Annotated in this window: 181 protein-coding genes, 2 tRNA genes, 8 pseudogenes and 2 riboswitches; of the genes and pseudogenes, 81 read left to right on the top strand and 110 right to left on the bottom strand. The window is 72.4% G+C overall.

Annotated elements, in window-relative coordinates; genetic code table 11:
- Positions 1 to 27: 27 nt before the first annotated feature.
- The 9 genes from AB0M99_RS11965 to AB0M99_RS11925 form a co-directional block, all read right to left on the bottom strand.
- Complete coding sequence (locus tag AB0M99_RS11965; RefSeq protein WP_365919192.1) at positions 28 to 516, bottom strand: O-methyltransferase; 489 nt, start codon at positions 514 to 516, stop codon at positions 28 to 30.
- 11 nt (positions 517 to 527) lie between these two features.
- Complete coding sequence (locus AB0M99_RS11960; RefSeq protein ID WP_365919190.1) at positions 528 to 1,484, bottom strand: hypothetical protein; 957 nt, start codon at positions 1,482 to 1,484, stop codon at positions 528 to 530.
- Positions 1,485 to 1,561: 77 nt separating this feature from the next.
- A complete protein-coding gene (locus AB0M99_RS11955; protein WP_365919188.1) occupies positions 1,562 to 2,779 on the bottom strand; it encodes a cytochrome P450 in 1,218 nt (405 codons plus the stop codon).
- On the bottom strand, positions 2,772 to 4,208 hold the full coding sequence (locus AB0M99_RS11950; protein WP_365919186.1) for a cytochrome P450: 1,437 nt from the start codon (positions 4,206 to 4,208) through the stop codon (positions 2,772 to 2,774). The genes AB0M99_RS11955 and AB0M99_RS11950 overlap by 8 nt, the downstream gene beginning before the upstream one ends.
- Positions 4,201 to 5,598: a cytochrome P450 gene (locus AB0M99_RS11945; RefSeq protein WP_365919184.1), complete on the bottom strand. Its 1,398-nt coding sequence runs from the start codon at positions 5,596 to 5,598 to the stop codon at positions 4,201 to 4,203. Before AB0M99_RS11945 ends, AB0M99_RS11950 begins: the two co-directional genes overlap by 8 nt.
- A complete protein-coding gene (locus AB0M99_RS11940) occupies positions 5,595 to 6,884 on the bottom strand; it encodes an aminotransferase class V-fold PLP-dependent enzyme (protein ID WP_365919182.1) in 1,290 nt (429 codons plus the stop codon). The genes AB0M99_RS11945 and AB0M99_RS11940 overlap by 4 nt, the downstream gene beginning before the upstream one ends.
- Positions 6,878 to 8,239: an amidase family protein gene (locus tag AB0M99_RS11935; protein ID WP_365919181.1), complete on the bottom strand. Its 1,362-nt coding sequence runs from the start codon at positions 8,237 to 8,239 to the stop codon at positions 6,878 to 6,880. The genes AB0M99_RS11940 and AB0M99_RS11935 overlap by 7 nt, the downstream gene beginning before the upstream one ends.
- 64 nt (positions 8,240 to 8,303) lie before the next feature.
- Positions 8,304 to 9,524 (bottom strand): beta-ketoacyl-[acyl-carrier-protein] synthase family protein, encoded by a 1,221-nt coding sequence (locus tag AB0M99_RS11930; RefSeq protein ID WP_365919179.1) that lies wholly within the window; start codon positions 9,522 to 9,524, stop codon positions 8,304 to 8,306.
- Positions 9,525 to 9,593: 69 nt separating this feature from the next.
- A complete protein-coding gene (locus tag AB0M99_RS11925) occupies positions 9,594 to 9,797 on the bottom strand; it encodes an acyl carrier protein (RefSeq protein ID WP_365919177.1) in 204 nt (67 codons plus the stop codon).
- 355 nt (positions 9,798 to 10,152) lie between these two features.
- On the opposite strand from AB0M99_RS11925, the gene AB0M99_RS11920 reads away from it, so the two are divergent.
- From AB0M99_RS11920 to AB0M99_RS11910, 3 genes and pseudogenes are all read left to right on the top strand, one after another.
- On the top strand, positions 10,153 to 10,938 hold the full coding sequence (locus AB0M99_RS11920) for an arylamine N-acetyltransferase (RefSeq protein WP_365919175.1): 786 nt from the start codon (positions 10,153 to 10,155) through the stop codon (positions 10,936 to 10,938).
- A gap of 119 nt (positions 10,939 to 11,057) precedes the next feature.
- Positions 11,058 to 11,261: an acyl carrier protein gene (locus tag AB0M99_RS11915; RefSeq protein ID WP_365919173.1), complete on the top strand. Its 204-nt coding sequence runs from the start codon at positions 11,058 to 11,060 to the stop codon at positions 11,259 to 11,261.
- A 26-nt stretch (positions 11,262 to 11,287) separates the two neighbouring features.
- A pseudogene (locus tag AB0M99_RS11910) lies at positions 11,288 to 12,285 on the top strand (aldo/keto reductase).
- A 114-nt stretch (positions 12,286 to 12,399) separates the two neighbouring features.
- Here the strand turns inward: AB0M99_RS11910 and AB0M99_RS11905 are convergent.
- Entirely contained in the window at positions 12,400 to 12,747 is a 348-nt protein-coding gene (locus AB0M99_RS11905) for a hypothetical protein (protein ID WP_365919171.1), read from the bottom strand.
- 981 nt (positions 12,748 to 13,728) lie between these two features.
- Between AB0M99_RS11905 and AB0M99_RS11900 the strand changes: the two genes are divergently transcribed.
- Positions 13,729 to 14,628, top strand: coding sequence for a site-specific integrase (locus tag AB0M99_RS11900; protein WP_365919169.1), 900 nt, complete (start codon positions 13,729 to 13,731; stop codon positions 14,626 to 14,628).
- Positions 14,510 to 15,130, top strand: a complete 621-nt coding sequence (locus AB0M99_RS11895) for a tyrosine-type recombinase/integrase (protein WP_365919226.1) — start codon at positions 14,510 to 14,512, stop codon at positions 15,128 to 15,130. Before AB0M99_RS11900 ends, AB0M99_RS11895 begins: the two co-directional genes overlap by 119 nt.
- Before the next feature lie 28 nt (positions 15,131 to 15,158).
- Here AB0M99_RS11895 and AB0M99_RS11890 read toward each other — a convergent pair.
- Positions 15,159 to 15,235 (bottom strand) — tRNA-Pro (locus tag AB0M99_RS11890).
- 126 nt (positions 15,236 to 15,361) lie between these two features.
- Between AB0M99_RS11890 and AB0M99_RS11885 the strand changes: the two genes are divergently transcribed.
- Positions 15,362 to 16,063, top strand: coding sequence for a transketolase (locus AB0M99_RS11885; RefSeq protein ID WP_365919167.1), 702 nt, complete (start codon positions 15,362 to 15,364; stop codon positions 16,061 to 16,063).
- Between the two features lie 15 nt (positions 16,064 to 16,078).
- Positions 16,079 to 16,987 (top strand): transketolase, encoded by a 909-nt coding sequence (locus AB0M99_RS11880; protein WP_365919165.1) that lies wholly within the window; start codon positions 16,079 to 16,081, stop codon positions 16,985 to 16,987.
- Here AB0M99_RS11880 and AB0M99_RS11875 read toward each other — a convergent pair.
- The 10 genes and pseudogenes from AB0M99_RS11875 to AB0M99_RS11830 form a co-directional block, all read right to left on the bottom strand.
- Positions 16,984 to 18,068: pseudogene (locus AB0M99_RS11875) on the bottom strand (IS630 family transposase). The gene AB0M99_RS11880 and the pseudogene AB0M99_RS11875 overlap by 4 nt on opposite strands.
- A 160-nt stretch (positions 18,069 to 18,228) precedes the next feature.
- The gene (locus tag AB0M99_RS11870) at positions 18,229 to 18,600 is read right to left on the bottom strand and encodes an MmcQ/YjbR family DNA-binding protein (protein ID WP_365919163.1); all 372 of its coding nucleotides are present in this window, start codon (positions 18,598 to 18,600) and stop codon (positions 18,229 to 18,231) included.
- Between the two features lie 96 nt (positions 18,601 to 18,696).
- A complete protein-coding gene (locus AB0M99_RS11865) occupies positions 18,697 to 19,242 on the bottom strand; it encodes a GAF domain-containing protein (RefSeq protein WP_365919161.1) in 546 nt (181 codons plus the stop codon).
- A 20-nt stretch (positions 19,243 to 19,262) separates the two neighbouring features.
- Positions 19,263 to 19,853, bottom strand: a complete 591-nt coding sequence (locus tag AB0M99_RS11860; RefSeq protein WP_365919159.1) for an ATP/GTP-binding protein — start codon at positions 19,851 to 19,853, stop codon at positions 19,263 to 19,265.
- Positions 19,831 to 20,184, bottom strand: a complete 354-nt coding sequence (locus AB0M99_RS11855; RefSeq protein ID WP_365919157.1) for a DUF742 domain-containing protein — start codon at positions 20,182 to 20,184, stop codon at positions 19,831 to 19,833. Before AB0M99_RS11855 ends, AB0M99_RS11860 begins: the two co-directional genes overlap by 23 nt.
- Positions 20,185 to 20,255: 71 nt before the next feature.
- On the bottom strand, positions 20,256 to 20,687 hold the full coding sequence (locus AB0M99_RS11850) for a roadblock/LC7 domain-containing protein (protein WP_365919224.1): 432 nt from the start codon (positions 20,685 to 20,687) through the stop codon (positions 20,256 to 20,258).
- A gap of 56 nt (positions 20,688 to 20,743) precedes the next feature.
- Positions 20,744 to 22,519 (bottom strand): ATP-binding protein, encoded by a 1,776-nt coding sequence (locus AB0M99_RS11845; protein ID WP_365919155.1) that lies wholly within the window; start codon positions 22,517 to 22,519, stop codon positions 20,744 to 20,746.
- A 548-nt stretch (positions 22,520 to 23,067) separates the two neighbouring features.
- Positions 23,068 to 24,300, bottom strand: a complete 1,233-nt coding sequence (locus AB0M99_RS11840) for an MBL fold metallo-hydrolase (protein ID WP_365919153.1) — start codon at positions 24,298 to 24,300, stop codon at positions 23,068 to 23,070.
- Positions 24,301 to 24,415: 115 nt separating this feature from the next.
- On the bottom strand, positions 24,416 to 25,201 hold the full coding sequence (locus tag AB0M99_RS11835; protein WP_365919151.1) for an SGNH/GDSL hydrolase family protein: 786 nt from the start codon (positions 25,199 to 25,201) through the stop codon (positions 24,416 to 24,418).
- A 174-nt stretch (positions 25,202 to 25,375) separates the two neighbouring features.
- Positions 25,376 to 26,416 carry a LysM peptidoglycan-binding domain-containing M23 family metallopeptidase gene (locus AB0M99_RS11830; protein ID WP_365919149.1) on the bottom strand — a complete coding sequence of 347 codons (1,041 nt, stop codon included), beginning with the start codon at positions 26,414 to 26,416 and terminating at the stop codon, positions 25,376 to 25,378.
- A gap of 4 nt (positions 26,417 to 26,420) precedes the next feature.
- A riboswitch (cyclic di-AMP (ydaO/yuaA leader) is annotated at positions 26,421 to 26,627 on the bottom strand.
- A gap of 279 nt (positions 26,628 to 26,906) precedes the next feature.
- Here AB0M99_RS11830 and AB0M99_RS11825 point away from each other — a divergent pair.
- Positions 26,907 to 27,713: a tyrosine-protein phosphatase gene (locus AB0M99_RS11825; protein WP_365919147.1), complete on the top strand. Its 807-nt coding sequence runs from the start codon at positions 26,907 to 26,909 to the stop codon at positions 27,711 to 27,713.
- A 23-nt stretch (positions 27,714 to 27,736) separates the two neighbouring features.
- Here the strand turns inward: AB0M99_RS11825 and AB0M99_RS11820 are convergent, their stop codons facing one another.
- From AB0M99_RS11820 to AB0M99_RS11750, 15 genes are all read right to left on the bottom strand, one after another.
- Positions 27,737 to 29,143 (bottom strand): aspartate aminotransferase family protein, encoded by a 1,407-nt coding sequence (locus tag AB0M99_RS11820; RefSeq protein ID WP_365919145.1) that lies wholly within the window; start codon positions 29,141 to 29,143, stop codon positions 27,737 to 27,739.
- The gene (gene hpnH, locus AB0M99_RS11815) at positions 29,140 to 30,171 is read right to left on the bottom strand and encodes an adenosyl-hopene transferase HpnH (protein ID WP_365919144.1); all 1,032 of its coding nucleotides are present in this window, start codon (positions 30,169 to 30,171) and stop codon (positions 29,140 to 29,142) included. Before hpnH ends, AB0M99_RS11820 begins: the two co-directional genes overlap by 4 nt.
- A gap of 5 nt (positions 30,172 to 30,176) precedes the next feature.
- Positions 30,177 to 30,857, bottom strand: coding sequence for a 1-hydroxy-2-methyl-2-butenyl 4-diphosphate reductase (locus tag AB0M99_RS11810; protein ID WP_365919142.1), 681 nt, complete (start codon positions 30,855 to 30,857; stop codon positions 30,177 to 30,179).
- Positions 30,857 to 32,920 carry a squalene--hopene cyclase gene (gene shc / locus AB0M99_RS11805; protein ID WP_365919140.1) on the bottom strand — a complete coding sequence of 688 codons (2,064 nt, stop codon included), beginning with the start codon at positions 32,918 to 32,920 and terminating at the stop codon, positions 30,857 to 30,859. Before shc ends, AB0M99_RS11810 begins: the two co-directional genes overlap by 1 nt.
- Before the next feature lie 118 nt (positions 32,921 to 33,038).
- Entirely contained in the window at positions 33,039 to 34,217 is a 1,179-nt protein-coding gene (locus AB0M99_RS11800) for a polyprenyl synthetase family protein (protein ID WP_365919138.1), read from the bottom strand.
- The gene (gene hpnE / locus AB0M99_RS11795) at positions 34,214 to 35,596 is read right to left on the bottom strand and encodes a hydroxysqualene dehydroxylase HpnE (protein WP_365919136.1); all 1,383 of its coding nucleotides are present in this window, start codon (positions 35,594 to 35,596) and stop codon (positions 34,214 to 34,216) included. Before hpnE ends, AB0M99_RS11800 begins: the two co-directional genes overlap by 4 nt.
- Positions 35,597 to 35,714: 118 nt before the next feature.
- A complete protein-coding gene (gene hpnD / locus AB0M99_RS11790; protein ID WP_365919134.1) occupies positions 35,715 to 36,695 on the bottom strand; it encodes a presqualene diphosphate synthase HpnD in 981 nt (326 codons plus the stop codon).
- Positions 36,692 to 37,621 (bottom strand): squalene synthase HpnC, encoded by a 930-nt coding sequence (gene hpnC, locus AB0M99_RS11785; protein ID WP_365919132.1) that lies wholly within the window; start codon positions 37,619 to 37,621, stop codon positions 36,692 to 36,694. The genes hpnD and hpnC overlap by 4 nt, the downstream gene beginning before the upstream one ends.
- Before the next feature lie 362 nt (positions 37,622 to 37,983).
- Positions 37,984 to 38,766 carry an ABC transporter ATP-binding protein gene (locus AB0M99_RS11780; RefSeq protein WP_365919130.1) on the bottom strand — a complete coding sequence of 261 codons (783 nt, stop codon included), beginning with the start codon at positions 38,764 to 38,766 and terminating at the stop codon, positions 37,984 to 37,986.
- A complete protein-coding gene (locus AB0M99_RS11775; protein WP_365919128.1) occupies positions 38,759 to 39,688 on the bottom strand; it encodes an ABC transporter permease in 930 nt (309 codons plus the stop codon). The genes AB0M99_RS11780 and AB0M99_RS11775 overlap by 8 nt, the downstream gene beginning before the upstream one ends.
- Positions 39,689 to 39,783: 95 nt before the next feature.
- Entirely contained in the window at positions 39,784 to 40,677 is an 894-nt protein-coding gene (locus AB0M99_RS11770; RefSeq protein ID WP_365919126.1) for a glycosyltransferase, read from the bottom strand.
- Positions 40,674 to 41,453 carry a CDP-alcohol phosphatidyltransferase family protein gene (locus AB0M99_RS11765; RefSeq protein WP_365919124.1) on the bottom strand — a complete coding sequence of 260 codons (780 nt, stop codon included), beginning with the start codon at positions 41,451 to 41,453 and terminating at the stop codon, positions 40,674 to 40,676. Before AB0M99_RS11765 ends, AB0M99_RS11770 begins: the two co-directional genes overlap by 4 nt.
- Entirely contained in the window at positions 41,431 to 42,492 is a 1,062-nt protein-coding gene (locus AB0M99_RS11760) for an iron-containing alcohol dehydrogenase family protein (RefSeq protein ID WP_365919122.1), read from the bottom strand. Before AB0M99_RS11760 ends, AB0M99_RS11765 begins: the two co-directional genes overlap by 23 nt.
- On the bottom strand, positions 42,480 to 43,232 hold the full coding sequence (locus AB0M99_RS11755) for a phosphocholine cytidylyltransferase family protein (RefSeq protein WP_365919120.1): 753 nt from the start codon (positions 43,230 to 43,232) through the stop codon (positions 42,480 to 42,482). Before AB0M99_RS11755 ends, AB0M99_RS11760 begins: the two co-directional genes overlap by 13 nt.
- Positions 43,229 to 44,866, bottom strand: coding sequence for a DUF5941 domain-containing protein (locus AB0M99_RS11750; protein WP_365919118.1), 1,638 nt, complete (start codon positions 44,864 to 44,866; stop codon positions 43,229 to 43,231). Before AB0M99_RS11750 ends, AB0M99_RS11755 begins: the two co-directional genes overlap by 4 nt.
- Between AB0M99_RS11750 and AB0M99_RS11745 the strand changes: the two genes are divergently transcribed.
- The 3 genes from AB0M99_RS11745 (at position 44,843) to idi (ending at position 47,417) form a co-directional block, all read left to right on the top strand.
- Positions 44,843 to 44,980, top strand: coding sequence for a hypothetical protein (locus AB0M99_RS11745; RefSeq protein WP_365919116.1), 138 nt, complete (start codon positions 44,843 to 44,845; stop codon positions 44,978 to 44,980). The genes AB0M99_RS11750 and AB0M99_RS11745 overlap by 24 nt on opposite strands.
- A 445-nt stretch (positions 44,981 to 45,425) precedes the next feature.
- Positions 45,426 to 46,682 (top strand): bifunctional class I SAM-dependent methyltransferase/N-acetyltransferase, encoded by a 1,257-nt coding sequence (locus AB0M99_RS11740; protein ID WP_365919222.1) that lies wholly within the window; start codon positions 45,426 to 45,428, stop codon positions 46,680 to 46,682.
- 135 nt (positions 46,683 to 46,817) lie between these two features.
- On the top strand, positions 46,818 to 47,417 hold the full coding sequence (gene idi, locus AB0M99_RS11735) for an isopentenyl-diphosphate Delta-isomerase (RefSeq protein WP_365919114.1): 600 nt from the start codon (positions 46,818 to 46,820) through the stop codon (positions 47,415 to 47,417).
- A 77-nt stretch (positions 47,418 to 47,494) separates the two neighbouring features.
- Here idi and AB0M99_RS11730 read toward each other — a convergent pair whose 3' ends face one another.
- Complete coding sequence (locus AB0M99_RS11730; RefSeq protein WP_365919220.1) at positions 47,495 to 47,989, bottom strand: ATP-binding protein; 495 nt, start codon at positions 47,987 to 47,989, stop codon at positions 47,495 to 47,497.
- A gap of 130 nt (positions 47,990 to 48,119) precedes the next feature.
- A complete protein-coding gene (locus AB0M99_RS11725) occupies positions 48,120 to 48,800 on the bottom strand; it encodes a DUF308 domain-containing protein (RefSeq protein ID WP_365919112.1) in 681 nt (226 codons plus the stop codon).
- 77 nt (positions 48,801 to 48,877) lie between these two features.
- On the opposite strand from AB0M99_RS11725, the gene AB0M99_RS11720 reads away from it, so the two are divergent.
- A complete protein-coding gene (locus AB0M99_RS11720) occupies positions 48,878 to 49,654 on the top strand; it encodes an enoyl-CoA hydratase-related protein (protein ID WP_365919110.1) in 777 nt (258 codons plus the stop codon).
- On the opposite strand, the gene AB0M99_RS11715 is transcribed toward AB0M99_RS11720, so the two are convergent.
- Entirely contained in the window at positions 49,641 to 50,276 is a 636-nt protein-coding gene (locus AB0M99_RS11715) for a DJ-1/PfpI family protein (RefSeq protein WP_365919108.1), read from the bottom strand. The genes AB0M99_RS11720 and AB0M99_RS11715 overlap by 14 nt on opposite strands.
- A gap of 38 nt (positions 50,277 to 50,314) precedes the next feature.
- Complete coding sequence (locus AB0M99_RS11710) at positions 50,315 to 51,286, bottom strand: GlxA family transcriptional regulator (protein ID WP_365919106.1); 972 nt, start codon at positions 51,284 to 51,286, stop codon at positions 50,315 to 50,317.
- A gap of 110 nt (positions 51,287 to 51,396) precedes the next feature.
- Between AB0M99_RS11710 and AB0M99_RS11705 the strand changes: the two genes are divergently transcribed.
- Entirely contained in the window at positions 51,397 to 53,034 is a 1,638-nt protein-coding gene (locus AB0M99_RS11705) for an ABC-F family ATP-binding cassette domain-containing protein (RefSeq protein WP_365919104.1), read from the top strand.
- A gap of 7 nt (positions 53,035 to 53,041) precedes the next feature.
- On the opposite strand, the gene AB0M99_RS11700 is transcribed toward AB0M99_RS11705, so the two are convergent.
- The 5 genes from AB0M99_RS11700 to AB0M99_RS11680 all read right to left on the bottom strand — a co-directional run bounded on the left by AB0M99_RS11700 (position 53,042) and on the right by AB0M99_RS11680 (position 59,164).
- A complete protein-coding gene (locus AB0M99_RS11700) occupies positions 53,042 to 53,812 on the bottom strand; it encodes an SDR family oxidoreductase (RefSeq protein WP_365919102.1) in 771 nt (256 codons plus the stop codon).
- A gap of 30 nt (positions 53,813 to 53,842) precedes the next feature.
- The gene (locus tag AB0M99_RS11695) at positions 53,843 to 55,024 is read right to left on the bottom strand and encodes an MAB_1171c family putative transporter (RefSeq protein WP_365919100.1); all 1,182 of its coding nucleotides are present in this window, start codon (positions 55,022 to 55,024) and stop codon (positions 53,843 to 53,845) included.
- The gene (locus AB0M99_RS11690) at positions 55,014 to 55,526 is read right to left on the bottom strand and encodes a hypothetical protein (RefSeq protein ID WP_365919098.1); all 513 of its coding nucleotides are present in this window, start codon (positions 55,524 to 55,526) and stop codon (positions 55,014 to 55,016) included. Before AB0M99_RS11690 ends, AB0M99_RS11695 begins: the two co-directional genes overlap by 11 nt.
- A 203-nt stretch (positions 55,527 to 55,729) precedes the next feature.
- Positions 55,730 to 58,207: a Tex family protein gene (locus AB0M99_RS11685; protein ID WP_365919096.1), complete on the bottom strand. Its 2,478-nt coding sequence runs from the start codon at positions 58,205 to 58,207 to the stop codon at positions 55,730 to 55,732.
- 93 nt (positions 58,208 to 58,300) lie between these two features.
- Complete coding sequence (locus tag AB0M99_RS11680) at positions 58,301 to 59,164, bottom strand: hypothetical protein (protein ID WP_365919094.1); 864 nt, start codon at positions 59,162 to 59,164, stop codon at positions 58,301 to 58,303.
- Between the two features lie 299 nt (positions 59,165 to 59,463).
- Between AB0M99_RS11680 and AB0M99_RS11675 the strand changes: the two genes are divergently transcribed.
- Positions 59,464 to 60,969 carry a M1 family metallopeptidase gene (locus tag AB0M99_RS11675; protein ID WP_365919092.1) on the top strand — a complete coding sequence of 502 codons (1,506 nt, stop codon included), beginning with the start codon at positions 59,464 to 59,466 and terminating at the stop codon, positions 60,967 to 60,969.
- Positions 60,970 to 61,008: 39 nt separating this feature from the next.
- On the opposite strand, the gene AB0M99_RS11670 is transcribed toward AB0M99_RS11675, so the two are convergent.
- Positions 61,009 to 61,908, bottom strand: a complete 900-nt coding sequence (locus AB0M99_RS11670) for an oxygenase MpaB family protein (protein WP_365919090.1) — start codon at positions 61,906 to 61,908, stop codon at positions 61,009 to 61,011.
- Positions 61,909 to 62,082: 174 nt separating this feature from the next.
- Between AB0M99_RS11670 and sph the strand changes: the two genes are divergently transcribed.
- Entirely contained in the window at positions 62,083 to 63,072 is a 990-nt protein-coding gene (gene sph / locus AB0M99_RS11665; protein WP_365919088.1) for a sphingomyelin phosphodiesterase, read from the top strand.
- A 168-nt stretch (positions 63,073 to 63,240) separates the two neighbouring features.
- Here the strand turns inward: sph and AB0M99_RS11660 are convergent, their stop codons facing one another.
- On the bottom strand, positions 63,241 to 65,073 hold the full coding sequence (locus AB0M99_RS11660; protein ID WP_365919086.1) for an AMP-dependent synthetase/ligase: 1,833 nt from the start codon (positions 65,071 to 65,073) through the stop codon (positions 63,241 to 63,243).
- A gap of 85 nt (positions 65,074 to 65,158) precedes the next feature.
- Here AB0M99_RS11660 and AB0M99_RS11655 point away from each other — a divergent pair, with 85 nt between their 5' ends.
- Positions 65,159 to 65,896: a MerR family transcriptional regulator gene (locus AB0M99_RS11655; RefSeq protein WP_365919084.1), complete on the top strand. Its 738-nt coding sequence runs from the start codon at positions 65,159 to 65,161 to the stop codon at positions 65,894 to 65,896.
- Positions 65,897 to 65,933: 37 nt separating this feature from the next.
- On the opposite strand, the gene AB0M99_RS11650 is transcribed toward AB0M99_RS11655, so the two are convergent.
- From AB0M99_RS11650 to AB0M99_RS11620, 7 genes are all read right to left on the bottom strand, one after another.
- On the bottom strand, positions 65,934 to 66,839 hold the full coding sequence (locus AB0M99_RS11650; protein ID WP_365919082.1) for a hypothetical protein: 906 nt from the start codon (positions 66,837 to 66,839) through the stop codon (positions 65,934 to 65,936).
- Between the two features lie 231 nt (positions 66,840 to 67,070).
- Entirely contained in the window at positions 67,071 to 69,242 is a 2,172-nt protein-coding gene (locus AB0M99_RS11645) for a 3-hydroxyacyl-CoA dehydrogenase NAD-binding domain-containing protein (protein WP_365919080.1), read from the bottom strand.
- A gap of 50 nt (positions 69,243 to 69,292) precedes the next feature.
- Positions 69,293 to 70,507: an acetyl-CoA C-acetyltransferase gene (locus AB0M99_RS11640; protein WP_365919078.1), complete on the bottom strand. Its 1,215-nt coding sequence runs from the start codon at positions 70,505 to 70,507 to the stop codon at positions 69,293 to 69,295.
- Positions 70,508 to 70,530: 23 nt separating this feature from the next.
- On the bottom strand, positions 70,531 to 71,673 hold the full coding sequence (locus AB0M99_RS11635; RefSeq protein ID WP_365919076.1) for an acyl-CoA dehydrogenase family protein: 1,143 nt from the start codon (positions 71,671 to 71,673) through the stop codon (positions 70,531 to 70,533).
- 19 nt (positions 71,674 to 71,692) lie between these two features.
- On the bottom strand, positions 71,693 to 72,718 hold the full coding sequence (locus AB0M99_RS11630; RefSeq protein ID WP_365919074.1) for an LLM class F420-dependent oxidoreductase: 1,026 nt from the start codon (positions 72,716 to 72,718) through the stop codon (positions 71,693 to 71,695).
- Positions 72,718 to 73,896, bottom strand: a complete 1,179-nt coding sequence (locus tag AB0M99_RS11625; protein WP_365919072.1) for a CaiB/BaiF CoA-transferase family protein — start codon at positions 73,894 to 73,896, stop codon at positions 72,718 to 72,720. Before AB0M99_RS11625 ends, AB0M99_RS11630 begins: the two co-directional genes overlap by 1 nt.
- A 105-nt stretch (positions 73,897 to 74,001) precedes the next feature.
- Complete coding sequence (locus AB0M99_RS11620) at positions 74,002 to 74,406, bottom strand: MmcQ/YjbR family DNA-binding protein (protein ID WP_365919070.1); 405 nt, start codon at positions 74,404 to 74,406, stop codon at positions 74,002 to 74,004.
- Positions 74,407 to 74,488: 82 nt separating this feature from the next.
- Between AB0M99_RS11620 and AB0M99_RS11615 the strand changes: the two genes are divergently transcribed.
- The 3 genes and pseudogenes from AB0M99_RS11615 to AB0M99_RS11605 all read left to right on the top strand — a co-directional run bounded on the left by AB0M99_RS11615 (position 74,489) and on the right by AB0M99_RS11605 (position 77,627).
- Complete coding sequence (locus AB0M99_RS11615) at positions 74,489 to 75,688, top strand: saccharopine dehydrogenase NADP-binding domain-containing protein (RefSeq protein WP_365919068.1); 1,200 nt, start codon at positions 74,489 to 74,491, stop codon at positions 75,686 to 75,688.
- 126 nt (positions 75,689 to 75,814) lie between these two features.
- A pseudogene (locus tag AB0M99_RS11610) lies at positions 75,815 to 76,549 on the top strand (serine/threonine-protein kinase); the annotation flags it as partial.
- 403 nt (positions 76,550 to 76,952) lie between these two features.
- Positions 76,953 to 77,627: an RICIN domain-containing protein gene (locus AB0M99_RS11605; RefSeq protein ID WP_365919218.1), complete on the top strand. Its 675-nt coding sequence runs from the start codon at positions 76,953 to 76,955 to the stop codon at positions 77,625 to 77,627.
- Between the two features lie 16 nt (positions 77,628 to 77,643).
- On the opposite strand, the gene AB0M99_RS11600 is transcribed toward AB0M99_RS11605, so the two are convergent.
- Positions 77,644 to 78,321, bottom strand: a complete 678-nt coding sequence (locus AB0M99_RS11600) for an endonuclease V (protein WP_365919066.1) — start codon at positions 78,319 to 78,321, stop codon at positions 77,644 to 77,646.
- A 26-nt stretch (positions 78,322 to 78,347) separates the two neighbouring features.
- Here AB0M99_RS11600 and AB0M99_RS11595 point away from each other — a divergent pair, with 26 nt between their 5' ends.
- Complete coding sequence (locus tag AB0M99_RS11595) at positions 78,348 to 78,647, top strand: YciI family protein (protein WP_365919064.1); 300 nt, start codon at positions 78,348 to 78,350, stop codon at positions 78,645 to 78,647.
- A 66-nt stretch (positions 78,648 to 78,713) separates the two neighbouring features.
- Here AB0M99_RS11595 and AB0M99_RS11590 read toward each other — a convergent pair whose 3' ends face one another.
- Positions 78,714 to 79,772: an oxidoreductase gene (locus tag AB0M99_RS11590; protein WP_365919062.1), complete on the bottom strand. Its 1,059-nt coding sequence runs from the start codon at positions 79,770 to 79,772 to the stop codon at positions 78,714 to 78,716.
- Between the two features lie 391 nt (positions 79,773 to 80,163).
- Between AB0M99_RS11590 and AB0M99_RS11585 the strand changes: the two genes are divergently transcribed.
- The gene (locus tag AB0M99_RS11585; protein WP_365919060.1) at positions 80,164 to 80,580 is read left to right on the top strand and encodes an SsgA family sporulation/cell division regulator; all 417 of its coding nucleotides are present in this window, start codon (positions 80,164 to 80,166) and stop codon (positions 80,578 to 80,580) included.
- 233 nt (positions 80,581 to 80,813) lie between these two features.
- A complete protein-coding gene (locus tag AB0M99_RS11580) occupies positions 80,814 to 82,454 on the top strand; it encodes an ABC-F family ATP-binding cassette domain-containing protein (protein ID WP_365919058.1) in 1,641 nt (546 codons plus the stop codon).
- A gap of 54 nt (positions 82,455 to 82,508) precedes the next feature.
- Here AB0M99_RS11580 and AB0M99_RS11575 read toward each other — a convergent pair whose 3' ends face one another.
- Positions 82,509 to 83,015 carry an ATP-binding protein gene (locus AB0M99_RS11575; protein ID WP_365919057.1) on the bottom strand — a complete coding sequence of 169 codons (507 nt, stop codon included), beginning with the start codon at positions 83,013 to 83,015 and terminating at the stop codon, positions 82,509 to 82,511.
- Positions 83,016 to 83,244: 229 nt separating this feature from the next.
- On the opposite strand from AB0M99_RS11575, the gene AB0M99_RS11570 reads away from it, so the two are divergent.
- The 3 genes from AB0M99_RS11570 (at position 83,245) to AB0M99_RS11560 (ending at position 85,544) form a co-directional block, all read left to right on the top strand.
- Positions 83,245 to 84,096: a helix-turn-helix transcriptional regulator gene (locus tag AB0M99_RS11570; protein WP_365919055.1), complete on the top strand. Its 852-nt coding sequence runs from the start codon at positions 83,245 to 83,247 to the stop codon at positions 84,094 to 84,096.
- A gap of 40 nt (positions 84,097 to 84,136) precedes the next feature.
- The gene (locus AB0M99_RS11565) at positions 84,137 to 84,406 is read left to right on the top strand and encodes a hypothetical protein (protein ID WP_365919053.1); all 270 of its coding nucleotides are present in this window, start codon (positions 84,137 to 84,139) and stop codon (positions 84,404 to 84,406) included.
- 166 nt (positions 84,407 to 84,572) lie between these two features.
- Complete coding sequence (locus tag AB0M99_RS11560; RefSeq protein ID WP_365919051.1) at positions 84,573 to 85,544, top strand: acyl-ACP desaturase; 972 nt, start codon at positions 84,573 to 84,575, stop codon at positions 85,542 to 85,544.
- A gap of 60 nt (positions 85,545 to 85,604) precedes the next feature.
- Here the strand turns inward: AB0M99_RS11560 and AB0M99_RS11555 are convergent, their stop codons facing one another.
- Entirely contained in the window at positions 85,605 to 85,856 is a 252-nt protein-coding gene (locus AB0M99_RS11555; protein WP_365919049.1) for a WhiB family transcriptional regulator, read from the bottom strand.
- Positions 85,857 to 86,063: 207 nt separating this feature from the next.
- On the bottom strand, positions 86,064 to 87,083 hold the full coding sequence (gene ligD / locus AB0M99_RS11550; protein WP_365919047.1) for a non-homologous end-joining DNA ligase: 1,020 nt from the start codon (positions 87,081 to 87,083) through the stop codon (positions 86,064 to 86,066).
- Positions 87,084 to 87,158: 75 nt separating this feature from the next.
- Between ligD and AB0M99_RS11545 the strand changes: the two genes are divergently transcribed.
- The 6 genes from AB0M99_RS11545 to AB0M99_RS11520 all read left to right on the top strand — a co-directional run bounded on the left by AB0M99_RS11545 (position 87,159) and on the right by AB0M99_RS11520 (position 91,388).
- The gene (locus tag AB0M99_RS11545; protein ID WP_365919045.1) at positions 87,159 to 88,229 is read left to right on the top strand and encodes an ATP-dependent DNA ligase; all 1,071 of its coding nucleotides are present in this window, start codon (positions 87,159 to 87,161) and stop codon (positions 88,227 to 88,229) included.
- Between the two features lie 125 nt (positions 88,230 to 88,354).
- Positions 88,355 to 88,561, top strand: a complete 207-nt coding sequence (locus AB0M99_RS11540) for a hypothetical protein (protein ID WP_365919043.1) — start codon at positions 88,355 to 88,357, stop codon at positions 88,559 to 88,561.
- The gene (locus AB0M99_RS11535) at positions 88,545 to 89,042 is read left to right on the top strand and encodes a DUF6879 family protein (RefSeq protein WP_365919041.1); all 498 of its coding nucleotides are present in this window, start codon (positions 88,545 to 88,547) and stop codon (positions 89,040 to 89,042) included. Before AB0M99_RS11540 ends, AB0M99_RS11535 begins: the two co-directional genes overlap by 17 nt.
- Entirely contained in the window at positions 89,039 to 89,869 is an 831-nt protein-coding gene (locus AB0M99_RS11530; protein ID WP_365919039.1) for a helix-turn-helix transcriptional regulator, read from the top strand. Before AB0M99_RS11535 ends, AB0M99_RS11530 begins: the two co-directional genes overlap by 4 nt.
- Positions 89,870 to 90,446: 577 nt before the next feature.
- Positions 90,447 to 90,887: a hypothetical protein gene (locus tag AB0M99_RS11525; RefSeq protein WP_365919037.1), complete on the top strand. Its 441-nt coding sequence runs from the start codon at positions 90,447 to 90,449 to the stop codon at positions 90,885 to 90,887.
- A 72-nt stretch (positions 90,888 to 90,959) separates the two neighbouring features.
- Positions 90,960 to 91,388: a hypothetical protein gene (locus AB0M99_RS11520; RefSeq protein ID WP_365919035.1), complete on the top strand. Its 429-nt coding sequence runs from the start codon at positions 90,960 to 90,962 to the stop codon at positions 91,386 to 91,388.
- Here the strand turns inward: AB0M99_RS11520 and AB0M99_RS11515 are convergent.
- On the bottom strand, positions 91,385 to 91,513 hold the full coding sequence (locus tag AB0M99_RS11515; RefSeq protein WP_365919033.1) for a hypothetical protein: 129 nt from the start codon (positions 91,511 to 91,513) through the stop codon (positions 91,385 to 91,387). The genes AB0M99_RS11520 and AB0M99_RS11515 overlap by 4 nt on opposite strands.
- A 143-nt stretch (positions 91,514 to 91,656) precedes the next feature.
- Between AB0M99_RS11515 and AB0M99_RS11510 the strand changes: the two are divergent.
- Positions 91,657 to 91,809, top strand: a pseudogene (locus AB0M99_RS11510) (ATP-dependent DNA ligase); the annotation flags it as partial.
- 4 nt (positions 91,810 to 91,813) lie between these two features.
- On the opposite strand, the gene AB0M99_RS11505 reads toward AB0M99_RS11510, so the two are convergent.
- Together AB0M99_RS11505 and AB0M99_RS11500 are read right to left on the bottom strand one after the other, a co-directional pair.
- Positions 91,814 to 93,205, bottom strand: a complete 1,392-nt coding sequence (locus tag AB0M99_RS11505; RefSeq protein WP_365919031.1) for an FAD-dependent oxidoreductase — start codon at positions 93,203 to 93,205, stop codon at positions 91,814 to 91,816.
- An 80-nt stretch (positions 93,206 to 93,285) separates the two neighbouring features.
- Positions 93,286 to 94,242: an NAD(P)/FAD-dependent oxidoreductase gene (locus tag AB0M99_RS11500; RefSeq protein WP_365919216.1), complete on the bottom strand. Its 957-nt coding sequence runs from the start codon at positions 94,240 to 94,242 to the stop codon at positions 93,286 to 93,288.
- 78 nt (positions 94,243 to 94,320) lie between these two features.
- Between AB0M99_RS11500 and AB0M99_RS11495 the strand changes: the two genes are divergently transcribed.
- Complete coding sequence (locus AB0M99_RS11495) at positions 94,321 to 94,947, top strand: XRE family transcriptional regulator (protein WP_365919030.1); 627 nt, start codon at positions 94,321 to 94,323, stop codon at positions 94,945 to 94,947.
- Positions 94,944 to 95,483, top strand: coding sequence for an NUDIX hydrolase (locus AB0M99_RS11490; RefSeq protein ID WP_365919028.1), 540 nt, complete (start codon positions 94,944 to 94,946; stop codon positions 95,481 to 95,483). The genes AB0M99_RS11495 and AB0M99_RS11490 overlap by 4 nt, the downstream gene beginning before the upstream one ends.
- 36 nt (positions 95,484 to 95,519) lie before the next feature.
- Here the strand turns inward: AB0M99_RS11490 and AB0M99_RS11485 are convergent, their stop codons facing one another.
- The 3 genes from AB0M99_RS11485 to AB0M99_RS11475 all read right to left on the bottom strand — a co-directional run bounded on the left by AB0M99_RS11485 (position 95,520) and on the right by AB0M99_RS11475 (position 99,930).
- Positions 95,520 to 97,505: an MDR family MFS transporter gene (locus AB0M99_RS11485; RefSeq protein ID WP_365919214.1), complete on the bottom strand. Its 1,986-nt coding sequence runs from the start codon at positions 97,503 to 97,505 to the stop codon at positions 95,520 to 95,522.
- Positions 97,506 to 97,658: 153 nt separating this feature from the next.
- Positions 97,659 to 99,005 (bottom strand): 6-phospho-beta-glucosidase, encoded by a 1,347-nt coding sequence (locus AB0M99_RS11480; protein ID WP_365919026.1) that lies wholly within the window; start codon positions 99,003 to 99,005, stop codon positions 97,659 to 97,661.
- 55 nt (positions 99,006 to 99,060) lie between these two features.
- Positions 99,061 to 99,930, bottom strand: coding sequence for a helix-turn-helix domain-containing protein (locus AB0M99_RS11475; protein WP_365919024.1), 870 nt, complete (start codon positions 99,928 to 99,930; stop codon positions 99,061 to 99,063).
- A gap of 335 nt (positions 99,931 to 100,265) precedes the next feature.
- Between AB0M99_RS11475 and AB0M99_RS11470 the strand changes: the two genes are divergently transcribed.
- The 3 genes from AB0M99_RS11470 (at position 100,266) to AB0M99_RS11460 (ending at position 102,740) form a co-directional block, all read left to right on the top strand.
- Positions 100,266 to 100,934 (top strand): helix-turn-helix transcriptional regulator, encoded by a 669-nt coding sequence (locus AB0M99_RS11470; RefSeq protein ID WP_365919022.1) that lies wholly within the window; start codon positions 100,266 to 100,268, stop codon positions 100,932 to 100,934.
- A gap of 64 nt (positions 100,935 to 100,998) precedes the next feature.
- Positions 100,999 to 101,556 carry a toxin-antitoxin system, toxin component gene (locus AB0M99_RS11465; RefSeq protein WP_365919020.1) on the top strand — a complete coding sequence of 186 codons (558 nt, stop codon included), beginning with the start codon at positions 100,999 to 101,001 and terminating at the stop codon, positions 101,554 to 101,556.
- Positions 101,553 to 102,740 carry an MAB_1171c family putative transporter gene (locus AB0M99_RS11460; protein ID WP_365919018.1) on the top strand — a complete coding sequence of 396 codons (1,188 nt, stop codon included), beginning with the start codon at positions 101,553 to 101,555 and terminating at the stop codon, positions 102,738 to 102,740. Before AB0M99_RS11465 ends, AB0M99_RS11460 begins: the two co-directional genes overlap by 4 nt.
- Positions 102,741 to 102,782: 42 nt before the next feature.
- On the opposite strand, the gene AB0M99_RS11455 is transcribed toward AB0M99_RS11460, so the two are convergent.
- Together AB0M99_RS11455 and AB0M99_RS11450 are read right to left on the bottom strand one after the other, a co-directional pair.
- A complete protein-coding gene (locus AB0M99_RS11455; protein ID WP_365919016.1) occupies positions 102,783 to 103,559 on the bottom strand; it encodes a hypothetical protein in 777 nt (258 codons plus the stop codon).
- A gap of 84 nt (positions 103,560 to 103,643) precedes the next feature.
- Positions 103,644 to 104,201: a hypothetical protein gene (locus tag AB0M99_RS11450; RefSeq protein WP_365919014.1), complete on the bottom strand. Its 558-nt coding sequence runs from the start codon at positions 104,199 to 104,201 to the stop codon at positions 103,644 to 103,646.
- 139 nt (positions 104,202 to 104,340) lie between these two features.
- Here AB0M99_RS11450 and AB0M99_RS11445 point away from each other — a divergent pair, with 139 nt between their 5' ends.
- From AB0M99_RS11445 to AB0M99_RS11435, 3 genes are all read left to right on the top strand, one after another.
- Complete coding sequence (locus tag AB0M99_RS11445) at positions 104,341 to 105,480, top strand: cytochrome P450 (protein WP_365919012.1); 1,140 nt, start codon at positions 104,341 to 104,343, stop codon at positions 105,478 to 105,480.
- A 112-nt stretch (positions 105,481 to 105,592) separates the two neighbouring features.
- Entirely contained in the window at positions 105,593 to 107,056 is a 1,464-nt protein-coding gene (locus tag AB0M99_RS11440) for a M20/M25/M40 family metallo-hydrolase (RefSeq protein WP_365919010.1), read from the top strand.
- Between the two features lie 38 nt (positions 107,057 to 107,094).
- Positions 107,095 to 108,606: a YfcC family protein gene (locus AB0M99_RS11435; RefSeq protein WP_365919212.1), complete on the top strand. Its 1,512-nt coding sequence runs from the start codon at positions 107,095 to 107,097 to the stop codon at positions 108,604 to 108,606.
- A 58-nt stretch (positions 108,607 to 108,664) separates the two neighbouring features.
- On the opposite strand, the gene metG is transcribed toward AB0M99_RS11435, so the two are convergent.
- The gene (metG, locus tag AB0M99_RS11430) at positions 108,665 to 110,380 is read right to left on the bottom strand and encodes a methionine--tRNA ligase (protein ID WP_365919009.1); all 1,716 of its coding nucleotides are present in this window, start codon (positions 110,378 to 110,380) and stop codon (positions 108,665 to 108,667) included.
- A 500-nt stretch (positions 110,381 to 110,880) separates the two neighbouring features.
- On the opposite strand from metG, the gene AB0M99_RS11425 reads away from it, so the two are divergent.
- The 4 genes and pseudogenes from AB0M99_RS11425 to AB0M99_RS11410 all read left to right on the top strand — a co-directional run bounded on the left by AB0M99_RS11425 (position 110,881) and on the right by AB0M99_RS11410 (position 115,140).
- Positions 110,881 to 111,408: a sigma-70 family RNA polymerase sigma factor gene (locus tag AB0M99_RS11425; protein ID WP_365919007.1), complete on the top strand. Its 528-nt coding sequence runs from the start codon at positions 110,881 to 110,883 to the stop codon at positions 111,406 to 111,408.
- A 797-nt stretch (positions 111,409 to 112,205) separates the two neighbouring features.
- A pseudogene (locus AB0M99_RS11420) lies at positions 112,206 to 112,925 on the top strand (IclR family transcriptional regulator C-terminal domain-containing protein); the annotation flags it as partial.
- Positions 112,926 to 113,426: 501 nt separating this feature from the next.
- Positions 113,427 to 114,179 carry a 3-hydroxybutyrate dehydrogenase gene (locus AB0M99_RS11415; RefSeq protein ID WP_365919005.1) on the top strand — a complete coding sequence of 251 codons (753 nt, stop codon included), beginning with the start codon at positions 113,427 to 113,429 and terminating at the stop codon, positions 114,177 to 114,179.
- A gap of 40 nt (positions 114,180 to 114,219) precedes the next feature.
- Positions 114,220 to 115,140: an aminoglycoside phosphotransferase family protein gene (locus AB0M99_RS11410; RefSeq protein ID WP_365919003.1), complete on the top strand. Its 921-nt coding sequence runs from the start codon at positions 114,220 to 114,222 to the stop codon at positions 115,138 to 115,140.
- A gap of 11 nt (positions 115,141 to 115,151) precedes the next feature.
- Here AB0M99_RS11410 and AB0M99_RS11405 read toward each other — a convergent pair whose 3' ends face one another.
- The 4 genes from AB0M99_RS11405 to AB0M99_RS11390 form a co-directional block, all read right to left on the bottom strand.
- A complete protein-coding gene (locus AB0M99_RS11405) occupies positions 115,152 to 116,159 on the bottom strand; it encodes a hypothetical protein (protein WP_365919001.1) in 1,008 nt (335 codons plus the stop codon).
- Between the two features lie 13 nt (positions 116,160 to 116,172).
- The gene (locus AB0M99_RS11400) at positions 116,173 to 117,147 is read right to left on the bottom strand and encodes a hypothetical protein (RefSeq protein ID WP_365918999.1); all 975 of its coding nucleotides are present in this window, start codon (positions 117,145 to 117,147) and stop codon (positions 116,173 to 116,175) included.
- A gap of 165 nt (positions 117,148 to 117,312) precedes the next feature.
- A complete protein-coding gene (locus AB0M99_RS11395; protein ID WP_365918998.1) occupies positions 117,313 to 118,749 on the bottom strand; it encodes a serine/threonine-protein kinase in 1,437 nt (478 codons plus the stop codon).
- A gap of 93 nt (positions 118,750 to 118,842) precedes the next feature.
- Entirely contained in the window at positions 118,843 to 120,375 is a 1,533-nt protein-coding gene (locus AB0M99_RS11390) for a DUF6056 family protein (RefSeq protein ID WP_365918996.1), read from the bottom strand.
- A 201-nt stretch (positions 120,376 to 120,576) separates the two neighbouring features.
- Here AB0M99_RS11390 and AB0M99_RS11385 point away from each other — a divergent pair, with 201 nt between their 5' ends.
- The gene (locus tag AB0M99_RS11385) at positions 120,577 to 121,824 is read left to right on the top strand and encodes a hypothetical protein (RefSeq protein ID WP_365918994.1); all 1,248 of its coding nucleotides are present in this window, start codon (positions 120,577 to 120,579) and stop codon (positions 121,822 to 121,824) included.
- A 15-nt stretch (positions 121,825 to 121,839) separates the two neighbouring features.
- On the opposite strand, the gene AB0M99_RS11380 is transcribed toward AB0M99_RS11385, so the two are convergent.
- The 9 genes and pseudogenes from AB0M99_RS11380 to AB0M99_RS11340 form a co-directional block, all read right to left on the bottom strand.
- Positions 121,840 to 122,334: a hypothetical protein gene (locus AB0M99_RS11380; protein WP_365918992.1), complete on the bottom strand. Its 495-nt coding sequence runs from the start codon at positions 122,332 to 122,334 to the stop codon at positions 121,840 to 121,842.
- A gap of 98 nt (positions 122,335 to 122,432) precedes the next feature.
- Complete coding sequence (locus AB0M99_RS11375) at positions 122,433 to 124,550, bottom strand: PIG-L family deacetylase (protein WP_365918990.1); 2,118 nt, start codon at positions 124,548 to 124,550, stop codon at positions 122,433 to 122,435.
- Between the two features lie 233 nt (positions 124,551 to 124,783).
- On the bottom strand, positions 124,784 to 125,479 hold the full coding sequence (locus AB0M99_RS11370) for a DUF6766 family protein (protein ID WP_365918988.1): 696 nt from the start codon (positions 125,477 to 125,479) through the stop codon (positions 124,784 to 124,786).
- A 398-nt stretch (positions 125,480 to 125,877) separates the two neighbouring features.
- Positions 125,878 to 126,000, bottom strand: a complete 123-nt coding sequence (locus tag AB0M99_RS11365) for a hypothetical protein (RefSeq protein WP_365918986.1) — start codon at positions 125,998 to 126,000, stop codon at positions 125,878 to 125,880.
- A gap of 14 nt (positions 126,001 to 126,014) precedes the next feature.
- Positions 126,015 to 126,290 (bottom strand): isoamylase early set domain-containing protein, encoded by a 276-nt coding sequence (locus AB0M99_RS11360; RefSeq protein ID WP_365919210.1) that lies wholly within the window; start codon positions 126,288 to 126,290, stop codon positions 126,015 to 126,017.
- Positions 126,291 to 126,524: 234 nt separating this feature from the next.
- Positions 126,525 to 126,677: pseudogene (locus AB0M99_RS11355) on the bottom strand (DNA topoisomerase IB); the annotation flags it as partial.
- 42 nt (positions 126,678 to 126,719) lie between these two features.
- Positions 126,720 to 127,274 carry a hemerythrin domain-containing protein gene (locus AB0M99_RS11350; protein ID WP_365918984.1) on the bottom strand — a complete coding sequence of 185 codons (555 nt, stop codon included), beginning with the start codon at positions 127,272 to 127,274 and terminating at the stop codon, positions 126,720 to 126,722.
- 108 nt (positions 127,275 to 127,382) lie between these two features.
- On the bottom strand, positions 127,383 to 128,549 hold the full coding sequence (locus AB0M99_RS11345) for a glutamate--cysteine ligase (RefSeq protein ID WP_365918982.1): 1,167 nt from the start codon (positions 128,547 to 128,549) through the stop codon (positions 127,383 to 127,385).
- Between the two features lie 51 nt (positions 128,550 to 128,600).
- Positions 128,601 to 129,788 carry a cytochrome P450 gene (locus AB0M99_RS11340; RefSeq protein WP_365918980.1) on the bottom strand — a complete coding sequence of 396 codons (1,188 nt, stop codon included), beginning with the start codon at positions 129,786 to 129,788 and terminating at the stop codon, positions 128,601 to 128,603.
- Between the two features lie 74 nt (positions 129,789 to 129,862).
- On the opposite strand from AB0M99_RS11340, the pseudogene AB0M99_RS11335 reads away from it, so the two are divergent.
- From AB0M99_RS11335 to AB0M99_RS11325, 3 genes and pseudogenes are all read left to right on the top strand, one after another.
- Positions 129,863 to 130,285: pseudogene (locus AB0M99_RS11335) on the top strand (metallophosphoesterase); the annotation flags it as partial.
- Positions 130,286 to 130,468: 183 nt separating this feature from the next.
- Positions 130,469 to 130,822, top strand: a complete 354-nt coding sequence (locus tag AB0M99_RS11330; protein WP_365918978.1) for a PRC-barrel domain-containing protein — start codon at positions 130,469 to 130,471, stop codon at positions 130,820 to 130,822.
- A gap of 16 nt (positions 130,823 to 130,838) precedes the next feature.
- A pseudogene (locus AB0M99_RS11325) lies at positions 130,839 to 131,450 on the top strand (glutathione S-transferase C-terminal domain-containing protein); the annotation flags it as partial.
- A gap of 28 nt (positions 131,451 to 131,478) precedes the next feature.
- Here AB0M99_RS11325 and AB0M99_RS11320 read toward each other — a convergent pair.
- Positions 131,479 to 134,016 (bottom strand): SpoIIE family protein phosphatase, encoded by a 2,538-nt coding sequence (locus tag AB0M99_RS11320; protein ID WP_365918976.1) that lies wholly within the window; start codon positions 134,014 to 134,016, stop codon positions 131,479 to 131,481.
- Between the two features lie 172 nt (positions 134,017 to 134,188).
- Here AB0M99_RS11320 and AB0M99_RS11315 point away from each other — a divergent pair, with 172 nt between their 5' ends.
- The 6 genes from AB0M99_RS11315 (at position 134,189) to AB0M99_RS11290 (ending at position 140,252) form a co-directional block, all read left to right on the top strand.
- On the top strand, positions 134,189 to 135,625 hold the full coding sequence (locus AB0M99_RS11315; RefSeq protein ID WP_365919208.1) for an MFS transporter: 1,437 nt from the start codon (positions 134,189 to 134,191) through the stop codon (positions 135,623 to 135,625).
- A 41-nt stretch (positions 135,626 to 135,666) separates the two neighbouring features.
- The gene (locus AB0M99_RS11310) at positions 135,667 to 137,580 is read left to right on the top strand and encodes a GAF domain-containing protein (RefSeq protein ID WP_365918973.1); all 1,914 of its coding nucleotides are present in this window, start codon (positions 135,667 to 135,669) and stop codon (positions 137,578 to 137,580) included.
- A gap of 338 nt (positions 137,581 to 137,918) precedes the next feature.
- A complete protein-coding gene (locus AB0M99_RS11305; protein ID WP_329103694.1) occupies positions 137,919 to 138,176 on the top strand; it encodes a hypothetical protein in 258 nt (85 codons plus the stop codon).
- Entirely contained in the window at positions 138,151 to 138,681 is a 531-nt protein-coding gene (locus AB0M99_RS11300; RefSeq protein WP_365918971.1) for a DUF6879 family protein, read from the top strand. The genes AB0M99_RS11305 and AB0M99_RS11300 overlap by 26 nt, the downstream gene beginning before the upstream one ends.
- Before the next feature lie 27 nt (positions 138,682 to 138,708).
- Positions 138,709 to 139,557: a helix-turn-helix transcriptional regulator gene (locus AB0M99_RS11295; protein ID WP_365918969.1), complete on the top strand. Its 849-nt coding sequence runs from the start codon at positions 138,709 to 138,711 to the stop codon at positions 139,555 to 139,557.
- A 455-nt stretch (positions 139,558 to 140,012) separates the two neighbouring features.
- Complete coding sequence (locus tag AB0M99_RS11290; RefSeq protein WP_365918967.1) at positions 140,013 to 140,252, top strand: hypothetical protein; 240 nt, start codon at positions 140,013 to 140,015, stop codon at positions 140,250 to 140,252.
- A 966-nt stretch (positions 140,253 to 141,218) separates the two neighbouring features.
- Here AB0M99_RS11290 and AB0M99_RS11285 read toward each other — a convergent pair.
- Positions 141,219 to 141,306, bottom strand: a tRNA-Leu gene (locus tag AB0M99_RS11285).
- Between the two features lie 155 nt (positions 141,307 to 141,461).
- The gene (locus tag AB0M99_RS11280; protein WP_365918965.1) at positions 141,462 to 142,925 is read right to left on the bottom strand and encodes an MFS transporter; all 1,464 of its coding nucleotides are present in this window, start codon (positions 142,923 to 142,925) and stop codon (positions 141,462 to 141,464) included.
- A 77-nt stretch (positions 142,926 to 143,002) separates the two neighbouring features.
- Here AB0M99_RS11280 and AB0M99_RS11275 point away from each other — a divergent pair, with 77 nt between their 5' ends.
- The 3 genes from AB0M99_RS11275 to AB0M99_RS11265 all read left to right on the top strand — a co-directional run bounded on the left by AB0M99_RS11275 (position 143,003) and on the right by AB0M99_RS11265 (position 145,664).
- Positions 143,003 to 143,596, top strand: coding sequence for a helix-turn-helix domain-containing protein (locus AB0M99_RS11275; RefSeq protein ID WP_365918963.1), 594 nt, complete (start codon positions 143,003 to 143,005; stop codon positions 143,594 to 143,596).
- A gap of 41 nt (positions 143,597 to 143,637) precedes the next feature.
- Positions 143,638 to 144,261, top strand: a complete 624-nt coding sequence (locus AB0M99_RS11270; RefSeq protein ID WP_365918961.1) for a class I SAM-dependent methyltransferase — start codon at positions 143,638 to 143,640, stop codon at positions 144,259 to 144,261.
- 68 nt (positions 144,262 to 144,329) lie between these two features.
- Positions 144,330 to 145,664, top strand: a complete 1,335-nt coding sequence (locus tag AB0M99_RS11265; RefSeq protein ID WP_365918959.1) for a radical SAM protein — start codon at positions 144,330 to 144,332, stop codon at positions 145,662 to 145,664.
- A 23-nt stretch (positions 145,665 to 145,687) separates the two neighbouring features.
- Here the strand turns inward: AB0M99_RS11265 and AB0M99_RS11260 are convergent, their stop codons facing one another.
- Entirely contained in the window at positions 145,688 to 146,629 is a 942-nt protein-coding gene (locus tag AB0M99_RS11260) for a beta-ketoacyl-ACP synthase III (RefSeq protein WP_365918957.1), read from the bottom strand.
- A gap of 217 nt (positions 146,630 to 146,846) precedes the next feature.
- On the opposite strand from AB0M99_RS11260, the gene fdhD reads away from it, so the two are divergent.
- The gene (gene fdhD / locus AB0M99_RS11255) at positions 146,847 to 147,707 is read left to right on the top strand and encodes a formate dehydrogenase accessory sulfurtransferase FdhD (protein ID WP_365918955.1); all 861 of its coding nucleotides are present in this window, start codon (positions 146,847 to 146,849) and stop codon (positions 147,705 to 147,707) included.
- A gap of 232 nt (positions 147,708 to 147,939) precedes the next feature.
- Here the strand turns inward: fdhD and AB0M99_RS11250 are convergent, their stop codons facing one another.
- Positions 147,940 to 148,377, bottom strand: a complete 438-nt coding sequence (locus AB0M99_RS11250; protein ID WP_365918953.1) for a (2Fe-2S) ferredoxin domain-containing protein — start codon at positions 148,375 to 148,377, stop codon at positions 147,940 to 147,942.
- A 9-nt stretch (positions 148,378 to 148,386) separates the two neighbouring features.
- Positions 148,387 to 149,439 carry a bile acid:sodium symporter family protein gene (locus tag AB0M99_RS11245; protein ID WP_365919206.1) on the bottom strand — a complete coding sequence of 351 codons (1,053 nt, stop codon included), beginning with the start codon at positions 149,437 to 149,439 and terminating at the stop codon, positions 148,387 to 148,389.
- Between the two features lie 154 nt (positions 149,440 to 149,593).
- Here AB0M99_RS11245 and AB0M99_RS11240 point away from each other — a divergent pair, with 154 nt between their 5' ends.
- The 7 genes from AB0M99_RS11240 (at position 149,594) to AB0M99_RS11210 (ending at position 158,757) form a co-directional block, all read left to right on the top strand.
- Complete coding sequence (locus tag AB0M99_RS11240; RefSeq protein ID WP_365918951.1) at positions 149,594 to 150,451, top strand: LysR substrate-binding domain-containing protein; 858 nt, start codon at positions 149,594 to 149,596, stop codon at positions 150,449 to 150,451.
- A gap of 218 nt (positions 150,452 to 150,669) precedes the next feature.
- A complete protein-coding gene (locus AB0M99_RS11235; protein WP_365918949.1) occupies positions 150,670 to 152,502 on the top strand; it encodes a long-chain fatty acid--CoA ligase in 1,833 nt (610 codons plus the stop codon).
- Between the two features lie 105 nt (positions 152,503 to 152,607).
- Positions 152,608 to 153,870, top strand: a complete 1,263-nt coding sequence (locus AB0M99_RS11230) for an ABC transporter substrate-binding protein (RefSeq protein WP_365918948.1) — start codon at positions 152,608 to 152,610, stop codon at positions 153,868 to 153,870.
- Between the two features lie 10 nt (positions 153,871 to 153,880).
- Positions 153,881 to 156,610, top strand: a complete 2,730-nt coding sequence (locus AB0M99_RS11225; RefSeq protein WP_365918946.1) for an ATP-binding cassette domain-containing protein — start codon at positions 153,881 to 153,883, stop codon at positions 156,608 to 156,610.
- Complete coding sequence (locus AB0M99_RS11220) at positions 156,607 to 157,377, top strand: ABC transporter ATP-binding protein (protein ID WP_365918944.1); 771 nt, start codon at positions 156,607 to 156,609, stop codon at positions 157,375 to 157,377. Before AB0M99_RS11225 ends, AB0M99_RS11220 begins: the two co-directional genes overlap by 4 nt.
- A gap of 104 nt (positions 157,378 to 157,481) precedes the next feature.
- Complete coding sequence (locus AB0M99_RS11215; RefSeq protein WP_365918942.1) at positions 157,482 to 158,330, top strand: aldo/keto reductase; 849 nt, start codon at positions 157,482 to 157,484, stop codon at positions 158,328 to 158,330.
- 7 nt (positions 158,331 to 158,337) lie between these two features.
- A complete protein-coding gene (locus AB0M99_RS11210) occupies positions 158,338 to 158,757 on the top strand; it encodes an RICIN domain-containing protein (protein WP_365918940.1) in 420 nt (139 codons plus the stop codon).
- A 58-nt stretch (positions 158,758 to 158,815) separates the two neighbouring features.
- Here the strand turns inward: AB0M99_RS11210 and AB0M99_RS11205 are convergent, their stop codons facing one another.
- A complete protein-coding gene (locus AB0M99_RS11205; RefSeq protein ID WP_365918938.1) occupies positions 158,816 to 159,121 on the bottom strand; it encodes a 4a-hydroxytetrahydrobiopterin dehydratase in 306 nt (101 codons plus the stop codon).
- A gap of 176 nt (positions 159,122 to 159,297) precedes the next feature.
- On the opposite strand from AB0M99_RS11205, the gene AB0M99_RS11200 reads away from it, so the two are divergent.
- Both AB0M99_RS11200 and AB0M99_RS11195 read left to right on the top strand, forming a co-directional pair.
- Complete coding sequence (locus tag AB0M99_RS11200) at positions 159,298 to 161,118, top strand: FAD-dependent oxidoreductase (RefSeq protein WP_365918936.1); 1,821 nt, start codon at positions 159,298 to 159,300, stop codon at positions 161,116 to 161,118.
- 24 nt (positions 161,119 to 161,142) lie between these two features.
- Positions 161,143 to 161,943, top strand: coding sequence for a helix-turn-helix transcriptional regulator (locus tag AB0M99_RS11195; protein WP_365918934.1), 801 nt, complete (start codon positions 161,143 to 161,145; stop codon positions 161,941 to 161,943).
- Here AB0M99_RS11195 and AB0M99_RS11190 read toward each other — a convergent pair.
- Together AB0M99_RS11190 and AB0M99_RS11185 are read right to left on the bottom strand one after the other, a co-directional pair.
- Complete coding sequence (locus AB0M99_RS11190) at positions 161,929 to 162,372, bottom strand: hypothetical protein (protein ID WP_365918932.1); 444 nt, start codon at positions 162,370 to 162,372, stop codon at positions 161,929 to 161,931. The genes AB0M99_RS11195 and AB0M99_RS11190 overlap by 15 nt on opposite strands.
- A 157-nt stretch (positions 162,373 to 162,529) precedes the next feature.
- Entirely contained in the window at positions 162,530 to 163,861 is a 1,332-nt protein-coding gene (locus tag AB0M99_RS11185; protein ID WP_365918930.1) for an ATP-binding cassette domain-containing protein, read from the bottom strand.
- A 275-nt stretch (positions 163,862 to 164,136) separates the two neighbouring features.
- On the opposite strand from AB0M99_RS11185, the gene AB0M99_RS11180 reads away from it, so the two are divergent.
- From AB0M99_RS11180 to AB0M99_RS11165, 4 genes are all read left to right on the top strand, one after another.
- Positions 164,137 to 165,153 (top strand): hypothetical protein, encoded by a 1,017-nt coding sequence (locus AB0M99_RS11180; protein WP_365918928.1) that lies wholly within the window; start codon positions 164,137 to 164,139, stop codon positions 165,151 to 165,153.
- A complete protein-coding gene (locus AB0M99_RS11175) occupies positions 165,150 to 165,713 on the top strand; it encodes a toxin-antitoxin system, toxin component (protein WP_365918926.1) in 564 nt (187 codons plus the stop codon). The genes AB0M99_RS11180 and AB0M99_RS11175 overlap by 4 nt, the downstream gene beginning before the upstream one ends.
- A gap of 126 nt (positions 165,714 to 165,839) precedes the next feature.
- A complete protein-coding gene (locus AB0M99_RS11170) occupies positions 165,840 to 167,363 on the top strand; it encodes an FAD-dependent oxidoreductase (protein WP_365918924.1) in 1,524 nt (507 codons plus the stop codon).
- Positions 167,360 to 168,643, top strand: coding sequence for an MAB_1171c family putative transporter (locus tag AB0M99_RS11165; RefSeq protein ID WP_365918922.1), 1,284 nt, complete (start codon positions 167,360 to 167,362; stop codon positions 168,641 to 168,643). Before AB0M99_RS11170 ends, AB0M99_RS11165 begins: the two co-directional genes overlap by 4 nt.
- Before the next feature lie 20 nt (positions 168,644 to 168,663).
- On the opposite strand, the gene AB0M99_RS11160 is transcribed toward AB0M99_RS11165, so the two are convergent.
- Positions 168,664 to 170,154 carry a peptide MFS transporter gene (locus AB0M99_RS11160; RefSeq protein WP_365918920.1) on the bottom strand — a complete coding sequence of 497 codons (1,491 nt, stop codon included), beginning with the start codon at positions 170,152 to 170,154 and terminating at the stop codon, positions 168,664 to 168,666.
- Between the two features lie 117 nt (positions 170,155 to 170,271).
- Entirely contained in the window at positions 170,272 to 171,117 is an 846-nt protein-coding gene (locus AB0M99_RS11155; RefSeq protein WP_365919204.1) for a bifunctional 5,10-methylenetetrahydrofolate dehydrogenase/5,10-methenyltetrahydrofolate cyclohydrolase, read from the bottom strand.
- Between the two features lie 66 nt (positions 171,118 to 171,183).
- A riboswitch (ZMP/ZTP riboswitch) is annotated at positions 171,184 to 171,278 on the bottom strand.
- Positions 171,279 to 171,335: 57 nt separating this feature from the next.
- On the opposite strand from AB0M99_RS11155, the gene AB0M99_RS11150 reads away from it, so the two are divergent.
- Positions 171,336 to 172,097: a class I SAM-dependent methyltransferase gene (locus AB0M99_RS11150; RefSeq protein ID WP_365918918.1), complete on the top strand. Its 762-nt coding sequence runs from the start codon at positions 171,336 to 171,338 to the stop codon at positions 172,095 to 172,097.
- A 215-nt stretch (positions 172,098 to 172,312) separates the two neighbouring features.
- Entirely contained in the window at positions 172,313 to 173,899 is a 1,587-nt protein-coding gene (locus AB0M99_RS11145; RefSeq protein WP_365918916.1) for an RNA polymerase sigma factor, read from the top strand.
- Positions 173,900 to 173,917: 18 nt separating this feature from the next.
- Here AB0M99_RS11145 and AB0M99_RS11140 read toward each other — a convergent pair whose 3' ends face one another.
- The 6 genes from AB0M99_RS11140 to AB0M99_RS11115 form a co-directional block, all read right to left on the bottom strand.
- Positions 173,918 to 175,726 (bottom strand): hypothetical protein, encoded by a 1,809-nt coding sequence (locus AB0M99_RS11140; RefSeq protein ID WP_365918914.1) that lies wholly within the window; start codon positions 175,724 to 175,726, stop codon positions 173,918 to 173,920.
- The gene (locus AB0M99_RS11135) at positions 175,723 to 176,784 is read right to left on the bottom strand and encodes a MoxR family ATPase (RefSeq protein WP_365918912.1); all 1,062 of its coding nucleotides are present in this window, start codon (positions 176,782 to 176,784) and stop codon (positions 175,723 to 175,725) included. Before AB0M99_RS11135 ends, AB0M99_RS11140 begins: the two co-directional genes overlap by 4 nt.
- A 96-nt stretch (positions 176,785 to 176,880) precedes the next feature.
- The gene (locus AB0M99_RS11130; protein WP_365918910.1) at positions 176,881 to 177,321 is read right to left on the bottom strand and encodes an SRPBCC family protein; all 441 of its coding nucleotides are present in this window, start codon (positions 177,319 to 177,321) and stop codon (positions 176,881 to 176,883) included.
- A gap of 42 nt (positions 177,322 to 177,363) precedes the next feature.
- Positions 177,364 to 178,800 carry an amino acid permease gene (locus AB0M99_RS11125; RefSeq protein ID WP_365918908.1) on the bottom strand — a complete coding sequence of 479 codons (1,437 nt, stop codon included), beginning with the start codon at positions 178,798 to 178,800 and terminating at the stop codon, positions 177,364 to 177,366.
- A 76-nt stretch (positions 178,801 to 178,876) separates the two neighbouring features.
- Positions 178,877 to 181,084 carry a phage holin family protein gene (locus tag AB0M99_RS11120; RefSeq protein WP_365919202.1) on the bottom strand — a complete coding sequence of 736 codons (2,208 nt, stop codon included), beginning with the start codon at positions 181,082 to 181,084 and terminating at the stop codon, positions 178,877 to 178,879.
- Between the two features lie 171 nt (positions 181,085 to 181,255).
- Positions 181,256 to 181,660: a hypothetical protein gene (locus tag AB0M99_RS11115; protein WP_365918906.1), complete on the bottom strand. Its 405-nt coding sequence runs from the start codon at positions 181,658 to 181,660 to the stop codon at positions 181,256 to 181,258.
- 138 nt (positions 181,661 to 181,798) lie between these two features.
- Between AB0M99_RS11115 and AB0M99_RS11110 the strand changes: the two genes are divergently transcribed.
- Both AB0M99_RS11110 and AB0M99_RS11105 read left to right on the top strand, forming a co-directional pair.
- Positions 181,799 to 182,587, top strand: coding sequence for an MBL fold metallo-hydrolase (locus AB0M99_RS11110; RefSeq protein WP_365918905.1), 789 nt, complete (start codon positions 181,799 to 181,801; stop codon positions 182,585 to 182,587).
- Entirely contained in the window at positions 182,584 to 183,234 is a 651-nt protein-coding gene (locus tag AB0M99_RS11105; protein ID WP_365918903.1) for a VTT domain-containing protein, read from the top strand. The genes AB0M99_RS11110 and AB0M99_RS11105 overlap by 4 nt, the downstream gene beginning before the upstream one ends.
- Before the next feature lie 21 nt (positions 183,235 to 183,255).
- On the opposite strand, the gene AB0M99_RS11100 is transcribed toward AB0M99_RS11105, so the two are convergent.
- The 3 genes from AB0M99_RS11100 to AB0M99_RS11090 all read right to left on the bottom strand — a co-directional run bounded on the left by AB0M99_RS11100 (position 183,256) and on the right by AB0M99_RS11090 (position 186,338).
- Positions 183,256 to 184,335 carry an MBL fold metallo-hydrolase gene (locus AB0M99_RS11100; RefSeq protein WP_365918901.1) on the bottom strand — a complete coding sequence of 360 codons (1,080 nt, stop codon included), beginning with the start codon at positions 184,333 to 184,335 and terminating at the stop codon, positions 183,256 to 183,258.
- A 91-nt stretch (positions 184,336 to 184,426) separates the two neighbouring features.
- Positions 184,427 to 185,644 carry an aminotransferase class I/II-fold pyridoxal phosphate-dependent enzyme gene (locus AB0M99_RS11095; protein WP_365918899.1) on the bottom strand — a complete coding sequence of 406 codons (1,218 nt, stop codon included), beginning with the start codon at positions 185,642 to 185,644 and terminating at the stop codon, positions 184,427 to 184,429.
- 121 nt (positions 185,645 to 185,765) lie between these two features.
- Positions 185,766 to 186,338: a TIGR03086 family metal-binding protein gene (locus AB0M99_RS11090; RefSeq protein ID WP_365918897.1), complete on the bottom strand. Its 573-nt coding sequence runs from the start codon at positions 186,336 to 186,338 to the stop codon at positions 185,766 to 185,768.
- Positions 186,339 to 186,551: 213 nt separating this feature from the next.
- On the opposite strand from AB0M99_RS11090, the gene AB0M99_RS11085 reads away from it, so the two are divergent.
- Entirely contained in the window at positions 186,552 to 187,391 is an 840-nt protein-coding gene (locus tag AB0M99_RS11085; RefSeq protein WP_365919200.1) for a class I SAM-dependent methyltransferase, read from the top strand.
- Positions 187,392 to 187,417: 26 nt separating this feature from the next.
- Here the strand turns inward: AB0M99_RS11085 and AB0M99_RS11080 are convergent, their stop codons facing one another.
- The gene (locus AB0M99_RS11080; RefSeq protein ID WP_365918895.1) at positions 187,418 to 189,385 is read right to left on the bottom strand and encodes a DUF5107 domain-containing protein; all 1,968 of its coding nucleotides are present in this window, start codon (positions 189,383 to 189,385) and stop codon (positions 187,418 to 187,420) included.
- 237 nt (positions 189,386 to 189,622) lie between these two features.
- Here AB0M99_RS11080 and AB0M99_RS11075 point away from each other — a divergent pair, with 237 nt between their 5' ends.
- On the top strand, positions 189,623 to 190,075 hold the full coding sequence (locus AB0M99_RS11075; RefSeq protein WP_365919198.1) for a DinB family protein: 453 nt from the start codon (positions 189,623 to 189,625) through the stop codon (positions 190,073 to 190,075).
- Positions 190,076 to 190,164: 89 nt separating this feature from the next.
- Here the strand turns inward: AB0M99_RS11075 and AB0M99_RS11070 are convergent, their stop codons facing one another.
- Together AB0M99_RS11070 and AB0M99_RS11065 are read right to left on the bottom strand one after the other, a co-directional pair.
- Positions 190,165 to 191,064 carry an arginase family protein gene (locus AB0M99_RS11070; protein ID WP_365918892.1) on the bottom strand — a complete coding sequence of 300 codons (900 nt, stop codon included), beginning with the start codon at positions 191,062 to 191,064 and terminating at the stop codon, positions 190,165 to 190,167.
- A 45-nt stretch (positions 191,065 to 191,109) separates the two neighbouring features.
- Positions 191,110 to 191,658: a GNAT family protein gene (locus AB0M99_RS11065; RefSeq protein ID WP_365918890.1), complete on the bottom strand. Its 549-nt coding sequence runs from the start codon at positions 191,656 to 191,658 to the stop codon at positions 191,110 to 191,112.
- Between the two features lie 41 nt (positions 191,659 to 191,699).
- Between AB0M99_RS11065 and AB0M99_RS11060 the strand changes: the two genes are divergently transcribed.
- Positions 191,700 to 192,440 carry a hypothetical protein gene (locus AB0M99_RS11060; RefSeq protein WP_365919196.1) on the top strand — a complete coding sequence of 247 codons (741 nt, stop codon included), beginning with the start codon at positions 191,700 to 191,702 and terminating at the stop codon, positions 192,438 to 192,440.
- A 15-nt stretch (positions 192,441 to 192,455) separates the two neighbouring features.
- Here the strand turns inward: AB0M99_RS11060 and AB0M99_RS11055 are convergent, their stop codons facing one another.
- The 4 genes from AB0M99_RS11055 to AB0M99_RS11040 all read right to left on the bottom strand — a co-directional run bounded on the left by AB0M99_RS11055 (position 192,456) and on the right by AB0M99_RS11040 (position 197,274).
- Positions 192,456 to 194,453: a prolyl oligopeptidase family serine peptidase gene (locus AB0M99_RS11055; protein ID WP_365918888.1), complete on the bottom strand. Its 1,998-nt coding sequence runs from the start codon at positions 194,451 to 194,453 to the stop codon at positions 192,456 to 192,458.
- 10 nt (positions 194,454 to 194,463) lie between these two features.
- Positions 194,464 to 195,807 (bottom strand): M20/M25/M40 family metallo-hydrolase, encoded by a 1,344-nt coding sequence (locus AB0M99_RS11050; protein ID WP_365918886.1) that lies wholly within the window; start codon positions 195,805 to 195,807, stop codon positions 194,464 to 194,466.
- Positions 195,800 to 196,633, bottom strand: a complete 834-nt coding sequence (locus AB0M99_RS11045) for a M55 family metallopeptidase (protein ID WP_365918884.1) — start codon at positions 196,631 to 196,633, stop codon at positions 195,800 to 195,802. Before AB0M99_RS11045 ends, AB0M99_RS11050 begins: the two co-directional genes overlap by 8 nt.
- Before the next feature lie 197 nt (positions 196,634 to 196,830).
- On the bottom strand, positions 196,831 to 197,274 hold the full coding sequence (locus AB0M99_RS11040) for an SRPBCC family protein (RefSeq protein WP_365918882.1): 444 nt from the start codon (positions 197,272 to 197,274) through the stop codon (positions 196,831 to 196,833).
- A 153-nt stretch (positions 197,275 to 197,427) separates the two neighbouring features.
- Here AB0M99_RS11040 and AB0M99_RS11035 point away from each other — a divergent pair, with 153 nt between their 5' ends.
- The 3 genes from AB0M99_RS11035 (at position 197,428) to AB0M99_RS11025 (ending at position 200,689) form a co-directional block, all read left to right on the top strand.
- Positions 197,428 to 198,486, top strand: a complete 1,059-nt coding sequence (locus AB0M99_RS11035) for an Rv2578c family radical SAM protein (RefSeq protein WP_365918880.1) — start codon at positions 197,428 to 197,430, stop codon at positions 198,484 to 198,486.
- A 115-nt stretch (positions 198,487 to 198,601) separates the two neighbouring features.
- Positions 198,602 to 200,194, top strand: a complete 1,593-nt coding sequence (locus AB0M99_RS11030; protein ID WP_365918878.1) for an alpha/beta hydrolase — start codon at positions 198,602 to 198,604, stop codon at positions 200,192 to 200,194.
- A gap of 99 nt (positions 200,195 to 200,293) precedes the next feature.
- Positions 200,294 to 200,689 (top strand): RidA family protein, encoded by a 396-nt coding sequence (locus tag AB0M99_RS11025; protein WP_365919194.1) that lies wholly within the window; start codon positions 200,294 to 200,296, stop codon positions 200,687 to 200,689.
- Here the strand turns inward: AB0M99_RS11025 and AB0M99_RS11020 are convergent.
- Positions 200,686 to 202,242, bottom strand: coding sequence for an FG-GAP-like repeat-containing protein (locus AB0M99_RS11020; RefSeq protein ID WP_365918876.1), 1,557 nt, complete (start codon positions 202,240 to 202,242; stop codon positions 200,686 to 200,688). The genes AB0M99_RS11025 and AB0M99_RS11020 overlap by 4 nt on opposite strands.
- 142 nt (positions 202,243 to 202,384) lie before the next feature.
- Positions 202,385 to 203,950 carry an FG-GAP-like repeat-containing protein gene (locus tag AB0M99_RS11015; protein ID WP_365918874.1) on the bottom strand — a complete coding sequence of 522 codons (1,566 nt, stop codon included), beginning with the start codon at positions 203,948 to 203,950 and terminating at the stop codon, positions 202,385 to 202,387.
- Positions 203,951 to 204,104: the final 154 nt, after the last annotated feature.

Below are 204,104 nucleotides of genomic sequence, written 5' to 3'. Positions count from 1 at the left end.
TCGCAAACGGCTTCACTCGGCGGTGGGTTACCGGCCCCCTGGCGAAGTCCACGCCGAGTTCGAAGAATTGCGACTCGCTGCATGAATTGACCAGCCGATCCCTGTCCGGGAAACGCGAGGCCCCTCAGTTTCGGCGGCGTCGCCCAGGCGGAGATCCACACGGTCCGCAACGCCGGCCGCCGCCCAGGCTTCCTTGGCGATGTCGGTCCATTCCGAGGACAGATCACAGGTGATCACCCGGCCGTCAGGCGTGGTGCCCAGGGCGAGGGCGAGGGTGGAGTATCCAGTGAAGGTGCCCACTTCGAGAATGCGTCGGGCTCCGATCAGGCGGGCGAGCAGGGTGAGCAGGACTCCTTGCTCGTGTGGGATCTGCATTTGGGCGTGGCCGCCGAGGGCACGGGTGCGTTCGATCAGGTCGAGCTGGACCGTGGTCGGAGGTTCGGCTTGCTCTTGCATGTAGCGGTGGAGCACGGGGGCGAGCAGGACGGTCTTGGGGGTGTCCGCGAGGGCGGTCATCGGTACTCCGTTCACAGGGCGTGCGGGGATGGAGAGGGCAGGAGGGGATGGCCGCCGTACTCGGTGGCCGTATCGGCAAGGTGGAGGAGCAGTTCGGTCGCCTCGTCGTGCAGCCCGCGGATGGCGGGGTGCTGCGGGGCGGCGATCGGGCTCTCCGAGTTCAGGCCGTGGGCGGCGATGTCGCACCTGATCTGAGCGAGCCGAAGCACGATCTGGGCAGCAAATCCGTCGCGGCAAAGGGGGCGCCGGCGTACGCGAAAGTAGTCGTCGGACAATTCGCGCTCGGCTTCGGTGGGCTTCTGGGCCGCGTCGCGGCCGGTCTGCTGGAGAAGGGAGACCCCGTCGGGCACCAGCAGTTCGGCGACGGTCATGTGCACGCGGTGGTTGAGCCGGGCCGCTCGGGTGAGGAGGGCGACGGAGGCCGCCGGGAAGGCTCGGCGCACCTCCCGCTGCAGTTCGAGCACCGGTGTGTGGTCGCGGGTCCACTGCCCGCTGAAGGCGGGGTCGAGGGCGGCCATGTCGGCCCGCACCGTGGCGGCGTAGCGCTGGGCCGAGCAGCTTCCCGCGTAGAGGAGCAGGAGCGAGTACGTGTCGTACAGCCGAGCGGCCCGGCGGATCAGCCGGGGCCGGGGCGTGCGGCCCTCCAGGAGCGCCCGCAGTACGTCGGCCAGCAGCCGCCAGACGGCAAAGGCAACCTGGTGTCCCACGAGCCACCGGTGGCGGGTGCGCTGGTCCGGGTCTGCCGGGGCCCGTAGCAGGGCTGGGGGGTGCGGGTGCCCCGCCTGCTCCAGCAGCCGCTGGTGCTCTTGGAGCGACCGGGCGCAGTCTGCCGGGTTGCGGGAGGCGGTGGAGCAGGAGACGAAACCGGCTCCGGGCATGGGCAGCACGAGCTCATCGGCCGCACCGGCAACCGGGAGGTCGGGGCTCCCCTCGGCTTCGCCACGGAGGGTCGGCGGAGCAGTCGGCATGAGTGGGGTCCTCCTGGCGGGGTGGTTTCAATTGGCCGGAGAGGGTGTCGATGTGGTGGCGGTCCGCCGGCCTGGCATCACTCGGGGGCGACGGGCAGCGTGTGCAGGGAAGGAGCGACCCAGCCGTGGCGCCACTGTGGCGCGCCCGCGAGGGTGAGAGGGGGGTGTCTGGAGAGGGCGGTGAGGACAGCAGCGAGGATGGCGCGGGCGAGGTGGCTGCCGGGGCAGTAGTGGATGCCGTGCCCGAAGGCGAGGAGCGGGCCCGCGGGCCGGGTGAAGTCGAGTCGTTCGGGGTCCGGATGGACCAACGGGTCGTGGTCGGCGGCGTACGAGGAGACGACGACCGTGTCGTCGGCGGGGATGCGCACTCCGGCGATGCGGGTGTCACCGGTCGCGACGCGAGGGGCCAGGTCACTGGGGTACTTCTCGTGACGCAGGAGTTCCTGTACGGCCCGGGCGATCAGTGACGGGTCACTGCGCAGTAGGCGGTACTGGTCGGGGTGGCTCAGGAGGGTGTGGATGCCGGTGGCGATACGGCGGGCGGTTTCGTGCCAACCGACGATCATGAGGTCGCGGACGAGGCCCGCCAGCTGGGTGTCGGGCAGGCCACCGTCGTCGGAGATGGTGATGAGCCGGTCGAGGAGAGTGCTCTGGGGGCTCCGTCGGCGCTGCTCGATGAGTTCGATCACCCGGGACGTGATGCGTGCCAAGGCGGCGGCGATCTCCTGGGTGGTCGCCCGCTCGGTAGCGGAGATGTCGGCATCGGCCGCGATCCGGGGAAGGAGGTCTGGGTCGAGGCCGAGCAGCCTGCTGACGGCTGCCATGGGCAGGGGCCGGGCGAGCCCAGCGACGACGTCGGCGTGGGGCCGGGCGACGCAGAGGTCTGCCACCATGCGATGCGCGGTCTGCTCCAGCCACGGTGACAGAGTCCGTGCTTGGCGTGCGGTGAACGCCGGGGCGAGGGCGCGGCGCAAGACCAGGTGCGTTTCGGAGTCGTGGGGCTGTCCTCCGCGGCGGGCGAGCTGAGCCGGGGTCGCTGCGACGGAGCGCTTGGCGGCGACGGCCCGCGACAGCAGGGGATCCGCCATGGCTTGGAGCGCCTCCGAGTGGCCGCAGACCAGCCACATGCGCTCGCCGGTCGGCACCACGACCGGTGCCACCCGTTGCCGGGCCAGGCGCAGGGCGGTCTCCGCCGGATCCAGCCAGGGATAGAAGTCCGGCGCAGCCGGACAGCCGTTGCTCGGGACCGGTGCCGCATGGTCGGTGAGTTCAAAGGCCTGGAGGGTGTCAGGCATGTCGGGTGCCTGTCCTTCGCTTCGGCTGGGGGTGGTGGGTGCCGGTGCCGGGCTTCTCGTGGTGGCGTTGGCAGAGCTTCTGGCTGCGCGCGTCGGCGACGATGACGCAGCCGAGGACGAGTTGGGTGAGGCTTCGGGTGAGGTTCTCCCAGTCGTCGCGGATCCGCATCAGCCGCAGGACGCCTGTCGGGCGCGGCGAGGCGGGGGTGCGGAGCGTCAGGACGCAGGGGGCGCGGTTGGGCATGGAGCGGGTGTGGCCGGCGCTGGAGTACAGCGCGAAACGCGGCAAGATCTCGGCGGTGACCGCACGCAGGAACGTGGTGGACAGTGCGCGGGCGGGACAGGGCCGGTTCCCGACGACGCCGAAGGGGATGAAGGTCGCGTCCCTCGGTGACAGGCTGAGCCACCGGTCCGGGTCGAAGCGGTCGGGATCCTCGAATCCGGAGCGTTGGTACGCCTCGTAGTCGAAGACGAGTACGGATCCTGCGGGGAGGGTGTCGCTGCCGATGTCGATGGGGCCGGTGGTGATGCGCTGGGAGATGCCGAAGAGGGGGTACATGCGCAGCGACTCGTTGATCGCACGATCGTAGAAGGCAGTGTCCCCGGGCTCGTCCGCCATCCGCTGCTGGATCTCCGGGTGGTGCGCGAGGGCGAGCAGCAAATGGCTCACGCCCTCGGCGAGTTGTGCGACACCGGTGGTGAAGAAGTTGCTCTGGAGGTACAGGGCGCGGTGTTCGTCGTCGAGCGATGGCGGCAGGTCACAGTTCACCCCGCCCACCCGGATCCGTTCCATCAGGTAGTCGGTCAGGGCCGCCCGCCGGTCCAAGTGACGCAGCGTGCTGAATTTGAGCGTTCCCAGCAGGTCATCGGTGTTGGCAGTGATCAGTTTCCGGGCCCCGGGTGGGCAGGGGGTTCGGAAGACGAGCTCGTGGAAGAACTCGGCGGCCATCTGCATCGCCAGGTCCCGCAAGCGCAACGTCCTGGAGGTTGTGAGGTTCATCCCCTCCATCACCCGACGGGCGCAGGCGCGGGCCAGGGCGTCGACGTCCTGCCCTGCAAGGGCGAGGATGCCTCGTGTGCACCGTGCGAGCTCACTGTGGAACGGACCGGACGACGCTTGCTCCTGGTGCACCTGGGAGCCGGGGTGGAACCAATACCAGATGAGGTCGGAGAGTTTTGAACCCGGGCCGCGCCCATGGGCATGCGGGTGTGCGTAGACCTCCGGCAGCCGGGAGGCGTCGACACGAGGGCCCGGGATGGCGACGCTGTCGTCGCCGTTGATTGCCGAGAACACACGGTTGCGTGCGGTGACGACCATGCGGGGCAGGCGGCCCCGCTGCGGGGCGACGCCCACGGAGGTGTCGGTCGTGCCGAACTCGGTCAGACCGGATCCCGCGTCGGATCCCCTGGACTCACGGGTGTCAGGCATGCCGGGTGCCTGTCTTTCGCTTCGGCTGCGCGTGGTGGGTGCCGGCGCCGGGCTTCTCGTGGTGGCGTTGGCAGAGCTTCTGGCTGCGCGCTTCGGCGACGATGACGCAGCCGAGGACCAGTTGGGTGAGGCTTCGGGCGACGTTCTCCCAGTCGTCGCGAACCCGCATGAGCTTGAGAGCGGCAGTGGGGCGTGGCGAGGCGGGGGTGCGGGGGAGCATGATGCATGGGGCTCGGTTGGGCATGGAGCGGGTGTGGCCGGCACTGGAGTGCAGTGCGAAACGGGGCAGGACGTCGGCAGTGACCGCGCGCAAGAACACGGTGGACAGCCCGCGGGCGGGACAGGGCCGGTTCCCGACGACGCCGAAAGGGATGAAGGTGGCGTCCTTCGGAGACAAGGTGAGCCATCGGTCGGGGTCGAAACGGTCCGGGTCCGTGAACCCTGACCGGTGATATGCCTCGTAGTCGAAGAACAGTACGGATCCTGCGGGAAGGGATTCGCTGCCGATGTCGACGGGGCCGGTGGTGATGCGCTGGGAGATGCCGAACAGGGGGTACATGCGCAGCGACTCGTTGATCGCACGATCATAGAAGGCAGTGTCCCCGGGCTCGTCCGCCATCCGCTGCTGAACCTCCGGATGGTGCGCGAGGACCAGGAGGAGGTGGGTCAGCCCCTCGGCGAGCTGCGCGACACCGGTCCCAAAGATGTTGCCGTGCAGGTACAGCGCTCGCTGTTCGTCGTCGAGGGACGCCGGGAGGTCGCTGGAGATCGCACCCACTCGGATCCGTTCCAGCAGGTAGGCGGTCAGTGCGGCCCGCCGGTCCAGGTGACGGAGCCTGGTGAACTTGGTCGCGCCCAGGGCATCGTCGGCGTTGGCGGTGATCAGTCCCCGTGCCCCGGGTGGGCAGGGGGTTCGGAAGACGAGTTCGTGGAAGAACTCGGCCGTCATCTCCATCGCCAGGTCCCGCAGGCGTACGCCTCTCAGGCGCGCGGGATCCGTCCCGTCCAGTACCCGGCGGGCACACCGCCGGGCGAGGTCTTCTACGTCCGCCCCGGAGCCCGCGAGGATTCCCCGGGTGCAGGCCGCGAGCTCGCTGTGGAACGGCCCGGAGGACATGTGCTCCTGGTGGACGTGGCCGACCGGATGGATCAGGTACCAGATCAGGTCGGAGAGCTGCGAACCAGGGCCGCGCCCGTGGGCGTGGGGATGGGTGTAGACATCCTTCAGCCGGTCGGCACCGATGCGCGGTCCGGGGATGGTGACGCCTTCCGTGCTCCCCGCAGCCGCGAGGACGCGGTTGCGTGCGGTGATGACCAGGCGCGGCAGCCAGCTCGGCAGGCTGGCGGCGACGGCCGTGCCCGCGGCGATCAAGACGATGCGCTTCATCATCGGAGTTCCGCGAGTGCGTTGATCGCAGCGGTGATGTGCTCGGGGCCGTTCATGAGCCCCGCGCACAGTCGTGCGGCCGGATCGTGCATCTCCGGGGTGATGGTTCCGTATACCTTGCGCTCCGCCAGGAAGCGCAGCACCTCACGGGCAGGGAGGTCTCGGTGGCGGAAGCACACCAGTTGGGACGCCACGGACTGTTCCAGGGGGCTGACCAGTTCGAGATCGGGGAGCGAGTGCACTTGCAGTCGCAGTGAGGAGTTCAGCTCGGCGATCCTCGTCGAGACACGGTCGCGTCCGAGGGATTGGTGGAAGGCCACGGCATCGGCCACGGCGAACCGGTTCTCGAATGCCTGGAATCCCCCTGGCGACATCCATGCGGCCCTGGTCGGTGGCAGTTCGGCATCGGTCTTGAGGGCCTGCCAGTAGTCGCGGTCGAGGATGATTGCCGGGAAGACCGGTTCCAGCTGGGCCCACGCGTCCTCAGTACCCCACACGAATCCGGTGCCACGCGGGCCGAGAATCCACTTGTGCGTCCCGGACGCGAAGAAGTCGATGCCGGTGCGCGCGACATCGACGTCCTCCACTCCGAGCCCGTGCACGCCGTCGATGACCAGTAGGCAGCGGTCCTCGTCCGCCCGGCCTTCGTTGGCGACGGCGACGGCCTCCGCGAGGAGGGGGAGGGAGGCCTTCACCCCGGTGCACGAGTGCACCCATGGGAGACCGACCACTCGTGTTCGCGGTCCGATGGCCGCCGCAACGCGTTCTGCGATCTCGTGCTGGGTGACGTGTGCGGGATCGTCGTAGAGCCGGATGGACCGCATGGTGGCACCGTGCCGCCGGGTGGCGAATCGCGCCGCCTCTTCGTGAACCAGGTGGTCGTGGACGCTGAGCACGATCTCCTGGTCCGGGCGCAGCCTCAGACCGCTGTACACGACCCCGAGTCCGGTGGTGGTGTTCGCGGTCAGCGCGATGTCCTCCGGCCTGCCGCCAATGTACTCGGCGAGGGCTCGTACGACATCGCCCTGCAGCCCGTTGTGGATGCCGTACAGGTCCTTCTCGGCCCACAGCACGTTGCGCTCGAAGGCGCGGCGGTGGCGTTCCACCGCTTCCCTGACCGGCAGCGGGAGCGGCGCGAGGAAGCAACACGTCAGATGTGCCTCCGCCGGGTCGAGCGCGAATTGCGCACGCACCTCGTCCCAATCGGGGCCGGCCTCCCGGCCACCCCGCGCACCGGCCTCGACAGGCGGCGCCATGGTCGTCGTGCCACCGACGGACATCATCACCATTCCTCTCCCTCGTCATGTGTGGGCGGACGCCACCCGGCGTCCCGCCATGTCTCCTCGCAGGCTCGCGCGACCGACAGGAGCGCGCTGTCCGTGCCGGGCGGGAACTGCAGGTCGATACCGAAAGGAAGCCCTTCGTCGGCCCGTCCCGCAGGAAGGCTGACGGCGGGCCAGCCCAGCAGACTGGACGCGTGGGTATTACGGGCCAAAGTCCGAAACGTGGCCCAGTAACGGTCGGCCGACTCGTCGAAGACCGCGGGCCGGGGGGCGGGGATCGGGCTGGTGGGCACGATGATGCCGTCCAGCCGCTGATCCTCGAGGAATCCGCGCAGCAGACAGCCGAGGTGTGCCCGCTGGTCGAGTGCTGCCGCGTACGCGTCCTCGATGTCCCCGCCTGAAAGGCCGCGCACCAGCCCCGCGACATCGGGGGCGGCCACGCGCGCGGCGACATCGTGGAACCGCAGCGAGGTGGCGTGTGCCGCCAGGTAGCGGTCGACACCGCGGGAGGTCTCGTACAGCAGGATCGGCAGCCCGCATTCACCCGAGACCTCCCACGCGCCTGCGGGCAGGTCGCTCTCGACGATCCGGGCACCTGCCTCTTCCAAGGCGGTGAGCCGGGCTTCGAACACAGCTCGCAGCGCCGTCGTCATGCCCTGCCGAAACGTCGTCCGGGGGGAGGCCAGGCGTAGTCCCCGCAGGCCCGGATGCCGACTGACTTCCGGTGTGCCGGCTGACGAACGGATGACGCGGTCCAGGACTCGTACGTCATCGACGCTGCGCGCCAGCACGCCGATGGTGTCGCGCGTCCAGGACACGGTCACGACGCCCTCCACCCGGTAGGCGCCCACGGTGGGCCGGAACCCGACCAAGCCGCACAGCGCGGCCGGTAACCTCACAGAGCAGCCCGTTTCGGTTCCCAGGGCCGCGGTCACCACCCCCGCGGCCACCGCGGCCGCGGAACCCCCGCTGCTGCCACCGGCGATCCGGTCCGGCCGCACGGGATTGCGTACCAGCCCGAAGGTCGCGTTGTCGCTGGTCACTCCCAGCGCCAGCTCGTGCATGTTGGTCTTGCCCAGCACAACCGCCCCCGCCTCGCGCAGGACCCGTACGGCCGGGGCGTCGAGCAGGGGCCGGTGCTCGCGGAGGGCCGGTGTTCCCGCCGTCGTGGCGAACCCCGCGGTGTCGATGTTGTCCTTCACCGCCAGCACCACGCCCCGCAGCGGCAGCTCCGGGCTGTCACCCTGGTCGTCGAGCCGAGCAGCTGCATCGAGCGCCGCTGCCGTGTCGAGCTGCGTGAAGGCGCTCAGGCGGCGGTGCCGGAGCTCGGCCCCTGCGGACCGGCGGACCTGTTCCACCACCGTGGAGCTGCCCCGTGCCACCGCCTCGATCGCCTCAGAGACCGTGCGTGTGCCCGCGCGCCCCCTAGAAGACATGGGGGTGCCGGAGGACGACTGCGGCGTTGTGCCCACCGAACCCGAAGGAGGTGCTGACCGCGGTGTCGATGCGGCGCTCGCGAGGTGTCTTGGTGACGAGGTCGATGTCGAAGGCGGGGTCAGCCTGATCGGTGTGCGCGGTGGGGGGTACGAGGCCACGTTCGAGGGTGAGGACGGTCAACGCAGCCTCGATCGCGCCTGCTGCACCCAGCGCGTGGCCGAGACTGCCCTTGACGGAGGTGACGGGAGGCCGGTGGGGGAAGAGGCGGCCGATCATGAGGGCTTCGGCGGCATCACCGAGCCGGGTACCAGTGGCATGGGCGTTGACGTGCCCGATCGCCTCGGGAGCCAGACGGGCGTGCCGGAGCGCGGCCTCGACGGCCTGCTGGGCTCCGGCGGCGTCCGGGCGGGGAGAAGTGGGGTGATGGGCGTCGGTGCTCTGTCCGCAGCCGGCCAGAACCGCTCGGACGGGTGCGTTGCGGGCCCTGGCGGTCTCGGCGCGTTCCAGTACGAGGACGCCCGCGCCCTCGGCGACCACCAGGCCCGAGCGGTCAGGGGCGAAGGGGCGTGATGCGGTGGCAGGGTCGTCGTTGCTCGCGGCCAGAGCCCCGCACCGGTGGAACGCGGTGACGACGAGCGGGGTGGTCCCCGCTTCGGCGCCGCCGGCAAGGACGATGTCGCACTGACCGGTGACGAGCAGGTCGTGCGCCACGGCGAGGGCAGTGGTACCGGTGGCGCAGGCGGTGACAGGGGCGAGGCTGGGACCGCGGGCGCCGATGGCCAGTGCGACCTCACCGCAGGGGGTGTTGGTCAGGAGCATCGGAAGGCAGGCTGCAGAGATCCGGCCGGGACCGTGGGTGCTGAGCTTGCCCAGCTGGTCGTGCCAGACCGCAGCGCCACCGAGACTGGACCCGATGACGACTCCGATGCGCGGACCGTCCCACGTGTCGGGGTCGAGGCCGGCCTCGGCAATCGCTTCACGAGCGGCGGCCAGGGCGAGTTGCGAGCTGCGGTCCAGGCGCCACAGGGCCATGGGATCGACGGCGTGCTCGACGGCGGGTGCACGGCAGCTGAAGGTGACGGGCATTCCGGACAGTGCCGGGTCGGTGGCGGCCGTGGAATCACCCCGGCACACTGCCTCCCAGGTCGCTTCCATGCCGAAGCCGGCAGGGGTCACCGCCCCCAGGCCGGTGACGACCACGTGCGTCATGAGATTCCTTCGGTGGAGAGTTCTGATCCGGCGGTCGTACCAGCCCGGTGCCCGGGCCGGGGACGCTTGTCAGCAAGCCGCAGCGGCGGAGGCCAGCGACATGCCCGGGAGGAGCTCGGTGTCCCGCTCCGTGTGCTCGCTCACGATGACCGAGAGTTCGGCGACGGCGAGCGATTCCAGGCCCAGGTCGGTGAAGGTCGCCTCCGGGCACATCCTGTCCCGCGCCACCCCGAACTTGGTCGCCAGCATGTCGGTGAGCTCGTAGTACGTCATGGTGACCCGTTTCCTGCCGTCAGCGGGGGAGAAGGAAGAAGAGAACAGGTTTCGCCCCCCAGATTCAAGAGGGCATCCGAAAATACAAATGAATAACCGATCCGCTCGCCCCTTCTCGCATGTTCAAGGCGTGCGGGTCGCAACATAGTGGATCTCAAGCACCCCGCGCCAACGCACTAATCCAGCCCCCACGGCAGACATGCCGGGCAGTCATGTCAACAGCTCTGCGCCGTGATGCCACAGACGGGTGACCATTGCGCTTCAGGGGCGAACCTGGGCGGAGAATGGTGCATGATCGAACAACGAGCATCGCTGCACGGCTTCCACACCCACGACGAACCAACGGATGTATCGAATGGATTCCCGACTGGACCCCCAGTTGACCCAGGAATACCTCGACCGGATCGGCGTGACGACACTCCGCAGTCCGGGGCCGGAATTCCTCAGCGAGCTGCAGGAACAACACCTGATGTCGGTGCCGTACGAGAACCTCGGCATGCATCTGGGAGAGCCCGCACTACTGGGTGACGGCGCCATCGACAAGGTGGTACGGCAACGCCGCGGCGGCGGCTGCCAGGAGCTGAACGGCTCGGCTCTGTCCTCCCTCCTGCGCGAACTCGGATTCCGCATCACATTGTTGAGCGCCTACATGTTCAACGGGGGGCGTCCGAGTTTCGCGCTCTGCCACCCCCTGATCGTCGTCGACTGCACGTACCCGTGGTTCGTCGACGTCGGGTTGGGCGTATTCGGCCCTCGCTATCCCCTGCGGATGGATCTGGCCGGCCCGCAGCACGATCCACAGGGCACCTTCGAATTCGTTGCCGGCCCCGACGGTGACACTGATCTCCTGCGCAACGGCTCGCCGATCCTCCGCATCGAGCCACGCCCCCGGGCCGAAAAGGATTTCATGCCCGGATTTTGGTGGGTCTGGAGTTCACCCGAGTCCTACCACCGCACCCACGTGTACTGCACGCGATTGACCGAGAACGGATCACTCGCCTTGCGAGGTGACGTACTGACCCGCATCGAGGGCACACAAAAGGAATGGGCCGCACTGGCGGAATCCGAGCTCGCGCCGGCCTACGAAAAGTACTTCGGTATTACGTTGGAACGGCTTCCACCCCTTTACCGGCAGGACTGAAGACCACGCCGAGCCGTGTCCATGCGCTCGGCCCGCCCCTGCCCGGTGCCAACGTCATGCGGCTCCATGGGGACGGAGCCGTTCCCTCCCTCCCCCGCCCAGAAACAGGATCGTCCGTCATGACCTACGACGAGCTCACAGAAGTGCTGGCCACCACGTTCCGAGTGAAGCGGGAGCGGATGAACCCCGCGGCGACCTTTGCCGACCTGGGCCTTGAGTCTCTCGCGTTGGCCGAGCTCTCGGCCATCATCGGCGCTCGCGCGGCCCGGGACATCGAGCTCCATCCGACCATGCCCTTGCTGTCCGCGACCGGCAGCTCCTGAACCGACGTCGAGAGCCGGGGAATTTCATGGGTACGATCGCCACCGTCGACCTGGGGGCCCATGGCCCCGTCGTCGGCGTCCAGGGGCTCGGCTGCATGTCCATGAGCGGCTGCTACGGCAGCACTGATGCCGCCGAGGCGACGGCCACCCTGAAGCGGGCCTGGAGCTGGGCGTCACGTTCCTCGACACCGCCGACATGTACGGCTTCGGAGGCAACGAGGAACTCATCGGCCCGTTCGTCCGGGCGCAGCGCCATGACATCGTGCTCGCCACGAAGTTCGGCGTCGAGCGAAGCAACGGCGACCATCTGCGCTATGTGCTCCGCAACGACCCGTCATACATCCGCCGGGCCGCGGACGCGAGTCTTCGCCGTCTCGGCGTGGAACACATCGACGTGTACTACATGCACCGCCGCGACTCGCGGATCCCGCTGGCGGAGTCTGTGGGTGCCATGGCAGAGCTGGTCCAGGCCGGCAAGGTGCGACACCTGGGCCTGTCCGAGGTCAGCGGCGACGAACTGCGCGAGGCACACGCGGTTCACCCGATCGCGGCACTCCAGTCGGAATGGTCCGTGTTCTCGCGAGACGTCGAGCAGAGTGCCGTACCGACCGCGGCCGAGCTGGGCGTGGCACTCGTCCCGTACTCGACACTTGCGCGAGGCTTCCTGGCCGGGACGTTCAGCCGCGCCGACGGCCTTCCGGTGAGCGACCCCCGGCGCTACCAGCCGCGCCTCACGGGCGACAACGCCGCACACAATGAAGCACTGCTGTGGCCCATCAGGGAGATCGCCTCGACGCACGGAGCAACCCCGGCGCAGGTGGCGTTGGCCTCGGTGCATCAGCAGGCGCACGTACACGGGTTGACCGTGGTGCCGATCCCCGGCACCCGCAAGCCCAGTCGCCTGGAGGAGAACACTTCGGCCTTGGCGCTGACGCTGAGCGCGGAGGAACTGGCCGACCTGGACTCGATCTCAGACCAGGTAGCGGGCGACCGCTATGCGGACATGAGCAGCGTCTCGCGCTGACCGCCTCCCGGACGCAAGCAAGTCGAGGCTGGCATACAACTGCTGCCTTCGGCAGTCTGGACGCGAGCGACACCCGTATTGCGGCCTGCACGTGACACGCCTCGCTGCTGCGCGTCAGACCCGGCCGACAAGGAAGGTGATGCGCTCCTCACCGGAGGCCGGCTTCACAAACCCGGTAATTTTGGTGACCCGTGTTCCGGCCGTGCACTGCACAGTCAATCCGTAGGCTCGCCCCCACGGGGTGTCGAAGGCGATGGCGCTCTGTCCGGAGGTGCGGGTGACCACGGCGAAGTCATACGTAATGGTGCTGTGGTCGCTGGGGCCACCATCGATCGTCGTGGAGAGAAGATTCTCGCCCGCGGCCACAGGCGTGACAGTCATCGGCCTGTCGCCCGTTCCGCCACGGTTGACCGTTCCGGTGAACGCCGCATCCAGGGCCCTGGCACCGACATAGTCGGCCACCCGGCCACCACACAGACCCGTGTTCGCCTTCTCGGCGGCCGCAGCCGGGACAGCACCCAGTACAAGGGCCCCGACCACCGCCCCGGCCACGAACCACATACGAGAGCAAGAAGACATCGAGCCTCCAAGAAGAGAGCCAGGGACCCTACGGCCCACAGTCCCCGCACTCTGCCCCCTCACCGCCGCGGAGCACTGCACGCCGTGCCGGGCAGCCGAAAACGGCACCCATTCCGCATAGTCCGCTACCGCTTTCAACCCACTCACACACGCACCCGCTTCAGCAACGGATCACACACCTCGGACGAACCTACCGAGAAGGTCGTAGCAACCAGCTGCACAACGACTGCCGCCGATGTTCACCACAGGCACGGCGCCAGCACCGAACGCAGCCTAGATCCACAGAAAACAGCAGGTCAACGAACCCTTCCCTTACCATCGCGACCCCTTCATCCAGTCTTCGCGGGCCAGCGACGCCATCCCCGCCTGAGGCCGACCCGGATCCGCCTTCGCTCACGCCGACGACTCTCCGCACACACCCACCGGCCCGCCCCCAACGCACTGCGCGCCGGGGCGCACTCGTTCGTGGACCCCAAGCCGGGGAGACGTTGCGAGGCCCTTGCCCGCCGCCTCGCAACAGCACGTCAATGAGGCATCCCTGCCTGGTGCGAGCCTGACGGGCACTCACTCCCACTGCAGCCGAAGCATCACCTGAGCCGACACCGCCACACCAAGATCCGGACCATGTCCGGACCAACCCCCACCATATGGCCACGCCAACTAACATTTGGCCTGGTCAGCACGGGTGCAGCTGCTATACCACCAGGAGACGAAGGATCTGCTGCCACGCTCCCGGATAGGCCCCTTGGCGCTCAGACAAGGGAAACGCGCTGTTCACGGCGCCTCCACTGGGCGTGGTGGTCGCCTGTGGTCGCAGGCTGGAAGCACCCACCCGCTCCCCTCCGCTATCTGGAGGCGATCCCCATGCTCACCAGCGTCGGCCGCGGCCGGATCTACCGCCGCTGCGGCTGCAGGGACACCCACCGGCACCAGCTCGGTGCTCGTTGTCCTCACCTGGTCACTGACAGCAAGCACGGCACCTGCAGCTTCGCCGTCGACGTCCCCACCCCGGATCACCGCCGCATCACCGTGCGCCGGGGCGGCTTCCCCAGCCAGGACAGCGCCGAGCAGGCCCTGGGCCGATTCCTTGAGGGCGAGGCCGGCGGATACAACGCGGACCCGAACCAGACCGTCGCCGCCTACCTGAACGCCTGGCTGGCCGCGAAGGCCCTTGTGCTGAAGCCGACCACGATGGCCCGCTACCGCGACTATGTCCGCAACGACCTCATTCCGGCCTTCGGCACCCTCAAGCTCGACCAGCTCGCGCACCGGCACATCTCGGCCTACGTCACCTGCCAGCTCTCCGCCGGCCGCGGCGAGACCACCCTCTACCGCTGCCTGGCCACCCTCTCCAGCGCCCTCAGCGACGCAGTCCGCCAACACCGCCTCCCCCACAACCCGGCCAGTCCACCCGTCCTACGGCGACCGCCGGTGCCGGAACGACGGATCTGGACGGCGGAGGAGGCCGCCCGCTTCCTCGCGTACTGCCACCGGGCCGACCCCGAGATGGCTGACCTGTTCGAGTTCCTCATCGGCACCGGCATGCGCAAGGGCGAAGCCCTCGGACTCCACTGGAACGATGTCCACCTGACGGAAGGCGTCCTCTACGTTGCGCTGCACCCTCTCCGCGATCGACAACAACCGCCTGGTCATCACCACGCCGAAGACCCGGGCCAGCCGCGGCTGGGTCGCCATCTCACCCCGCGTCGACGCCGCCCTACGGCACCGTGCACTAACGATGCCCCGAACACGCGGCGACCCTGACGATCCGTTCGCCGGACTCGTCTTCTGCCGACCCGACGGCCGACCGCTCGGACCACACCAGGTTCTCGACCGGCTCCGCCGGCTCTCCGCCGAAGCCGGGGTCCCCCGGATCACGGTCCACGACCTGCGCCACCTGGCCGCCACCATCACCATCGCCGCTGGCGTGCCGCTGACCGTCGTCTCCAAGACCCTGCGGCACTCCACCCTGTCGACCACCGCCAACATCTACAGCCACCTCACCCGGCAGGCGGCCCGAGAAGCCGTCGACACCATCGACCGCACCCTCACCGGAGCCGAGAAGGCCAACCGCCAAACGGGCCGTGCGACGTGGCTGCGACCACCACGCGACCACATCCACCGGCTCCGCGAGACCTTCCGGCGGCTCCGCTCCCCCGCGCCGCCGGCCTTCAGCGCCACGGCCGACCGGCCACGGACTGGACGTGCGACCACATTGCGACCACCATGGCCCCGGACACACCAAAGGCCGCCCTCCCATGGATGAGAGAACGGCCTCCGACCTGCGTAAACGCTGGTCGGGACGACAGGATTTGAACCTGCGACCCCTTGACCCCCAGTCAAGTGCGCTACCAAGCTGCGCCACGTCCCGATGCCCGTTGACCTGGGGTTTCCCCTGGTTGAACGCGCAGGAGAACGATACCGCACTTCGCGGGGTGGTCGCGCGCACCTTTCTCGCGCTTGACCTCGATCGCACTTGAGGTTGCACGATCGGTGCATGACACAGGCAACCGCGGACACCGGGTTCCGCTACGAGGATCTGAGCCGCCTCATCGCGCTCATGACCGGGGCCGAGAAGCACGGCCCCGCCGCCACCTCCACGCTCGACGCGCTGTGGGTGCTCTACGACCGGGTCCTGCGCGTCGGCCCCGCGACCGCCGGGGACGCCGCGCGGGACAGGTTCCTGCTGTCCAAGGGACACGGGCCGATGGCCTACTACGCCGTGCTCGCCGCCAAGGGCTTCTTCCCCGTCGACTGGCTGAGCGGATTCGGCTCGTACGATTCCCCCCTCGGGCACCACCCGGACCGCACCCTGATCCCCGGGGTGGAGATAGCCAGCGGCTCCCTCGGGCACGGGCTCCCGCTCGCCGTCGGCAGCGCGCTCGGGCTGCGCTCCCAGGGGCTGGACGACCCCGCGGTGTGGGTTCTGATCGGCGACGCCGAACTGGACGAGGGCAGCAACCACGAGGCCATCGCGTACGCCGGCTCGGCCGGGCTGGAGCGGCTCCACACGGTCGTGATCGACAACGACTCGGCCACCCACGGGTGGCACGGCGGGATCGCCTCCCGGTTCGAGGCGGCCGGCTGGTCCGCGGTGACGGTGGACGGGCGCGACCACGCCGCGCTGCACGCCGCGTACACCGCACCGCATCCGGGCCGGCCGCACGCCGTCGTCGCCCGCGTCGAGAAGAAGCAGTAGGGAAGAGGGGGAGTCATGGACACCATGCGCGAACGGTTCGTCTCGGTCACGTCGCGAGTGCTCGACGAGGACCCGCGGCTGGCACTCGTGCTGGCCGAGATCACCATGGACGGGTTCCGGCCCGCTCAGCACCGCCACCCGGACCGGGTGATCAACGTCGGCATTCGGGAGCAGCTCCTGGTCGGGGTCGGCGGCGGGCTGGCCCTCACCGGGCTGCGGCCCGTCGTGCACACCTTCGCCAGCTTCCTCGTGGAACGGCCCTTCGAGCAGGTGAAGCTGGACTTCGGGCACCAGGGCACGGGCGGGGTCCTGGTCAGCGCGAGCGCCAGCTACGACTGGCCGGCCGGCGGGTTCACGCACATGTCCCCGGGGGACGTGGCCCTGCTGGACACCCTCGACGGCTGGACGGTCCACGTCCCCGGGCACCCGGACGAGGCCGAGGCGCTGCTGCGCCACGCGTACGCGGCGGGCGACGACAAGGTGTACGTCCGGCTCTCGGAGCAGTCGAACGCCGCGCCCCGCCCTCTGGCGGCCGACCTGGGCTTCCAGACCGTACGGGAGGGCCGCGCGGGCGTGGTCCTCGCGGTCGGGCCGCTGCTGGACAACGTACTGGCGGCGACGGAGGGCCTGGACGCGACGGTCCTGTACGCGCCCACGGTGCGGCCCTTCGACGACGCGGCGCTGCGCACGGCCGTCGGCCGCGCGACCGCCGACGTGGTCCTGGTCGAGCCCTACCTCGCCGGTACCTCTACGGCCCCGGCCGCGCAGGCACTCTCCGACACCCCGCACCGCGTCCTCGGGCTCGGCGTCAGCCGCGCCGAGCTGCGCCGCTACGGCACGCTCGACGAGCACGTGGCCGCCCACGGCCTGGACCCGGCGTCCCTGCGGGCCCGCATCGACTCCTTCCTGCGGCCGCAGCGCTAGTGATCTGGTTCGGAGATGCGTGAGCAGTAGCGGCAGATGCGGTCGAGGATCTGGTCGGCGGTCTTGGTCCACTTGAAAGGCCGGGCGTCGTCGTTCCAGACCTTGATCCAGTTCTCGAGTGCGGCCTTGAGGTCGTCGAGAGAGCAGAACACGCCTCGGTCCAGGCAACGCCGTTCCAGCTCGGCGAACCACCGTTCAACCTGGTTGATCCACGATGAGTAGGTCGGGTGAAGTGGAGCTGGAAGCGGGGGTGCGCGAGCAGCCACCTGTGCACCACGGGTGCCTTGTGGGTGGAGAGGTTGTCGCAGATCACGTGGACCGCCAGGCCCTTGTCGGTCTGGCGGTCAATCTCGTCGAGGAAGTCCCGGAAGTCCTCCGCCCGGTGCCGGGCGGACAGCTTGGTGATCACCTTGCCCGTCGCGGTGTTCAGGGCGGCGAACAGGTCGACGGTGCCGTGCCGGACGTAGTCGAAACTCCGCCGTTCGGGAACCCCGGGCACCATGGGCAGCACTGGAGCGGTCCGCTGCAGGGCCTGGATCTGCGGTTTCTCGTCCACCGCGAACACGACCGCGTTCGCCGGCGGAGCGAGGTAGAGGCCGACGACGTCGCGGATCTTGTCGATGAGGAACGGGTCCGGGGAGACCTTGAAGGTCTCCGTCCGCCACGGCTGGAGGCCGAAGGCATGCCAGATCCGCAGCACGCTCGCCGGGGAGATCCCCACGGCCTTGGCCAGCTCCCGCTTGGACCAGTGCGTGCCGCCCGGAGGTGTTTCCTCCAGGGTGCGGACCACCACCTCTTCCACCTGGGCATCGGTGATGGTCCGTGGCACCCCGGGCCTTGGCTCGTCGGCGAGTCCGTCGAGCCGGTCGCGCAGGAACCTCGTGCGCCACTTGGCGACGGTGCCCCGGCTCACCCCCAGCCGGGCCGCGACCGCCAGGTTGGGACCACCTTCCGCACACGCCAGCACGATTCTCGCCCGCAGGGCCAGACCCTGCGCGGTCGTCCGGCGCTTGACCCAGTTGTTCAACGTCTGCCGCTCGGCCTCGCTCAGGACCAGCGGCTCCAGCCTGCTGTCACCCACACCCCACAGCAGAGCCAACCGGCACCCGTCAGCCAAACCCGTGAACTGGTACGGAAGACGACTCACGTGGTGCCCAACGAACTCACAACCAGATCACTAGGGGGTGTCTGGCGGCGGCACGGTCGTCCGCGGCCGGGCCGCCGCCGCGCCGCCGTCGGGCTCAGTCCGTGGCGGGTGCCAGCTCGGGGTGCGCCGCGACCAGGCGCTTCGGGGCCGCCTGGAGCCAGGAGTCGACGAGGATCGAGCGCAGCTCGCCCACATCCTCCACGGCCGCCAGACGCACCCGCAGCCAGGCGTAGTTGTCGTCGTGGCCCTCGCGTATGAAGAACTTCTCCGGCTCCGCCCCGATCAGCTCGGCCCGGTCCTCCTTGGGGCACTTCACGCCGATCGAGGTGTCGTCGTCGGCGAGCGAGACGAAGATCTTGCCGTTCTTGCCGCCCACGCGGAAGGTGGGCATGCCCCAGGCCAGTTTCTCGCTGCTGTCGGGGAGCGACAGTGCGATCTTCCTGACGTCCTGCGCCGTCGTGGCCATCCCCGCGACTCCTCTCCGGACAACGGTGAACCCTCGTCCGTCGACGGTAGCCCCCGCCACTGACAACCGCCCCGGACCGCACCCTCGGCCGCACCCTCAGCCGCGCCGGTCCTCCCGCTCGTGGACCAGGGCCACCAGTTCCGCCGCCAGCTCCTTCACGGTGGCCAGGCCGTCCGTCCCCCACCGCCGCGGCACCGTGTCCACCGCGCACACCGTCCCGAGCACGATCCCCCGCCGGTCCGTCAGCGGCGCGCCCACGTACGACCGCACCCCGCTCTCGTCCACGACGGCGTTGCCCGCGAAGCGCGCGAAGTCCCGTACGTCCTCCAGGACCAACGCCCGGCGCCGCACCACGACATAGGGGCAGTACCCGTGGTCCCGGGCCAGCACCCGCGCCGGGTACCCGCTCGCCGGGGCGTCGGCCGAGTGGTGCAGTCCGGCGAAGAACTGCCGCTCCTCGTCTATGAAGTTGACCCCCGCGTAGGGCGCGGCCAGGGTGTCCGCGACCCGCCGGGCGAAGGCGTCCAGCTCCCCGTCCGGCCGCTCGCCCAGGCCCAGTTCACGCAGCCGGACGGCGCGCGCCGGCGCCTCCCGGTCCACCGGTGTCAGCAGCAGGTGCCCGGTCGATTCGTAGTACGTCATGGCGCTTCCCCCACATCCCGTTACTTCCGCTGGTTCGCTGTGGACAGCAGGTGGTGGACGAGCGCGGCGAGCGCCCCCGTCCCGGAGCTCGTCAGCCGCGCGTCGCACCGTACGACGGGCACGTCCGGCCCGAGCCCCACCGCTTCGCGGACCTCCTCGGCCGCATAGCGGTGGCCGCCGTCGAACTCGTTGACGGCGACGATGAAGCCGATCCCGCGCCGCTCGAAGAAGTCCACGGCGGGGAAGCAGTCGGCGAGGCGGCGCGTGTCGGCGAGCACCACCGCCCCGAGCGCGCCGGCGCACAGTTCCTCCCACAGGAACCAGAAGCGCTGCTGCCCGGGCGTGCCGAAGAGGTACAGGACGTGGCGGGCGTCCAGGGTGATCCGGCCGAAGTCCAGCGCGACGGTCGTCGCCGTCTTCGCCTCGACCCCGTCCAGCGGATCGGCGGCCTCGCTCAGCCCGCTCAGCAACTCCTCCGTGCTCAGCGGCTCGATCTCGCTGACCGAGCCCACGAAGGTGGTCTTGCCCGCCCCGAACCCACCCGCGACCAGGATCTTCAGGGTCGCGGGCAGCTCATGGGCGCGGCCCTCACAGTCGTTTGCGAAGGCCATCGAGCACCGCCTGGAGCAGGGACTGGTCGTCGGCCGCGAAGGCCGCGCCGCCGATGCCCCCGGGGAAGGGGAACCTCGGCGCCTGCACCGTCACCGCCCCGTGTTCCATCAGGTCGGACAGCAGCACCTTCACCACCACCGCCGGGAGCCGCAGTTGTCCGGCCACCTCGGCGACCGTGACGGCCGCCGAGCCGGCGCACAGCCGGAGCGCGAGGGTGTGTTCCGCGCCGAGCGGTGCGCGCGGGCGTACGCCGGTCGCCGTCACCAGGGACAGCAGGTCGAGCGCGACGGCCGACCTGGTCCGCCCGCCGCTCGCGGTGTAGGGCCGCATCACCCGGCCCGCCGAATCGTCCAGCCACGGCGTGTCACGCGGCGACCCCGATGCCCCCCTGGCCCGGACCCTCATCGCTCCGGGTCGGCGACGGGCCGCCGCGGCGGGGCCGCCAGGTAGGGCCGTACGCTCTTGACCAGCATCGCCATCTCGTAGCCGAGCACGCCCGCGTCGGCCTCCCGGTCGGCGAGCACCGCCAGGCAGGTCCCCGATCCCGCCGCCGATACGAAGACCAGGGCCGTGTCGAGTTCGACCACCACCTGGCGGACCTCGGCGCCGTCCCCGAACCGGGATCCGGCGCTGCGCCCGAGCGAGTACAGCCCGGAGGCCAGCGCGGCCATGTGGTCGGCGCTGTCGGCGTCCATCCCGTGCACGCAGGTCACGAGCCCGTCCGCGGTCAGCAGCACCGCGCTGCGCGTGTACGGCACGCGCTGCACGAGGCCGCTGAGCAGCCAGTCGAGATCCGAGAGCCGGCCGGTCCTGGTCGCCACTTCGCCGCTCATGGGGGTGTGCTCCTTGATGCTGGGGAACTCGGGGAGGGGGGTCGGGGTGGTCCGGGTCATGTCCGGTGCTCCGACTGGGCGAGGCCGAAGCCGCGCTGGAAGGCGGCCATCAGGCCGGGGTCGTGCACGGGCTGTTCGCCGTCGTCGGCCCGCCGGGGTGCCGGGGTGTCCCGCAGTTGGGGTACGAGGTGCTGCTGGGCCCGCCGTTTGGGCAGCGGCGGGCGGTCCTCGCCCACGCGGGCGGCCGGCACGGGCAGCAGCGGTCCCCCGCCGGTGACGGCGGGCTCCACCGCGGCCACCGGTTCGGGCACGGCCGCGGGCTCCACGGCGTACACCGGGGCCATCGGGGCAGTTGGGGCCGTTGGGGCCGTTGGGGCCGTTGGGGCCGTTGGGGCGGGCTCGGTACGGGGCGCCGTGCCCGGCACCTCGACGGCCCAGGCGGGCACCGCCGCCGGAGCGGCGGCCGGGGCCCCGTCCGGGCCGTCGGCCGGGCGGGGCGCCGGCTCCGGCCGGGCCGGTCCCACGCGTACGGGCGCCAGGGGCGGTACGGCGGCGCCGTCGGCCCACCCGGCCCCCTCGGCGGTCCCCCACGAGGTGGCCCGGGAGCCCCCCAGGGCATCGACGGCGCCCGGCGCCTCCGCCCCGAGCAGGTCCTGCGGCAGCACCAGCACGGCGAGCACCCCGCCGTAGATGTTGGACTTGAGCTCGACGGCCACGCCGTGCCGCCGGGCGAGCGCCGAGACGACGAACAGGCCGATCCGGCCGTCCGCCAGCAGGTGCCGGACATTGATCTGGTCGGGGTCGCCGAGCAGGGCGTTCATCCGGTGCTGTTCCTCGGGCGGCATGCCGAGGCCCCGGTCCTCCACCTCGACCGCGATCCCGGCGGTGACCCGCTCGGCCCGCACCACGACGTCGGTGTCGGGGGCGGAGAACACCGTGGCGTTCTCGACCAGTTCTGCCAGCAGGTGCACCACGTCGGCGACGGCGTGCCCGCGGACGGTGCCGCCGGCCGGGGGCACCACCTTGACCCGGGTGTACTGCTCGACTTCCGCGACGGAGGAGCGCAGCACCTCGCTCAGGTCGATGGGCCGCGTCCACTGGCGCCGGGAGGCGGCGCCGCCGAGCACGGCGAGGTTCTCGGCGTGGCGGCGGATCCGGGTGGCCAGGTGGTCGACGTGGAAGAGCTCCTTGAGGAGGTCCGGGTCCTCGACCGTGTCCTCCAGGTCGTCCAGCAGCGAGATCTCGCGGTGCACGAGCGATTGCAGCCGGCGTGCCAGGTTGACGAAGACCTCGACCTTGCGGTCGCTGTCGGACGGGGTGACGGGCCCGCCCAGCCGGACCAGCGTGGCGTGCGCCTGTTCGCGGGCGCCGCGCAGTTCCTGCGCGAGCAGCCAGAACTCGTCCACACCCGCCGGATCGGTGCCCGGTGGCGGTCCGGTCGGCCCGCCGCGCACCGGGCGGCCCGGGGCCTCGCCCCGTTCCAGCCGGTCGGCGGCGGTGCGCAGCTCCTGGCGGCCGCGCACGCTGGAGCGGCGCAGCGCCTCGCAGCGGTCCCGTACGGTCTTGGCGGCCCGCTGGGCCCCGAGCAGGGCGGCCGCGAGGGCACCGACGACGAGCAGGGCGCAGCCGGTGAGCACCGGCCACAGGCGGGCGTCCCGGTCGCCCGCCCCGCCGCCGAGCTGGAGCGTGAAGATGACCGCGGCGGCGCCGCTGAGCCCGGCGGCGAGCGTGGGCAGTACGGCGGCGCGTACCAGCTGGGGCCGTATCTGCCGGCCGGGACCGGTGACGGCGTGTCTCGACGGGGCGTGGCGGGCGGCGCGGAGTCCGGACATCGGCGTCCTCGGTCAGTGGGGCCCGGAGCCCCCAGCGTTCCGGGGTCCGGTGTTGATCACCGGACACCCACGCTAGACCGCGCGCTGCCGCCCCGGACGCCCAGTTGGGGAAGTTCGCCGGGGTGCTTCCTGCTCCCGATGGAGCGCTCGTACGGACGGCCGAATGCGCCGGGAGCGTGTACGCCCGGGCCGTCCGAGGGCGCACGCCGCCGGGCCCGCACACCTGTGCCCCGCGGGCCTCCGCACGCCCGCCCGACCCCCCGGTCCCGCAGACACCCCGGCGGCATCTCGACCCCGCGGGCACCTCGGGCCCCGACGGCCACCGCCAGACCCCGGAGGCAGCTCGGAACCCGCAGGCACCTCGGAACCCGCAGGGACCTCAGACCCCGGAGGAACCCCGGACCCCGCGGGCGCCCAGAGCCCCGCAGACGCCTCGGACCCCGACGGCCACCGCCAGACCCCGCCGGTCACGCCGATCCCGTAGGCACCGGCCCCGCAGCGCCCACGGCCCCCGGAGCCCGCACCCCGACGGCCCGGCCACGGGCCGACTACGACCCGACGGCCTCCGACTCCTCGCGGCCGGCGGCGGGACCGACGGCCGGCGGGGATGCCACCGGAGCGCGGCCCACCGGGGACGAGGCCGCAGCAGCCACCGCGGGCACAGCGGCCGGCCCGGCGGCGACGAAGGGGCGCCACCAGGGCTCGCGCGGAGCGTCGGCGGCTCCGGGCTCGAAGGGCTGGCCGGGCACCGGCAGGGCGATGGCCGCCCCGGCGCCCTCGGCCGCGGCCACCGTGCCCTCACCGGGCTCGTCCCACGAGTGCGGGGCCAGGTTGAAGGTTCCCCAGTGGATCGGCAGCATCGTGCCGTGCGGGGTACCGCCCTGGAGGTCGAGGTGGGCGCGCATCCCCTCTTCCGGGGTCATGTGGATGTCGGGCCAGTACTCGGAGTAGGCCCCGATCTGGATCATCGTGGCGTCGAAGGGACCGTGCTCGGCGCCGATCTCCTTGAACCCGGGGAAGTACCCGGTGTCCCCGCTGTGGTAGATCCGGTGCTCGTCGCCCGCGACGGCCCAGGAGGCCCACAGGGTGAACTGCTGGTTGCGCAGCCCGCGGCCGCAGAAGTGCCGGGCCGGGGTCGCCGTGAGCGAGAGGCCGGCGATCTTGGTGGTCTCGTTCCAGTCCAGCTCGCGCATCCGGTCGGCCGGGACGCCCCAGCGCTCCAGGTGCGCGCCGACGCCGAGCGGCACGGCGAAGACCGTGTCCGTACCCGCCAGCTGCTTGATCGTCGGCAGGTCCAGGTGGTCGTAGTGGTCGTGCGAGATCACCACGGCGTCGACCGGGCCGAGCGAGGCCAGCGGCACCGGTACGGGGTGCAGCCGCTTGGGTCCGGCGAAGGGGAAGGGAGAGCACCGCTCACCCCACACCGGGTCGAACAGCACCCGCCGCCCGTCGATCTCCGCGAGCACGCTGGAGTGCCCCATCCAGGTCAGCCGCAAGCCGCTGACCGGCGGTTTCGCCAGCTCCGCCAGGGTGGTCGGGTAGACCGGGACGGGCGCGCCGGGGTTGCGCCGGATCCGCTGTTCCTTGTGGAAGTAGATCTTGGCGAACTCCAGCATCGACCCGGACGGCCTGGTCCTGGCCCCGACCGGGTTCTGGAACACACCGTCGGCGAAGTTCGGCGAGCGGTGGATCCGCTCCAGGCGCGCGCCGGACGGGTCCGCGCCGAAGGCTTCGGGCCGCATGGCGCGCAGCCGTGGACGCAGGGAACGGGAGCCGGTCAAGGCGCCTCCTGACGGGGTGGGGGCGGGACGGTCGGGCGGCTTACGACCATCCCAACGCGTACCGGTCCCGAAGGATTCCGATCCGTACTCGCCATCATGCGCCGCTCCACTGCCTCTAGAGCGGCAGCAGGTCCGGTCGCTTCGCCTCGACGTGGTCCCCGGAGGACTCCCCGCGCAGCCGGCGGCCGATCCACGGCACCAGGTACTCGCGGGCCCACTGGATGTTGTCCCGGGTCACGTCCACCGAGCCGCGCGGCTGCTGCGGCGGCCAGGGCTGGTCCGGATCGGCGGGCACGTCCAGGCCGAGCACCTGGGCGGCGCGCAGCGCGACCCGGGTGTGGCCCTCGGGCGAGAGGTGCAGCCGGTCCTCGTCCCAGGCCCGCCGGTCCTGTACGGACTTCAGGGACCAGAGGTCGAGCACCGGGCAGTCGTACCGGTCGGCGATCGCGCGCACGTGGGCGCTGTACGTCGCCACCTTGCCCCGCAGGTGCTTGAGGACCGGTACGCCGCGGGTGTCGAAGCCGGTGGTGATCATGACCTGGCCGACGGATCCGGTGAGGTCGGCGACGGCCGCCTCGAACCGCTCGGCCACGTCGTCCGGGTCGCTGCCGGGCCGGATGATGTCGTTGCCGCCCGCGCAGAAGGTCACCAGGTCGGGTGCGAGCTCCTTGGCCCGCGGAACCTGCTCCGCCACGATCTGGTCGAGGAGCCGCCCCCGGACGGCCAGGTTCGCGTACCGGAACCGGTCTTCTTCGCGCCGATCGGCCAGGAGCACGGCCAGCCGGTCCGCCCAGCCGAGAAACGTTTCTCCGGGTCCCGGGTCCCCCACGCCCTCGGTGAAGCTGTCCCCGATCGCCGCGTACGAGCCGATGGTCTTGAGTGTCGTCGTCGTCGCTGCCACGAGACCACATCCTTCACCCCGGCGCGTGACCTACGCCACCGTAGGCAGGGGTTGACGGGCCGTGATTTATACCACCCGACGGGTGAGGAATAACAGCGCGTGAGGCCGGGACCCCCCTCGGGTCCCGGCCTCACGCGGGTCCGGTCTCCGCCGGAGCGCCCGGCGGAGGGGCCGTCAGATGCTGACGCCCTTGGAGCGGAGGTAGGCCAGCGGGTCGATGTCGGAGCCGTAGGACGGGCCGGTGCGGATCTCGAAGTGGAGGTGCGGGCCGGTCACGTTGCCGGTGGCGCCGGAGAGGCCGATGCTCTGCCCGGCGGTGACGCTCTGGCCGACCGAGACCGACAGCTGGGAGAGGTGGCCGTACTGGGAGTACTTGCCGTCGGCGTGCCGGATGACGACCTCGTTGCCGTACGCGCCGCCCCAGCCCGCGGAGACGACGGTGCCCGCGCCGACGGCCTTGATGGTGGTGCCGGTGCTCGCGATGAAGTCGACGCCCGTGTGGTAGCCGCTGGACCACATGGCACCGGCGGTCTTGTAGGCGGTGGAGACGCCGCCGCCGACCGGGGAGACGAAACCGGAGGACGGCGCGGCCTGCTGCTCGGCGGGCGCAGCGGGAGCGGCCGGCGCGGCCTGGGCCTCGACCGCGGGGGTGCCGGCGGCGGCACCGTCGGCCGAAGCCCGGTCGGCCTCATCGGCCCGGCCCTCGTCGTCGGAGGCGGGGTGCGCCGGGGCATCGGCCGGGGCATCAGCCGGGGCATCGGCCGGGGATTCGGCGGAGGACTGCTCGGCGGGGGCCGGAGCCTGCCTCGGGGCGGGCTCGGCGGCGGGTGCGGAGTCCCCCTGGGCGCCGAGCGTCAGCTTCAGCCCGGGGTGAATCAGCGAGGGGTCGGCGCCGACGGCCGCGCGGTTGTCGGCGTAGAGCTGCTGCCAGCCGCCGGTGAGGTGCTGCTGGGCGGCGATCTTGGAGAGGTGGTCGCCGGGGACGACGGTGTACACGGACGGCGCGGCCGCCGCGGCGGCGGGCGCGGCCTGCAGCGCCGCGGGAACCTGCGCGGCCACGACGGGCGCCGTGGCCGGGGCGGCGGCCGGGGCCGCCTGGGCGCCGACGGCTCCGAACAGCGGGAGCGCGAGGGCCGCGCCGCCGGTGCCTGCCATGGCGAAACCGCGGGATATAGAGGGGGACTTGGGACGGCGGTGCTTACCCTTTGCAGGCATGGCGAATTCCTCTCCGTCGCCTGCGAGGTGAGCTGTCGGGTTCGGACTGGAGATGTCCGGCCGTACATGAACAGCACATGCACGGCTTCACCCCGAGCCGTCCCGGTATAAAGATCCGGAACAGCGGCCTACCTGGTTCCCCCGCTCCTGCCGCGCGCGTGAATAGTCGGGTGCGGTTTCCGGATGGGGCAGGATTCGGCGGTCCATCCGGATCGAGAGCGAAGCTAATCGAGTTCGTCCACACGGAACAAGCCATGAATTCCCTGACGGAATCTCAAGGGTGATGGTCCGGCGGAATTCCGGTCACCCTGCGTCCATTCCGCGGCGGCAACGACCGCCCTGGGAAGGCAATTCGCCTTTGATGATCAGGCACTCACGGTCACCGTATGATCTGGCTCACGGGGACGCGCCCGATCTCGCCTGCACTTATGGCAAGTTGCCGCCAAGTAGTGCAATTCGGACATCCCCTCAACCACCCGGAGGAGCCGCCGTGACCCAGCAGATACCCCAGAGCCCGTCCACGGAACCGGGGCTGGCCGGAGTACGCAACTTCCGTGACGTGGGCGGCCTTCCGGCCGCCGGCGGACGCAGGGTCAAGACGGGACGACTGTTCCGAAGCGGACATCTCGCGCATGCCACCGAAACCGACGCAGAGTTCCTCGCGTCCCTCGGTCTGCACACCATCTTCGACTTCCGCAATGGCGCCGACCACGCGCTGGAGGGACAGGACGTGGAGCTGCCGGGCGTGCTCAACGTCAACATCCCGCTCTCGGACCCGGCGGACGGGCGGGAGTTCTGGAAGATGGTCCGCGACGGCGACCTCGACCAGCTCCGCTCGATCCTGGGCGACGGCAAGGCCGCGGCGCGGATGGCGAACTCGTACCGCACGATCATCAGGAACCGCACCGCCGAGCACAGCCGGGTGGTGCACGCCCTCGCCGAGGACAGCGTCCCGGCCCTGATGCACTGCGCGGCCGGCAAGGACCGGGCCGGGCTGTCGATCGCCGTCACCCTGCTCGCGCTCGGCGTCGAGCGCGAGGCGGTCTTGGCGGACTACCTGGAGTCGAACGCCCCGCACAACCGCTACCGGGTCCGCCGCGGCAGCCCTGCCCCCGAGGCCCGCTCCCCCGAGGTGATGGAGCTGCTCGCCCCGCTCTTCGACGCCCGCGCCGAGTACCTGGAGGCCGCCTTCGAGACCATCGACGGCCACTGGGGCAGCGTGGAGCGCTACCTCGCCGAGGGCCTCGGACTCGCGCCCGAGACCCTCGACCGGCTCCGCGACCGACTGCTCGACTGAGGCCGGCCCGGCGGGGCAGGCCGTCAGCCGTTGCTGACGGCCTGCTTCACCAGCGTCTTCCCGAAGTCCCACATCAGCCCGCCGCCGCCGTGCGCCTCGTCCATGACCTCCCGGAAGGCCCCGACGAACCGGTCCACGTCCGCCTCGTCCACGACGAGCGGCGGGATGAGTTTGATCACCTCCAGGTGGTCCCCGGAGACCTGCGTGAGGATCCGGTGCTTCTGGAGCAGCGGCACCACGACCATCTGCGCGAAGAGCCCCTTGCGGGCCGCCTGCAGCATCGTCCACCGGCTGCGCAGCCCCAGCGAGGACGGGCGGCCGAACTCGATCCCGATCATCAGGCCGCGCCCCCGCACCTCGTGCAGCAGCTCGTACCCGTCCACCAGCGCGGCGAGCCGCCCGCGCAGCAGGTCGCCCATGGCGCGGGCGTTGGCCACCACTTCCTCGTCCTCCATGACGGAGAGCACCGCCAGGCCGGCCGCCATCGCCTGCGCGTTGGAGCCGAAGCTGGCGGAGTGCACGAGCACCCGGTCCATGGACGAGTAGACCTTCTTGAAGATCCAGTCCCTGCCCAGGGTCGCGCCGACCGGGACATAGCCGCCCGACAGCGCCTTGGCCACGCAGACCAGGTCCGGCTCCACGCCCGGCTCGTGCTGGTACGCGTAGAAGTCGCCGGTACGTCCGAGGCCGGTCTGGACCTCGTCGGCGATCAGCAGCGCCTTGTGGCGGCGCAGCAGTTCCTGCGCGGCGGACAGGAAGCCGGGCGGGGCGGCGAGTACGCCCTTGCCCTGGATCGGCTCGACGACGAAGGCGGCGACGTCGCCCCGCTTCAGCTCCCGCTCCAGGGCGGCCAGATCCCCGAGCGCGATCTTCGTGTCGGGCAGCAGCGGCGCGAAGCCGTCCCGGAAGCCGCCCTCCCCGTTCACCGAGAGCGAGCCGGTGGTGAGCCCGTGGAAGGCGTGGTCGCAGTAGAGGACCCTGGGCCGCCCGGTGGCGTAGCGGGCGAACTTCAGGGCCGTCTCCACCGCCTCCGTGCCACTGTTGCCGAAGAAGACCCGCTCCAGGTGCGGGCTGTACGAGAGCAGCTTCTCGGCCAGCAGCCCCGGCAGCGGCTGGCAGTCGAAGCGGGTGAGGTCGGCGAGCTGGGCGTCCAGGACGTCGTGCAGGGCGCGCCGCACCACGGGGTGGTGCCGGCCCAGGCCCATCACGCCGAACCCGGCCAGCATGTCGAGGTAGTCGTTGCCCTCGGCGTCCCAGAAGTGGGCGCCCTCGGCCCGCTCGTAGACCTTGTCGAAGCCGATGGTGTGCAGCATCCGGGGCAGCTGGTGGTTGAGGTGGCGGGCGTGCAGCTCGTACCGCTCCCCGCCGCGCTCGGCCAGCAGGGCGCCGAGGTCGAAGCCCTTGCCCCCTCCTCCGGGTGCGGGCGTCATGCCGACTTGTCCCGGTTGCTGCCGAGCGTCTCCCGGGCCGCGCGCAGGGACTCCTTGAGCGAGCCCATGGTGGCCAGGACGGCGGTCGGCTCGTAGCCGCAGTGCGCCATGCAGTTCGCGCAGCGCGGGTCCTTGCCGCGGCCGTACTTGCTCCAGTCGGTCTCGTCGATCAGTTCCCGGTAGGTCGGCACGTACCCGTCGCTCATCAGATAGCAGGGGCGCTGCCAGCCGAAGAGGGAGTAATTCGGAATGGCCCAGGCCGTGCAGGGGAAATCGGCCTTGCCTTCCAGGAAGTCCAGGAAGAGCGGGGAGTGGTTGAGCCGCCAGCGCCGCCGGTTGCCGCCCGCGAAGGCCTTCTTGAAGAGTTCGCGGGTCTGTTCGACACCGAGGAAGTGCTCCTGGTCGGGAGCCTTTTCGTACGCGTAGGCGGGTGAGATCATCATCTCGTCCACCTGGAGGTCGTCATTGAGGTAGTTGAGCACCTCGATGATGGTCTGCGGGGTGTCGGTGTTGAAGAAGGTGGAGTTCGTGGTCACCCGGAACCCCCGCCGCTTCGCCTCCTTGATGGCCGCGACCGCTTCGTCGAACACGCCTTCCTTGGCCACCGACTCGTCGTGGCGTTCGCGCAGGCCGTCGATGTGCACGGCGAAGGCGAAATACGGGGACGGGGTGAAGTTCTCGATCTTCTTGCGGAGCAGCATCGCATTGGTGCAAAGGAAGACATACTTCCGCTTCGCCACCAACTGACGCACGATCTCGTGGATCTGCGGGTGCATCAAGGGCTCTCCGCCCGCGATGGAGACCATCGGGGCACCGGACTCCAGTACGGCGCCGACCGCCTGGGCCACCGGCATTCGCTGCTTGAGCACCCCGGCCGGGTGCTGGATCTTTCCGCACCCCTCACAGGCCAGGTTGCACGCGTAGAGCGGTTCCAGCTCGACGATCAGCGGGAACTTCTCGCGCTTGCGGAGCTTCTGTTCGAGAAGATAGGTCCCGACCCTGACGGTCTGGCGCAGCGGCATGGCCATCTGGCTCACCTCCTGGGGAGCAGCAAAGAACGGTGCCAGTCATAGAACGCGGGCAGTACGGCACGCAGTACGCGGAAGGCCGATATTCCACCGCGAACCGTGCCGATACGGACGAGCTCATGCTCCGGAGCGTCCACGATCACCCGTACGGCCGCAACCGGGCGGCCCGCGCCCGGCTCGACGCCGCCGCCGCGGGTCGCGGCAGCGGTCCAGAGGGTGGCCGCCGACTCCATGTCGACCCCGATGGCGCCGGTGGCGCGCAGTTGCGCGCGCTCCTGGCCCCGTACGACGTGGTCGGATCCGGTCAGTACGCCGATGTGCACGGTCCGGCCGGGCGCGGCCCGGGCCAGTGCCTCGGCGAGCAGGGCGGTACCGGCGCAGGCGACGGTTCCGCGCGGGTCCCGGGTCTCCTCGGCGACGATCAGGTCGCCTGGGCTCATGCCGGGCACCAGCCCGGCGCAGAATCCGGTGGCCAGGACGGCCGCGTCGCTCAGCCCCGGCTCGCCGAGCGCCCGGCCGACGGCCCGTTCGGCGGCGCGCGGGCCCATGCCGGTGCGCAGGACGGCGTACCCGGGCGGCGCGCCGCCGCGTGCACCGCGGCCTCCGCTGCGCAGGGCCGCCTGCTCGATGCGCAGCGCGCAGGCGACCAGCAGCGGGGCGGCGGGGCCGCTCCCGGGCGTCCCCATCAGGCCTCCTCGGCCGGGGCGGAGACGGCCGCGCCGTGCCGGCCGTCGGGGCCGAACGGTTCCCCGTACAGGTAGCGGCCGAGGGCGGTGAGCGGGAACACCTGCCGGTACAGGTGGTAGTTGATGGAGAAGTCCCAGGGGAAGCCGGTGCCCGTGAAGTACGGCTCGTCCCAGGAGCCGTCCTCCCGTTGCGTCCCGACCAGGTAGGCGATCCCCCGCTCGACGGACGCGGCGTCGCGCTCGCCCGCGGACAGCAGGGCCATCAGCGCCCAGGCGGTCTGCGAGGCGGTGGAGGCTCCCTTCCCGGCCCAGGACGGGTCCTGGTACGACCGCTGGTCCTCGCCCCACCCGCCGTCCTCGTTCTGTACGGATTCCAGCCAGCCCACGGCCCGCCGGATGGCAGGGTGCGCCGGGGCGATGCCCGCGGCCGTGAGCGCCGGTACCACCGAGCCGGTCCCGTATACGTAGTTGGTGCCCCAGCGGCCGAACCAAGCGCCGCCCGCCTCCTGTTCGGCGAGCAGCCAGGCGATGCCGCGGCGGGTGCGCGCGTCGCCCGCCCGGCCCTCGACGGCGAGCATCTCCACCACGTGGGCGGTGACGTCGGCGGAGGGCGGGTCGATGACCTCGCCGAAGTCGCAGAAGGGCAGCCTGTTCGGGAAGGGGCTGGTGTTGTCGGCGTCGAAAGCGCCCCAGGCGCCGTTCCTCGACTGCATCCCGAGGTTCCAGGACACCCCGCGGGCGATGGCCGCCTCGACGCGGGCCGGCTCGGGGTGCTTGATCCTGCGCAGCGCGAGGACCACCTCGGCGGTGTCGTCGATGTCGGGGTAGTTGTCGTTGTGGAACTCGAAGGCCCAGCCGCCCGGGGCCAGCCCGGGCCTGCGCACGGCCCAGTCGCCGCTGCGCACGATCTCCTCGCCGAGCATCCAGTCGGCGGCCTTCACCAGCGCCGGGTGGTCGGGGCGCAGGCCCGCGTCGGCGAGTGCGATGGCCGCCAGGCAGGTGTCCCAGACCGGGGACTGGCAGGCCTCGATCATGCGGGCGCCGTCCTCGCGCCATACGGCGAAGCGGTCCAGGGATTCCAGTCCGGCCCGCATCACGGGGTGGCGCAGGTCGTAGCCGAGCAGGTGCAGGGCGATGACGGAGTACACGGCGGGCGGCTGGATCCCGCCCCAGCAGCCGTCGTTCTCCTGGCGCTCGACGATCCAGCGGCCCGCCGCCGCCATCGCGGCCTTGCGCAGCCGGCGCGGGGCGAACCGCCGGTACACGTGCAGGGCCTTGTCCATCCGCTGGAACGCGCCGTCCCAACTGGCCATCGGGGCGAGCCGTTTGACGGGGTTCGGCACCCGGGCGTCGGTGTGCAGCTCGTCCAGGGCGAAGGGCGCCGGGCGCACCGGCCGCAGCGCGGAGACCACGGTGAGCGGGACGATGGTCTGGCGGGCCCAGCAGCCGAAGTCGTAGATGTTGAGCGGGACCCACGGCGGCAGGAAGACCAGCTCGGGCGGGAGTTCGGGCAGGTGGTCCCAGCTCCACCAGCCGAACAGCGCGAGCCAGATCCGGGTGAACACCCGGGCGGCGGCGATCCCCCCGCGGGATCTGATCCAGGCGGAGGCGCGCGCCATGTGCGGGGCGTCGGGGGCGTCGCCGGCCAGGCGCAGGGCGACGTACGCCTCGATGGTGGCGGACAGGTCGGAGGGGCCCTGGTGGAAGGTGGCCCAGGTGCCGTCGTCCTGCTGCTCGCCTCGGATGAACTGCGCGGCGGCGCGGGTGGTGGCCTCGTCCCCGATCCCGAGGAACTGCCTCAGCAGCAGGTCCTCGGCGTCCATGGTGACGTTGGTCTCCAGGTCGCCCTTCCACCACCCGGCCGCGTCCTGCCGGGCGAGCAGGTGCCGCGTGGCCCGCGCGGCGGCCTCCCTGGCCCCCTGCGGCAGGCCGGGGGCCGCGGGCGCCCCGGCCGGGTCCCGGTCCGGTGGGCCCGGGACCGTGTCCGCGGCCCGTACCGCGGTGTCCTCCGAGCCGGCGTCGCGGGCACCCGCACCCGCGCCGCCGTCGGTCGTCGCTGTCATGGCTTCCCCTTTACCTGCAGTGTCCTCTGCTGTCCTGGGGTCTGCCGTCGGCCGGTGCCGCTGTCAGAGTGCGGCGCCGGCCGGCGACTCGCGATTCATATACGGGCCCGGGTGGCGATCACCTCTTGCGCACGACGACGAAGTCGGCGAGGGCGACCAGCTGGTCGCGCACCCGCTGCGGCATGTTCACGTCGTCCAGCGCGCGGATCGCGATCGCGTGCTGGCGGCGCGCCTCGTCGGCGGTCCACTGGCGGCCGCCGGCCGCCTCGATGAGGGCGGCGCGGGCCGCGAACTCCTCCTCCGAGAAGTTCTCGAAGTCGTTGCTCTTGGCATCGGCGGCCAGGAGCTCCGCGAGCTCCTCGCACGCGGGTCCGCCGGCCGCGAGGGCGGCGACGACGGGCAGGGACTTCTTGCGCTGGCGCAGGTCGCTCCAGGTCTGCTTGCCGGTGGACTCGGGGTCGCCCCAGATACCGAGCAGGTCGTCCACGGCCTGGAAGGCGAGGCCGAGGTGGTAGCCGTACTCCTCCAGCTTGTCGGCCGTGCGGTCGTCCGCTCCGCCGAGCACGGCGCCGATGGAGACCGCGCAGGCGAGCAGGGCGCCGGTCTTGTTGCCCTCCATCTCCAGGCACTCCTCGACGCTGACGCGCTCGCGGTGCTCGTAGGAGATGTCCTGCGCCTGGCCGTCGATCAGCTTGCGGCTGGCGGTGGTCAGGCGGCGTGCCGCGCGGCCCGCCTCGACCGTGCCGAGTTCCAGCAGCACCTCGTTGGCGAGGGCGAACAGCGCGTCGCCGACCAGGATCGCGAGGGCCGGGCCGTGGACCTTCCACACCGTGTCGCGGTGGCGGCGCTGCTCGTCGCCGTCCATCAGGTCGTCGTGGAGCAGCGAGAAGTTGTGTACGAGCTCGACCGCGACGGCCCCGGGGATGCCGACCTCGGCAGCGGCGCCCGCGGCCTCGGCGGAGAGCAGGGCGAGGGCGGGGCGGACTGCCTTGCCGCCGTCGCCGTCCGCCGGGTTGCCGTGGGCGTCGATCCAGCCGAAGTGGTAGGCGGCGACGGTGTCCATGGGCGCGGCGAGCCGGTCCACGGCGGCGCGGAGCACGGGCGTGGACAGCGTGCGGCCGCGCTCCAGGAGGGCGAGCGTGTCCGCCTTCTCCACGCCCCCTGCGGATGTGCCCACACTGGCATCCGTGTTCTCGACAGCCGGATTCCCCGGGTTCACTGGCTCTCCTCTGGTTCCTGTACGTGCTGCGGTGCGTGCTCCCGCAGTTGTGCCGGTGGTGCTGGTGGTGGTGGTCATGCCGCCTCCTGCAGGGGGTTTTCGCGGGGACGGCCGAGCGTCGCGAGCGCTGCGTGCGCCGCGCTCAGTCCGCTGCGGACTGCGCTCTCCATGGTCGCGGGCCAACCGGTGGCGGTCCACGCACCGGCCAGGTAGAGCCCCGGCGTGTCGGTCCGGGCTCCGGGCCGGAGCCGGCCGACGCCGGGGGTGGGGGCGAAGGTCGCCGTGCGCTCCCGGGTGACGAAGAAGTCCCGTACCTTGGCGCCGCGGGCGGCGGGCAGCAGCCGCTCCAGCTCGGGCAGGTACTTCGCCCGCAGCACCGAGACGGGCTCGTCGATGTCGTCCTGGGCCACGGACTGCGACAGGGCCAGGTACTGGCCGCCGTCGGGGAGTCCGGAGGCCTCGGTGCGGTCGAAGACCCACTGCACCGGTGAGCCGAGCGCGGCGAAGAAGGGCTGCTTGAGCACCTTGCGGTCGTAGACGACGTGGACGTTGAGGATCGGCGCGGTGCCGATGTCGAGGAGCTTGTCCGGGTCGGCGAGCGCGCCGGGCGGGAGCAGTCCGTGGGCCTCGCGCTGCGGGACGGCGAGGACCACCGTGTCGGCGTCCAGCGCCTCGCTCTCGGTGTCGACGCGCCAACTACCCTCGTCCGTACGGGAGATGCAGGTGACACGGGTGCGCAGCTCGGTCCGTACGCCGGCCGCGTCGAGGGCCTTGCGGGCGAGGGTGTCGTGCAGGTCGCCGAGCGGGACACTGGCCCAGCCGATGTCGGCGGCGCCGTTCTCGGAGAGCAGGCCGGTCTTGAAGACCATGGCGGCCAGCCCCAGCGAGGACTGGTCGGCGGTGGCGTTGAGGGTGGCGATGCCGACGAGGTCCCAGAGCGCCTCGATGGCGCGCGGGGACTGGCCGTAGCGGCCCAGCCAGGTGGCGAAGTCCAGGCCGTCGAGGGCCGGGTCGGCGGGGTCGAGCCGGCGCAGCGCGACGGCGGCGCGCCCCACGCCCGCCCGTTCGGCGAGCGAGAGGTGCGGGTAGCGGGCCAGCGAGCCGGCCAGGTGCAGGGGTACGGGCAGGGCGCTGCGGCGCAGCCGTCCCAGGCGGGGTCCGCCGGGGTGGGCGACGTCGAGGACGGGTACGTCGAGCCGGTCCTGGAGGGGTGCGAGAGCGGCGCCGTCGACGCGGTCCAGGAACCACCGGTAGGCGGTGCAGCAGCGCAGGTACACGTGCTGGCCGTTGTCGATGGTCAGTTCGCCGCGCTTGAAGGAGAAGGCGAGGCCGCCGAGGCGCGGCCGCCCTTCGAGGAGGGTGACCCGGAGTCCGGCGTCGGCGAGTTCGAGTGCGGTGGTGACGCCGGCGAGGCCGCCGCCGACGACCACGGCGCGGTTGGCGGTCATGGCGGTCATTCGTCCTCCTCTGTCGCTGCCACAGACGCCGCGGCGCGGCGCGGGGTTGCCCGGCGCGGGGCCTGCGGGCGCGGGGCCTGCGGGCACGGACCCGCGCCGCTCGCCTGCGGGCCCGCCATCAGGCCCGCCTCCTGTTGCTCTGGCGCGAGACGGTCCGCGCGTCGAGGCCGGAGAGGCCGCGGACGGCGACGTACGCCTTCTCGTGCGTCGGCAGCGAGACCCGGCCGCGGAGCACCGCCTCGGGGTCGCGCTCGATGCGGTCCAGCAGGCGCCGGTAGATGCCCGCCATGGCGGCGACGCAGGCGCCGCTGCGCCGGTCGAGCATCGGGAGCAGCCGGTAGCCCTCGGCGAACAGCGCGCGGGCGCGCCGGACCTCGTGGTGGACGAGTCCGGCGAAGTCGGCGCCGGCCGGCATCCGGTCGCTGTGGAAGCCGTCGGAGCAGCCGAACTTGGCGAGGTCCTCGGCGGGCAGGTAGGTGCGGCCGTTGCCCGCGTCCTCCCGTACGTCCCGCAGGATGTTGGTCAGTTGCAGGGCGAGGCCGAGGGTGTCGGCGTACTCGCCGGCGCGGGCGGCGTCGGACGCGCCGGGGCCCGTGGTGTCCACCGTGCCGAACACCCCGAGCGAGAGCCGCCCGATGGCACCGGCCACGCAGCGGCAGTAGGTCCTGAGGTCGTCCCAGGTCTCGTAGGTCTCGCCACGCACGTCCATCAGGACGCCGTCGATGAGTTCGTCGAGCCCTTCGAGCGGGATCGGGAATCGGTTCGCGGCGTGCGCGAGGGCGACGGCGACCGGGTCGGTGTCGTCCTCGTCGATCTCCTCGGCCCGGATCCGGCCGAGCAGGGCGCGGGTCTCCTCCAGCCGGATCAGCTTCGCCTCGGGGGGCAGTGTGCCGTCGCCGATGTCGTCGACGCGCCGGGAGAAGGCGTACAGCGCCGACATCGCCTGCCGCTTGTCGGTGGGCAGCAGCCGGATGCCGTACGCGAAGTTGCGCGCCTGCGAGCCGGTGACGACCTCGCAGTAGCTGTAGGCCGCCAGTACCGGGGCGGACGGCGCAGACGGTGAAGACGGGTGGTTGGGGCCCTCCACGTTCGGGCTCACCCCTTTCTCGGCACGGTGCGAAGGACTGCGGCCACCTCGCGGACCAGTCCGCTCTTGGTGGGCTTGGGCGGGCCGGGCAGTACGTCGAAGCCGGCTGCGGTGACGGCGCGCAGGGCGGCGCGCCCGCCTCCCACGAATCCCGCGAGCAGCAGCCGGAGCCTGCCGTGCACGCTGCCCACGAGCGGGGTGCCTTCGTCCAGGAGGTCCCGTGCGCGCTGCGTTTCGAACGCGACGAGAGAGCGTACGGATGCGCCGGCGCTCGGGGCCTTGAGGTCGGTCTCGGCCACGAGGAAGCGCCGCATGTCCTCGGCGGGGAGGTAGATCCGGTCCCGTCCGAGGTCCTCGGCGACGTCCTGGAGGTGTTCGGCGATCTGCAGCGCGGTGCAGACGGCGTCGGAGCGGCGGACGCGCTCGGGGGTGCTGGTGCCGGTGAGGGACAGCACGAGCCGGCCGACGGGGTTCGCGGAGAGCTCGCAGTAGCCGAGGAGGTCCCCGTACGTCTCGTAGCGCGCGACCCGCTGGTCCTGGCGGTTGGCTTCGATGAGTCCGAGGAAGGGCTCGGGGGTCAGCGCGTGGGTGCGCACGACGGGCTGGAGGGCCAGCAGGAGCGGGTGGCGCGGCGGGCCGTCCGTTCCTCCGAACACGCGCAGCAGGTCGGCCTCGAAGGCGTCGAGCATGGCGAGCCGGTCGTCCACGGCGGCGGGGTCGAGCCCGAGGAGGACGGCGTCGCGCCCGCCGGGGGCGAGGTCGCCGTCGCCGATGTCGTCGACGAGGCGGGCGTACCCGTAGACGGCCATGAGGCCCTCGCGCCAGGCGCGGGGAAGGAAGGCGGGGGCGACGGGGAAGTTCTCCGACGCGGCCTTGTCCAGGGTGGCGCGTGCGTGGCCGGTGTCGGACCGGGGGCTGATGCCGTGCCCCGCGGTCACCGCCCGCCGCCCGGGGCGGGGACGGCCGTCGTGCTTGGGGGCCGGAGAATTCCCGTAGCCATTGCCGTCACATCTCCCGTTCTACACTGCCGACCCAATACATCCCATTTCGGACACGCCGCCGGACTTTCCCCGGGATACCCCAGGCCATTCACCTGTGGGGAATCGTCCCCTCTTGCCTCGATTCAGGACTCGCTCCAGCTTACGCTGTACAACGCCGGGGAGGCTCAACGGGTATTCGGTCGGCTACCTGATGTCGTGCGGTCGAATGGGGACCCCGGCAGCGACGCCCCGGCACTCCCTTTGCCCCCGCACGCCGAGGCCCCCGCCGCGCGGAGCGGCGGGGGCCTGCGGTGGTGCGATCAGTGGCTGGTCGCCTTCTCGTATGCCGAGACGACTTCCTCCGTGGGGCCGTCCATGAGGAGTTCGCCCCGCTCCAGCCACAGCACCCGGCTACAGGTGTCGCGGATGGAGTTGTTGTTGTGGCTCACCAGGAAGACCGTGCCGGCCTTCTCCCGCAGTTCGCGGATGCGGTTCTCCGAGCGGACCTGGAACTTGCGGTCACCGGTGGCCAGCGCCTCGTCGATCATCAGGACGTCGTGGTCCTTGGCCGCCGCGATGGAGAAGCGCAGACGTGCGGCCATGCCGGAGGAGTAGGTGCGCATCGGAAGGGAGATGAAATCGCCCTTCTCGTTGATCCCCGAGAAGTCGACGATGTCCTCGTAGCGCTCCTTGATCTGCTCGCGGGTCATACCCATCGCGAGACCGCCGAGGACCACGTTGCGCTCGCCGGTGAGGTCGTTCATCAGTGCGGCGTTGACGCCCAGCAGCGAGGGCTGGCCGTCGGTGTAGACCTTGCCGGACTCGCAGGGCAGCAGACCCGCGATGGCCCGCAGCAGGGTGGACTTGCCGGAGCCGTTGGAGCCGATGAGGCCGATGGCCTCGCCCCGGTACGCCGTGAAGGAGACGCCGCGCACGGCGTGGACCCGGCGGACGCCCGGCGCGTCGCCCTTGCCGCGGCGAAGTATCTTGCTCAGCGCCGCGGTGGCGCTGCCCTTGCCGGAGCTGCCGGTGTTGACGCGGTAGACGATGTGTACCTCGTCGGCGATGACGGTGGGGACGTTCCCCTTGACGATCTCAGCCACGGCCGTAACGCTCCTCAGCCTTCCAGAAGTACACGAATCCGCCGAAGCCGATCAGGACGGCCCAGCCGACCGCGAAGGCCCAGACGTGCGGCGGCAGGTTGTCGCGGCCGTAGTCGTCGATCAGGGCGAAGCGGACCAGGTCCATGTAGATCGCCGCGGGGTTCCACTGGAGGACGTCCGCGATCCACGCCGGCTTGTCCTTCAGCATCTCACTGATCGAGAACATGACGCCGGACGCGTACATCCACGTACGGGTCAGGAAGGGCATCAGCTGCGCGAGGTCGGGGGTCTTGGACCCCATGCGCGCGAAGACCAGGGCGAGGCCGGTGTTGAAGACGAACTGGAGCGCCAGGGTCGGGATGACCAGCAGCCACGACAGCCGCGGGTAGTTCCCGAACCCGACCGCGACGACCACCACGACGATCATCGAGTACAGCAGCTGCTGGAGCTGCTGCATCGAGAAGGAGATCGGCAGCGAGGCGCGCGGGAAGTGCAGCGCGCGGACCAGGCCGAGGTTGGTCGGGATGGCCCGGACGCCCGCCATCAGCGAGTTCTGGGTGAAGGTGAAGACGAAGATGCCCATCACCAGGAAGGGGATGTAGACCCCCTTCTCCATGCCCCGGCCCGCGTTCAGGATGAGGCCGAAGATCAGGTAGTAGACGAGCGCGTTCAGCAGGGGGGTCGCCACCTGCCAGATCTGGCCGAGCTTCGCCTGGCTGTACTGCGCGACCAGCTTGGCCCGGGAGAAGGCCATGATGAAGTGGCGCCGGCCCCACAGCTGCCGCACGTAGCCGCCGAGGCTGGGCCGCGCGCCGCTGACGGACAGGCCGTACTTCCTGGCGAGCTCAGCGGCGCTGAGCCCCGCGTCTTCGGACGGCGGCCTGCTCGTGGCGAGGGCGCCGTCGTGGGTTGTGTCACTCACAAGTTGAAACTTTCCGTCTTCAAGATGCGGCAGAAGGGGCATCGGGCCTGGGGCACGCGCCCGCGATCGGGCTCATGTTCCCAGACCCGAGCTTGTCAGATGACAGGTGGTCGGCCGAGCCGGGTCAGTCGCCAGACCGTACGCCACTTCATGGGGTGCCTGGGACCACAGGGGGTGGTCCAGCCCTCCTTGAACCCGCCGAACCACGCCTTGAGCGCGGGCGCCGACGGCCGCCGCGCGAGCGTCAGCAGGAGCCACACGCCCACGTAGACCGGGACGAGCGGGGCGGGCAGGTTGCGGCGGGCGAGCCACACCCGGTTGCGGGCCACCATACGGTGGTACACCGCGTGCCGCGAAGGCGCGGTCGTGGGGTGCAGCAGGACCATGTCCGCCCGGTAGTCGATCTGCCAGCCGGCATCGAGCGCCCGCCAGGCCAGGTCGGTCTCCTCGTGGGCGTAGAAGAACTCGCCGGGCAGGTCTCCGACCTGCTCGAACACCTTCGTGCGGACGGCATTGGCGCCGCCCAGGAAGGTGGTCACGCGCGAGGAGCGCATCGGGTCGGAGGCGCGCAGCCGGGGCACGTGCCGGCGCTGGGTCTCGCCGGTGTCCGGATCGGCGATCCGGAAGCTGACGATCCCGAGCTCCGGGTCCTCGGTGAAGGCCTGCCGGCACAGCTCGGCGGTGTCGGTCCGCTCCAGCAGCCCGTCGTCGTCGAGGAAGAGCAGGGCGTCCACCTCGCGGCCGCCGGGGCCGAAGGCCTCGATGCCCACGTTGCGGCCGCCGGGGATGCCCAGGTTCTCGGGGAGGTCGACCGTACGGACTCCCGCGGGCAGGTCCGCCAGCCCGCTCACCTGCACGCCCTGGCCCACGACGACGACCTCGACCGGGTCGCCCTCCTGGCGGGCCACCGAGTCGAGCAGCGCCTTGAGCTCGTCGGGCCGGTTGCCCATGGTGATGATCACGGCGCCCAGCCGCATCGGCGAGGTCACTTGAGCCTGCTGGAGGCCAGGATCGACACCAGGTGCAGCAGCGTCTGGAGCAGCGCGATGCCGGCCAGTACCGCCACGCCGAGCCGGGAGAAGTACAGGTCGCCCCGGACCTGGTCCAGCACGGCCAGGAGCAGGATGAGCAGGGACGCCTCGATGCCGAGGACGAGGCGGTGGAACTTCAGCGCGGCGGCGGCCCTGCGGGCGAGCGCCATGCCGGACGAGCGCGGCTCGGCCGCCGCGTCCTTGACCACCGGCTTGCCGGCCTGGTGGCGGGCGACGCCGACCAGGTCGGTCTCGGCCTTGATCAGGATCGCGCCGAGGGCCGCGAGGGTGCCGAGGAAGGCCCACAGCCAGTCGACGCGTCCGCCGCCCCACAGGTCGGCGGCGCGCAGGCCGAAACCGACCAGGACGGCCGCGTCGCAGAGGTACGCGCCGACGCGGTCGAGGTAGACGCCGGAGAGGGAGAACTGCTTCTTCCAGCGGGCGACCTCCCCGTCGACGCAGTCGAGCAGCAGGTACATCTGGACGGCCACCACGCCGAGGACGGCGCCCCAGACGCCCGGCACCAGCAGGGCCGGGAGGGCGAGGACGCCGGCGAGGGTCATCACGTAGGTCAGCTGGTTCGGCGTGACCTTGGTGGTGACCAGGAGGCGGGTGATGCGCAGGGAGATCTCGCGCATGTAGAGGCGCCCGCCCCAGTGCTCGCCGCTGACCCGGTCCTTCACGCCCGCAGGGTGAACGACGGGCCGGAGTTCAGCTACGGATGGTCTGGACATAGTCGGCGTAAGCGTCCCTGATCTCGGCTGCGGACAGGTTGAGGTGCTCCAGGATGGTGAAGCGTCCCGGACGGGTCTGGGGTGCGTACTCGACGGCCGCGACGAACTCGTCCACGCTGAACCCGATCTCCTCGGGCAGCACGGGCAGCCCGTGGCCGCGCAGCACCTGGACGAAGAGTCCGGACTGCTCGGCGGCTCCGCGCAGGTGCATCGCGAAGGCGGCGCCGATGCCGACCTGCTCGCCGTGGAGCGCGGAGCGCCCCGGGTAGAGCAGGTCGAAGGCGTGGCTGATCTCGTGGCAGGCGCCGGACGACGGGCGGGAGTCCCCGCTGATCGACATGGCGATGCCGGAGAGCACGAGCGCCTCGGAGAGCACGGTGAGGAACTCGTCGTCGCCACAGCCGCCGGGGTGGCGCAGCACCGACTCGCCGGCGGTACGGGCCATGGCGGCGGCCAGGCCGTCGACGGGCTCGCCGGTGAGGCGGTGCGAGAGCTCCCAGTCGGCGATGGCCGAGATGTTGGAGATCGCATCGCCGATCCCGGCGCGGATGAACCGCACCGGGGCTTCCTTGATGACGTCGAGGTCGATCACCATGGCGATCGGCGTGGGGACACCGTAGGAACCCCGGCCGTTGTCGTTGTCCAGGATGGAAACCGGCGAGCAGATGCCGTCGTGGGAGAGGTTGGTGGCGACGGCCACCATGGGCAGCCCGACCCGCGCCGCGGCGTACTTCGCCACGTCGATGATCTTGCCGCCGCCCAGGCCGACCACGGCGTCGTAGCGGCGGCCCTTTATGTCGTCGGCCAGCTTGACCGCGGAGTCGATGGTGCCGTCGACGACCGGGTACCAGTCGGCGTGCGGCAGCACGGGCTCCAGCTTGGCGCGCAGCGCCACGCCGGAGCCGCCGCTGATCGCGATCGCGAGCTTGCCGGACGCGGAGATCCGCTGGTCGGCCAGGACGCCGGCCAGGTCGTCCATGGCGCCGCGACTGATGTCGACGACGACCGGCGAGGGGATGAGCCGCGTCAGTACTGGCATGCGATCGTCCGGCCCTTGGCGAGGTCGTCGTGGTTGTCGATCTCGACCCACTTGACGTCGCCGATGGGAGCCACGTCGACCGTGAAGCCGCGGCCCACCAGCTCCTGGTAGCCGTCCTCGTAGTAGAGGTCGGGGTCGCGCTCGAAGGTGGTCTTCAGCGCGTCGGCGAGTTCGACGGCCGCCTCGGCCTCGATGAGGGTGACGCCGATGTACTCGCCGGTGGCGGAAGCCGGGTCCATCAGCTTGGTGATCTTCTGGACGCCCTTCCCCTCGGCCGTGATGACCTTCATCTCCTCGTCGGCCAGGTGCTTGACCGTGTCGAGGGCGAGGATGATCTTCTGGCCGTTGCCGCGGGCGGCGAGGAGGGTCTCCTCGACGGAGACCGGGTGGACGGTGTCGCCGTTGGCGAGGATCACGCCCTGCTTCAGGACCTCACGCGCGCACCACAGGGAGTAGGCGTTGTTCCACTCCTCCGCCTTGTCGTTGTCGATCAGCGTGATCTTGACGCCGTACTTGGCCTCCAGGGCCTCCCGGCGCTCGTAGACGGCTTCCTTGCGGTAGCCGACGACGATCGCGACCTCGGTGAGGCCGACGGCGGCGAAGTTGCCGAGCGTCAGGTCGAGGACCGTGATGCTCTCCTCGGCGCCTTCGGGGCCGACGGGCACGAGGGCCTTGGGCAGGGTGTCGGTGTAGGGACGCAGTCGGCGTCCGGCACCGGCAGCGAGTACAAGGCCGATCATGCTGGTTCTCCTTCGTCATGTACGGCGGGTGCTCCGGAGGAGACCCAGAAGCGGATGCTCTCCACGAGCACCACGAGTGCCACGAACACGGCCACGGCCGTGAGCGCGACGGGGAAGTCCGCTGCGCGCGTCGCGAGGACGGCGGCCAGGCCCACGGTCAGCAGGACCCGGCCCTCATGGCCGCCGATCGTCCGCACCAGCCAGTGCGGGGGCGCGCCGGTACCGCCACGGATGCGGTACACCGTGTCGTAGTGATGGTACGCAACCGCCGCGACCAGTCCGAATGCCGCCGGAAGGGCTCCGGGTACGTCCGCCTTGGCGGCCAGGACCAGCACGGTGCCGTACTCGGCGGCCCGGAACAGCGGGGGCAGCAGCCAGTCCAGGGGCGCCTTCAGCGGCTGCGCCACGGCGGCTCCGGCGGCCAGCACGTACACGCCGGCGAAGACGAGCAGCCAGGGCTCGCCGAACGGCATCGTGTACGCGGCGGCGAGCAGCGCGACCACGGCGCCCGCCCCGCCCGCCATGAACGCGGGCGCGGTGTAGGAGGGCAGCCTGCGCAGGGCCCCGGCGATCATCTCGCCCAGCGGGCCGGTGTCGGCCAGGTCGGCGAGTGCGCGGGCGGCCCGGTCGGTACGGGCGGCCCGGCGGGTCAGCGAGCGCAGGACCCGGCCGGCGGTGGTGTACAGGGCGCCGAAGGCGCAGCCGACGAGCAGGGCGTAGAAGACGGTCCGCGGGGTGGTGACGGCGGTGAGCACAGCGATCATCGCCCAGCGCTCACCGATCGGGAGGATGATCATCCGGCGGACCCAGACCGTCCAGCCGACGCTGTCGAGCCGGTCGGAGAGGGCCGCGGTGGGGCTGGTGTTCGCCGTGGCGTCGTGGTTGGCCTCGTTGAAGGCGAAGTCGACGACGTGCCGGCAGGTCATCAGGACCATCGAGCCGAGCGCGAGGGCCCAGACGTCATCGCCGTTCCTGGCCGCCCCGAGCGCGAGGCCCGCGTAGAAGGAGTACTCCTTCGCGCGGTCGAAGGTCGCGTCGAGCCAGGCACCCATCGTCGAGTACTGGAGCGAGTAGCGGGCGAGCTGCCCGTCGGTGCAGTCAAGGACGAAGGAGACGAGCAGGAGCACGCCGGCCGCGACGTAGCCCCAGCGCTCGCCGGTGGCCGCGCAGCCGGCCGCGATCAGCGCGGTGAGCAGCGAGGCGGTGGTCACCTGGTTCGGGGTCAGACCGCGGCGCGCGCACCAGCGGGCGATGTAGCGCGAGTACGGGCTGATGAAGAAGGTGGTGAAGAACCCGTCGCGGGACTTGACGGCGGTGCGCAGCCGGACGGCCTCGTCGTCGACGGCGGCGACGGCGGCGACGGCCGCGTCGCGCTCCTCGGCGGAGGCGGGTACGGCGGCGACGAGCGTGCCGAGCTCGGGGCGCTGGACGGTGGTCCCGGCGGCCTCGACGGCGGCGGCGAGCCGGTCGGCGTACGGGCCGGCGCCCACGGGCGTGAGCGCGGCGGCCTTGTCGAGGGCCGCGCGGGCGCCCGGCTGGACGGCGAGGGCCCCGGTGACGGCGCAGGCGTCGAACCGCGGGTCGGTCAGGGCGAGCCGGAGCGCGTGCACGTGCCCGACGAACTCGCTGTCCACGAGGGCCACCCGCTGATCGGCGGGTACGGCGGCCAGCGCGGCGGCGGTGTCATCGGGGGCGGTGGCGCTGCGGACGTCGAATCCGAGGGAGCGCAGCTCGTCGGCGAGCGGTGATCCGGGGACCGGCAGGCCGGTGAGGATGACGGTCGGCAGACGAACTCACTCCTTGTGACGAACACGGGACGGCCGCCTCTGGGGCGGCGGCTCGTCGGCAGAGGCTATCGGATGAACGGAAGCAGCCGTTCATCACCTGTTTACGCCCTGATAAGCCGAATATTCCGGGCCCCGGGCCAGGCCTGATCATCATTGACGATCACGGCGCCGTACCACAAACGGCGTGGATGTTAGGGTGGACACGCCCCTGATCGTGTCGAATGGAATGAGGTGGGTTGATGACCGTCGTAGTGGTCGCGGCCATGCGCAGCGAACTCCGGTGCATCTCCCATTCCTTCCGGGCGTCCGGCCAGGTCTGATCAGCGCTTCCACGCGCCGAGACACCTCGTCGGCCGGAGCCCCCTTTCAAGGGTTCACGTTGACCGACTTCACCTTCAGTCCCTTCATGCAGGCCTTCTACGCGTTGCACCGCGGGCTGCCCCGACAGGCTCCCGGGTCCGACGCGAGCACCCGCCGCCTGCTGTCCCTGTGCGGACCGCTGCCCGAGCGGCCGCGCGTCCTCGACCTGGGCTGCGGTCCGGGCCGCAGCGCACTGCTGCTCGCCGCCGAGGCGGGCGGGGGCGCGCACGTCACCGCCGTCGACGTCTACGACGGCTTCCTCGAAGAGCTCCGCGAGGCCGCCGGTGCCCGCGGGCTCGGCGACCGCGTCCGCACCGTCAAGGCGGACATGGGCGCACTCCCCTATGAGGATGGTTCCTTCGACCTGATCTGGGCCGAGGGCTCCGCCTACATCCTCGGCTTCGGCGCCGCGCTCGCGCGGTGGAAGCGGCTGCTCGCTCCCGGCGGCACCCTGGTGCTGACCGAGTGCGAGTGGACCGTGGAGGAGCCGTCCGCCGGGGTCCGGGCCTTCTGGGACCCCCAGTGCCCGCTGCGTTCCACCGCCCGCAACCTCGCGGCCGCCCAGGCCGCCGGGTACCGGGTGCTGGGCGTGCACCACCTGCCCGACTCCGACTGGGGCGAGTACTACGGCCCGCTCGCCGAGCGGGTGGCCGCGAACGCGGAGCCCGGCCCGGGCGCGGACCCGGCGGCGGCCGCCGCGCTGGCTTCCGTACGCGAGGAGCTCGACGTACGGGAGCGGTACGGGCACGAGTACGGGTACACCGGCTTCGTCCTGCGCCCGGTGAGCGCCGGGGACGGGGGCGCCTGGGCGGCCCGGCCGGAGACGCCGGCCGACGTCGCCGCGGTACGGGGCGTCAACCTGGCGGCGTTCGAGACCCCGCTGGAGGCGGATCTCGTGGACGCGCTGCGGACCGACGGCGCATGGCTGCCGGGGCTGTCGTACGTGGCCGAGGGCCCGGACGGGTCGGTGGCGGCGCACGCCCTGCTGACCCGCTGCGAGGTCGACGGGGCACCGGCGCTCGCGCTCGCTCCGGTGGCGGCCGATCCCGCGCGCCAGCGCTCGGGCGCGGGCAGCGCCGTCGTACGGGCGCTGCTCGCGGCGGCCAAGGAGCGCGGGGAGTCGCTGGTCCTGGTGCTGGGGCACCCGGAGTACTACGCGCGGTTCGGGTTCGTGCCGGCTTCGCGCTTCGGGATCCGGGCGCCCTTCGAGGTGCCCGACGAGGCGATGATGGCGCTGGTCCTGGACGATTCCGTGCCGGTCGCGGCGGGCACCATCAAGTATCCGGCCCCGTTCGGGATCTGATCGCGCCGTAGCCCGGCGGTCTGCCCCCCGTCGCTTATCACGCGACGGGGGGCAGACATGCGCGGATCACCGAAGTGGGGACAAGCCGCTTTTGTACGGCAGACTGAAGGCCGAAGTCCGAAGCGAAGGATGGGTATGCCGACCACACCAGCCACCGCCGCGAACAGCGCGTCCAACGGCACCGGCACTCAAGAATCGATCATGCTCGAACTGGTCGACGAGTCCGGCAACACCATCGGCACGGCGGAGAAGCTCTCCGCCCATCAGGCGCCCGGTCTGCTGCACCGGGCGTTCTCCGTGTTCCTCTTCGACGAGCAGGGCCGTCTGCTGCTCCAGCAGCGGGCTCTGGGGAAGTACCACTCCCCCGGCGTCTGGTCGAACACCTGTTGCGGTCACCCCTACCCCGGGGAGTCGCCGTTCGCGGCCGCCGCCCGGCGGACCCACGAGGAGCTGGGGCTGTCGCCCTCGCTGCTGGCCGAGGCCGGCACGGTCCGCTACAACCACCCGGACCCCGCTTCGGGTCTGGTCGAGCAGGAGTACAACCACCTGTTCGTGGGACTCGCGCAGGCAGCTCTGCGCCCGGATCCCGAGGAGGTCGGCGACACGGCGTTCGTCACCGCGGAGGAGCTGGCGAAGAGGCACGCCGAGGCGCCGTTCTCGGCCTGGTTCATGACCGTTCTGGACGCGGCACGGCCCGCGATCCGCGAGCTGACCGGCGAGGCCGCGGGCTGGTAGGCCGTACGGGGACCGGCCGTACGCCGTCGTGCGCGGCCGTTCGGGGACCGGCCGTACGGTGATCCGCCGTACGGTGATCAGCCGGCCGGGGTCGGCGCGGCGAGCGGCAGGGCCGCCCAGATGACCTTGCCGCCCGTGGAGGTGTGCTCGACGTCGCAGACCCCGCCGGACTCCAGCGTGATCTCCCGGACCAGGAGCAGGCCCCGGCCGCCGGTCTGGCCGAAATCCGCCTCCAGCGCCTTGGGGCGGTACGGGTGGTTGTCCTCGACGGCCACCCGTACCCACTCCCGGCCGATGGCGACCTCGACGGCGACCTCCGGCGAGAGCAGGGCCGCGTGCCGGACGGAGTTCGTCACCAGTTCGGAGACGATCAGCAGCAGGGAGTACACCAGGTCCTGATGGGCCGGCACCCCCTGGCGCCCCAGCAGGTCGCGGACCGCACGGCGGGCCTGCGGAACGGATTCTTCTACCGCGGGAGCGGTGAACCGCCACACTCCCTCGTATGCGAGTGGGGCGGCCGGAGCCTCCGGCTCGTCCGCCTCGACTGGCGGGACACTCCCGCTGACGTCCATTTCCCGGCCCCCGTCTTCACGCTCGATCGTCTCCACGCGACAAGAGTGGGGAACAGCCTGGTGCGGGCCGGACCGCTGACCATAAGTCAGCGCCAATCGGACACTTTCTGACCACTGGCGTATGACGGAGTCAGTTGTTGGACCGTTCCTGATCTTCTGGCAGCCGCTTCTCGGCCGCCTCGCGCGCCCCGGCCGCCGCGTCCTGCGCCGTCGGCGCCCCCTCCGGCGGGGTGTCTTCCCTGACCAAGCCCAGGATGCGGCGGGCGCCCATGCCCAGGGCCACCAGGCTCAGCCCGTCGAACAGCAGGGCGAGCGAGAAGAAGGTTCCGATCACGTACAGACTGCTGCCGGGCCAGTTGGAGAGGATCAGCAGGCCCAGCAGGATGCCGAAGGCGCCCTGGACGAGGGTCAGGCCGAAGTTCGCACCGCGCACGACGAGCCCGCCGGCCAGCCTGAACACCCCGCCGGTGAGGAAGAGCAGCGCCGCGAACATGGTCAGCGCCTCGGCGCTCGCCTCGGGGCGGCGCAGGATCACGAAACCGGCCGCGATGTTGATGGCCGCGACGATGACCGCGAGCCAGAAGTAGTTGCTCTTGCGGGACTGCACGGCCTGCAACAGCCCGACCACACCACCCGCCAGCAGCAGCCAGCCGAAGAGGAACATCGAGGTCAGCGTGGCGACGCCGGTGTAGACCAGCCCCACCAGACCCGCGATCACCAGCAGGACACCCAGCAGGGCCAGCACGCCGAAGCTGCGGCTGACCTCTTTCCTGTCCTTGCCCTCGGTACGGTCTGCACGGTCTGCGCCCATGGGCGTGCCACCTCCTCGCACCCCCCGGACGGACTCCCTTGATCATAGGTACGACCGCCCGGGATAGCATCCGGCGCATGGACGCAGCCGCAACCGCAACCCTCCTGCACTCGGTGGCCGACGGGGTCGCCACCGTCGTGATCTCCCATCCCGCCAAGCGCAACGCCATGACCGCGGCGATGTGGAAGCGCCTGCCGGAGCTGCTGGAAGGGTTCGCGGCCGATCCCGCCGTACGGGTGCTGGTGCTGACCGGGGACGGCGGTACCTTCTGCGCGGGCGCGGACATCTCCGCCATCACCGGGGACGAGGACCAGCAGGCCCTGGCCGTGGCGGCGGAGGAGGCCCTGGCGGCCTTCGCCAAGCCCACGGTGGCGGCCGTCCGCGGCTTCTGCGTGGGCGGCGGCAGCCAGCTCGCGGCCGCCTGCGACCTCCGCTTCGCCGAGGAGGGCGCCTCGTTCGGGATCACACCGGCGCGGCTGGGCATCGTGTACGCGGCCTCGTCCACCCGGCGGTTGACGGACCTGGTCGGCCCGGCGGTCGCCAAGTACCTGCTGTTCTCGGCGGAGTTGATCGACGCCGAGCACGCCCTGCGGGCCGGATTCCTCAACGAGCTGCTGCCCGCCGGTCAACTGGACAAGCGCGTACGGGAGTTCACCCGGATCCTGACCACCCGATCCCAGCTGACCCAGGCGGCGGCCAAGGAGTTCGCGGACGGGCGGACCGACCGGGACGCCCACTGGGCGGCGCAGGCGGCCGGCAGCGGCGACACCGCCGAGGGTGTCGCCGCGTTCCTGGAGCGCCGCGCCCCGGAGTTCACCTGGACCGCCGGGCGGTCCGGTCCTACTTCAGGATGAAGCGGCTCTTGGACCGCCATTCCTCGACCAGGTCGGCCGGGGCCTTCTCGGGAGAGCCCGCGTCGTAGGGCGGCTGGGGGTCGTACTCGGTCAGCAGCTGGACCGACTGGGCCAGCCGGTCCCCGCCGATCCGGCCCAGCAGGGCCAGACCCATGTCGATGCCGGAGGACACCCCGGCGGCCGTCACGTACTTGCCGTCGAAGACGACGCGGTCGCCGGTGGGGCGGGCCCCGTACGCCGGGAGCTGGTCGAGGGCGAGCCAGTGCGAGGTGGCGCGGCGGCCCTCCAGAAGCCCGGCGGCGGCCAGCAGCAGCGAGCCGGTGCACACCGAGGTGGTCCACGCGCTGGTGGCGTCGGCCGTCCGCAGCCAGTCGAGCAGGACCGCGTTCTCCATCTGGTCGCTCTGCCCGGGGCCGCCGGGGACCAGGACGATGTCGGGGTTCGGCACGTCGGCGAGGGTCTTGTCCGCCATCAGCGCGAGCGAGCCCGAGTCGTTGCGCACGGGTCCGGGCCGCTCGGCCACGAAGACGGTCTCGGCCCCCGGGAGCCGGCCCAGGGTCTCGAAGGGGCCGACGGCGTCGAGTGCGGTGAAACGGTCGAAGAGCAGGATGGCGATCTGCATGGCTCCTCCGGAGCGGTAGACGGTTCGGTCATCGGGTTCTACAGGGGTTGGGGCCGGCCGCCGAAGCGGCGCCGGTACTCCGCCGGGGACTGGCCCAGGGTCTTCACGAAGGCCCGGCGCAGCGCCTCCGGCGTCCCGTAGCCGCAGGCGCGGGAGATCTGGGCCACCCCCTCGGTGCTGTCCTCCAGCAGCCGCCGCGCGTGCTCCACCCGCACCCGCTCGACGTACCGCCCGGGCGTCACCCCGGTCTCCGCCTGGAAGGCGCGGGCGAAGTGGCGCGGGGAGAGCCGGGCCCGGGCCGCGAGCGCCTCCACGCCGAGGTCCCCGCCCGGGTGCTCGGTGATCCACTGCTGGACGTCCCGCAGCGGCTCCCGCCGGGCGGTCTGCGCGGCGAGCTGCGCGCTGAACTGGGCCTGGTTCCCGGGCCGCCGCAGGAAGACCACCAGGTGCCGGGCGATCGTCAGTGCGAGGTCCCGGCCGTGGTCCTCCTCGACCAGGGCCAGGGCGAGGTCGATCCCCGCCGTCACCCCGGCCGAGGTGCTGACCGGTCCGTCCCGTACGTAGATGGGGTCCGGTTCCACCTCGACGGCCGGGTAGTCCCGGGCCATCCGCTCGCACGCGTTCCAGTGCGTCGTGGCTCGCCGGCCGTCCAGCAGTCCCGCCTCGGCCAGCAGCAGGCTCCCCGTGCACACCGACACCAGCCGCTCCGCACCGGCCCCGTGGGCGCGCAGCCAGTCGGTGAGCCGCGGCGCGATGTCGGCCGTGTACCGGCCGCCGGGCACCAGCAGGGTGGTCCCGGCACCCGGGCGCTCGCCCGCCAGGTCCCCGTCCGGCACCAGCGTCAGCCCGCTGTGCGTGCGGACCGGCGCCCCGCCGAGGGAGACCGTCCGGATCGCGTAGCCGGTGGAGCCCAAGGCCCGGGCGGCGCCCGCGAACACCTCCACCGGTCCGGTGACGTCCAGGCTCTGCACCCCGTCGTAGAGGACGACGAGCACGTTTCGCTGCTGCATGACCTCATCCTGTGACGCGCGGCCGATGGCTGCAATGACGTGCATCCCACCTATCCGGCCATGCTCCCGGGCTCCGGGGAGCACGGCCGCGCGGATAGGATCGGCAGATCATGACTGCAACCCTCGTCGCCAAGAACCTCACCGCCGCGCACGGTGAGCGCACCCTCTTCGCCGATCTCGACCTCGTCGTCGCGCCCGGCGACGTCATCGGCCTCGTCGGCGTCAATGGCGCCGGGAAGTCCACCCTGCTGCGGATGCTCGCCGGGCTGGACACCCCCGAGACCGGTGAGCTCCGGCTCTCCCCGCCCACCGCCGCCGTCGGCCACCTCCCGCAGGAGCCGGAGCGCCGCCCCGGCGAGTCGGTACGGGAGTTCCTGGCGCGGCGCACCGGGGTGGCCGCCGCGCAGGCGGAGCTCGACGAGGCGACACAGGGCCTGGTGGACGGCACCCCGGGTGCGGACGACGCGTACGCGGACGCCCTCGACCGGTGGCTGAACCTGGGCGGCGCCGACCTCGACGAGCGGGCCCAGGAGGTCGCCGACGACCTCGGGCTGGCCGTCGGACTGGACCTGCCGATGGCGGCGCTCTCGGGCGGCCAGGCCGCGCGGGCCGGCCTCGCCTCCCTGCTGCTGTCGCGCTACGACGTGTTCCTGCTCGACGAGCCCACCAACGACCTGGACCTCGACGGTCTGGAGCGGCTGGAGCAGTTCGTGAAGGGGCTGCGCGCGGGCACGGTGGTCATCAGCCACGACCGCGAGTTCCTCACGCGCACGGTCACCAAGGTCCTCGAACTCGACCTGGCCCAGCAGCAGATCAACCTCTACGGCGGCGGCTACGACTCCTACCTGGAGGAGCGCGAGCGCGCCCGCAACCACGCCCGCGAGGAGTACGAGGAGTACGCGGGCAAGAAGTCCGCCCTGGAGGGCCGGGCCCAGATGCAGCGCAACTGGATGGACAAGGGCGTGCGCAACGCCCGCCGCAAGTCGAGCGACAACGACAAGATCGGCAAGAACCTGCGCGGCGAGTCGAGCGAGAAGCAGGCCGCCAAGGCCCGCCAGACACAGCGCGCGATCGAGCGGCTGGAGGTCGTCGACGAGCCGCGCAAGGAGTGGGAGCTGCGCATGGAGATCGCGGCGGCCCCGCGCTCCGGCTCGGTCGTCGCCACGCTGCGCGAAGCGGAGGTCCGGCGCGGGGACTTCGGCTTCGGCCCGGCCAGTCTGCAGATCGACTGGGCGGACCGCGTCGCGATCACCGGGGCCAACGGCGCCGGCAAGTCCACGCTGCTGGCCGTACTGCTCGGCCGGCTGGCCCCGGACTCCGGCTCCGCCACGCTCGGCTCCGGCGTGCTGGTGGGCGAAGTCGACCAGGCGCGCGGGCTGTTCCTCGGCGAGGAGCCGCTGCTGGAAGCCTTCTGCGCGGCCGTCCCGGACACCGAGCCGGCCGAAGTCCGCACGCTGCTGGCGAAGTTCGGCCTGAAGGCGGCCCACGTGCTGCGCCCCGCGGCCACCCTCTCCCCCGGCGAGCGCACCCGGGCGGCCCTGGCGCTGCTCCAGGGCCGCGGGGTGAACCTGCTGGTGCTCGACGAGCCCACCAACCACCTCGACCTCCCGGCGATCGAGCAGTTGGAGGCCGCCCTGGACGCCTACGAGGGCACCCTCCTGCTGGTCACCCACGACCGCCGGATGCTCGACGCGGTCCACGTGACCCGCCGCCTGGAGGTCGCGAACGGCAAGGTCACCGAGCTCTAGGAGTGGGTCATTCGGCCGGGGGCCGGCGGGTGCGGGCCATCTTCCGGGCCACGAAGGTGCGCGGGAGGTGGCGGACCGCCAGGGCGTACGCCCGGTAGCGGCGGCCGGTGACGCTGATCGGGCGGCGGCGGACGAGGTCCTTCAGGGCCTTGTCCACCACGGCCCGCGGGTCCAGCCAGACCGCCTCGCGCAGCGCGCTGACGTCCATCCCGGCGCGCTCCTGGAACTCGGTGCGGGTGAATCCCGGCACCACCGCCAGCACGCGGACCCCGTAGGGCTCCATGTCCACCCGGAGGGACTCGCTGAAGGCGGTGACCCAGGCCTTGGCGGCTCCGTAGGTGCCGGTCGGCAGGAGCCCCGCCACCGAGGAGACGTTGACGACCGCGCCCCGGCGGCGGTCGCGCAGGCCCGGCAGCACGGCGTGGGTGAGCCGCAGCGGGACCTTCACCAGCAGGTCGAGCATCCGCTCCTCGTCCTCGACCGGGCTGTACGGGAAGGGCGCGGGGAGGCCGAAGCCGGCGTTGTTGACCAGGATGTCGACGGGGCGGGTGCGGTCGGCGAGCCGCTGCTCCACGGCCGTGCGGTCGCCGGTGTCGAGGAGGTCGGCGGCCAGCACCTCGCAACGGGCGCCGAACTCCCGCTCCAGCGACTCGGCGACGGTTTCGAGGCGGTCCTTGTCGCGGGCGACGAGGACGAGGGCGCAGCCCTTGGCCGCGAAGCCGCGGGCGAAGGCGGCGCCGAGTCCGGCGCTGGCTCCGGTGATCAGTACGGTGGGCACGTGCGGGTCACTTCCTTGCTGTCGTTCGCGTCACGGGGCGAATGCGGTGGTGGCCGGCGAGGCGTAGGCCCGGGCGACGTCGACGAGGAAGCGGGCCTCGCCCTCCAGGTCGCCGTCCTCGGCCGAGGTCTGGATGGCGGCCGGCAGCTCCAACGCGTCGTCCTCGCCCCGCTGTTGCCCGGCCCCGGCCAGCTTCGCCTGCCGCGCCTCCCTGAGTACGCAGGCCAGCGCGGCCGCGGCGCGCGCCTGGTCGGGCACCCCGTGTCCGGCGACGTGGCTGCGGGCCCGGTCCGGGACGCCCGGGGCGACGTACTCCCCCAGGATCAGGATCGCGTCGCGGGTCTCGATGACCTTGCGGTACACGAGCAGGTTGCGCGGCACCGGCGGCCACAGCAGCTCCAGTACCCGGCCGGCCCGCGGCTTGGTGAGGGCGACGTGCGGGACGGCGTGGACCAGGTCGCGCCACAGCGGCCAGAGCCGCCAGGCGGTGGCGATGTCGGCGGTGGTGCGGCGGAAGGTGAACAGCGTCGGGACGAGGATCGCGGCGGCGCGCACCAGGCCGTGCAGGTTCATCAGCAGCGGCAGGGCGGGCATCGCCCAGGTGCTGCCGAACAGTGCTTTGAGCAGGTACGCGAACCAGAACAGCCCGGCGAGCGCGGTGCCGAGGCCGAACAGTTGCAGTCCGACGGCGAGGCCGCGGCTCTCGGTGCGCCGGCTGTAGCGCCAGCAGACGTACACGCAGACGGTGTTGGCGAGCAGGTGTGCGGAGATCAGCACCAGCCAGTACGCCAGGGAGGGCACCGGATCGCCCTGGGGCGGGATGGTGTGCGTGCCGTGCGCGGGCGCGGCGGCGTCGAGCACCAGCAGCGTGCCCAGCCAGGCCACCGTTCCTGTGCCGGAGGCGAGTTGGAGGCGTCGGCCGCGGGTGGCGGCAGCCACGAAGTAGAGCACGGCGCCCGCCGAGAGCACCCCGATGAGGTTGCGGATCAGGCCGATGGTGTGGGCGTAGCCGGGGTCGCGGCCCATCGCGTACGTGACGACGGCGGGCAGGTTCAGGGTCATCGCGGCGGCGGCCGTGGCGACCGCGAGCCACAGGCCGCGCTGGTGCGGGGAGCGCAGCGCGCCGGGGGCGCGCAGCAGTACCGCGATCCAGAGGCAGACGACGCTGGGGACGGCGAGCCAGTCGCCGAGCGCGGTGAGGTCAGCCGCCATGGTGACCGCGCCTGCGCCGCTCGTAGCCCATCGCGGACTCCAGCCGGGCGAGGGTGTCCCGGGCCTCTCCCGTGGCCGGCCCGGGGCCGGCGGTCGCCGTGCGGATGCGGATCATGCTGGCGAGCATCTCCGCCTCCTGCTCCTGGCGGGTGGTGTAGTTGGTGCGCCCGAGGACGGTGGGAGCCTGCCCGTCGGTGTCCTCGCCCTCCAGCGAGTGGTGCCCGAACAGGATGTGGCCGATTTCGTGGAGCACGATGTGCTCCCGGTGCAAGGGGGTGGTCTGGGCCTCGTAGAAGACGTAGTCGACGCTGGCGGTGCCCACCCACAGCCCGCAGACCCCGGACTCGGCCGCCTCCCTGGGGAGCGGGTGGAGCTTGATGGGGCGGCCCCGCTGCTCCGCGATCCGGTTGCACAGGCCGTCGAGGGAGAAGGGGTGCGTCAGGTCCAGACGACCGAGAATCGACTCGCACCGTTTGCGCAGACTGAGTTGCGGGTGGCGCATGTGATCCCTCTTCTGATCCCTCTTCGGAGCCTTTCTCGGGCAACGTCGGTATGCGTGCGTGGGCAGGGGCATGGCGTCCTTCGGGAAAACGCGGAAGCCCGTCCGCCGGAAGACGAACGGGCGTTCCACCATCCCTACAGATCTTGCACGGGGGTTGGCAAGGCATGTCCCCAGGTGGGGTGCCTATTCGGCCAACCCTGCCACTACCGCTTGCGGCGCTCCTCGGGGCCGGTGAGGCCGGCGCGGCGCAGGGCGTCGGCCATGGCGCTGTTGGCCGGAGCCGGGGCGCCGCCTCCGCCGCCGCCCTGGCGCTGACCGCCCTGGCGCTGACCGCCCTGGCCCTGCCGCTGGCCGCCGCCCTGGCCCTGACCGCGCCGGCCCTGGCCCTGGCCCTGGCCACCGTCGCGGGCGCCGCGCTGCTGGGGCGGGCGGCCGCCGCCGCGCCGCTCCTGCCGCTCCTCGCGCGCCTTCGGCTCGCCGGCCGGCGAGCGGTCCCGGTCCTGGCCCGCCTCGTCCTCCAGCCGCAGCGTGAGCGAGATCCGCTTGCGCGGGATGTCCACGTCCATGACCTTCACGCGGACGATGTCGCCCGGCTTGACCACGTCCCGCGGGTCCTTGACGAAGGTCTTCGACAGCGCCGAGACGTGCGCCAGTCCGTCCTGGTGGACGCCGATGTCGATGAAGGCGCCGAAGGCGGCCACGTTGGTGACCACGCCCTCCAGGATCATCCCGGGGGCCAGGTCGCCGATCTTCTCGACGCCCTCCTTGAAGGTGGCCGTCTTGAAGGCGGGCCGCGGGTCCCGGCCCGGCTTCTCCAGCTCGCGCAGGATGTCCGTGACCGTCGGCAGGCCGAAGGCCTCGGTCACGAACTGCTCGGGCCGCAGCGAGCGCAGTACGCCGGTGTTGCCGATCAGGGCGGCGACCTCGCTGCCCGCCGTCTTGCCCATGGCGCGCACCACCGGGTACGACTCGGGGTGCACGCTGGAGGAGTCCAGCGGGTCGTCCCCGCCTCGGATCCGCAGGAAGCCCGCGCACTGCTCGTACGCCTTCGGGCCGAGGCGGGCCACGTCCTTGAGCCCCTTGCGGTTGCGGAAGGGGCCGTTGGCGTCGCGGTGGGACACGATGTTCTCGGCGAGGCCGCCTCTGATGCCCGAAACCCGCGAGAGCAGGGGCGCCGAGGCGGTGTTGACGTCCACGCCGACGCCGTTCACGCAGTCCTCGACGACGGCGTCGAGCGAGCGCGAGAGCTTCACCTCGGCCAGGTCGTGCTGGTACTGGCCCACCCCGATCGACTTCGGGTCGATCTTGACGAGTTCGGCGAGCGGGTCCTGGAGCCGGCGGGCGATGGAGACGGCGCCGCGCAGCGACACGTCCATGCCGGGGAGTTCCTGCGAGGCGAAGGCGGAGGCCGAGTACACGGAGGCGCCGGCCTCCGAGACCATCACCTTGGTGAGCTTCAGCTCGGGGTGGCGGGTGATCAGGTCCCCGGCGAGCTTGTCGGTCTCGCGGGAGGCGGTGCCGTTGCCGATGGCGATCAGCTCGACCGCGTGCTCCTCGGCGAGACGGGCCAGCTTGGCGAGGGACTCGTCCCACTTGTTGGCGGGCACGTGCGGGTAGATCACGTCCGTGGCGACGACCTTGCCGGTGGCGTCCACGACGGCGACCTTGACGCCGGTACGGAAGCCCGGGTCCAGTCCCAGCGTCGCGCGGGTCCCGGCCGGCGCGGCGAGCAGCAGGTCGCGCAGGTTGGCCGCGAAGACCCGTACGGCCTCGTCCTCGGCGGCGGCGCGCAGCCGCATCCGCAGGTCGATGCCGAGGTGCACCTGGATCTTCGTGCGCCAGGCCCAGCGGACGGTGTCGGCGAGCCATTTGTCGCCGGGGCGGGCGCGGTCGTTGATGCCGAAGCGCCGGGCGACCATGCCCTCGTACGTGGACGGTCCGGGCGTGTCGCCGGGCTCCTCCGGCACCAGGGTGAGGTCGAGCACGTCCTCCTTCTCACCGCGCAGCATCGCGAGGACGCGGTGCGAGGGCAGTGCGGTGAAGGGCTCGGCGAAGTCGAAGTAGTCGGCGAACTTGGCGCCCGCCTCCTCCTTGCCCTCGCGGACCTTCGCGGCGAGCCGGCCGCGGCCCCACATGCGCTCGCGCAGCTCGCCGATCAGGTCGGCGTCCTCGGCGAACTTCTCGGTGAGGATGGCGCGGGCGCCCTCCAGCGCGGCCGCCGGGTCGGCGACGCCCTTGTCGGCGTCGACGAACGCGGCCGCCGCGGCGGCCGGTTCCACCGACGGGTCCGCGAGCAGGCCTTCGGCGAGCGGCTCCAGACCGGCCTCGCGGGCGATCTGCGCCTTGGTGCGGCGCTTGGGCTTGAAGGGGAGGTAGATGTCCTCCAGCCGGGCCTTGGTGTCGGCCGCGTTGATCCGCGCCTCCAGCTCGGCGTCGAGCTTGCCCTGCTCCCGTACGGAGTCCAGGATCGCCGCGCGCCGGTCCGCCAGCTCGCGCAGATACCGCAGCCGCTCCTCTAGCGTGCGCAGCTGCGCATCGTCGAGCATCTCGGTCGCTTCCTTGCGGTAGCGCGCGATGAACGGCACGGTGGAGCCGCCGTCGAGCAGCTCGACGGCGGCCTTGACCTGCCGCTCCCGTACGCCGAGCTCCTCGGCGATCCTGCCTTCGATGGACATCGTCACGATCGGGTCCCGCCTGCCTTCGTTTGCACTGGAAGGCTGCCAATTGTGGCAGGTGGCGGCGGCGGACGGCGGGACCCCCGGTTGCGGACCCGCTCAGGCCTTGCCGAGGAGGTCGCCCGGGAAGGCCCCGGCGCCGATGGCCCGCATCACGAATCCGCCGCCCAGTTCGGCGAGTCGGGCCAGTCCCGCGGCGCCCAGGTGCTCGTACGGGGCCGCGTCCAGGCGGTCGGTGTCGGCCTCCAGGGCCTCGCGTACGGCCTTGCCCTCGTCGGTGAGCTCGCCGTCCGCGTCCAGGATCCCGCGGGCGCGCAGCCGCTCGGCCGCCGCGTCCAGGTCGGACTGCTCCCAGCCGCGGATGGCCTTGAGCCACTTCGGGCTCATGCCGCGGCCGGTGGCGGTGTGGCTGACCAGGGCCTCCACCGGGTCGAGGCCCGCGAGGAGCAGCGCGGCGAGGTGGCCGTCGCCGCGGTGCTCGCGCAGCAGCGTGGTGGCGTGCCACAGGCGCAGGTGCGGCTCCTCGGGTACGGGGAGGTCCGCGTGCGCCGCGTAGAGGGTGCGGGCGTGCCGGGTGCAGCCCTCGGTGGCGCGCATCGCGAGGTCGGCGGTCTCGGCGAGCTCGGGGGACTCGACGGCCTCCTGGCCCAGCAGCCGGCGCAGGGTGCTGTCGACGGCCCGCAGCCGGGCGGCGAGGGCCTGCTCGGGGGTGATGGTCTGCCAGACGGCGGGCAGATGCCGGGCGACGAGCTCGTGGCGGTAGTTGTAGAACGTGGCGGTCACCGCGCCGGCGCCGACGGCGCCCATGGCGGCGGAGCGGTGGGCGAGGTTGACGGCCACCGGGTCGGTGATGCCGAGGCCGGCGAACTCCTTGCCCAGGTCCGGCGAGAAGTAGACGGCGGAGTGCAGCGGATTGATCGCGGTGTGCCAGCAACGACGGGCGTCGAGCAAGGAAATGGTCATGCCGGGCAGGCTACCGACTGTTTGGTACGTCGGGTAGATCGGTTGCCGCCAACCGCCGGAGGCGGGGCGGGGACGGAGCGGCCGCGGGACGGAGGCGGGGCAGGGGCAGGGCCGGGGCAGGGGCAGGGGCAGGGGCAGGGGCAGGGCCGGGGCCTTTCAGGCCTTTCTTGGCCCTGTGACGGCCGAATGGCGATCGTGTGACAGCAGGGGCCATGGACATGACGTGGGGCATCGGGCGTGAATACGGTCGGACCACAAAGCTTCGAACCGAGCTGTCTCCCCTACCACTTGGAGCCCAGGTGTACCGCAAAGCCATCGCCCCGAGCGTTCTCGCCGCCTCCCTTCTGCTGGCGATCCCGGCGTCGGCGACGAGTTCCGTTCCGGGCGCCCCGGGTATCGGCGACCCCTACTACCCGGCCAGTGGAAACGGGGGGTACGAGATCTCCCACTACGACCTGCGCCTGCAGTACCAGCCGAAGACGGACCTGCTGGAGGGCACCGCGACCCTCCTCGCCACCGCCAAGCAGGACCTGTCGCGCTTCAACCTGGACTTCGGCCTGGAGGTGAGCGAGATCCGGGTCAACGGCGCCAAGGCGAAGTTCGCCAAGTCCGGCACGCAGGAGCTCGAAGTCACCCCGGCCTCAGCGCTCCAGCGCGGAAAGCAGGCGACCGTCGTCGTCAAGTACGCGGGCAAGCCCTCGGAGTTCAAGATCGACGGCTGGAGCGCCTGGCAGCGCACTCCGGACGGCGGCGTCGCGGCGCAGGAGCCCGACTCGGCGGTCTGGTGGTTCCCGAGCAACGACCACCCGCGCGACAAGGCGACCTTCGACATCTCCGTCAACGTCCCCGACGGCACCCAGGCCATCAGCAACGGCGTGCTCCAGTCGCAGAGCTCGAAGCTGGGCTGGACCCGCTACAACTGGCGCTCGAACAAGCCGCAGGCCACGTACCTGGCCACCCTCGCCATCGGCAAGTTCGACATCACCACCGACAAGACGGCGAGCGGGCTGCCGATCCTCAACGCGTACAGCAAGGACCTCGGCGACAACGCGGGCGCGGCGCGGGCGAGCGTGGAGCGCACCGGCGAGGTCGCGGAGTGGCTGGAGGGCGTCTTCGGCCCGTACCCCTTCAACGCGCTGGGCGGCTACGTCCCGAACGTGCCCAGCGGCTTCGCGCTGGAGACGCAGACCCGGCCGTTCTACAGCCCCCGGCAGTTCGCGAACGGCTCCAACGCCTCGGTGGTCGTGCACGAGCTGGCCCACCAGTGGTACGGCGACAGCGTGTCCGTGGACAACTGGAAGGACATCTGGATCAACGAGGGCTTCGCCCGCTACAGCCAGTGGCTGTGGTCGGACAAGGAGGGCGAGGGCACCGCTCAGGAGCTCGCCGACTGGGCCTACGCCTCGCGCCCGGCCGAGGACCCGTTCTGGCAGGTCAAGCCCGGCGACCCGGGCCCGGAGAACCAGTTCCACGGGGCCGTCTACGACCGCGGGGCCATCGCCCTGCAGGCGCTGCGGAACGAGATCGGCGACGAGAAGTTCTTCGCGATCCTCAAGGGCTGGCCGACCGAGCACGCGTACGCGAACGCCTCGGTCGGGGACTTCGTCCGCTACGCGGAGAAGATCTCCGGCAAGCCGCTGGCGCAGCTCTTCGAGGACTGGCTGTACACGCCGGGCAAGCCGGCCTTCGCCCCGCCGGCCGCCAAGGCCCCCGCGGCGCGCTCCCTCCAGGCCCCGGCGAAGCCGCCGGTGGAGCCGAAGTCCTGGAAGAAGATCGCCGAGACGAACACGATCCACGAGCACTGACCTCTGCTCTTGGGCGCAAGACCCGCGCGCCGGTGCCCCTCAGCGGGCGCCGGCGCGTCGGCGCGCCCGGGCCTCCCGCGCGATGGGCAGGTACCGCAGCCGCTCCGGCAGCACCGGTACGAGGAGCCGCGCGACCGTGCTGAAGCGGCGGAGCCTGCGCTCCTGGGCCGGGGTCCATTCCAGGCCGATCGCGGCGCGCGCCTCGGGCGGCATGTAGCCGACGGTGACGAAGGCCCGCAGGCGCAGGTACAGCACGCGCAGGCGCGGCCAGGTGAGCCGGAGCAGCAGCCGCACGGGCGCCGGGCCGATCTCGGGGCACGGTACCGGCACATCGGTGGCCACCAGCTCGCGGGCGACCTTCGTGGGCTCGATCTCCTCGGCCAGCATCCGGTGGTAGTAGGGCCAGAACTCCTCGATGCTCTGCGGCATGTCCCGGTCGTGGAGGCCCAGGATCCGGCCCACCTGGAGCCACTCCCGGTACATCTGCCGCTCCTGGGCCGGAGTGATGCGGCGGAACAGGTAGCGCCCGGCGTACAGGGAGACCGGGAATCCGGTGGCGTGCACCCAGGCGTAGCAGGCGGGGTCGAGGGAGTGGTAGCGCCTCCCCCGGGTGTCGATGCCCTGGATCTCCTTGTGCAGCCGGCGGACCCGGCGCCCCTCGGCGGCGGCGTGCTCCCCGCCGTAGACCCACAGCTGGACCGAGCGCAGCGAGCGCTCGCCGCGCCCCCAGGGGTCGGTGCGGAAGACCGAGTACTGGTCGACCCCGGCGCCGACCGCGGGGTGGGCGACCTGAAGGGTGAAGGCTGCGGGCAGCATCAGCAGGGCGCGGATGTCCCCCGAGGTGCCCCAGAGCACCCCGCCGGGCGGGGGCGGCTCGGGGTCGGTCCGGCGGCCCGCCGCCTTGCGGGTCGAGGTGTCCGCGTCCTCGGTCGTGCTCATCCGTGGTCCCCCAGGTCTCGCTGTGCTCCGTCCTCCCAGTATCCGTGCATTGCGGAGCGCCCCCGAGTTGACCTGGGCAGGACAGAAAGTCTTGTCATGGGTGTTACCCAGAGGTAACCGCGGCTGCTTGTATGGCGGCGTCGATCTTCCCCCGCAGGAATGATGGAGTCCCCCATGCCGAACACCTCGCACCGCCGCAACCGGGCCGCGGCCGCCGCCGTCGCGATGATCGCCGCCGGCACGCTGGCCGGCACGACCGCGCCCGCCGCCACGGCCGCGGAGAGCGCCGATGCACCCCGGCTGAGCGTGCTGTCGTACAACGTGTTCCTGATGAGCAAGAACCTCTACCCGAACTGGGGCCAGGACCACCGGGCCGCGGAGATCCCCAAGACGTCCTTCTACCAGGGCCACGACGTGGTCGTGATCCAGGAGGCCTTCGACAACGGCGCCTCGGACGCGCTCAAGGCCAACTCGGCCGCGCAGTACCCGTACCAGACCCCGGTCGTCGGCCGCAGCAAGAGCGGCTGGGACGCCACGGGCGGCGCGTACTCCTCGACGACCCCGGAGGACGGCGGCGTCACGATCCTCAGCAAGTGGCCGATCGTCCGCAAGGAGCAGGTCGTCTACAAGGACGCCTGCGGCGCCGACTGGTGGTCCAACAAGGGCTTCGCCTACGTCGTGCTGAACGTCAACGGCGCGAAGGTGCACGTGCTCGGCACGCACGCCCAGTCCACCGACCCGGGCTGCGGCGCGGGCGAGGCGGCGGACATGCGCGCCCGCCAGTTCCGGGCGATAGACGCCTTCCTGGACGGGAAGAACATCCCGGCGAACGAGCAGGTCATCGTGGCCGGCGACATGAACGTCGACTCGCGCACCCCCGAGTACGCCACCATGCTCGCCAACGCCGACCTGGCCGGCTCCGACACGCGCACGGGCCACCCGTACTCCTTCGACACCGCGCTGAACTCGATCGCGAACTACCGTTACCCGAACGACCCGCGCGAGGACCTGGACTACGTCCTCTACCGCAAGGGCAACGCCCGCCCGGCGGGCTGGGAGAACAACGTGGTCAAGGAGCAGTCGGAGCCCTGGACGGTCTCCAGCTGGGGCACGTCCTACACCTACGACAACCTCTCGGACCACTACCCCGTGATCGGCCGCTAGCCCCACGGCCCGGGTCAAGCCGGTGTCGACTCCGTCTCGGACACCTCGTCCGCCGGAGCCCACACCGGCACCACCTCGGCGTCGTCTCTGGCGCGGCCGGGAGGGGGCGCTTTCGTGCGTTCAGGGGCGCACGAAGAAGACCCCGCCCACCGGACAGGGCCGTTCGGGTTACGGCGCCTCGGGCTCCCCCTCGTACAGTCCGTCGATCAGGGCCGCGTACTTGTCCCGGACCACCCGGCGGCGCAGTTTGAGGGAGGGGGTGAGCTCCCCGCTCTCGGGGCCCCATTCCTCGGTCAGCAGCCGGTAGCGCTTGATCTGCTCGGTGCGGTTCAGCCGGGCGTTGGCCGCCTCGACCGCGCGGGCGACCTCCTCGCGGACGGCCGGATGCTCGGCGAGGTCGGCGGCGGAGGCGGCTTCGATGCCGCGGGCGGCCGCCCAGGCGGGGGCCAGTTCGGGGTCCAGTACGAGCAGGGCGACGAGGTAGGAGCGGCCGTCGCCGTGGACCAGCGCCTGCCCGATCAGCGGGTGTTCCTTGACCGTGTTCTCCACCAGCGCCGGCGAGACGTTCTTGCCGTTCGAGGTGATGATCAGTTCCTTCTTGCGGTCGGTCAGCCAGAGGAACCCGTCCTCGTCCAGCCGGCCGATGTCCCCGGTCGGGAACCAGCCCTCCGCGTCGGACGCGCTCTCCACCGAGCCGTCGGGCCGCAGGTAGCCGCCGAAGACGGTCGCCCCGCGGGTCAGGATCTCCCCGTCCTCGGCGAGCCGCAGCTCCAGCCCCTCGATCGGCCGGCCCACCGACCCGAGCCGGAAGCCGTCCGGGCTGTTGACGGTGCACACGCCCGAGGTCTCGGTGAGCCCCCAGGCGTCCATGATGGTGATCCCCCAGCCCGCCCAGAAGCGGACCACGTCGATCGGCATCGGCGCGGTCGCACTGGCCGTCCACAGCAGCCGGTCCATCCCGGCCAGCCCCAGCAGCGGGTCCAGCACCTGCTCCTTGGCCAGGCCGTACGAGGCTTCGAGCGCTTGCGGCACCTCCTCGCCGCGCTCCCGGTGGCCCGCGCGGGTGCGCGCCAGGTCGTTGGCGGCTTCGATGGCCTCCCGCTGCTCCGCCGGGAGCTGCGCGAGGACCGCCCGTACGGAGGCGGCGAGCTTCTCCCAGACCCGCGGCACGCCGAAGAACTGCACCGGGTGCAGCTCGCGCACCGCGCCCGCGACGGCGGCCGGGTCGGCGCACAGCCGTACGTGCGCGGCCCGCAGCAGCGGCAGGTAGATGCCGAGGACCCGCTCGGCGATGTGCGCGAAGGGCAGGTAGCAGATGTGCTCGGCGTGCTCGGGCAGCTCGACGTGCCGGTCGAGGCGGACCGCCTGGAGCATGATGTTGCGGTGGGTCAGCCGGACGCCCTTGGGGTCGCCGGTGGTGCCCGAGGTGTAGACGACGGTCAGCGGGTCCTCGGGCCGGGACTCCTGCCAGGCCTTCTCGAAGGCGTCGGGGCGGTGCGCCCGTGCTCCGCTCGCGTGCAGGGACCCGTAGGTGCGGTGCGGGCCGGCGTCGGCGGCCTCGGCCACCACCAGCCGCTCCAGCGGGACCCCGGCGTCGGCCAGCAGCGGTTCCCACCGGGCCAGCTCGCGGGCGCCCTCAACGACCGCGACCCTGGCCCGGGAGTGCCGGGCGATGTGCGCGATCTGCTCGGGCGCGGAGGTTCCGTACACGGTGACGGGGACGGCGCCCAGGTGGACCAGGGCGAGGTCGCTCAGCCAGTGCTCGGGGCGGTTGCCCATCATCAGCAGGACGTGCTCGCCGCGCTCGATGCCGAGGGCGGCGTATCCGGAGGCGAGGACGGCGACCTTGCGGCGCACCTCGGACCAGGTCAGGGTCGACCAGCCGGGGCCCTCGCGCCACGAGAGGGCGGGGAGGGCGCCGTGATCGGCGGCGTTACGGGCGAGCAGGGCGGGGAGAGTGAGCTCTTCGGGTCGTCCGGGCAGTCGCAGGTTCGTGGTCATGGGCAGCTCCTGGCCGTTTCACATCGTTGGTGCGACAGCAATACTGTTGAACCCAAGCTGTGGAGCAGAGATCGAGGCGCAGACGATGACCGACCAGGCACCCGAGCCGATGCTCACCGTCGACGAGCTGGCGGCCAGGGCGGGCGTAACCGTCCGCACCGTACGGTTCTACAGCACTCGCGGGCTTTTGCCCCCTCCCGTGATCGGACCCCGTCGGGTGGGGCACTACGGGCCGGAGCACCTGTCCCGGCTGGCGCTGATCGAGGAGTTGCAGCACCAGGGCATGACCCTGTCCGCGATCGAGCGCTATCTGGACGCGCTGCCCGACGACCTGAGCGCGCACGATCTGGCGATCCACCGTGCGATGGTGGCGAGTTGGGCCCCGGACGCGGCCCAGGAGGCTTCGCTGGAGGAGCTGGAGAAGCGGGCGGGGCGGAGCCTGTCGGAAACCGACCTGCGGCGGCTGACGGCGATGAACGTGCTCGCCGCCTCGGGGGACGGGTTCCGCGTCGACGTGGGGCTGCTGCGGCTGGGGGTCGCGCTGCTCGACGTACCGATCGCGCACGAGACGATCCTGGCGGCGCGCAAGGTGCTGGTGGAGCACACCAGGTCGGCGGCGCACGAGCTGACGGCGCTGTTCCGGGACGAGGTGTGGGGGCCGTTCACGCTGGGCGAGAGCGATCCGGAGCGGGTGGAGTCGATGAAGGCGCTGTCGGCGCACATGCAACCGATGGTCGTACAGGCCCTGGTGACGGCCTTTCAGCGGTCGTTGAGGGAGGAGCTGCGGGCGGCGTTCGTCTCGGAGCCGGCCGGCTCCGAGTGAACGCCGCCCGCGGATGCGGGGCCCGGGAGGGCCGGGCTCAGACGCCGCCTTCGATGATCGTCCAGCCCGAGGAGACCTCGTTGAGCGGGCCGACGTTGGCGTAGTTGCCCCTGCTGAGTTTGGAGATCCAGGCGGTCCCGTCGTCCTTGTAGAAGAACAGGCTGTCCGAGGTCCGGCCCACGAGGTTCCACACGCCCGAGGTGCCGATGTCGCGGAACGCGCCGACCGTGCCGTTGGTCGCCGAGGCCAGCCGGTACTGGAGTTCGGAACCGTTCCTCGCCATGCCCAGTACCGTGTCCTTGGTGGCGACCAGGGTCCCCAGGAACACGTCTCCGTCCCTGTTGTCCACGTTGGTGAAGACGCCGCCCTTCAGGCTCCCGTAGCCGACGTTGCTCTTGGGGAACTCGCTCGACCCCTTCCTGGCCGTCGTGGCCAGCAGCGTGTCGCAGGAGGCGGCCATGAACGCCCAGCCCGTGCTGAAGTTGTCGTACTGGCGTACCTCGTGGTACCTGCCCCTCTTCAGCGTGCCGGTGACTCCGTGGCCGGAATCGGCGTCGTAGAAGATGATCGAGTCGCCCGACGCCTCGACGATGCTCCAGCCCGTCGAGAAGTCGTCGAAGCGCTCGACGCGGGAGTACCGCCCCGCGGTGAAGGTGCCGGTCTCCCCGGCCCCGGTGTCCGCGTTGTACAGGAGCATCGAGTCGCGGCTCGCGGCGGCGTGCGTGTACCCGGTGGGAAGGTTGAACCCACCCTTGTACTGGTAGTTCCCCGCCGACAGGGTGGCGGTCCCCGTCGAGCCGGTGTCCTGGTTGTAGAAGAGGATCGAGCTGTTCGGGGCGGTCTGGTTGCAATACGGTGAAGCAGCGGTCGCGGGCGCCGCCGGCGCCGCCAGCAGGACAGCCGTCGCGGAAGTGGCAAGTGCGGCCACCAGGGATTTCTTCATGAGGCTCCCCGTTTCTTCGCACGTGAACGGTGGCTCCCCGGCACGTGAACGGTAGGTCCCCCGGCACGTCGCAGGCGCTCCCCGCGCCGTGCCCGCTCGAATGGGGACGCGTGCCCTGTTCATCGTGCGCCGCGTCCGGCGGCGGCGCATCTCGGGTCCCCCGTCATGCGGCGGGGGGCGCCCCGGGGAAGTCCCCGGGGCGCCCCCCGCGTTCCGTCGGCGGACGGGTCCTCAGTCCGTGTAGGTCTCGCCGCGCTCGGCCTTCGCCACCAGGGAGGCCGGCGGGGTGAAGCGCTCGCCGTACGTCCCGGCCAGCTCGCGGGCGCGGGCGACGAAGCCCGGCAGCCCGCCCTCGTAGCCGTTGATGTACTGGATCACGCCGCCGGTCCACGCCGGGAAGCCGATGCCCATGATGGAGCCGATGTTGGCGTCGGCGATGGAGGTGAGGACGCCCTCGTCGAGGCAGCGGACGGTGTCCAGCGCCTCGGAGAAGAGCATCCGCTCCTTCATGTCCTCGAAGGGGATCTCGGCGTCCGGCTTGCCGAAGTGCTCTCGCAGACCCGGCCAGATGCGGGCGCGCTTGCCGGCCTCGTCGTACTCGTAGAAGCCCGCGCCGCCGCTGCGGCCGGGGCGGCCGAACTCGTCGACCATGCGGTCGATGACGGTGTCGGCGGGGTGCTCGGCCCACGCCCGGCCCTCGGCCTCGAAGGCCTTGCGGGTCTCGTTGCGGATCTTGCGCGGCAGGGTGAGGGTCAGCTCGTCCATCAGCGAGAGCACCTTGGCGGGGTAACCGGCCTGGGCGGCGGCCTGCTCGACGGAGGCGGGCTCGATGCCCTCGCCGACCATCGCCACGCCCTCGTTGATGAACTGGCCGATGACGCGCGAGGTGAAGAAGCCGCGCGAGTCGTTGACCACGATCGGGGTCTTGTTGATCTGGCGGACCAGGTCGAAGGCGCGGGCGATGGCCTCGTCGCCGGTGCGCTCGCCCTTGATGATCTCCACCAGCGGCATCTTGTCGACGGGCGAGAAGAAGTGCAGGCCGATGAAGTCGGCGGGGCGCTTCACGCCCTCCGCGAGGCCGGAGATCGGCAGGGTGGAGGTGTTGGAGCAGAGCAGCGCGTCGGGGGCGATGACGTCCTGGATCTCCTGGAACACCTTGTGCTTGAGCCCGGTGTCCTCGAAGACGGCCTCGATGACGGCGTCGCAGCCCGCCAGGTCGGCCGCGTCGGCGGTCGGGGTGATCCGGGCCAGCAGCTCGGCCCGCTTGGCCTCGGTCGTACGGCCCCGGGAGAGCGCCTTGTCGAGCAGCTTCTCGGAGTACGCCTTGCCCTTGGCGGCGGCCTCGGGGGTGACGTCCTTGAGGACCACCTCGATGCCCGCGCGGGCGCAGGAGTAGGCGATGCCGGCGCCCATCATGCCGGCGCCGAGCACGGCGACCTTGGTGACCTTGCGCGGTGCGACGCCCTGCGGGCGGCTGCGGCCGGCGTTGACGGCCTGGAGGTCGAAGAAGAACGCCTGGATCATGTTCTTGGCGGTCTGTCCGGTGACCAGCTCGGTGAAGTAGCGGGCCTCGATGGTCAGCGCGGTCTCGAAGTCCACCTGGGTGCCCTCGACGGCGCAGGCCAGGATGTTGCGCGGGGCCGGGTACGGGGCCCCGTTCAGCTGCTTCTTCAGGCTGGCCGGGAAGGCCGGGAGGTTGGCGGCGAAGCGCGGGTTGGACGGCGTACCGCCCGGGATCTTGTAGCCGGGGACGTCCCAGGGCTGCTTGGACTCCGGGTTCGCGTCGATGAAGGCGCGCGCCTTGGCGAGCATCTCCTCGGGCGTGGCGGCCAGTTCGTGGACCAGGCCGTTGTCGAGGGCGCGCTGGGGGTTGTACTGGGTCCCCTGCAGCAGGACCTTGAGCAGCGCGTCGGCGATGCCCATCAGGCGGACGGTGCGGGTGACGCCGCCGCCGGCCGGGAGCAGGCCGAGGGTGACCTCGGGCAGGCCGATCTTCGAGCCGGGCGCGTCGAGGGCGACCCGGTGGTGGGAGGCGAGGCAGATCTCGTAGCCGCCGCCCAGCGCCGCGCCGTTGATGGCCGCGACCACGGGCTTGCCGAGGGTCTCGATGCGGCGCAGGGAGCTCTTGATCTCGGTGCCGGTGTCGAAGGCGAGCTGTGCGTCCTCGGGGCGGAGGCGGATCATGTCCTTGAGGTCACCGCCCGCGAAGAAGGTCTTCTTGGCGGAGGTGATGATGATGCCGCGGATGGAGTCCTTCTCGGCCTCGGCGCGGTCGGCCACGGCCGCGATCGAGTCCTTGAAGGCCTGGTTCATCGTGTTGGCGGACTGGTTCGGGTCGTCGAGGGTCAGGGTGACGACGCCGGTCTCGTCCTGCTCCCAGCGGATCGTGCTGGACTCGCTCATGGTCACTGCTTTCGTATCGGAAGGTCCAGGGGGCGGGGATGCGGGACGGTTCAGAGCCGCTCGACGACGGTGGCGACGCCCATGCCGCCGCCGACGCAGAGGGTGACGAGGCCGTAGCGCTTGTCCTGGCGCTCCAGTTCGTCGACGATCGTGCCGAGGATCATCGCGCCGGTGGCGCCGAGCGGGTGGCCGAGCGCGATGGCGCCGCCGTTGACGTTGACCTTGTCGAGGGAGACGCCCATGTCCTTGACGAAGCGCAGCACGACGCCGGCGAAGGCCTCGTTGATCTCGATGAGGTCGATGTCGTCGATGGTGAGCCCGGCCTTGGCGAGCGCCTTGCGGGTGGCGGGGGCGGGGCCGGTGAGCATGATGGTGGGCTCGGAGCCGGAGACGGCCGCCGAGACGATCCGGGCGCGGGGCCGCAGACCGTTGCGCTCCCCCGCCTCGCGGGAGCCGATGGCGACGAGGGAGGCGCCGTCGACGATGCCGGAGGAGTTGCCCGCGTGGTGGACGTGGTCGATCTTCTCGACCCAGTGGTACTTCTGCAGCGCCACCGCGTCGAAGCCGCCGAGCTCGCCGATGTCGGCGAAGGAGGGCTTGAGCTTGGCCAGCGTGTCGGCCGTCGTTCCGGGGCGCACGAACTCGTCGTGGTCCAGGACGACCAGGCCGTTGCGGTCGGTGACCGGGACCACGGACTTCGCGAAGCGGCCGTCCTTGATGGCGGCGGCCGCGCGCTCCTGCGAGAGGGCCGCGTACTCGTCGACGTCGCGCCGGGAGAATCCCTCGATCGTGGCGATCAGGTCGGCGCCGATGCCCTGCGGGACGAAGTTGACGTCCCAGTTCGTCATCGGGTCGTTGAACCAGGCGCCGCCGTCGGAGGCCATGGGCACGCGGGACATGGACTCCACGCCGCCCGCGAGGACCAGGTCCTCCCAGCCGGAACGGACCTTGGCGGCGGCCAGGTTGACGGCCTCCAGGCCGGAGGCGCAGAAGCGGTTCTCCTGTACGCCGGCCACGGTGTCCGGCAGCCCGGCGGCGATGGCCGCGATCCGGGCGATGTCGGAGCCCTGGTCGCCGACCGGGCCCACGACGCCGAGCACGATGTCGTCGATGGCGGCGGGGTCCAGGCCGGGGTTGCGCTCGCGCAGGGCGTGGATGAGGCCGACGACCAGGTCGATCGGCTTGGTGCCGTGCAGGGCGCCGTTGGCCTTGCCGCGGCCGCGCGGCGTGCGGATCGCGTCGTATACGTAAGCTTCGGTGCTCACTGGTCAAGCCTTTCGAGGGGAGGTTAGCCGAGCAGGGAACGGCCGATGATCTCTTTCATGATCTCGGTCGTGCCGCCGTAAATGGTCTGGATGCGGCCGTCGGTGAAGGCCCGCGCGACCCGGTATTCGGTCATGTATCCGTATCCGCCGTGGAGTTGCAGGCAGCGGTCGGCCACCCGCTTCTGGAGCTCCGTGGCCCACCACTTGGCCATCGAGGCGTGCACATGGTCCAGTTCGCCGCTCGAGTGGTCGCTGATGCACCGGTCGAGGAACGCCCGGGTGACGGCGCACTCGGTGGCCATCTCGGCGATCTCGAACCGGATGTGCTGGAGCTTGGCGAGCGGCCGGCCGAAGGCCTCGCGCTCCTTCACGTACTGCGTGGTGATCTCCACCAGGTACTCGGCGGCGGCGATGGCGGCCATCGCGATGCCCATCCGCTCCTGCGCGAGATTGGTCATCAGGTGCACGAAGGCGCCGTTCAGCTCGCCGAGCAGGTTCTCCTTCGGGACGCGCACGTCGTGGAAGAACAGCTCGGCGGTGTCCTGCGCCTTCTGGCCGATCTTGTCGAGGTTGCGGCCCCGCTCGAAGCCCTCCGCGCCGCGCTCGACGACCAGCAGCGACAGGCCGTGGGCCCCGCCCTCCGGGGTGGTCTTCGCCACCACGACGACCAGGTCGGCCAGGATGCCGTTGGAGATGAAGGTCTTGGAGCCGTTGAGCACCCAGTGGTCGCCGCGGTCCTCGGCTCTGGTGCGGATCCCCTGGAGGTCGGAGCCGGCGCCCGGCTCGGTCATCGCGATGGCGGTGATCGTCTCGCCGCTGCAGAAGCCGGGCAGCCAGCGGCGCTTCTGCTCCTCGGTGGCCAGCGAGGTCAGGTACGGCCCGATGATGTCGTTGTGCAGGCCGATCGCGAGCCCCGGGGCCCCGGCGCGGGTGAACTCCTCGGCGAGCACGGCCGCGTACCGGAAGTCCGTGTTGCCGCCGCCCCCGTACTCCTCCGGGACGGCCATGCCGAGCAGTCCCTGGCGGCCGGCCGCCCGCCAGGCGTCCCGGCTGACGATGCCGTCCTTCTCCCACTGCTCGTAGTGGGGCAGCACCTCCTTGGTGAGGAAGGTGCGGACGGTCTCGCGGAACGCCTCGTGCTCGGCGTCGAAGATCTGGCGCTTCATCAATGGTCTCCCTGCGTTCCTACAGCCAGCTCTTGACGGTTTCGATCAGCCGGGCCGGCTCGGGGCCGACCGGCGTGACGTTGAGCATGGTGACGCCCGCCTCGCGGAAGGCCTCGACGCGCTCGCGCACGTAGCCCTCGGGCCCGCACAGGGTCATCAGTTCGCAGAACTCGTCCGGCACGGCGGCCGCCGCGTCGCGCTTGCGGCCGGCGAGGTACAGCTCCTGGATCTTCCGGGCCTCCTCGCCGTACCCGTAGGCGACGGCGAGGTCGTTGTAGAAGTTCTTGCCGGGCGCGCCCATGCCCCCGACGTACAGCGCGATCTGCGGGCGCGCGAGGTCCCGTACGGCTGCCGCGCCCTCACCGATGGCCAGCAGTCCGCCCGCGACAGTCCGCAGCGGGCCGAGCTCCGGGGCCCGGCGCGCCGCGCCCTCGGCGAGGGCCCCGCCCCACACCGCGCGGGCCTTCTCCGGGACGAAGAGGGTGGGCAGCCAGCCGTCGGCGATCTCGGCGGTCAGGCGCACGTTGGCCGGGCCGAGCGAGGCGATGTAGACGGGGACGGCGTCCCGGACCGGCCGGGTGAGGATCTTCAGCGGCTTGCCGTGCCGGCCGCCCTTCTCGGGCGGCAGCGGCATGTCGGTGATGCCGTGGTGGTCGATCGTCTCCCGGCGCCAGATCCGGCGGCACAGTTCGACCGTCTCGCGGGTGCGGCCGAGCGGCTTGTCGTACGGCATCCCGTGCCAGCCCTCGACCACCTGCGGGCCGGAGGCGCCGAGGCCGAGCAGCGCCCGCCCGCCGGACATCGCGTCCAGCCCGGCCGCGGTCTGGGCGATCAGGGCGGGGGTGCGGGAGTACACGTTGAGGATGGCCGAGCCGATCTTCATCCGCTCGGTGCGGGCCGCCAGGTAGCCCATGATCGTCGGGGAGTCGAAGCCCCACGCCTCGGCGACCCATACGGCGTCCAGCCCGGCGCTCTCCAGCGCTGCGGCCTGGTCGGCGGCCCGGCGCGGGTCCCCGGAGTAGTCGAGCATCATCGACAGTTCCATCACGCCTCCTTCCCGAGCAGGGCCGGTACGCCCCAGTCGGCGGCCACCGACCCGGTGTCCGCGCCCGGCCGGGCGGGTCCGGAGGTGACGGTGCTCGGCGTCGCGGAGAAGCGCGGGGCGGGAGCGGGCTGCGTGATCCCGCCGTACTCGGTGAAGGTCCCGCGCGCGGCGAGGTGGGGGTGGTGCGGGGCCTCGCTCAGCGAGAGCACGGGCGCCACGCAGGCGTCGGTGCCCTCGAACACCGCCGTCCACTCCTCGCGCGTACGGGACTTGAAGCGTGCGGCGACGGCCTCGCGCAGTTCGCCCCAGCGGGCGAGGTCCTTGCGGGCGGGGGCCTGGTCCTTGATGCCGAGCAGGTCCACGAAGGTGTCGTAGAACTGCTGCTCCAGCGCGCCGACCGCCATGTACTGGCCGTCGGAGGTCTCGTAGGTCCCGTAGAAGGGGCAGCCGCCGTCGAGGAGGTTGGCCCCGCGCCGGTCCTGCCAGCCTCCGGCCGCCATCATCCCGTGGATCATCGCGGTGAGGTGGGCGGTGCCGTCGACGATCGCGGCGTCCACGACCTGCCCGCTGCCGCCGGGCGTGCGGGCGTGCTGGAGGGCGGCGAGGACGCCGATGACGAGGTAGAGGGAGCCGCCCGCGTAGTCCCCGACGAGGTTCGCGGGCACGGCCGGGGGCTCGCCCGGCCCGCCGATCATCCCGAGGGCGCCGGTGACGGCGATGTACGCGATGTCGTGCCCGGCGGTGTGTGCCAGCGGGCCCGCCTGGCCCCAGCCGGTCATCCGGCCGTATACGAGCAGGGGGTTCCTGGCGCGGCAGTCGGCGGGGCCCACACCGAGCCGTTCGGCGACGCCGGGGCGGAAGCCCTCGATGAGCACGTCGGCGCGCTCGACCAGGTCCAGGACCCGGGCGGGCCCGTCGGCGGACTTCAGGTCGACGAGGACCGAGCGCTTGTTGCGGTTGGTGATGTCGAAGGCGGGGTCGACCGCGAGCCCGCCGCCGCCGGGCCGGTCCACCCGTACGACGTCCGCCCCCAGGTCGGCGAGGAGCATGGCGGCGAAGGGGCCCGGCCCGATGCCCGCCAGCTCGACGACGCGCACTCCGGCGAGCGGGCCGTTGCCCGGCACGGGGTCCCGTCCGGTCCCGTGCGCGGCGCCCTGCCCGTTCCCTGTCACTGCCATCGAGCCCCCAGCTTCTCTGGTGTAGGACTGTGTGACACAACTGATGTAACACCAGTGATGCTAGGAACGTGTTCCACTCAGCACAAGCCCCTGGAGAGCAAGCGCTTAGCCGGTTGGCCCGATCCGTGCGTCGAGTTCCCTGACGTGGCGCTTGAGCGCGACCGTCCGGTAGCTCTCCTCGACCCACTCGCACAGCACCTGGAGCGAAGGCGCCCCCTTCTCCCCCAGCGGTACGGACACCCAGCCGGACCGGCCCAGGCCGTACCCGGTGGGCTCCGCGCCCGGCGCGGTCATCGCGTGCCCGTGCAGCGCCTCGTCCTTGAGCTTCACGGAGAGTCCGGGCGGCTGGGGACCGTCGGTGTTCCCCAGGAAGACGAAGATCTTCTTGTTGACCTTCACCACGCAGTCCTCGGGCCCCCAAGGGTGATCCTCCACGGCCTCCGGGAGCCCGAGGGCGAACTCGCGCACCGCCTCCCACTTGCGCACCGCAGCCTTCATCGCCGCCTCCATTTACCGCAGGTCACACCTGCTCGCACGGACAGTCGGAACTCACGCTAGCCTCAGCCCCCGACACCAGCTGGGAGGAGCGGGCATGAACGCACAGGTTCGGCAGGGCGATCAGGAACGGGCCTACGACGTCGTGCTCTTCGGCGCGACCGGATTCGTGGGGGCGCTCACCGCCGAGTACCTCGCCGCGCACGCCCCCGCGGGCTGCCGGTGGGCCCTCGCGGGCCGCGACACCGCGAAACTGGAGCGGCTGCGCGAGCGCCTGACCGCCATCGACCCGGCCTGCGCGGCGCTGCCGCTGCTCCGGGCCGACGCCCGGGACGCCGGGCAGGTACGGGAACTCGCCGCGTCCGCCCGGGTGCTGGCCAGCACCGTGGGCCCGTACGTCCTGTACGGGGCGGAGCTGGTCGCCGCCTGCGCCGAGGAGGGCACCGACTACCTCGACCTCACCGGGGAGCCGGAGTTCGTGGACCGGATGTACGTCGAGCACGACGCGCGGGCCCGCGAGACGGGCGCCCGGCTCGTGCACGCGTGCGGCTTCGACTCGGTCCCGGCCGACCTCGGGGCGTACTTCACGGTGCACCAGCTCCCCGCCGGGGTCCCGCTGCGCGTCGACGGGTTCATGCGCTCCAACGCCCTCTTCTCCGGCGGCACCCTGACCACCCTGCTCACCGCGATGGGCCGCGGGCGCCAGAACCTGGCCGCGGCGCGGGCGCGCCGGCTGCACGAGCCCCGGCTGCCTGAGCGGCGGGTCCGGGGGCCCGTCGGCGCGCCGCGGTTCAGCCGCGAGACCGGGACCTGGGCGCTGCCGCTGCCCACCCTGGACCCCCAGGTCGTGGCCCGGTCGGCGGCCGCGCTGGAGCGGTACGGGCCGGACTTCCGCTACCGGCAGTACGCCTCCGTGGAGCACCTGCCGACGGCGGTGGGCGGTGTGGCGGCGGTGGGGGCGACGGTGGCCCTGGCCCAGGTCCCGCCCGTGCGGCGGTGGCTGGCCGGCCGCTGGGAGCCGGGCCGCGGGCCGGACGCGGAGCGGCGGGCGCGCAGCTGGTTCACGGTGCGGTTCGTCGGCGAGGGCGGCGGGCGGCGGGTGTTCACCGAGGTGTCGGGCGGCGACCCTGGCTACGGGGAGACGGCGAAGATGCTGGCCGAGGCAGCGCTCTGCCTGGCCTACGACGCCCTGCCCGAGGCCGCCGGTCAGCTCACCCCGGCGGTGGCCATGGGCGACGCGCTCCTGGACCGGCTCCAGAAGGCGGGAATCCGCTTCCGGGTGGTCGACGCCCGCTGAGCCGTGCCGGTCGCGATCGGCCCTTCGTGATCCTGTGACAGGGCCCGGCCGCCGTGAGAGCATCGCCTCGATTCACGGGCGGTGGCCGGGGCGGGGCTGTTGCGGCGGGTCTGTGCGGGTGGGGCTATGCGGGCGGGGGCTATGCGGGCGGGCGATGTGCTGGACCGGCGGTACCGGCTGGAGGAGAAGCTGGGCGCCGGTGGTTTCGGAGTGGTCTGGAAGGCGTACGACACCCGGATCCAGCGGTCGGTGGCGGTCAAGACGGGGCACCCCCGGACCCCCGCCGAGGGGCTGCGGATGGCGAAGGAGGCCACGCTCGCGGGCAACCTCGCCCATCCGCACATAGCGGCCGTGTACGACTTCGGCGAGGCGGAGCCCGCCGGGGAGCGCACGCTGTACCTGGTCATGGAACTCGTCGACGGGGAACCGCTGTCGACGGTGCTGCGCCGGGGCGTGCCACCGCTGGCGACGGCGCTGGCGTGGGCGGCGCAGATCTGCGCGGCGCTGGCGGCGGCCCATGACGCCGGGGTCGTGCACCGGGACATCAAGCCCGCCAACGTGATGATCACGCGGGTGGGCGGCCGGGTGAAGGTGCTGGACTTCGGTATCGCCCGGCACCGGTCCGACCCGGCCCGGCTCACCGGCGAGTTCACCGTGCTCGGCTCGCCCCACCACATGGCGCCGGAGCGCTGGTCCAGGGCCGCCGTCGACGGGCGGACCGACCTGTACGCCCTGGGGTGCGTGCTCTTCGAACTGTGCACCGGGCAGCCGCCGTTCCGCAGCACGGACTGGCAGGAGGTGGCCCAGCTGCACCGGTCGGTGCCGCCGCCCGTCCCGAGCGCGCTGCGGCCCGGGCTGCCGGGCGGGCTGGACGCGCTGCTGGCGGAGCTGCTGGCCAAGGACCCGGCGGGGCGGCCCGCGCAGGCGGGTGAGGTGGAGCGCCGGCTGCGGGAGCTGGCGGCGGCGGATCCGCGGGGGCCGGAGGTGGCCGGTGCGGGTGCGGCGGGTGCGGGTGCGGGTGCGGCGGGTCCGGGGGCTGCCGATGCGGGGGCTGCCGGTCCGGGGGCCGTTGTCGCCCCCGCGGCGCCCGAGCCGGAGCCGGAGCCCGCGCCCGGGACCGGGTCCACACCGGTGCTGCCCGTACCCGTGGCCTCGTTGCGCCGGCCCTGGCGCCGCGGGGTGCTCGCGGGGGCCGGTGCCGCCCTGGTCGCCGCCATCGCCCTGGCGGCCTGGCAGTTGACCCCCCTGAAGGGCACCGGGAACCGTGCGGCCGGCGGGCCCGGAAGCTCCGCCGCGGCGGCTCCCGCGTCCTCGGCGTCGCCGTCGCCGTCGCCGTCCGCGGGCACCACCGCGTCCGCTTCCGCCTCCGCGCAGGTCTCCCCGTCGGCTCCGCCTTCCGCGTCGGCGGCCGCTCCGCCCTCCGCCCCGGCACCGGCCGGCAGCGGCGGCCCGGCGCCCGCTCCGTCGGCGACGGCCAGGACCACCCCGGCCTCGCCCCCGCCGGTGCAGGCGCCGGCCCTGCCGACGGGGTGGTTCCGGTTCACCAACGCGGCCACCGGGATGTGCCTGTCGGTGCCCGACGCGAGCACCTCGGCGGCGATGGGCCTGGTCCAGGAGCGCTGCGGCGGCGGGAACGACGCAGTTCTGGCAGCTGCGGGCGGAGGGGCAGGGCGCGTACTCGGTCCGCAACGCCAACAGCGGCCAGTGCCTGTCGGTCGACGCGGCCCGCAAGGAGAACGGGGTGGTCATCACCCAGTACATCTGCGGGCTCTACCCCGACCAGTACTGGACGCTGCGGTTCGACGCGGCGTACCGGGGCTGGCAGTTGGTCAGCCGCAACAGCGGCCGCTGCGTGTCGATCCGGGCCGGCGGCGGAAACCGGGAGCAGGCCCTCCAGTGGGACTGCACGGCGACGGCGGAGCTCTCCTGGCGCACGTGACCGCTCACGTGACCGCTCAGGACGCCTCGCGCAGGGCGCGCCTGCACAGGGAGTCGGCGTGCCGAGTGGTCTCGGGGATCCGGAAGCGGGGGCTCAACTCCAGTGCGTGGGCACAGGCGTTGTCGAGCGAGACCCGGTGGCCGACGGAGACGTACACCGGCTTGACGCCGTCCTGCGTGCGCAGCGCCCGCCCGACGACCGCGCCGTCGGGCGCGAGCAGCAGGGCCGCGTCGCCGCGCCGGGCGCCCGGTTCCTCGTACGTGAAGGTGAACGGGTTCTTCGCGACGCCGATGCTGGGCAACCCGGTGACCACCCCGAGGTGGCAGGCGAGGCCGAACCCGCGCGGGTGGGCCAGTCCGTAGCCGTCGCAGACGACGAGCCCCGGGGTGACGGTGAGGGCGTCGAGCGCGGCCAGCACGGTCGGCAGCTCCCGGAAGGCGAGCAGGCCGGGCACGTAGGGGAAGCTGACGTGCCCGACGGCGGTGGCCTCCTCGACCACCTGGAGGGTGGCCGCGTCGAGGACGACGGCCGCGGCGGCGACGAGGTCGCGCTCGTCGTCGTAAGCGACGTCGACACCGGCGACCAGCCCGCGTCCCGGCGGGGGTCCCGCCTCGTCGAGCACTACCAGATCGCGCAGTTCGTCTTGTATCGCCCGGGCCTCGGCCTCGTCGGCGGGGGTCTTCGCACTCGTCATGATGGAGCGAGAGTAGCCTGGCGATCATGTTCGTCATGGAGCTCACCTACACCGCGCCCATCGAGTCCGTGGAGGAGGAGATGGACGCGCACATCGCCTGGCTCGACGGCTACTACGCGTCCGGCATCTTCCTCGCCTCCGGCCGCAAGGTCCCGCGCGACGGCGGGGTCATCCTGGCCGGGGGCGTCTCCCGGGCCGAGATCGAGAGGATCGCGGCCGAGGACCCCTTCACGGTGGCGGGCGTGTGCGCCTACCGCATCACGGAGTTCATGGCCACGAAGACGTCCGCGGACCTCGCGACGGTACGGGAGAACCCGGCGATCTAGAGCCGCGGCGCGGGCGGGTGCCGCCCGCGCCGGCGGAGCGTCGGTGTTCCGGCCGCCGCGGAAGGATCAGCGCCGTTCCAGCCGGGCCACCCGGCCCTTCTCGCCCGACGCCCAGCAGCCCCCGTCGGGCGCGCAGGTGACGGTGTCGAACGAGCCCGGGTCCAGCCCCCGCCAGGTGCGGCCCCCGTCCGCGGTGACGTCCGTACCCGTCGGGCCCACCGCCAGCGCCGTCGCGCGGCCGAAGGGGTGCCAGGCGACCCCCGACCGGTAGGCCGGCGGCGGTGTGGCCGCCGGCAGCCAGGTGCGGCCCGCGTCCGCGGAGACCGCCGCGGCCCGGGGGGACGGCTGGCCGGTGCGGTAGTCGCCGCCGACCGCGAGGCCCTTCGTACGGTCGCGGAAGGCGAGGCCGAAGACTCCCCGCGCCGGGTCGCCCGCGGGCACAGTGGAGTCGGCCACCCGCCAGGTCCGGCCGCGGTCCGCGGAGTGCAGGACCCGTCCGGCGGCCCCGCCGCCGGTGGCGAGCCAGACGTCGCGGGAGCCCGCGGAGACCAGGCACTGCCCACTGGCCGCGAAGCCGGCCTCGCCCGGCAGTGCGTCCGGCATTCCGGCGCTCGGCAGCGGCTGCCAGCTGCGCCCGCCGTCGACGGTGGCCAGGAGGCGGAACCGGCCGTCCACGGGGTCGCTCACCGCCAGCCCGTGCCGGGAGTCGAAGAAGGTCAGGCAGTCGTAGAAGGCGCGCGGGTCGGGGTTGCGGAAGGTCTCGGTCCAGGTGGCGCCACCGTCCTCGGTCCGCAGCACCCGGGAGGCCTCCCCCTCCCCGATGGACAGGGCCACCGCGCGGCGGGAGTCGAAGGCCTCGATGTCGCGCAGCTCCAGGCCCTCCGCGACGGCGCCCGGCGGCGAGACGTCGCGCCAGCTGCGGCCGCCGTCCACCGTGCGCAGCACCGTTCCCTTGGACCCGGCCACCCAGGCCGTGGACCGGCTGACCGCCGAGAGGCCCCGGAAGCGGGAGTCCTTGCCGGTCTCCTTCAGGGCCCAGTTCGCGCCCCGTAACCCCTCGCCCGACTCCCCCGCCGCCTGCGCGGGGGCGGCCATGATCCCCATCACCAGCACGGCCGTGCACATGCCAACTCCCAGAAGTCTCATGGCGCCGGAAGCTAACGCACCCGGCAATCCCCGTCCAGGTCGCCGTCCGGCCAGCTCCTCCTGCGCGGGGAACTGAGCGTGACCGCCCCGGACGGCGTAGTCCACGCGTAGGTCAGGGCCGCGCTTTGCGCCTGTGGAGTGAGCGGTAACAAGCCGTACTGCGACCGCTCCGAGGGCTGCGGAGCCGACGGGGAACCGCCCCGCACATCCGCTCCCCCGTCACGCTGTGCGATCACACGGGTGGGTTCCGGCCAATCGGTGACACAGCTCACGCAACTTCGCGTGCACGGATTTGCCGAATCCGGCGTCTATCCGGTTGCCGGGTTCCACCCCATGTCCCGGCCGCAGATCCGCAGCAAGGGAGCGAGCCTTGATCACTGTCATCGAGCAGGCCGTACAGGCCCGACTGGTCGCCACCGCGCCGAAGGTCGACACCGTCCCCGTCACGCTCTGCTACGACCGTTCGGATCCCTTCGCCGTCCGCATGGCCTTCCCCGCTCCCGCCACCCTGGAAGGCGTCGAGGTCTCGTGGACCTTCGCGCGCGAGCTGCTGGAGGCGGGGCTGGACCGCCCGGCCGGCTACGGCGACGTGCGCGTGCGCCCGTACGACGCCGACCGGACCACCGTCGAGTTCCACGCGCCCGAGGGCGTGGCGATCGTGCTGATGCTGACGGCCGAACTGCACCGGTTCCTGGAGCGGGCCTCGACGGTCGTGGCGCCGGGCCTGGAGCACCTGTACCTCGACGTCGACCACGGTCTGGCCGAGCTGATGCGCGGCTCCTGCTGAGGTCTTCGGCCCTGTCCCGGGGACCCCTTTCCCCGTCCCGGTCCTAAATTCGTTTGCGGGCGGCTTCGGCCGCCCGTAATTTCGTAGGCGCCCCATTGCCGCCGAACGGAGTAGGACATTGCTCTTCTGAGGTCCGAGACACCGACCCCCGTCACCGCCTGACCATCGTCACCGTCTGACCGTCGGCTGTCTCCCCGCGTTGCACGCACCACTCACGCAACCTGGAGGCCTCCATGAGCCATGCTCCGACTTTCATCACCTGCTCCGCCCTGTCCTTCGACTGGCCCGACGGAACCCCCGTCTTCGACGGCTTCCAACTCGCCGTCGGCCCCGGCCGTACCGGCCTGATCGGACTCAACGGCTGCGGGAAATCCACTCTGCTGAAACTGCTCGCCGGTGAACTGACCCCGTCCGAGGGCCAGTTGTCCATCGCCGGAACGGTCGGCTACCTCCCGCAGACCGTCACCCTCGACACCGCCCTGCGCGTGGACGAGGCGCTCGGCATCCACACCACCCGCGCCGCCCTGCACGCCATCGAGGCGGGCGAGGCCACCGAGGCGAACTTCGCCGCCGTGGGCGACGACTGGGACGTGGAGGAGCGGGCCCTGGCCACGCTCGACCAGCTCGGACTGGCCCGGATCGGCCTGGACCGGACGGTCGGCGAACTGTCGGGCGGCGAGTGCGTACTGCTGCGGCTGGCCTCCCTGCTGCTGGCCCGGCCGGCCGTACTGCTGCTCGACGAGCCGACCAACAACCTCGACCTGCGCGCACGGCGCCGCCTGTACGCGGCGGTCGAGTCCTGGTCCGGGGTGATGGTCCTGGTCAGCCACGACCGGGAGCTGCTGGAGCGGGTCGACCAGATCGCCGACCTGCGCGACGGCGAAGTCCGCTGGTACGGCGGCAACTTCACGGACTACGAGGAGATGCTCGCCGCCGAGCAGGAGGCCGCCGAGCGGATGGTCCGGGTCGCGGAGGCCGACGTGGAGCGGCAGAAGCGCGAACTGTCCGATGCCCACGCCAAATTGGCGCGGCGCAAGCGGTACGGCCAGAAGATGAACGACACCAAGCGCGAACCGAAGATCGTCATGGGCGCCCGCAAGCGCGCGGCGCAGGAGTCGGCCGGCAAGCACCGCATCATGCACACCGAGAAGCTGGCGCAGGCGAAGGAGCGGCTGGACCAGGCGGTGGATGCCGTACGGGACGACGCCGAGATCCGGATCAAACTGCCCGCCACCCAGGTCCCGCCGGGGCGGCGCGTGCTGACACTGGCGGATCTGCGGCTGGCTCACGGCGCCGCGGTGCAGGGCGAGTGGGAGCTGCGCGGCCCTGAGCGGATCGCACTGGTGGGCGGCAACGGCTCGGGCAAGACCACCCTGCTGCGGACGATCGCGGGGGAACTCGCCCCGGAGTCCGGGGAGGCGGTGACGCACGTACCGACGCGGTATCTGCCGCAGCGCCTCGACGTACTGGACGACGACCGCTCGGTGGTGGAGAACGTGGCGCGGTTCGCCCCGCACGCCACGAACAACCTGATCCGGGCGCGGCTCGCGCACTTCCTGCTCCGGGGGGCCCGCGCGGACCGGCCGGCGGGCACGCTGTCGGGCGGCGAACGGTTCCGGGCGACGCTGGCGGCGCTGCTGCTGGCCGAGCCGGCTCCGCAGCTGCTCATGCTGGACGAGCCGACGAACAACCTCGACCTGGCGAGCGTACGGCAGTTGACGGACGCGCTGGACTCGTACGAGGGGGCGCTCGTGGTGGCGAGCCACGACGTGCCGTTCCTGGAGTCGATCGGCATCACGCGGTGGCTGCTGCTCGACGGCGAGCTGCGCCCGACGACGGCCGAGGAGGTACGGGAGTCCCGGTGGCAGGGGTGATCCCGCAGCCGGGCACCCTCGGGGCAGGCCCGGCTCCCGGGGTCGGGGCCGGCTTCAGGACAAGGGGAGCGGCAGCGGCAGGGGCAGGGGCAGGGGCAGGGGCAGCGGGAGTAAGGCCCAGGATTTGGTGCCGCCCGCAGGGGTGAGGACGGGGGTGAGCCCCCAGTCCCCGCCGCACGCCTCGACCACCGCCGCGAGCAGCCACATCTCACGGCTGCGCCGGCGCCGGCACTCCTCGCTCGCATCGGGCGAGGAGTGCGCGGGGTGTTGGTCGTAGACGACGATCCGCAGCGCGTCGAACTGCCATCGGATCTTCAGCACCATCTCTTTGTCGGGTGTGAACCGGTGGGCGCAGGCGACGAGTTCCGAGGCCGCGAGGGCCGCGGTGTCGAGCAGGTCGCGCAGCCCGTGCCGGGTGAGCAGGGCCCGTACGGCGGAGCGGGCGCTGCCCGCGCAGTAGGCGCCGCCGGGCAGGCCTATGGAGTAGCGCAGCTTCTCCGCCTCGGGCGGAGCCTGCCGGAACTCATGGACCGACCGCAGGCCACGGAGGGTGCCCGTCATCGTGCTGCTCCAAGTTCTGAGGTGGGCGGCGTGACCGAGAGCTTGTGGTCAACCCGCCTGTGGCCATACAAGGGCTCGGCGTCGCCCCGTGTGAGACTTGCACTACCGACCGTAGCGTAACCCGGTGCACAGTGCTACTACTTGTACGACCACTTGATGTTTTCTCATGGCATATCCGGCATCGATACGGGCAGCGCCACCTGCCCGCGGGCCGGGGATAGGGGGATCCATGCCACCCAGGAGTACGCCGACCGCGCGGCAGCAGCGCCTGGGCTCCGAGCTGCGCAAGCTCCGCGAGCAGTCGGGAATGACGGTCCAGCAGGCCGCGGCGCTCCTGGGCGTCGACCGCACGCGGATCCCGAACATCGAGTCGGGCCGGATAGGCATCAGCGCCGAGCGCGTGCGCACCCTCGCCTTCAACTACGACTGCCCGGACCCGGGTTTGGCCGACCTGCTCGCCTCGATGGCGCAGGAGCGGGACAAGGGGTGGTGGGAGCAGCACCGGGGGATGCTGCCGCCCGCCCTCCTGGACATCTGCGAACTGGAACACCACTCCGTCGAGTTGAACACCGCCGTGACCACGCACATACCCGGCCTGCTCCAGACCGAGGCGCACGCGCGGGCGGTCTTCGACACGGCCGACCCGCCGCTGCCGGAGCCGGATCTCCAGGCCCGCCTCGCGCTGCGGATGAACCGCCGGCAGATCTTCGCGCGCGAACGGCCGCCGCTGTACGAAGCGGTGGTGCACGAGGCCGCGCTGCGGATGCAGTTCGGCGGGCCGAAGGTGGCGCGGGCGCAGCTGGAGCACATATTGGAGGAGTCGGAGCGGGCGCGTACGACGGTGCGGGTCATCCCGTTCACCGCCGGGGGCTTCCCCGGCGCCGGGCAGTCCTTCACGTACGCCGCCGCCTCGATATGCCGGCTGGACACCGTGCAGCTCGACAGCTCGCACGGCTCGATGCTGCTGGACTCCCACATGAAGCTGATGCGCTACCGCGGGCTGCTGGAGCGGCTGCGCACGCTGGCACTGCCGGCCGCGGCCTCGCGCGATTTCGTCCGCGCCGTCGCCCAGACGCTCTGACCCGGCCGACCGGATCCCGACGAGGAGACGAGAAGACTCCATGAACACGATGCCGACGAACACTCCCGCGGCACCCGCCGCCCCCGCCACGCTCGCCACGCTCGCCGCCTCCCCGGCCGGCCCCGCCATCGCCTGGGGGGAGGCCTTCTGCAGCGAGGGGGCCAACTGTTTCCGCTTCGGGCGCGACGCCGAGGGCCGGGCGTACATCGGGACCACCGGGTCCGCGACGTACGTCACGGACTCGATCGACGCCCTCCGAGCCCTGGTCTCGGCCGTCAAGGCGGGGGCGGCGGACCACCTGCTCGCGTGACTTGGGCCCCGGGTTGCCCAGCCAGACCCCTCCCAAACTGCGCAGATAACGGGATGTAACCGGGCATACCCATGGCTGGGGCTTGGCGGGCCTTGATGGCGCGCTTAACCTACGACTCCGTAGGCTACGGAACCGTAGGTAATTCGCTTTGCACCCAGGAGTACCCGTGACGATCACCTCTCCCCACCTCGGCAGCTCGGAGGCGTGGACCGACGCCAAGCTGCTGTACGCGCTGGAAGAGGTGGTCGAGAAGGAGCTCAACCGCCATCTGAAGGTCACCAAGGACTGGATGCCCCACGAGTACGTCCCGTGGAGCGACGGCCGGAACTTCCCGGGCTTCTTCGAGGACGGCGAGGCCTGGGACCCGCAGCAGTCCAAGGTCACCGACATCGGCAAGATCGCGCTGGTCGTGAACCTGCTGACCGAGGACAACCTCCCCAGCTACCACCACGAGATCGCCTCGCTCTTCGGCCGCAACGGCGCCTGGGGCACCTGGGTGCACCGCTGGACCGCCGAGGAGGGCCGCCACGGCATCGTGATGCGCGACTACCTGCTGGCCTCGCGCGCCGTGGACCCGGACAAGCTCGAAGCGTTCCGCATGCAGCACATGTCGGAGGGGTTCGAGTCCGACAACCGCCACTCGATGCTGCACTCGGTGGCGTACGTCGCCTTCCAGGAGCTCGCGACCCGCATCTCGCACCGCAACACCGGCCACCAGTCCGGTGACCCGGTCTGCGACAGGATGCTGGCGCGCATCGCGCAGGACGAGAACCTGCACATGGTCTTCTACCGCAACCTGCTGGGCGCCGCCTTCGAGCTCGCTCCGGACCTGACGATGCAGGCCGTGCGGGACGTCGTCGTGAACTTCCGGATGCCCGGACACGGCATGCCCGGGTTCGAGCGGATGGCCGCCCAGATGGCGATCGGCGGGGTCTACAACCTGCGGATCCACCACGACGACGTACTGAGCCCCGTGATCCGCTTCCTGAAGATCATGGACATCGACGGCCTCGGCCCCGAGGGCCAGAAGACACAGGAGGAACTCGGGCTCTTCATGAACGGCCTGGACGGCGAGGCCCGCAAGTTCGACGAGCGCCTGGCCGCCCGCGCGGCGCGCATCGCGGCCCGCAAGGGCTGATCGGCACCACGGCCCGAGCCCTGGCAGAGCACCGCTCTGCCAGGGCTTCGCGTTGTCCGGTCAGCCGCGCGGCCGCAGGGCCAGGCGCTCGGCCTCCGAGAGGCCGCCCCAGACGCCGAAGCGCTCGTCGTTGGCCAGGGCGTACTCCAGGCACGCCGCCCGCCCCTCGCACGCCCCGCACAGCCGCTTCGCGTCGCGCAGCGACGAGCCGGGCTCCGGGAAGAAGAAGCCCGGACCCGTCTGGGCGCACAGGGCGAGCTCGTACCAAGCGGTAGCGCTGGTGGCGCTGGCGGTAGTGGTGTTCATCGACATGCCGCAGAGCCTCGCCGCAACCGATGGACATCCGATCAACGCCTGATCAACAAGCGCAGCTCGGTGGCGTCCGGAGCGGAAGTCGGGAAGGCTGGGGCGCATGGTTTCGGTATTGCAGAACGTGGCGATCGACTGTGGGCCGCCATGAATTCCTGACGCCGAAGCGCCGCCCTGGCCCCGCTCCGCGGGGAAACGTTCGGACGGCGGTCAGTCCTCGTGTTTGGCGCGGCTCGGCTGCACGCGTTTGGGTTCGCCCGGCATTTTGGGGTAGTCCGGCGGGTAGGGCATGTCGCCCAGGCCGTGGTCGTGTTCGTGGCGGTCCGCCAGTTCCAGGGCGGCGTCGAGGGTGAAGGCGTGGTCGTCCATGTCCGCGTGGAGGTCGCCCAGTTCAGCGAAGCGCGCCGGCATCGTGACGATGTCGAAGTCGCGCGGCTCCGCGTCGTCCAGCTCCTCCCAGCGCAGCGGCGCCGAAACCGGGGCGTGCGGGCGCGGGCGGACGGAGTAGGCGGAGGCGATGGTGCGGTCGCGCGCCGTCTGGTTGTAGTCGACGAAGATCCGCTCGCCGCGCTCCTCCTTCCACCAGGCGGTGGTGACCTTCCCCGGCATCCTGCGCTCCAGGTCCCGGCCGATGGCGATGGCGCAGCGGCGGACCTCCGTGAAGGTCCAGCGCGGTGCGATCGGCACGAAGACGTGCAGCCCGCGGCCGCCCGAGGTCTTGGGCCAGCCCCGCAGGCCCAGCTCTTCGAGGAGTACGCGCAGTTCGTGCGCGGCCGCCACCGCGTCGTGGTAGTCGGTGCCCGGCTGCGGGTCCAGGTCGATGCGCAGTTCGTCGGGCCGGTCGGTGTCCGTACGGCGCACCGGCCAGGGGTGGAAGGTGAGGCAGCCCAGGTTGGCCGCCCATAGGACGGCGGCCGGTTCGGTCGGGCAGATCTCGTCGGCGGTGCGACCGCTCGGGAAGGAGATGTGGGCGGTCGGGATCCAGTCGGGCAGGTTCTTCGGGGCCCGCTTCTGGAAGAAGGACTCGCCGTCCACCCCGTCGGGGAACCGCTCCAGCGTCGTGGGCCGGTTGCGCAGGGCGCGGGTGATGCCGTCCGCGACCGCGAGGTAGTACGCGGCGACGTCCCCCTTGGTGAGACCGCGCTCGGGGAAGTACACCTTGCCCGGGTTGGAGAGCCGTACGGCCCGTCCGCCCGCGTCCAGCTCGATCGCATTGCCCGCAGCACCCATGGGGGCCACGGTAGGCGGGCCCGGCCGGGTGTGCATACCGGGCGGGTCCGGACGTACCACCGCAGAATCTGAAGCATGGACCTGCCGGTGATGCCGCCCGTGAAGCCGATGCTCGCCAAATCCGTGTCCAAGATCCCGCCCGGCATGCAGTACGAGGCCAAGTGGGACGGCTTCCGCGCCATCGTCCACCGCGACGGCGACGAGATCGAGATCGGCAGCCGCACGGGCAAGACCCTGACCCGGTACTTCCCGGAGCTGGTGGCGGCCCTGAAGGAGAACCTGCCGGCCCGGTGCGTCATGGACGGCGAGATCGTCATCGTTCAGGGCGGGCGGCTCGACTTCGACCGCCTCACCGAGCGCATCCACCCCGCGGCCTCCCGCGTCCGCACGCTCTCCGAGGCGACCCCCGCCAGCTTCGTCGCCTTCGATCTGCTCGCGCTCGGCGACGAGGCGCTCCTCGACACCCCGCTCGCCGACCGCCGTACCGCGCTCGTCGATGCCCTTTCCACCGCTCGGCCCCCCGTTCACCTCGCGCCCGCGACCACCGACCCCGCGCTCGCGCAGGAGTGGTTCGAGCGGTTCGAGGGCGCCGGGCTCGACGGGGTGATCGCCAAACCCCTCGATCTCCCCTACCGGCCCGATGCCCGCCTCATGTTCAAGATCAAGCACGAGCGTACGGCCGACGTCGTCATCGCGGGTTTCCGTTTCCACAAGAGCGGTCCGATCATCGGATCGCTGCTGCTCGGGCTGTACGACGACGGCGGCACCCTCCAGCACGTGGGCGTCTGCGCCGCCTTCCCCATGAAGCGCCGCGCCGAACTGGTGGAGGAGCTCGAACCGCTGCGGATGGCGGACCCCGCCGGGCACCCCTGGGCCGCCTGGGCCGAGGAGTCGGCCCACGAGAGCGCCCGGCTGCCCGGCGCGCAGAGCCGCTGGACCGGCAAGAAGGACCTCTCCTGGGTCCCGCTGCGCCCCGAGCGGGTCTGCGAGGTCGCCTACGACCACATGGAGGGCGACCGCTTCCGGCACACCGCGCAGTTCCGCCGCTGGCGGCCCGACCGGGCGCCGGCGAGCTGCACCTACGCCCAGTTGGAGGAGGTCGTGGGGTACGACCTCGCCGAGGTCCTCGGCATGGGCGGAACCTAGGGGTTCGCACCCAGCTTTATGCGAAGACGTGCATAGTCGCGTTCACGCATAGACGGCCCCGCCGGTCGCTCCGTACGGTCATGGTCATCGGGCCCAGCGGGGGCCTGACACCGAGGGGGCTCCACATGGCACGTGAGGAACTGACCCGGCTCACAGGCAACGGAAACGGCGAGTGCGGACAGGGCGACTGCCCGAACGTGTACCGGACCGCGTCCGGCTCGTTCATCGTCCAGGGAGACACTTCCGACGCCTTCACCCCGCCGACCGGCGAGGGGCTCGTGGAGATCCCCGAAGCAGTGCTCAGGGAGGCGTTCCGTGCTCTTGGATGGTGAAGACTGGGCGTCGAAGTTCAGGACGTTCCAGACAGAAGCCTGGCGGCTTGAGACCCTGCCCCAGTACCTCGTACCGCAGGAAGCGGACGAGTTCGCCGCCTTCAAGGCTGGGGCCCGGTTCCCCGGCCCGTACGAGGACTCGTGGACGGAGATGGTCCGCACCAGCAAGGTGGGGCGCGTGCACGTCCTCACACAGCCGCTCAGTGACTACCTGCGGTTCGAGTTCGAGCGGTACTACCAGCACCAGGCCCCGGCCGGGGAAGACATCCGGATTCTCGACGTGACCGACCGGCCGAACCCGCTGCCGGACGTCCAGGACTTCTGGATGTTCGACCGCTCCACGGTCGTGCTCATGCACTACCAACCGGATGGCAAGCAGATCAGCCGCGAAGTCTACGAGGGCGACACAGCCCTGTTCATCGAGTACCAGCGCATCGCCGTAGCCGCGTCTGTGCCATTCCTGGAGTACGTCGCTAGGTGAGTGTCGAACCAGAGGAGCTGGGCCAGTCAGGCGAAGAACTGGCGGCCCTGCTGAAGGCAGTGCGCAAGCGGTCCGGGCTCTCAGGGGCTCGGGCCGCCGCGCGCTGCAACATGTCTCAGTCGAAGGTCAGCCGGATCGAAAACGGCAAGGTCCGTCCGTCCCTCGTGGACGTAGAGCAACTCTTGAGAGCCTGCGATGCGGCCCCAGGCCTGGTCACGCAGGTCATGACCCTGGCCCGACTGGCGAACACCGAGTGGCAGGGCGCCCGGGGCATGCGGCGCAAGGGCCTCGACAAGAAGCAGCTTGAGCTGGCCGGCCTCGAAGCGTCGTCAGCTGAGTTCCGGTTCTTCCTCCTGTCGATGATCACGGGCCTGCTCTCGACGCCGGAGTACATCCGGGCGAGCCTCGCCCACATCCCCGGTGATCACTCCAAGACGATCGCCAAGAAGCTGGAACGGCAGCAGGTCCTGTACGACCGCTCGAAGCGGTTCACGTTCATCCTCACTGAGCAGGCCGTTCGCTGGCCCCTCGTAGGCCCTGACGCGCTTGCCGTACAGATCGACCACCTGGCCTCACTCACGCACCTGCCGAACGTCAAGCTCGGCGTGATCCCCATAACGGTGCCCACCGGCCCGGCCCCGCTGAACACCTTCACGGTCTACGACGAGCGTATTGCCACGGTCGAACTGTCCACGGGCGTCATGGTCTTCCGAGACCCCCGGGACGTGGCCAGCCACCGTGAAGAGTTCTCTCACCTTGAGGATCGAGCCCTGTTCGGAGAGGACGCACGGGCCTTTCTGAGGGCGTGCGCAACCGCCCTCCGATGATCTTTAGTCCATGACGCGCGTGATCGCGTTCAGCCCCCGCTGAGGGGTGAAGGATTGCCCCTCAGTGACGGCGACCGCGAGGGGTGCGACATGGCGAGCACGCAGACCAGGACCGTAAGTCCAGAGGTAGCCCGCCTCTTCATGCCCGCGCGGCCGGAGGCCCCCGCCGACTGCGCGAAGTGCCAGAAGTGGGCCGAGGAGCGCTCTGCGGCTACGGGCCCCCTGGCGGGCACTGTCGTCAGCGATAGGAACGTGCTGATCCGGCGCCACGCTGCGCGGGGGCACCAATGACCATGACCCTGCGTGTCTCCCACGACGGCGGCCAAACCTTCGGCGGAGAGCTCGTCTACCCGACCGACCGCGCGGAGAAGCCGTTGACCCCTGCCGCGTCGGCCCGGTGGCCGCCGTGCCGGTGCAAGCGCTGCCGCACGGAGGCAGCCGCACCCATCCGAGAGGAGGTGCAGTCCTGACCGACCCCGGCGACAAGTCCGGAGGTTCCGGCGGAGGCCAGTTCCCGCCCCCGCCCCAGTAGCCGCTACGCGGCTACCTCACCGTCTGATCTGAGAGGAGCAACACCATGACGACCATGCTCGAAAGCCCCGTCGCCTTACGGCACGGGCGGGACCTCGTCAGTCCCGAGCTGTTCGAGAAGGTGTCCGTGTTCTGCGCGGAGGAGTACGGACACGAGCTGTCCACCGCCCGCCGGATCGTGGACCAGGCCCTTGCCTTCCTCAAGGTCACGGGCGACACCCGCGCCTTCGACATGACCCCGTCGGACGCCGTTGACCCCGGATGGCACTCGTTCGTGCTCCACACACAGGCATACGCCGCGTGGTGCCAGGAGCAGTTCGGGTTCTTCCTCGGACACGAGCCCAAGGCCACCGTCCGCACCCGCCCCCTGATCGGGTCCGTGGTGGACCGCGTCAGGGCCGCCGGGTTCCACGTGGATGACCGGCTGTGGGGCTCCGTGAAGGAGTGCAACCCGCCCGCGTGCTGCGGTGACGGCGACGGCTGCTGACCCCACCCGATGAATGAGCCCCGGGTGCCGCGAATGCACCCGGGGCTCACCCATGAACAGAGGTTATCCCTCATGGCAGTTGGCGAGACCCTGGAGGGACAGAGCAGGGTCACCGTGTTCGCGATGTTCGGCGCCGTCTTCGGATACGCGACCCACTCGCTGGACGCCCGGCAACTAGGTGAAGTGGCCGTGATCGGCCCCCTGACCCCCGGAGTGGAGTGGCCCCGGCTGTGGCAGATGGCCCGCACCTGCGGGAAGTCCGCCGCCAAGGACATCGACCTTGCACAGTGGATTCTGATCCAGGCCACCCGTGCGTTCGTCTGCGGCAGCGACCGCATCGCGCAGCTCGACAAAGAGGGCTGGAAGCTGGATCCCGGCGGCAAGCGCGTCACCTTCGAGGCCCCCTACGCCCACCGTGACCACCTGTGGACCGGGAACCTGACCGTGGAAGGGCTCACCCCTGACCAGGTAGCCGAACGGCCGACCATCTACCGCGCCTAGTGGGAGTACAGGTCCGGCTTCTTCAGCCAGGGGCGCAGCTCCAGCCGATCGAAGAGGCGCACCTCACGGCCGGAAACGTCACGGTCGCGGGTGGTCTCCACCAGGACGCCACGATGCCGGGCCACCAGCCCGTGAACGTCGTTCTCCTGCCCCTCGAAGGAGTCGGACCAGACTCTCGCAGCGCCCCCAGTAGACGTACCTGGCCCATGTGTGGATCTTCCCTCCAGTGCGGCAGTGCCGCGACTCGTAGTGGAGGGTGCTTTACGCGGTCGCCTACGACCACATGGAGGGCGACCGCTTCCGGCACACCGCGCAGTTCCGCCGCTGGCGGCCCGACCGGGCGCCGGCGAGCTGCACCTACGCCCAGTTGGAGGAGGTCGTGGGGTACGACCTCGCCGAGGTCCTCGGGCCCGGCGGCTGAAGGCTCAGCCCGCCGTCAGCTTCTCCCACTCCCCCCGGTCCGGCCCCGCCGCGTTCGGCGCGTAGTCGGGCCGCGCCGCCAGCCACCGCGCCACCCGGGCCCGTACTTCCGGATCCGCGTACGCCCGCTCCGGCGGCTCGGCCAGGTGCCGCACCCGGGCCCGGGCCCGCATCACCTCCGGGTCCTCCAGCGCGCAGTCGAACAGCGCCGCCACCTCGCGCGCCGTCCCCGTACGCACGGCCCGGGTCGCGAACCGCTCCCCGATGGCCGCGTCGGCGACGACCTGGAAGTCGAACCACGGCTTCAGCGTGCGCACGGCCCACGCGTGGTACTCGGCGGCGAACCCCACCGACCCCGGATCCCGGTGCACCGTACGGGCCACCCGGAGCGCGGCCCACAGCGCCAGCGAAGTGCCCTGCCCCAGCGTCGGGTTGGTGTGGGTGATGGCGTCACCCACGGGGATCAGCCCGGCCGCCAGCGGCCCGTGCTCATCGACGTACGGGCTCCACCGGTTGTCGAGGCTCGCGGTGGCCAGGACCTCCGAGAGCGGCTCGACCCCCGGCACCAGCCAGGCCGCGCCGGGCGGGAAGGCCCGCGCGGCGGCTTCGAACACGGCCGGATCGCGCAGCGCCGACCGGGTGGTGTCCTCGGTGTGCACGAAGAGGGTGACGGCGAACAGCCGGTTGTCCGCGGGGAAGACCGCGCACCCGGCGAAGCTGCCGCCCGTCACCGCCCAGGGCCGGCGCGGCCCCTCCTCCTGCCCCTCGGGCAGCCGGTACCAGCGGCAGAAGTACGCGAGCCCCGTGCGGTGCCGCTCCACGAGGGCGGGCCGGCAGCCCGCCGCGGCGAGCCGGCGCTCGGCGCCGCCGCGCCGCCCGCCCGCGTCGACCACGAGGTCGCCCTCGTACGCACCGGCCCCGGTGGTCACTCCCGTCACACGGATCCCGGAGGTGTCCTGGACCGAGGTCAGCCCGGTGACCGGCTCCCCGTACCGCGCCACGACCCCCGCTTCGGCGCGCAGCGCGGTGGCCAGGGCACTCTCCAGCACGATGCGCCGGGCCTGCAGCATGACCAGGTCCTCGTCCCCGGGCCGCGCGGGCGGGCGTACGTCGAACCAGTCCAGCTCGTGCCGCTCGCGGGCTCCGAGCCGGAGCATCTCCGCGTACACGTCGGGCAGTTCGTCGCACAGTACGTTGCGGGCGGCGCCGAGCAGCGCGTGCGGCTGGGTCGCCTGTGGCACGGCCGGCCGGCGCCAGCCGAAGAAGTCGCGGTCGAGCGCGGCGCCGGGGGCCCGGGTGTCCCGTTCGAAGAGCTCGACGCCGTGTCCGGCGCGTGCCGCGAGCAGCGCGGTCGCCTGCCCTCCGACGCCCCCGCCGATGACCAGCACATGTGCCACTGCGCCCCCTGAAGCCGTATGACGATCAGACCGCCCAGAGCCTGCGCTGCCGGACCCTGACCGAAACCCGCACACCAGTCCTATGCGGTCCGGTACTCCCGCAGCGCCAGCCGCGTCTCCTCCTCCACGAGGTCGGCGTTGACGGCCGCCGCCACCTGCACGCCCTGCGCCGCCGCGCCCGCGACCTGCTGCACCGGGGAGCCGACGTTCCCCGCGACCCACACCCCGGGGAGGGCGGTCGCGCCCGTCGCGGGATCGGCGTCGGCGCAGGTGCCGATCACATGGCCGTCCCGCTCCAGGCTGGTGACCGGCATGCCCAGGCCGGTCAGGACGCCGGCGCGGGCGGCGAACCTCGGGGCCACCACGAGCGCCCGGCACTCCACCGTCCCGCCGTCGGCCAGGGTCACCCCGACCAGCCGGTCCTCGGCGATGGCCAGGCCGGTGACCTCGCCCTCCACCACTCGGACGCCCCGGGCCGCCAGCAGCTCCCGTTCCTCCGCGGTGAGGTGCCACGTGTGGGACAGCAGTGTCACCTGTCCGGTCCACTGCCGCCAGAGCTGCGCCTGGTGCACCGCGAGGGGCCCGGTGGCCAGCACCGCCAGCGGCTGGTCCCGCACCTCCCAGCCGTGGCAGTACGGGCAGTGCAGCACGTCCCGTCCCCAGCGGGCCGCCAGCCCCGGTACCGCGGGCAGCTCGTCCACCAGGCCGGTCGCGACCAGCAACCGCCGTGCGCGCACCGCCCCGCCGTCCGCGCAGCGGACCAGGAACTCCCCGTCGGGCAGCCGGTCCACGGCGACGACCACGCCGGACCGGACCTCCCCGCCGTACCCGGCCACCTCCGCCCGCCCCTTGGCCAACAGTTCGGCGGGGCTCGCCCCGTCGTGGCCGAGGTAGCCGTGCATGTGCGCGGCGGGGGCATTGCGCGGGCTGCCGGAGTCGATCACCAGCACGGAACGGCGGGCCCGGGCCAGGGTCAGCGCCCCGGCCAGGCCGGCGGCCCCGCCGCCCACGACGACCACGTCGAAACGTTCTTCCATCACCTTGTCCATACCGGCGAGGGTGTGCCCGAGAGTGCCCACTTGACAAATGTTGTTGCCGAACCGGCAAATGGAACCATGACCACGGAACGCGGACGCGACGACGAGGAGCTCGCCGGCGTGCTCACCGCAGTGGGCCCCCGGCTGCGGGCGCTGCGCCAGGAGCGCGGCACCACGCTGGCCCAGCTCTCGGAAGTGACCGGGATCTCGCTCTCCACCCTCTCCCGGCTGGAGTCCGGCCGGCGCAAGCCGACCCTGGAGCTGCTGCTCCCGCTGGCCCGGGCCCACCGGGTGGCGCTCGACGAGTTGGTCGGCGCCCCCGAGACCGGCGATCCCCGGATCCGCCCGCGGCCCTTCGTACGGCACGGCGACACGTACGTGCCGCTGACCCGGAACTTCGGCGGGGTGCAGGCCTTCAAGCAGATCCTGCCGCCGCGCGATGCCGCGCAACCCCTCCCTGAACTGCGCGTCCACGAGGGCTACGAGTGGCTGTACGTGCTCTCCGGGCGGGTCCGGCTGCTGCTGGGCGCGCACGACCTGGTCCTCACCCCGGGCGAGGCGGCCGAGTTCGACACCCACACCCCGCACGCCTTCTTCAACGCGGGCCCGCAGCCCGCGGAGTTCCTCAGCCTGTTCGGCCCGCAGGGCGAGCGGATGCACGTCCGCGCCCGCCCCTCCACCCCCTCCTCGGAAGGACGCTCATGAACTCCCCCGCCGCCCGGCAGCGCTCCGTCCCCGAGCCCAACGCCGTGGTCGGCGTCGGCCTGGTCGTGGTCCGCGCCGACGGCCGCGTCCTGCTCGGCCAGGCGCACGACGGCCGCTGGGAGCTGCCCGGCGGCAAGGTCGACCCCGGGGAGGGCTTCGAGCAGGCCGCGGCGCGCGAGCTGGCCGAGGAGACGGATCTTCGGGCGGCGCCGGAGGGCATCCGCATCCTGTCGGTGCGCATCGACGCGCAGGCCGGGGTGACCCGGCTGACGGCGGCCGCCGTCACCGAGGCCGCCGAGGGCACCGCGACCGTCACCGAGCCCCACAAGATCGCCCGCTGGCAGTGGTTCGCCCCGGACGCGATCCCCGACGCCCTCTACGCCCCCTCCGAGGGGGTCATCCGCGCCTGGCGCCCGGACTGGCGCCCCGGACCGGCGCCCGGCCTCCCGGCCGGCGCCCTCCCGGCCGGCGGGCTCCCGCCCGGGGGCCCGGCCGCCCTCCCGACCCCACCTGCGTACGACTATCCGACCACCTGACGCGCACCGGCGCCGGCCCGGACCGGCCACCGGACCCTACCGACGGCCCGCCGCCGCCCGTGGCGCGAAATTGCCCTCCCCCAGGTCCTCGGCCAGCAGCCGCTTCGCGATGGCGTCCGCCGCCACCCGCAGCTCCGCGCTGCGCGGCCGGCCCCGGTCCTTCTCCAGCTGGTCCCCGAGCCACTGGGCCCACGCCCCCGAGATGACGGCCGCCTCCCGCTCCCCCGCCGGGGTGTGCGCGAAGTAGCCGTTCTCCCGCGTCAGGTACCCCTCCGTCACCATCCGGTCGAAGACCGGCACCAGCACCTCCGGCGGCAGCGACCGCCGCGACGCGATCAGCCCCAGGCTGGCATGGCCGACCGTCCGGGTCAGCAGGTCCACCTGCATCACCGCCCACGCCCCCGCCATGTCGAGCCGCGTGTCGGACGCGTCCACGATGCCCCGGGCGGTCTCGGGCCCCATGCTCCGTACGAGCTTCCCGACCGCCAGCTCCAGCAGCTTCGCCGAGTCCCCCGAGGCCGTGGCGGGCGAGGCGAAGCCGTCGCCCATGTCGGTGGAGCCGGCCCGGGCGCTGTCGCGGAGCTTGACCTGCTTGAGGAAGAGCGCGACGACGAAGCCCGCCAACGCCACCGGGACGGTCCACAGGAACACCGTCTGCAGGGTGTCCGCGTACGCGGCGATCACCGGGGCGGCCGCCTGCGGGTCGAGTCCGCGTACTCCCTGCGGGCTCTGCGCGGCCGCGCCGAGCGTCGCGGGATCCTCCCCGGTGGCCCGGGCGGCCTCGCCCACCGCCGTCTTGAGCGCGGGAGTCAGGGTGTTGGCGTAGATCGTCCCGAAGACCGCGGTCCCGAAGGAACTGCCGAGCGTACGGAAGAAGGTGACGCCGGACGTGGCCGTGCCGAGGTCGGCGTAGTCCACGGTGTTCTGCACGGCGATGGTCAGCACCTGCATGCACAGGCCGATGCCGACGCCGAGGACGAACATGTACAGGGATTCCAGCCAGGCGTTGGTCCCGGGCCCCATCAGCGACAGCAGGTACAGCCCGAGGCCCATCACAGCGCTGCCGGCGATCGGGAAGATCCGGTAGCGGCCGGTCTTGCTGGTGACGTTGCCGCTGAAGACGGAGGCGATCAGCAGCCCGATGACCATCGGCAGCGTCCGCACGCCCGACACGGTGGCCGAATCCCCGTCGACGTACTGCAAGTAGGTCGGCAGGAAGGTCATCGCGCCGAGCATGGCGAAGCCGACGACGAAGCTCAGCACCGAGCAGACGGTGAAGACCGGGTTGCGGAACAGCCGCATCGGCAGCATCGGCTCGGCGGCCCGGACCTCGGCCAGGCAGAACAGCGCCAGGGCCAGCGCGCCGCCCGCGAAGAGGCCGATGATCATGCCCGAGGTCCAGGCGTACTCGTTGCCGCCCCAGCTCGTGGCCAGGATCAGGGCGCTGGAGCCGATCGCGATGAGGGCGATGCCGAGGTAGTCGATGACGGGCCGGCCGGCGGCCCGTACCGAGGGGATCGTACGCGCGGCCAGGGCGACCACCAGGACGGCGATGGGCACGTTGACGTAGAAGCACCAGCGCCAGGACAGGTTGTCGGTGAACAGCCCGCCCAGCAGCGGTCCGATGACGGTGGACACCCCGAAGACCGCGCCGATCGCGCCCTGGTACTTGCCCCGTTCGCGCAGCGGCACCACATCGGCGATCAGCGCCATGGAGGTGACCATCAGTCCGCCCGCACCGATGCCCTGCACGCCCCGCCACAGGATGAGGAAGGTCATGTTGCCCGCGAGGCCGCACAGGAAGGAGCCGGTGATGAAGACGACCGCGGAGATCTGGAAGATCACTTTCCGGCCGAACATGTCACCGAACTTGCCCACCAGCACCGTCGCGACGGTCTCCGCCAGCAGGTAGGAGGTGACCACCCACGACATGTGGTCGCCGCCGCCGAGGTCCGCCACGATCGTGGGCAGGGCCGTGCCCACGATCGTCTGGTCGAGGGCCGCCAGCAGGACGCCCAGCATGATCGTCCCGAAGATGACGTTGCGTCGCCGCCGGTCGAGCACGGGGGGCGCCGGGAGCGCTGTGGCGGGGGCAGTGGTCACATCTCGCACTCTCACAGCGCTCCCGGCCCCGCGCACCCGGCGCGGGGCCGTACGGGTGAGCCCCGGACCGTATCAGCGCAGGTGGGCGAGGCCCGGGTGCTCCGCCGCGTAACCGTCGAGCAGCCGCCGGGCCACCGCCACCGAGTCCACCAGCGGGTGCAGCGCGAAGGCCTTGACCGCGTCCGCCCTCGAACCGCTCGCCGCGGCGGCCAGCACCTCGCGCTCGACCGCCTTGACCGAGGTCACCAGGCCCGTCGCGTGCAGCGGCAGCGGGGCGACGGCCACCGGGTGGGCCCCGTTGGCGTCGACCAGGCACGGGACCTCGATGACCGCCTGCGCGTCGAGCGCCGAGAGCGTGCCGCGGTTGCGGACGTTGAGGATCAGCGTTGCCCGCTCGTCCCGGGCGATGGCCCGCATCAGCGCCAGGGCGACCTTCTCGTAGCCGCCGGACTCCAGGTCGCTCTCGTCGCGCTCGCCGACGCCCGCCGCCTCGCGGTTCTCGGCCATGTACGTGGCTTCGCGCTCGGCCCGGGTCCGGTCCCAGGCGGCCAGTGCCTCACCGGGACGCCCGGCGCGGCCCGCCTCGGTGTAGAAGCCGCGCTGCTGGTCGCGCAGGAAGGCGCCACGGGTCTGCTCGGCCTCCTGGTAGGCCCGTACCGTGTCACGGTTGAAGTAGTAGTAGTGCAGGTACTCGTTGGGGATCGCGCCGATCGAGCGCAGCCACTCCGCCCCGAAGAGCCGGCCCTCCTCGAAGGACTCCAGGGCCTCGGTATCGGCCAGGAGCCGCGGCAGCTCGTCGCGTCCGCCGATGTGCAGCCCGCGCACCCAGCCCAGGTGGTTGAGGCCGACGTAGTCGATCCAGGCCTCCTCCGGCCGGGCGCCCAGCAGCCGGGCGATCCGCCGCCCGAGCCCCACCGGCGAGTCACAGATCCCGATCACCCGGTCCCCGAGCGCCTCGGCCATCGCCTCGGTGACCACACCGGCCGGGTTGGTGAAGTTGATGACCCACGCCTCGGGTGCGACGCGCGCAATCCTGCGCGCGATCTCCCGGGCCACCGGCACGGTCCGCAGGCCGTACGCGATCCCGCCCGCGCCCACCGTCTCCTGGCCCAGCACTCCCTCGGCCAGAGCGATCCGCTCGTCGGCGGCGCGCCCGTCCAGCCCGCCGACGCGAATGGCCGAAAACACGAAGTCCGCACCGCGCAGGGCCTCGTCGAGGTCCGCGGTGGCGGTGACGGCGGGTGCGTCCGGCACGCCGGCGGCCTGGTCCGCGAGCACCCGGGCCATGGCGCCCAGCCGCCCGGGGTCCTCGTCGTACAGGGTCACCTGCGACACCCTGCCCTCGGCGTGGTCGCCGAGCAGGGCTCCGTAGACGAGCGGTACCCGGAATCCGCCCCCGCCGAGGATCGTCAGCCGCACGCCCTTACCGCCCTTCGCAGTGCCACGTTTCGTGACACCAGTGTCCCCCGCCGGGTCACTCCCCCAGCGGCGGCACGGCGCGCAGCCTCGGCCCCTGGAGCTGCGGCGCGCCGCCGCCCCGGACCGGACCGGTCGGCGCACCCTGCGGCGCCGAGAGGATCAGGGTGATCCGGGTGAGCCCCATCGAGTCGAGCATGCGGCTGGATTCGGCCACCATCCGGCAGCGCACCAGTCCCCAGCCCGGGTCGGGATGGCGCACGCTGCGCACCGCCCCGTCCTGCTCGGCGGCGTCGGCCCCGTGCGTGGTCAGCCAGTGCGGCACGCCGTACCGGTAGGCCGCCTCCATGAAGGGATCGCGGGCCACCTCCTGGCGGATGCTGCGCAGCCCCTCGTCCTCCGGGGCGGCCTCGAGCGCGGTCGCGAAGCGGGCCAACAGCGGTACGCACCAGGCCGGTTCGTGGTCCTCCAGCACGGCCGCGGCGTCCGGGTGGAACAGCACGAAGCGCAGGAAGTTGTCGTCCGGCAGGGCGGTCGGGTGCGGACGCACCGACTGGAACAGCCGGTCGAAGGCCGAGTTGGTGAGGGCCACGTCCCAACGGTGGTCCACCAGGAAACTCGGGTAGGGCACGGCCTCCATCAGGGCCGCGTAGTCACACAGGTAGTCGCGCTGGGCCGGGTCCTCGGGCAGCCGGTTCTCCTCGGCCGCGCGCCAGGTGGGCGGCGGGTCGCGGTCGACCATGACCCGGAAGAGCCAGAAGCGCTGCCGCTCGCTCATCTCCAAGGCCTCGGCCAGGGCGAGCAGTTTGCGGTCCGTCCACTCCTTGACCAGGCCGCGTTCCCAGTTTCCGTACGCACGTACGCTGATCCGCAGCCGTGCCGCCAGGTCCTCCTGGCTCAGCCCCAGCTCTTCCCGGCGTTGGCGCAAAATCTCCTTGCGTCGCTCTGACCGCACGGCGCCGCGTGCGGACTCATCGCCCGCCAGGCGCTCCTCACCGGCTCGGGCGAGGCCATCGGACGGGCCCACCGCTGCGAGATGTGGCACCGAGAGCTCCCCCTCCTCACGGTCTGGATCTTCATTTCCGTGTGGCGATCCTGCTACCGACTTCATTCGAGTGTCAACTATTGTGGCAATTCCAGCCTCTTGACAGCTCATTCCCGCCACAGCTGTGGCAAGTTCTAGCCCTCCGCAGCGTAAGCGGCTAGATTCCAGGAGCCGACCATGTGCCCGTACCGACCTCGCGCGATCTAGGAGAACCACTGGTGACAGACGGCTTCCCGGCTCCCGTCGCGGTGGCCAACGCGCCCCTGGCAGCCACCGTCACGCGCGTCGCCGAACTCGCGGGCAAAATGGGCCGCGACCTGAACCAGGTCTTCGACCTGCGCCGGCTCTCCGAGGCCTCAGGCGTCCCCGCGGACGTGGTCAGGACCCTGCTGGACGGCCGGCCCGCCGGCGAACCCGATCTCCAGGCCCGGTTCCTCCAGCGCCTCGACCTGCTGCGCCGCACCCGGGTCAAGTCCAACGGACGCCGGTACACGCAGCAGGAGATCGCGGACGGCGCCGCCATGTCCCGGCAGCAGGCCGGGGCCCTGATCAACGGGGACCGGCGCCCCACCATGGAGCACTGTGACGCCATCCAGCGCTTCTTCGGCGTCCACGCGGGCTTCCTCACCGCCCACGACGCGGACGCCCTCACCGACGCGCTCCAGCGGACCGAGCAGCAACTGCTCCAGGACTTCGCGGGAAGAGCGCGCGAAACCGTACCGGCCGCTGCCGCTTCGGCAGGCGATCCGCTGGCAAGACTTCTCCAGAACCACGGCGTACGCGGCATCGCCTGGAGAGCCGCCCAACTGCCCAGCGACAAGCACCGGGACAAGGTGACCGAATGGCTGGACATGCTTCTCGAAAGCGTAAAACCGAACGAGTCCTGACCCAGTCGAAAGTCTGGGTCTGATCCTTGAGTCCTGATCCGGATCCGCGCCGACGGGGAGAACGGTGAGCATAGGCAGAGAGCAGCGGCGGTTGTGCGGGGAGCTGGTGGCCGGCATCACGCTGACCGCGCCCGTGGAACCCGTGGACCTCTACGCCGCCCTCTGCGAGGGCATGAGCAAACACCGCGGCCGCCGGGTGGAGTTCCGGATGGCCTCGTTCCCGCCGGGGACGGCCAGCGGCCTGTGGCTCGACATGGCGGACCGCGATCTGGTGGTCATCGAGGAGCGCACGGCACCGGACCACCAACTGGTGATCCTCGGCCACGAGCTGTGGCACATGAAGGCCGGCCACTGCAGCCACCACGTCGACGGCGCCGCCGTCGCCGCGCGGCTGCTCTCGGACGAGGCCGACCTCGGCGAGACCGTCCGGCGGGTCGCCGCGCGCACGCGCGCCGACGTCCAGGAGGAGACCGAAGCGGAAACCTTCGGTTTACTGCTGGGCAGCAGATGCCGTACGTGGCTGGCCGGTTCGGCGAGCCACCGCGCACCGGCGCAGCGTGATCAGTTGGCGGGCCGCATCGAGGCCTCGCTCGGGTACCGGGGGCACAGGAACGACCGTTGAACGGCCAGGACTACTACATACCGGCAGTCGCGATGGGGGTCTCCCTCGCCTTCAAGCTGCCGACCCTGCGCAACAACTGGCGGGACCCGCTGCTCCGCTCGGTCTGCGCCCTGCTGACCCTGGCCGGATCGGTGTTCACCTTCGCCGCCCCGCCGACCATCGAGGCCGTCAACCGCTGGACCGGCATCCCGAACTTCTCCGCCCCGCTCGTCTACTGCCTGATCACCGCCTTCAGCGCCGCCTGCCTCGTGCTGATCGTCAACTGGCGGGGTGGCCCGCCCGAGGAGACCCGGCGCATCTCCCGCCGCTGGATCCTCGGCTACGGTGCGGTGATCGCGACGCTGCCGCTGCTGTTCCTCCTCGGCGACGCCCCGGTGGAGCGGCTGCGCGACTTCGACACGTACTACGCCAACACCCCGTACATCCGGGAGCTGATCGCCCTCTACCTGGTGGCGCACAACGTGGCCGCCTTCGTGATGGTGGCCATGTGCTGGCGCTGGTCGCTCCAGGTGCGCGGCTGGCTGCGCGTCGGCCTGATGATCATCGTCCTGGGCTACGTCTTCAACCTCAGCTACGACGCGACCAAGATGAGCGCGGTGGTCGCCCGCTGGACCGGCCACGACCTCGACTGGCTGAGCACCGACCTCGCCCCGCCGGTCGCCTCCCTCGGCGCGCTCATCAGCGCGGTCGGCTTCGTGCTCCCGCTGGTGTGCCAGCGAGTGTCCGACAGCTGGCAGAACTGGGCGACGTACCGGCGGCTCGGCGCGCTCTGGCACGAGGTGCAGATCTCCGCGCCGAGCGGCACCCCCTGCGTCCGGATGTCCTGGTGGGCCGCCGCCGAGCTCCGGATGATCCAGCGCGAGTCGGACATCCACGACGGGTTCCTGCACCTGGGCCCGTACTTCGACCAGCGCCACCGGGACGGCGCCCTCGCCCGGGCCCTCGCCGGCGGGGCCGACGAGGAGACGGCCCGCGCCGTCGCCGACGCCGCCATGGTCGCGGCCGCCGTACGGGCCCGCACCGCCGACCCCGAGGGCAAGGTCATCGGGGCCAGCGAGGAGAGCGCGCAGCACGCCGCCGACGGGCCGCGGGACCTCGTACGGATCTCCCACGCGCTGCGGCACTCACCGGTCGTGGCGGAGGTCCGGCGGCAGACGGCGCTGTCCGGGGCGCCGGGGGTCTGACCCTCCCGACGGCTTCGGCAGGCTTCGGCAGGCGGATGGCGCTCAGTTCCCGGCGGCCACCGTCACCGCCGGGAACAGGTCCTGGAAGGCGCCGGCGGAGTCGATGCCGCTGCGGCCGTAGGGTGCGTCGAAGCTCCACACCATGAACAGCAGGAACACGATCAGCGCGCTGAACAGTCCGGCGAGCAGCAGCTCCCGGCCCGAGCGCCGGATCTGCAGGGTGAAGATCAGCCCGACCGTGACCACTCCGCCGACCAGCAGCCCGAGCCACACCACGCTCGGCAGCGTCGACTCGTCGCTCTGCGTCCGCGAGTGGCGGGCGTCGTCGGCGGCCGCGATGTGGTCGAGCAGCGGCTGGTAGGCCTGCGCCTGGAGCTCGTTGGCCGGGGCCTGGTGGGTGACGTCGCTGCGCAGCTTGCCCAGCAGCCCGGCGCCCTCGGCGGACGCGGCCTCGCCGGCGGTCAGCCGCGGCCAGTCCACGTTGACGGTGTGGGAGACGTACGCGTCCACCTCGCCCCTGATCCGGTCGCGGACGGGCGCCGGGTAGACATCGGCGCGCTGGGTCACCTCGTACAGCGACTGGGCCTCCCGGCGCACGCTGTCCTCGGCGGCGCCGCGCGCCTCCCAGACGCCCGCGATGGCCAGACCCAGCACGATCGCGTAGACCACGCCGACCATCATCGTCATGTACTCGATGACGTCGGGGGTTTCGCTGGTGTCCTCGTCTTCCGCGGCCCGGCGGTGCCGGATCGCGGTGATGGCGAGGACGACGGCGCACACGAGCGCCATGGCGATGGCCAGGACCAGCCATTCGGACACGAGGGTTCTCCCGTTGGTGAATCGATCGGACGGATCAGTCGGACGGATGGGGTGGGCGGGCGGGCGGATCGAGCGGAGGGGACGTCAGCCGCGGCTCTTGCCCCGGGGCCGCAGGGCGGCGGCCGCGAGGACCGCCGGGGTGGTGACGACGGCCATGAGCATCACGGTGGACATACCGTCCGGGCCGCGCCGCGCCAGGGCCGATGAGTGGTACGGGCGCACGTGGAAGCGGCGTACCGGCGCGGCCGGCGCTTCGACCGCGGCCGGAACCACGGCTTCGGGCGCGGCCGGCGCCGCGACCGGCCCGGCACCCGGCCCGGGTGGCGGCGGCTTCGACGGCGCCTCCCCCGCCTTCGCCGTCGGCCCGGCGAGCCCCGGCAGCACGGCCCCGGGCGGGACCGGCAGCGGCCCGGCCCCGGGGTGCCACACGGTCGGCAGCACGGGCCCGGGCACGATCGCCCGTACGGAAGGCCGCCCGTGCGGCGGCACCGCGGACGGCCGGACCGGCTTCGTCCCCGCCGGCACGCACAGGTCGACGCGGGCCCCGCGCCCGTGGCCGTCGCCCGCGACCTCCACGTGGCCGTGCAGCGGGCAGAGCGCCGCCACCAGACCGGCTCCGGCGAAGTACTGCCAAGCGGTCACCGCGCGTCCTCCCGCATTCCGCTGTCAAGGGACCCCCTCCTGCAGAAACGATCACGGCAGGGCTTCGATACGCGGCAGACAAGTCAAGATCCCTGCGCGAGGGGTCACTTCAAGCCATCGGCGGCACTAGCCTGCCCGGATGGAGGAATGGGAGCGCTGGGAGCGGCGCGTACAGACGGCCGCGCACCCCGTCGCCTACCGGCTGCTGAGCGCGGTCGCCGCCCGGGGCCCCGCCGTGCGGGTGCCCCGCATCGGGGTGGTGGTCAGCGACGCCGCCCTCGCCCGGGAGGTCCTCCTGGACACCGAGGGCTACACGAAGACCGGGCCGGGCGCGGCGGCCGGCCTGTGGACCCCGGTGCTCGGCCCGCGGGTGCTGATCAACATGGAGGGCGCCGAGCACGCGGCGCTGCGCGGACGGCTGGCCGGGCTGTTCACTCCGGGCCGGGTGGCGGCCGTGTGCGAACGGGTGCTGCGCGCTCCGCTCCGCGGCCTGGAGCGGCGGCTGGCGGCGGGCGAGGAGGTGGACCTGGTCCGCGTCGTCCGGGACGGGGCCACCGAGGTGATCCGGGAGCTGGTCGGACTCCCGGACGCCGGGGCGGACTTCGCCGAGGCCTCCGCGGTGCTGTCGTCGGTGCGGCTGTGGCGCACCTCGCTGACCGGTCGCCAGACGAACCGCGCCCGGGCCGCGTTGGCCCGGCTGAGCGGAGCGGCGGTCGCCGCGTACCGGGCGGGAGACGAGTCCACCGTACCGGGGCGGCTGCGGGCGCTGGGGCTGGACGAGGGCGAGGCGCGGGGCGCGGTCGGGGTGTTGCTGCTGACCGGCACCGAGACGCTGGTCTCCTTCGTGCCCCGGCTGATCGCCCTGGTCCACGACAGCGGCCGCGGGCCGGACCGGATCACCGACGCGCTGGTCGAGGACGCGCTGCGGGTGACCTCGCCGACCCCGGTGATGCTGCGCAGCGCCGCCCGGCCGGGGCGCCTCGGGGGTGTGCGGGTCGGGGCCGGGGAACGGGTGGTGATCGCCACGCTGCTGTGCACCCGGGCGTACGGGCCCTTCGCGCCGGAGCCGGGCGGTCCGGGACACTCGGCGGAGCTGCGGCGGCTCTGGTTCGGGGCCGGTCCGCACTTCTGCCTGGGGATGCCCCTGGCGATGGCCGAAATACGCGCGGTGGCCGACGCGCTGCGGGGCTTCCCGCAACTGCGCGTCGTCGACCGCCGTCCGGCCCGGGGCGTGCTGATCCCCGGGTACGCCCGGCTGTCGGTGCGCGCGAACCCGTAGGTTCACCCGCCCGGCGCAGTCCGCCAAGCCCCCGGCCCGGCCCCGCCTCATGATCGGAGGAGCGGTTCCGCAGCTCAGCGGGGTCACCAGGGGAGCAGAGGGACGGTGCCGGGTGGAATCGGACGACAGCCACGTCAGCGGGGGCGGCCACGTCAGCGGCGACAGCGGCGGCGCCAGCCGTCGCGGGACCCTCGAAGCGCAGGTCGACGCCCTGATGGACGGTCTGCGGGCCGACCTCGAACGCCTCGCGGCGATCCCCTCCATCGCCTTCCCCGGATACCCGCCGGAACCCGTCCTGGAAGCGCACGACCTCATCGTCTCGCTGTTGCGGGACGCCGGAGTCCCCAGGATCGAGCGCATCGACCTGCCGGACACCCCGCCGGTGATCTACGGCGAGATCCCGCCGCCCGATCCCGGCGCCCCGACCGTCCTGCTGTACGCGCACTACGACGTCCAGCCCGCCGGCGCCGCCTCCCTGTGGCTGTCCCCGCCCTTCGAGCCGACTCCCGTCCCCGGCGGCCTGCGGGCCCGCGGCATCGCCGACGACAAGTCGAACGTGATCGCGCACCTCGGCATGCTGCGGCTGTACGGAGGCCGCCCGCCGGTCGGGATCAAGCTGGTGATCGAGGGGCAGGAGGAGTACGGCAGCCCCTTCGACGAGTACCCGCCCTCCGACCCCGGGCGCTTCGCCTGTGACGCCATGGTCATCGCCGACCTGGGCAATCTGCGCCCCGGCACCCCCACCCTGACCACCGGGCTGCGCGGCGCCTGCGAGGTGGTGGTGGAGGTCCGCACCCTCGCCGAGCCCCGGCACAGCGGGGAGTTCGGCGGCGCCGCCCCCGATGCCCTGCTGGTCCTGCTCCGGGCGCTGGCCACCTTGCACGACGCGAACGGCGACGTGGCGGTGCCGGGCCTGCGGCGCGACCCGTGGGACGGCACGACCTACACGGAGGAGGAGTTCCGCGACCTCGCCTCGGTGCGGGCCGGCGTGCCGCTGATCGGTACCGGCTCGCTCGGCGAACGCCTGTGGAGCGGCCCCGCCGTCACGGTCATCGGGCTCGACGCACCGGACGTGGCGGGCGCCGCCTCCGCGGTGGTCCCGTACGCCCGGGCCAAGCTGAACCTGCGCTTCCATCCGCACCAGGACCCGGTCGAGGCCCGGGCCGCGCTGGTGAAGCACCTGCGCGCACAGCGCCCCTTCGGCATCCCGCTGACCGTCACCCCGGGCGATACGGGGCCGGGCTTCGAGGCCCGTACGGGCGGGCCGGCGTACCGGGCGGCGCTCATCGCGCTCAAGGAGGCCTGGGGCACGGAGGCCTCGTACGTGGCCACGGGCGGCTCGATCCCCCTGGTGAACGGCATGGCCAAGGCGGCGCCCGCGGCCGAGGTGCTGCTGTTCGGCGCACAGGACAGCATGTGCAACCTGCACGCGCCCAACGAGCGGGTGCTGCTGTCGGAGCTGCGCAACACGGTGGTGGCGATGGCCGCGTTCGTACGGGAGTACGCGGCCGACCACCGCGACGCGGCCGGCCACGACGGCGCGGCAGGCCACAACGGCGAGGGAGGCTCCCTGTGACGACCGCTCCCCCGCCGCCCGCGCCCCCGCAGGAACCGATCCCGGGTCTCGATCCGGATCCGGCCCCCGCGAGGAAGTTCGCCTTCCCGAGCGCGCTGACGATCCTGGCGCTCGTCACGGTCGGAATCTGGATCCTGGCCTTCCTGATCCCGTCAGGCCAGTACGACCGCAACGACAGCGGCGCCCCCGTCTCGGGCACCTACCACCGCGTCGACAACACGCAGAGCTTCGCCGGCCGGCTGAACGACCTGTTCCTCTCCCCCGTCAACGGCCTCTACGGAATCCAGGACGAGAAGACCCAGCAGGTCGGACCGAGCTTCGCCGGCGACCTCTACGGCAGCGCGGGGGTCTTCCTCTTCGTGCTCGCCATCGGCGCGTTCATCACCGTCGTCTTCGCCACCGGCGCCCTCGACCGCGGCATCGCCCGCCTGGCCCACCGGCTGCGCGACCGCGGGGCGCTGCTGATCGCCGCCGTGATGGTGGTCTTCTCCGTCCTGGGCACCGTGGAGGGCTTCGCCGAGGAGACCCTCGGCTTCTACGGCCTACTGGTCCCGATGATGCTGGCCCTCGGCTACGACCGGCTCGTCGCGGTCGGCGCCTCGATCCTGGGCGCGGGCGTGGGCGTGCTGTGCTCCACCGTGAACCCCTTCGCGACGGGCGTGGCCTCGTCCGCCGCCGACATCTCGCTGGGTGACGGCATCTTCCTGCGCTTCGCGATGTGGCTGGTGCTGACCGCCGTGACGGTGCTCTACGTGATCCGGTACGCGCGGCGCGTCCAGAAGGACCCCGCCAAGTCCCTGTGCGGCTTCCTGCCGGGCGACCGGGAGCAGAAGGCGACCGGAGCCGAGGAGGTGGAACCCGAACTGACCGGCCTGCACAAGACGGTTCTGGTCCTGCTGACCCTGGTCTTCGCCTTCATGATCTTCTCGGTGGTGCCCTGGTCCAGTGCGCTCACCGGCAAGGCGGACGCGACCCCGTACCCCTGGGAGCTGGACTGGACCTTCCCGCAGCTCTCCGCGCTGTTCCTGTGTGCGGCCGTGCTGGTGGGCCTGGTGGCCCGGATGGGCGAGGCGAAGCTCAGCGCCACGATCATCCAGGGCGCGGCGGACTTCATCTCGCCGGCCCTGGTCATCATGCTGGCGCGCGGGGTCACGGTCATCATGAACAACTCGAAGATCACCGACACCGTCCTGCACTCCATCGAGGGCGTGGTCAAGGGGACTTCGTCCGGGGTCTTCGCGGTGATCATCTTCCTGGTGAACCTCCCGCTCGCCTTCCTGATCCCCTCCACCTCCGGGCACGCCACGCTCGCCATGCCGATCCTGGCCCCGCTGGCCGACTTCGCCGGGGTCTCGCGCGCGGTGGTGGTCACGGCCTGGCAGTCGGCCAGCGGCTGGATGAACCTCTGGGTCCCGACCACCGCGGTGACCATCGGCGGTGTCGCCCTGGCCAAGGTCGGCTACGACAGGTACCTGCGCTTCGTTTGGCCGCTGCTCGCCATCCTGTTCGTACTGATCTGCGGCTTCGTGGCCCTGGGCGCGGCGTTGTGACGAGGCCTGAACGCGGAAGGGGCGCGACCTGACGGTCGCGCCCCTTCCAGCGTTGCGGTCAGGCGTCCGGGTTGCCGCCGAAGCGCTCCCGGTACGACTCCAGGTCCTCGTCGGTGATCTTCGCGAAGAGCACCGGCGGCACGGTGAACGGCGTCCCCGCCGGGACCGTGTCCAGGGACTTGGCCTGCTCCGGGGTCACCCACGCCGCCGTGTCGTCGGCGAGGTCGAACGCGGAGCGCATGGCGCTCGCCGAGGCCGGGATGAACGGCTCGGAGACCACCGAGTAGAGGTGGATGAGGTTCATCGCGGTGCGCAGGGTCAGCGCCGCGCCGTCCAGGTCGGTCTTGACCTCCAGCCAGGGGGCCTTCTCGTCGAGGTACGCGTTTCCGGCCGACCACAGGGCGCGCAGCGCGGCCGCGGCCTTGCGGTACTGGAGGGACTCCATGTGGCCCTCGTACTCGGCCAGCAGCTCGGCGATCTGCTCGCCCAGCTTGGCCTCGGCCTCCCCGGCGGCGCTGCCCGCGGGGACCTCGTCGCCGAACTTCTTGCGGGAGAAGGTCAGTACGCGGTTGACGAAGTTGCCGAGGGTGCCGCCGAGGTCCTTGTTGACCGTGGCGGCGAAGTGCTCCCACGTGAAGGACGAGTCGTCGGACTCGGGGGCGTTGGCGATGAGGAAGTAGCGCCAGAAGTCGGCCGGGAGGAGCTCCAGCGCCTGGTCGGTGAAGACACCGCGCTTCTGCGAGGTGGAGAACTTGCCGCCGTAGTACGTCAGCCAGTTGAAGGCCTTGACGTAGTCGACCATCTTCCACGGCTCGCGGACACCGAGCTCGGTGGCGGGGAACATCACCGTGTGGAACGGGACGTTGTCCTTGGCCATGAACTGGGTGTAGCGGACGTCCTCGGCCTCGTACCACCACGACTTGTAGTCGCGGTTCTCCGGATCGGCGTCCGCCCACTCCTTGGTGGAGGCGATGTACTCGATCGGGGCGTCGAACCAGACGTAGAAGACCTTGCCCTCGGCGGCCAGCTCGGGCCAGGTGTCGGCCGGGACCGGGACGCCCCAGTCGAGGTCACGCGTGATGGCGCGGTCGTGCAGGCCCTCGGTCAGCCACTTGCGGGCGATCGAGGACGCGAGCTGCGGCCACTCCTCCTCGTGCTGCGCGACCCAGGCCTCGACCTCGTGCTGGAGCTTGGACTGGAGGAGGAAGAGGTGCTTGGTCTCGCGGACCTCCAGGTCCGTGGAGCCGGAGATGGCCGAGCGGGGCTCGATCAGGTCCGTGGGGTCCAGGACGCGGGTGCAGTTCTCGCACTGGTCGCCGCGGGCCTTGTCGTAGCCGCAGTGCGGGCAGGTGCCCTCGACGTAGCGGTCCGGCAGGAAGCGCTCGTCGACCGGCGAGTAGACCTGCCGGATCGCGCGCTCCTCGATGAAGCCGTTGGCCTGGAGTTGCCGGGCGAAGTGCTGGGTGATCTCGCGGTTCTGCGCCGAGGAGCTGCGGCCGAAGTAGTCGAAGGACAGCTCGAAGCCGTCGTAGACCGCCTTCTGGGCGTCATGGGCCTGCGCGCAGAACTCGGAGACCGAGAGGCCGGCCTCCTTGGCGGCGAGCTCGGCGGGGGTGCCGTGCTCGTCGGTGGCGCAGATGTAGAGGACGTCGTGGCCGCGCTGGCGGAGGTACCGGGAGTACACATCCGCCGGAAGCATCGACCCGACCATGTTGCCCAGGTGCTTGATCCCGTTGATGTAGGGAAGCGCGCTGGTGATCAGGTGTCGAGCCATCCTCGGATGCTCCATTTCGTATATGCCGGTACGACGTGACGGTGCGTGGCGGATTGATCCGGTTCATCGTATCGAACCGCCGAAACGCCACGTGCGGCATTTCTTCGGGGTGGGCGTAACGCAGAAGCGAGGACAGTGACCACTGCGTCACGGCCCTCGCGCTGGGGACATGCTACAGCGGGGGAACCGGCCCCCCGACCGGCAGCCGGGGCCGCGCGCCCGTGCGGGCCCGATCATCACGCCTCGTACGCCCGCGGCGGCGCGCGAATGAGGACGGCATATGCGTTTGCGCTGGTTGGGCGGGGGCGTGATCGATACCGATCACAGGTCGGTCATCACCGAACGTAATGCTCCCAGCTTTCATCTATGCGCCCTCCTGATGCGCCCGCGCTGATTTCCTGGCCCGGCACACGGGATGGGGTGGAGCGGTGAGCGATGGCGGACCGGAGGAGTCCGGTGGGGCTGTGGGACTACCGAGCCGGCGACGGCGGCCGACGCCCATGAGTCAGTGGGATCCGACGGCGCGCCTGTCGTACTGGGCCTTTCACACCAACCGGCGCCCGGCGTACATGCGTTTCGCGTACTTGCAGCTGGGCTCCGACGCGGCGGCCGAGCAGGCGGTGGACGCCGCCTTCGATTCGATCATGAACGAGTGGCTGCTGATGCTTCACATGGACCGCCTCGACGCCTACGCCTGGACCGTCCTCAAACAGCGCATCGTCGACCGGCAGCGCCGCCGGAGCCCCTGGCCGGAGCCGATGGACATCAGTGCCTTCGAGGCCGCGCTCAAGGAGGCCCACGCGGAGACCGACCAGTACGAGGTGCTCACCGACACCATCCGCTTCTACTCCGCCGTGTCCCGGCTCGCCGAACGGCAGCGCGACGCCGTGCTGCTGCGGTACGGGCTCCAGTGCACCCCCGGCGAGGCCGCGGCCGTGATGGGCGTGGACGAGGCCACGGTCCGCTCGCAGCTGGGCCAGGCGCACCGGCGGCTCGCCCGCCTGCTCGACACGCCCGCCGAATCATGAGCCGGAACATGAGCCCGAGCATGAGGCGCGACGACGGCGGACTCCCCCGCTCCCTGGCCGAGTTCCTGGCCCGGGCCGGCGTCCGCGACCGCTATCCGCACTACGACATGGGCGCCGCCGAGGCCCGGCTGCTGCGCGGTACCCGGCGCTCCGCGTCGGCGGCCCCCGCCCGGCGCCGGTCGTACGGCTGGAGCGATCCCGTGCGGGACTGCCCGCTCGACTCCGAACGGGCTCGGCGCGACCTCAAGGCCGTCTGCCTCGCCGCCGTGTGCGGGCCCCGCGCCGGAGCCGACCTCGACTCCTTCGTCACCGGCGGCCGCGTCCACCTGCCCGGGGCCCTGGTCTTCGGCTGCCTCCTGCACCTGGCCGGGCTGCGCGAGGGGGCCCGCTTCTGGTGGCAGTTCGCCGCCGGGTCCGGGCGCGCGCGGACCGCTCCCGCCGCCTACTGCCTCTTCCTCGACCACTCCCGGCGCGGCGAGCACCACGACGCCCGGGTCTGGGCGCGCGAGCTGGGCCGGCGCTCGTTCCGGCCGAGCGGCCGCCGGGACCTGCGGGAGGTGCGGCTGTGCGCACAGGCCGCCGTCCTGCGCTACGTCGACCAGCTCGACGACCCCGACCTGGGCCCGGTACCGCTGCCGCGGCCCGGGCTGACCGCCGTCCTGGCCGCGTTCCGGTCGCCGCCGCACGCGGCCGCGGTCCCGGCCGAACCGCCCCGCCCGAGCCCGGGCCCGCTGCGCCACCCCGCGCTGACGGCCGCCGCCCGCGGGACCGAAGTACGGGCCGACGCGGGCGAAGCCCTGGCCGAGGCGCGCCGCGCCCTGGCCGTCGTACGGGTCCTCGAACGGCATCCGCTCGGAGTGCGGGTCGCGCAGCTCCGGCGGGAGGCGGGCCTGGCCGAGGCACAGCTCGTCCCGCTGCTGGCGATGCTGTGCGAGGAGGGGTACGCGTACCGCCCGGGCGTCGGCGTGTACGGCCGCGGGCCCGCCCTCGACCGGCTCGCGGCCCCCGGCGGCCGGGGCCTCGCCCGGCAGCTCCAGCGCACGCTGGCACTGGCCCGGGACAGCGCGGGCGCGGCCGTGTACCTGAGCCGGTACACCGACGGCGAGGTCCGGATCACCCAGATGGCGGACGGGCCCGGAACCCCCCCGGTGCGGGAGTGGGTGGACTTCCGGGACGCCGCGCACGCCAGCGCGGTCGGCAAGTGCCTGCTGACCCAGCTCGACCACGACCGGCGCGCGGACCACGTGGCCCGGCACCGGCCGGCCCGGCTCACCCCGCACACGATCACCGACAGCCGGGCCCTGTTCACCGCGCTGGACGCGCTCGCACCGGGCGCTCCCGTCTTCGACCTGCGCGAGTACTCCCCCGGCGTCGTCTGCGCAGCGGTGCCCATCGCCACCGGCGACGCCGCGGGCAGCCTCGCGCTCTCCCTGCCCGCCGCGCACGCCCACAGGCTGAGCGCGGCCACCGAGGCGCTGCGCCGCAAGGCCGTACCGGTGCTGCTGGCCCTGCTGCTGTCGGGTGCGATCCCCCCGGACGCCCCGGACGCTGTGGCGGAGGGCGTCACCGGCCCCGAAGCCCCGGACGGGCGCGCCGGGGCCGACGGGGCCGGGGGCGCCGCGCTCGAAGCCCCGGAGGCCGACGCCGCGCTGTGCCTCCCGGAGCAGCCGCTGCGCGGAGCCGTCACCCCGGAGACCGTGCGGCACCTGCGGAGCCTGTTCCGCACCGCCCTCGCGCCGCTCGCCCGTACCGGCGCCGCGGCCGACGGCCCGCACCTGGTCAGCGACACCACCGCGGCGGCGGCGTACCTCTTCGACGCCCCGGCGGACACCGGACCGCCGCGGCTGGCGCTGCCGCGCACCTTCGCCCCGCTCAGCCCGGGCAGCCTGCCGACCGCGAACGGGCTGGTGGTGCTGCGCACCTGAGAGCCCCGTGTGCGGGGGCACCATGGCACCGGCCGCGAGTATGGCGCCCCGCACCATGGGCGGCGTACCCGCCGGTGCCTACTGTTGCCCGCCATGACCAGCGAATTCCTTCGGGGGCGGGTCGCCCTCGTCACGGGCGGCGGCAGCGGCATCGGCCGGGCCTGCGCGGTGGCCCTGGCCGCCGCCGGGGCCCGCGTGCACATCGTGGACCGTGACGGGGAGTCGGCCGCGTCCGCGGCGCGGGCGGTGGGCGGGCAGGCCCACACCGCCGACCTGTCCGACCCGGCCGCCATCGAGGACCTGCCGACCGCCGTGGACGTCCTGGTCAACAGCGCCGGGCTGCAACACGTCGCCCCGCTCACCGAGTTCCCGCCCGAGCGCTTCACCCTGATCCAGCAGGTGATGGTCACCGCGCCGTTCCTCCTGCTGCGCCGCGTGCTGCCGCACATGTACGGCGCCCGCTGGGGGCGCGTGGTCAACATCTCCAGCGTCCACGGCCTGCGGGCCAGCGCCTTCAAGTCCGCCTACGTCGCGGCCAAGCACGGGCTGGAGGGGCTCAGCAAGGTCACCGCGCTGGAGGGCGCCCCGTACGGCGTGACCAGCAACTGCATCAGCCCCGGCTACGTACGCACTCCCCTGGTCGAGGCGCAGATCGAGGCCCAGGCCGCCGCGCACGGGATCAGCCCGGACGCCGTGCTGTCCGAGGTGCTGCTGGCCCGGTCCGCGATCAAGCGGCTGATCGAGCCCGAGGAGGTCGCGGCGGCCGCGCTGTGGCTGTGCGGGCCCCACAGCGGCCACCTCACCGGAATATCGCTGCCGCTCGACGGCGGCTGGGGGGCAAACTGATCTTGCCGCCCGGCCTTTCGCTCCACCCGAGGGGATCACGATGACGACCGCGAAGATGCATGCCGACGAGCTCGACATCGACGAGCCCCTCGTACGGCGCCTGATCGCTTCGCAGTTCCCGCAGTGGGCCGCACTGCCCGTCTCCGCGGTGGCCTCGGCGGGCACGGACAACGCCATGTACCGGCTGGGCGAGGACATGGCGGTGCGGCTGCCGCGCGTCCCGGGCTCTGCCCGGCAGGTCGACAAGGAGCAGCGCTGGCTGCCCCGTCTGGGCCCGCACCTGCCGATGGCCGTACCCGTGCCGCTCGGCCTGGGCGTCCCGGGGGCGGAGTTCGGGCTTCCGTGGTCGGTGTACGGGTGGCTCGACGGGGCCAACCTGTACGACGAGCCGCTCACCGAACTCGCCGGCGCGGCGGTCGAGCTCGGCGGTTTCGTCGCCGCCCTGCGCAAGGTCGACGCCACCGGCGGGCCCGCGTCCTACCGGGGCGGCCCGGTGGCCACCCGCGACGCCGATGTCCGCGAGGCGATCCGCGCTCTGGGCGCCGACGGCACGGTGGACGCGGACCTGGCCACCGGGGCGTGGGAGTCGGTCCTGCGGCTGCCGCAGTGGCAGGGGGATCCGGTCTGGGTCCACAGCGATCTGCTGCCGGGCAACATACTGGCCGACCGGGGCCGGCTGAGCGCCGTGATCGACTTCGGCGCCCTCGGCGTCGGCGATCCCGCCGTCGACGTGATGGCCGCCTGGACCCTTTTCACGGCCGAGACCCGCGGCCTGTTCCGGGAGGCCGCCGAGGTGGACGACGACACGTGGGCCAGGGGGCGGGGCTGGGCCCTGGCCTTCGGGCTCACGGCGGACCACTACTACCGCATCGTGAACCCGGTCAACCCGGTCCTCGCAGGCATCGGCAGGCGCGCGGTGAAGGAGGCCCTGCACGACATCCAGGGCCTCCCGACCGCCTGACCTCCCGGTCGTCAGTTGTTGGTGATCCAGGTGCCCTTGGCGGGGTTCCAGTGGATGGTGACCTTCTGGAACTTCTGGGCCTTGCCGCCCGCCTCGTCCATCTCGTCGGTCACCGCGTAACCCAGCGCCTTCTCGTGCCCCGCCGCATGGAAAGCCTCGTAGATCGCCCCGTGCACCACATGCGTCCCCGTCTGCGGCGACCACAGGAACAACCCCTGCTCGAAGAACTGGTACCGGCCCCGGGTCCCGTCCGGCGCCTGCGCCGCATCCGCCTCGTCCATCGTCGGGAAACCCCAACGACGCTCCGCATCCGTCGCCCAGAACTTCTGCAGGATGTCCCCGTAGACCGCGTGGGCCACGTCCGGACGCCAGATCAGGATCCCGTTCTGGAACTGCTGGAAGCGTCCGCCCAGCGAGGCATCGCGCTCACCCCTGGTCGGGGCGCCCAGCGGGCTGCTCGGGCCGCCCATGGCGTCGTACTTGGCGCCGATCGTGCCGTACGGCATCAGGTCGTCCAGCCGGTGGTACCGGCGGGGCGAGAACCCCCGCAGTCCGTCGTTCCACGCCCGCTCCTCGGCCACCTGCCCGAAGTCGTACGTCTCGCGCACCACGGGCCGGGTGTGGGCATCGTCGGCCCACCGCAGGAACAGCGCCACGTGGTCCGTGCCGCCGGAGTCGCGCAGCAGGGCGTCACCGGGCTGCAGGTCGCTCGCGGGGATCTCGTCGGTGACGTTCCACAGGTCCCAGGTGGTCAGGGACGAGTTCAGGTGCCAGGCCATCGACACGAAGCCCGAGCAGTCCGGGCGATAGCAGCCGAACTGGTTGTTGTGGCATCCGCTCTGGCTGTACGGCACCCGCTCGGCGATCCACGACCAGGCGCGGTCCATCGCCTCGCCCCGCCCGATCATGCCGCCGGGTTCCGAGGCGCTCGCGGCGGGCGCCGCGCCGAGCGTGGCGGCGACGGCCGCCAGCGTCAGCGTCACCGCCGCGAGCGCACGCCGAAGGATCAGCGATCGCATGACTGTCTCCCCGTCAGTTGTTGGTGATCCAGGTGCCCTTGGCGGGGTTCCAGTGGATGGTGACCTTCTGGAACTTCTGGGCCTTGCCGCCCGCCTCGTCCATCTCGTCGGTCACCGCGTAACCCAGCGCCTTCTCGTGCCCCGCCGCATGGAAAGCCTCGTAGATCGCCCCGTGCACCACATGCGTCCCCGTCTGCGGCGACCACAGGAACAACCCCTGCTCGAAGAACTGGTACCGGCCCCGGGTCCCGTCCGGCGCCTGCGCCGCATCCGCCTCGTCCATCGTCGGGAAACCCCAACGACGCTCCGCATCCGTCGCCCAGAACTTCTGCAGGATGTCCCCGTACACGGCGTACGCCACGTCCGGACGCCAGATCACGATCCCGTTCTGGAACAGCTGGAAGCGCCCGCCCAGCGAGGAGTCCTCCTCGGCGCGGACCGGCCAGCCGAGTGCGCCGTCGCGCCCGCGCAGGGCGTCGTACTTCGCGCCGATCGTGCCGTACGGCTGGAACGCCTCGTCCCGTTGGGCCCGTGCGATGCCCTCCACCTGGTCGTACCGCTCCGGGTAGGCGGAGCGCTGGACGGCCTGGGCGAGCTGCCCGGCCGTGCTGCCCTCCATGCCGGGTTCCATCTGCTGGGCCACCTCGAAGAACTTGTTCGCCGCGTAGTCGACGTCGAGGATCTGCTCCCGCGAGCCCCAGCCCTGTGAGGGCCGCTGCTGGAAGACGCCGAGCGAATCCCGGTCCCCGCAGTCGAGGTTGTTCATGCGGGACTCGACCCAGCCCGTCTCGAAGCCGGCGAGCATCACCTTGTCGGACACGCCCCGGCGCTGGCCGACCTCGTAGACCTTGCGGGTCACGGCGATGTCCCGCTCCGCGGGAATGGCGCAGTACACCTCTGCCGTCGCGGTGTGCCCGAGGGGGCCGGGCACCTCGCTCGCGACCTGCGCCGCCCGGGCCGGTCCGGCCAGGGTGGACAAGGCCGTCATGACCAGCAGGATCGACGACATCCTGAATCTCGCGCGTCGTGCAGCAGCCAAGCCGGACACGGCCTGCTCCTTCGCCTCGGAATCACCTTGCGGCGGAAGGTAGTCGCGGGGGCTGCCGGCAAGGCATCCGGAACGATCCGGAGTGACGGCGTGCGAAGTTCCCTGTTAGGAATTCGTGTTGGAGGCGCCGTCTGCGGGGCGGGGGCACTGGGGCAGTTCGGGGTGGTCCTTCGTGCGCACGGCGGGCAGCCAGGCGGTGGGCGGTGCGGAGCCGAGGGGGAGGCGGACGCGGAACCATTCGGTGGACACGGCGTCCGACTCGTCGATGATGGGCACCCCTTGGGTGATCCGGCAGTCGGCGTGGAGGACGTCTCCGTGCCAGACCCGGGTCGCGACGACGTTGTCGGCGGTGTACGCCTTCAGGGGGTCGATCGCCAGGCCGAGACTGCACTGCGGGTGCCGGTCCGTACGGTCGCGGCAGCTCTTCTCGGCGTTGAACACCCGTATCGGGCCGACAGCTTCGGGGCCGGGGCCCGGCGCGCCGTCCCGTGCGGCGTACGACCACAGCGCCGCGGCCCCCGCGCACCCGGCGACGGCCACCGCGGCCACCGCGGCGGCGCGGGCGCCGCTTCGCCTACGGGCCGCCGGACGCGGGACCGGGCCCGCGTCCGGCGGCTCCGCCCCGGCTTCGGCCTCCCGCGCGCGGATGCGCGCCAGCAGGCTCTCGGCGGTGTGCGCGGCGCGCGCTGCATGGGTCGGGGCCAGGCAGTCCGCGGCCAGCGCACGCCAGAACGGCGGCACCGCGTCGTCCAGGCGCAGTGGTGCCAGACCGTGGGCGTACTCCTGGGTGGCGGCGCCGCGCGACCCGGGCGTGGCACCGGGGAACGGCAGGGCCCCGGAGGCGAACACCTCGTGGATCACGATGCCGAGGGCCCAGATGTCGGCGCTGGGCCGGACCTGCACCCCGCGCTCGCCGAGCGGGGCGTTCCACCGCTCGGGCGGGAGGTAGTCCAGGGTGCCCATCGGGGGTGCGTACCCGTGGGTGCCGTGGGTGCCGGTCAGTTCCGTGGCGAGCCCGAAGTCCGAGAGCTTCACCGAACCGTCCGCCATGAGCAGGATGTTGTCCGGTTTGAGGTCGCCGTGCACCCAGCCGCTGCGGTGCAGGTGCACCAGGCCCTCGCAGATCTCGGTGATCAGCCGGGCGCCTTCGTCCTCGGCCGTCGCCCCGGCGTCGAGCAGGTTCCGCAGGCTGCGTTCGGCCCGCTCCATGACCAGGACGATCGCGCCGTCCAGCAGCGGGTGTTCCGGTTCGCTGAGCAGGACCGAGTCCCATAAGCGGATCAGCCTGGGATGGCCGGCCCGGCGGCCGAGTTCGACTTCGCGCCGGGCGGTCTCCGCGACCTTGCGGGCCTGGCGCGGCGCGAGCCCGGCGGTCGGCAGGAACTTCAGGGCCACGTCCTCCCGGCCCGCAGCCGGGTCGGTGGCGTCGGCGTCGCCGGCCGGTCGTGCCGCATGGACCGTGCCCCACCCACCGGCCCCGATCTGCTCGGTGACCTCCCAGCCGCCGACGCGGTAGCCGCGCGGTGGCAGTTCCGCCCCCACGATCCCCTCCCAGGTCAGCGGTGTTCAAGTACACCGAACGTTACACATCCGGTGCTCACCGGTCCGGGTGGGGAAGGTCTCCTCGGGCGCGGTTCAGAGGCGGTGGATCCGGTGGATTCCGTACCACTTCGACAGGCAGGCGGCGACCCAGTCACGCCGGTAGTCGGACGTGTAGAAGGGCTCGGCCAGATTTCCGATGTACATCGGCCGATAACCGATGTCCGTGGCGCCCTTGGCGGCCTCGGCGCGGATGCGGGAGTTCTGGGCGTCCCAGGCCACGGCGCGCGACACCGTGGCGGTGGTGAGCTGCTGGACATCGGGGACGAGTACGGCCACCGACGCCAGGGCCAGCCCGCCGGCCGCCAGGGCCGCGGTCGGCAGGGCCACGGCGGCGTTCGGGCGGGCTGCCAGGGACCGGCGGGCCCGTCCGCCGAGCAGGGCGCCGTAGAGGCACAGCGCCAGTTCCATGGGGACGAGGTAGCTCGTCCAGGTACGGGCGTACGTCCACCCGCTCGGGCCGTAGCCGCCGCGCAGGCCGACCACCACCGCGAGGGAGCCGAGCACCACCACCGGCACGGGGAGCAGCACCAGGGCGACCAGCATCCTGCGCGGGACGGCGATGCGGCGCAGTTCGGGCCTTCCGAGCAGGCCCAGGAGGATGCCGACGGCGGCGGCTCCGAGGTAGGCCCACTGGCCGGTGACCGTGTCCCACATGTGCAGCCAGTCCCGGACGGTGCCCCTGAGTTCGCGCGCGGACAGCAGGGACTCCTTGTCCGGCTGCTGGGCGCGGCGCCACCGGGCGCCGGGAGAGGTGTAGAGCACGATCAGGCCGCACAGGAGTCCGGCGCACCAGGTCAGGCACCAGGTGAACGGGCGCCAGGTCCGGGCGAGTCCGAGGCGGGGCACGGCCAGCAGCCCTACTCCGACGGCGAGCAGACCGCTGACGAGCGCGAACGGCTCGCTCAGGGTGCCGATCGCGAATCCGATGAGGAACGCCGTGACGAAGCCGCCGGTTCGTACGGCGGCGCGGGGGTGGCGGACGGTCAGGACGGCCAGCAGGAGCGCCCACACCCCGATGACGCTGGGAATGGTGTGCGAAATCGTGGCGGGCGCCCACAGCAGCACCTGATAGCTGCGCGTTCCCGCGAAGTAGAGCAGTGCCTGGATGACGAGCGCGCAGGCGGTCAGGACCAGTACCCGGGGTCTTCCGCCGAGGAGGCGGATGAACTCGTATCCCAGGAGGACCAGGCCGACCGTGAAGGTGACGACGATCACCGTCGGCAGGATCTTGATTCCGGCCAGTCCGTCACCGTAGATGACGCCGCTGAGGAAGGAATTGGTGATCCGGCCGTTCTGGGTCCGGTAGAAGTCCGAGGTGATGCCGAAGACTCCCAGGTCGCGGGCCTTCCAGCCGGCGCACCAGTCGTCCGATGTGGGCCGCACGTAGAGGCCGAGGAAACACCCGACGGCGATCAGGGCTCCGGCCGCCGCGACGAGGATCGCGCCCGCTGCGGGCGGGATTCCGCGGGTGAAGGAGTGACGGCCGATTCCCCGGCCGATTCCCCGGCCGCCGTTTCCCCGGCCGTTTCCCCGGCCCGCGTCGCCCCCGGTCGAAGGAGTTCTCATGTACCAGCCCTTCGCAGCGAGGCTCGGCCGGAACCATGATGTGCACGGTTGTTCGCCACCGGCATCCGAGGGGCGGGGCCGCTAGACCGCGAGGTTCCGCCTTCACCCGGCCGGCGGGCATTTCGTGGCGGGCCCCGCACCCCTCTCCCACGATGGAGCTCCGGCTCGCGTGCGCACGGGAGCCCGACGGAAGGAGTGGTGATGCCCGCTGCCCTGCTCGTTCGCTGGGCGGCCGTCACGGCGTCCTTCGCGAGCCTGGTCCTTCCTGCTTCCGGCCCGGGACACCGCGGCAGCGGTGACACCGGGGCCCGGGACGGGCTGAGCGACGTCCTGCGGCTGCCGTCGGGCTGGTCGCACGCCGAGAACCGCGAGTGGCTCGCCGCCGGCGCGGTCCCGGGCAGGACGCCGGCCCAGCGCGCGGCGGCCGAGCGCGCCCTGCTGGCCATGCGCGCCCTGCTGCAGCCGAACGGCGCCCTCGCGGCGGGGTGGGAGCACGGCTGGAAGTACTCCTGGCCGCGCGACTCCAGCTTCGCCGCGGCCGCCTTCGCGCACACCGGCCATGACGCCGAGGCCCACCGGATACTGCGCTACAGCGCTGCGACCCAGCGGAAGGACGGCACCTGGGACGCGCGGACGAAGCTCGACGGATCCGGGCCGCCGGACGGCAGAAGGTGGCAGCTCGACGCCAACGGCTGGGTCCCCTGGGCCACCTGGCAGTGGTACCAGGCGGCGCCCCGGGCCGGCCGCGGCGCCCGGCTGGCCGGCCTCTACCCGATGGTCCGCAAGGCGGCCGACCATGCGGCGGCCTCCCTGCGGGCCGACGGACTGCCCCCGGTCTCGCCCGACTACTGGGAGCTGATGACGACCACGGCGAACATAGGCACGGCCGCCCCTCTGCTGGCCGGGCTCAACGCCGCCGCGGACCTCGCCGCGCAGGCGGGCCGACCGGCCGACGCGGCACGCTGGGCCCGCGCCGCCGGGCGGCTCTCCGCCGGGATATCCGCGAAGTTCGCCCCCTTGGGATACCAGCGCACCGTCGACGGACGCCACGGGCACGACAGCGCGGTGGCGTTCATGGCGCCGCCCTTCAACGCGGCCCCGGCCGACCTGCCCCGGGCTCTCGATGCCGCGTACGAGGCCCTGCTCCTGCCCAACGGGGGCCTCACGCCGGGGAACGATCCCGGGGCACCCTGGGGGGCGACCGCCTGGACTCCCAGTACCTCCTTCTTCGCGCTCGCGTGGGCCGCCACGGGGCAGACGGCGAAGGCCGGGCGGGTCCTGGACTGGGTCCTCTCCAAGAGGGACTGGCGCGGCGAACTGCCCGAGAAGGTGGACAAGTCGGGCAGGCCGGCATCGGTCGCCCCGCTGGCGTGGACGTGCGCGATAGCCGTGCTGTCCCTGGTGGCGCTCGACGGCACGGCGCTCCCCACCCCGCCGCTACGGCCGTAGGGTCCCGGCGCCGCGTCAGACGGGCCCGGCCCCGTCGCCCGGCGGCGGAGCGGTGCGGACGCTCTCCAGCTCGGCGAGGAGACGCCGCAGCGCGAGCCTCTCCGCCGCGACCGCGCGCCGCAGCGGGAGGTGGTGCGGATCGCTGCGGGACCGGGCCTGCCGCACGGCGGCCACGCGGCGTTCCCGCGCCCGGGCCAGATCGGTCCTCGCCCGGAGGTATCCGTCGTCGAGGAGCTCGTGCTCCAGGACCTCGCCGAAGGCGCGCTCCGCCAGCGTGCCGAGCCGGTCGAGTTCGTCCACACAGGCCGCCGGGGCCGTCTCGTCGCAGCGCCGGTCGAGGGCGTGGGAGAACGACTTCAAGGTCGCCCCGAGCTCCGGGTACCCCCAAGGCGGTACGGAATCGTTCCTGCACCCGGTCGCGAGCGGCGCGAGGATCGCGACGGCGGCTACGGCGCGGATCGTGCCCGATCTCACGCCCATGCGTCGCCACCAGGTGGAGGTACGGGTCATGGCAGCCTCGATCGCCGGCGGGTCTGCCCGCATACTCGCCCGCCCCGGTCCGCGCTGCCACCCGGCGGCTCCAGGTGGCGCAGGCCGCGCGCGCGGGCCTACCGCGGCGGCTGTCCCGCGGTGGAGGGTACGGCCCGGTGCCACGGGCCGGGGGGCCGGCTGCCGAGCGGCGCGGGGCCGGCCGGAGCGGGTGGCGTGACGTGGAGCTCGGCGTCCAGGCCCAGGACCGCCGCGAAGGCCGTACCGGCCGACTCGGCCACCGCGGCCGGGGCGCCGGTGTACAGCATCCGGGACTCCTGCCAGGACTGCGGATCCGGACCCTCCGCGCCCGCGGTGCTGACCGTTCCGGCGCCCGCGCGGCCCGCGAGCAGGCGGCCCGCGATGCCCACCGCGCCGTACCCGGCCCGGCCGCCCGCGTCGGCCACCGGGGAGAACTGCGGCGCGCCCCCGCCCCCGTCGGCGGCGGCCGTGGCCAGGGTCGTACCGACGGCGCCCGTACCGGGCCGGCGGAAGTACAGGCGGACGCCGTCGCCCTCCGGGCCCGCCGAGAGCGCGCCCGTGGTCTGCGGAAGCCCGGTCGGGTACGGGCCCGCGAGCGGGGCGTCCGGTGCCGGCTGGACCCAGGCCAGCACGGACCCGGCCGTGGCCGCGTACACGTGGCGCCGACCCGACGCGTCGGTCGCGGTGACCGGATCGCCCTGGAGACCGGCGCCGCCCAGGGCCTGCCACGCGCCGAAGGGGGCGTCCGGGGCCGCCTGGGCCCGGGCGCGCAGGGTGCGCCCGGAGTCCCGTACGTACACGGTCATGCGGCCCGCCGGGTCCACGGACACGGACGGTTCGCTGATCGCCGAGGTGCCGGACCGGTCCGCGGTGTCCGGCGTGCCCAGCGACTGCCACGGGCCGAACGCCCCGTCGGGCGCGCTCTGGACGGCGTACACGACGTCCCGGCCGTAGTCCTGCGGTGCCGTGCCCAGGGTGGTGCGGGTGGCGAGCACCGCGATCCTGCCGTCGGGCAGCCGGGCCGCGGTCGCCCCCGTGTCGATGCCCGAGCCGGGGAGGAAGCGGGGTCCCTGCCAGGGGGCCTCGGGTCCGCTGCGCGTCCAGTACGCCATGCGGCCGTCCAGTGCGGCGAAGGCCCACAGCCGGCCGGCGACGCCCTCGGCCATCCAGGAGGTGCCGTCGCCGCGGCTGTAGCGGATGGCCTGGCTCCAGCCGGCGCCGGCGGGCCGGGTCGCGGTCTTGCGGTCGCCGCACCCGGCGGGGCTGCCGCACCAGTCCTGGCGGTCCATCCACGCGTAGGTCTTGAGGTAGCCGAGCTTTTCTTCGGCCGTCCGCGGGTCGAGCGTCGGGGGCAGCGAGCTGTTGGGGTAGCTGACGTAGTTCTGGACCGAGAAGTGCGGCCGGTCCGGGGTCCGCGCGTAGCTGTCGGCGGCGGCCTGTACGAAGCGGGCCCCGTACATGTGGTCCTGGTGGTCGAGGAAGGCGCCGCCGCCCGCCGCCCTGCCGGGCGTCGGGTCCTGGGTCCGTATTGTGGTCGGCCGGTACATCGCGAACACGTCCGCGATGGCCGCTATCGCCTGCTCCTTGGTGTAGGTGAAGGAGTCCTTGACGGGCGTCCCCGAGGTCAGCTGGGCGCCCAGGGCGGTGACCCTGCCGTCCCACAGGCCGCGGAGGCTGTCCGGGTTGTCGCCGGAGATGCTGCGGGCCTCGCGCAGCTGCATCCACACCAGGTTGACCTCGGGCCGGGCGACGAGGACGTCCACCTCCGCGCTGCCACCGCCGGCGGTGGGTACGGACTTGCGCTGCCAGGCGCTGGTGCGGTTGCCGGTGGCCATCTGCGCGTAGGCGCCCCGTATGCCGTTCTGGCGGGCTTCCGCGTAGGCGGCGTGGTCGGCGGGGCCCGCGGCGTCCTGCAGGTGCGGGCCGTGGGCCTCGTTCCGGCCGTCGGACTCGCCGGAGGTCAGGTAGACGGTGGTGACCTTGATGCCGGTGGATATGGAACGGCTCAGGTCGGGGTTCATGAAGAAGAGGTCGTCGTCGGGATGGGCGACGACCTGGAGGGCGGAACCCTCGGTCACGCTCGGCCGGACGACCGCCTCGGGGGCGGCGGGCTGCCGCTCGGTCCCGTATCCGTACGCCCAGGTCGTCACGCCCGCGGCACCGACGGAGAACGCGGCGAGCAGGGCCGCGAGGCGGGTGCGGCTGGCCAGGGACATCGAGAACGCCTTGAGGGTCGGTCCGGTGCGGAAATCCGCCTGGGAGGTCAGTCGGTGCCCCGATGGCTCCACTGCTTCCGGAGACGACCGCGCCGATTATGCCCCGCGCGTTTGTGACTGACACACCCTCAAGAGGCATATGTGGGAAGAAGATATGGAATAGGTAATATGCCCGTTTTCGCTATGCTTCGGGCCCTTCGGCCGGTGCCCGCTCCAACCATGGGCGGATGCGGTCAGCCTTCGACGCCGGTGGCGGTGTGGGCGGCGCCGACCGGTTTGGATTCCGGGGAGCCCCGCTGGCGCAGGTTGATGGACAGCACGACCATGGCCGCCACCGCGAGGAGCTCGGACTTCCAGTTCTGCAGGGACCGGTTCCAGAAGTCGGGCGTGACGACGTAGCCGGCCCATGTGACGGGGTCTTCGAGCTGTCGGAGCCGCAGGTCGTTGTAGGCGGCGGTGCCGGTGATGGACTGCGCCAGCCAGGACAGTACGAACAGGCCGCCCATGACGGTGCCCAGGGAGCGGGCGTAGAGGGTCTGGCGCCAGTCCTTGGTCTTGGCCCAGCGGGGCGAGTCGGCGCCTGCGTGGTCACCCATGCGCTGTTCCGCCTCGCTCTCCGTGCCGGCCTTGTGGATCTCCTTGGATTCGGGGGAGCCGCGCTGGACGAGGTAGACGGTGCCGAAGACGTAGAGGAAGAACTGCAAGAACTCCGACTGCCAGTTCTCGGTCACGTCGACGGCGAACTCCGAGGACACCAGGTAGTCGGCGAAGCCGATCGGTTCGAGGCCGTCCACGGTCAACTGTTCGTTGAACTCGGCCTGCCCCGCGACGGCCTGGCACGCCAGGACCACCAGGAAGGCGATGCCGAAGAAGAGGGTCAGGCTGTTCTCCCGCCAGAAGCCCCTGCGTGGTTCACGGCCCTCGGCCATCGCTGGAACACCCCGATGGTGATGAAGTAGCCGAGCCCGCCGACGACGACCACCAGGCAGGCGACGAACAGGAAACGCAACGTCTCATGCCCCCTTGAGCATGCAGTCGTACGGCTGATCGGTCACCGGATCCGACAGCGGCTCCGAAGGCGGCACCTGCCGCGGCCGCGGCGTCCTGCCGCGCCGCCGGCGCCCCGCACCCGCCCGATCCGAGAGCCACCGCGGACGCCAGGAGCAGCGCGCACCCCTGACGGCCGAACCCCGAGCTCCGACAGCATCCACACGACCGCGTGGTGTTCCTCGATGCTCTCCAGGATGTGGTCGGTCGTCTCCGGCGCGGACTGCCGGGCGGCCGGGTAGAAGAACTTCTCTTCGATCCACGCGTGGACCGTGAGCTCCTAGATCACCTCGTCTGCGATCCGGCGGCGTTTCGCCGTGTCGTCGTCGGAGGTCTTCTCGAACCTCTTGAACAGCTTCTCGACCGTCTTGTGGTCCTCGCGCAGCAGCACGATCGCGTCCATGAGCGAGCCCGTCCTCAGGTGTGGACGCGGCTGTTGGCACCGTCGTGGCCGTCGGCCTGGTCGTCGTCGAACCAGTAGTCGCCGGCCGCCAGATAGCGGAACGAGTGGCCGCTGTGCGTGGGCAGGACGACGGTGGCCGCGCGGGTGCCGTCCCCACGGGGGGCGAGGGGGTGCGCGGTGGGGTTCCAGTGGTTGAAGTCCCCCACCACGCTGACCGGCCCGTCCGGTGCGCCCTCCGGGAGGACGAAGGTGACCTGCGTACGACCCTTGAGCTTCTTGCGTTCGAGCACCGGCGAACTCCCACGGAAGGGCTGGCAGAGGCTCATGCACCCTTGCACGGCTCCTGCCGCGCCGGCCCCGCCCACGCCGCCGGGGGCGGGACGGTCACCTGTTCAGGCCCCGGCGCCCGGGCCGCGGCCGGGCGCCCCTCGGGCCGGCAGCCGGCGTACGGCCTTCTCCACCTCGCCGTGGGTGGCCGGCCGCCCGGTCCACCACGGCGCGCGCCTGGCGGCGGGAGGATTTGCCCGGGTCAGGCCGCGTCCCGCGAGGTCCGCCTCGACGCGCCTGCGCAGCCGTGGCAGCCGGGCCGCGACCTCCAGCACGTGCGCGTGCTCGGCCGCTTCCTGCCGCTCCCGGAACACGTCGTGGTAGAGGTACTGGCGGCGGCCGGCCGGGTCCAGGTCCCGCGCGGCGCTCGTCACCGGCCCACCGCCCGCCCGCTACTTGCCCCGGCCGGTCACGAAGTCGCGGACGCGGTCGACGAGCCCGGTTCCGGGGGCCAGCAGCAGGTTGGCCGGAGGCCTGTACGGCGCTCCCGGGTGGGGTCGCGTCGGGGCGAACTTCTTGGCGCGCCGGACCTTGTCGCCCAGTTCGTGCAGGACCTCCGCGGAGCACGCCTGCCGGAGCCGGGGGAACAGGTTCTGCTCCTCGTCCCGGACGTGGGCGCTCACTTCGGCCCGGAGGGCGGCGAGCAGCCGGTCGAACTCGGGTCCCGCCGCGTCCAGCCCTTCGAGGTCCTTGAGGAGCTTCTCGACCCGGGCGTGGTCGGCGATCTCCTTGTCGGCGATCAGGTCTCCGTCGGGGAACCGCTCCCGGATCGCCGGATAGAGGTGTTCCTCCTCGGCGACCGAGTGCCGGACGAGCTCGATCGTCAGCCTCTCGGCCCAGGTGCGGCGCTCGTGCGCGGGCGTGGTCCGTTCGATCACGCCGAACATCTCGTCCACCTCGCGGTGGTCGACGGTCAGCTCCGCGATGACGTCTCCGCCGTGTCCCATGGGGTCGTCTCCGTCCCGTTCGGGTTGCGCGGCCGGCGGGAGTGCCGGTCGCACCGCGGTTACCCGGGGTGGCGGCCCGCTAACGCCGGGCCGGCCGGCCTCGGACGCTCACGCGCGGGCCGTGAGCTCCGCGAGGCCGTCGACGACGTCGTGCAGGCGTCCCGTGCGGCCGAAGGCGGCCCGCTGCCGCTCGGCGCCGTTGCCCCTGCCGCGCAGGCCGGCGAGGAGCCGGTCCACCTCGGTCAGGTCGCCCGCCGCGTCCAGTCCGGGTGCCGCCGCCGCGACCAGCGCGGCGAGGAGGGTCCGTACGGGCACTTCGTCGCCGCTGAAGGGGTCGAGGACCAGGCCCGTGGATCCGTACCGGGCCGCGTACCGGTGCGCGGCGCGCAACCGCACCGCGGGAACGGCGGGCGGCGGACCGCCCGTACCGGCCGCGGACAGGAACGTGGCGCAGAGGCCCCGCAGGAGCAGCGCCACGAGGACGGTGACGTCGAGATCGGCGTTGCTGTCCGCCACGCGGAACTCGACGGTGGGGTGGTGTTCCGACGGGCGGGCGAACCAATAGATCATCCGCCGGTCCATGAGGGTGCCGGAGTCGACCAGGGCCTCGGCGGTCTCCTCGTACGCGGCGGCGTCGAGCACCGGGGCGGGGCCGACGGTGGGCCACCGGCCGAACTCCACGACGCGCCAGCTCGCGAATCCGCTGTCCAGCCCGCCCGAGAACGGCGAGTTGGCGGCGAGGGCCTGGAGGGCGGGAAGCCAGGGACGGACCCGGTTGGCCAGGAACAGTGCCTGGGCGCGGTCCGCGGTGCCGATGTGGACGTGGCAGCCGCACACGACGCCGAGGCGGCCGTCGACGCAGGCTCCGAACCGCCGGGCCATCCGCCGGTAGCGGGGCGTGTCGGAGACGGATATCGGCTCCGCCGGGGGCACCACGGCCGTTCCGGAGGCCACGAGCAGGCATCGCGACTCGGCCGCCGCTTCGGCGAGGGTGGCGCGGAGGGCGGCGAGCTGGGCCCGCAGATCGGTGCGGGTGGTGGCCGGCCGGGTGCACACCTCGACCATGCAGCCGTAGAACTCGCGCTGCACCTGCTCCCCCAGGCTCGGGGAAGCAGCCTCGATCACCGGCTCCGCGCGCGCCACGGGCGCCCGCGTGAGCCGGTCGACGAGCTGGAACTCCTCCTCGACCCCGAAGGTCGACACCGCCGGCCCGGGGCGGGATTCCGGGCCCGTGCCGGATCCGGGGCGGCTGCCCGGCAGTTCGGTGGCATCCACGGTGCTCTGCCTCCAAGGGTTCCTGGCGGTCGGTACGGGAGGGAGGGCCCGTCAGGGGCGTACCCGGCCCGTGGCGGGCATCGAGGCCATCCGTGCCTTCGCCACGACGAAGCCACTGCGCGGCCGGGTGGGCATGCGGCGGAGCGGAATCCTCAGGTCCTGGTCCGGGACCTCGCATTCCAGCCGCGCCAGGGCGGTGACCAGAGCCGTCAGGACGCTCACGGAGATGTCCTCTCCGGGACACCGGTGACCGGTACGGGCGTCGCCGCCGCCCTGCGGGATGATGGCGTCGGCGGTGGGCTCGCGGCCGAGGAAGCGGAGCGGGTCGAAGTGGTAGGGCTGCGGCCACAGTTCGGGGTCGTGGTCGTGCCCGTACAGGTCGAGCAGGACGAGGCCGCCCTCCGGGAGGACCGTCCCCTGCCATTCCAGGTCGTGGGCGGCCAGGGCTCCGAGGAACGGCGCGAAGGGGTAGAAGCGGCGCACCTCGTGGGCGAATGCCCGGGCGTACGTGCCGTTGTCCGCGAGCAGCCGCTCGCGGTGCACCGGCTCGCGGTGCAGCGCGTGGGCGGCGAAGACGCCGAACCAGGCGAGGGCGATGGCGGGGCGGATGATGTTGAGCATCTCCACGGCGGCGGTACGGGGGTCGAGCAGCCGGCCGTCGGAGTCCCGGTGCACCGCCACGGTCTCCAGCACGGAGCGCGGCCGGTCGTTGACCCGCGTGACGGCGAAGACGCCGCCCGTGGGGCCGGTCCCCCCGCGGACCGCCTCGACGGTGCGGGCCAGCTCCTGCTCCTGCCGGCGGCGGGCCCGGCGGGCCCTGAAGTGGCGGGGGCCCACGGTGGCGAAGCCGTCGACCATGGCCACGCAGTCCTCGGCCGTGGCACGGGCCGCGCCGGAATCGAGCGGCGTTCCCGCCCAGTCGCAGACGGCCGTGGCCAGCACGGCGGCGATCTCGTCGAAGAGCACGACCTCGCGGCCCCGCCAGCCCTCGACGGCGAGCAGCCAATGGGTCGACACCCGGTCCGTCAGGGCGGCCACGCCGCCCTCGGACATGAGGAGGGACACGAACATGTCCTTGCGGACCCGGTGCCGGTCCCCGTCGAGGGTGTGTACCGCGCCACGGCCGAACAGCGTGTCGAGGACGGGCCCGGGAAGCGCGCCCCCGCGCCGCACGTGACGCTCGTCGTAGAAGAATTCCACGGCCTCGGGCCCGTGGATCACCAGCGTCGGTCTGCCCATGAGGCGGGTGCGGACCGGGCCGCCGCCCTGCCGGCGGCGCAGGTCCGGCAGCCATGCGTAGCCACGGGTCAGCAGGGTCGAGGGTCGGCGTTGCGGGGACCAAGGGGTTCGGCGGCGGTTTCGCCGGGCGGTGCGCCAGCGAGTTCGGCGAGCCCGAGATGAAGTCCTTCGTCCGCTACACCCGCCGGTGTGCCGACAACCTCGGCCGCACGCTCCGTGAACTCCGGGAGGGCGGAGGCACCGTCCTGATCGCGCTCACGCACTTCTCGCCCGTGGCGGACACGCTGGCGGGTGAACCGCTGGAGATCTACCCCTTCCTCGGGAGTTACCTGCTGGCCGAGGCGATGGACGAGGGGGGCGCCGACCTCGCGGTCCACGGCCATGCGCACATGGGCAGCGAACACGGGATGACGGCCGGCGGGGTCCGGGTGCGCAACGTCGCGATGCCGGTCATCGACCGGGCCTTCGCCGTGTACCACCTGGGCTCCGCCCCGTGAATCCGGGGACCCGGCCCGGGTGGTTTGACGGCATCCCCGGCGGGCAGACGAGGACTGCCGCCCCGCGGGATGGATCGCGGGGCGGACCAGACTCCACATGGCGGCATGCGTGCCCGCGGCTCTTCCGGGGAGACGCCCGGTGAACGGTGACACGGTCGTCGCCAGGCACAGAGAGGCCGAGCCATGAGTGTGGAAGGCATCTGGGGTTACCACCCGAGCTCGGGATACCGGACGGGCATCGATCTCATCGGCTACGAGGTGGAAGCCGAAGACGGCAGCATCGGAAAGGTCGACAAGCATTCGGAGGACGTCGACGCGTCCCATATCGTCGTCGACACCGGTCCCTGGATCTTCGGGAAGCGGGTCCTGCTCCCGGCAGGCACCATCTCGCGCGTCGACACGGCCGAGGAGAAGGTCTACGTCGGGCGGACCAAGGACCAGATCAAGGGCGCCCCGGAGTTCGACGAAGCCAAGTACGGCGGCGAGCCCACCTATCTGGAGCAGTTCGCCCGGTACTACGGCCAGCCCCACATGTAGGACCACCGGCTGTAGGGACATGTCGACACAATGGACGGCGTACCACCGCGAAGGCGCTCCCGAGCTCTACCCGCAGGCGCTGCGGGCGGAGATCGACGCCCTGAACGAGGTGGTCTACCGGGACGTGAACAACGGCGTCTACCGTGCCGGTTTCGCAGGGTCCCAGGAGTCCTACGCCGCGGCCTACGAAGCCTTGTTCGCCCGCCTCGACCAGCTCACGGAGCGGCTCGCGCGGTCCCGCTACCTGGTCGGTGACGCCGTCACCGAGGCGGACGTCCGGTTGTTCACGACGCTCGTACGCTTCGATGCCGTCTATCACGGCCACTTCAAGTGCAACCGGCAGAAGCTGTCCGAGATGCCGACCCTGTGGGCCTACGCGCGGGACCTGTTCCAGACCCCCGGATTCGGCGACACGGTCGACTTCGACCACATCAGGCGCCACTACTACCTGGTCCACGAGGACATCAACCCGACCGGGATCGTGCCGGCCGGCCCGGACCTGTCGGGCTGGCTGGAGGCCTCGGACCGGGCGTCGCTGGGTGGGCTGCCCTTCGGCCGCGGCACCTCGCCCGCGCCGGTCGCTCCCGAGGAGGCCGTCCCGGCCGGCCACGCACCGCAGGCACCCTGACGGCTCGGCCGGGGTCTCGGCCGGGGGCTCAGCCGCCGGCTCGGTCGCCGGTCGGCCGCGGAAGGTGGATGTCCAGCACGCACAGGTCGTCCCGCTGGGCCGGGTGCAGGGCGGACAGCAGCTCCGCCAGCGGCTCCGGGGCGCCGCCCCCCATGGCGGACGCGGCTGCCTCGCCGAGGCGGACGAGCCCGTCGCCGATGTCCTCCCCCGGGACCTCGACGAGTCCGTCGGTGTACAGGAGCAGGTGGTCACCGGGCTCCAGCCGGAGCGTCTCCTCCATGTACACGGAGTCGAAGGACGCCCCGAGGAGGCTTCCTTCGGGCAGCGGAAGGAAGCGCGCCTCGCCGTCGCGGACCAGCAGGGGCGGCAGGTGCCCGGCCCGCACCCAGGACAGGAGCCGCGCCGACGGACGGTAGCGCATCATGATCATGGTGGCCGTGGTGGCGGACGCGCCGGCGGCCGTGTGCATGAGGAGCGCGTTGAGCCGGCTCATGGCGTCGGGCAGGGCCGAACCCGTGATGATCATGCCCTTGGCGGTGAACCGCAGCTGAGCCATGGTCCCGACGGCTTCCAGCCCGTGGCCGGCCACGTCCCCGACGACGAAGAGGGCGTTCCCGTCCGGGAGTTCGATGGCGCTGTACCAGTCGCCCCCGACGTTCACCCCGCTGTCCGAGGGCACGTAGGCGATGTCGACGCGCAGCCCGACCAGCTCGATCGACTGCTCGGGCACGGGCAGCAGCGCGTGCCGCAGCCCCGCGGCGATCGTCCGCTCGGCCTGGAGCATGCCGCGCTGGACCAGTACGGACCGCTCGCTCTCCAGCAGGGCGAGCTCGGCGTCGCGCAGCGGGCTGAGGTCCTGGAAGAACCCGTGCACCTCCACGGGCGTACCGTCGGCGTCCGTCTCGGCTTCGGCGACGATCCGCAGGTGCCGCACCCCGGCGGCGGTGGCGATGCGGAACGGCTGGTCGACCGGGGCCCCTTCGCCCAGCAGCCGCTGGACGTCTCCGGCGAGCGCCGGCAGGTCGTCCGGGACGACGTACCGCGGCAGCTCCTCCAGCGGTACGGGCCCCTGCTCGGGCACCCGGCCGAAGATCGCGTAGACCTGCTCGGACCACTCGATCGTGTCCGTGGTCAGATTCCATTCGGCCCAGCCGAGGTTGCCCAGGCGCGCCATGGTGGCCACGCGGCCGTTCTCGCGTTCGCTGGTGTCGTGTCGGATCCACGAGACGACCAGCCGGCCTCCCAGCCGCGTCGCGCGTACCGAGTAGACGGACGTGCCGGGGACGCCCGCGGTGACCTCCTGGTACTCGAACGGTTCGCCCTCGTAGACGGTCCCGGTGGCCAGGGCCTCGACGTACCCCTGCCACAGGGGTGTGCCCGCCACCGTGGGATAGGTCTCCAGGATCCTCCGGCCCACGAGCTCCTTCCCGCGGCGGCCGGCCACGTCCACAGAGCCGGGAGCGGCCGCGTCGACCCGGAAGTCCTCCACCGCACCGTCCGGCGAGCGCAGGGGCGACAGCAGGATCGTCGACCCGGGCAGGGCGTCGAGGATCTTCTGTACGGCGGCCACCTCCTCGTCCGCCGGCCCGGCCCCGGAGCGTTCCAGGGCGCGCAGGGCCCCGCCGCACAGCCGCACCGCCTGCTGGAGCATGGCCCTGTCGGCGTCACCGAAGGGGGTGGGGAGCGTCCGGAGGAATCCGATGGCGCCCACGGTCGGCCCCTCCCCCAGCAGGGGGATCCACGCGCGCGTGCGCCATCGCGCCGCCGGGCCGATGAGCTGGTAGCGCTCGGCATCCCGCTCCATGTCCTCCAGCCATCTCGGCTCGCCGGAAGTGATCGCCTCGCGGGCGGCGACCCCGGTGAACGGCGGAATGTCCCGCCACTGCGCGGCCAGCGACTCGTCGATCCCGGCATGGCCCACGAGCCCCAGCCTCCCGGACTCGTCCACGTAGATCATCACGCCGTCCACCCCGAGGGGGCCGCGCAGCGCCTCGTGCAGGATCTCCGCGGTGTCGCCCGGGCTGCGGGCACCGGCCAGCGCGGCGGCCAGGTCCGCCAGGACCACGCGGGGGCCGGAGACGCCGTGGCGCCCGGTGAGGTAGCGGTCCGAGCGGAAGACCGAGTCGAAGACGGAGCCGCAGGCCGACCCGAGGACCGCCCCGGAGACCGACCCGGAGACCGACCCGGAGACCGACCCGTCGCCGTCCGGATCGTCCGGGTCCAACCCGTCCGGGTCCGAACCGCCCGGGGCCGCACCGGCACCCGCCACGGAGGGTGCGAGGGACGGCGCGGCGGGCCGCGGACGGATCCCGCCGAGAGTGATCCAGCACTGCTCCATCAGGGTCCGGGCCCGCAGCCCGGCCTCCCGGACCAGCGCCTCGTACGCCTCGTCGGCCGAGAAGCCCTCCCGGGCCATCAGTACTCCCTTGGCCCGCTCCACGATCGCCGAGGCGGCGGCAAGGCCTTCCAGGTCCGCCACCTCGGCCCGGAGCCTGGCCACGACCTTGGCCAGGGCGAGTACCTCGGGCGACGCACCGTCGCCGGTGACCGCCGGATCCGTCTGCACCCTTCGAGCATGGCACCAAACCGGCACCGTCTCCCGTAGAGCCGGTGGTGTGGCGATCGGCCACACCAGACGGTGCCTGATTGTGATGACGGGCAACATATGCCGCTGACCTGGGGACTCCTACGTTGTGCCCACGCCCGATGTCCCCGCAGACACCCTGGAAGTGGTGCACATGGTCTCCCCCGGAACCGAACCGAAGGCCTCCTCCGGCATCAGACGGATCGTCGCCGCCAGCCTCATCGGGACCACCATCGAGTGGTACGACTTCTTCCTCTACGGCACCGCCGCCGCGCTGGTCTTCAACAAACTGTTCTTCCCCACGTCCGACCCGCTGACGGGCACGCTGATCGCGTTCCTCACCTACGCCATCGGGTTCCTGGCCCGGCCGCTCGGCGGCGTGGTGTTCGGGCACTTCGGCGACAAGCTCGGCCGCAAGAAGCTGCTGGTGCTCAGCCTGCTGCTGATGGGCGGGGCCACCTTCGCCATGGGCCTGCTCCCCACCCACGCGAGCATCGGCGTCGGCGCCCCGATCCTGCTCACCGTGCTCCGCCTGATCCAGGGCTTCGCCCTCGGCGGCGAGTGGGGCGGCGCCGTCCTGATCGTCTCCGAGCACGGGGGCGACGAGCACCGCGGCTTCTGGGCCTCCTGGCCGCAGTCCGGCGCCCCGGGCGGCAACCTGCTGGCCACCGGCGTCCTCGCGCTGCTCGCCGCCGTGCAGACGGACGCCGCGTTCCTGGCCTGGGGCTGGCGCATCCCCTTCCTGCTCTCCGGCGTCCTGGTGGTCGTCGGACTGTGGATACGCCTCTCCGTGTCCGAGTCCCCGCTCTTCCTCGCCGCGCAGGCGCAGGCCAGGGCTGCCGAGGCGCAGGCCGCCGCCAATGGAGCCGGTGGCGTCCGGGAGCAGGCCCCCGTCGTCCAGGTGTTCCGCAAGGACTGGCGCCGGGTGCTGACCGCCATCGGGACCCGCTTCGGCGAGAACATCTCGTACTACGTCCTCACCTCCTTCCTCCTCGTGTACGTCACCGTCCACCTCGGCCTGCCCAAGACCACCGCGCTCAACGCCGTCCTCATCGGCTCGGCCGTCCACTTCGTCACCATCCCCGCCTGGGGTGCGCTCTCGGACCGGATCGGCCGGCGCCCGGTCACGCTGATCGGCTCGGCCGGGATGGTGCTGTGGGCGTTCGCCTTCTTCGCGCTCGTCGACACCGAGTCCTTCACCGTGATCACCGCGGCCGTCACCACCGGCCTGCTCCTGCACGGCGCGATGTACGGGCCGCAGGCCGCCTTCATCTCGGAGATGTTCGACACCGAAGTCCGCTACTCCGGCGCCTCGATGGGCTCCCAGCTGGCCTCGATCATCGCCGGTGCGCTGGCGCCGATCATCGCCGTCGAGCTCCTCAAGGACTACGGCTCCTCGGTCCCCGTATCGCTCTACCTCTCCGCGGCCGCGGTGGTGACCACCCTCACCGTCGCCTTCGCCGCGGAGACCCGCGGGCGGGATCTGGCGAGTACGGTGTACGCCACCCCGGGCGGCGCCCGCCCGGCCACTCAGCCCGCCCCCCTGGCAATGCAGCAGCCGGCCCCGAAGACCACCCCGGACCCGGCCTGACCGCCGCACCACCATCCGCATCCGTACCGGAGGGCCGCCCCATGAACCCCGTGCACGACAAGGCGGCCACCGCGCTGCGGGAGTTGCTGGACCTGCTGGACCGCGGGGCGCCCCTCGAAGACTTCTCCCGCCCGGCGGCGACCGCCCGCGGCGCCGGCGCCCTCCCGGGCGAGCAGGCCCTCGTGGAGGAGGCCACCCGGGTGGCCCTGGACATCCGCCGCACCCTGGACCAGCACCGGCGGCGCGAGGCCGAACTCACCGCCCTCTTCGACACGGCCGGCGACCTGGCCGCCCTGCGCGATCTCGACGCGGTGCTGCGGGCCATCGTCCACCGCGCCCGCATGCTGCTGGGCACGGACGTCGCCTACCTCACCCTCAACGACCCGGCCGCCGGCGACACGTTCATGCGCGTCACCGACGGCTGCGTCTCCGCCGCCTTCCAGCAACTGCGCCTGGGCATGGGCGAAGGGCTCGGCGGCCTGGTCGCCCAGACCGCCCGCCCCTACGCCAGCGCGGACTACCGGACCGACTCCCGCTTCCGGCACACCCCCGCCATCGACAGCGGCGTGCGCGAGGAGGGGCTGCGCGGGATCCTCGGCGTGCCGCTGCGCGTCGGCGACCGGGTCATCGGGGTCCTGTACGCCGCCGACCGGCGCCTTCGGGAGTTCGCGCCCGATGCCGTCGCCCTGCTCGCCTCGCTCGCCGACCACGCCGCGGTCGCCATCGACAGTGCCCGGCTCCTGGAGGAGACCCGCACCGCGCTGGTGGAGCTGGGCGCGGCCACCGAGGCGGTGCGCGCCCACGGCGAGGCGATGCGCCTGGCCGCCGAAACCCACGACCGCCTCACCGAGTTGGTCCTGCGCGGCGGCGACGTCGCCGATCTCGCCTACGAGGTCGCCGCCCTGCTGGGCGGCGGTCTCGTGGTGCACGACGCCGACGGCAGCGAACTGGCCCGGGTCGACAGCGGGCCCATCCCGGCGCCGGTACGGGGCGCCGCGGCCTCCCGCTCCGGGGGCCGGGCCGTCGCCACGGACGGCATCTGGGTGTGCGCGGTGCTCGCGGGGCCCGAACTGCTGGGCAGCATCAGCCTCACCGGACGCGCGGACCTGGCGGACTCGGACCGGCGCCTGTTCGAGCGTGCCAGCCTGGTCACCGCGCTGCTCCTGCTGCTGCGCCGGTCGATCGCGCAGGCCGAGGACCGGGTCCGCGGCGAACTCCTGGGCGACCTGCTCACCGCCGAGCCCCACGGCCGTCCGCGCGATGCCGGGAGCCAGGCCCTGCGGGTGCTGCGGGCGCGCAAACTCGGCGTGGACCTGGCCCGCCCGCACGCCGTGCTGGTCCTGCACTGCGACACCGCGCTACGGCCCCGGCTCGCGGCGGAGGCGGCCCGCCAGGCCCGCGCGCTCGACGGGCTGGCCGGGCTCCACGAGGGCCGGGCCGTCCTGCTGGCCCCGGCATCCGGCCGGCCCGGCGTGCTCGCCGAGTCCCTCGCGGCGGACCTGGGCCAGGCCCTGGGCAGCCCCGTCACCGTGGGCTCCGCGGGCCCCGCCGGCGGCCCCGCCGCACTCCCGGCCGTGTACGCGGAGGCCCTGCGCTGCCTGGAGGCCCTGCACTCCCTGGGCCGCACGGGTACCGGCGCCGACCTCCCCGGCCTGGGCTTCCTGGGCGTCCTCCTCGGGGACCGGACCGACATGCCGGGGTACGTCGAGCACGTGCTCGGCCCGGTCATCGAGTACGACCGCAAGCGCGGCACCGAACTGGTCCGCACCCTGGAGGCGTACTACGCCCACGGCGCCGCCCTGAACCGGGCCAAGGACGCACTCCACGTGCACGTCAACACGGTCGTCCAGCGCCTGGACCGCATCGCCCGGCTCCTCGGCGACACCTGGAACACCCCGGCCCGCTCCCTGGAGATCCAGCTCGCCCTGCGCATCCACCGCCTGATGTCCTCGTGAACGCAAAAGAACCCACCGAAGCGGGGTTCCTGCCGGTGTCCGAGGGGAGACTTGAACCCTCCACTCGGGCACCAGCCCTTTTGCTCCTGACCTGGGGAACCGTACTCCAGAAGGCCCTTCCCCCATGGCGCGGTTGGTCACCACTACCTGGCGTTTCCGTCCGTTCCCGCCCGCTGTTGGTCATGCGTTGGTCACGTGACCAGCCCCAGAAGCGGTCTCCGCCTGGCTGAGAACTGCCCCACTCCGGCCGTCCAGACGTTCGCCGGCCTTGACGCTGCCGCGCCTACGGCACGAAGCTCGTGCAAGTTGGCGTAAGCCACTCGCCACCGGAGGCAGCCATGGCACTACGGTTCATCGGGATTGATCCAGACACCGGGCAGCAGGGTTCCCCCACCGTATGGGTGGACGAGGAGAAGGGGGAGCTGGTGCTTCAGGGCTGGAAGCCAGACGAGAAGCTGGAGGCTGAGTGTGCGGCGTTCGAGGCCCCCGGACATGCCCCGGGCATCCCTCCGCACGAAGCCGTGATTCGGATTCCGGCCCGCATGGTGCCGATGCTCAGGGAGGCGTGTGATGTCGCAGAACGAGCCGGGCTTTAACGAGCTCCTGGCGGCGGCCAAGCGCTCGGCCGTGCACCTGGAGATGCGCGACTCATACGGCGTCGGCGACGAGGCGGAGGACTACGAGCACTGGAAGCGCACGGGTCAACGCGACGTGGACCCAGCGTCTGCCTACTGGACACCGTGGGTTGATTTGATTCGTGGCACAGTGGCGCGAGGTGTAGTCGTCCGCCGCGCTCGCATCGTGTCGGAACCGGTAACGGATTACATCCGGTACGAACACGCCGGCACCGTGGTCAATCTCCACGCCGGGGAGCAAGTCCGCTGGCTGCCCAGGCGGCAGGCATCGGACATCGCGCTTCCTGGAAACGACTGCTGGGTGTTCGACGGAGAGATCGCGCTCTTCAACCACTTCACCGGGGATGGAAACTGGTCCGAGCCGGGCTGGGAGGTTCGCTCCGAACCTGCCGTGGCCCAACTGGCGTCGGCCGCGTTCGAAGCTGTCTGGGAGCGCGGCATCCCGCACGAGAAGTACTCGGTCTGACCGTACGAAACACAGAAGAGCCAACTCATGTCCGCGTCCCCGTCATCCAGCGCCCAGGCCGCCCGCGAAGCCCTCGCCGCCCGTCTTGGGGCTCTCCGTCGAGATGCGGAGCTGACCGGGCATGAGCTGGCTCTTCGGTGTGGCTGGAGTCCAGCCAAATCTTCGCGCATCGAGCGGGCCAAGACCCCCGCCTCCGATGCCGACATCCGTGCTTGGTGCAAGGCGTGCGGAGCGGGAGATCAGACCGCCGACCTGATCGCGGCGAATCGGCAAGCAGATCAGATGTACGTGCACTGGCAGAAGCTCCATCGCCATGGGATGCGCAGGGCACAAGAGGAAGTCGTTCCCCTGTACGAGCGCACCCGACACTTCCGCGTCTACTGCTCGAACGTAGTCCCGGGAATGCTCCAGACGGAGTCGTACGCGACGGCCCTGCTGTCCACGATCGCCGCGTTCCAGGGCACCCCGGACGACTCGGAAACGGCAGCCGCCTCCCGAATCGAGCGCTCACGCGTCCTGCACGAAGGCGACCACCGGTTCGCCTTGCTTCTGGAAGAAGCCGTGCTCCGCTACCGCATCGGCGACGATGCCACCATGGCTGGCCAACTCGGCTACCTGCTGGCGGTCATGGCCCTGCCGAACGTGAGCCTCGGAGTGATCCCCTTCACAGCCCAGCGGCGCGTCTGGCCCTTGGAGGCCTTCTATTTGTTCGACAGCCGACAAGCGAGCGTCGAACTGCTGACGGCCGCCGTGAACGTCTCGGCGCCGAGCGAGGTTGCCACCTACTCGAAAGCCTTCTCCGAGCTGTCCAAGATCGCCGTTCACGGTGCTCCCGCCCGGACTTTGATCTCGGAAGCAATCACCTCCCTCGGGTAGTTTGCGTGCAAGCTCATGCAAGAACGTGGCTGCTTGGATACCCCGGTTTCTAGGGTCATCTCATCGACCTTGCAAGCGATCGGGAGGACGCGGTGGCGGGCACGACGAAGCTGGGCGCCCTGGCAACCAAACGCTGACTGATCCCCGAGGAGCGCGACCCGTTCCCTTTGTGGGCGGATGTTCCCGACTGGGTCCCCCGGTGCGGCTACACGTCGGCCACTCCGGCGCTGCTGCGCGTGGTGCTGGCAAGGCTTCGGGACCGGTTGTGAACGCACCAGAGAGGGTCAGACGGCCCCTCTCGTGTTTCACGCCCGAAGAGCGCACGGAGCTGGACGAAGGTCTGGCCCGGATCTTGGCGGAGCGGGAAGCGCGGGAGTGGGCGGCAGCCATAGGGGCAGCCCTTCCCGCCCTGGCGCACGCCGTGAGTGAAGCGGCTGAAAGGGAGGCGCTGGCCGATGGCGCATGAACGGCCGGAACTGACGACGATTCCGGCGGATTCCTTCTGGCCGAAGGGGGATGCGTTGGAACAGTCCTCGTATTCGTCGCATGAGCGCCGGGTAACTCGCGCCGTCGAGGACGCTGGGGAAGCCTGCCTCCAGAGCACTGACGTTCCGGAGCGCCTCAGGGAACGCATCCGGCCGCTTCTCGAAACGGTGGTCGATGAAATTCCCCTGGGAAGAGCCGACCATTTGTGAACTGTGGGACGGGCATTCGGGGAATCACCACGGCCACTTCGCCCCCTCACTCGACCACGAATACGGGCGAGGCGCACTGTGGGCCGTGTGGGGTGAGGGATCGCCGGTTGTACTCCGAGGGATTGCTCGCTGCGACCACAGCGACTGCAGCCACCCCCGGGACTTCTTCTGCTACGGGTGCCGCTTGCCGCGCGGCCATGACGGCCGGCACTCGGGGCGGGAATAGTCCGTGACCCGACTCACCGCGCGGGAGATGAAGGAGAACCGCGACTGCATAGCCGCCCATGAAGACAAGATCAGAAGGCGGCTTGCTGATGGGGAGACCTACGTCGAGATATCCGCACAGCTTGGGATCGGCGTAAGCGTCCTCCGCCGAATGTTAGAAATCGTGCTCCCTGGAAGGAACGTCCGTGTCCACGCCCCTTGTAAGTGTCCGGACCGGGAAGCCCGCGAAGTGCGGGGCGTGGGCGGAGCTGTACCCCCATCAAGTGTGGGCCGTCCGGCGCGGAATCCCCGGAACGCCGCGCTATGAAGATCGGGTCAACAATTCTGCAACCTGCGGTCTGCGGTTCAATCACCCGGGCGGGCACGAAGCCGGAATGCGCCCGAACGAACCGGAGTACGGTGGCGGTGAAATCGGAATCCGCTGGAACACATCGAACGGGCGGATGAACGGCTGTCAGGTGGTTCTACTGGAACCGCTCACGTAGTACCCACCCTGGACGACGGGCAGACGGCCCGGTTCTGGGGACGGTGCGGGAGCCGTGCGGCAACCGGGCCTGCGACGGCGGCCTGACCCACCACTGCCTCCGGGACGCACAGCAAGGCCACGGAGCACCTCCGGTGCGGGCCGACTCGGCCTGTCACCCCTGGTCTGACCTGGGGATTCACTGGGCCGTTGGTCACGTGGTTGGTCACGCCACCGCCCAGAAACGCAAAAAACCCCAGATGAACTGGGGTCTCTGCTGGTGTCCGAGGGGGGACTTGAACCCCCACGCCCGATAAAGGGCACTAGCACCTCAAGCTAGCGCGTCTGCCATTCCGCCACCCGGACCAGGTGGTCGGCCCCGGTTTCCCGCGGCGACATGGACAACAATAGCAAAGGTTCGAGGTGGTTCCGACCAGGTATTTCGTCCGGCGGTCCCGCGACGCGCCGCGCTGACCTGCGGGCATGTCCCGCAAGGAGTAGGGAGACGGCCCGTCTCGCCGTCAGTGCGGGGCGGCCGTGCCCGCCGCCGCCCTGCGGGAGAGGGCGCGGGCCCCCGCCGTGAGGGCGAGGGCGAGGGCGATGAGGGCTGCGGCGACCGCGAAGGTGACCCGCATGCCGGTGGCGACGGCGCCGGGCCGCGCCGCCGTCACGTCCGCCGTCGCCGAGGCGAACGCGAACACGGCGCCCATGACGGACGCGCCGGTGACGAGCCCGAGGTTGCGCGACAGGTTGAGCATGCCGGACACGACGCCCCGTCGGTCCGGGTCGACGTCCGCCATGACGGAGGTGTTGTTGGCCGTCTGGAACACCGCGTACCCGGCGGTGACCACCACGATGGGGACGACGTAGCCGAGGACCCCGAGCCGCTCGGGCGTCACGGACAGGGTGGCGGTTGCGGCCGCGACGGCGAGGAGTCCGGCGGTGGTCGTGCGCGGCGCGCCGAAGCGGTCCACGAGGCGGCCGGCCGGCACCCCGGTCAGGGCGGCGACGAGCGGGCCCGCCGACAGGACCAGCCCGGCCTGTGCCTCTTCGAGCCCGAGCGTGCGGGAGAGGTAGAACGGCCCGACCACCAGCGTGGCCATCATGACCGTGGAGACGAGCGCGCTCGTGGCGAGGCTCGCGCTCAGCGCCGGATCGCGGAGCGTCGCCGGAAGGATCAGAGGCGAGGCCGCCCGCGCCTCGGTGCGTACGAAGAGCACGGCCCCGAACGCCGCCGCCGCGAGCAGGGCCGCGTTCGGCGGGCCGAAACCGCCGCGCCCCAGGGTCATGGCGAGGGCGTAGGCCGCGAGCGTCAGGGCGAGCAGCAGTGTGCCCGCACGGTCGAAGCCGGCCCGGCCCGCACGGGGCTCCCGCCCGTCGGCGGGCAGGTGGCGGTGCGCGAGGGCGAAGGCGAGGAGGCCCAGCGGCGCGTTGACGAGGAAGACCGCCCGCCAGCCCGGGCCCGCCATCAGGGCGCCGCCGAGCGAGGGGCCGAGGGCGGTGCCGACGGCGGACATCGTCCCGAGCAGCCCCATGGCGCTGCCGGTCCGCTCCTTCGGGACTGCCCCGCCGACGAAGGCCATGGTGAGGGCCATCATGACGGCGGCTCCGAGCCCCTGCGCCGCGCGGGCGGCGATCAGCGTCCACAGCGTCGGCGCGAGGCCGCACAGCACCGAGGCCGTGGTGAACAGCAGGATCCCGGCCAGCAGCAGCCGTCGACGGCCGATGACGTCACCGAGCCGTCCGACGCCGACGATCACGGTGGTGATGGCGAGGAGATAGGCGAGGACGATCCACTGGACCTCCTGGAACGAGGCGGTGAAGGCCTGCGCGAGGGTCGGCAGGGCCACGTTGGCGACGCTGGTGCCGAGCGAGGACAGCAGCGCCGACAGGGAGAGGCCGGCGAGCACCCACCGGACCGACGGCGCCCGCCGGGCTGTTGAGGATGCGGATACGGATACGGATACGGCACCGGTTGGCTTCATGCCGAGGAGGGTCCACCCGCCGCACCGGAGCGGCAATTCTTGTTGCCGTTTCCGGGACGGCGGGGTGAAATGCCCGCATGGACAATCCGGCGCCGCACCAGCCGTACCAACAGGTCCTCGACGAGGTCGCCCCCCGGCTCAGGGCGCTGCGCGCCAAGCGCGGCCTGACCCTGGCCGCGCTCTCCGAGGCGACCGGCATCTCCAAGAGCACCCTGTCCCGACTGGAGTCCGGGCAGCGCCGCCCCAGCCTGGAGCTGCTGCTGCCGCTCGCCGGCACCTACGGCGTGGCGCTGGACGATCTGGTCGGCGCCCCCGAGGTGGGGGATCCGCGCGTACGGCTGACACCCCGCGCCCTGCCGAGCGGCGGCACGTCCGTGGCCCTCACCCGGGGGCCGGGACCCCTCCAGGCGTACAAGATGATCATCCCCGACCGGGGCGCCGAGCCGGACCTGCGCACGCACGAGGGCTACGAGTGGCTGTACGTGCTGGAGGGCCGGCTGCGGCTGGTGCTCGCCGAGCACGATCTGGTGCTCGGCTCCGGCGAGGCCGCCGAGTGGGACACCCGGCTGCCCCACTGGTTCGGCAGCGCGGACGGCCGGCCCGTCGAGATCCTCAGCCTCTTCGGGAGGCAGGGCGAGCGGATGCACGTCCGCGCGAAGCCCCGCACCTGACGGCCTGACGGCTTGTCGGACCCGATCGATAGTCTGTTCGGATGACCGATCCCAAGAGCCTTGCCAGCACCGCCGGTTACGGTGATTCCGCGGCCGCCCTCGTCGAGCAGTACGAGAGCGTGTCCTTCGCCGAGGTCCACCGCGACGTACTGCACCTGTTCCCCTCGGAGCCCAGCGCGATCCTCGACATAGGCGCGGGCAGCGGCCGCGATGCCGCCGCACTGGCCGGCCAGGGGCACCGGGTGACCGCCGTGGAACCCACCGCGGAACTGCGGGCGCTCGGCCGGCGGATCCATGCCGACCGGGACATCGACTGGGTCGACGACTCGCTGCCCGGGCTGGAGGTGCTGCGCGGCCGCGGCGGCCGGTTCGACCTGATCCTGCTGACGGCCGTGTGGATGCACCTGGACGAGCGGCAGCGGGCTTCGTCGATGGAGGGCATCGTCGGCCTGCTCGCCGCCGGAGGGCGCCTGGTCCTCTCCCTGCGGCACGGCCCCGTACCGGCCGGCCGGCGCATGTTCGACGTGTCGGTGGACGAGACGGTCGAACTCGCCCGCAGCCACGGCCTGCACCCCGCGCACCTCAACGAGCGCGCGGATCCGCTCGGCAGGCAGGAGGTGCGCTGGAGCTACCTGGGCCTGCAGCGGGAGCCCGCAGGACCCTGACCGTCGCGGCCGCGACCAGGGGGTTAGGCTTCGAAGCGACCCTCAACAAGTCAGGGATGGAGCAGTACATGGAGAGCCTGAGCCGTACCGCGCTGGTCGAGGGGCTGATGGGGCGATTCCCGCACGTGCCCCGGGAAGCCGTGATCAAGGAGGACCTCCTGCGCGGCGGCATGGCCTTCGACGAGTCCGCGCTCAGCGGCACCGCCGACGGAGGTTCCGGCGAGGTCAAGCCGAAGTCCTACTTCATCTTCTCCTTCGACCACCGCACCCTGCCGGAGCTCGGCGCGGCCGCGCTCAACCGGCCGCCGGAGGAGATCGTGCTCACGGGCGGCCCGTACGACCTGCGCCGCACGGTCGTCTCCGTACGGGTCAACCCGGACTCCCCGTACATCGTGCGGGGCGGCGAGGACGGCACGCTCGGCCTGTACCTGGACGGCTCGCGGATCGCGGACGTCGGCCTGCCGCCGATGCCGGAGTACTACAAGCACAAGCTGTCGAACGGCAAGTCGGTGATGGAGGTCGCGCCGACCATCCAGTGGGGCTACCTCATCTACCTGACGGTCTTCCGGGTGTGCCAGTACTTCGGGGCCAAGGAGGAGTGCCAGTTCTGCGACATCAACCACAACTGGCGCCAGCACAAGGCGGCGGGCCGCCCGTACACCGGGGTGAAGCCGGTCGAGGAGGTGCTGGAGGCCCTGGAGATCATCGACCGGTACGACACCGCGGGGACCTCCCGGGCGTACACCCTCACGGGCGGCTCGATCACCTCGCAGGTCGCCGGCCGCGACGAGGCCGATTTCTACGGGCACTACGCGAAGGCCATCGAGGAGCGCTTCCCCGGCCGCTGGACCGGCAAGGTCGTCGCCCAGGCGCTGCCGCGCGACGCCGTGCAGCGCTTCCACGACTACGGCGTCAAGATCTACCACCCCAACTTCGAGGTGTGGGACCGCCGGCTGTTCCAGCTGCACTGCCCGGGCAAGGAGCGCTACGTCGGCCGCGACGAATGGCACCGCAGGATCCTGGACTCCGCCGAGGTGTTCGGCCCGCGCAACGTGATCCCCAACTTCGTGGCGGGCATCGAGATGGCTGAGCCCTTCGGCTTCACCAAGGTGAGCGAGGCGATCGACTCCACCGCCGAGGGCCTGCGGTTCTTCATGTCGAACGGCGTCGTACCCCGCTTCACCACGTGGTGCCCGGAGCCGACGACGCCGCTCGGCAAGGCCAATCCGCTGGGCGCGCCGCTGGAGTACCACATCCGGCTGCTGGAGACCTACCGCGCGACGCTGGAGGAGTACGGGCTGAGCTCGCCGCCCGGCTACGGCCCGGCCGGACCGGGCCGGGCGGTGTTCTCCGTCAGCTCGTTCATGGACAGCCTCGAAGGCCTGGAGGGCTCGCCCTCCTGAGACCCGCGGGCCGGGTCACAGCACTAGGGGCAGCGGATGACCTGGCCCGCGTAGGAGAGGTTGCCGCCGAAGCCGAAGAGGAGGACGGGGGCCCCGGAGGGGATCTCGCCGCGCTCGACCAGCTTGGACAGGGCCATCGGGATGCTGCCGGCCGAGGTATTGCCGGAGTCGACGACATCGCGGGCGACGACGGCGTTGACGGCGCCGATCTTCGCCGCGAGCGGCTCGATGATCCGCAGGTTCGCCTGGTGGAGGACGACGGCGGCCAGCTCCTCCGGGGTGACCCCGGCCTTCTCGCACACCTTGCGGGCGAGCGGGGGCAGCTGGCTGGTGGTCCAGCGGTAGACCGACTGGCCCTCCTGCGCGAAGACCGGGGGCGAGCCCTCGATCCGGACGGCGTGGCCCATCTCCGGCACCGAACCCCACAGCACGGGGCCGATGCCGGGCTCGTCGCATGCCTCGACGACGGCCGCGCCGGCGCCGTCGCCGGTGAGGACGCAGGTGGTGCGGTCGCTGTAGTCGGTGATCTCGGTCATCTTGTCGGCGCCGATGACCAGCGCGCGGGTGGCGGAGCCGGCCCGGATCGCGTGGTCGGCGGTGGCCAGGGCGTGGGTGAAGCCCGAGCAGACGACGTTGATGTCCATGACGGCGGGGCCGCCGCCCATGCCCAGCTTGGCGGCGACGCGGGCCGCCATGTTGGGTGAGCGGTCGATCGCCGTGGAGGTGGCGACGAGCACGAGGTCGATGTCGTCCGGGCTCAGGCCGGCACTCGCGAGGGCTTTGCCGGCGGCCTGGAAGGCCAGCTCGTCCACCGGCTCCTCGGGACCCGCGACGTGCCGGGTCTTGATGCCGACCCGGGACCGGATCCACTCGTCGTTCGTGTCGACCATGGCCGCGAGGTCCTCGTTGGTGAGCACTTTCGCGGGCTGGTAGTGCCCTAGCGCCACCACGCGTGAACCGGTCATGGGCGGGGTCCCCCCTCGTACGGCAGTCAGGACCTCCCAGCTTCGCCTGCTACCGATGGGTACGAATGCGCGTGACCCGACAGGATTCCGGCACCGGAATTTGGAGAATTCCGAGGATCTTCCTGCCGGGGACGTCGCCGGGAGCCGATCCGGGAGAATGGGCTCGTCAGATGCACGATGAGGTGCGGGGCGAGTACAGAACGGGTGGACTGATCACATGGGACGGGTCACCGAACGCCGTCGCGTCGTCCGGATCCGCAGCGGCGTCGCCGGGGCCCGGCCCGACACGCTGGTCGCCGAGGAGCCGCTGGAGATACGGCTGAACGGCAAGCCGCTGGCCATCACGATGCGCACCCCGGGCGACGACTTCGCCCTGGCGGTGGGATTCCTGGTGAGCGAGGGCGTGCTGGGCTCCGCGGCGGACGTACGGGCCGTCACCTACTGCGAGGGCGCCACCGACCGGGGGCCCCTCCCAGTGGCAGCCGGGGGAGGGTCGAACACCTACAACGTGGTCAACGTGCAGCTCGGAGCCGGGGTTCCGCTGCCGGACATCACGCTGGAGCGCAACGTCTACACGACCTCGTCCTGCGGGCTGTGCGGGAAGGCCAGCCTGGACGCGGTGCGCACGGCGAGCCGGTTCCCGGGGCTCGCCGCCGACCCGGTACGGGTGTCCGCGGACCTCCTCTCGGAGCTGCCGGACCGGCTGCGGGCGGCGCAGAAGGTCTTCGACCGGACGGGCGGGCTGCACGCGGCCGCGCTGTTCTCGGCCACGGGCGAGCTGCTGGACGTACGGGAGGACGTGGGCCGGCACAACGCGGTGGACAAGATCATCGGTCGGGCCCTCCAGGCCGGCCGGCTCCCGCTGGCGGGCGCGGTCCTGCTGGTGTCGGGCCGGGCCTCCTTCGAGCTCGCGCAGAAGGCCGTGATGGCGGGCATCCCGATCCTGGCGGCCGTCTCGGCGCCGTCCTCGCTGGCCGTGGACCTGGCGCTGGAGACGGGGCTCACGCTGGTCGGCTTCCTGCGGGGCCGGGACATGAACATCTACGCGGGCGAGCAGCGGATCGATCTCCCGGCGTAGCGGGGCCAGGCCGGGCCGCTGAGCGGGGGCGGGTCCCGGAGCGGGGGCGGGGCCCGAGCCGGCCCGCCCCCGTGGTCGCTACTGCGAGGCCTTCGCCCCGGCTCCGGTGTGCGGGGTGTCCGGGCCGGCTTCGACGGTCTGGCTGTACGGGTTCCTTGTCGTTGGCGCTTGACTGACACCCCGAACCTAGAAGAACCGGACATTTCTTCGCCTTAACGCCCCTCGGTACGGCTCAGCGCCCCCGGCGGGCGCGCCGCGAAGCCGACCCGGACGTGCCCGGGTTCGGGACCGGCGGCTCGATGCGGTGGAGGTCCAGGGTCGGCGGGACCGGGGTGGCTCCGGGGCCGCCGGACTCGGCCCAGGCGATGATCTCGTCGGTCGCCGTGTCGTCCAGGGCCCACCCGAACCACGCCGCGCGGGCGCCCCGGCGGCGGGCCTCCGTGGTGGGCTGCACCACGATGACGTTGGCCTGCGCACAGGGCCCGAGGCAGTCCGTCGTACGCACCGCCAGGCGGCCGCCGGAGGCCGCGGCGGCCTCGCGCAGCCGGGCCAGCTGGCCGGCGTGGTCGGAGCCGGGGTTCTTGCGGGGGTCGCCGCAGCAGCAGCCGCGGCAGACCACCAGGGTGCAGGGGCGTTCGGCATGGGCGGCGAGCGGGCGTATCCAGGTCACCGCCGCACGTTACCGGGCCTGCGAGCTGGGGTGTTGACGGCTCGGCGAGACCTCCGCCACACGGGCGGCGGGCAGTTCGGTGCCGGACTCCCCCGCCGGGTCCTGCGCGCGGCGGCGGGCCAGCACCGCACACACCATCAGCTGCATCTGGTGGAACAGCATCAGCGGCAGCACGGCGAGGCTCGCCTGGGCGCCGAACAGCACGCTGGCCATGGGCAGTCCGGCCGCCAGGCTCTTCTTCGAGCCCGCGAACTGGATGGCGATGCGGTCCTCGCGGGTGAACCCGAGGCGCTTCGCCCCGTACCAGGTGAGCAGGAGCATGACGGCCAGGATGACGGCCTCCACGGCCAGCAGGACGCCGAGGCGCGGGACGCTCACCTGGTGCCAGATCCCCGCGACCATGCCGGCGCTGAAGGCGGTGTAGACGACGAGCAGGATCGAGCCGCGGTCCACGTAGCCGAGCGCCTTCTTCCTGCGGACCAGGAAGGCGCCGACCCACGGGCGCAGGGCCTGGCCGAGGAGGAAGGGCGCCAGCAGCTGGAGGACGATCTTGAGGAGGGAGTCGAGGGAGAAGCCGCCCGCGCTGTTGCCGAGCAGGCCGGCCGCGAGGAGCGGGGTGACGAAGATGCCGGCGAGGCTGGAGAACGATCCGGCGCAGATCGCGGCGGGGACGTTGCCGCGGGCGATGGAGGTGAAGGCGATGGAGGACTGGATGGTCGAGGGGACCAGGCAGAGGAAGAGCAGGCCGCTGTAGAGCGCGGGCGACAGCAGGGTCGGTACGAGGCCGTGGGCGGCCAGGCCGAGCAGGGGGAAGAGGGCGAAGGTGCAGGCGAGGACGGTGACGTGGAGCCGCCAGTGGCGCAGGCCCTCGATGGCCTCGCGGGTGGAGAGCCGGGCTCCGTAGAGGAAGAAGAGCAGGGCCACAGCCGCGGTGGAGGCCGCTTCGGCGGCGGAGGCGGCCGCGCCGCGGGCGGGGAGCAGGGCGGCGACGGCGACGGTGGCGAGCAGACCGAGGATGAACGGGTCGGCGGGGAGCCAGGCGGGGATCTGCGGGCGGCGCATGGGCTGGGTGCTCACTTGCTCTGTCGGTGTCGGTGTCGGTGTGCGGGGTCCGGGGTGCTCCTTCGATGGTCGGTGGTGGGACGGTGATCGGGAAACCCGCACACCGCACTGACTGTCATCACGGAACGCGATGACAGTGCCTACGATGGGCGGTATGTACGACCCCGTGCAGTTGCGCACGTTCCTCACCGTGGCCCAGACGCTGAGCTTCACGCAGGCCGCGGGGCGCCTCGGAGTACGCCAGTCCACGGTCAGCCAGCACGTGCGCCGCCTGGAGGAGGCGACGGGCCGGACCCTGTTCGCCCGCGACACGCACAGCGTGGAGCTGACGGAGGACGGCGAGGCGCTGCTCGGCTTCGCGCGTTCGATCCTGGAGGCGCACGAGCGGGCGACGGCCTTCTTCACCGGCAAGCGGATCCGCGGGCGGCTGCGCTTCGGGGCGTCGGAGGACTTCGTGCTGACCCGGCTGCCGGAGATCCTGGAGGGCTTCCGCCACGAGCACCCCGAGGTCGAGCTCGAACTGTCGGTGGAGCTGTCGGGAACGCTCCACGAGCGGCTCGACGCGGGCCGACTCGACCTGGTGCTGGCCAAGCGCAGGGGTCCGGGCGACGAGCGGGGCCGGCTGGTGTGGCGCGACCGCATGGTGTGGATCGGGGCGGAGGGGCTGCGGGTGGATCCCGACCGGCCGGTTCCGCTGATCCTCTTCCCGCCGCCCGGGATCACCCGGGCCCGCGCGCTGGACGTGCTGCAGGGCCACGGGCGGCCGTGGCGGATCGCGTGTACGAGCGGCAGTCTGAGCGGTCTGATCGCGGCGGCCCGCGCGGGCCTGGGCGTCATGGCGCACACCCGGGGCCTGATCCCGCCGGGGCTGGTGCGCGTGGGCGGCCTGCCGGAACTGGGGCCGGTGGAGTTCGCCCTCCTCCACGGCAGGCGACCCACACCGGCCTCCGAGGCGCTCGCAGCCGCCATCCTGGCGGGCGGCGACCGCCTGAGCAGGCCGGCCAGCACCTAAGGGGTGTCTGGCGGACCATGGCCGGGCCCGGCCCTGATCCGCCAGACACCCCCTAGCGCTGCGGCCCGGTCACGGCACCGGAAACGCGGCACCGGACAGCCGAGCCGCGCTGGTCACGCCGGGTGGAGCGGGGGGATCTTGTGGAGGTTTCCTCAACGCCGCCGGGCGGGCCGGCCGGTGGGGTAGCGTCACCGCGCTGTGCCGAGAGGAGCGGGGCCTTGCGCGAGATCACCGTCCCACCGGTCGTCACGGGCTCGCCCGTGGGCGGCTTGGCCGACGTCGTCTTCCTGCATGCCCGGGAGGACCCCGGCCGGGTCGTGCTCGGCCGGAAGGCGGACGGTGTCTGGCAGGACGTGACCTCCGGGGAACTGGCCGCCGAGGTACTGGCCCTGGCCAAGGGGCTGCTGGCCCAGGGCGTCCGTTTCGGCGACCGGGTCGCGGTCATGTCCCGTACCCGGTACGAGTGGACGCTCTTCGACTTCGCGCTCTGGGCCGTCGGCGCCCAGCCGGTGCCGGTCTACCCCACCTCCTCCGCCGAGCAGGTGCACTGGATCCTCTACGACTCCGAGTGCACGGCCTGCGTGGTCGAGAACGAGGACCAGGCCATGACCGTCGGGTCGGTGATCGAGCGGCTGCCGCACCTGCGCAGGCTGTGGCAGCTCGACTCGGGCGCGGTGGAGGGCCTGGTCGAGGACGGGCGCGGGGTGTCCGAGGACGTCGTGCACCGCCATCGCGGAGCCGTGACCCCCGATGCCATCGCCACCGTCATCTACACCTCGGGCACCACCGGCCGGCCCAAGGGCTGCGTGCTGACGCACCGCAACTTCATGTACGAGGCCGACACGATGGTCGCCCGCTGGGAGTCCGTCTTCCAGGCCGGACCGGGGGAACAGCCCTCCACCCTGCTCTTCCTCCCCCTCGCCCACGTCTTCGGGCGCATGGTGGAGGTGGCCGCCGTCCGGGCCCGCGTGAAGCTCGGGCACCAGCCCGTCCTCGCGGCGGCGGAACTGCTGCCGGACCTGGCGGCGTTCCGTCCGACCTTCATCCTCGGGGTCCCGTACGTCTTCGAGAAGGTGTTCGCGGCCGCGCGCCGCAAGGCCGAGGCGGAGGGGCGGACCGGCCCCTTCGACCGGGCGGTGGAGACGGCCGTACGGTACGCGGAGGCGCGCGAGCAGAAGGCCTTCGGCACCGGGGCCGGACCTTCGGCCAAACTGCGCGTGGAGCACCAGCTGTTCGAGAAGCTGGTGTACGGGAAGGTCCGCGAGGCCATGGGCGGCCGGGTGCGGCACGCCATGTCGGGCGGATCGGCGATGTCGCGCCGGATGGGGCTGTTCTTCGACGGTGCCGGGGTCACGGTCTTCGAGGGCTACGGGCTGACCGAGTCGTGCGCGGCGGCCACCGCGAACCCGCCCGGGGCCACGAAGTACGGAACGGTCGGGCAGCCGATCCCCGGCAGTACGGTGCACATCGCCGACGACGGGGAGGTGTGGCTGCACGGCGGGCACGTCTTCTCCGGGTACCTCAACGACCCGCGCTCCACGGAGGCGGTGCTGCGGGAGGGCTGGCTGGCGACGGGGGACCTGGGGCGGCTCGACGGGGACGGCTACCTGACCATCACCGGGCGCAAGAAGGAGATCCTGGTGACCTCCAACGGCAAGAGCGTCTCGCCGACCGCCCTGGAGGAGCGGGTGCGTTCGCATCCTCTGGTGTCCCAGTGCGTACTGGTGGGCAACGACCGGCCGTACATCGCGGCCCTGATCACCCTTGACATGGAGGGGATAGCGCACTGGCTGTCGATGCGCGGCCGGGCGCAGCTGCCGGCGGCGGACCTGGTGCACGACGCCGATCTCGCGGCGGAGGTCCGCCGGGCGGTGGTGGCGGCGAACACGCTGGTCTCCCAGGCGGAGGCGATCCGCAACTTCCGGGTGCTGGCCGAGCAGTTCACCGAGGAACGCGGCCTGCTGACCCCCTCGTTGAAGCTGAAGCGCCGGGCGATCGAGAAGGCCTACGCGGCGGAGGTGGCGGACCTGTACTCATCCCGGTCCGCCTGATCCGACGACAACCTGACGGATCGTCACTTCACTTGGCCATTGATATTGACGATGCGTCAGGTCGCGCACAGAATGCGGGGATTCCGACCGGAGGGGATCCCACACATGTTGCGACCGATCCGCACCCTGGCCGCCGCGGCAGCGGCCCTCGCGCTCGTCTCCGCCTGCAACTCCGCCTCCAACAGCACCTCTCCCGGCAAGCCCGGCGCCACCGGCGACTCCCGCGGGGTGAGCGCCGACTCGATCAAGGTCGGCGGCATCGTGTCGATGACCAGTGCCAGCGGCTACAGCAAGAAGGACACCGACCTCGGCGCCAAGGCCCGGTACCTGAGAGCCAACGCCGAGGGCGGCGTCAACGGCCGGAAGATCGACTACATCGGCGCGGAGGACGACGGCCAGGACCCCGCCAAGAACCTCGCCGCCGCCCGCAAGCTGGTTCAGCAGGACAAGGTCTTCGCGGTCTCCCCCATGAGCTCGGTCACCTTCTCCGGCGCCGACTTCCTGGAGCAGGAGAAGGTCCCCACCTTCGGCTGGGGCACGCTGCCCTCCTTCTGCGGGCCCAAGTACATCTACGGTTTCAACGGCTGCCTCGTCCCCACTCCCGGCGGCACCATCAACCAGACCTGGCCCGAGGGCATCGGCCAGCTCCTCGGCGGGGCCCAGGGCAAGTCGGTCGCGATCATCGCCAACGACAGCGACGCCGGGAAGTTCGGCGTGCGCACCTTCCAACAGGGCTTCACCAGTGCCGGGTTCAAGGTCTCCTACGCCAAGGCCGCCGTGCCGGGCACCGCGGTGCCGAGCGACTGGTCGGCGTACGTCAAGGAGATCCTCGACAGCAACGACGGCAAGGCGCCGGACGCCGTCGTCTCGGTCATGCAGACCCCCAACAACATCGGGCTGTTCACCGCGCTCAAGCGCAGCGGCTACAAGGGCCTGCTCTCGGACCCGACCGACTACGACCCCGGGCTGCTCGCCAAGGACGCCACCAAGCAGGCCCTGGACGGGGTCCACGTCCTGCTCCAGTTCCAGCCGTTCGAGTCGACCGACCCGAAGATGGCGCAGTTCAAGGCCGACATCAAGGCCGCCGCGGGCGGGCAGGACGTACCGCTCAACATGCACATGCTGACCGGGTACATGTCGGCCGACCTCTTCGTGTCCATCGCGCAGAAAGCGGGCAAGGCCCTGACCGTCGAGTCCTTCCAGGCCGCCGCGCAGAGCTTCTCCGACACCGGCACGCTCGTCGGCGACCGGGCGGAGCCCAAGGGGCAGAAGGACAGCTTCGGCTGCGGGGCGCTCGTCCAGCTGAAGAACGGGGCGTACGAGGTCTCCGTACCGTTCAAGTGCCACGAGCCGATCCCCTTCAAGTAGGGGCGCAGGCATGGGAGATCTGCTCGCCGTCGTACTGAGCGGTCTGGTGTCCGGCGCCCTGTACGCACTGCTCGCCACCGGGCTGGTGCTGTCGTACTCGGCGTCCGGGCTGTTCAACTTCGCGCACGGGGCCACCGCCTACCTGTGTGCGCTCACCTTCTACGAGCTGCACTCCGGGCTGGGGTGGCCGGCCGTCCCGGCGGCGCTGCTGGTGGTGTGCGTACTGGCACCCGGACTCGGGTGGGCCCTGGACCGGCTGATGTTCCGGCGGCTCGCCCGCGTCGGGGAGACGGCGCAGATCGTGGCCACCATCGGGCTGTTGGTGGCGCTGCCGGCGGCCGGGCTGTGGGCGGTGGAGCTGCTGGCGGACGCCGGGGCTCCCATGAAGCCGGCCGAGAACCAGTTCGGCCTGCCGGGTGTCGGGCCGAGCCCCGCGAAGGCCTGGCAGCCCCTGGAGGGCGTCGGCATCGACTCCGACCAGCTGATCACCTGGGTGGTGACGGCGGTGGTGGCGGTGGCCCTGTGGGTGCTGATGCGGCACACGCGGCTGGGGCTGCTGCTGCGGGCCGCCGTGGACAACCGCTCGCTCACCGAACTGCGCGGGATCAGCGCCGACCGGCTGTCCTCGGTGGCCTGGATGATCGCGTCGGGGCTGGCGGGCCTGGCGGGGGTGCTCGCGACGCCGCTGCTGGGGCTCTCGGCGCACGACTTCACGCTGTTCCTGTTCGTGTCGGCCACGGCCGCGGTCGTCGGGCGGTTCGCGTCCGTCCCGCTCGCCTTCGCGGGCGGGCTGGGGCTCGGCGTACTGCAGAACCTGGCCGTCGGGTACGCGCACTTCGCCGACGACATCACCGGATTCCGCACGGCGGTGCCCTTCCTCATCCTGTTCGCGGGGCTGCTCGTGCTGACCCGGCGGGCGCGCACCGCCGGTACGGCCGCCGTGGACGCCCCGCCGGTGGACCACCTCGCCGGGGCGCCGTGGGTCCGGCGGTGGGGGGTCTGGGCGGGCGCGGCGGTCGCGCTGGGCACGGCGTTCTACACCGTGACCACGCCGTTCTGGAGCGGGCTGCTCGCGCAAGGGCTCGCGCTGGCCCTGGTGTTCATGTCCTTCACGGTCGTCACGGGGCTCGGGGCGATGGTGTCGCTGGCCCAGGGAACCTTCGTGACCGGGGCCGCGCTGGTGGCGGGGCTGCTGATGAGCCGGGGCTGGCCGTTCGTGGCGGCCGCCGCGGTGGGCACCTGCGTGGCGGCGGTGCTCGGGGCGCTCGTGGCGCTGCCCGCGCTGCGGCTGGGCGGGCGCTCGCTGGCGCTGGCCACCCTGGCGCTGGCGTTCCTGGCCGACCAGGTGCTCTTCCAGATGCGGTGGCTGCGCAACGGCGACTCGGGCTGGTCGGTGCCGCGGCCGGTGTTCGGGCCGGTGGACCTCTCCGACGACCGGGCCCTCGGAGTGGCGCTGGTGGTACTGGTCGCCGTGGTGGCGGCGGGGCTGAGCGCACTGCGGAACTCGCCGACCGGGCGGGCGATGCTGGCCGTCCGGTCCGCCCCGGCCGCGGCGATGGCCTCCGGGGTGTCGGTCCTGCGCACGAAGCTGCTGCTGTTCACGCTGTCGGCCGGGCTGGCCGGCTTCGGGGGCGTGATGTACGCCTCGTACAACACCCGGATCACGGCAACCGACTTCACCGCGATGACCGGGCTGGTCTGGCTCGCTGTGGTCGTGGCGGCGGGCGTCCGCCGGCCGCAGTACGCGATCGTGGCGGGGCTGGTGTTCGCGCTCGCCCCGCGCGTGCTGTCCGACTACGTGACCTCGTCCGCGCACCTGCCGGTGATCCTGTTCGGCCTGGCCGGCCTGGCCCTGGCCAACGACCCCGACGGCTACTGCGCGGCCGTTCCGGTGCGGCTGGCGCGCAAGCGCGCCGCGGCTTCCCAGAGCCCCCCGGGAGGCGGGGTCGACCGGAAACCGGTCCCGCCGCCGGTGTTCGAGGTACGGGAGCCCGAGGCCCGTACGGCAGGGGGCCCTGCGGGGCCCACCGCACCCGCCGGCGCGCCGGTGCCCGCCCTGGAGCTGCGCGGCGTCACCGCCGGGTACGACGGGGGGCTCGTGCTGCACGGGGTGGACCTCGTGGTCCGCAGGGGGGAGATCCTCGCCGTGCTCGGGCCCAACGGCGCCGGGAAGAGCACCGCCTGCCGGGCGGCCGCCGGGCTGGTGCCCGTCGCGGACGGCAGCGTCCGCGTCGGCGGACGGGACGTGACCTCCGACGGGGCCGTGCGGCGCGCCCGCGGCGGGGTGCTGCTCGCCCCCGAGGGCCGGGGGATCTTCCCCGCGCTCAGCATCGAGGAGAACCTCGCCCTGTACCTGGCCGACGCCGCCGAACGGGACGCGGTCTACGAACGGTTCCCGCGCCTGCGGGAGCGGCGCCAGATCCCCGCCGGGGCCCTGTCCGGCGGGGAGCAGCAGCTGCTGGCCCTCGCCCCGCTGCTCCAGCGGCCGCCCGAGGTGCTGATCGCCGACGAGCCCTCGCTCGGGCTCGCGCCCCGCGTGGTCGAGGAGGTGTACGCGCTGCTCACCGAGCTCCGCGACGCCGGGACCGCGCTGCTGCTGGTGGAGGAGAAGGCCGCCGAGATCCTCGGGATCGCCGACACCGTCGCCTACCTCTCGCAGGGCCGGGTCTCCTGGTGCGGCCCGCGCGCCGAGGTGGAGGCGGACCGGCTCACCGAGGCCTACCTGGGGATCGCCACATGACGACGCCGTACGTGCTGGAGGGCAGCGGGATCAGCGTCCGGTTCGGCGGTGTCAGAGCGCTGACGGAGGTCGATCTCGGGATCAGGGCGGGCGAGGTGTGCGGGCTGATCGGTCCGAACGGGGCGGGAAAGACCACCCTGTTCGACGTCCTGTCCGGGATCCGGCGGCCGGACCGGGGGCGGATGCTGCTGGACGGGGAGGACATCACCCGCCGCTCCCCCGTGTGGCGGGCCCGGCACGGGATGCGCCGGACGTTCCAGCGCCAGCAGCTCTTCGGGCAGCTCAGCGTGGCCGACAACGTGCTCGTCGCGCAGGAGTGGCGCGGCGGCGGGGGCGGTTTCGCGGCCGATCTCCTCTCGTCCCCGACGCGGCGCCGCCGCGAGCGGGAGCGCCGCGAGCGCGGGGAGCGCGTACTGGAGGCGTGCGGCATCGGCCCGCTCGGGGACGCGTACGCCGGCGGGCTGCCCGTGGGGCAGGCCCGGATGGTGGAGCTGGCCCGCGCGGTGGCCGATCCGCCGCGGGTGCTGCTGCTCGACGAGCCCGCGTCGGGCATGTCGGCCCCCGAGCGGGAGCAACTCGCCGCGGTCGTGCGGCGGCTGGCCGAGGAGGAGGGCTGCGCGGTGCTGCTGGTCGAGCACAACGTCGCCTTCGTGATGGACCTCTGCACCCGCGTGGTCGTCCTGGACCTCGGTACGGTGCTGGCCGAGGGCACGGCCGCCGAGGTACGGGCCGACCCGCTCGTGCGGGAGGCCTATCTGGGGGCCTGAACCGTACCCGTGAGGATCACTCGGACGGCGGGAATACCGGGTACGGGAGACAGGTTGTCGCCGGTCGTAGGAGCTCCACAGACGACCCCGAGGAACGACAAGACGTGAACCAGGTTCCCAGCACCAAGCTCAACAACGGCACGCTCATGCCCCAGCTCGGCTACGGCGTCTGGCAGGTCCCGGACGCCGAAGCGGAGCAGGCCGTCACGACGGCGCTGGAGGCGGGCTACCGCAGCATCGACACGGCGTCCATCTACGGCAACGAGGCGGGCACCGGCAAGGCCATCGCCGGCGCCGGGGTACCGCGCGAGGAGCTGTTCGTCACCACCAAGCTCTGGAACGGGCCGTCCGAGACCTGGGGCCGGGACAACGTGCTGCGCGAGTTCGACGCGTCGCTCGGCAAGCTGGGCCTGGACCACGTCGACCTGTACCTGATCCACTGGCCGCGCCCGATGCGCGAGGACTTCCTCGCCATCTGGAAGACCTTCGAGGAGATCGCCGAGAGCGGCCGCGCCAAGGCCGTCGGCGTGTCGAACTTCCGCCCGGCCGACCTGGAGCGGCTCGGCGCCGAGAGCTCCCTGGTGCCGGCCGTGAACCAGATCGAGCTGCACCCGCTGTTCCCGCAGGCGGAGCTGCGCGAGGTGCACGCGCGCCTCGGCATCGCCACCGAGGCCTGGTCGCCGCTCGGCCAGGGCAAGGAGCTGCTCACGCTCCCCGCCGTCGCCTCGATCGCGGCCAAGCACGGCCGCTCCGCCGCCCAGGTGGTGCTGCGCTGGCACCTCCAGCTCGGCAACGTCGTGATCCCGAAGTCCGTGACCCCCTCGCGGATCCGGGAGAACCTGGACGTCTTCGGCTTCGAGCTGGACGCCGCCGACATCGCCGCGCTGGACGCCCTCGGCGCCGGCTCCGCGAGCCGCCGGATCGGGCCCGACCCCGCCGTCTTCGACATCTGAGCGGCCGGTGAACGTCCCTGACGGCGTCTACCTGGTGCGCAACGTCGGCAGCGGCCTGCTGCTCCAGGTGGAGGGCGGCAACCGGGTGTGCGTCGGCTCCGAGGACGCGCCGCCGGCCGCCCTGCGCTGGGAGATCTCGCCGGTGCACAGCGGCGGCGGCCTCTTCCACCTGGTCAGCGTCCACAACGGCAAGCGGCTGGACGTCGCCAACGCGTCCACCGAGAGCGGTACGCGCATCCAGGTGTGGCGGGCCAACGCCTTCGGCGCCCAGGAGTGGATCGTCGAGGAGCACCTCGACGATCCCGGCGTGGTCTCGCTGATCGCGGCGATCAGCGGCCTGCCGCTGGAGGCGGACGCGGAGGGCCGGGCCCGCCAGTACGAGGACACCGACTCGCCCACGCAGTGGTGGCGCCTGGAGCCGGTCTGACCGACCGGCTCCCGGGCGGCCGCTTGCCGTACGGGTATCCGCGCCCCGGCGTGCGGCGTCAGGCGGCGCCGTGTGCCGGGGCGAGGCCCTCGACGCGCTGGGCCAGCTCGAAGTCCTTCTCGGTCACCGCGTCGCCCGCGTCGTGGCTGTTCACCGACAGGCGGACCGTGTTGTAGCCGAGGGTGAGATCGGAGTGGTGGTTCAACTCCTCCTGCACGGAGGCGATGTGCGCGACGAGCGCGCTCGCCGCGAAGTGCGTGCCCAGGCGGTAGGTGCGGAAGATCCGGTCGTCCTCGAAGGCCCAGCCGGGAAGTTCCCGCAACCGGTCCTCGATCTCCTTCTGTGACAGCGGCTCACTCGGCATGCACCGGCTCCTTTTCCCCGTGACGTGTGGTCAAGGTTCCCACAGCGCACGCCGGAGCGAGCCTTTCGCGCCATAGTGCGCACGGGTGCTCCTGCCTGCCTTCCATGCCCACGGCGCCACCCCTATGCTCCTGCGCCTGACATCACTGTTACCACCGGTAACCAGGGGGCGTGGCTATGACAGGCACCAGTACGGGCACGGGCGCGGGCAGCTCCAGGCGCACCTTCATCGCAGGTGCGGCGGCCACGGCCGGAGCCCTGTCGGCGGCCGCGGTGCCGGTGGCGGCCGCGGCGCCCGCGGCGGCAGCCGAAGGCGCGGCCGCCGCCACACCGCCGGCCGGCCGCAGCGTCGCCGTCCTCGGCGGCGGGGTCGCCGGCCTGACCGCCGCGCACGAGCTCGCCGAGCGCGGTTACGCCGTCACGGTGTACGAGCGCCGCGCGCTCGGCGGCAAGGCCCGCAGCATGGACGTACCCGGCAGCGCCCGCGGCGGCCGCAGGCCGCTGCCCGCCGAGCACGGCTTCCGCTTCATCCCGGGCATCTACCACAACCTGCCCGACACGATGCGGCGCATCCCCTTCCCCGGCAACGCCAACGGCGTGTGGGACAACCTCGTCGCCCCGCGCGAGATGATGTTCGCCCGCGCCGCCGGCCGCGAGGACCTGCGCGCACCCATCCCCTGGCCCGATCACTCCCCCGCCGAGCTGACGCCCGACGAGCTGCGCCGGGCCCTGGCCGGCATCATGCAGTCGCTGGTCAGGCTCCCGCCGCACGAGACGGCGTACTTCGTCGACCGCGCCCTCGTCTTCCTCACCAGCTGCGACGAGCGGCGCAACGAGGTCTGGGAGCACACCCCTTGGTGGGACTTCGTGCGCGCGGCGCGGATGTCGAGCGAGTACCAGCGCATCCTCGCCATCGGCGTCACCCGCAACATCGTGGCGACCAAGGCCGAGGAGGCCTCCACCCGGACGGTGGGGACGCTCGGCGAGGCCTTCGTTTTCAACCTGCTCGGCCGCGGCGCGGACGGCCCGCCGGACCGGATCCTCAACCTGCCGACCAACGAGGCGTGGATCGACCCCTGGGAGGCCCATCTACGGTCCCTCGGCGTGGAGTTCAGGATCGGCTGGACGGTGCGCGAGGTGCAGTACGCGGGCGGCCGCGTGAGCGGGGTCGTCACCGAGGACCCCGCCGGGGTCCGGCAGACGGTCACCGCCGACCACTACGTCAGCGCGCTGCCCGTCGAGCACGCCCGCCGCACCTGGGGCCCGGCGCTGCGGGCCGCGGACCCGATGCTGGGGCGCTGCGACAGGCTGGAGACCGACTGGATGACCGGCATCCAGTTCTACCTGACCGAGCGGGCACCCCTCGTACACGGACACCTCAACTGCATCGACTCGCCCTGGTCGTTGACGGCGATCCAGCAGGCCGAGCACTGGCCCGCGAGGAACTTCCCCGCCGACTACGGGGACGGCGTGGCGGTCGACTGCCTGTCGGTGGACATCTCGGAGTGGGACAAGCCCGGCATCCTGTACGGGAAGACGGCCAAGGAGTGCACCCGCGAGGAGGTCGCCCGGGAGGTGTGGGCGCAGCTGAAGGCCTCGCTCAACGACACGGGCAGGACCCTGCTGGCCGACTCCAAGCTGCACTCCTGGTTCCTGGACCCGGGCGTGGACGGGCTCGGCACCCCGAACCCGACCAACCAGGACCAGTTGCTCATCCACCCGACCGGCACCTTCCACAACCGGCCGAGCGCGGGCACCCGGATCCCGAACTTCTTCCTCAGCGGGGACTACGTGGCCGTCGACATCGACCTGGCCACGATGGAGGGCGCCAACGCCTCGGCCCGGGCCGCCGTCAACTCCCTGCTGGACCGGGACGGTTCGAAGGCCGCCCGGTGCACGGTCCGGCCGCTGTACCGGGCCCCGGAGGTGGAGTCCGCGAAGCGGCACGACCTGTGGCGCTACCGTCTCGGCCTGCGGAACGTCTTCGACCTCGGCTGACCGCGCTCGGCTACCGTCGTGGGCATGACGACGACGAGTGTGGGAGCCCTGCTGCGCACCTGGCGGGAGCGGCGCGGCATCAGCCAGCTGGAACTGGCCGGCCGCGCCGACTCCTCCTCCCGGCACATCAGCTTCGTGGAGACGGGCCGGTCCCGGCCCAGCGAGGAGATGGTGCTGCGGCTCGCCGACCGGCTCGACGTACCGGTGCGGGACCGCAACGCGCTGCTGCTGGCGGCCGGTTACGCGCCCCGGTACGCGCACACCCCGATGGACGCCCCGGAGCTGGGGGTGCTGCGCGAGGCCCTGGAGCGGCTGCTCACCGGCTACGAGCCGTACCCGGCGCTGGTGGTGGACGCCACGTACACGGTGGTGGCTGCGAACCGGGGCATCGCCATGCTGCTGGAGGGGATGCCCGAGCACCTGCTGGAGCCGCCGCTGAACGCGATGCGGATCACGCTGCACCCCGAGGGGCTCGCCCCGCGGATCCACAACCTGCCCGAGTGGCGCGGGCACCTGCTGGAGCAGATGGAGCGGCAGATCGCGCTGGCCCGCTCGGAGCCGCTGCGCGCCCTGTACGAGGAGGTGGCGGCCTACCCGGTGGCACCGGCGCCCGCCCCGCGGTCCGGGGACACCGGGCCGGACGGGGCGGTGCCGTACATCGCCCTGCCGCTGCGGATCGAGCACGGCGGGCAGTTACTGTCGTTCGTGTCGTCGATCTCCACCTTCAACACGCCGATGGACGTGACCGTCGCCGAGCTGGCCATCGAGACCCTGCTCCCGGCCGACCCGGCGACGGCGAAGTACCTGCACTCACTCGGTTCCTGAGCCCGCGCCCTCGCCCGAGCCGGCCGAGCGCAGCGCCAGGTGCTGGAGCAGGGCGAAGGAGGCGACGGTCAGGGCCTGCGCCGGGATCCACACCGCACCGGCGGTGGTCGGCGAGAACCAGGCGAAGAGCGAGACCAGGCTGAGCACCGTCCAGGCGCAGTTCGCCTCGATGACGAACCGCACCGGGAAGGCGGCGGGCCGGCGCCGCGAGGCGAGCCAGCCGACCCCCGCGCCGTAGGCGGTGAGGAAGAGCCCCAGCTCGAACAGGGTCGTCGCGCCGACCCCGAGCAGCCGCCCGAGCGGGGCGGAGAAGGCGGCGTAGGCGAGGCCGTTGCCGGTGGTGACCACGGCGTCGAGGGCGAGGATCCGGCGGAGCGCGGTCCGCGGGACGGTGGTACGGGCAACGGTGGCGAGCAGGGTTGCGGACACGACGGCTCCCTGGAGGTGGAATCGCTGCTGGTGGGACGGGTCCCGGAACCGAGTGCGCGGCCCCGGAACCCGTAGCCACCACCCTGCCGCGGCCGCGGCACGGGGTCGATTACCTCCGGGGTAATCCGGGGTGGCGAGCGCCCGCGGCGGCCGTGGGTCAGTGCCTGCGGCCGCCGCTCAGTTCCAGCCGCTCCGCGGGGAAGCGGTCGCGGAAGCCGCTGTCGTGCGAGACCGCGACCACCGCGCCCGGGTACGCCGCGAGCGCCGCCTCCAGGTCCTCGATCAGGTCGAGCGCGAGGTGGTTCGTCGGCTCGTCGAGTACGAGCAGGTCCGCGGGCCGGGTCACCAGGCGTGCGATCTGCAGCCTCCGCTGCTGCCCGGCGGACAGCGCCGCGACCGGGATGTGCAGGTCCTCCTCGCGGAACAGGCCCAGCGCCAGCAGTTGTTCGGCGTGCTCCTGCGGCGGGCCGGGCCGCCCGGCGGCGAAGGGTTTCGGCGGCGGCGCCACGGGGTTGCGCCGTAGCTGGGCCAGCCGCTCGCGGGCCGCCCGTACCTGCCCTCCGAGCTTCGCCTCGTGCGAGCGGCGGTGCTTGCCGAAGCCCTCCCCGGGGTCCCTGCCGGTGGTGGCCAGCCGCTTCCCGGCCGCCTCGACCAGTTCCTCGGTACGGGCCACTTCCTGGACCCAGTCCGCGTGTTCCTGTTCCGCGCGGCGCCGGGCGGAGGCCTTCGCGGCTCGGTAGCCGGCCCAGCCGTCGCCGTACCGGTGCACCTTGCGCGCGTCCCGGTCGACCTCCAGGATCGTGGTGGCGATGCCTTCCAGGAACCCGCGGTCGTGGGTGACCGCGACGACGGTGCCCCGGTGCGCCCGCAGGTGTTCCCCGAGCCAGTGCACGGCCGCCGCGTCGAGGTGGTTCGTCGGCTCGTCGAGGAGCAGCAGCTCTGGGGCGGCGGCCAGCACGCAGGCGAGCGCGAGGCGCGACTGCTCTCCGCCGGAGAGTGAGCCGAGCACCCGCTCGCGGGTGATCCCGGCGAGCCCGAGCCCGTGCAGGGCGGCGTCCACGCGGACGTCCGCCTCGTACCCGCCGCGCTCCTCGTACGCGATCAGCAGCCCCCCGTACGCGTCGAGCTCCTGCTGCGACGCCCCGCCGAGGCCCTCCTCCGCGCCGCGGAGCCGGCGCTCCATGTCGCGCAGTTCGGCGAGGGCGAGGTCGACGGCGTCCTGCACGGTGCGTTCCGGTTCGAGGGCGAGGGTCTGGGCGAGGTGCCCCGTGCCTCCGGGGAAGCTGACGGTGATCTCCCCGGTGTCCGGCGCCTCGGCCGCGGCGAGGAGCCGCAGCAGGGTGGACTTGCCGGATCCGTTCTCACCGATGACGGCGGCCCTCTCCCCCGGGCGGACGGTGAAGGAGACCTGGTCGAGGACGGTCCGGGTGCCGTAGGACTTGGTGACGTTCTTGACGGACAGCTGTGCGGTACGGGCGCATTCGCGCATGGGGCTTTCCCTGACGGTGCGAAGGGTCTACGGGCAGCAGAAGCGGCGGCGTCGGCCGTGCCCGGACTCAGAGGAAGCGGTAGAAAGCCATGCCTTCACTATAGCGAGACGATGCGTCTCGTCTCCACTTCTGCACCAACCTTTTTTGAGACGGACGCAAAGAAAGGTTGGGGGTCGGCCTGGTTCGCCACGTAGCGGAGGGCTACTCTTCACGCACAGCAACCGAATCGAACGTCCTCTCTACTCGACGCCACTCGACTTTGGAGAACCGCCCGGTGCGAGCCGACCGACCCGACCTCACCAAGACCTGGGGACGTGTCGTGGAGTTGGCGGAGCGGTGCGGACAGGACCCCGCCGAAGTGCTCTCCGCCGAGCGGCTGAGCCACCTTTCCGGGGTCGAACCCGCCCTTATCCCCCGCGTGTTGGCCGGCACCGCGCCCGAACTGCCGCTGTGCCGACGGGTGCACGAGCGTTTCCTGCGGCTGCGCGCCACCCGCCGGGACCGGTGCGGCCGGGAGTGGTCGCTCGCCGCCATAGCCGAGGACTTCGACGCCCCCGGGGCCTCCCTGGGGCCCCTCAACGCGGGTACCGGGCTGCCCCGCCTCGGCCACGCGGCCGGCGTGCAGCGGTTCTTCGGGGTCTACGCCGGCTTCCTCCTCGCCGACAGCAAGAGCGCGGTCGAGCGGGCCCTGGCCACCACCGCCGTCGGCCCGGCGGGCCCGGCCGGTACGGACGACCTGGAGCACCTCTCGTACCTCACCGGCATCACCCCGCAGGGCATCCGGCTCACCCTCGACGGGAAACCGCCCCGGCTCCCGCTGAAGGAGCAGGTGCGCCGGCGGTTCGAGCACCTGCGCCGCACCCGCCGGCGGGAGGACGGCCAGCCCCACTCCCTCTCCGCCATCGCCGGATCCTTCGACGCCTCCGGCCAGTCGCTGACCCGGCTGGCGCGCGGCGAAGGCCTGCCGAACCTCGCGGCGGCCGCCGGGATCCAGCGCTTCTACGGCGTCGAGAGCGGTTTCCTGCTGGCCGACGACACCGAGGCGCTCACCGCCGCCCTCGCCTGCGTGGAGCGCGGGCTGGACTCCGCGGAACGGGCGGCAGAGAACCCGATGCTCGCCGTGATGCGGGCGCACGACGTACGCAACATCGTCACCCGGGCCGGGCGGCTCTCCCCGGGCGGCTGGAAGTCGCTGGCCGACCACCTGGACGACCTGCTCGCGCGGGAGGGACAGCTGAACCCCCCTCCCGCCGCGCCCTACGACCGAACTGCCGAGGGGGGAGCGCCTTGAGGACGACACGGGCCATGCGGAGGCTCGGCTGCGATCTGCTGGCGGAGGCACGCCTGGCGCCACCGGCCGAGGCCGACGAGATCATCGGGAGCGTGTGCGCAGCGTACGCGCGCGGGCGCGGCGGCCGGCCGGTGGAGTTCCGCTTCGCCGTCTTCCCGCCCGACACCGCCAGCGGGCTGTGGCTGGAGCTGGCCGAGCGCGACCTGCTCGTCATCGAGGAGCGCACCCGGCCGGAGCACCAGCTCGTCATCGCCTGCCACGAGTTGTGGCACATGGACGAGGGCACCTGCGACCGCCACGGGCCGGGCATGGCGGTGGCCGCCCGGCTGACCGGCCGCCGCGGGAGCCTCGCCGAGCTGCTGCGCTGCGACACCGGGCTCGGCACCGTGGTCCGGCAGGCGGCCGCCCGCGCGGACCGGGAGGACCCGGCGGAGATCCGGGCCGAGACCTTCGGACTGCACCTCGGCAAGCTGCTGAAGGCATTCCTGCCACCACCCCGGGAAGAACAGGTCCCCGAGGCGATCGAGCGCATCAAGACCTCGTTCGGCTGGGGACGTTGAGCGCGGAAAAGAAGCAGGCCCCGAGACCCGGGGCGTGAGCACACCGGTGGCCGACCACCGCCTTCCCCGCCGACGCACCTCCTCCGCCGATGCCTCGGGCACGGCCCTGACAGAGAGCACCACACGATGACCCAGTCTTCCCCGCCCCGCCACGCCGTCGTCATCGGCGGCAGCCTGGCCGGTCTGCTCGCGGCGGCCGTGCTCGCCGAACACGCGACGGTCACGATCATCGACGCGGACTCGCTGCCGGACGGCCCGGCGCCCCGGCGCGGACTCCCCCAGGCCCGCCACGTGCACCTGCTGTGGTCGGGCGGGGCCCGTGCCATCGAGGAGATCCTGCCGGGCATCACCGACGACTGGACGGCCGCGGGCGCCTTCCGCCGGAGCCTGCCCACCGACCTGGTGACCAAGACCGCCCAGGGCTGGCTGCGGCGCCACGAGGAGATGCAGTTCAACATCTCCTGCAGCCGCGACCTCCTCGACTCGGTGGTCCGCTCCCGCGTCATCGGGCTGGCCGGCGTCACCACCCTCCAGCAGAGCCGCGTGCGGTCCCTGGAGGGCTCCGCCACCCGGATCACCGGGGTCCGCGTCGACACCCCGGAGGAGGAGAACCGGCTGGTCACGGCCGACATCGTGGTCGACGCGAGCGGCCGCGGCTCCCGGGCCCGCGCCTGGCTGGAGGCGCTCGGCCCGATCGGCCTGCGCCAGGCCGAGGTCGACTCCGGCCTCGTCTACGCGACCCGCATCTTCGAGGCGCCGGCCGGGGCCCACGCCTCGGGCTTCCCCATCATCAACGTGCAGTCCGACCCCCGGGTGCCCGTACCGGGCCAGACGGCGACCATCGTGCCGATCGAGGGCGGCCGCTGGCAGGCCACCCTGTCCGGCACCCGCGGCGGCCAGCCCACGGCGGACCCGGACGAGTTCATCCCGTTCGCCAAGGGCGTGCGCGACCCGATCGTCGGCGAGCTCCTCGAAGGCAAGAAGCCCCTCACCGACGTGGCCGTCACCCAGGGCACCGCCAACCGCCGGGTCTACTTCGAGAAGGCGGACCTGCCCGACGGCTTCTTCGCCGTCGGCGACTCGGTGGCCACCTTCAACCCGCTCTACGGGCAGGGCATGACGGTGGCCGCACAGGGGCTGCTCGCCGTGCGCGCCCTGCTGCGCGCCAAGGGCCTGGGCCACCCGGGCATCGGCCGCGAGGCGCAGCGCGTCATCGCCCCTCAGGTGGCCATCGCCTGGGACCTCGCCACCTCGCAGGACATCCTCTACCCGGGCGCCACCGGCATGAAGCCGCGCGCCGGGGCGGGGCTGCTGAACGGGTACATCGACCGGCTGATGACCGGCGCCCTCACGAACGAGTCCCTGGCCGCGGCCCTGCTCCAGGTCATCACCATGAACCGGCCGCCCGCGTACTGGCTGCGCCCGGCCATGGTCTGGGAGGTGCTTCGGGCCTCCGACCGGGGGGCCCTGAAGGCCGCGCCGCTGACCACCGCCGAGCGGGCCGTGGGCGGCCTCGACCGCGCGCCGGGCTCCGCGCAGCCGGAGCACCCGGGGAAGCCGGCCGGCGCCGTCGAGCCTCCCGCCGCGGTCGAGCCGGTGGACGGGGCCGAGCCCGTGGACGACGCCGACCCCGTCGGACAGGCCCGATGACGGAAGGCCTGATCCTCTACGTGCCGGGGCTGGTGATCGCCGCGGCGCTGATCGTCAAGGCGCCGACGTTACGCCGGGGCTGGGACCAGCCCCTCATGCGAGCCGTCTGCACCCTGCTGGTGGTCGGCTCCCTCGCCGTGTTCCTGTCGGCGCCGCCGACGATCACCCTGGTCAACGATCTGACCGGCATCGTCAACTTCTCGGCCCCCCTGGTCTACAGCCTGCTCACCGCGTTCTCGGGGGCGTGCATCGTGCTGATCCTGCACTGGGGCGGCACCCCCACGCCCGGCGTCCGGCGGACCATCCGCCTGACCGTGGCCGCGTACGGCACGGTCACCGTGCTGATCGTCGCCCTGTTCGCCAAGGGCGACGCGCCGGTGGAGCGGCTGCGGGACATGGACACGTACTACGCGGACACGCCCTGGATCCGCGAGATGATCGTCTGCTACCTCGTGGCCCACACCGTGGGCGCCACCGCGCTCACGCTGCTGTGCCGGAAGTGGCTGCGCCGCCTCAGCCGTTCGACGGGCCGGACGACCTCGAAGAGCCCGATGCGCCCGCTGCGCACCGGGCTCGCCCTGCTCATGCTCGGCGGGGCCATGGACATGGCCTTCGTCACCGTGAAGTGGGCGGCGATGGGCGCGCACTGGAGCGGACGCGACTGGGACTGGTTGTCCACCTACGGAGCTCCGCCCATCGCCGCCACGGCGGCCCTGCTGGTCGGTACGGGGTTCATCGTGCCGCTCGTCGGGGACTCGGCGGCCTGGCGGGACTTCAGCGAGTACCGGCGCCTGCAGCCCCTGTGGGCGGCGCTGCGCGGGTTCGCCGCGTCCAGCGTGATGACCGTACCGCTGACCTGGTGGTCGCCCGTCGGGATCCGGCTGATCCACCGGGAGTCGGTGATCGACGACGGGATCCTGGCCCTCGCGTGCTGGTTCGACCCCGCCGTACGCAGCCGCGCCCACGAGGCGGCGCTCGCCCAGGGCCTGGCCGAGCGGGAGGCCGCCGTGGTCGCGGACGCGGCCATGCTCGCCGCGGCCTGCCAGCACCGGGCCGCCGCGGACCGGGCGGGCGGCGACTGCGACGGGCCGGGGGCTCTGCCGCGGGCCGTGCCGGGCGCCGGGCCCGGAGCCGTACCCGGCTGCCCGGACCCGTACCGGCCGGACGCGTACGGACCGGACGCGTACCGGCTGGACGCCCAGCCGCTGGCCGAGCTGGCGAAGGAGTTCCGCGCCTCCCCCATCGTGGCCGCTGCCCGCCGGCAGGCCTCCGGCGTCTGACCGCGGCCCCCGTCGGGCCGTCATACGGCCGGCGCCGCGGCGGCCTCGCCCGTGAGCACCTTGAGCCGCTTGGTGAAGAACACCATCACCGCGCCCGCGGCGATGACCATGGCGCCCTGCCACAGGAAGTTCAGGCTCTGCCCGATCACCGCGTCCAGCCGGGGCAGCTGCGCGCCGATCGCGTCACCGGTGGCGGCCGCGAGGAACCAGACGCCCATCATCTGGTTGGTGAAGGCGCGCGGCGCGAGCTTGGTGGTGACCGACAGGCCCACCGGGCTCAGGCACATCTCGCCCATGACCTGGATGACGTACACGCCGACCAGCCACATCAGCGAGACCTTGACGCCCTTGGACGCGATGGCCGCGGCTCCCGACATGACCACGAAGGAGGCGCCGGTCAGCAGCAGGGCCAGGCCGAACTTGAACGGGGTGCTCATGTGCCGGCCGCGCCGCACCCAGAAGGACGCGAACAGCGGGGCCAGGACGATCACGAACAGCGAGGGCAGCGACTGCGTCCAGCTGGCCGGGATGTGCCATCCGAGCAGACTCAGGTCGGTCTTCTGGGCGGCGAACATGTTCAGCTCGTTGCCCATCTGGTCGTAGACCAGCCAGAACAGCGTGGCGGCCAGGAAGAGCCAGACGTAGGCCCGCAGCCGGGTCTTCTCGGTCGCGGTGACCTTGGGGCTGCGGTACATCGACAGGAGCACGCCGGCCGGTACGACCACGGCGACGACCGTGAGCACGAAGGTGATGTTGTCGATGCTCAGCGCGTGCGCGGCGACGAGCAGGCCGATCAGGACGGCCGTGAAGACCAGCCCGTACGAGGAGGACGTGCGCACCCGGGCCCGCTCGGCGGGGGTCAGCCGGACCACGGGCTCCTCGCGCAGCTCCCGGGCGAGACGGCGGCCGCCGAGGACGTACTGGACGAGTCCGAGGGCCATGCCGACGGCGGCGGCGCCGAAGCCGAGGTGCCAGTTGATCTCCTCCCCGAGGAAGCCGACGACGAGCGGGGCGATGACCGCGCCGAGGTTGATGCCCATGTAGAAGATCGAGTAGCCGGCGTCGCGGCGCTGGTCGTCCTCGGGGGCGTAGAGGCGGCCGACGAGGGCGGAGATGTTCGGCTTGAGCAGGCCGGTGCCGATGACGATGAGCACCAGGCCGGGCCATACGAAGACGGGGTTCGGGACGGCCATCAGGACGTGGCCGGCCATGATGACCACGCCGCCCCACAGGACGGCGCGGCGGGCGCCGAGGAAGCGGTCGGCGATCCAGCCCCCGGGCAGCGCCAGCAGCGAGATCATGGCCATGTAGACGCCCTCCACCGCCTCGGCCGTGCCCTGGTGCAGTCCCATGCCGCCGTGGCCGCGGGAGGCCGCGAGGAAGTGCACGAGGATGGCGACCATGCCGTAGAGGCTGAACCGCTCCCACAGCTCGGCGAGGACGAGGGTGGCGAGGCCGCGCGGGTGCCGCCGCTTCGTGCTCCGCGCCGGGCCGCCTGTCTGCATGTCCATCGATGGGTTCACATGACCAGTGCACCCTCGGGGCGTCCGGTACGGATCGGTCTTTCGGCCCCCACCGGGGGGAAACGAAACGCCCCGGACCGTTGGGCCCGGGGCGTTCGTCCCTGCTCAGAGGTCCGCGAGCGCCAGCCCGGCCTGCGCGGCGGCCGCCTGGACGGTCTGCTCCAGCAGTACGGCGATGGTCATCGGGCCGACGCCGCCCGGTACCGGGGTGATCAGCGAGGCGCGGGCGGCGGCCGACTCGAAGTGGACGTCGCCGACGTTGCCCTCGTTGTAGCCGGCGTCCAGGACGACCGCGCCCGGCTTGATGTCCTCGCCCCGGATGAACTCGGCCTTGCCGACGGCGGCGACCAGCACGTCCGCCTGGCGCACGATCGACGGCAGGTCGACGGTGCGCGAGTGGCAGTAGGTGACGGTGGCGTTCTGCTCCAGGAGCAGCATCCCGGCCGGCTTGCCGAGGATCGCGCTGCGCCCGACCACGACGGCGTGCTTGCCCGTGAGGTCCACGTCGTAGGCGGCGAGCAGGCGCATGATGCCGCCGGGGGTGCAGGAGACGAAGCCCGGCAGCCCGAAGCCCATGGCGGCGAAGGAGTGCATGGTGACCCCGTCGACGTCCTTGCCCGGGGCGATGGCCTCGAAGGCGGCGCGCTCGTCGATGTGGTGCGGAACGGGGTGCTGGAGGAGGATGCCGCTGATCCCGGGGTCCTCGGAGAGCGCGGTGAGGGTGGCCACCAGCTCCTCGGTGGTGGTCGCGGCCGGGAGCTCCACGTGGCGGGAGGTGATCCCGGCCTTGGCGCAACGGTTCTGCTTCATGCGTACGTAGGTCACGGACGCGGGGTCCTCGCCGACCAGCACGGTCGCGAGGCAGGGGGCGGTGCCGGTGCGCTCGGTGATCTTCGCGGCGTGGGCGGCGGTCTGCTCCGAGATGCGGCGGGCGAGGGCGGTGCCGTCCATCAGCTGGGCAGTGGCGGTCTGGGCAGTCGTCACGGGGTCTCCTGAACGTCGCTGCGGTTCGCGGTAGCGGTTCGCCCAGGCGCGCGGCAGTCGACGTACGTCCCGTACGCCGGGCCGCTCCCCGGTGGTGATCCACCCGAACGCCAGTCACGGCCCGCGGCCCACTGTAGTCGACTTATCCGGTGGATGACCGGCGCCCGAGCTGGGACGATCCAGACATGACCCGAACTTTCGACCATCTCGTCGCCGAGGCCGAGTCCGTATCCGTGGACGGCTGGGACTTCTCCTGGCTCGACGGCCGCGCCACCGAGCAGCGCCCCTCCTGGGGCTACCAGCGGCTGCTGGGCGAGCGGCTCGCCCGGGTCCGCTCCGCCCTCGACATCCAGACCGGCGGCGGCGAGGTCCTCGCCGGATCCGGCCCGCTGCCCCCGCTGATGGCGGCCACCGAGTCCTGGCCGCCCAACATCGCCAGGGCGACCCGGCTGCTGCACCCGCTCGGCGCGGTGGTGGTCGCCGACGCCGACGAGCCGCCGCTGCCGTTCGGCGACGAGGCCTTCGACCTGGTCACCAGCCGGCATCCGGTGACCATCTGGTGGGACGAGATCGCACGGGTCCTGCGGCCCGGCGGCACCTACCTGTCCCAGCAGGTCGGGCCGGCGAGCGTCTTCGAGCTGGTCGAGTACTTCCTGGGCCCGCAGCCGGAGGAGGTCCGGCGCGGCCGGCACCCCGACGACGCGGTCGCGGACGCCACGAAGGCGGGGCTCGACATCGTCGATCTGCGCTCGGAACGGCTGCGAACGGAGTTCCACGACGTCGGAGCCGTGATCTACTTCCTCCGGAAGGTGATCTGGATGGTGCCCGGCTTCACGGTCGGGCAGTACCGGGACCGGTTGCGCGAACTGCACGAACAGATCGAACGCGAAGGCCCGTTCGTCGCGCACACCGCCCGTTTCCTCATCGAGGCCCGCAAAACGGGCTGATGGAAGGGGCCGACGGAATCGCGCCGGAATGGTTGCCTCGCCACAGCGTGGCGCAGGTCACTCAATTCAGCGCGTAACGAATCGACTCGGGCATGCGATGAACCGACAGGTGTCCTCGCGCGGCCCCGGAATACAGACCCCCCTCGGGTCTGTTTCCCGAGTTCGCGCGATGATGTCCCGCCCACCCCTTATCTGTTCGCAACGAGAGGCTCCTTGTGTCGCTCAGCCCGTCCCGTACGTTCCCCACGGAGATCGCCGAATCCGAGGCCCTTGTCGCGCTTGTGGAGCGCGGCCGCGAGCAGGGTCACATCAACGGTGACGACGTGCGCCAGGCCTTCGAGGCCGGCCGCATCCCGGTGGACCAGTGGAAGCGGGTCCTGCGCAGCCTGAACCAGGTCCTGGACGAGGAGGGTGTCGCGCTGCACGTCAGCGCCGCCCCCGCCACGAAGGCTGCCGCCAAGAAGCCGCGCAAGGCGGCCGCTGCCCCGGCCCGCACCGCCACCAAGAAGGCTGCCGCCGCGCCGCGCCCCATCGGCGCGCGCAAGACCTCCGCCACCAGCCCGGCCCCGGCCACCGCTGCGGCGATATCCGCTTCGCCGGCCACCGCCGCCGAGGACGAGACGACGGCCGAGGCCGTCGCCGAGCCGAAGAAGCGGACGGTCAAGAAGACCACCGCGAAGAAGACCGCCACCAAGAAGACCGCGGCCAAGAAGACCACCGCCAAGGACGGCGACGAGGGCGAGACCCCCGTGGCCGAGGGCGAGGACTGGGCGGCCGAGGACCTCGTCGACGACACCGAGGAGGAGGCCCCCAAGCCCGGCGGCACCCAGGGCTTCGTCCTGTCCGACGACGACGAGGACGACGCCCCGGCGCAGACGGTCATGGTTGCCGGCGCCACGGCCGACCCCGTCAAGGACTACCTCAAGCTCATCGGCAAGGTGCCGCTCCTCAACGCCGAGCAGGAGGTCGAGCTCGCCAAGCGCATCGAGGCGGGCCTGTTCTCCGAGTACAAGCTCGAAGAGGAGGAGGACCACAAGCCCGCCTTCAAGCGCGAGCTGGAGATCCTGGTCGAGGACGGCCGCCGCGCCAAGAACCACCTGCTGGAGGCCAACCTCCGCCTCGTGGTCTCCCTGGCCAAGCGCTACACCGGCCGCGGCATGCTCTTCCTGGACCTGATCCAGGAGGGCAACGTCGGCCTGATCCGCGCCGTGGAGAAGTTCGACTACACCAAGGGCTTCAAGTTCTCCACGTACGCGACCTGGTGGATCCGCCAGGCGATCACGCGTGCCATGGCGGACCAGTCGCGCACCATCCGCATCCCCGTCCACATGGTCGAGATCATCAACAAGCTCGCCCGCGTGCAGCGCCAGATGCTCCAGGACCTCGGCCGGGAGCCCACTCCGGAGGAGCTGGGCAAGGAACTCGACATGACCCCCGAGAAGGTCATCGAGGTCCAGAAGTACGGCCGCGAGCCGATCTCCCTGCACACCCCCCTGGGTGAGGAGGGCGACAGCGAGTTCGGTGACCTCATCGAGGACTCCGAGGCGGTCGTGCCGGCCGACGCCGTGTCGTTCACGTTCCTCCAGGAGCAGCTCCAGTCGATCCTGGGCACGCTCTCCGAGCGCGAGGCGGGTGTGGTCTCCATGCGCTACGGCCTCAACGACGGCCAGCCGAAGACCCTGGACGAGATCGGCCGCGTGTACGGGGTCACCCGTGAGCGCATCCGCCAGATCGAGTCCAAGACCATGTCGAAGCTGCGCCACCCGTCGCGTTCGCAGGTGCTGCGCGACTACCTCGACTAGAACCGGTCGGGTTGGCGGTCAGGTCAGCCGGAAGACCGGCCCCTTGGGTGTGAACGGCAGGGAGGCACCCTGCGGAACCAGAAAGGCGTGCTCGCGCCGGATCCGCAGGGTGTCGCACTCCCCGTCCGTGATCACCAGCACGGGGGCCCCGGGCGGGAAGTCCTCCGCCCGCTGCAGCAGGTCGATGCCCGGCTGCAGCACGGTCCCGCCGCGCCCCCGCACCCGTACCCGGCCCGCGATCTCGGTCGGCGGCAGATAGCCCGCGTCGTACGGCGCCGCGTCGCAGAACACGACGCGTGCCGCCGGTACGTCGCGGGCCTGCGCGTACGAGGCGATGGCGCCCAGCGCCTTGCCGAGCAGGGCCGCGTTCATGGAACCCGAGGTGTCGAGCACCACCCCGAAGGTGCAGCGGGCGATCTCCTCGGGCGGGAAGTACCGGCCCGCGCGGGGGATGTCCGGGGTGGACGCCTGGCGGCGTGCCGGGCGCGCGTAGGACCGTACGGGGACGGGGCGCGGCACGTACTCGTCGAACCAGCGGGCGAGGCGGGCGTCCCACGGCACCGGCGGGTGGGCGAGCGCCCGGATCTCCTGGATCAGCCCGGCGGGCAGCAGCCCGCGCTCCCCGTGCTCGTGCAGGTCGAAGCCCTGGGTCAGGCCGCGCCGGTAGAAGTCGTCCAGGTCGGAGTACGGGCCGCTCCCCGGGTGGGGCAGCGGCTCGCCCAGGATGTCCCCGAGGCCCTTGCCGCGGAGGGTCGCGAGGCGTCGCATCCGGCGCAGGTCGGTCGTGATCCGGTCGTAGACCTCCTCGACGGACAGGTCCCGCAGCTCGGGGTCGTACAGCAGCCCCTCGGGCATCTCGCCGACCGCCATCTCCACGAGCCAGCCGTTGACCACGTAGTCGGCGGCCACGTTGTGCAGGTACGGGTCGCGGGCGCCGCGGCGCTCGCCGTGGCGCAGGGCGGCGTGCAGCATCTCGTGGGCCAGGACGAACCGCCATTCCGCGTCCGTGAAGGTGCGCAGCGGGTTGACGTAGATCTCGCCCGCGCTCGCGCTGACGGCGGCGACGGCGATGTCCTCGGCGCGGGCGAGTTCGGCGTCGGCGACGATCCGCAGGCCGCTCGCGAGGCCGCCGAGCAGCGGGTACGAGGAGACGAACCAGTTCAGCGCCCGGTCCCAGGGGTGCTGGCGTGCCCTCTCTCCCGTGACCCGGTCGCGGCGGCCGCCCGCGACGTCCATGGCGGCGGAGACGCTGCGGGTCAGGGCGTGCGCGAAGGCGGTCTCCCAGTCGGGTACCTGTGCGTTCCCCCAGCCCGCCCACGGTTTCAGCACCTGGTCGGGGTGGTCCCCGGCGGTGCCGCAGTGCTCGTTCGCCGCCGGGATGCCGTCGCGGCGCCAGCGGGCGGCGAGCTGCTCCTCGTCGCCGCCGGGGTACTCGGCGGGGAGGTGGTCCGGGGCGCGGCCCACGGAGAAGGTCAGCAGGAAGCGGTTGACGACGGTGCAGCGGGCGGCGAGGTCGAAGCGGTCGGGCTGGGGCCGGTCGTCCTTGGCGGCGGGGACGTGGCCGAAGCCGAGGTGGAGCAGGGCGTGGGCGATCGTCCAGGCCCATTCCTTCGGATCGGCGCGTTTGGTGGGGTGGACGTGGATCGTGCCGTTGGAGGTCACGAGGGCCAGGCCGCCGGCCGGGGTCTGCGGGCATTCCGCCTGGCGGCAGACGTCGGCGGTGAGCGCGGCGAGGGCCGGGTTCCGCTTGACCAGGGCGAGGCCTTCGGCGAAGGCCTGCGTGGCGGGGTCGGGCTTGGTCTCCTTGCCGCGCGGGCCGCGGCTCACCGGCGGGCCTCGACCAGGCGGGGCATGTCGCGGGCGGCTTCGATCAGGAACCAGCCGGGCAGCACCGGCAGCCCGTCGGCGTCGTCGGCGATGACGGTCTGGGCGACCTCGACGGAGATCTCGGCGAGCTGAACGAGCAGGGACTTGGCGCGGTAGGCGGTCTGCCGGACGGCGGGCGAGACGTGCTCCCGCTGTGCGGGGAGTTCCTTGACGAGGCGGCCGCGGAAGGCCTCGGCGAGGTAGTACAGCAGGTCGCGGTCGGCGAGGCGGGTGGGCCAGGAGGCGTCGCCCTTGATGATCGCCTCGATGCCGAAGCTGTGGCGGACGATCTTCGCGTAGCCGCAGAAGGAGACGGCGTGCGCGGGGGTGAGGGTGCCGTGCGCGACGACCTTCAGGGTCTGCTCGTCCAGGCCCGGCCCGAAGGAGTGCAGGGCGTCGGAGAGCATGTGCCAGGACCGCGGGGTGGAGAAGGGCTCCTCCGTCTTCGGCGGCTGCGACCACAGGTGGTCGGGGCGGTCGGTGAGGTAGTCGGTGACCCAGGGGTGGATGCCGTGCTCGCCGGCCCAGACCAGCCAGTCCTGCGCGGAGGCCGTCAGGTGCACGTGGGTGAGGCGGTTGACCAGCGCCGAGGCGATGGGCCGGGCCAGCGCGTTGTCCGTGGCCCGGTTGCCCGCGCCGATGACGATGGAGCCCGGGGGCAGCTCGTAGGAGCCGATCCGGCGGTCGAGGATCAGCGAGTAGAAGGCCTTCTGGACGTCCGGGCTCGCGGCGTTGAGCTCGTCGAGGAAGAGGCAGTACGGCTCGTCGCGGGCGATGGCCTCGGGCGGGCAGAAGACGGAGCGGCCGTCACGGATCTGCGGTACGCCGATCAGGTCCTCGGGGGCGAGCTGCGTCCCGAGGAGGCTGACGCACTCCAGGCCGAGGGAGTCGGCGAACTTCCGCACGAGCGAGGACTTGCCGATGCCGGGAGCCCCCCAGAGGAACACGGGCCGCACGGTGGCGAGGCCGAGGAGCAGTTCGGGGATCTGGGCGGGGGTGACGCTGACGGCGGCCTGCACGGGGTGTCGATGTCCTTGGGGGTCCGGGATGTGGTGCGCCCAGTGTGGGCGCACCACGGGGCCCTGAGCACCCGGTTTTTCCGGTGGCCGGCCGTGTCAGTGCTCCAGCAGGTGCTTGAGCTTCTCCTCGCCCCGGGGCATCTCCTTGCGGACCATGGGCTTGACCATGAGGGGAACGAGGGCCCTGCCCATGCCGTGGCCCTCGAAGTCGACGGACAGGGTGACCCGTGAGCGGGCTCCGCCGTCGAGGGGTTCGATCCTGCCCCGTACGTCCGGCCGGACCGGACCGTCGATGCCGTGGATGTGCCAGCTGCGCGGCGGGTCGAGTTCGGTGAACTCCATGGTCGTGGGGATCCTCCGCCTGCCGATCTGCCGGGTGACGACGACCTTCGATCCGACGTGGACGGGGAGGTCGCCCATGGGAACCGCGGACACGGCGCTGTCCTGCCACTCCGGCAGGTGCGTCGGGTCCGTGATGTAGGAGTAGACGTCCTCGGGCCTGCGGTCGATGTCGATGCTGTTGCTGATCGCGGACATGGCGACCCCTTAGAGCCCCCCTGGCGGACCTCTCCTTCCAAGCTACCGCGCGGGTCGGGCGGCCGCGCGGTGCCTGCGGGCGGCCATCACCGCGTAGACGAGCACGCCCGCGAAGAGGAACAGCACGCCCTGGTAGACGGCCGCGTAGCCGGATCCCGCGACCAGCCACATCGAGAACGCGAAGGCCAGGCAGGCCAGGGCGGCGTCGCGCACGAGCCGGCCGCGCCGGACCTGCTCGGACCGGCCGGAGGCGAGGAAGTAGATCTGCGCGGCGGTGGAGAGCAGGTAGGGGACGGTCGCGGTGAAGGTGGTGACCAGGACCAGGACCTCGAAGACGCCCTCGGAGCCGAGCGTGTAGTTGTAGACGGTCAGGGCGGAGGCCAGCACGACCGTGACGATGACGCCGACGACCGGGACGCCGCGCTTCTTCGTCTCGAAGGCCTTCGGGAAGAGCCCGTCCTTGGCCGCGGCGTACGGGGTCTGCGCGCTGAGCAGGGTCCAGCCGTTGAGCGCGCCGACCATCGAGACCACGGCCGCGCAGGCGACGAGCGTGCCGCCCCAGCTGCCGCCGAACATGCCGTTGACGGCGTCGGTGAAGGGGGCCGTGGAGGTGACCAGCTCCTCGTGCGCGACCAGGCCGAACACGGAGACGGTGCCCAGCAGGTAGACGGCGGCCGCGCCGACCGTGCCCAGGATGGTGGCCCGGCCGACGTTGCGGGCCGGGTCGCGGACCTCGCCCGCGCTGACGGCGGCCGACTCCACGCCGAGGTAGCTGAACAGCAGGATCGCGGCGGCGGCGGAGACGGCGCCGACCGCGCTCTGGTCGGTGGCGCGGAAGGGGCCGAGGTTGGCCGGGTCGAAGAAGAACAGTCCGCCCACGGCGACGAGCAGCAGGGGTGCGAACTTCAGGACGGTGGCCACCAGTTGCACCGCGCCGACGTAGCGCGTGCCGGCCAGGTTGGCCAGCGCGGGCAGCCACTGCACGGTGAGGGCGGCCAGGCACATGGACCACTTGTGCTCCGCCACAGCCGGGAAGAGCACGCCGAGGTAGCCGACGGAGGCGACGGCGAGGGCGGCGTTGGAGACCCAGGTGGTGATCCAGTAGCTCCAGGCCGCGAGGAAGCCCGCGAAGTCGCCGAACGCGGCGCGGGCGTAGACGTACGGGCCGCCGGTCTGCGGGTGGCGTTCGGCGAGCCGTCCGAAGACCAGGGCGAGGGCGACGGCGCCGAGGGTGAGCACGGCGAAGGCGACGAGGCTGATGGTGCCGAAGGGCGCCACCGAGGCGGGCAGCAGGAAGATGCCGCCGCCGATGATGTTGCCCATGACCAGGCAGGTCGCGACGGGCAGGCCGAAACGGCGGGCGTGCGGGCTGCCCTGCGGGGCGGGCACGGCGGTCCCCCCGGTTTCGGCCGTCCCGGGGGCGTCGGTGGTCCCCGGGGCGTCGGCGGTCGCGGTGGGTGGGGCTTCGGTGCTGGTCATCGGTGGTGCGCCTCGGGGGTGTCTCACATGGTGGGCAGGTCAGCACATGGTCGACCAGCGCAAAGGCGGTACCAAATCAGCGGGTTTCGTCCCGTTGCAGGTCCCCTGTGGAAGGAAGGATTCCGTCCATGGCGCCCTCCGGCCGGGAATCCTCCACCGGGCCCGCACCGACCCGCACCCCCGGCCGCGGCCCGACCGGCACCTGCGGCCCGTCCGCCTCGCGGAGCCAGCGCCGCAGCACCGCGTGCACGGCCTCCGCGCCGACCAGCCCGGGCCCCGGACCGGACCCGGGGCCGCGCTCCGCACCGGAATCCACGCCGCCCTCCGCACCGTGTTCCGGCTCCGGGCGCGGCTCCGACAGCTCGGTCGGCCACATCAGGAACGCGTGCCCCTGCTCCCCGCCGAGGCCTCCGTGCGAGCCGATCTGCTCCTCGAAGGCGTGCACCGTGCCCGTGTCCGGGTCGTACGCGGAGTTCACCATGATGTCGGCCACGTGCGGGAAGGAGTCGGTCCGGCGGACGGCCCGCGCCGCGCCCGGCCCGAACCCCGCCAGCGCCGCCTCCGCCTCGCCGGGTACGTCCAGCCGCGCCGCGGCCCCGCCGGGCCCCAGCACCACGCCGTCCACCAGCAGGAACCCGATCCCGGGGTGGTTGGCCAGGGTCGCCAGCAGGGCCGGGTGCGCGCGCTCGATCCGCTCCCGCGATGCCCGGCCCGGCAGGTTCGGGAAGGAGATCAGCCCGAGGTTGCCCGAGGCCAGCACCACCGGGTCCGGGCCGGGTCCGGGGTGGGCCTCCTCGCCCTCCTCCTCGACCGGCCGGTGCAGGGCGGCCCGTACGGCGGCGCGCGCCTCGGCGCCGCTGTGGGTCCGGCCGGCCCGGCGGGACACCGGCAGCCCGCAGCCCGCGCGGACCAGGTCCTTCAGGGTCAGCCCGTAGCGGCCCAGGAAGGTCTCCCCGGGGCTCTGGCCGTGGTCCGACAGCAGCACGATCCGGTACTCCCGCGGCGCGTGCTCGGCGACCCGCGCGATGAGGGCGAGGCTCCGGTCGAGGCGGGCGAGGACCTGGTCGGTGTCCCGGCCGCGCGGGCCCGAGTGGTGGGCGACCTCGTCGTAGGCGACCAGGTCCGCGTACACGGCGGCGCGCCCGGCGAGCATGTCGCCGATCACCGCCGCGACCACGACGTCGCGCTCCACCACGGTCGCGAAGGCCCGGATCATCGGGTAGAGCCCGCCCCGTGACACGCGCGGACCGTCCCCGCGCAGCCGGGCCCGTACCGACTGGCCGATCTCGCGGCCCACCTCGGCTGTGAAGGAGAGCGCGGTGCGCACCGCGTTGGCCGGGTCGGAAAAGTACGCGAAGTAGCCTGCGCGGGAGCGGTTGGCCCGGCCGCGGCGGGCGGAGACCGAGAGCACCAGGGCCAGCTGGTCGGCGCCGCCGCTGAAGAGGTTGCCGCGGCTGGCCCCGTCGAGGGTGAGCAGCCCGCCGTCCCCGGTGCGCGCGACGGCCCGCCGCTGGAGTTCGGCGGCGCTGGTGGGGCGGTTGCAGACCACCACCTCGCCGGTGTCCTTCTCGTACCAGCGGAACGCCGGGACGTCGAAGTTGGAGCCGTGCAGGATGCCGAGCTGGCTGGCTCCGGTCTGGCTGGACCAGTCCGTGCGCCACGGGGTGATGCGGTGGCTGCGCTCCAGCCACTCGGCCACCGTCGGCATCACACCGCCGTCGGCGGCCCGGCGCAGCACGTCGTGTCCGACGCCGTCGAGCTGGATGAAGACCATGCCGGGCGCCGTCTCGTCCGCGCCGGGGGCGCCCTGCCGGCGCTGCCTGCGGCGCCTGCGGTCGGCGAGCCGGTACAGCCGGCGCCGGTAGGCCCCGTCGTCGCGCACGGCCAGCGCGGTCGAGGTCGCCGAGGCGACGGCGGACATCACCGCGGCGACCACCACGGCGGTCTCGGGGGCCGCCTCGCCGCGCCCGGCGGGGATCAGGTTGAGCGCGATCAGCAGCAGCGAGCCGTTGAGGAAGAAGACGAGCAGCCCGAGCACCAGGGCGGGCACCAGCAGCAGGGCCCGTACGAGCACCGGCCAGACCAGCGCGCTCAGCAGCCCGAAGGCGCCGGCGCCCCAGGCGGCGGTCAGCGCGATCCGCGTGATGCTGTCGCCGTCGGCGGACTCCAGCCGGAAGTCGGGCAGGATCCCCGCCAGGGCGAGCATGGTGAGGGTGGACACCGCCCATACGAGGATCACCCGCACCAGGGCGCTGCCCGTCTTCCGCCACCGGCCGCCTCGCACCACGCCTTACCCGCCTCACCACCGTGGCCCGCGCACCGCCCGCGAGCCCCCGTCCCTGCTCCCAGGCTCGCACAGCCGGGCGCACCGGACCGGGTGACACGGGTGGCGTACGTTCGTGCGCGGGCGCGCGACCGGCCCGGCCGGGGCGCTGCTCAGGCCCGCACGAGGGGGTTACGTGCCGTCGTAGCCGGCGGTCGGCATGGACAGCCGGCGGTGCACCTCGGCCTTCATCGCGGAGGTGTAGCGCGGCTCGTCGAGCCCGGCCGTCTCCAGCCGTACGCCGCGCCGCTCGCACTCCGCGGTGAACTCCTCGACGGAGCGCAGCGCGCGGGCCAGCACGCGGTGGTTGGGGGTGACGAACAGGTCGACCTGTCCGGCGTCGATGTCGGACCACAGTCCGCAGTGGTCGGGGCGCAGCCCGTAGACCAGCAGTTGCCTCGTCACGACGTAGCCGCGGTCGGCCGCCCAGCGGGCGCACATGGCGTGCTGGGTCCGGGTGTCCACGGCGAACGGGTCGGCGTCGAGTTCCTCGAGCGGGGCCAGGCTGGCGATCGCGGCCACGCGCAGCTCATCCATGTCGCCCGACCCTACTCCGATCCGCGGCCCGGGAGGAGGGGGCGCCGGGTTCCGGTTCCAGGCGGACGGAAGGGGCAGCCTTTAGGCTCGGGAGATCCGGCACGTGCGAGAGGGACGTGCGAGAGGGAGGGGAGGCCGGTGCCGGTGGAGCTCACCTGGTGGGGCCATGCCACGTGCACGGTCGAGGACTCCGGGGTCCGGGTGCTGACGGACCCGCTGTTCGCGCGGCGGCTGGCGCACTTGCGGCGGCGGCGCGGAGCGGTGCCTCCGGCGCGGGCGGCCGTGGCGGACGTGGTGCTGGTGTCGCACCTGCACGCGGACCACCTGCACCTGCCGTCGCTGGCGCGCCTCGCGCCCGGGACCCGGCTGGTGGTGCCGCGCGGCGCGCGCCGGGCCGTGCCGGGGCTGGCGCGGCTCGCACGGGTGCGTGCCTTCGCCGTCACCGAGGTGGTGCCGGGCGAGGAGTTCGCCGTACGGGAGCGCGCGGGCGACGGCGTGCGGGTACGGGCGGTCAGCGCGCGGCACGACGGGCGGCGGCTGCCGTTCGGCCCGCACCTCGCGCCGGCGCTCGGGTACGTGGTGCAGGGCTCGGCGCGGACCTATTTCGCCGGGGACACCGGGCTGTTCGACGCGATGGCCGAGGAGGTCGGGCCGGTGGACGTGGCGCTGCTGCCGGTCGGCGGCTGGGGGCCGCACCTGGGGCCGGGGCACCTGGACGCGGCGCGGGCGGCGCAGGCGCTGGCCGCGCTGGCCCCGGCGGCGGCGGTGCCCGTGCACTACGGGACGTACTGGCCGATCGGGATGGACGCGGTGCGGCCGCACGAATTCCACGCGCCGGGCGAGGAGTTCGCCCGGTTCGCCCGGCAGCTGGCGCCGAAGGTGGCGGTACGGGTGCTTGCGCAGGGGGAGCGGGTGCGGCTTCCGTGACCCTGCTCGACCTCGCGGCGGCGGCCGGTCAGGTCCCGCCGGAGACGACCCAACAGGCCGTCGGCTACCCGGCGCTGTTCGTGCTGGTGGCGCTCGGGGCGCTGGTGCCGGTGATCCCGACGGGGGCGCTGGTGAGTTCCGCCGCGGTGGTGGCGTTCCATCAGCAGTCGCTGCCGTTCGGGCTGTTGCTGGTGTTCGGGGTGGCGGCGCTGGCGGCCTTCACCGGGGACGTCGCGCTGTACTGGCTCGGACGGCGCGGGGTCCGCTCGCGCGGCGGCTCGCGCTGGCTGGAGGCCCTGCGCGGCCGGGCCACGCCGGAGCGGCTGGAGCAGGCGCAGACGCGGCTGGACGAGCACGGCGTGCTGGTCCTGGTGGTCTCCCGCCTGGTCCCGGCGGGCCGCATCCCCGTGATGCTGGCCTGCCTGCTGGCGGAGCTGCCGCTGCGCCGCTTCGCCCGCGGGGACGCCCCCGCGTGCCTCGCCTGGGCGGCGACGTACGGTCTGATCGGGATCCTCGGCGGCTCCCTCTTCTCGGAACCGTGGAAGGGCGTGGCGCTGGCGGTCGCCCTGACCCTGCTGATCAGCGCGGCCCCCTCCCTGCTGCGCCGGCTGCGCGGGGAGCCCGCTTCGCACGGCGAGGCTCCGTGACCGGCCGGCGGGGCGGGTCCGTCACAGGGTGCGGGAGGCGCCGATCGGGAGGTCCCAGAGGTCTTCGCGGGGCAGGCCGGCGCGGGACCAGGCCGCCAGGGTGCGGTGCAGGGGCTCCATGACCGGTTCGGCGGAGAGGGCGAAGGTGGCCCAGTGCATCGGGGCCATCCGGCGGGCGCCGAGGTCGAGGCAGGCCTGCACGGCCTCCTCCGGGTCGGCGTGGACGTCGCGCAGCCACCAGCGCGGGGCGTAGGCGCCGATCGGGAGCAGCGCCAGGTCGATGCCGGGGTGGCGGCGGCCGATCTCCGCGAACCAGTGGCCGTAGCCGGTGTCCCCCGCGAAGTACACCTTCCTCGGGACCGCGGCCCGGGCCTCGCTCAGCATCCAGCCGCCCCACAGGGTGCGGCAGGCATCGAGCAGGGACCGCTTCGACCAGTGGTGCGCGGGGACGAACTCGAAGCGTACGCCGCCCAGTTCGGCCGACTCCCACCAGTCGAGCTCGGTCACCCGGGTGAAGCCGCGGCGGCGGCACCAGCGGCCCAGGCCGGCCGGGACGAAGAGGGCCGTGTGGCGGGGCAGCCGCTTCAGGGTCGGCGCGTCGAGGTGGTCGTAGTGGTTGTGGCTGATCACCACCGCGTCCACCGGCGGCAGTTCCTCCCAGAGCACCCCGACGGGGGTCATCCGCGCGGGGGTGCCGAGGATCCGCCGGGACCAGACGGGGTCGGTCAGTACGGTCAGACCGCCGACCCGCAGCACCCAGCTGGCGTGCCCCGCCCAGGTGGCGCAGACCGTCCCGGGGCCGGCCGGGGGCAGCGGGGCGGGTGCGTAGGGCAGGTCCGGGATGCCGCGCAGCCCGTCGGGGCCGGGCCGGAAGGCGCCCTCGCGGGCCAGCCGGGCGAAGGCGCGCAGCCCCGGCAGCGGTGTGGTCAGCCGGTCAGCGAACGAGCGGGGCCACGCCCGGTGCTCCCCGAGGGGGCGCGGATGCACGGGCCGGGCCGGGGGCGGCTGCGGGGCCCGGGGTGCCGGCCGCGCCACGGGACGCGGGGACACGGCGGGGCGCAGCACTTCCGAGGAGGCGGGCACGTCCGTCTGATCCCTCATCAAGAAGTCTCCGTCCACGTCGGGTTCGGCAGGTTCGGCAGGTTCGGCAGGTCCATCGGGTACGGCGGTTCCATCGGATCCGGTCGGTCGCTCACGCGAGTCCGGCGAGGACCGCTCCGAGGTGGTCCAGGGAGCTCCGTACGTGTGGCAGTTCCAGCGGGTCGGGGGCGGCGAGCGCGGCCAGCCGCTCCTCCGGGGTGGCGCCGAGCAGCGGCCCGGTCGACAACCGGACGCGCAGGGCGACGGGTTCGTCGGCGAACCGCTGGCCGCCCGGGGTGGGCGCCCCCAGCCGGCCGCCGAGCCAGTCCTCCAGCTCCATGGCGTCGCCGACCCCGTGCCGGGCGAGGCCCTCGCGCAGCGGGGTCAGGTCGGCGTAGAGGTGCCGTCCGGCCTGCGGGGGCCGGGCGAGCGCTCCGACGGCCAGGAGTTCCCGGTGGGCGGCGGCGGCCACGGCGCCGTGCAGGGCGGCGGCGGCGCGGGCCCGGGCGGCGACGGCGTCGGGCTCGTCCAGGGCGTACGCGGCGGCCCCGGCAACGGGGCCCGCGACGAACGCGCCGGTGGCGGTCAGGACGTCGAGGGTGCGGGCGCGCAGCCAGGTGCCCCGCGCGGTGTCGGGGAAGCGGACCACGGCGGCGGGCCAGCCGGCGGGCAGCAGGGCGCCGGCCAGGTCGACGAGCACCGCGGCCCCGTCGGGCAGCATCTCGGCGGGGCTGAGGACGAGCGTGTCGCGCGGGCGGTGCACGGTGTCGCGCCAGCTCTCGTCGCTGACGACGAACAGCCCGGCATCGGCGGCGGCCTCGCAGGCCTCCCGCAGCAGTTCGGGCGGCGGCACGGTGGCCGTCGGGTCGTCGGCGACGGAGAGCAGCAGGATGCGCGGGTCGCCGCCCTCGGCGCGCACCCGCCGTACGGTCTCCAGCAGTGCGTACGGGTCGGGCACGCCGCCGCACTCCGCCGGGGTCGGCACGTGGTAGGCCCGCCGTCCCAGCAGCCGGACCTGCGGGGTCCACCAGGCGGGGCAGGGCCGGGGCAGCATGACGTCGCCGCCGTACGCGCCGACGAGCGCGAGCAGCAGGGCGGCGGCTCCGGGTCCGGCGGCCACGTTCTCGGGCGCGGTCGGCAGCCCGCGGCGCCCCCAGTGGCGGCAGGCCGCCTCGCGCACGGGCTCACCGCCGCCCGCGGGCTCGGGGGCGGAACGTCCGGCAGCCGCGGCAAGCACGGCGGTGAGTTCGGGGAGCACGGGCAGGCCGGGCTGGGGGGCGGGCGGACCGTAGCGGACCGGACCACGGCCCTCGGCCGTCGTGCGCTGCATCCCCGCACCTCTTTCCGCCCGTGCACGGGCCTCACTCGCGCCAACCCTGCCTTTATACGATTATTCGGGCGAACCTGCCCGTTGTACCCGTCCGCAGCGAGCGGCGGGCGGCGGTCAGCGGTCAGCCCCGCCTGCCGACGAGGGCGAGCAGCCGGGTCTGGGCGTTCGCGCCCGCCGGGATCTCCACGGGCGGGTCGTAGGCGCCGCTCGCGGCGAGCCCCTCGGCGTACGGCATGACCTCCTTGATGGAGAACTCGACGAGGGCCTCGGGGAGCCGGTCGTCGGCACCGATGGCCCGGGCGAGGTCCCAGGTGTGCACGACGCAGTCGGCGGTCAGCTCGGAGCAGTACGCCGATCCGAGCGCGGGCCCGTACGAGAGGCGCACGGTGCGGTCCAGCGCGCCGGGCGCGGTGAAGGCGGCGTGCGCGGCGGCCGCGGCCTGCTCCCAGGCGGCGGCCGGGTCCTCGCCGAGCACGTCCCCGGAGAGTTCCTCGCCGACGTCCTCGACGGTGCGGCCGTCCGTGACCAGCGGCGGGATCCAGAGCTGCTCGCCCGTCACGTGGTTGACCAGCTCCCGCACGTTCCACTCCGCGCACGGGGTCGGTGCGCCCCACTGGTCGTCCGCGATGGCGCGCACGTACTCGCCGAAGAGCCGCAGCGCCTCGGCGTGCTGTTCGAGCAGCGTGTCCGGCATGGGTCTCACCGTCCTTCGCCATGAGTGCCCGCCCCCTGGGCCCCACTGTCCTCGCACCTGCCGTACCTTGCCACCGTCCTGCCCAATCCCCTTGCCGCGCAAGGTTGATGTCCACATGTCAAAACACATATCTCACAGTCCGAACTGATCCTCTAGGTTGGTGGCAACGCTTCGACCACGCTTCGACGAAGAGGAGTCACCGCCGTGAACGCCATGAACGCGAACGCCGTGAACGCAAACGCCCCGAAGGAGACCGCGGTCTACACCCACGGCCACCACGACTCGGTCCTGCGTTCGCACCGCTGGCGCACCGCCGCGAACTCGGCCGCCTACCTGATCGGCGAACTGCGGCCGGGGATGTCCGTCCTGGACGTCGGCTGCGGTCCGGGCACGATCACCGCGGACCTGGCGGAGCTGGTCGGACCGCAGGGGCAGGTCACCGCGGTGGACGCGGCGCCCGACGTACTGACCCGGGCGGGCGCCTACGCGAAGGAGCGCGGCCTGGCGAACGTGCGGTTCGCGACGGCGGACGTGCACGCCCTGGAGTTCCCGGACGACTCCTTCGACGTGGTCCACGCCCACCAGGTGCTCCAGCACGTGGGCGACCCGGTACGCGCGCTGCGGGAGATGCGCCGGGTGTGCCGGCCGGGCGGGATCGTGGCCGCCCGGGACGCGGACTACGCGGCGATGACCTGGTACCCGGCGACACCGGGACTGGACGAGTGGCAGGCCCTGTACCGCCGGGTCGCCCGCGCGAACGGCGGCGAGCCCGACGCCGGACGCCGCCTGCGCGCATGGGCCCGGGCGGCGGGCTTCACGGACATCGCGTCCTCGGCGACGGCCTGGTGCTACGCGACCCCCGAGGAGGCGGCCTGGTGGTCCGGACTGTGGGCGGACCGCACGACCGCCTCCGTGTACGCCGACATCGCGACCCGGGGTGGTCACGCGACCGCCCCGGAGCTCACGGCCATCGCGGAGGCCTGGCGCAGCTGGGGCTCCTCCCCCGACGCCTGGTTCTCGGTCCTGAACGGCGAGGTCCTGGCCCGGGCCTGACCCCGGCCGGGGGCCGCGTGCCCGGCTCAGACGGGCGGGCGCATACGGAAGTTGTAGCGCGGCGGGAGCGGACGGTCGGTGAGGGCGGCCCAGACCTCGGACAGGGTCTCGTCGCCCTCGCGGAGGTCCGGGAGCTCGAAGCCGTCCTCGAAGACCCGCCGGGCCGCGACCACATGCCCCTCCGCCGCCAGCAGCCGGGCGGCCAGCAGGCGGAAGCGGCCCTGGTCGCGCAGCGCCGGGCGGAGGCGGTCCCACACGGACCGCGCCTGGGCCAGGCGGCCGGCGGCCAGCAGCGCCGCCATCGCCTCCCGCCCCAGCGCGGACTCGGCGGCCAGCCACTCGGCGCTGCCCCGGCTCTCCTGCGCCAGGTCCTCGAACGCCTCGGCGTAGCGGTCGGCCGCCCGCCCCCGGTCGCCCGCCAGCCCGTCGGCCGCCGCCAGGCACCTCAGCAGCGGCCACCGCGAGGGGGCCAGCGCCAGCCCGCGCTCCCAGCTGCGTACCGCCTGCGCCACATCACCCGCACGCCACTGCGCGACACCGAGGTGGTATTCGGTGAGCGGGTCGGCCCGGGCGGTCTCCAGCATGTCCCGCCAGTGCGGGGCCACCAGGCCCGGGCCCGGCGGAGCCGCCCGCCGCGGGGCCGGGAACACCCCGGTGCGCCACAGTTCCAGCCACGGGACCTGCGCGTCGCCCAGCGTGGATTCCGGGAAGGGCGTGCCCGGCAGCTTGTAACCCCCGCAGAGCACCTCCAGCGCACCCCAGCCCGAACCGGCCGCCAGCCGCTCTCCCGGCTCGGTGTCGGCACACCCGCGCCACGCCTCGTACGCCTCGTCGACCCGCTCCCGCGGCAGGGCCGCCGCCAGCGCCGCCTCCGCCGAGGCCCGCGCCGCCGCCCAGTCGCTCCCGTGCACCGCCGAGGGGTCGGCCGACAGCGCCCCGTACGCCTCCAGCCAGCTGAACTCCGCCCCGGCGTCGAGCCGTACGTGCTCCAGCTGGGTCCGGGCGAGGCCCGCCTGGATCTCCGCGTACCCGCCGGTGCCCGGCTCCGTCAGCCACTCCTGCCAGCGCCGCCCGCCCGCACCCGCGCCCCATACGAAGAGCTTGCGGCCGCGAAGCCGGGCCGTCGAGGTCTGCACCAGACCCCGGCCGTCCGCGTCGAGGGAGGCGATCCAGGGCCGGTCCCCGTCGCGGACCTCGTAGAAGAAGTCGGCCGGGTACTCGCTGCGCAGCGGGTACGTGCGGTCCGCCCCCTCCCACTGCGGTACGGGGATGCGCCGCAGCGAGCGCTCGTAGCCGAAGTGCCAGGCCTCCTCGGCCGGGGCCAGCACGCGGGTCCCCTCGTCCTCCGGTACGGCGATGTTGGACCACCAGTACACGGGTGCCGGCCGCTCGTGCGGGTTGCGCACGCGGACTGCGGCGTAGAGGAACTCCGAGTCCCCCGGCAGCCACAGGTCCACCTGGAACGGCAGGTCGCGCAGCCGCTCCCACTCCCACAGCCGGACCATCGCCCCGCCGTCGGGCGCCGGGACGAGCGCGGCGTGCAGGGGGGCGCAGGAGAGGGTGGTGTGGCCGGTGGCGCCGATGTTCCACTCGATGCCGCCGGAGAACCAGGCGCCGTTGAGGGCGAAGTTGGCCGGCTGGAACACCGGGTTGCGGTACAGCAGTTCACGCCCGGTGGCCAGGTGGACGAGCGAGTGGATCCGGCCGCCGAGACCGGGCAGCACGGTGACCCGCAGGTGCTCGTTCTCGATGACGATCGAGTCGAACTCCTGCTCCGTCCGCTGCCGTTGGTAGCCGTCCAGCTCCCGGACGGGCAGCAGCGAGCGCAGCGGCTCGTACCCGATCTGGCGGGCCGTGTCGCGCGGCAGCCCTTCGCGCGACCGCTCGTCCAGTGCGTGCACCCCGTCGGGCGCGCGGAGGGCGGGCAGCGGGTTCTCGGGCCCCAACGGGGCTGCGGGGAGGGTCAGCAGGGCACGTCGGACGGTGGTGGCCATGAGGGCATGGAACACGCAGCGACGGCCGCTGCACAGGGCTTTCGCGGATCACCACCGGTCAGGATTACGCAAAGATGGTTCATCATGGCGGACATGACCAATGCGACCACTGCGAAGACCCCCGGCGACAGCGCCGGTCCGGCCCGCGTCCGGAGGGCCGGCTTCCTCCAGGCGGCCGGCTCCGAAGAGCGGTTCAACGGCCCCGCGACCGGCGACGAGCGCGCGCTGATCACCGACATGCTGGCCGCCCAGCGCACGACGCTGCTGCTCAAGTGCGCCGGCCTGGAGCCGGAGTTGCTGTCCCGACGGTCCGTCGATCCCTCGACCCTGTCGCTGCTCGGCCTGGTCCGCCACCTGGCCGACGCGGAGCGCCGCTGGTTCCGGCGGGTGCTGGCCCAGGAGGACGCACCGGCGCTGTTCTTCTCGGAGGCCGAGCCCGACGGCGACTTCGACGTCGAGGCGATCTCCCCGCAGGAGGTCGCCGAGTCCTGGGAGGCCTGGCGTAGCGAAGTGGCCTTCGCGGAGCGGTTCGCCGCCGAGGCCCCCGACCTGGACGTCGAGGCCGAGGACGAGTGGCGCGGACGGGTGTCGCTGCGCTGGGTCCTGATCCACATGATCGAGGAGTACGCGCGGCACAACGGCCACGCCGACCTGCTCCGGGAGCGGATCGACGGCGCGACCGGCATGTGACGACGGCCGCCGGCGGGGCGCGCTCGCTGCCGACGCGGGCTGGGGGGTGTCTGGCGGATCAGGGCCGGGCCCGGCCCGCCCGGCACCCCCTAGGCGAACGCCCCCGCCACCAGGTCCGCGAGGAGCGCACCCGCCCGGCCGTCCGGGTCCAGGTCCGGGTCGTAGATGGTGACGTTGAGCCCCACGCAGCGCGGTGAACGCACCAACACACCGAGCAGCTCGGCGAGTTCGTCGGGGACCAGCCCTCCGGGGTCCGGGCTGTCCACGGCCGGCATCACGCTCGGGTCCAGCACGTCGGCGTCGAGGTGGACCCAGAACCCGGCCGTCGCCGGCGGGTGCAGCCCGTCCAGGGCCGTGCGCGCCACCGGCCCGGCGCCACGGTCGCGGATCGCCCCGACCGTGGCGGCGAAGAACCCGGCCGCGCGCAGCTCCTTGAGGTCCGGGTCCCCGTCGCGCAGCCCGAAGAGCCGTACGTCCTCGTCCCTCAGGTACGGGGAGAGCCCCTCCAGGTCGGCGAGGCCCGCCTGTCCGCGCCCGGTGGACAGGGCGAGCTCCTCGCCGCCGGCCGCGCCGACGGGCCCGTTGACCTCGGTGTTCCCGGGGTGGCGGAAGTCGGCCGAGCCGTCGATGGCGGCCAGCCCGTACCGCCCGAGCCGTCGCATGGCGAGGGCCGCGCCGAGCTGGATCGAGCAGTCGCCGCCCAGGACGACGGGGAACTCCCCGGCCCGCAGGTGCTTCTCGATCCGGTCGGCGAGGGTCACGGTGTACGCGGCGAGCGCGTCGGCGTGGAACACGCCGTCGCCCTCCCGCCAGTCGCCGCGGTCGTAGCGCGGCGGGACGACGACCCCGCCCTCGCGGGCGCCGAGCCGGGCCAGCAGGCCCTGTTCGCGCAGGGCGCCCGCCAGCTTGTAGACGCCGGGTACGGTGCCGGGTGCGGGCGGCCGCAGGCCGAGGTTGGACGGGGCATCGAGGAGTACGAGGCTTCTCATGCCCTCATCCTGTGGGATGGGCGCGCCGCGGGCCCGTCATTTCGGTCATGCCGCCGCGGCAGCCGTGACGGCCCAGCGTTCGTGGTCCCGCCAGGCGCCGTCGACGTACAGGAAGTCCGGGGAGAGCCCCTCCAGCCGGAAGCCGCGCCCCTTGACCAGGGCGATCGAGGCGGCGTTGCCCGGCTGGATGTTCGCCTCCAGCCGGTGCAGCCCGAGTTCGCCGAAGGCGTGGCCGAGGACCAGGTCCAGCGCCTCTCCCAGCAGCCCCCGGCCTGCGGCGTGCGCGAAGGCGCCGTAGCCGAGTGCGCCGCACTGGAAGGCGCCGCGGACGATGTTGTTGATGTTGACGAAGCCGGCGATGGCCCCGGTGGCCAGCTCGCAGACGAGGAACCCGGTGCGGCCGCCGTCAGCTTCGGCGGCGGTCAGCCGGACCGCGTACGGCTCGTACTCGTCGATGGTGGCGGGCGGGAACAGCCACGGCCGGTGCAGCTCTCGGCTCTCTCGCGCGCGGGCCGTGAACTCGGCGCCGTCGGCGAGCCGGTAGGGGCGCAGGCCGACGCACGGCCCCTCGGCGAGGTACGTGGAAAAGGTCATCGCCCGAGGTTAGGGCGTGTGGCATCATCCCCGATGTGATCATCAGCCCCGACACCCGACAGCTCCTGCTCGCGGCGGCGCGCAACAACGCCGAGTGGTGCGACGCGGTCTGCCGCGGCCACGCCCTGCGGCCCGAGTTCGCCCCGGACGCCTGGACCAGCGCCCGGCGCACGCCGCCGTACTACCCCGATGCCGTGTCCCTCACCCGGGACGCCTCGGCGGACGCCCTCGTGGCCGCGGTCGACACCGGCTCGCCCGGGTGCTCGGTCAAGGACAGCTTCGCCACGCTCGACCTGGCCCCGGCCGGCTTCGAGGTGCTCTTCGAGGCGCAGTGGATCCACCGTCCGGCCCTCGCGGGAGGCGGGGCCGCCGCCGGAGCCGGGCCCGTCGCGGCCACGGACTCCCGTCTGGAGTGGTCCGAGGTCGCGAGCGCCGAGGAGCTGGAGGCCTGGGAGGCCGCCTGGGACGGCGAGGAGAGCACGGGGCTGTTCCGCCCGTCCCTGCTCGGCGAGGACATCGTCTTCCTGGCGGGCCGCGCCGGGGGCCGGATCGTCGCGGGAGCCGTCGCGAACACCGGCGGCGGGGTGGTGGGCGTGTCCAACCTGTTCGCCCTGGACGACGCGGACACCGACGCCGCCTGGGCGGGCGCCCTGGCCGGGGTCGCCGCCCGCTGGCCGGAGCTGCCCGTCGTGGGGTACGAGAGCGGCGACGACCTGGACGCCGCCGTCCGCGCCGGGTTCGCCCCGCTCGGGCCGCTCCGCGTCTGGCTGCACACCGCCTGACGCCGCTCGCGGCCGTCAGGCCCGCAGGTCCAGCCGCGGGACGTCCGTCCGCTCGATGCCGAACACCTGCGCGTACAGGGACAGTTCCGCCTCCAGCGCGCGGACCATGGTCTCCGCCCGACGGAAGCCGTGGCCCTCGCCCTCGAAGGCGACGTACGCGTGCGGCACCGGGCGTCCGCGCATGGCGGCGAGCAGGCGCTCCGCCTGGGCCGGCGGGCAGACCGGGTCGTCGAGGCCCTGGAGCAGCACGAACGGCGCGGTGATCCGGTCGGCGCGGGCCACCGGCGAGCGCTCGCGGCAGAGCCGCGGCAGGGTCTGCGGCGGCCCGGCCAGGCCCTCGACGTAGCGGGACTCCAGGTCGTGGGTCTCCTCCGCGAAGCCGAGCAGGTCCAGCACCGGGTAGACGATCGCCGCGCAGGCGTACAGGTCGGTGGCGGCCAGCGAGGCCGCCGCCGTCCAGCCCCCGGCGCTGGCGCCCCGGATCGCGAGCCGGGCGGGGTCCGCGGTGCCCTCGGCGGCCAGGGCCCGGGCCACCGCCGCGCAGTCCTCGACGTCGACCACGCCCCACTGCTCGCGCAGCCGTTCCCGGTAGGCGCGGCCGTAGCCGGTGGAGCCGCCGTAGTTCACCTCGACCACGCCGATGCCGCGCGAGGTGAAGTACGCGATGTGCAGGTCCAGTACGGGCGGCACGTGGTCGGTGGGCCCGCCGTGCGCCCACACCACGTACGGGGGCAGCTCGTCGGCCGGGGCCCGGCGGGCCGGGTGGTGCGGCGGGTAGACGTGCGCGTGGATCTCCCGGTCGGCGGGGCCGAGGAACGTCCGGCTCTGCGGCTCCGGGTAGTACGCGGGGTCCACCGGGTCCGCCCCCGCGGAGCCGATCACCCGGGCCCGGCCGGTGGCGGTGTCCAGCTCCACGACCTCGTACGCGCTGCGGGGGCTCGCGGCGACCCCGTAGACCCGGTCTCCGCTGACGGCGAGGGTGGGCTGCCAGGCCGTCCACGGCCCGGCCGAGTCCACCAGGTCGCCGCTCTCCGGGTCGAGCACGCCGAGCACCGAGGAGCCCTGCCCGTGCAGGACGGCGACGAGTCCGCCGGGGAGCGGCGCGAGCCAGCGCAGCCCCGGCTTCCACAGGGGGCCGCCGAACTCCTCTTCCCGCGGGCACAGGTTGACCGCCCGGCCAGTCGCGGGATCGACCCGGTACGGGTTCCACCAGCCGCCGCGGTCACTCACCGCGAGGAGGGTTCCGGCGGCGGTCCACTCCACCTGGGCGACGGACTCGTCGGGGCCGCCGAGCACGGTACGGGCCTGCGCGAGCCGGCCGTCGGACGTGACCTCGGCGAGCCTCAGCTCGGTGCCGTCCCAGGGCATCCGGGGGTGGTCCCACACCAGCCAGGCGGCACGCAGCCCGTCGGGTGACAGCCGCGGCCCGGTGGTGAACCGGTACCGGTCATCGGTCAACTCCCGTACGAGGGACCGGTCCCCGGCCGCCGACCCGTCCAGCGGTACGGCGGCCAGGACCCGGCGGACGTCGGTCGGCGCGGGCCCGGTGAACTCCTCCAGCACGCACCAGACCTCGCCGCCGCGCAGTACGGGGTCGGCCCAGCGCAGGCCGCCGCCGACCGCCGAGAGGGGGGTCAGCGGCCTCGGGGCGCCGCCGGGGAGGTCGGGCTCGTACGCGTACAGCCGCTGGTCTGCGAAGTGGACGAAGACCAACAGGGGCCCGCCCTCGGGGCGTTCGGCGCCCGCCCAGGGCTGCCCGCCGTACTCGGTGACCCGGCTGCGCACGTTCCACGGGACGGGCAGGGCCGTGGACTCGGGGCCGCCGTCCGCGGGCCGGCGCACCAGTGCGCGGCGGCCGCCCTCCTGCGGACGGGGCTCGGTCCACCACACCTCGGCCCCGACCGTGCCCACGTACTCGGGCCGCCCGTCGAGCGACGCGGCGAGCGCGGCGTCGATGGGCGAGGGCCAACTGCCGTAGGCACCGGCACCGGCACCGGTCGGCGCCGCCGTCACCGGGTCCCCATCACAGGGTCCGCAGCGCGCGGTCGAGGACGCGGACCCCGAAGTGCAGCGCCTCGACCGGCACCCGCTCGTCCACCCCGTGGAAGAGGGACCAGTAGTCGAAGCCGTGCGGCAGCTTGAGCGGGGAGAAGCCGTAGCCGGTGATGCCGAGCCGGGAGAACTGCTTGGCATCGGTACCGCCCGCCATGCAGAAGGGGACCACGTGCCCGTCGGGGTCGAAGTGCTCGACGGACTCGCGCAGGATCCCGTACGTCCGCCCGTCCACGGGGGCTTCGAGGGCGACCTCCCGGTGGTGGAACTCCCACCGCACGTCGGGTCCGGTGAGGGCGTCGAGGGTGGCGATGAACTCGGCCTCGCCGCCGGGCAGCATCCGGCCGTCCACGTACGCGGTGGCCTGGCCGGGTATCACGTTCAGCTTGTAACCGGCGCTGAGCATCGTCGGGTTGGCGCTGTTGCGCACCGTCGCCTCGACGAGGGCGGCGGCCGGGCCGAGTTTGCCGAGGAGCCCTGCGAGGTCGAAGTCGCGTCCGCGCGGGTTCACCGACAGGCCCTGCAGGGCGGCCAGTTCGGTGATGCAGGCGACGACGGTGTCGGTGAGCCGGAGCGGCCACTCGTACTCGCCGATCCGGGCCACCGCGGCCGCGAGCCGGCTGACGGCGTTGGCCCGGTTGGGCTTGGAGCCGTGCCCGGCGGTGCCGTGGGCGGTCAACTTCAGCCAGGCGGTGCCGCGTTCGCCGGCCGCGATCGGATAGAGGGACTGACCGGGTCCGGTGTGGACGGTGAAGGCACCGGACTCGCTGATGCCCTCCGTGCAGCCTTCGAAGAGGTGGGGGTGGGAGTCGGCGAGGAAGCCCGAGCCGTCGACGGCGCTGTCCTCCTCGTCGGCGGTGTAGGCGATCACGATGTCCCGGCGCGGCTTCACGCCCGCCCGCGCCCAGGCGCGTACGACCGCGAGCACCATCGCGTCCGCGTTCTTCATGTCGACCGCGCCGCGGCCCCAGACCACGCCGTCGCGGATCTCACCGGAGAAGGGGTCCACGCTCCACTCACCGGCCTCGGCGGGGACCACGTCGAGGTGGCCGTGCACGAGGAGGGCGGGAGCGCCGGGGTCGGACCCCTCGACCCGGGCCACCACGTTCGTGCGGCCGGGGGTGCGCTCCAGCATCGCCGGTTCCAGGCCGGCGTCCGCGAGCCGCTCGGCGACGTACTCGGCGGCGGGCCGCTCGCGGCAGTCGCCGCCGCCCCGGTTGGTGGTGTCGATCCGGATCAGGCCGGAGGTGAACTCGACCGCCTCGTCGAGCGCCGTCCGGTCGACGGGGGGATTCAGGTCGTACATGTCAGCCATACTGCTCCTCCACCGCCGCCGAGACGACCGTCGTGACCGCCTTGAAGGTCCGGATCCCCTCGTACATCGTCTCGCTGGTGTACGCGACCCTGCGTTCCCCGGACCGGGTGACGCCGGGGACGAGGGTGGCGGCCATCCCCAGGTGCTCGGCGTCGAACTCCAGCTCCACCGCGAACGGGCCGGCCCGCAGGGGTTCGCGCCGGACGGCGAGCGCCGCGGCCTCCTTGGCGGCGGCGCGGATGTCGGCGGCGGTGCGGGCGGGGGTGCGGCAGACGGCCGCGTAGCGCGACACGTGGTCCTTCACCGCCACGGTCACCGCGTCCGGGGCGTAGCCGGCCGCGTCGAGGCAGGTCAGGTCGTCGCCTGTGACCAGGACCACCGGCACGCCGTACTCGGCGACGACGTGGGCGTTGAGCAGGCCCTCGCTCGCGCGGACGCCGTTGAGCCAGACCCCGGTGACGGAGTTGGCGAGGTAGGTGTGGGCGAGGACGCCCTCGGTGCCGGCGCCCGTGTGGTAGCCGACGAAGGCGACGCCGTGCACGTCGCCGTGCTGGACGCCCTCGACCATGGTGAGGGTCTTGTGGCGGCCGGTGATCATCTCGACGCGGGCGTCGAGGCGCTCCAGCAGCAGGTTGCGCATGGTCCCGTGGGCCTCGTTGACGAGGACCTGGTCGGCGCCGCCGTCGTAGAAGCCGAGTACGGCGGCGTTGACGTCGGAGGTGAACAGCGACCGGCAGCGCTCCCACTGCGGTGTGCCGGGCAGCACGTCGGCGGGCCAGGTGACGCCGGTGGCGCCCTCCATGTCGGCGGAGATGAGGATCTTCATCGGGCCCCCGGGCGGTCGGCTGCGCTCAGCTCCCCCACACTAACCGCCCGGCCCCCTCGGGCCCCCCGGGGCCACGCCCGCCGCGGCGGGCTTCAGCAGGTCGGTCCCGCAGGGCGGCGTCCGGGGTCGCCCCGCGGGCCGTCCGGTTCACCCGATCCGGTGAGGCCGTGTCCCGGCCTCACCGTCAACGGCAGGGATCAGCCCTTGACTTCGGCCGCCAGGTTGGCCAGCACGGTGTCGTAGATGCGGGTGAGGCCTTTGGGGGCGAAGGTGCGCTCGAAGAAGCCGCCGATGCCGCCGGCGCCGTTCCACACGGTGGTGATCACGGCCTTGGACTTGCCCTCGCCGGCCGGGGTGACCGTCCAGGTGGTGACCATGGAGGAGTTGCGGTCCTTCTCCACCAGCTGTCCGTCGGTGGGCTCGGTGACCTCCAGCAGGCAGTCGCGTACCCGCTTGCTGGTGGCCTGGAGCTTCCAGTGGACGAGGGTGCCCTCGCCGTCGCCGCCCTCGCGCACCTCGTACTCGCTGAAGTGCTCGGGCAGGAGCTTCTCCCGGGTCCCGGTGTAGTCCGCCAGCGCGTCGAACACGGTCTCCGCGTCGGCCGCGATGATCCGCTCCGTGGTGGCCTCGACCTGCGCCATAGCTGTTCCTCCAGCAGTTGTGATCGCTCGTCACCGCGAAGCCAACCATCTCCGGCGCAGCCGCCCAAATCCGGGTCGGACGCAATGCGGCTCGCACGATCATGGGAACGTTTGTTCTATTCTCGGGTCAGGGCCGAACGAAGGAGGCGCACCATGCGCTGGGAGAACCAGACCGACGAGACGGGCGGTGGTCCGCGGGCCACCGGTCCCGCCGCGCTCTTCGGGGCCGACGCCGTCGTCACCCGTACCTTCGACACCCCGGAGTTCCGCGGCATCACCTTCCACGAGGTGCGGGCCAAGTCCCTGCTCAACCGGGTCCCCGGCGCCTCCCGGATGCCGTTCGAGTGGACCGTCAACCCGTACCGCGGCTGTAGCCACGCCTGCGTGTACTGCTTCGCCCGCAAGACCCACAGCTACCTCGACCTCGACACCGGCCTCGGCTTCGACTCGCAGATCGTCGTCAAGACCAACGCCCCCGAGCTGCTGCGCCGCGAGCTCGGCGCGCGCCGCTGGACCGGCGCGCACGTGGCCATGGGCACCAACGTCGACTGCTACCAGCGCGCGGAGGGCCGCTACCGCCTGATGCCCGGAATCATCGAGGCGCTGCGCGACCGCGCCAACCCCTTCTCCATCCTCACCAAGGGCACCCTCATCCTGCGCGACCTCCCCCTCCTCCAGGAGGCCGCCGAGGTCACCGACGTCGGCATCTCCGTCTCCGTCGGCTTCACCGACACCGCCCTGTGGCGGACCGTCGAGCCCGGTACGCCCTCCCCCGCCGCCCGGCTCGCCGCCGTACGGGCGCTGACCGACGCGGGCATCGAGTGCGGGGTGCTCATGGCCCCCGTGATCCCCTTCCTCGGGGACGCTCCGGAGCAGCTGCGGGCCACCGTCCGGGCCGTCGCCGAGGCGGGGGCGGTGTCCGTGACACCCCTGGTACTCCATCTGCGGCCCGGGGCGCGCGAGTGGTTCATGGCCTGGCTGGGCGAGCACCACCCCCACCTCGTCCCGCGGTACGCGCGGATGTACGCGGGCGGGTCGTACGCGCCGACCTGGTACCAGCGCCGGATCACCCGCCAAGTCCACGAGCTCGCGGCGGAATTCGGCATCGGGCCGAGCGGGCGCGGCGGCGCGCGCCGGGTCCTCGTACCCGAGCGGCCGGGCGGCGCCGGGGCCGCCGCGCAGGACCGGCCGACGCAGCTGAGCCTGCTGTGAGGACGCGGCGCGACGCCTGAAGGGTCATCACATCGGGCCAATGGGCTGCACAATCCCGCCTTCCGGGCGCGGGTTCCGGGACGATTCCGCCCAGAACCCTCGGCTGGGAGGCCACATGCTCCGACCCTCGATCCGCCCCTCGACCCTGACGAAGCGCGCTGCCGTCCTGCTGTCGATCTCCACCGTCGCCGCCGTCCTGGCGAGCCCGGTCACCGCCGCTCCGGTCGCCGCCGCGCCGCCCGCGGCCCCGGCCGCCGCGGCTCTGAAGTGGACCGGCTGCGCGACCTCGCGCTACCCCACCCTCCAGTGCGCCTCCCTCCAGGTCCCCCTCGACCACGACCGGCCGGGCGGGCGCACGATCGCACTGGCCCTGACCCGGGTCCCGCACACCGCCGCCACGTCCCAGGGGCCGCTGCTGGTCAACCCCGGCGGCCCCGGCGGCAGCGGCCGGACCCTGGCCGGTTACGTCGCCTCCGCGCTCCCGAAGGACGTGGCCGGGCAGTTCGACGTGATCGGCTTCGACCCCCGCGGGGTGGGCAAGAGCGAGCCGGCCCTGGACTGCGGGACGGGGCACTTCGCGCCCGTACGCCCGGACTCGGTGCCGCGGGACGCGGAGACCGAGCGGGCCAACCTGGAGCGGGTGCGGAAGTTCGCCGAGTCCTGCCGGACCAAGCACGCGGACGTGCTCCCGTACATCGGCACGGTCTCGGCCGCCCGCGACATCGAGGCGGTGCGCACCGCCCTCGGCGCACAGAAGATCAGCTACTTCGGTTACTCGTACGGGACCTACCTGGGCGCGGTGTACGCCAAGCTCCACCCGGACCGGGTGCACCGCCTCGTCCTGGACTCCGTCGTGGACCCGAGCGGGGTCTGGTACGAGGACAACCTCGCCCAGGACCAGGCCTTCGACGCCCGCCACAAGGCCTTCCTGGCCTGGGTCGCGCAGTACGACGACAAGTACCGCCTCGGCACCGACCCGGCGGCGGTCGAGCAGCGCTGGTACGCGATGCGGGACTCCCTGCGGGCGGCTCCGGCGGGCGGCAAGGTGGGTCCGGCCGAGCTGGAGGACACCTACCTGCCGGGCGGCTACTTCAACGGCTACTGGCCGAACCTGGCCGCCGCCTTCTCGGCGTACGCGGTGGACAACGACCCGAAGCAACTGGTGGCGGCGTACGAGCGGTTCGGCGCGGTGGAGCCCTCGGCGGGCAACAGCTACAGCGTGTACACGGCGGTGCAGTGCCGGGACTCGGCATGGCCGAGGGACTGGAACCAGTGGCGTACGGACATGTGGCGCACGCACGCCAAGGCGCCGTTCATGACGTGGAACAACGCCTGGTACAACGCCCCGTGCGCGTTCTGGCCGGGTGAGCCGCTCCAGGCCCCGGACGTGACGAACGCCGGCCTCCCGCAGGCGCTGCTCTTCCAGGCGACGGAGGACGCGGCGACCCCGTACGAGGGCGCGGTGAGCATGCGGCGCAAGCTGGCCGGCGCGGCCCTGGTGGTCGAGGAGGGCGGCGGCAACCACGGCATCTCGCTGAGCGGCAACAAGTGCCTGGACGAGAAGCTGTCCGCGTACCTGCGTACGGGCCGGGCCGAGGACGCCACCTGCCCCGCACAGCCGGCCCCCAAGCCGACGACGGCGACCCGGGCGGTGGCACCCTCGGCGGGCGGCGCGGCCCTGCACGGGCTGCTGGGGTTCCGGGGATGATCTCCAGCAGGCAGGATCAGGGGTGTGAACACTCCTGATCCTGCCTCCGCCCTTGACTCCGCACGTGACTCCGCTCCTGCCTCCGCGGCCGGCCGCCACCTGACCCGGATCGCCGCCCCCGAGGGCGTCAGCCCGGGCGTCAACTACAGCCACGTCGTCTGGGGTACGGGGAGGTTCGTCGCCGTCTCGGGGCAGTGCGCCCTCGACGAGAAGGGCGAGGTGGTGGGCGAGGGCGATGCCGCCGCCCAGGCCCGGCAGGTGTTCGAGAACCTGCGCCGGTGCCTGGCGGCGGCCGGGGCGGGCTTCGAGGACGTGGTGAAGCTGACGTACTTCGTCACGGACGTCGCCCACCTCCCGGCCGTCCGCGCGGCGCGCGACGAGGTGATCGCCCCGGACCACCTCCCGGCCTCCTCGGCGGTCCAGGTCAGCGCCCTGTTCCGGCCGGAACTCCTGGTGGAGGTGGAGGCCTTCGCGATCCTTCCCGTCACCCCCTAGGGGGCGATGACCGTGCCGATGCCGTTCCAGCCGTGCGGGCCGGAGGCGTCGCCGCCGTCGAAGAGGTACGCGCTGACGGCTCCGGAGCCGGAGCCGGCCTCGCCGAGCAGGTAGTCCGCGTGGGTGTCGGCGTTGAAGTCGACGAGCTGGACCCGGGTGTGGTCGGTGGTCACGCCGGAGGCGGTCCTGCCGATGTGCTGCCAGCCGCCGTGGCCGTCACCGCCCCGGTTCAGGTAGGTGGTGACGGCGCCGCCGGGGCTGATCATCCAGTAGTCGGCCCGGCCGTCGCCGTCGTAGTCGGCCAGCCGCACCCGCGTGCGGTCGGTGGTCGTGCCCGTGGCGGTCTGGCGCAGGCCCTTCCAGCCGCCCGCGCCGTCGCCGCCGCGGTTGAGGAAGGTGGTGACGGCGCCGTTGTCGGCGATGGTGAGGTAGTCGGCCCGGCCGTCGCCGTCCCAGTCCGCGAAGCGGACCTGCTCGCTGCGGTTGGTGGTGCCGTAGGCGACCTGGCCGATGTCCTTCCAGCCGCCGCGGCCGTCGCCGCCTCGGTTGAGGTGGACGTTGACCGACCCGTTGGCGTTGATGACGACGTAGTCGGCCCGGCCGTCGCCGTCGAAGTCAGCCAGCCGCACCCGCGTACGGTCGGCGGTCGTCCCGGTGGCCACGCGGCCGAGGGCCTCCCAGCCGCCCCCGGTGTCGCCGCCCCGGTTGAGCCGCGCCCTGACCTCGCCGTCGGCGGTGATCGTCAGGTGGTCGGGGCGGCCGTCGCCGTCGAAGTCGGCCCAGCGGACGGCTCCGGTGCCGCCCGCCTCGGTTCCCGCGCGCGGCGCGTGCGGCCGTACGCCCCACCCGTCGGCGACCGCCTGCTCCAGGCCGTCGTGGAAGGTCCGAGCCATCTTGCGGTAGCCCGCGTCGTTGGGGTGGAGCTGGTCGGGCAGCTCGGTCGCGACGTCCAGGCGGGGCGGCTCCACGTACCGGAACCGCTCGCCGCGGCCGCGGCGCTCGTTCTCCTGGCCCCGGATGACGGCGTTGAAGTCGCGTGTCTGCTGCTCGAAGCCGGTGGTGTCGGTGAGCAGCCCCTGGACGATGACGGTCACGCCGGGCCGGTTCGCCAGCACGCGGTCGATCAGCGAGGACAGCCGCCCGGCCGCTTCGAGCGGGTCGGCGTGGTCGTGGCGGAGGTCGTTGATGCCCAGGTGCAGCAGGACGACGTCCGGGTCGGCCGCGGCCTGCCAGCCGTCGATGTTGGACCGGATTCCTTCGATGGTCCAGCCGCTGTGGCCCTCGTTGTCCGCGTCGGCGACGGCGCCGAAGGAGCCGGAGCCGACGAAGTCGGGCGTGTAGCGGGACTGGCCTGCCATCAGGTCCCAGAGGGGCGCCCGGTATCCGGCGTTGCCGGAGCTGCCCCCGCCGGCGGTGATGGAATCGCCGAGCGGCATGATCCGTACGAGGGGCGGGGCGGGTGTCGTCGCTGCCGTGGCGGTCGTGGAGCCGAGCCCCGCGGCGGCGAGGGCGGCGAGCAGGGCGAGGCCGAGGGTGGCGGTGCGCTTCGTCATGTGTGTGCGGTGCCTTTGGGGTGTGGTGCGGGTCCCGGATGCGCATCCGCCCACCCCGCTTCTCCTTGGCGGACGAGGGGGTGGGCGGATGCGGCTCGCGGGATGGTGCGGGTGGTGCTGTGCGGTGCGGGGCGGGCGGGGCTCAGGTGCCGCTGGCGACCTTGCCGAGGTTGATCCAGCCGTTGCCCGGGTCGCCGCCGTTCCAGGCGTAGACGGTGGCGGTGTTGCCGGCGCCGGCGAAGACGTAGTCGGCGTGGGTGTCCGCGTTGAAGTCGACGAACTGGACCTTGGTGTGGTCGGTGGTCAGACCCGTCGCGATCTGGCCGACGACCTGCCAGCCGTTGCCGGGGTCGCCGCCGCGGTTGATGTAGAGGTCGACCTTGCCGTCCGGCTTGACGGCGTAGTAGTCGGCCTTGCCGTCACCGTCGGCGTCCGCGAAGCGGATCCGGGCGCGGTCGCTGGTCACGCCGACGGCCACCCGGCCGGCCTTCTGCCACGGGGCGACCTTGTCGCCGCCGCGGTTGAGGTAGGCGTCCACGGCGCCGGCGTCGTTGAAGGCGAGGTAGTCGGTCCGGCCGTCGCCGTCCCAGTCCGCGAAGCGGACCTTGCTCGCGTCGCTGGTGGTGCCGTAGGCGACCTGGCCGATGTCCTGCCAGCCGCCGCGGCCGTCGCCGCCGCGGTTGAGGTGGACGTTGACCGACCCGTTGGCGTTGATGACGATGTAGTCGAACCTGCCGTCGCCGTCGAAGTCGGCCAGCCGCACCCGCGTACGGTCGGTGGTCGTCCCGGTGGCGACCTGGCCCAGGGTCTCCCAGCCGTTCACGCCGGCGGGGTCGCCGCCGTGGTTCAGCCACACCTTGAACGAGCCGTTGTCGGCGATGTTGATGTAGTCGGGCCTGCGGTCCCCGTCGAAGTCCGCCCAGCGCACGCGCTCGGAGCCGCCGGCCTCGTTGGAGGCGGCGGAGCGGCGCGGCTCGGTGGTCTTCGCCACCCAGGCGGCGAGGTCGTCGACGCGGGTGGAGATCGCGCCGGTACGGGTCTCGGCGGCGTCGGCGCCGTGGCAGCCGCCCTGCCAGGACTTGGTGTTGATGCCGACGAGCTCGCCTGCGGCGTTGAGGAGCGGGCCGCCGGTGTCGCCCTTGCAGAGCACGTCGGTGCCCTTGCCGGTGACGGCCAGGGTGGTGGCGTCGGTGGTGTTCGTGGTGAAGGTACCGGTGTGCGCCTTGCCCGGCACCCACTCGGTCTTCGTACGCCCGAACCCGACCGCCGTCAGGTCGGTGCCGGCGGCGGGCGCGGCCGCCGCGGCCTTGGCGGTGGCCAGGCCCTTGGCCGGGCTCGCGAGCCGGGCCAGCACCAGGTCGCGGTCGGTGCGCGGGGCGAGCTCGGTGACCTCCACGGCCGTTCCGTTGCTCAGCGTCGCGGTGGCCTTCAGCGCGGGCTTGCCGGCCGGCACCTGCTGGCCGGGCGCCGTCGCGAAGCAGGAGGCGGCGGTGGCCACCCACCACTCGTCGACCAGGGCGGCGGTGCAGGCGCGGGAGCCCAGCTCGTCGCCGATGTCGAGCCGGGTGACGTGGGCGTACTGGCCGGCCGGGGCCTCGGGGCCGGTGACGGCCTGGGCGGGACCGGCGGCGATCAGGCCCGTGGTGACGGCAGTGGCGGTGACGAGGAGGCCGGACATCCGCGCGGCGCGCGGACGGAGAGCAGACATGTGGAGCTCCTTGCGAGCGTGGGTCGGTGGTGGCGTGCGGGTCCGGTGGTCAGCCGGACGGTCAGCCGACGCGGAGTTCGAGGAGGATGGAGCGTTCGCCGGTGTCGCCTGCTTCGCCGAAGGGCTTGTAGTCGTTGGCGGGGGCGTCGATGAC

The sequence above is a fragment of the Streptomyces sp. NPDC051183 genome (genome assembly GCF_040682455.1).
Lineage (GTDB): Bacteria > Actinomycetota > Actinomycetes > Streptomycetales > Streptomycetaceae > Streptomyces.
The sequence above is the reverse complement of the archived record's forward strand: the minus strand, read 5'-3'. Positions and strand labels throughout refer to the sequence as shown.

Bases quoted from the DNA above. Each gene is read 5' to 3' on its own strand.
- AB0M99_RS11820 (WP_365919145.1), bottom strand. From the start codon at position 29,143: ATGACGCCCGCACCCGGAGGAGGGGGCAAGGGCTTCGACCTCGGCGCC.
- AB0M99_RS11565 (WP_365919053.1), top strand. From the start codon at position 84,137: ATGAACACGATGCCGACGAACACTCCCGCGGCACCCGCCGCCCCCGCC.
- AB0M99_RS11410 (WP_365919003.1), top strand. From the start codon at position 114,220: ATGACGACCGCGAAGATGCATGCCGACGAGCTCGACATCGACGAGCCC.
- AB0M99_RS11015 (WP_365918874.1), bottom strand. From the start codon at position 203,950: ATGTCTGCTCTCCGTCCGCGCGCCGCGCGGATGTCCGGCCTCCTCGTC.
- AB0M99_RS11755 (WP_365919120.1), bottom strand. From the start codon at position 43,232: ATGATCGGCCTTGTACTCGCTGCCGGTGCCGGACGCCGACTGCGTCCC.
- AB0M99_RS11205 (WP_365918938.1), bottom strand. From the start codon at position 159,121: ATGCCGAGTGAGCCGCTGTCACAGAAGGAGATCGAGGACCGGTTGCGG.
- AB0M99_RS11650 (WP_365919082.1), bottom strand. From the start codon at position 66,839: ATGAAGAAATCCCTGGTGGCCGCACTTGCCACTTCCGCGACGGCTGTC.
- AB0M99_RS11095 (WP_365918899.1), bottom strand. From the start codon at position 185,644: ATGCAGCGCACGACGGCCGAGGGCCGTGGTCCGGTCCGCTACGGTCCG.
- AB0M99_RS11300 (WP_365918971.1), top strand. From the start codon at position 138,151: ATGTCGCAGAACGAGCCGGGCTTTAACGAGCTCCTGGCGGCGGCCAAG.
- AB0M99_RS11830 (WP_365919149.1), bottom strand. From the start codon at position 26,416: ATGCCTGCAAAGGGTAAGCACCGCCGTCCCAAGTCCCCCTCTATATCC.
- AB0M99_RS11680 (WP_365919094.1), bottom strand. From the start codon at position 59,164: ATGACCATTTCCTTGCTCGACGCCCGTCGTTGCTGGCACACCGCGATC.
- ligD (WP_365919047.1), bottom strand. From the start codon at position 87,083: ATGGGTGCTGCGGGCAATGCGATCGAGCTGGACGCGGGCGGACGGGCC.
- AB0M99_RS11490 (WP_365919028.1), top strand. From the start codon at position 94,944: ATGAACTCCCCCGCCGCCCGGCAGCGCTCCGTCCCCGAGCCCAACGCC.
- AB0M99_RS11940 (WP_365919182.1), bottom strand. From the start codon at position 6,884: ATGGTGATGATGTCCGTCGGTGGCACGACGACCATGGCGCCGCCTGTC.
- AB0M99_RS11520 (WP_365919035.1), top strand. From the start codon at position 90,960: ATGGCAGTTGGCGAGACCCTGGAGGGACAGAGCAGGGTCACCGTGTTC.
- AB0M99_RS11020 (WP_365918876.1), bottom strand. From the start codon at position 202,242: ATGACGAAGCGCACCGCCACCCTCGGCCTCGCCCTGCTCGCCGCCCTC.
- AB0M99_RS11230 (WP_365918948.1), top strand. From the start codon at position 152,608: ATGTTGCGACCGATCCGCACCCTGGCCGCCGCGGCAGCGGCCCTCGCG.
- AB0M99_RS11765 (WP_365919124.1), bottom strand. From the start codon at position 41,453: ATGTCCAGACCATCCGTAGCTGAACTCCGGCCCGTCGTTCACCCTGCG.
- AB0M99_RS11155 (WP_365919204.1), bottom strand. From the start codon at position 171,117: ATGGACGGCACCGCCCTCGCCCGCCGCATCTCGGAGCAGACCGCCGCC.
- AB0M99_RS11870 (WP_365919163.1), bottom strand. From the start codon at position 18,600: ATGGCCACGACGGCGCAGGACGTCAGGAAGATCGCACTGTCGCTCCCC.
- AB0M99_RS11590 (WP_365919062.1), bottom strand. From the start codon at position 79,772: ATGTGCACGGCCGTGCTGGTGATGGGGATCATGGCCGCCCCCGCGCAG.
- AB0M99_RS11810 (WP_365919142.1), bottom strand. From the start codon at position 30,857: ATGGGGACGCCCGGGAGCGGCCCCGCCGCCCCGCTGCTGGTCGCCTGC.
- AB0M99_RS11960 (WP_365919190.1), bottom strand. From the start codon at position 1,484: ATGCCGACTGCTCCGCCGACCCTCCGTGGCGAAGCCGAGGGGAGCCCC.
- AB0M99_RS11925 (WP_365919177.1), bottom strand. From the start codon at position 9,797: ATGACGTACTACGAGCTCACCGACATGCTGGCGACCAAGTTCGGGGTG.
- AB0M99_RS11760 (WP_365919122.1), bottom strand. From the start codon at position 42,492: ATGCCAGTACTGACGCGGCTCATCCCCTCGCCGGTCGTCGTCGACATC.
- AB0M99_RS11555 (WP_365919049.1), bottom strand. From the start codon at position 85,856: ATGTCGATGAACACCACTACCGCCAGCGCCACCAGCGCTACCGCTTGG.
- AB0M99_RS11645 (WP_365919080.1), bottom strand. From the start codon at position 69,242: ATGAGCGAGTCCAGCACGATCCGCTGGGAGCAGGACGAGACCGGCGTC.
- AB0M99_RS11920 (WP_365919175.1), top strand. From the start codon at position 10,153: ATGGATTCCCGACTGGACCCCCAGTTGACCCAGGAATACCTCGACCGG.
- AB0M99_RS11900 (WP_365919169.1), top strand. From the start codon at position 13,729: ATGCTCACCAGCGTCGGCCGCGGCCGGATCTACCGCCGCTGCGGCTGC.
- AB0M99_RS11035 (WP_365918880.1), top strand. From the start codon at position 197,428: ATGCGCTGGGAGAACCAGACCGACGAGACGGGCGGTGGTCCGCGGGCC.
- AB0M99_RS11330 (WP_365918978.1), top strand. From the start codon at position 130,469: ATGAGTGTGGAAGGCATCTGGGGTTACCACCCGAGCTCGGGATACCGG.
- AB0M99_RS11580 (WP_365919058.1), top strand. From the start codon at position 80,814: ATGAGCCATGCTCCGACTTTCATCACCTGCTCCGCCCTGTCCTTCGAC.
- AB0M99_RS11405 (WP_365919001.1), bottom strand. From the start codon at position 116,159: ATGCGATCGCTGATCCTTCGGCGTGCGCTCGCGGCGGTGACGCTGACG.
- AB0M99_RS11225 (WP_365918946.1), top strand. From the start codon at position 153,881: ATGGGAGATCTGCTCGCCGTCGTACTGAGCGGTCTGGTGTCCGGCGCC.
- AB0M99_RS11915 (WP_365919173.1), top strand. From the start codon at position 11,058: ATGACCTACGACGAGCTCACAGAAGTGCTGGCCACCACGTTCCGAGTG.
- AB0M99_RS11625 (WP_365919072.1), bottom strand. From the start codon at position 73,896: ATGGCAGTGACAGGGAACGGGCAGGGCGCCGCGCACGGGACCGGACGG.
- AB0M99_RS11315 (WP_365919208.1), top strand. From the start codon at position 134,189: ATGGTCTCCCCCGGAACCGAACCGAAGGCCTCCTCCGGCATCAGACGG.
- AB0M99_RS11710 (WP_365919106.1), bottom strand. From the start codon at position 51,286: ATGCAGCAGCGAAACGTGCTCGTCGTCCTCTACGACGGGGTGCAGAGC.
- AB0M99_RS11100 (WP_365918901.1), bottom strand. From the start codon at position 184,335: ATGAGGGATCAGACGGACGTGCCCGCCTCCTCGGAAGTGCTGCGCCCC.
- AB0M99_RS11125 (WP_365918908.1), bottom strand. From the start codon at position 178,800: ATGACCAGCACCGAAGCCCCACCCACCGCGACCGCCGACGCCCCGGGG.
- AB0M99_RS11150 (WP_365918918.1), top strand. From the start codon at position 171,336: ATGACCCGAACTTTCGACCATCTCGTCGCCGAGGCCGAGTCCGTATCC.
- AB0M99_RS11090 (WP_365918897.1), bottom strand. From the start codon at position 186,338: ATGCCGGACACGCTGCTCGAACAGCACGCCGAGGCGCTGCGGCTCTTC.
- AB0M99_RS11160 (WP_365918920.1), bottom strand. From the start codon at position 170,154: ATGGACATGCAGACAGGCGGCCCGGCGCGGAGCACGAAGCGGCGGCAC.
- AB0M99_RS11400 (WP_365918999.1), bottom strand. From the start codon at position 117,147: ATGACGGCCTTGTCCACCCTGGCCGGACCGGCCCGGGCGGCGCAGGTC.
- AB0M99_RS11855 (WP_365919157.1), bottom strand. From the start codon at position 20,184: ATGCGGCCCTACACCGCGAGCGGCGGGCGGACCAGGTCGGCCGTCGCG.
- AB0M99_RS11280 (WP_365918965.1), bottom strand. From the start codon at position 142,925: ATGAAGCCAACCGGTGCCGTATCCGTATCCGTATCCGCATCCTCAACA.
- AB0M99_RS11265 (WP_365918959.1), top strand. From the start codon at position 144,330: ATGGAGAGCCTGAGCCGTACCGCGCTGGTCGAGGGGCTGATGGGGCGA.
- AB0M99_RS11380 (WP_365918992.1), bottom strand. From the start codon at position 122,334: ATGACCCGTACCTCCACCTGGTGGCGACGCATGGGCGTGAGATCGGGC.
- AB0M99_RS11220 (WP_365918944.1), top strand. From the start codon at position 156,607: ATGACGACGCCGTACGTGCTGGAGGGCAGCGGGATCAGCGTCCGGTTC.
- AB0M99_RS11845 (WP_365919155.1), bottom strand. From the start codon at position 22,519: ATGTCCGGACTCCGCGCCGCCCGCCACGCCCCGTCGAGACACGCCGTC.
- AB0M99_RS11375 (WP_365918990.1), bottom strand. From the start codon at position 124,550: ATGTCCCTGGCCAGCCGCACCCGCCTCGCGGCCCTGCTCGCCGCGTTC.
- AB0M99_RS11730 (WP_365919220.1), bottom strand. From the start codon at position 47,989: ATGGACGTCAGCGGGAGTGTCCCGCCAGTCGAGGCGGACGAGCCGGAG.
- AB0M99_RS11200 (WP_365918936.1), top strand. From the start codon at position 159,298: ATGACAGGCACCAGTACGGGCACGGGCGCGGGCAGCTCCAGGCGCACC.
- AB0M99_RS11950 (WP_365919186.1), bottom strand. From the start codon at position 4,208: ATGCCTGACACCCGTGAGTCCAGGGGATCCGACGCGGGATCCGGTCTG.
- AB0M99_RS11930 (WP_365919179.1), bottom strand. From the start codon at position 9,524: ATGACGCACGTGGTCGTCACCGGCCTGGGGGCGGTGACCCCTGCCGGC.
- AB0M99_RS11740 (WP_365919222.1), top strand. From the start codon at position 45,426: ATGCAGGCCTTCTACGCGTTGCACCGCGGGCTGCCCCGACAGGCTCCC.
- AB0M99_RS11600 (WP_365919066.1), bottom strand. From the start codon at position 78,321: ATGACGAGTGCGAAGACCCCCGCCGACGAGGCCGAGGCCCGGGCGATA.
- AB0M99_RS11575 (WP_365919057.1), bottom strand. From the start codon at position 83,015: ATGACGGGCACCCTCCGTGGCCTGCGGTCGGTCCATGAGTTCCGGCAG.
- AB0M99_RS11340 (WP_365918980.1), bottom strand. From the start codon at position 129,788: ATGGGCAGACCGACGCTGGTGATCCACGGGCCCGAGGCCGTGGAATTC.
- idi (WP_365919114.1), top strand. From the start codon at position 46,818: ATGCCGACCACACCAGCCACCGCCGCGAACAGCGCGTCCAACGGCACC.
- AB0M99_RS11270 (WP_365918961.1), top strand. From the start codon at position 143,638: ATGACCGATCCCAAGAGCCTTGCCAGCACCGCCGGTTACGGTGATTCC.
- AB0M99_RS11415 (WP_365919005.1), top strand. From the start codon at position 113,427: ATGACCAGCGAATTCCTTCGGGGGCGGGTCGCCCTCGTCACGGGCGGC.
- AB0M99_RS11885 (WP_365919167.1), top strand. From the start codon at position 15,362: ATGACACAGGCAACCGCGGACACCGGGTTCCGCTACGAGGATCTGAGC.
- AB0M99_RS11085 (WP_365919200.1), top strand. From the start codon at position 186,552: ATGAACGCGAACGCCGTGAACGCAAACGCCCCGAAGGAGACCGCGGTC.
- AB0M99_RS11545 (WP_365919045.1), top strand. From the start codon at position 87,159: ATGGACCTGCCGGTGATGCCGCCCGTGAAGCCGATGCTCGCCAAATCC.
- AB0M99_RS11670 (WP_365919090.1), bottom strand. From the start codon at position 61,908: ATGAGCACGACCGAGGACGCGGACACCTCGACCCGCAAGGCGGCGGGC.
- AB0M99_RS11050 (WP_365918886.1), bottom strand. From the start codon at position 195,807: ATGGCTGACATGTACGACCTGAATCCCCCCGTCGACCGGACGGCGCTC.
- AB0M99_RS11860 (WP_365919159.1), bottom strand. From the start codon at position 19,853: ATGGCCTTCGCAAACGACTGTGAGGGCCGCGCCCATGAGCTGCCCGCG.
- AB0M99_RS11385 (WP_365918994.1), top strand. From the start codon at position 120,577: ATGCCCGCTGCCCTGCTCGTTCGCTGGGCGGCCGTCACGGCGTCCTTC.
- AB0M99_RS11365 (WP_365918986.1), bottom strand. From the start codon at position 126,000: ATGGACGCGATCGTGCTGCTGCGCGAGGACCACAAGACGGTCGAGAAG.
- AB0M99_RS11030 (WP_365918878.1), top strand. From the start codon at position 198,602: ATGCTCCGACCCTCGATCCGCCCCTCGACCCTGACGAAGCGCGCTGCC.
- shc (WP_365919140.1), bottom strand. From the start codon at position 32,920: ATGACAGCGACGACCGACGGCGGCGCGGGTGCGGGTGCCCGCGACGCC.
- AB0M99_RS11075 (WP_365919198.1), top strand. From the start codon at position 189,623: ATGCTGGCCGCCCAGCGCACGACGCTGCTGCTCAAGTGCGCCGGCCTG.
- AB0M99_RS11525 (WP_365919037.1), top strand. From the start codon at position 90,447: ATGACGACCATGCTCGAAAGCCCCGTCGCCTTACGGCACGGGCGGGAC.
- AB0M99_RS11425 (WP_365919007.1), top strand. From the start codon at position 110,881: ATGAGTCAGTGGGATCCGACGGCGCGCCTGTCGTACTGGGCCTTTCAC.
- AB0M99_RS11130 (WP_365918910.1), bottom strand. From the start codon at position 177,321: ATGTCCGCGATCAGCAACAGCATCGACATCGACCGCAGGCCCGAGGAC.
- AB0M99_RS11615 (WP_365919068.1), top strand. From the start codon at position 74,489: ATGAACGCACAGGTTCGGCAGGGCGATCAGGAACGGGCCTACGACGTC.
- AB0M99_RS11065 (WP_365918890.1), bottom strand. From the start codon at position 191,658: ATGACCTTTTCCACGTACCTCGCCGAGGGGCCGTGCGTCGGCCTGCGC.
- metG (WP_365919009.1), bottom strand. From the start codon at position 110,380: ATGGCTCGACACCTGATCACCAGCGCGCTTCCCTACATCAACGGGATC.
- AB0M99_RS11705 (WP_365919104.1), top strand. From the start codon at position 51,397: ATGACTGCAACCCTCGTCGCCAAGAACCTCACCGCCGCGCACGGTGAG.
- AB0M99_RS11445 (WP_365919012.1), top strand. From the start codon at position 104,341: ATGGAGGAATGGGAGCGCTGGGAGCGGCGCGTACAGACGGCCGCGCAC.
- AB0M99_RS11850 (WP_365919224.1), bottom strand. From the start codon at position 20,687: ATGAGCGGCGAAGTGGCGACCAGGACCGGCCGGCTCTCGGATCTCGAC.
- AB0M99_RS11965 (WP_365919192.1), bottom strand. From the start codon at position 516: ATGACCGCCCTCGCGGACACCCCCAAGACCGTCCTGCTCGCCCCCGTG.
- AB0M99_RS11540 (WP_365919043.1), top strand. From the start codon at position 88,355: ATGGCACGTGAGGAACTGACCCGGCTCACAGGCAACGGAAACGGCGAG.
- AB0M99_RS11500 (WP_365919216.1), bottom strand. From the start codon at position 94,242: ATGGAAGAACGTTTCGACGTGGTCGTCGTGGGCGGCGGGGCCGCCGGC.
- AB0M99_RS11495 (WP_365919030.1), top strand. From the start codon at position 94,321: ATGACCACGGAACGCGGACGCGACGACGAGGAGCTCGCCGGCGTGCTC.
- AB0M99_RS11715 (WP_365919108.1), bottom strand. From the start codon at position 50,276: ATGCAGATCGCCATCCTGCTCTTCGACCGTTTCACCGCACTCGACGCC.
- AB0M99_RS11690 (WP_365919098.1), bottom strand. From the start codon at position 55,526: ATGCGCCACCCGCAACTCAGTCTGCGCAAACGGTGCGAGTCGATTCTC.
- AB0M99_RS11370 (WP_365918988.1), bottom strand. From the start codon at position 125,479: ATGGCCGAGGGCCGTGAACCACGCAGGGGCTTCTGGCGGGAGAACAGC.
- AB0M99_RS11185 (WP_365918930.1), bottom strand. From the start codon at position 163,861: ATGCGCGAATGCGCCCGTACCGCACAGCTGTCCGTCAAGAACGTCACC.
- AB0M99_RS11390 (WP_365918996.1), bottom strand. From the start codon at position 120,375: ATGAGAACTCCTTCGACCGGGGGCGACGCGGGCCGGGGAAACGGCCGG.
- AB0M99_RS11350 (WP_365918984.1), bottom strand. From the start codon at position 127,274: ATGGGACACGGCGGAGACGTCATCGCGGAGCTGACCGTCGACCACCGC.
- AB0M99_RS11595 (WP_365919064.1), top strand. From the start codon at position 78,348: ATGTTCGTCATGGAGCTCACCTACACCGCGCCCATCGAGTCCGTGGAG.
- AB0M99_RS11070 (WP_365918892.1), bottom strand. From the start codon at position 191,064: ATGAGAAGCCTCGTACTCCTCGATGCCCCGTCCAACCTCGGCCTGCGG.
- AB0M99_RS11165 (WP_365918922.1), top strand. From the start codon at position 167,360: ATGACGGAAGGCCTGATCCTCTACGTGCCGGGGCTGGTGATCGCCGCG.
- AB0M99_RS11620 (WP_365919070.1), bottom strand. From the start codon at position 74,406: ATGGAGGCGGCGATGAAGGCTGCGGTGCGCAAGTGGGAGGCGGTGCGC.
- AB0M99_RS11635 (WP_365919076.1), bottom strand. From the start codon at position 71,673: ATGAAGCGCCAGATCTTCGACGCCGAGCACGAGGCGTTCCGCGAGACC.
- AB0M99_RS11955 (WP_365919188.1), bottom strand. From the start codon at position 2,779: ATGCCTGACACCCTCCAGGCCTTTGAACTCACCGACCATGCGGCACCG.
- AB0M99_RS11725 (WP_365919112.1), bottom strand. From the start codon at position 48,800: ATGGGCGCAGACCGTGCAGACCGTACCGAGGGCAAGGACAGGAAAGAG.
- AB0M99_RS11240 (WP_365918951.1), top strand. From the start codon at position 149,594: ATGTACGACCCCGTGCAGTTGCGCACGTTCCTCACCGTGGCCCAGACG.
- AB0M99_RS11945 (WP_365919184.1), bottom strand. From the start codon at position 5,598: ATGATGAAGCGCATCGTCTTGATCGCCGCGGGCACGGCCGTCGCCGCC.
- AB0M99_RS11170 (WP_365918924.1), top strand. From the start codon at position 165,840: ATGACCCAGTCTTCCCCGCCCCGCCACGCCGTCGTCATCGGCGGCAGC.
- AB0M99_RS11695 (WP_365919100.1), bottom strand. From the start codon at position 55,024: ATGGCGGCTGACCTCACCGCGCTCGGCGACTGGCTCGCCGTCCCCAGC.
- AB0M99_RS11880 (WP_365919165.1), top strand. From the start codon at position 16,079: ATGGACACCATGCGCGAACGGTTCGTCTCGGTCACGTCGCGAGTGCTC.
- AB0M99_RS11290 (WP_365918967.1), top strand. From the start codon at position 140,013: ATGGCGCATGAACGGCCGGAACTGACGACGATTCCGGCGGATTCCTTC.
- hpnH (WP_365919144.1), bottom strand. From the start codon at position 30,171: ATGGCCATGCCGCTGCGCCAGACCGTCAGGGTCGGGACCTATCTTCTC.
- AB0M99_RS11260 (WP_365918957.1), bottom strand. From the start codon at position 146,629: ATGACCGGTTCACGCGTGGTGGCGCTAGGGCACTACCAGCCCGCGAAA.
- hpnE (WP_365919136.1), bottom strand. From the start codon at position 35,596: ATGACCGCCATGACCGCCAACCGCGCCGTGGTCGTCGGCGGCGGCCTC.
- AB0M99_RS11245 (WP_365919206.1), bottom strand. From the start codon at position 149,439: ATGCGCCGCCCGCAGATCCCCGCCTGGCTCCCCGCCGACCCGTTCATC.
- AB0M99_RS11570 (WP_365919055.1), top strand. From the start codon at position 83,245: ATGCCACCCAGGAGTACGCCGACCGCGCGGCAGCAGCGCCTGGGCTCC.
- fdhD (WP_365918955.1), top strand. From the start codon at position 146,847: ATGGGACGGGTCACCGAACGCCGTCGCGTCGTCCGGATCCGCAGCGGC.
- AB0M99_RS11310 (WP_365918973.1), top strand. From the start codon at position 135,667: ATGAACCCCGTGCACGACAAGGCGGCCACCGCGCTGCGGGAGTTGCTG.
- sph (WP_365919088.1), top strand. From the start codon at position 62,083: ATGCCGAACACCTCGCACCGCCGCAACCGGGCCGCGGCCGCCGCCGTC.
- AB0M99_RS11660 (WP_365919086.1), bottom strand. From the start codon at position 65,073: ATGACCACGAACCTGCGACTGCCCGGACGACCCGAAGAGCTCACTCTC.
- AB0M99_RS11040 (WP_365918882.1), bottom strand. From the start codon at position 197,274: ATGGCGCAGGTCGAGGCCACCACGGAGCGGATCATCGCGGCCGACGCG.
- AB0M99_RS11720 (WP_365919110.1), top strand. From the start codon at position 48,878: ATGGACGCAGCCGCAACCGCAACCCTCCTGCACTCGGTGGCCGACGGG.
- AB0M99_RS11195 (WP_365918934.1), top strand. From the start codon at position 161,143: ATGACGACGACGAGTGTGGGAGCCCTGCTGCGCACCTGGCGGGAGCGG.
- AB0M99_RS11305 (WP_329103694.1), top strand. From the start codon at position 137,919: ATGGCACTACGGTTCATCGGGATTGATCCAGACACCGGGCAGCAGGGT.
- AB0M99_RS11630 (WP_365919074.1), bottom strand. From the start codon at position 72,718: ATGGAACTGTCGATGATGCTCGACTACTCCGGGGACCCGCGCCGGGCC.
- AB0M99_RS11655 (WP_365919084.1), top strand. From the start codon at position 65,159: ATGACCGACCAGGCACCCGAGCCGATGCTCACCGTCGACGAGCTGGCG.
- AB0M99_RS11485 (WP_365919214.1), bottom strand. From the start codon at position 97,505: ATGCTGGGCGTCCTGCTGGCGGCCCTCGACCAGACGATCGTGGGCACG.
- AB0M99_RS11115 (WP_365918906.1), bottom strand. From the start codon at position 181,660: ATGGATGAGCTGCGCGTGGCCGCGATCGCCAGCCTGGCCCCGCTCGAG.
- AB0M99_RS11275 (WP_365918963.1), top strand. From the start codon at position 143,003: ATGGACAATCCGGCGCCGCACCAGCCGTACCAACAGGTCCTCGACGAG.
- AB0M99_RS11800 (WP_365919138.1), bottom strand. From the start codon at position 34,217: ATGACCACCACCACCAGCACCACCGGCACAACTGCGGGAGCACGCACC.
- AB0M99_RS11865 (WP_365919161.1), bottom strand. From the start codon at position 19,242: ATGACGTACTACGAATCGACCGGGCACCTGCTGCTGACACCGGTGGAC.
- AB0M99_RS11295 (WP_365918969.1), top strand. From the start codon at position 138,709: ATGTCCGCGTCCCCGTCATCCAGCGCCCAGGCCGCCCGCGAAGCCCTC.
- AB0M99_RS11080 (WP_365918895.1), bottom strand. From the start codon at position 189,385: ATGGCCACCACCGTCCGACGTGCCCTGCTGACCCTCCCCGCAGCCCCG.
- AB0M99_RS11045 (WP_365918884.1), bottom strand. From the start codon at position 196,633: ATGAAGATCCTCATCTCCGCCGACATGGAGGGCGCCACCGGCGTCACC.